The organism is Lactobacillus sp. ESL0225, from assembly GCF_003692905.1.
Taxonomy (GTDB): Bacteria; Bacillota; Bacilli; order Lactobacillales; family Lactobacillaceae; genus Lactobacillus; species Lactobacillus bombicola.
On record NZ_REHK01000006.1, the window covers coordinates 1 to 230,686 of the forward strand.

The window sequence follows — 230,686 nt, forward strand, 5'->3', positions numbered from 1 at the left end:
AAAAGAAGTACGGTGGCAAGAGCAAGAAGGAAACACCTGTAACCATGCCGAACACAGAAGTTAAGCTTCTTAACGCCGAGAGTAGTTGGTGGGAGACTGCCTGCGAGGGTAGGACGTTGCCGTGCTTATGGAGGATTAGCTCAGCTGGGAGAGCATCTGCCTTACAAGCAGGAGGTCACAGGTTCGAGCCCTGTATCCTCCATTCCGAGTCGTTAGCTCAGTCGGTAGAGCATCTGACTTTTAATCAGAGGGTCGACGGTTCAAGCCCGTCACGACTCATGGCCCCATTTTTTGCGGGTGTGGCGGAATTGGCAGACGCGCTAGATTTAGGTTCTAGTGTTTTCGGACGTGTGGGTTCAAGTCCCACCACCCGTATTCGCCAATATTATTACCATATTTACATTATGCCGATTTAGCTCAGTTGGTAGAGCATCTGTCTTGTAAACAGGGGGTCGTACGTTCAAATCGTATAATCGGCATTACATATTTATGCGGAAGTAGTTCAGTGGTAGAACATCACCTTGCCATGGTGGGGGTCGCGGGTTCGAATCCCGTCTTCCGCTTTCATTACTTGCCGGGGTGGCGGAATTGGCAGACGCACGGGACTTAAAATCCCGCGGTTGGTTTCAACCGTACCGGTTCGACTCCGGTCCTCGGCATATAATGACGCGCCCTTAGCGCAACTGGATAGAGTGTCTGACTACGAATCAGAAGGTTGAAGGTTCAAATCCTTCAGGGCGCATTAATTTCGGGAAGTGGCTCAGTTTGGTAGAGCACCTGGTTTGGGACCAGGGGGTCGCAGGTTCGAATCCTGTCTTCCCGATTGTAATCTTTATTATTAATGGTTACATTTGTTTGTTGGCGGTGTAGCTCAGCTGGCTAGAGCGTCCGGTTCATACCCGGGAGGTCGAGGGTTCGATCCCCCCCGCCGCTATTTGTTCGACCTTGGACCTTTAGCTCAGTTGGTTAGAGCAGACGGCTCATAACCGTCCTGTCGTAGGTTCGAGTCCTACAAGGTCCATATGGCATGGTAATTTGTTAATATCGCGGGATGGAGCAGTATGGTAGCTCGTCGGGCTCATAACCCGAAGGTCGGTGGTTCAAATCCACCTCCCGCAATTGGTCCATTGGAGCAGTGGTTTATCTCGTCTCCCTGTCACGGAGAAGATCATCAGTTCGAATCTGATATGGACCGTAAGATGGCTCGGTAGCTCAGTCGGTAGAGCAAAGGATTGAAGCTCCTTGTGTCGGCGGTTCGATTCCGTCCCGCGCCATTTTTTGATATTTATTTGCGGGTATGGTTTAGTGGTAAAACGAAAGCCTTCCAAGCTTTAGTCGCGAGTCCGATTCTCGTTACCCGCTTTAGGGGCCTATAGCTCAGCTGGTTAGAGCGCACGCCTGATAAGCGTGAGGTCGATGGTTCAAGTCCATTTAGGCCCATCTAAATATATGGAGACTTACTCAAGTGGCTGAAGAGGCGCCCCTGCTAAGGGTGTAGATCGGGTTATTCCGGTGCGAGAGTTCGAATCCCTCAGTCTCCGCTATATAATAATAAAAAGGCTTGATACTTCAAAGTATCAAGCCTTTTTATTTACTTTCGTAAGGAAAATGCACGGCAAAAAAGTAATTTACATGTTTAATTTTTGGATTAAAGCAATTACAGTAGCTTCGTGCTTGGTTAATAAGTCGTTTTTATGACGACGTTGCCTAGCACCTTAGATTATGACTAAGCGATAAGAAATATGGTTTACTACTGCGCCGGAAGTTTCAACTTAAATGTATGCTAATCTTTTTAATTAGATTTGATAACCAACAATCGTAAAAGCGGTTATGTTATTTTTCTTTATGGAGCTAGTCTACTTACTGAAGGAATTAAAAGATGATTAATTTTTTGATATACGAGGTCGAAAAAATCATTTACGTCAATCTATTAATTTGATCTTGCAACAGCTTGGAAGCGTTAAAAATACCAATTCCCAATTTTTTATTCTCTAGTAAAGAGCATAAAGGAAAATTCGACCTCCATGCTTTTAAAAAAGGCGTACTGGGCTTGTTGGTACCAAGCAATTTGCCAATTGCGAAAGTGGGAGCATTTTATCTCTACTGGCGATTTTACCGCTAATCGCTTATTAGCAAGCATTTAGGGTGTTTTTGGTAATATTACAGAGCAAAATTGAATTTTTTACTTGTTGTTAACAAATTGTTTTAAAATTATGGTAAATAAAATTGCATGATTTAAAAATAGATTGGTCGAATTGTGGAATCAAAAAATAGCTACAATAAAAAGCCCAGATTATTGGACTTTTTATCTGCTATCCAGATTTAAATTCACAAATTTATTTTGGGGACGATTGTTTGTTCTGATTTAGTGGCGTTTTTTGCCTACTTTGTTTAAGGTACATTATATTAAATTGGTAGTGGTATAAATTAAGGACAGGTAAATGTAATAAATTTGTTTCTAGTTATGCTTCATTAATAGCTGCATTTTTATTAGTAGAATAGACTACACTAACTATTGTTGCTAAAATAATTAAACAAGTTACACCTAACAGTGTTAATGCGATAGTAATACCGAACGAAGCAGTAATTGTAGTAAAAATAGTTGTCATAACTGGCGCAGTCACTACTAAAATCGTGTTAAGCATTCCCATAGTTGATGACAAAATGTTTTGATCGACTGCTTTAACAAGCCACTGTGTTAATTTAGGGTTAGCCGTACCAATAAATATTGCAAGGCTTACCATGATTGGCAGACAAATGAAAATATTTTTAATAAGCATTGTACCAATAACTACGATACTTAAAGTTGCTGAAATAATTGCGATAGTGAATAATGACATATTCTTGAATAATTTTGTGCCTACAATACTACCAAGTGCCATACCAGCAGTCATTACACCTCCTATTAGGGCAATCGTAAAACTGTATGTTCCAATGACCATAGAAGACTTATTACCGGCGATTACGATTGAAATTAAAGGTTCAATTGTTCCTAAAACTCCATTTAATAAAGCAATTACTAAAACGACTGCTAACAACCCCTTTGCCTTTTTTACTTGTTTGAATGATAAAGCAATTGTTTTAAAGAACCCCTCTTCATTAACTGACGTAGTTCCTTCTTGAGGACGAGTCTTGTAATAATTACGGCCGACGCTGGCAAAAAGGGCACCTGCCACTAAAAATGTTAAGGCGTTGAAGATTGCTAGACTAGAATAAGACATGAAAAGTAATAAACCAGAACCAATGAATTGTGCAATCATATTGATAATACCGTTGATCCCACTAACAAATCCTTCAGCTTCAGCAACTTCATCATCTCCAACAATGTTAACAACTAGAGGCATTTGAAGGCCGTTAGAGTATGAGCCAGCGATATCTGATATTAAGTTAATACCAATAACAGCTAAAACTAGATTCCAACCAGCAAAGCCGCTGGCAAAAAGCAAGCCGACGATTAGATAGAGTCCAAAGCGTATAGCGGCTAACCAAACCATTAATTTGAATTTATTTTTGGTACGGTCAGCTAAATAGCCACTAAAAACTTGTAGAATTTGAGGTACTGATTCTGAAATTGAAATCAGTGAAATAGCTAAGGCATAATTTCTTAATTTACTTGCATAAGTAATAAGTGCTAAGTAAAACAAAATATTGCCTGCACCAGATAGAAAACTGGCGATTGTAAATTTTCGATAATCCTTGTTCTTTGCAAAAACGTCCATAATTTTATAACTCCTAAATTAAATATTTTATACATTAAGTTATAACGTGTTTATAATAAGGAATATCAAAAAAAGTCGTATTTGAATGTTAAACGCCAAATTTGAATGAAATTAAGAGGATCACGAATGACAATAGGACAATTGCTAAAGCAATATCGAATTGAGAGCTTGAAAACTCAAAAAGAATGGGCTGGTAATACGATTAGTACATCATATTATTCAAAAGTTGAAAAAGACCAGCACAGAATTACAGCCGAGGATCTAATTGCATTATTGCATGCTAATAACATTAAGCTGTGGGAATTTTTTGGCAGGCTTAGTCAAGAAGATAAAGTAAAATATGATGAAAACAGCGATATCGGCGAAGCAATTAATGAAGCGTTTTATCATAATGATAAGGAACAGCTTAAGGATATTAAAAATGTCATTGCAAATAGCGAAATAGTTGATAAAGAAGATCAGTTGCTATTTATAGATGCACTTATAGCTTTAGTTGGCAATCACGTAGAAGATCTTGATGAAAAAGAACGAATTAAGTTGAAAGAAAAGATTTTTAATATTTCTAATTTTGACGAAAATAAATTAGATTTGTATTGTAACTTGATGCCATTTTATGATCTTGATAGCAACTTGTTAATAAGTCGGCGAGTGATTACGCAATTTTGCCATTCTGGGAGTTCGAATGTTCAAGAAACAATATTAGGAATAGAGATAAACATGTTAATTATGTGTATTGAGAAAAGTAGATATAAAGAAACAGAATTCTTTATTCGGACAGCTGATCAAATTAGTACTAAACCAAATTTGTTTTTTTATAAAAACTGCATTTTTATACTTAAAAATATAGTGAATTATCACTATGAAAGAAAGGATGAGTATTTAAATAAAGCTCGAATGGCAATTGATCACATTAGTTCGTTAGGCATGCCGGAGTATAGCAAAGATATGAAAGACATTCTAGATAAGTATGGGAAAAATTAAAAAAAGTCGTATTTGATATTTAAAATTCAAATACGACTTTTTTATTATCTTCTGTTAAATCGAAAATATACTTAAGCTACAAAGTTTAAAACAGAAGGAGAGGAAAATATGAATACATCAACTTTTACATGGATGATTATTATCATTCACAAGTAATGCAAGTAATGAATAAAGCGGAGCAACAAACAGTTAAACATCAAGTATCTACAAAAGGAGTGTTGATAAAATTTTAAATCACCAGTTTATAAGTTAATATTTTTGGTGGTCTTTTTCTTTTTTTAAAGGCCTTATATGGCGCGGATAGTTTGTTTGAAGACACCTGATTCATTCGCTAACTGCTTGATTGTTTTGGCCACAATACATTCTTCATCTTAGTAATTACTGCTGATTATTTAGGTATAGCTACCAAGAAGTTGAAAACTATAGGATAGCTGCTCGTGTCGCACATGTCTAGATTGTTGACCGGTTAAAAATAAAGAATAGGTTTTTAATGTTATACCTTAAGAAAAAAACAAATTTTTTTCAAAAAAGTCTTGCAAGATCACTTTGAATCCTGTATTATAAATAGCGTTGTGAGTCAACGTAGTAGCTCAACTTAATTATTTGAAAAAATTGTTGACTTTCTTGCTTAAGTTAGGTATTATAATTAAGCGTTATGTGACATTTGTCATGACGAATCTGACCCGTTGGTCAAGTGGTTAAGACATCGCCCTTTCACGGCGGTAACATGGGTTCAAATCCCGTACGGGTCATTACCACTAATATTTTGGTAAATTTACAATTGGAGGATTACCCAAGTGGCTTAAGGGGACGGTTTTGAAAACCGTTAGACGGTCTTGCCGTGCGTGGGTTCAAATCCCACATCCTCCTTTATAATATCGCGGGATGGAGCAGTATGGTAGCTCGTCGGGCTCATAACCCGAAGGTCGGTGGTTCAAATCCATCTCCCGCAATTGGTCCATTGGAGCAGTGGTTTATCTCGTCTCCCTGTCACGGAGAAGATCATCAGTTCGAATCTGATATGGACCGTAAGATGGCTCGGTAGCTCAGTCGGTAGAGCAAAGGATTGAAGCTCCTTGTGTCGGCGGTTCGATTCCGTCCCGCGCCATCAGCCTGGAGGAGTAGCGAAGTGGCTAAACGCGGCGGTCTGTAAAACCGCTCTCTCTGAGTTCGGCGGTTCGAATCCACCCTCCTCCATAATAGGGATATCGTATAAAGGTAGTACATCGGTCTCCAAAACCGCTAGTGTGGGTTCAATTCCTACTATCCCTGTTAAAACTTTATGGCGGAATTGGTGAAGGGGTTAACACACCGGTTTGTGGATCCGGCATACATGGGTTCGAATCCCATATTCCGCCCTAGCATTGGGATATAGCCAAGTGGTAAGGCACTAGACTTTGACTCTATTATGCGCTGGTTCGAATCCAGCTATCCCAATCTATTAATAAAATATTCGATGGCGGTGTAGCCAAGTGGTAAGGCAGAGGTCTGCAAAACCTTAATCGTCGGTTCAAATCCGATCCCCGCCTTTGGTTCAGTCATTGAGCTTTAAATTAATAAGTAGCTTTTATGGCGGTGTGGCGGAATTGGCAGACGCGTCAGACTCAAAATCTGGTGTCCCTTGGGACGTATCGGTTCGACCCCGATCACCGCTATAATAATTAGCCCTTCTGAAGGGCTATTTTTTTATAATTTTTTGCTTTTTTTCTTATATAAATTGCACAAGTATTAACTAATCTTTATAATACCTTTATACGGAGGTATTCAAATGAATATTGGTATTTTTACCGATACATATTTCCCACAAATAAGTGGAGTGGCAACATCAATTGAAACGCTTAAAGAAGCTCTAGAAGATCAGGGACATAATGTTTTTATTTTTACAACTACTGATCCCCATGTTGAAAAAGGACGAGTAGATGCTAATGTTTTTCGTTTTAGTAGTGTACCGTTTATTTCTTTTACTGATCGCCGAATTGCCTATAGAGGTTTTTTTGAAGCAACTAAGGTTGCTCGTGAAGTTAAGCTTGATATTGTTCATACTCAAACTGAATTTGCACTAGGAATGATAGGTAAGTATGTAGCCCATCAGCTCAAGATTCCAGCCATTCATACTTATCATACAATGTATGAGGACTATTTACATTATGTTCTAAATGGTCATTTGCTTAGACCATATCATGTTAAGCAGTTTACCAAGGTCTTTCTTAAAAACATGGATGGGGTAATTGCTCCTAGCGAACGTGTAGACGAACTTTTAAAACGTTATAGGGTTGGTATACCTATAAAGGTAATTCCAACAGGCGTGGACGTTAAAAACATGAATAAGAAGGTAAATCGTGATATTCGTCAAGAACTAGGCATTGCTGCTGATGCACCAGTAATATTAACTTTAAGTAGAATCGCTGGCGAAAAAAAGATTGATCGCATACTTAATGTGATGCCAGAAATCGTTGAAGAATTTCCTAATGTTTGTTTAGTTATTTCTGGTGATGGACCTGATGTTAAAGTATTGCAAGATCAAGTGGAGCGGCTGACCCTTGAAAATAATGTAATTTTTACTGGTGATGTGAATCATGATGACGTCGGAGCCTTTTACAAAATGGCAAATTTATTTGTTTCAGCCAGTGATACTGAAACACAAGGATTAACTTACATTGAAGCATTAGCAGCTGGAACAAAATGTGTAGTTTATGATACTGATTATACTGAACATGTTTTTGATGATCCTGACTTTGGTCAAGTATTTACTACTCCAAGCGAGATGCGCGACAAAATTATATTCTATTTAAATAATAAGCAAACTATAATTCCTAAAGATAAACTAAAGACGAAACTCGATCAAATTTCTGCTGAAAAATTTGGTAGAGAAGTTTATCAGTTTTATCAAGAAGTAATTGATAATTATCAAGAAAATTTTAAAGAGGATTCAAATGATTAGAATCAACATGTTCTCACAAGCAGATTCTGTAGCTGGTCAAGGTGTTGGCTCAGCTTACAAAGAATTGATGAGCTTGCTTAGGACGCATTTAATTAATGAATTTTACGTGACAAATAATAAATATGGGCTGAGTGATTTAACCCACTATCATACAATTAATCCAACTTATTATGCCAATAGTTTTTCACCAGCTAGAGGACGTAAGATTGGATATGTGCATTTTTTGCCTGAAACACTTGAAGGTTCACTTCAATTACCTTCATATGCTAAAAAAGTCTTTTATAACTATGTCATTGATTTTTACAAAAGAATGGATCAAATTGTTGTAGTTAATCCAATTTTTATTGATAAGTTAGTTAAATATGGCATCAGACGAGAAAATATAAAATATATTCCTAATTTTGTAGCTAAAAATGAATTTTATCCCAAGAAACAAGTAGAAAAAAATGCTTTTCGTCATCAAATAGGGATTCCATTGGATAAATTTGTTGTTTTTGGAGATGGTCAAGTTCAAGCACGTAAAGGTGTCGATGATTTTGTAAAAATGGCCAAAGCTAATCCAGAGATTCAATTTATTTGGGCTGGAGGTTTCTCATTTGGTAAAATTACTGACGGCTATGAGCATTTTAAAAAAATGGTTGACCAACCACCAAAAAATTTGCAATTTACAGGGATCATTGACCGGCAAAAGTTAGTTGACTACTTAAATATTGCCAATCTTTTTGTTTTACCATCATATGATGAATTATTTCCAATGTCAGTGCTTGAAGCATTTAGCTGTGGTACGCCAGTATTATTGCGTAATCTTGACTTATATGAAGCAATTATTAGTGGCTATTATCTAAAAGGTAAGGACTTTGCTGAGATGAATGCACAACTTCGTCAAGCTGTGCAAGATCAAGCGCTCTTAAATAAATACAGTAATTTATCAATTAAAGCTAGTGAAAAATATTCAGAAAATAACTTAGCAAAAATTTGGAACGATTTTTATCATGAACAATATGAAATTGGACAAAAATTAGGGCAGATTCACTAATGAATAAAAAATATTTTTGGGGAATTGTGGTTGTTTTATTAATTAGTGGCGGAGTCTTATACTTAGACCTCAAAGACATACCTTTTGTTCACTTAATCGAAGCTGCTAAAAATATAAATGTTATTGCTTTATTTGCAGTATTTGGTCTAATGATGCTATCTTATGCTTTTGAAGCGAGTATATTAGCAGTGTTAGCGAAGAGAAAGAACGAACCTAGGCGCTCAAGATGGGCTTTTTTTCGTATACCGATAATCCAAGCTTTATTTAATGCAATAACGCCTATGTCAACTGGGGGACAACCTTCACAGTTAGCAGCAATGATTCAGATTGGAATTGAAGGAGGACGGGCGACTTCAATTTTATTAATGAAATTTATTATTTATCAAATTGTAGTATTTTTTGCTTATGTGATAACGATTATTACTGGATTTAACTTGGTTGCAACCAAGTTCGCTGGCTTGGCTTTTCTGATTGCGGTTGGTTTTTTACTACACATTAGTTCAATTGTCTTTTTACTAGCAATTTTTTTTGCTTATGATTGGACAAAAAGAGTGACAAATATCTTAATGGATTTATTGAGTAGATTTATTAATACTAGCCGAGTTGCTGGCTGGCGAAATGGTACTTTAGAAAAGATTGATGCCTTTTATTATGAAAGTCAGAAATTAAGACAGGAAAAAAAGAAATTACTTTTGTCTGGTAGTTTAACGATATTACAGTTACTGTGTTTTTATTCGGTGCCATATTTGATATTACTAACTTTAAATGTATCGGCTGATTGGGTAAGCGTCACTCAAATGAATATTATGATTATGATGTTGATGTCAATAGTCCCAATTCCAGGAGCATCTGGTGGCGCTGAGTATAGTTTTCAGACACTTTTTGCAACATTTGTTTCTTCGCGTGGTTCATTGATTTTGGTTATGTTTTTGTGGCGTTTTGTTACGTATTTTTTTGGCATGATTTTAGGAATATTAGGCTGGATTTTTAAACCCCAAAAAATTTCTAGTACACTAGATGATTGATTTTAACTAAAAGATGTAGTAAGTAATCATACTGATTAGGATATTGGCATGGCAAAAGGAGAATAAAATGACACGAATTAAATCTTTTCTTCAATGGCTAACACAAGATAAATTGGGTTTTTTTGTCATTGTTTTAATGGCCTTTTGGCTAAAAACCTACATTGCATACTTGACCAAATTTAATTTAGGTTCAGTGGGTGCGATGCAAAACTTTTTATTATTTATTAACCCGCTTCCTGCTGCCATTTTATTGATGGGAATAGGTCTATTTTTTAAAGGGCGTAAATCATACTGGATTATTTTATCAATTGATCTATTACTGACTTTATGGTTATTTGCTAATATTTTATATTATCGGGAATTTTCTAACTTTTTATCCGTTTCAATTATTAAGACTTCTGGTTCAACTGCAGATAATTTAGGTAAAAGTATTATAGGAATAATTCATCCAAGTGATTTTTTAGTTTTTCTGGATTTCATAATAATTATTGGATTAATATCCAGTAAGGTAATTAGGTATGATCTCCGTCCTTTAAAATTGAAATTCAATTTATTAGTAGAGGGACTAGCAGCAATATTAATTGGACTGAACTTATTAATGGCACAAAAAGATCGGTCTGGCCTTTTAACTAGAACTTTTGATAATAGTTATATTGTTAAATACCTAGGAATGAATGAATATGCAATCTATGATGGCTTTAAAACCGCCCAAACAAGTGAACAGATGGCTAAAGCTAATGTATCAGATTTGCAATCGGTAAAAAAGTATTTAAAAAGTAATTCAGTTAAACCTAATGCAACATATACTGGCGTTGCCAAAGGGAAAAATGTTTTAATTATTCATTTGGAAAGTTTTCAGCAATTTTTGATTGACTACAAGTGGAAAGGTAAAGCAGTTACCCCCAACTTGAATAAGCTTTATCATTCTAAAAATAGTCTAAGTTTTGCTAATTTTTATAATCAAGTTGGTCAAGGTAAGACATCAGATGCTGAAATGATGCTTGAAAATTCACTTTACGGCTTGCAGTCTGGTTCAGCTATGTCTAGTTATGGCACATCTAATACCTTTGAGAGTGCTCCAGCCATCTTAAAGCAAAAAGCAAATTATACAACTGCAGTTATGCATGGTGGAGCAGGATCATTTTGGAATCGAAATAATGCATACAAGCAGTTCGGCTATCAATACTTTATGCCCCTTTCGTACTATGATAATAAGCCAAAATATTATATTGGTTATGGCTTAAAAGATAAAATCTTTTTCTCTCAATCAATTAAATATATAGAGCGCCTGCCGCAGCCGTTTTATTTAAAATTGCTAACCGTTACTAACCATTATCCTTATGAGATCGATAAGAAAAACCAAAAAATAGAACGTACGGATACTGGTGATGAAACAGTTGATGGTTATGTTCAGACAGCGCATTACTTGGATCAGGCTGTAGGTGAATTGCTTTCTTGGATGAAAAAAACGGGCCTAGATCAAAAGACAATTTTGGTTCTATATGGTGATCACTACGGTATTTCTGGTAATCATCATAAAGCTAGCGCTGAATTATTAAAGCAAGCTGATTTTACTAATTTCGATAATTTAAAATTTCAAAGGGTACCATTAATATTTAACATGAGAGGACTTAATGGCGGCATTAAAAAAACATATGGCGGTGAAATAGATGTGTTGCCAACTTTACTAAATTTACTTGGAATTAATAATCAAGATACTATTCAATTTGGGCATGACTTGTTGAGTTCAGCAGCGCCGCAAATTGTTGCTCAAAGAAATGGCGACTTTATTACGCCAAAATATGCAAAAGTAGGCGGAAATTATTATAGTACTAAGACAGGATTAGAAATAGAACATCCTGATAAAAAATTAAATGCTGAACTTGTTGGCCTCTCAAATAAAGTTACTACGCAATTGTCGCTATCAGACCGAGTAATTGCGGGGAATTTGCTACGTTTTTATAAGCCTAAATGGTTTAAAAAAGTTACGCCACATAAATATGATTATAATGAGGAAAAGTCTTTGAAAGATTTATTTAGTCAAAATAAGACTTCAATGTGGTATCAGAATCATCAGAAGTCAACGCAGTCGAAGTTTAAAACTGATGCGCCAGAATTGGAAAAATAAAATTAGTAATAAAACATATTTTGTGCTAAAATTTAACAGTAATCGTATCTGTATATTGGAGGCAGCATATTGTATAATTTATTTATGACGCTACTAATTATTGTTTCAATTTTAATCGTTATTGTTACAATGATGCAGCCGCAAAAGCAGCAAGATGCATTAAATGCCTTATCTGGCGGTGCAGTTTTTAGTGGACAAACAAAAAAACGTGGTTTTGAAGCATTTATGGAAAAAGTGACCGCAATTTTATTAGTTCTCTTTTTTGCTTTTGCTATTGTGTTAGCTTATTTGTCCTCAAAATAAGCGTTGGTTCCTCCCAATCAAACGATGGGAGGATTTTTTTTATCTTTTTATTAAAGAATGGAGATTAGTGCATGGCACAAAACGATAAAATCTTAGCTAATGTTTTAGAGATATTTCGTCATAATCCCAAAAAACAATATCAAGTAGAACAAATTGATCGAATGTTGCGGCGCGACCACCTAGGTAACTTTTCTGATATCGTTAAAGCTTTGTCTTTCCTTGAGCAACAAAAACAAATTATTACTGACGGCAACGGACATTATCAGCTTACTCAAGAAAATATTGTTGTTGAAGGAGTTTTTAAGGCTAATAGTAAAGGATTTGGCTTTGTGAGACTCGAAGATGAAGAAGCCGATGATGTCTTTATTGCTAAAGATTATACAAATTGTGCACTTGATGGTGATCAAGTGCGTGTAAAGATCACTGCTGGTGGTAACCCTTGGAATGGTAAGGGGCCAGAGGGTCAAGTTGAAGAAGTTGTTGAACATGGCATTGAGAATGTAGTCGGGGAATTTAATCCTTTAACCGATCAACAAGTTAAAGTTAGTCATTATATTGGCTATGTAGTAAGTACTAATAAAAAATTAGCAAATTACCGTATTTATGTGGGTGAAGTCGGACTACACCCACAAAAGGGTGACATTGTTAAGGTGGCAATTGAAAAGTATCCTAATGAAGCTAATCCTGATACAATGCTAGGAATTATTACCAACGTCATTGGTAATAAAAATACTCCTGGTGTTGATATTATGGCAATTGTTTCTGCTCATAACGTTCGTTGTGAATGGGATCAAAAAGCATTGGATCAAGCTAACGCAATTCCGGATCATGTGACTGCTGAAGATATGGCTAATCGAGAAGATATTCGTGAACAACCAACAGTTACAATTGATGGTGATGATTCTAAAGACTTTGATGATGCAGTTGTTTTGTGGAAATTACCTAATGGTAATTATCATTTAGGTGTTCACATTGCTGATGTTGCCTATTATATTAAAGAAAATTCTCCTTTAGACCAAGAGGCATACACTAGGGGTAACAGTACCTATTTAGTTGATCGAGTAATTCCAATGTTACCATTTAGATTATCTAATGGAATTTGTTCCTTAAATGAGGGCGAAGACAGATTAGTTTTATCATGCGATATGGAAATTACTCCTGAAGGTGAACGGGTAAATTACTGTATACATCCTTCTGTTATGCGCTCACAGGCTAGAATGACTTATAACAATGTAAATAAGGTCTTAGATTTAAATAATCGTGAACCATTGGAAGAAAAATACCATAAGCTGGCACCAATGCTACATGATATGGCAGAATTGCACAATGCACTTTATCAAAAGCGCCATCAGCGTGGTGCAATTGATTTTGAAGAACCGGAAGCTAAAATTGTCGTCGATGAGCTAGGGAAACCCGTTGATATTGTCCTTCATAATCGTGGAATTGCCGAAAAAATGATAGAATCCTTTATGCTGATAGCTAATGAAACAGTAGCTGAGGATTTTTATAAAAAGCATGTTCCGTTTTTATATCGGGTCCATGAAACTCCAGATGGTGAGCGGATTAAGGGATTCTTTGAATTTTGTAGTGCTTTTGGGTTGCAAATTACGGCTGATCCTAACCATGTTCGCCCAATTGACTTACAAAAAGTAGTTTCAAAAACATTAGAAACGCCAGAAGAAGCTGTGGTTCAGATGATGATGCTTCGTAGTCTAAAACAGGCACATTATTCAGAAGAACCGCTAGGTCACTTTGGTCTTGCAGCCAAATTTTATACGCATTTTACTTCACCAATTAGGCGTTATTCTGATTTAATGGTTCACCGTATGATTCATGAATACATGGATCAGGGAACCGATAAAGCTATTCAAGCTCATTTTGCTAGTTGTTTACCTGATGTTGCCGATCAAACTTCAACTCAAGAACGTGTGTCAATTGATACTGAACGCGAAGTTAATGATTTAAAGATGACGGAATATATGTCGGATCAAGTTGGACAACACTTTGCTGCAGTTGTTTCATCCGTAACTAGTTTTGGTATGTTTATTCAGTTACCCAATACAGTTGAAGGTTTAATTCATATTTCGAATTTAACGGATGATTTTTATAGTTTTAATGAAAAAAGCATGACTTTAACTGGACGAGGAACGCACAAGCAATATCATGTTGGAATGCCAATTAAGGTTACTTTAATAAATGCTAATATTGAACAGCACCAACTTGACTTTGAAATCTATGATCCTGATGCACCTAAGAAGGCACATAATGATCGTGGGCATGGTTTTAAGAAGACGCAGGACCGTAACCGCTCTAATCATCGTGGTAAGCGGACTGGTTTTCATCAAAGCGGCAATCATCCGCATTTAAGTAGATATAAGCGGTAGGTTAAAAAATTGAAGAATGAAAAGAATGAGAATTTAGTTGCTCAGAACAAGAAAGCGCACCATGATTATTTTGTTAAAGATACTTTTGAAGCGGGAATTGCTTTAACTGGAACAGAGATTAAATCTGTGCGAGCACGGCGGATAAATTTGCGTGATGGTTATGTTCAGATAATTAATGGATCAGCTTTTTTGGAAAATGTGCATATTAGTGAATACAAGCAAGGTAATCGCTATAACCATGAACCACTTCGAAGTAGACGCCTATTGTTACATAAAAAAGAATTATTGCGTTTAGCAAAGGCACAGGCTGAACGAGGAATCGCTATTATTCCGCTTAAAGTATATATCAAACATGGCTTTGCAAAAGTATTACTTGGTGTGGGTCAAGGTAAGAAAAAATATGATAAACGAGAAACAATTAAAAAACGCGATCAAGAACGTGAAATTCGTCGCCAGTATAAAATTTAAAAATAGTTTGGCTAATTTAGTAGTCAAACTATTTTTTATTAAAAATTGAATTTATTTTATCTAGTTAAACAAGCAATTTGATTTTTAGATTTAAACAATTTATTGGTTAAATCTTTTCTCAGAGTTACAGCTAAAGAAGAAAGATTATTTTTATACTTAAAAAATATAAATATAACTGGACTTTATATTGTAGATATAGATAATATAATGCTGAGGTCTAAATTTTGGCCGATTCATTTAAATTAGTTAATTATTATTTTAAGAAGGTACAGAGTAAATTTGGGTTTGTAATATGTTATTTTATAAACCAATAATTTTAATAAAAATTATGCGCCACAAGTATAATTGTCTTCTGACGTAAAAATTATGCTTATTTATTCAGATTTCATTTATTTGCTTACAACTGTGATATTTCGTATTATTAAAGTGTATGTGTATGTATAGTTACACTTGCTTACAATAATATACTCGGTTACTTTTTGAAAAGTAGACTATAATTTTGCAAAAGTTATTTAATTTAATTTTATATTTTAAAATATTTGCTAATTTTGCTAATAATGTGAGGATTTGAAACAAAATGGAATTTAATGATGTTTATAATGGTGAACGTGTGACACGTAAGTTTACAAATCGTAAAGTCAATGAAAACTTACTTGCTAAAATAATTGAACGTGCTAAGCAATCACCTTCACTGCTCAATTCACAGCCATGGAAGGCATATGTTTTAACAGGTGAAGCATTAAAAAAATTTAAAAAAGATGTCAAAGAGCAATTGGATGCCAACGTTGAACCAAATGAAGATTTTACCAAAATGCTATCACTTAATTGGGATTTATATCCTAGTCAAAATATGGCAACAGTTGGGGCTTCACAACCCTATTTTTTTAATAATAAAATGGAATTATTTACAGAAGCAAATAATACTATGTTTAATGCCCAAGATATAGTTTTTTTAACAATTCCGAAAGCTTCGCCCATATGGTCGGTGTTTGACTTAGGGATTTTTGCACAAAGTATTATGCTTTTAGCGATTGATGCCGGCTTAGCAATTATGCCAGCCCATTCAATGGTTTCTTATCCTGAAGTAGTAAGGAAATATACCAAAATTCCTGATGAGGAACTAGTTGGAATGGCGATTGGTCTAGGCTATCGTGACAATGCAGCAGAAGTCAATAACTCCAAGTATATTCCTAATAGATTACCTACTGAAGAAGTTTATAAATTAGTTAAGTAAAGGGATAGATTTTTCCATTAAAAGGGAGCGATTAATGTTAAGATATATGCTAGAGGATAATTAATAAAAGGTGATATAAATTTTGAATGATACCCAAATAATTATAAATTTGTTTGCTACCCTAGTAATTTTTGCTTTTGCTGCTTTTTTTGTGGCAGCAGAGTTTGCACTAGTGCAGACAAGATCGAGCCAACTTGAAGATATGTTAGCTAATAATGAAGGTAATCCGCGCAAGGTTAAACATGCTCTGCGAATGGTTCATAACTTAAATGAATATTTGTCAACAACTCAAGTCGGGACAACATTAGTAGGAGTAGTTTTAGGTTGGTTTTCAGCCGATACGTTTGCCGCGATAATTGAACATCTCTTAAAGCTAGCACCGGTGAATTATTCTTTACTTAGATCAATTAGTGCGATTTTGGGTGTAATTTTATTAACTTATTTAGAAGTTGTAGTTACAGAAATTGTACCTAAAAATATTGCAATCGATATGCCAGTAAAGATATTACTTAAAATTGTTACGCCCTTGCAGCTTTTTCATACTCTGGTTTATCCATTTGTTTGGTTATTGAATGTTAGTTCTAATTCGCTATTAAAGTGGCTGGGATTTGAGCCAGCTGATGAAGAGAATCAGGTTTATTCTCAATCAGAAATTATCAAATTATCAAGAAAAGCTGTTCATGGTGGTTCACTTGATAAAAATGATTTAACTTATATGAAACGTGCTTTTGAATTTAATGATAAAGTTGCCAAAGATATTATGACAGATCGGACTAGGCTAATAGTTATTAATTCAGCTGATACAATTAAGAAGGCTTTAAAAATGTATCTAGATGATGGTTTTAGTCGACTGCCGGTTGTTCGCGATAATAATAAAGATAATATTGTTGGCTATATATATGCTTATGATGTGATTCAACAAAGCCAAATTGACGAACGAGTACCAGTGACAAGAATTATTCGCACAATGATTACAGTTCCAGAATCAATGCCCATTCAAGATATTCTACATTTAATGATAAAAAAACATACCCCAATTGTTTTAGTGGTTGATGAATATGGTGGAACAAGCGGAATTGTAACTGATAAAGATATTTATGAGGAGCTTTTTGGAACTGTTAAAGATGAAATTGACGATGTTTCTGATGATTATATTATTCAAGATAAGAAAGGAAACATCCGAGTTTCCGGTAAAACTACTCTGTATGATTTTGCCCGCTACTTTCGGACAGATTTAAAAAGCTTTCAAGATAGTGATATTATCACAATCGGTGGTTATATGATGGAACATTATCCAGATTTGAAAGAACATCAAACTGTAAAATTAGAGAATTTTGAATTTGAACTGGAAAGTATAGAGCAAGGATTTATGCGTTGGTTTGTTGTGAAACCACCAATAAATGAAACCAACGAATAGCTAATATTAAAAAAAGGAACTATTGGTTTTAGATAGTTCCTCTTTTATTAAATTTAATTATTTTTAAGACTAGCAATAACTTCAGGTTTAAGTACCCCGATAAAACGTAAATTACGGTAAAAATTCATAAAATCTAAACCATAACCAACTACAAATTCATTGCCAACTTTTGAGCCGTAATATTCAATCTCAACGTCAGTTCTACGATTAGTTTCTTTATTCAGTAAAACACAGCATTTGACACTTTTGGCACCACGTTTTTTCAGCAAATCTTTCACATATTTTAAAGTCAATCCTGTGTCAACAATATCTTCAACAATCAGAACGTCACGATTTTTAACATCGGTTTGCAGGTCTGAAATAAGGTCCACTTTGCCAGATGATTCTAATTCATTACCATAGCTGGATACATCAAGAAAATCAATTTCTTCTTTAACGTCCATTTCTCGAACAAGGTCAGTTAAAAAGAAAATTGCACCTTTAAGTGCACCAACAATCAGTGGTTGCTTGCCTGCATAGTCTTGGGTTAACTGTTTGCCTAATTTGACGCACATTTCGTGAATATCATCTTCGGTAAACAACTTATGATCAATAATACTGTTAATATTGTCGTTTTTCGGCATTTATTTACCTTTCACTTTAAACAATTTAAATTTCTAATAAAGTCGATTATATCATTTTCTAGATGAAATAGTAGATAGTTTTAATTTTTTTTGTCTATACAAGGTTTTTATTTAAAAATGAAGTTTAATTTAAATTGTAGTTTTCTTAATATAAATTTTGCTACAATTAAGAATAATAGTAAAAAATGAAAGGCTAAAAAATGAAAAAAGAAGAAGAAATTAAAATGCTTAAAGCCTTTGCAGATGCAAACGCAACCTCTGGCTTTGAAGAAGAATTTGTTAAATTGTTTACAGAAACTGTGAAGAGTTACGCTGATATTAAAATTGATGGTATGTTGAATGTTTATGCAGCTAAAAAGCAAAATAAAGCTCACCGTCCAATAATCCAGCTTGATGCACATTCAGATGCTGTTGGCTTTATTACACAGGCTGTAAGGCCTAATGGCTTAATCAAATTTGTTCCACTTGGTGGCTGGGTTAAATACAATATTCCAGCTTTACGTGTCAAAATTAGAAATCGTGATGGTGAGTATATTCCAGGAGTAGTGGCAACTAAACCGCCTCATTTTATGACTGAAGCAGAGCGTAACAATGTTCCAGATGTTGCTGACATGTCGATTGATGTTGGTTCAAGCTCACGCGAAGAAACTATTAATGATTACAAAATTGACACTGGCTGTCCAATTTTCGTTGATGTAAAATGCGAATATAATGATAAGACAGGTTTGTTTTTTGGTAAAGATTTTGATGATCGCTTTGGTGCAGCCGCAATGGCGGATGTTCTTGAAGAATTAAAAGATGAACAAACAAACTTTAATATCGTTGCTGCTCTTTCAAGTCAAGAAGAGGTTGGGTTACGAGGTGCGTATGTAACAGCTAGGGAAGTTAAACCCGATTTGGCGATTGTGCTAGAATCATGTCCAGCTGATGATACTTTTACCCCTGACTGGTTATCTCAAACTGGTCTTAAAAGAGGACCGATGCTACGTGACATGGATACCTCATTCTTACCTAATCCTAAATTTCAACAGTATGCCTGCGATGTAGCTGATAAAAATCATATTCCTTATACGCGCTCAGTTCGTACTGGTGGGGGACAAGATGGAGCCGCTATTTACTATGAAAATGGTGCACCTACTATTGTGATTGGTATACCTGTACGATATGAACATTCACCATATTGCTTCAGTGCATACCATGATTTTAAGGCTGCAGTTGATTTAGCAGTGGCAATTATTCGTGACATGACTGAGGAAAAGCTTGCTAGTTTTAGTAATTTTTAAATACTTAATAAAATAAAATCGTGTAAGCAAAGGCTACACGATTATGCTATAATACAGAAGAAGTCACTAGGGGTGCATATAGCTGAGAAATACCCTCTGAACCTGAACGGGATAATTCCTGCGTTAGGGAAGTGTAACAGAGTAAATTACTAAGTACTCCTAATGACTTAATAGTTATTTAGGAGTATTTTTATGTTTACAAGATCATCAAAGTGGAATACTAAATCAATTATTTTAGTTGCTTTAATCGGAATAATTATGGGTGTGATTTACACTTATGGCTTCAATTGGGCCTATAATTTAATTAAAATGGCCTTGATTCCAACAGGCTTTGCACCGGTAGTTGATACAGTTTTTACAGGTTTGTGGCTCATGGCTGCGCCTTTAGCAATATATTTTGTGCCAACTGCTGGGTCTGGTACTATTGGTGAATTATTAGCGGCAGTTGTTGAAATGGCGATTGGGGGACAATGGGGAGCAACGACTATTATATCTGGTATTCTACAGGGGGCATTAAATGAAATTGGCTTTTTCCCTAAAAAAGAACGCTATCAGAAATTTTCTTGGGCAAGTGTGATAACAGGAGCAATTTTTGCTGGCTTGGGCTGCTTTATTTTGTCATATGTGCTTTATGGTTGGTCAAAATTTAGTCTTGTACTACAAATAACAATGTTTATTACTAACTTGATTTCAGCTGTTGTTTTTGATGGTATTTTAGTTAAATTAATTATTAATATGTTTGAACGTGCTGTAAAGCCAAAAATAAGTTAATTAGAGTAAAATAGTTGCAACTTATCCTGTCCAAAGGTTGATAGCAGATAAAACAGTTAGCGGCTATTTTTGTTTTGGTTGAAATTTGGCTCTAGCTCGAGTAAATTTTTTGATAAAAAGAATAATTCGGATATATTAGATATAGATAAGGGGAATTATGGTAAAAGATATTACGAACTGGCGCTCATTAGGCGGTTATGTCGGTGCAAATGGGAAAAAAGTAAAAGAAAATATGCTTTTTCGGTGTGGACAGTTATTTGATTTATCTTTAGAGCAAAAGGAGGCCGTCCGAAATAAATATCAAATTAAGCAATTAATAGATTTTCGTGGTGCTGATGAACGAAAAGAATATCCAAATTATATTTGGAATGGATTAACTTATATTACGATAGATGTTCTAGCAGATGCTGCTACTAACCAAGCTAGTCTTGATGAAATTATTTCTGCTAATGGGGATGTTGCAGGTAATATGCTAATTACATACAAGCAACTAGCTTTAACAAATTCTGCGCGTGAGGGATATCAACAATTTTTGCTGACTCTAGTTGACAATCCCGTACCAACAGCTTTCCATTGCTTTGCGGGAAAAGATCGCACTGGTGTTGCAGCAGCGTTAATTTTAAAGTGTTTGGGTGTTGGTAATCATGATATTTTTACTGATTATTTAAAGACAATTGAAGCAAGAAGCAAAGCTAATAACGAAATTTTAAATCTTTTAAAAGGACAGTTAGATGCAGTTCAACTTGAAAGTGTAAAGGCAGCACTAACTGTACAGCCTTCGTATTTAGAATGCTATTTTAAAACAATTGAGCAGAATTATGGGGATTTTGATAATTACTTGGTAAATGGGTTGAAGTTGCCAACTAATTTTAAGGAAAAAATGCAAGGTACTTATTTGGAATAATTAATGAATAATCATCAAATAACTTAGTAGCAAAAAGGACTGATCTCGAACATAAAGGAGAATCAGCCCTTTTTATTTAGAACAGAATGTACTTTGGTTGTCAACATATCAATAGCAACATCATTAGTGCCACCTTCTGGAATAATGATGTCAGCATAACGTTTAGTGGGTTCAATAAATTGATGATACATCGGCTTAACTGTGTCAAGATACTGTTCAATTACTGAATTAATTGAGCGCCCACGTTCTTCAATGTCTCGTTCAAGTCGGCGAATAAAACGAATATCGTCATCAGTATCAACGTAAACTTTAATATCCATTAAGTCACGAATTTTTTTACTGGATAAAACTAAAATTCCTTCAAGTATAATAATATCAACGGGTTCAGTATGAATTGTTTCGCTGCTACGAGTGTGTTCTTTAAAATTATAAACTGGCATCTCAATAGGTTTATGTTGTAATAAACTTTGCAAATGCTTAGTCAAAAGGGGAACATCAAAAGCATCTGGATGATCGTAGTTAATATTTAAGCGTACATCCATTGGCACCCCGGTGTTATCTTTATAGTATGAATCTTGCGTCATAATTAAGACATGCTCATTTTCTTGCATTTGTTCCACAATTTTATTAGCAATAGTAGTTTTACCGCTGCCTGAACCACCGGTTATACCGATTACAACGGGTTTTTCAAGTTGAGACATTAAGACACTCCTTTTTTTATCAAATAACATTTTACTTTACTTTGTCAAGAATTACCAATTGATTAGGTAAAAAATACTGATTTAGCAAATAAAATTTATTTGGATATAGTCAGAATTGGGAAAATAGTTCTCAACTGTTAGGTTAGCTAATTTGCTTGTGGTTCAGCTTAACTTAATAAGCTTTATTTTTTTGAAATAAGTGTATTAGATTTTGCTTGCTAGTGTACTTGTTTCCCCAAGAGCTATTGACTCATTTAATGAAAGCGATTACTATATCTTTGGTACCAAAAAATAATTATTTATCATTTATATTTTAAAAAAATGTTTTTAGTAGTCATGTTTTAACCTTGTTTATTTTTCAAAAGATACATTAATTAGTAAAAGAGGACCAAGAGCTAGAATGGAATATAAAGAAAGAACAGCTGCTACGCAAGCCCAGGAATATATACAAGATTTAATTCAATTTAAGTCCGCTACTAAATTTTTGCCATCGCAAAGAGCAATTGCTGAAGAACTAGGAGTTAGTCGCAATGCTGTGTTACATGCACTAGTAAAGTTGAAGAGTGCAGATCAAGTTTCAACTAAGGAAAGGACAGGAATTGTTGTAAACACTAAAATTAATATTAATATGCTTGGCATGGAATCAATGACAGTAGAGATAAATGATCGACTGATTCAAATTAACCATCTAACTACTGAATTGATTTCTGTACCAAAAAATTTAATTAATTTCTTTGGTCCAACGGTAAAGAAATTAATTAAAATAAGTCGAGTACGATTAAAAAATAAAATCCCTTTAACCTATGAAACTACGTACTTTAATGCTGCAAAATTTAAAGAATTTGCTGAAATTGATTTTACTAATAAATCTTTATATGCGTTATTAAAAGATAAATACGGAATTGTCTTAGCTTATGGGAAGGAAAATATTGCTTGTAGCTTGGCAAATGAAAAAATAAGTGAAATTTTAAAGGTGAAAAAAGATACCCCGCTTTATCGCATCGATAGTTTTAATTATTTAGAGGATGCTACCCCGATAGAAGCAACTACGCAGTACCTGATTGGCAGTAAATTTAAATATCATTTTACGGCTGCTGATATTTATATTTATTTGTAGGAATAAAAAAGTGTTATTTAAAGAAGTTTATGCGGACTTAAAGTTGAAAATCACGCAAAAGAATTATTTGCCTGGCAGTAATTTGCCCACTGAGACGGAATTACAGGAATATTATCAGGTCAGTAGAACAACTATTCGCAGAGCAATTGACCAACTTGTAGCAGAAAATAAGGTTATACGAAAAAAGGGCAGTGGCTTATTCGTTGCTCCAGCAATTTCAAAGCAAAATATCTTAGAAATGACAGGTATCATTAAACAATCAGTTCCTGACCTAGCAGACATGATAAAATTTAAAGATAGTTATTTAAGGTTGGTTGGTCCATATTATGCTGATGTTTTTAATATTAGTGCTAATGAACTGCTATATTTTATTTCGTTTGTAATCAATATAAAAGGACAATTAACATGGGAAAAGTTGATTTTACCCCTAGAATATTTTCCTGACTTTGATCCCACTTGCTTAAAGATAATGTCAATTATTGAAGCAGTTAATTCTGGTAAATTAAAACTCAAGAACTTATTTCAAGATTTTCAATTAATAAGAGCAACGGATGAGATAGGCAAGCAGTTGTGCATCCAAAAACAAGCGCCAGTATTTAAAATAACTAATCTTTTTTCAACTAAAGATAGCAAAATTGTAGCCATTGAGTACAGGCTACAAGATGCTTTAACTACCAAGTACTCAATTGATTTTAATTAGTGGAGGGAAAATAATGATTAAGCTTGTAAGAGTAGACCATCGATTAGTTCACGGCCAAGTGGCCGTTTCTTGGTTCAATAGTTTAGATGTAAATACAATTTTTGTGGTTAATGATGAAGTTGCTAAGGATGATTTTCGGAAATCAGCTATTCGATTGGCTAAACCAGAGAACTCTAAATTAGTAATGAAATCGGTTGATGATAGTATCAAAGCCATTAATTCTGGGGTAACTGATAAGTATAAAATGCTAATTGTAGTTGAATCGGTGGCCGATGCGACTAAATTAATTAAGGGGACAGGAGAAAAAATCAAAAGTTTGAATTTGGGTGGAACTAAACCACGACCTGAAACTAAAAATTATGCAAAAACAATTAACTTAACTCCGACAGAAGCAGATCAGCTTGATGAACTTCAAGCTAGTGGGGTTGATGTTTGGATAAAGCAAGTTCCCAATGATGATAAGCGGGAATTTCATAAATAGAGTTGAGGAGCTTAAGGTATGAATGTTTATGTAACAGCAATTATTTTAGCCTTAATTGCAATGTTGGGAAATGGTGAGTATTTTTTAGGTTCATCAATGCTATCAAGACCACTTGTAACATGCACATTAACAGGACTAGTATTAGGAAATCTGCAACAAGGCATCATTATGGGTGCAACTTTGGAACTAGCCTTTGTAGGTTCATTTTCAATTGGTGGAGCTATTCCCCCGGAAATTATTTCAGGTAGTGTTTTAGGTACAGCTTTTGCTATCGGTGCTGGGAAAAGTACCGCTGTTGCTTTAACGCTTGGTATTCCTATTGCATCACTAGTTTTAGTAATTAAAAATTTGTGCTTTATCTTTATTTTGCCTTACTTTGTTCATCGAGCTGATCATTATGCAGAATTAGCTGATGGCAGTGGTATAAGTCGAATGAATGTTTTAGGAGGCTTTTTTTCAGTTAACTTACCAATTGGTTTAGTGGTAGGGATTTCTTATATTTTAGGTAGCCCAGTAATTAAAGGAATTTTAAGTGTAATTCCGCAATTCATTATTAATGGCTTGGGAATTGCTACTGGGTTGCTACCAGCTTATGGTTTTGCCCTTTTAATGAAAATGATGATTAATAAAAAGAATGCAACTTTTTTTATCATCGGATTTGCGTTAGCAGTTTATTTAAAGATTTCAGTTACCGGAGTTGCCATTTTTGGAGCTTGTCTTGCCTTGATTTTAACGGGATATTCCGCATTTAACGGTAAACCAGTAGTAAATACGGCGCCGAGTACTAATAAAACAGCTAAATTAAATACAGAAAATGGAGGCATTGACTATGAAGATGAAGAATTCTAAGTTACTTACTAAAAAAGACCTAATGAAGACTTTTTGGCGTTCATTTACAATGGAATGGGCATGGAACTATGAGCGGCAGATGAACTTAGGTTACTCCTATGCCATGGCTCCTGCCTTACGGAAAATCTATGGGAATAATAAAGAAAAATTGCAGGCTGCTTATAAACGCCACCTGGAGTTCTATAATGTCACTCCATGGCTAAGTACTTTTCCATTAGGAATTTCCATTGCAATGGAAGAGCAAAATAAACTTGATCCTGAATTTGACGATGTAGCAATTAATAATATTAAGGTAGCGCTGATGGGTCCACTAAGTGGTATTGGTGATTCATTTTTTTGGGGTACTTTACGGGTGATTGCAACCGGGATTGGTACTTCACTTGCTCTGCAAGGTAATATCTTAGGCCCACTACTATTTTTGCTAATTTTTAATATTCCAGCATTATTGGTGCGCTATTATGGCTTATTTGTTGGTTATAATGTTGGTTCATCATTTATTGATAAAATTCAAAAAACAGGGTTAATGGATAAGTTGACCTATGGAGCATCTGTTTTAGGGTTAGCTGTTGTCGGTGCAATGGTGGCGACAATGGTGACTTTAAAAATGCCCTTAAAAATTGGTAGCGGGGCGCAAGCAACATCGATTCAAAAAATATGTGATGGGATAGTACCAGGTATTTTACCCTTACTATTCACATTTTTCATTTTTTGGCTTGATCGAAAAGGTTGGAAATCACAGTACATTCTGTTGTTGATTGCCGCAATTGGTATATTTGGTGCCTGGTCAGGTTTATTAGGATAATATTTAAGGAGATATTTGTGAAAAGCATTGAAGATTATGTTAATTTAGAACCGCAATATTATCAGTCCGTTCTCGATAATTACCAAAGTTTGTTTGGGGACAAGTTCACCAAAGACGAGGTAACGAAATTTGATAACGTAGTAATTTATGCAACAGGGTCAAGTTCAAATGCAGCTTATGGTGCCTTGCCCTTTATGAGTAAAATTTTAAAAATGCCGGTACGAATTGAAGAACCATCAATTTCGGAAAATTATCTGTTGAATGTCAAAGAAAATACTTTGTGTTTGGCAATTTCACAAGGTGGCCATAGTTATTCAGTAGTCAAATTAATCGAACGTTTGCTAGAAGCAGGGCATAAAGTATATACGCTGACTAGCGAACTTGATAGTCCGGTTGCCAAGATTAGTAAAAATCTTTTATTAATGGGGATGCCGGTAGAAGAAATGCCATATGTTAGTGCTGGTTATAGTGTGGAAATTTTAGATTTACTACTAATCACATTAACAATTGCGAGCGTAAAAAATCAAATTACTAGCGCGTGTTATCAAAAATATTTAACCGAACTGACATCAATTGTGCAGGCAATGCCTTCTGTTATTAAAAGGTCTAGTCAGTGGGTTGATTTGCATTTATCTGAATTTAGTAATGCACAAAGAATAATGTTTATTGGTTACGGAGCTGCTTATGGAGTTAGCCGAGAAGGCGAAACGAAAATAACCGAAGCTGTTCGAATCAGTTCTTGGGGTAAAGAACTGGAAGAATATATGCATGGCCCTTATTTAGGACTAAAACATGATGATTTTGTTATTTGCTTGGAGCCTAATGGAAAATTACAAAAGCGGCAAGAACTATTGCAACAATTTTTAAATAAGCATATTGAGCATGTTTACTCAATTTATGCCGGTATGGCTCAAAATTTAGGTAATCATGATTTAAGTCTTAAAGTAGAAACAAATGAACTGTTAAGCGCTTTATTTATGACTGTTCCGATTCACTTACTGGCTTATCGTTTGTCGCAAAAAAAGGGAATTGATTTGCAACATTCAGCTTACCCTGATTTTGATGAAATTACAGCGTCAAAGATCTAATCATAATTTTAAAAAAGAGGAAAATACAAATGCGTAAATTTAATAAGCAAGAATTAATTCAAAGCATGGATGGTGCCCTTAAGCTAAGAGGCAAGATTAATGAAATAATTGATCCATTATTTAACAAAGGTATTTCTAATATTTGTTGGTTAGGAATTGGTGGCACCTATGCTTCAGGTATGCAAGCTAACATTCATATGAAAGAAAAGAGTGCCTTGGAAACTTTCTATCAAAATGCAGCAGAATATATTGTAACTGGTAATAAACGAATTACAGCTAAAACATTAGTAATCATTTCATCTGTTACGGGTAATACTAAAGAGATGGTTGAGGCCGTCAAAAAGTTGAATGAAGTAGGTGCAACTATCTTGGGTTTTATGGATGATCCGAAAGCAAAGCTTGTCTCTAGTTTGACTTACTGCATTTCTTATCCAGAAAACGAACAACTAAAGTTCTTTATGGTTGGTGATCGCTTAATGTATCTAAATGGTGAATTTCCTGATTATGAAGACTTTTATCAAGAAATGGAGCAGTATTTCGCTCAAGACATTGCTGAAGTTAGTGTAAAAGCAGACGATTTTGCTAAAGATTTTGCACAAAAGCACCATGATGATGCAATTCATTACTTTGTTGGCGCTGGTAATCAATGGGGGGCAACTTATTCTTATGCAATGTGTTATTGGGAGGAGCAACATTGGTTAAAAACGCGCGCAGTTGAAGCAGCAGAATTTTTCCATGGCATGTTTGAAATAATTGACTGTGATACTCCCGTAACCGTATATGTGGGAGAAGATAGCCAGCGACCTTTAAGTGAGCGGGTAGCCAACTTCTTACCTAAAATTTGTGGTAATTATACGATTATTGATGCCAAAGATTATGACTTACCAGGTATTTCAGAAAAATATCGTGGAACATTATCACCATTTGTTTTCCACGCAATCAATAACCGAATTGATATTCATATTGAACACTTGAATCGTCATCCGATGGATATAAGACGCTATTATCGAGCTTTAGACTATTAATTGGTGATATTTATGATTGGTGTGATAGTTTGTATGCATGGTAACTCTGCACTAGAACTAGTGAAAAGTGCGGAAATGATTTGTGGCAAGCAGGAAAATTGCTATGCAGTCAATTTTACAATGGGCGAATCATTAGATAAATTAAGCGAACAATTAACTAATAAAATAGAGTTATTGTCTCAGCCGCTGATTTGTTTGACGGATTTAAAGGGCGGTACGCCATTTAATACATTAGTTAACCTTAAAAAGCAATATTCAAATATAGAAATTGTGGCGGGCGTTAATATGCCAATGTTGCTAGAACTATTTGTTAGTCGTGAACAAAGGGCAATGTCAGAATTACTTGAGACTATTATAGAAGCAGGGACAGCTGGTGTATACCAATATGTTTCTGAAAAAATAGTTGATGAAGATGAAGAATTTTAAGTCATTTTTGCTTTTGTGAAATATTTATTTACGAATACTATATTTTTATATATTACTAGTAACTGTAGATGCTATAATGTATTATCTCTAAAGTAGATAGTTATTAAGGATAATTAAAAGGAGTAATCATATGTCTAGAAGTTTTAATTATATTAATGGTTCAAAATTTGAAAGCTTTTTTGGTGTAATATTAATATGTTTAGCAGTGTATCAACTATTTAATAGTGTGAAATATACTAAGGGGATACTACATAAAGGAACTAATAATGGCTTTTCTTTAGGGGCAATCGCGTTTTCATTTTTCTTTAGTATAATATTATTTGTAATTGGTATTTTAGCGATTATGCAAAAATTTTAAAGACGATAGTTATGGATGTATTTGAAATTTTTAATGATAATTAAAAATTAATTTAAACATTTTATAGGTCATAATAGTAAGCGCTACCTAAAAAGTGGTATAATAAAATAAATTTTATGGATACATTCTAGGAGGAAAATTTTATTATGGCAGAACAAACAATTATGCTAAATTGTAGTGCAGGTATGAGCACATCATTACTAGTAACAAAAATGCAACAGGCAGCTCAAGAGCAAGGAATCGATGCAAAAATTTTTGCTTGTCCTGCTTCAGAAGCCTCACAACACATTGGGCAAGAAGAAATTGATTGTGTCTTACTTGGACCACAAGTTAGTTATATGAAAGATGATTTTGTCAATAAAGTAAAAGGCAAAGGAAAAGATGGTCAAGATATCCCACTTGATGTAATTAATATGCAAGCATATGGCATGATGGATGGTAAAAAAGTATTACAACAAGCAGAAGATTTAATTAACGGTTAAAACGGGAGATTAAGATGGCAGAAAATCAAACAGAAGAGCAAACTTTACAGGCTGCGATGGGTCTAATTGCCAATGGTGGTAATGCAAAGAGTTTGGCTTTTGAGGCGATTCGTCAAGCTAAAAAAGGTGATATTACAGGAGCGCGGGCTAAGTTAAAAGAAGCTGATGCTTCTTTAAATGAAGCCCATAATTCGCAAACTGCAATGTTAACCCAAGAAGCTCAAGGAGGGCACACTAATGTAACTCTACTTGTGGTTCATTCACAAGATCATTTGATGAATGCGATTACTTTTAGAGATTTAGCAGGTGAAATGGTTGATTTGTATGAGAAATTATATGAAGCTAATTCCTTGGCAAAATAAATAATAGTAAATAAAAAACGAAGTTCAGTTTAACTTCGTTTTTTTGTTATTCATCTATATTTAATTCAAATCTAAACCGTTAGTCTTAATTACTTTTTTATACCAGTCAAACGAATCTTTCCGTGAACGCTTTAGAGTACCTTCGCCAGCGTCGTTTTTGTCAACGTAGATAAAGCCATAACGCTTATCCATTTGTCCTGTTCCAGCTGAAACTAAATCAATTGGTCCCCAAGGTAAATATCCCATTAAATTAACGCCATCAATTTCCACGGCTTTTTCCATTTCTGAAATATGTTTTCTTAAGTAATCAACGCGATAGTCATCATGAATTGAGCCATCGGCTTCAACTTTATCGTATGCCCCAAGACCATTTTCAACAATAAATAAAGGTTTGTGATAGCGATCTGTTAAATGGTTTAAAGCAATGCGCAGACCTTCAGGATCAATTTCCCAGCCCCAATCGCTACGTTCTAAAGTTGGATTTTTGGCCACGGCTTTAGCTAAATCATTTAGTTCATCTGGCTTAACTTTTTCCGCTGAAACGGTAGTTGTTTGATAATAACTAAAGCCAACATAATCAACAGTACCTTCTTTTAAGACAATCCGATCTTCATCGGTAATATCTGGGCGATAGCCGTTACGAGTAATATATGCCTCAACTTCGTTGGGATATACACCAAAAACATGGACATCAGAGAACCAAGAGCGGCGTTGTTCAAATTTGTCAGCCAATAGTACATCTGCTGAAGATGAAGTAAGAGGCCGAACGGGTGAATAATTAATCATACAACCAATTTCAAAGTCAGGATTAATTTTGTGCCCAACTTTAACCGCCAAAGCTGATGCAACTAATTCATAATGAGCTGCTTGGTACATGGCAGCTTCTTTTTCTTTTTCACTTAAGTTGTCAAGCATAATTCCAGAGTTAGTAGCCATTAGAAAATCATCATTATAGGCTGCTTGATTATCAATTTCGTTAAAAGTCATCCAGTACTTAACACTATCTTTATAGCGCTTAAAGCAGACCGTAGCAAACCGAACAAAAAAGTCAATTAATTTCCGGTTGGTGAAACCATTATATTTTTTGACTAAATTAAACGGAATTTCAAAATGAGATATAGTAACTACCGGTTCGATACCGTATTGATGACAAGTAGCAAATAAGTTATCGTAAAATTTTAAACCTGCTTCGTTAGGCTCTTTGTCATCGCCATTAGGAAAAATTCTTGTCCACGCAATTGAAGTTCGAAATGCTTTAAATCCCATTTCGGCCATTAATTTGATATCTTCTTTGTAATGATGATAAAAATCAATAGCACTATGATTTGGATAGTTTTTTCCTGGAACAATTCCGTCTGTTATTTCACGAGGTTTAGTTGCCGAACCAACGGTCATTACATCGGCAACAGATATTCCTTTACCATCAACGTTCCAAGCACCTTCTAATTGGTGCGCAGCAACGGCACCACCCCATAAAAAACCATCTGGCATTTTTGCTGAATACATATTTTTCTCCTTTTGTCATTTATACTGATAGCGCTAACAGATTTATTTTATAATAAATTGAAGTGTTTTATCAAGTTAAATAATAATTGACTTTTATTAGTATATAAAGACTATAATAAATTTATAAGATGGGAGATTTTTTATGATCAATAAGAAAGAAAATCAAGCAGACTACCAACGTAAAAACCATGAAGACAGCATCAAGTATTTATACTTTAGTCGTTATCTAATGTTGCGTTATATAGTGGTCATTTTTTTGTTTACTAATCTTTTTTGGTTATTAATTCTAATTCAATATCAAACGTGGCTTGGAGTTGTTATAGCAGGAATTATGACTTTAATTGCTACTGCTGCAGCGATTGAACAATTAGCTAAATTGCATAATCGAAAATCAGCTGTACCAGTAACGCAAGCCTTTTTGTGGCTACAATTGGCGGTCAACCTGTTATTGGCGGGGAGTCTTTTTTTACCTATTAGAGTAGACTTATTCCCTTTTATAAATACTAATAATGTTTGTTATTTAATATTAGCTATCCTTTTTATTGGTGTTATTTTAGCGTATTGGTCAATTAAGCGGATTCACCAGATTATTAATAATCGTGATAGGTATGTTAAGGTTATTGAAACTTTCAAAAATAATTAAAAAATTCTTGCATTAGTTATGAAAACGGTTACAATATTAATTAAGTAGTTTTTAAAAATTACTATTTTGAAGGGAGTTTTGATTATGGTTGAAGCCAAAAAGCCGTTTAAGGAGCGAATTGCCGCCGCCGCGGGTAAATTTGCGGCAACAAGATTTGTGCGGGCAATTATGGATGCGGGTTACAGTGTGATCTCGTTTTCAATTGTTGGAGCGTTTTTCTTAATTTTAACGGTGTTGCCACAGATTATTAATACACCGGGATTTATAAGCTTTTATGCGAATACGATTGGCCGATTTTCTAATTTATACCAATCAGTCTATAATGCAACCATGGGGATTATTGCCTTGGTCTTCTCAGGCACCTTTGCTTATTCGTATACTAAAATTTATCATGATGAGGAAAAAATTAACTTAGTCCCGATGAATGGGTTAATGATGTTTTTAATGGGCTTCTTTATCACGGTAGCTGAGTTGGTCTGGAAAAATGGCCGAATGGAATTCGTGCAAGTTTTCAATAAAACCCAAATGGTTGCTGGGGGTTATGAGGCCAATAATTCAGGAATTTATCGGATTGGTGCAGTTGGTATCTTTATTGGGTTAGTCGTTGCCTGGTTAACTGTTCAAATTTATCGTTATACCATCAAGCATAACTGGCAAATTAAGATGCCTGCTTCAGTTCCATCTGGCGTTTCAAATTCCTTTAGTGCTTTAATTCCTGCTTTTTGTGTCGCAATTATTATTGCTGCAATTAATGCTGGATTTGTTTTAGCTGGAACAGATTTATTTAAGATTTTATTTATTCCGTTTTCCTTTATTAGCGATATTGCTGATACTTGGTGGGGCTTTTTAATTATTGTATTTTTAATTCATTTCTTATGGTGGTTTGGTATCCATGGGGCAACCATTATTAGTTCATTTTATACCCCAATTGTTTTAGCCAACATATCTGCTAATGTTAAAGGAGCGCATCACTTCTTTGCTGGTGACCCGACTAACGCCTTTATATCTATTGGTGGCTCAGGTGCGATGTTAGGTGTTGCTATTTGGTTAGTAATAGGAGCACGTTCAGCTCAATTAAAGGAATTGGGAAAGGTTGAAATTGTGCCCGCAATCTTTAATATTAATGAACCTTTACTTTTTGGCTTACCGATTGTCTATAATATTAACTTAATGATTCCATTTATTTGTGCACCACTTGCGTCAGGAATTATTGCGTACTTAGGAATAAGCTCACATTTGGTGCCTAAAATTATTGTGCAACAGCCATGGCCGACACCGGTTGGCTTAGGTGGTTTTATTGCCACTGCTAGCTGGCAAGGTGGAGTGCTCTCAATTGTTTGCGCAATTGTAGCTTTTCTTATTTGGTATCCATTTATCAAGCATTATGACAATGTCTTATTGAAGAAAGAGCAAACTGCTACTGATTAACAATAATTAATAATATAAAAAGCTGGCTACACTTGGAGCCAGCTTTTTTATATTATTTAAGAAAGCGTTACCAAAAAAGTGCTATAATAGAAAATAGAAATAATGAAAAGAGGTATGACTGATGCTTACTTTTGGTAAAAAATTAAATTTTCGGCCATTATTAATTGGATTGTTATTTTGCTTGGGAATAGGATGCTTAGCGGCAATAATGCTACAACTAATGAATATTCACCCAGTTATTTGGGCTATTTTAGCGGGGATAATAATTTTTTTATTGATTACTCTAGTTTATTACCCGACAGTTTTGCAGGATGAATTTAATTATTTTACTATTTCTAAGCGAGAAATAACATATTACAATTATGGTAATCGCTTCAACAAATTTAAATTATTGTTGTTGGGTAAAAATGCTCCTGTAAAGACAATTAAACTGACTGACATTAAATTAGCTCACTTAGTTGGTAAAAATGAAATCAAAAAAATGGCTTTTACAGTGCCTTTTGATATGCTGCAAGTTTATTTTTCAGGCATTATTTCTATGCTGATGAATCCGTTTGGGCTTGAACTTGTATTAAATAATGGGCAAAAAATATACTTGTCACTTGCTCGTGATCGTATCTATGATCCTGAAAAAACTTATAATCAAGCTAATACAGCTATCAATATGATTAAGAAGTAGTAAGTTAAATTTTATAAACTAAATTTTGGTATTGCGACCGCTTTCTTGTTATGATAAAGAAGTAAGCAAGGTATCTGAAATGGAGGAATTCTAAATGAAATATCCAAAGACTAAAGAAGTATTAAATCAATTAGTAGCGGATTTAACGCAAATGCATATGGTCGTTCACCAACATCACTGGTATATGAGAGGAAATCGCTTTTTAAAACTACATCCATACTTAGACAAGGTAATGGACGAATTAGCTGATCAGCTTGATCAAGTTTCAGAGCGCTTAATTACGCTTGATGGCTCTCCCGTCTCAACTTTAAGTGAAATTGCTGAGAAAACAAAGATTGCGGATGAAAAGGGCAATTGGACTGAAACAATTGATGAACGTTATGCCAAAATAATTGCTGGTTATAAATACTTAGAAGGGCTTTATGAAGAGGGAATCAGAGTTAGTGATGAAGAAGGCGACTATTCAACTAATGATATGCTAACGGGTTTCCATACTGATATAGAGAAACGGATTTGGATGATGGCTAGTGAGATTAATCAAGCTCCTACTATTGATCCAGAATAATGAAACTAGCAAATAAAAAGACAGTCTTTCGGGCTGTCTTTTTTAGTGCCATGATTATTAAATTTATTTGCTATAATAAAGTTAATTTGCTGGTTATTAAAAATAATTATGAGAAAGGTGTAGGTAATGGACGAACAGAATCAAGCTGAATTAAAAAAAAGAGCAGCAATCAAGGCTGCGAGTTTGGTGCGCTCAGGAATGAAATTAGGGATAGGCACGGGCTCAACGGTCGCTTATTTAATCGATGAACTAGGTCGTCGTAAAAAAGAAGAACATTTAGAATTAGCGGCAATTGTTACGACTTCCAGCAGAAGTAAGAGACAAATGGAGCGGTGGGGCTTTCAAGTTGATGAATTAGCTGAAGTTGATCAACTTGATTTAACGATTGATGGTGCTGATCGTTTTGCTACTGACTTTTCCGGTATTAAAGGTGGTGGCGGTGCCTTGACTATGGAGAAAAATGTAGCAGTTAATTCTAAAAAAATAATCTGGATTGTTGATGAATCTAAAGTAGTTGATTATTTGAGTGGTTTTCCTTTACCAGTTGAAGTATTACCCATTTCCTGCGAGCAAAATTTTCGCCGGTTTCAAGCGGAAGGGCTCAAGCCTACATGGCGCATGGCTGATGAAAAGCGATTTATTACTCACTATGGCAATTATATAATTGATTTAAATATTGAGCGAATCTTAGTGCCACAAGGATTAGCAGCTTATCTTGACCATATGGTAGGAGTAGTTGAACATGGCCTTTTTATAAATATGTGTGATGAAGTGATTATTGCTCACACTAACGGTAAAATAGAGCAACGTAAAAAATAATTTTTGCAAAGAGGGAAAATATATGACAAAAAAACCATTAATTATTAGTACTGATCCAGGAATAGATGATGTAGTGGCACTAACAATTGCCCTTTTTTCTGCTAAGCTTGATGTGAAATTAATTGCAGCAACTTGGGGTAATGTACCATTAGCTAACACTTTGGTTAATACATTAAAATTAGAAACATTTTTAAAAACGAAGGTACCAGTTGTCTCCGGCGCAACGTGTCCTTTATTACGTCAAGCTATTGATGCTTCTGATGTTCATGGTAAAAATGGTCTTGCTGGTTATGAATTTCCTGCAGCTGATCAAAGTTTACTACAGCCAGGATTAGCGGCAAGTGCAATTCACCAAGTTGTAGAGCAAAGTTCAGAAAAAGTAACTTTAATGCAGATTGGACCAGCAACTGATTTCGCTCTTTACTTTCGGCAATTTCCAGAGGATCTAGCTAAAATTGAGCAGTTAGTAATTATGGGTGGAGCAATCGGACGTGGAAACTGGGGGCCATATAGTGAGTATAATGTTGCTGGGGATCCCGAAGCTGCGCAAATTGTTTTTTCTAGTGGTGTAAAAATACTGTTGGCACCACTAGAATTAGGTCATCAAGCTTATATTACCCAGGAAACGTTACAAGAAATTAAGCAGATTGGTGATGTTGGTGATATGCTGTATAACATTATGACGAATTTACATGATGAAACAGAAACAGATGGTCGCGAAATATATGATGCCTTAGCAGCTGGAATGTTAATTGAACCAGATATGTATACTTTTAAGCCAGCCTATGTAGTTATTGATACAAAAAGTAGTAATGCTTATGGGGCATCGATGATTGATTTTGATAATTTCTTTGGTCAGCAGCCAAATGTACAAGTAGGAGTAGAAATTAACCAAACTGTTTTTGCAAGCTGGCTTGTAAATGAAATTACTAAAGCAGAACAATTGAGGTAATTAATGACAGATTTTGTGTATCGCACGGTAATGCGTGATATAAAACAGAATATTTTAGAAAATAAGTACGATGGGATGCGTCTTCCAGATGAACGAAGTTTGGCAGATCATTATCAGGTAAGTCGTTCATCAATGAAAAGAGCAATGGAGCTTCTTTCACAGCAGGGAATTGTGTTTAAAAAACGTGGCAGTGGCACTTTTATTAACCCGCTATATCTAAAAAATCAGTCTCTGTTTCGTTATGATGGTTCCAATCTGGGTTTAACCGATAGTCTTAAAGTACCAGGTAAAACTCAAGGTATTAAGTTAATTGATTTTAATGTTATTCCAGCGCCAAAGGCAATTACACAAGACCTATTTTTGGAACCTAATGATTTTGTATATGAATTTCATCGCTTGCGTTTATTAAATGAGCAACCTTTTTTGCTGGAAACGGGCTATTTACCTATCAAAATTGTACCGGAACTGAAACCCGAACACTTAAAAAAGTCCTTATTTAATTATTTAGAAGATAAGCAGAATAAAGTTGTTACTAAGGCATTTTTAAATATTACGGTGGCTCCATCTAACGAGAATGATCAAAAATGTTTGCAACTTAAAAAAACAGAGCCAGTAGGCGTAATAGAAGGAATTTTTTTCTTAGATGATGGTACTCCTTTTGAAGTATCAACCATGCGGATACATTATCAGTACATGAGATTTAATACTTTTGTTAATTTAAATCAATAAAAAAACAGGCTTTTAGCCTGTTTTTTTGAATACCATATTTAGTAGCCTTCAAAATTGGAACGAACCAATTATAAAAATGGTTGAACTTAAATGGAAACTTGTTATAATATGTGTATCAAGTGAAACTAAAAACTTTAAAAAAGGGAGAATTAAAATGGCAGTTGATTATGACTCAAATGAATTTCTTAAAAGCGTTGATGCCCATTGGCGTGCCGCTAACTACTTATCGGTTGGTCAGCTTTTCTTAATGAGCAATCCATTATTGAAGGAAGAACTTAAGGCAAGTGATGTTAAGCCTAAGCCGATTGGCCATTGGGGCACCATTTCACCACAGAACTTTATTTATGCCCATTTAAATCGGGTAATCAAAAAATATGATCTTGACATGTTTTACATTGAAGGATCCGGTCATGGTGGTCAGGTAATGGTTTCTAATGCCTACCTTGATGGTTCTTATAGTGAGCTTTATCCAGATATTCAACAGGATGAAAAGGGGATGGCCAAACTATTCAAGCGTTTTAGTTTTCCAGGTGGCTCAGCTTCACATGCTGCCCCAGAAACTCCAGGTTCAATGCATGAAGGTGGCGAGTTAGGTTATTCGATTTCTCACGGTACTGGTGCTATTTTGGATAATCCAGATGTAATTGCGGCCGTTGAAGTTGGTGATGGTGAAGCTGAAACGGGTCCTTTGGCAGCAAGCTGGTTCAGTGATAAATTTATTAACCCGATTAAAGATGGTGCAGTTTTACCAATTTTGCAAATTAATGGCTTTAAAATTTCTAATCCAACGATTGTTTCCAGAATGTCCGATGAAGAATTAACTAAGTATTTTGAAGGAATGGGTTGGCATCCGTATATTATTTCAGCTTATCAAGGTGGAGAATTTGCTGGTTATAAGGACCATATGCAAGTGCACCAAGAAATGGCTAAACTTATGGACACTGTAATTGAAGAAATTAAAGCTATCCAAAAGAATGCACGTGATAATAATGATGAATCTGTTGCTCATTGGCCAATGATTATTTTCCGCGTACCAAAGGGTTGGACGGGTCCGAAAACCGATCTTGACGGCAATCCCATTGAAAATTCATTTAGAGCTCACCAAATTCCAATTCCAGTTGCTCAAGATGATATGGAACATCAAGAAATGTTACTAGATTGGTTGCAGAGTTATAATCCAGCAGAATTATTTGATGAAAATGGTGCTCCTACTGCTATCGTAACTGCTGATAATGTTCAAGGTGACAGACGCATGGCTATGAACCCGATTACTAACGGTGGAAAAAATGCCAAACGTTTGAATTTACCTGATTATCGTAAGTATGCTTTAAAATTTGATCAACCTGGTTCAATTGAAGCAGAAGATATGACGGAATGGGCAAAATATCTAAATGAAATTGCCAATCTTAACCCTAATGATTTTAGGGGCTTTGGTCCTGATGAAACTAAATCAAATCGATTATTTAAATTTATTGATGATCAAAAACGGCAATGGGAAGGGTCAGTTCATACCCCTAATGATGAAAATTTGGCACCAAGTGGTCGCTTAATTGATTCGCAATTGTCGGAGCACCAAGATGAAGGGTGGCTTGAAGGATATGTTCTTTCTGGACGACATGGCTTTTTTGCTACTTATGAATCATTTGGCCGCGTAGTTGATTCAATGTTGACTCAACATATGAAGTGGTTAAGAAAGGCTAAGGAACAATACTGGCGCAAGGATTATCCTTCACTTAACTTTGTAGCTACTTCAACTGTTTTTCAACAAGATCATAACGGCTATACCCACCAAGATCCAGGTATTCTTACTCATATGTATGAAAAGAATCGTCCAGACCTTGTTCATGAATATTTACCAGCTGATACCAACTCACTCTTAGCAATTTCACAAAAAGCTTTTACTGATCGTGAATGTATTAATATTCTGGTTACTTCTAAGCAAGAGCGTCCGCAGTGGTTCTCTATTGATGAAGCAACGAGAATTGCTGAGCATGGTTTATCATATATTGACTGGGCGTCTACTGATCAAAATGCTAAACCAGATGTAGTTTTTGCTTCAACTGAGACTGAGCCAACAATGGAATCGCTTGCAGCAATCGACCTTTTGCATAAGAACTTCCCAGCTTTAAAAATTCGGTACATTAACATTATTGATGTAATGAAGTTGATTAATACTGAGGATAATCCAGCAGCAATTTCTGATGCAGAATTTGAGCAACTATTCCCAAGTGATGTACCTGTTATCTTTGCTTGGCATGGATACAAGGCGATGATGGAATCGATTTGGTTTGGTCGCGGGCGTAGCAATGTTCATATTCATTGCTATGAAGAAGAAGGTGATATTACTACCCCATTTGATATGCGAGTAGTCAACCAACTTGATCGTTTCCATTTAGCAAAGGATGCAATTTTGAGTGTACCGCAATATGCAGAGCAAAGTGCTGGTTTTGTTGCTAAAATGGATCAATTGCTGGCGAAGCATCACCAATACATTAGAGATAATGGTAAGGATATCGCTGAAGTTACGGAATGGCAGTGGTCTGGCTTGAAGTAGCAATTAGTTAGCTATTTTTATAAAATGAAAAAGTTGTTAAGTCTTACTGAAAAGTATAGACTTAACAACTTTTTTGCTAGAGATAGAATTATTTCTTTGTACTCTTTTCAAAGCCCCAAAAGTAAGTGAGCAAAGCCCCTGTTAAAAGTGCGGTTCCCGAACCTAGAATCATGAATCCAATTGGCTCATACATCATCATTAAGATTGAAAAAATATTATCAATTAAAAATGATTTAACCACAACGTGTAAAGAGGCACTAACTGCACCACCTAGCCCGCCAGCAATTGCCGTAATAATAATTAAACGCTTGGAAGGCATAATTAAACCATATAAAATTGGTTCGGTTACGCCTGCAAAAATTCCAGTAACTGTTACTGAACCTGCTAAACTTTCTAGTTTAGCATTTTTACTTTTAATTAAACTATATAAAAATGCACCTAAAGCAACACCAATTTGAGCCCAAAATGCGCATACGCCGACGCCACCAATGACATCACCACCATAGACTTTTAAATTTTGTAACGTAATCGGGACGAGTCCCCAATGTAATCCTAAGACAGTCAAAAATGAGTAGGATGCTCCCAGTACTAAACCTGCTACTAATCTACTTTTGCCAAATAGCCACATAATAATTGTGGAAATCCAATTACCCACTGTATTACCAAATGGCCCAAAAATTAAAACGGTTGCTGGTACTAAAATAATTAAACAAATTGTTGAGTTTAAAAAAATTTGTAGTTGTTGCGGAATAATTCGTTTTAAGAAACGTTCTAAAATAACGTATGCCCCAATAATGACAAATATAGGAAAAACAGTAGTTGAATAATCAATCGGGTCTAATGGCATTCCTAAAAAGTTTAAACCATGTTTGCCAATTAAATGGGTAAAACTGGGTTCTAATAATGCAGCTCCTAATGCTCCGCCAACAAAAGGATCAGCCTTAAATTCTTTGGCTAAAGTAATACCAACAAAAATAGGTAAAAAATAGAAAACGGAATTGCCTGCCGCAGCTAATACCAAATATGGCGTACTAGTGGCTGATAACCAATGCAGACTAGTCAATACAGTCAGGATAGCCTTAACCATGCCCGCGCCAGACATAATTGAAAGTAAAGGCATAAAAGCGCCTGAAATAATTTTTGTCAATGAAAATTTTACTTTATTACTTGAATTAGCTTCAGGTGATTTATTTAAATCAGTCTGTTTATTAGTGGCTAATTTTTGTTGAATAATGTCATAATATTCAGCTACGTTGGGACCAATTACAATTTGATCTTGCCCGCCAGTGTGTACGATACTTAAAACACAGGATAAATCATTTAATTTTTTTTCATCAATTTTATGACTATCTTTAAGTTCAAATCTTAGTCTAGTCACACAATGGACAAGACTATTTACGTTTTGCGGGCCACCAACATATTTTAAAATAGCTGCTGCATCTTTATTTATTTTATTCATATATTCTCCCGGTTAAACTATATTTTAATATTATTAATTTTTTATTTTATATTTTTTAAAAAATTAATAATATAATAATTTAATCAGATTATAATGTCAATATATAATTAATTGGTTCAAAAAATATATTGATATTTACGAACTATTTATTATAAAATTAATTGTATTGTTAACAATATTAATATTAATGCAAAGGAAAAAACAATGACTAAGCAAATAAATGTGTTAACCACAACGGATATTCACGGCTTCATTGCTAATACGGGAGAACAGCCAGCATTGGCTTTTGAGGGATTAAAAGAAAAGTACCCTCATTCATTATTAATGGATAGTGGAGACTTTTTTGTGGGCAATCCTTTAACTACCTTTTTCTGTGATCAAATGACGGTTTCACCATTAGTCGATTATGCTAATGCAATTGGTTTTGATGTTATGGTACCTGGTAACCATGACTTTGATCACGGAATTAACTATTTGAAAGAGCAGGTTAAGCATTTAAATGCTGACTATGTATGTTGTAATGCTTTTTCTGAAGAAGATGAGTTACTTTTCCCACCATTTGCTATTAAAGAAATTAATGGTATTAAAGTAGGGGTTATTGGCTTAGTAACTAGTCGAATGTCAATGATTAGTGATTTTCCAGTTACCAGGGGTGTGATTGTTAAAACAGCTTTACCAGAGTTGCAAAAGCAAGTTGCCGTTTTAAGAGATCAAGTAGATCTGATTTTAGTAGGGTATCATGGTGGAATTGAACGTGACTTAGCAACACATAATGAAATCAATTATGCAACGGGAGAAGACGAAACTTTTAAATTGGTTTCACAAACTCCAGGGATTGATGGATTTAGTTGTGGTCATCAACATCGGGTTAATCATGGACAAATTGGACAAACTTTAATTGTTCAATGTGGTTATCGTGGCAATTATTATGGTCATTTAAGGTTTGAATTCGATGAGTATAATAAAATCACTCAGCGAAAAGAAGAAGTGGTTGCCAGTGAAACTCTACTAGCAAAAGCTGAGAGCTTTTATGATGAGCAAGAATATCAAGAATGGCTAAGTGAAGAACTTGATCTTAGTCAGTTGGTTAGTTTTTTGCAAGAGAAATTTGCGCGCACAAATTTAGGAATTTTTATCAATTTACAAGGTAAAACTAGAAAACAGGTAATTGATTCCTTTACTATTCCTTATGGTGTTAGAATTTATCATTTGACTAAGTCTGAATACACAACTTTTAGCCAACAGCCTTGGACCTTAAAAGAGGAGCATTCCCCTAATGATGCTCAAGATTTTGTTGTTTTAACAAATTCATATGATGTACCAGAGTATCGTTTGACTGAACAATTTGTTGATAATATTTTTGATGAATATTCATACTACTTAAAACAACGCGGATAAGGAGAAGAGAATGGGATTAATTGGAATAATTTTAGTTTTGGGCTTACTGTATTGGGTTAGTTTTGATCGGGAAAATATTGATTATAAATCAATTTTATACCTGTTTATTACAGAAATAATTTTGCTGTTTTTAATACTGAAAACTTCAATCGGTAACTGGATTATTAATGGGCTTTCTAGTAGTTTAAACATTATTAGTGCTTCTAGTAGTAAGGGCGTCAATTTTGTTTTCGGTAATTTAAAAAATCCTGGTGTAGTTTCGCAATTTTTCTTAGATGTGCTACTACCATTAATTTTCATTTGTGCCTTAATTGAATTATTACAGTACTTACGCATCTTACCATTTATTATAAAATATGTTGGTAAAGTACTTAAAAAGTTGTTTCACATTGATGAAATTAATGCTTTTGCAATTTTAAGTTATCCAATTGTAAGTAACGGTGTATTTGTTCCCTTTAAAGACCAGATGAAGGAAATGGCCCCTAACCAGTTGTTTACCTTGTCTATATACACTTTATCAAATACTACTTTGACAATGCTTGCTTCATACATGCACATTATTAAGTCAGAATTTATTCTTGTAGCGCTGGTACTTAATTTATTTACATCAATTATTGTCGCAAAAATTGTTGCGCCATATGATATTACGCAAGTTAATTATGAAATTTCAACTAAAAGTACAAACCAGAAATCACTTATTACACGTTTGATTGACAGTATGGGTTTGGGTTTTAAATTAGCGATTAATATTTCAATTTCAATCATTGGGTTTGTTTCTTTAATTACATTTGTTAACATTATTTTCAAATCGGCCTGCGGCAAGACTTTAACTGCTTTAATTGGCTATGTTTGTGCTCCAGTTGCATTTTTAATGGGAATTGATCCACATTCAATTGTTAGTGCCGGGACAGTTTTAGCAACGAAAGCTTTTACAAATATTTTTGTAGCAATTAATCAAATTAATATGAATGCCGTGCCAGTTAAAACCCAAGCAATCGTTAGCGTATTTTTGATTTCATTTGCTAACTTACCTAATTTAGGAACCACATTAGGTATTATGCATACTATGGTCGATGAAGAACATGGTGAAGCAATTGCCAGACACGCCTTGCGTTTATTTATGGTGGCAACTGCAGTAAGTATTATTAACGGTGCACTCGCTGGATTATTTTATTCATTTTAATTATTTATTCTTGTTAAAAATGCCAAAATTATTTATAATTAAATAATCATAAGGGAGTAACAGCAATTATTTGCGGTAAGTCCAACAATCGAAGAAATACTTCTGGACTTATCTTAATTAGTGAGACTTGTGTGCTAAGCGCATGAGTCTCTTTTTTAGTAATTAGGGGGTTAAAATATTGCAAGATTTTTATCATCAAACTGTCGCAACAATTGAACAGGAATTTTCTACTTCGTGTGCTAAGGGATTAACAGACAGTCAAGTGCTTGAAGCACGAGAAAAATATGGTTCTAATAGTTTGGCAGGCAAGAAAAAAATTAGTATCTGGCAAAGGTTTTTAGCGCAATTTAAGGACTTTATGATTATCGTTTTAATTATTGCAGCTGTTTTATCGGGCTTTGTGGCTCAAGAATGGACTGATGCAGCGATTATTATGGTCGTGGTTATGTTAAATGCTATTCTTGGTGTATTTCAAGAAGCGCGTTCAGAAGAAGCAATTAATGCCTTAAAGAAAATGGCTACACCGAATGCGCATGTGCGACGTGGAGGGCAGATTGTAGAAATTCCGAGTCCGCAATTAGTTCCCGGTGATATAGTTTTACTTGAAGCTGGGGATGTTGTACCGGCTGATCTACGTTTAACAGTAGCTAAAAGTTTAAAAGTTGAGGAATCAGCTTTAACCGGTGAATCTGTACCAGTTGACAAAGAGGCAACAATTATTAATGACGTAAAAGTTGCTTTAGCAGACCAGAAAAATATGGCTTTTGCTAACACTAATGTGACTTATGGGCGTGGAGAAGGTATTGTAACAGAAACAGGGATGAATACTGAAGTTGGTAAAATAGCTACAATGCTTAATAATACTGATGAAACAGATACCCCTTTGAAACGTAATCTTAATCAATTAGGCAAAACTCTAACGATCATGATTTTGCTGATTTGTGCAATCGTGTTTGTGGTTGGCTTTTTTACGAAAAGAGGAACCGAGCCAACGGATAAATTGGCAATTGACATGTTTTTAGTAGCCGTTTCTTTAGCTGTGGCTGCGATACCTGAAGGCTTGCCAGCAATTGTAACAATTATTCTAGCACTGGGTACCCAGGTAATGGCTAAGCACAAATCAATAGTACGCAAGCTTCCGGCGGTCGAAACACTGGGAGCTACAGACATTATTTGTTCTGACAAGACTGGAACTTTAACACAAAATAAAATGACTGTTGAGCAAGTTTTTTATAATAATCAACAGCATCCAGCTACACAAGCACTTGCAGCCGATAATCATGCTTTAATGACCATGGTTCTAGCAAATGATTCTAAATTAGATAATAATAATAAACTATTAGGTGATCCGACAGAAACTGCTCTAATTCAATTTGCCCTTAATCAAAAAATTGCTGTTCAGCAACTTCTGCAAGTACATAAACGGCTGCAAGAGGTACCATTTGATTCTAGTCGGAAATTAATGAGTACCATTAATTTGGACCAGCAGCAGTATTTTGTAGCAGTCAAAGGTGCTCCCGATCAATTGCTTAAGCGTGTAACCAAAATTGAACAAAATGGTAAAATTGAGCCTATTACTGAAGAACAGAGGGCAGCAATTGCGGCTGCCAACCAGGACATGGCGCAAAAAGCTTTGCGAGTATTGGGGTTAGCATATAAAACTGTTGATCAGTTATATGATGAACCAACTACCGATAATGTTGAGCAAAACTTGATTTTTGCAGGATTAGTTGGAATGATTGATCCGGAACGTCCTGAAGCTAAAGCAGCAATTGCTGAGGCACATAGTGCTGGTATTAAAACAGTTATGATTACTGGCGACTATCAAGTAACTGCGCAAGCTATTGCTGAAAGGTTAGGGATTTTAGCTCCTAATCAAGATGAGCGAGTAGTTACAGGTAGCCAGTTAGATAATTTTAGTGATAATTATTTGGCAGAACATGTGCCTGATTTTAGTGTGTATGCTAGAGTTTCACCAGAACATAAGGTACGTATCGTTAAAGCTTGGCAGTCACGTGGTAAGATTGTTGCGATGACTGGAGATGGCGTTAATGATGCGCCAAGTTTGAAACAGGCAGATATTGGTATTGGGATGGGGATCACAGGTACTGAAGTTTCTAAAGGCGCCAGTGATATGATTTTAGCAGATGATAATTTTGCAACAATTGTTGAAGCAGTCAAGCAAGGAAGAAAAGTATTTAGTAATATTCAAAAGGCAATTCTTTATTTAATGAGTTGCAATGTTGGTGAAGTATTAACCGTATTTATGATGACAATGCTAGGCTGGGATATTCTAGCACCGGTTCAATTATTATGGATAAACTTGGTAACAGACACACTACCGGCAATTGCTTTGGGACTTGAACCAGTTGAAAAGGGGATAATGAAAAGAATGCCGCGTGGAAAGGAATCAAACTTTTTCAGTGGGGGAGTAGCCAGTTCAATTGTTTATCAGGGAATACTAGAAGGAATACTAGTTTTAACTACCTACCAATTGGGATTGAATTTTGGCCCACATGTCGGTAATACCAGCTTACAGCATCAGGATGCTTTGACAATGGCTTTCTTAACGCTGGGATTGATTCAACTTTTCCATGCGGTTAATTCTAAATATATTCACCAATCGATTTTTTCAAAAAGAACGTTTGCGAATAAGTGGTTTAATCTGGCAATTTTAATTTCTGCAGTTGTCATGTCTGCAGTTGAATTGCCGTTTATGAATCAGTTCTTTGACGTAACTGAGTTAAATATTATACAATGGCTAATAGTTTTAGTAGCTGGTTTGGGTATGATTGTTATTGTTGAAGTAGTTAAGTTTTTGCAACGTATATTAGGTAAAAAATAAATTAAATAATAAAAAAGCTCTTTGATAAAGTTAACAATTAGTAAATGGTCTAAATTGTTACAATAAGAGCTTTTTGTTTGTTATTCAACACTTTTTTAGAGTTGCTAAGTATAATTTTTTATTAAATTTATGCATATTTTCTAAAAAAATTAACCATTTATAGTATACTAGAAAACATATATTTTACTTTGCAATAAAATTTTTGTTGCAATTAAATACGAAAGAGGCGATAACAGTGTCGATGATAGAGTTCCATGACGTGCAAAAATATTACGGTCATTTTCATGCATTGCACGACATTAATTTAGAAATTGATCAAGGCGAAACCGTAGTTTTGATTGGACCTTCAGGCTCAGGGAAAAGCACCTTAGTGCGTACTGTAAATGGTCTGGAGTCAATTCAAAAGGGTCAATTGATTGTTAACGGGCACGACCTGTCAGATCCTAAGACTAATTTAAATATTTTACGTAGTGACGTTGGAATGGTATTTCAACATTTTAATTTATATAAAAATAAAGATGTACTCGAAAATATTATGTTAGCCCCTAGAATTGTTAGTCACATTCCTGAAGCAGAGAATAAGAAGCGGGCAATGGACTTACTAGAAATGGTTGGCTTAGAAAAATGGGCACATAACATGCCTTCACAAATTTCTGGTGGACAAAAGCAGCGTGTGGCTATTGCTAGAACATTAGCAATGCGTCCAAAGCTAATTTTATATGATGAGCCAACATCAGCACTTGATCCGGAAATGATTGATGATGTTTTGCAAGTTATAAAGAAAGTTGCTAATGATAGCGGAATGACCTCTTTAATCGTAACTCATGAAATGGGCTTTGCTAAAGAAGTAGCTAATCGAGTAATTTTCATGGATAAGGGTATAATTGTCGAAGATGATGATTGTCAAAGCTTTTTCAAACAACCAAAAACAGTACGTGCCCAACAATTTTTGAGTAAAATTATCTCTCACTAAGGAGGTTATGTATGAAAAAGAAATTTTGGCTAATTTCTCTTATAGCTAGCATTTTTCTGGTGAGTGGATGCGGTAAAAGTACAAATAACCAGTCTGTTTTAAAAGATGTTCAACAGGCGAATACAATCACTTGGGGCGTTAAAGGTGATGTCAAATTATTTGGTTTAATTGATGTACATGATGGTCAACAAAAAGGCTTTGACGTCGATATGGCTAAGCATATTACTAAGCATATTTTAGGACCTAAAGGTCGTGCTGAATTTGTTACAACCACTTCGCAGTCGAGAATACCGCTACTTAAAAACCGAAATGTGGATGCGGTAATTGCAACAATGACGATAACCCCGGAACGAAAAAAAGTAATTTCTTTTTCTAAATCGTATTTTGATGCTGGTCAATCGCTTTTGGTTCCCAAAAATTCAAAAATCAAAAGTACCAAAGATCTTAGTGGTAAAACCGTCATTGGAGTTGTTGGTGCGAATTCGGTGCAAAACATAAAAAAAGTTGCACCTAAGGCAAAAATAATTGAACTTCAGGATTATGCTCAGGCAATGAATGCTTTAAAATCTAAGCAAGGAGATGCTTTGACTACCGATAATGGTATTTTGTTTGGTCTTGCTGTTCAAAACCCAGGCTATGAAGTTCGTGGCGGAACATTTACTGTTGAACCATATGGTGTTGCAGTTGATAAAGGACAAACCGCATTTGCCGAGGCTGTTGACAAGGCAGTACTTGAGATGCAGCATAATGGTGAATATAATCGTTTGATTAAAAAGTGGTTTGGCGATGTTCCAGGTTTTAAGTATAAGGAGCTGTATCGCCAATGATTAATATTTTTACCAAATTTAGTAGCCAATTATTAATTGGACTGGGCTGGACAGTTTTTTCTAGTATAATTGCACTGTTTTTTAGTCTAATTATTGGAACAATTTTTGCTATTATGGAAGTTTTACCAAGTAAGGTAATGCGTACAATTGGTCGAGCTTATGTTGAAATTATGCGTAACATTCCATTATTAGTAATCACAATGTTTTTTTATTTAGTAATTCCCAACTATGTAGTAAAGATTAGTGGATTTACTGCTGGGACAATTGGATTAACCCTCTATACCTCGGCCTTCATTGCTGAAACAATCCGCTCTGGTATCCAATCCGTTTCTGGAGGTCAAATGGAAGGGGCGCGTTCAACGGGAATGACATATTGGCAAGCAATGCGCTATATTATTTTGCCACAAGCTTTTAAGATTGTTATTCCACCATTAGGTAATCAATTTGTTAACCTAGTTAAAAATTCATCAGTCCTTGCTTTTGTGGCGGGATTTGACTTAATGTATCAGGCTAATACAATTGCTTCGACTACATTTGATACTATTAATAGCTATTTAGTGGTAGGAATTTTGTATTTAATCATAACTCTACCACTTAGCTATTATATGCAACACTTAGAAAAGAAATTGGCTTAAGGGAGGTACATTGAAATGCAAAATTGGATTAATGCCCTTTCATGGCTTAATTTACGTTTTTTATTAATGGGCCTTTGGGTAACTATTTATATTTCGGTAATCTCCGTTATCTTAAGTTTTATTATTGGTTCCATTTTGGGTATTATTAGGTACTCTAAAATTAAATGGATTTCAAAAATTGTCGGTTTCATTATCGATATTATTCGTAATGTACCATTACTTTTGATTATCTTCTTTACTTATTTTGGGTTGCCAAATTTTGGCTTGCGGCCAGAAACAATTCCAGCTGCAATTATTGCAATGACAGTATTTGAGTCAAGTATGATTGCTGAAATTGTTCGTTCAGGTATTCAATCGGTTTCTGAGGGACAAATGGAAGGGGCTAGGTCAACGGGAATGAGCTTTATTCAAGCTTTGTGGCATGTGGTTCTGCCTCAGGCTTATAAGAATATGATTCCAACAATCATCAGTCAATTTGTTTCACTAATTAAGGATACCTCATTAGCAACAATTATTGTTGTGCCAGAAATGATGCAGCATGCTCAAGTTATTTATGGCCAAAATGCTAACTATATCTTGCCAATGTTTGCTGCTTTAGCAGTTTTATATTTTATTGTTTGTTTTACCCTGTCAGTAATTGGAAATGCGATAGGGCGGCATTTATCTTAATGAAACTGATTTTTAGTAAGTCAATGGGAGTATTTTGGAATGCGTCCAACTAATAAAACTGAATTAATGACAGCTAGTCAGAATTTATACGACCAACTATTAGTTTTAATTTCGATGAATGCAAGCTTAAAAAAGCACCTTAGGGGGTGTCTCGATTCACCTGTGGGAGTGGCAAAAGATATACTTACATAGCTAAGACTAATCAAGCTGCTAAAGAAGAAGCTGATAACACTTTCAGCAGGAAGTAAGGCCCTTGTTTGTTATATTTACGAATGATGAATTAAATCTATCCGTGGGTTGGTAATAACTAGAGTCACTTACTCGATCTAGTACTGCTAGTTATTATGAATAGGCTCTAAAGAATCCCCGTAAGTTTAAACGCTCATTGAAATAAAAAGTTATTCAAAACCGCTGGCATTTTGTCAGCGGTTTTGACATTTTAAAAAAAGAGGTCCTTATGATACTGAAGCAATCAGACTTTTCTTTAACTATTGTTAGTGAAATTTTTAATAAATTACAAGGGTTACATAATAATGTCATTCAAAAAGTAAGCATTGTTGGCGAGAATTTGTATGCTTTGCAATACAATAACCAACAAGATCCTCATAATTATGTTTATCGGGCTAGAAAAAGACGCTATCCTCTTTTTAAGCAAGTTTTTAATGCTTCTCAAATGGCGGGTGGTCATACGCAGACACTTGATTTGGCTAATCAGCCAAATATGTGGTTTATTGGTACGAAAAAAAATCACTTTAATTGGTCAACGCAATTAGCTCGCGTCACAATTCCATCTAGAAGTGCCCATACAAGCAATACCGAATTTGCTCGTTTGGCTTATCTTAGCCGAGCTGGGCGTGGATTGCGGGTTGTAGAGCATCAGGGGGTGGATACTTATTTACCTTTTCGGGGAAATGATTTACTTAGATTTGATGCGGCTATTTCGCCGGCAGGTAAATTGTTAATGTTAGTTACTGTTGATCAGCAAACTGCTACTCTGTCAAAGGGAAATAACGGTTATTTTATTCTATATGATTTAGCTGTAATTAATGCAGCTCTTGATAAAGTGGGTACTGGCTATGTTAATCTTGGCGAATTACCATATTTGAGCGAATTTTATATTAACCATATTACAGCTGTTGATAAAATTGGTTCTTTACAAGGATTTGCTCTTGATGAAAAAAGAAATGTGTATATTTCTAGCGAATTCGCGCCTAGCCAAGGTAATTTAAGCCAAAAACCACGGCGGATTATTAAAATGCCATGGGGCACATGGGGCTCATCTAATGATCAAGGATGGCAAATTCTTGACTTTGATCAAGCTAATATTGATATTTTAGGCTATGCAACGGAGTTGGAGAATGTTCAAGTGATTTCAGAAAATAATCTATATTTAACGATTTCTTATCATAATGGTGCTGGGGTGACAACACGGAGTCGAGTTTATCAAGTTAAGTGGTAAAAAAGATTGAACATTAGTGAAATTTTTAAAATTTAGGTATAGTTTAAGGACAGCTACTGAAAATAAAGGTGTCCCAATTATCCAATTAATATTAATTAAAGAAGTACTAAAACTTAAGCAATTTGTGCTTTAAAAAGGTAGACTTTTAAGGAGATTTTGTTACTTAAACTTTGAATAGAAATCAAAAATTTAAAAGATTTAAGAATAATTTTAAAATAGTGTAGCAGTACTTTATTTAATCTATACTATTACTAATAGAGTTTGTTAGCGCAATATTAATTTACTAAAAAGTTTGCAATGTAAGTAAAAAAACTTGAAAGATTTGCTATCTTTTGGGTACGCTTGGAAAATAGAAAGATTGGCTAATGAAGAATTTTCTGTTTCGTTTATATTTGAGCCTAATGAAATTTGGCGCTCGGTTTACTAAGATACAAGATAATAAAATTGTAATTCTAAATGGTGCTGGCCGTTCAGGTTCGAATGGTTATTTGTTTGGTAAATATATGAAAGAAGCACATTCAGAATATAAAGTAACTTTGGTCGAACCATGGCCTTCTTCACACTTATCTTTTGCAATTTGGCGCGAAATTGGTGCAGCTAAGTATGTAGTAACAACGCACCAGCCGTTTAAAATTCATAAGAAACAAATTAATATTCAATTTTGGCACGGAATTCCCCTCAAGCGAATGGGAATTATGGCCAATAATACTAATCGAAAAACGGACTTGCGTAACCAATATTTATGGCAAAAAAATGCCGATATTGTTACTTCTAGCTCTGATCTTTATGAAAGCCTGATGAGTGCGTGCTGTGCAATTGAAAATGACAAGTATCAGAAAGTTGGTTTTCCCCGCCTTGACGCTTTAAAGTCCCCGACAATTTCTCAATCCCAATTGTTACATGACTTATTTAAAATTGTTGATGATCAAGCTCAAATTGGGATTTATCTGCCAACTTTTCGCTATGAAATGGAAGATAGCCAAGTCTTAGCCCAAATTAAGGCTGGTAACTTTTTGACCTTACCAGATTTTGATGTAGAACAGCTTAATTGTGCTTTGAAAAAACAACATCAGTATTTAGTGGTTAAATTGCATCCCTATGAAATGAGTTTTTTTGAACACTTGACTAGTCAGTTTTCTAATATTGCTTTTCTAAATAATGATTATTTGTTTGAACATGATTATGATTTATATGAATTATTAGGTGCTACTAATTTCCTAATTACTGATTTTTCATCAATTTATTTTGATTATCTAAATTTGGATCAGCCAATTATCTTTCTCACGAATTATTTGACTAAATATGAAAATACACGCGGTTTGCTGCTGAGTCCATATGAACAAGTTGTGCCTGGAATTTGTGTAAAAAACCAACAGGAACTACTTGTTGCTTTAACCAATTCGGATGAATATCAGTCAAAGCGACAGTATTGGCTAGATTTGACTAATCAAGTTCAAGGTCATTCATGTTGTGATGATATTTTTACTTTAATGTCAACAAACTATTAAAGGGGAAATTGTGAAAAGAACTTTTTTAAATATTTTATATAATGCTGTTTATCAAATTTTTTTAGTTTTAGTGCCATTGATAACCGTGCCGTATCTTTCACGGATATTAGGCCCCCATACTTATGGAATTTACAGTAATGTAAATAATATAGTGCAATTTTTAATGATATTTTGTACCCTGTCAGTCTCTTATATTGGAATGCGAACAATTTCCCAAACTCGTTCCCATGGTAACCAGCAAGAACTGACTAAAGTTTTTTGGGGCTTGTGGTATTTTCAAGCAATTGCTGGGGCAGCTACAATTATAATTTTATTGGTTGTAGTTGGCTATTATCGAATTAAATATGGAAATTATTTATTACTGATGATACCATATTTGATTTCTGCCCAAGTTGATATTTCGTGGTTTTTTCAAGGACTAGCTGAATTTGGGCGTGTTGTTTTGAAAAACACGGCTGTCAAGTTAGTTTCAGTTATTTTGATTTTAGTCTGGGTTAAAGAACCAAGTGATTTATGGAAATACATGTTAATTATGTCGGTTTCGACTTTATTGGGATCGCTTGTTTTTTGGTTTGATATTCATTGCTATATTGGTGGACCAGTTAAGCATTTTTATCAATTTGACACAACTATTAAAGCTATCATTACGTTATTAATTCCCCAAATTGCCACCCAAATTTATACTTCCCTGGATAAGCCAATTTTAGGTCTTTTTCAAAATTCTACCCAAGTTGCTTTTTATGATAATTCACAGCGCATTTCTAATATGGTTTTAGGAATTGTTACTAGTATTTCCTTGGTAATTATGCCTAAAATGGCTGGTGAAGGGCAAAAGCAGCAACGAATAATTCTAAAAAAGTCATTGGATGCGACAGTGATGCTAGGAACAATGTTTGCGGTGATCATTATGGCCAATACTAAGGAATTTGTTCCGTTCTTTTTTGGCGCCAAGTTTATCCCAATGACCCCGTTAATGTTTTTCTTTGCCCTGACAATTATCATGATTCCGATGGGCGGCGTGTTTGCCAATCAGTTTGCCTTAGCCAATCATCGCGATCGAGATTATGCTATTCCAGTGATTGTAGGAGCCATTTTAGAAGTGGTTTTAAGTTATTTTTTGGATCAATTATACGGGGCAACTGGCGCAATGCTTGCAATTTTAACAACCGAATTAATCGTTTTAATCTTACGCTTGCTAATTGTGCGTGATGGCTACGACTTTAAATATTCATTTCAAGAAGTTCCAAAATATTTCTTAATTGCCGGGATTGTCTTAGTAGTAGGTATGCTACTACCACAGCTAGTTTCATCAGCTTTCTTCAACATGGCAATGAAATCGCTTATTATGTTTATCTTATACATTGCCCTGATGTTTCTTTTACGGCTTGACTTTAATCAAGATTTAATTATGTTATTTAAAAAATTTTTTAAGTGAGGTTAAAATGATTCCCAAAATTATTCACTATGTCTGGGTCGGTGGGAAACCGAAACCTAAAAACATCCAGCGTTGCATGAAAACATGGCGTAAGCACTTAGGAGATTATCAAATTATTGAGTGGAATGAACAAAATTTCAATGTTCATGAAAATGAATATGTTGCCCAAGCCTATAAAGCACAAAAGTGGGCGTTTGTTTCTGACTATATTCGGGCAAAAGCTATTTATGAGCAGGGGGGCATATATTTAGACACTGATGTTTTAGTTTTAGATGACTTAACCGCACTATTAAATAATCGTGCTTTTGTTGGCTTTGAAAATAAGGATAATCCTTTTACTGCTGTTTTTGGGGCTGAACCCCATCATCCATTACTTAAAGATATGCTAGCTTATTATGACGGGCGTGATTTTACTTTTGATGCCAAAGACCAATTAGCCGGTGTCAATACCCTATCTGTTTCAAATATTTTGAAAAAGAAGTATGGGGCGAAAGCTAATAATCAAGAGCAAGTTTTAAAAGAAAAGATTCATGTTTATCCGGATGGAATTTTATGCAATCCGTCTGCTAAATCGAAGACAATTCATGTTTTTACTGGAACGTGGATGGAAGGCGAAAAACCCTTAAAAAGAAAATTAGTAACAGCGCTTAAAGTTAGAATAAAGACTAAGAAAGAAGCTGCTCTGTATGCGAAAATATTAAAATAGCAATGAATGAACAAGAACTACAAAAATTAGTTGAATTGCTATCAATTAAGTATTTTGGGCGCGAGTTTAAACATCAAGTTAAAATTAATCGGCGAATGACAACCACTGGGGGACGTTATCACTTAAGTGATCATCATTTGGAAATTAATCGTCACTTTTTAGCACCACAATACAAACATGAATTAGTGGGAATTATTAAGCACGAACTGGTGCATTACCATTTACATTTAGCTAAATTAGGTTATCGTCACTCTGATTGGGAATTTAAGACCTTACTCAAACAAGTAGGTGGGTTGCGGTATGCCCCCGATATTGGCTTACGACGACACCAGCCAGTTAGCTATTTATATCAGTGTGAATTTTGTAAACAAAAGTATGCTCGAGTACGTCCAATTAATATTGCCAAGTATGGCTGTAGTAAATGTCGTGGGCACCTTAAGTTAATAAAAATGATACCTAAAAAATAAAGCTGCAAAAGTTGTTAAATTTTTGCAGTTTTTGTTTGACAAAACGTTAGGTACGAAACTATAATCTAAGTATAAATTTAGGTACCTAACAAAAATAAAATTAGTAAGGTAAGGAGCTTTTATTATGAGTCAAACATGTGATAACTTAATGAAAAAATTATACTTTATTATGCGGGCTAGTCGCTACTTTATGTTTGAGAATAAGCAGCCAATTTCAGGTCAAAAACGAGTGTTGGCGGTTTTAAAATTAGAAGATGGTTTAACCCAAAATTATTTGGCAGAAGTTTTGGCACTGCAACCGGGCTCATTGGCTGAATTATTGAAAAAGATGGAGGTAAAGGGTTATATTAAACGTGAAACGGATAACCAAGACAAACGGGTAAAACGAGTTTTTCTAACTAGTGAGGGAAAAGCGGAAGCAGGTCGACTGAAAGAACTCGAAAGGGCGCAAGACACTGCCCCTTTCTTTGCCGGCTTAAGTGAGAATGAGCAACAAGAATTTGGTCAGTATTTAGAAAAGATTGCTGATGGCTGGGATGAGAATCTAAAACAACAAGCGCAAAAATTTGTTGATCCAGCATTTCGGATGAAAGCAATTTCCCAGTGGCGTAAATATGCTGCCCAACATAACTTATCACGAGCAGAAAGTAATAATATGTGTCGGAGAATGCAAAAGTGGAATCATTTTGCAAACTATCAAGATTTTAAGCATGATAAGAACAGAAGGTATTGCCAATTTAATGAAATGCCAGAGTATAACGCAGATTTTTGGCACCGATTTTGGCATAATGATGAAGAAGAAAGATAATTAAGTAAGGGTTTTTCAAGTTTGAAAAACCCTTTTCGTTTTCAAATAATGAGTTCAGCTATGACTACTTTTACAAGTGATTTAGGTCATGATAGGTACAAGTAATTGATTATAAAAAGATAAACGGGCAAATAAGTTAATAAAAAGCGCAGGAAAGTATTGAACTGAATTTGATTTTACAGTATACTAATTACTGTACTTGCGGGCATGGCGGAATTGGCAGACGCGCAAGACTAAGGATCTTGTGATCGTTTTTAGATCGTGGAAGTTCGAGTCTTCTTGCCCGCATCATTTGTAATGGAGTAGCAACTCCATTTTTTTGTTTAAAAATAAAATTCAAATAAAAATGTGAAATACTCTGTAATTGTTAAATTGATATCTAACTTTTATGGGGTATTTTTAAATATTAATTATCTTTTTTTATTTTAAAAATTAATTACATTCCATAATTTTAACGTGCGAGAAGGTATACTTATTGTAACAACTATTTTAAGTAAGGACTTTTTTATGGCAAAAAAACGCAGGGGTAAAAAACAATCTAACTGGCTAATTATTATAGAAACGTTTGTCATTTTGTTTGTATTAATAATTGCTTTCGTCAGTTTTAGATACTATCGTCGTCAAGCAATTGAAACAGAAAAAATCAGACAACAACAAATTGCACGGGAAGCAGCTAGACAAAAGATTATTAAGCAGCACAAAGCTTTTATTAATGAGATTGGTCCAGTTGCTCAAGAAGTTGACAAATCATATGAACTTTTACCTAGTATTACGATTGCCCAAGCATGTTTGGAAAGCAACTACGGTAAAAGTAGTTTATCGCAAAAATACAATAACTTATTTGGGGTAAAAGGTTCTAACCCTAACACGTCGGCAATTTTAACGACTAAGGAATTTGAAAAAGGGAAATGGGTTTTAGTAAAAGCACGTTTTCAAATTTATGATTCCTATGAAGCATCGATTCGGGCTCATGCTCGACTTTTTCAACGAGGTACTAGTTGGAATAAAAATCAATATCAGCATGTTCTTGCGGCCAAAGACTATCAAACGCAAGCCCATGCTTTAGTCAAAGATGGCTATGCTACTGATCCAAATTATGCAGATAAATTAATTAAAATAATCCAGCAGTATCAACTTGATCGATTTGACAAGTAAGAAACAAACCATGCCAAATTTATATAACATTTTTGGTACAATTAAGATAGCTATCAAAAATCAGACGAAGGGAATTAGAATGAGCGAAGAATCTATTTTAGCGGGCTTAAATCCGCAGCAAAAGCAAGCTGTTAAAACGACTGAGGGACCGCTTTTAGTGGTTGCTGGAGCAGGTTCTGGAAAAACCTCAGTTTTAACTAGACGGATTGCATATCTTGTTAATGAAAAAGGAATTTTACCCTGGAATATTTTGGCGATTACTTTTACTAATAAAGCAGCCGCAGAAATGCGTGAACGGGAACGGGATTTGCTTGGTACACCAGCAGAGAGTATATGGATGTCAACTTTTCATGCATTGTGTGTGAGGATCTTACGGCGTGATGCTGAAAAAATTGGTTATAGCCAAAATTTTTCGATTGCAGATGCAGCTGAACAGCTAACCTTAATTAAGCATATCGAAAAAGAACTAAATATTAATCCCAAAATGTATGAACCACGTCGTGTTTTATCAGCTATCTCTAATGCCAAAAATGCGCTACTAACGCCTGATGCATTAAAAGCCAGCAGTTCAATGCCCTTTGAGAAGATAACTGCACAAATTTATCAAGAATATCAGAAACGCTTAAAACATGATCAAATAATGGATTTTGATGATTTGATTATGCAAACTTTAGTGTTGTTTAAAACAGATGCTACAGTTTTACATTACTATCAAGCTAAGTTTCATTATTTATTAGTTGATGAATATCAAGATACCAACCAAGCGCAATACGAATTGTGCCATCAACTAGCAGCTCAGCATAAGAATATTTGTGTAGTTGGAGACGCAGATCAATCTATTTATGGTTGGCGTGGTGCAAATTTGGAAAATATCATGAACTTTGAACATGATTACCAAAATGATGGCGTACAAACTATTAAATTAGAACAAAATTATCGCTCGACTGGTCATATTTTGGCAGCAGCTAACGCAGTTATCAAAAATAATCGTAACCGTAAAGCTAAAAAGTTATGGACGGATCAAGGAGAGGGTGAAAAAATTACATATTATCGAGCTCAAAGTGGCGAAGATGAAGCACATTTTATTATCAGCAAAATTCAAGAAGAAGTTGAAAATAAAAATCGTTCTTATCGTGACTTTGCCATTTTGTATCGAACTAATGCCCAGTCGCGAACCGTTGAAGAGGCTTTTGTTAAATCAAACATTCCCTATCAAATAGTTGGTGGTCATAAATTTTATGATCGAAAAGAAATTATGGATGTCATGGCTTACTTAAAGCTGGTATCTAACCCAAGTGACACTATGAGTTTTAATCGAATTGTTAATACGCCAAAGCGGGGCATTGGTAATGTAAGTATTGAAAAATTTACTAATTTTGCTCAAACTAGTAATTTGTCCTTACTTGAAGCCTTTAATCATGTAGGTATATCAGGTCTTTCTGTTAGAATAGCTGCTAAATTGAGTGATTTTGGTGCAAAACTTAAAGATGCTATTGAGTATTCTCGCAATCATAGCGTTACCGGTCTTACTGAAAAAATTTTGCAAGATTTCGGGTACATTGAAGCTCTTAAAGCAGAACATACAATTGAAGCTGAAACCAGATTAGAAAACTTAGACGAATTTTTATCAGTAACTAAACGGTTTGATGATCAATATGACCAAGATAATCAATCTGAAATCTTAAGTGACTTTTTAGCAGAAGTTTCATTATTGAGTGATCAAGATGACTTAGCAAATAATGATCAGCAAGTTGCTTTAATGACACTACATGCTGCTAAAGGTTTGGAATTTCCAGTTGTTTTTTTAGTTGGAATGGAAGATGGGCTATTCCCATTATCAAGAGCATTGTTAGAAGATGATCAGTTAGAAGAAGAGCGCCGGTTAGCCTATGTTGGTATTACTAGAGCAAGACAGCAACTGTATTTAACTAATGCATACTCACGAACGATGTTTGGCAGAACCCAAAATAATCAACCATCTAGATTTTTAGATGAAATTGATGAAGCTGATCTTAAAATTGAAGGGGCAAGTTTTCCTACTTTGGGCTCAGATTCTTTTCAAACCCAGGCTGCTCCGTTTGCGAATGTGGCTGAACGTGCCCGGGCTCAAGTTTATACACCTAAGATTAAACCAGCTGGAGCTGTGGGAGCTGAGAAAAAGGGCTGGAATGTTGGTGATCAAGTAAAACATAAGGCTTGGGGCTTAGGAGTAGTTGTTAAAGCCAATGGCTCTGGTGAGGATATGGAACTAGATATTGCTTTTAAAGAGAAGGGGATTAAACGACTTTTGGCAGCCTTTGCACCTATTAAAAAGGTATAATGAATTAAGTTAAAGTTATTATTTTGATCAGGGGGGTAGGAAATGGCTGATCTAACTCTAAATGAAGCCAAAAAAGAAGCAGCTTCTTTAAGAAAACAATTAAAGGAGTGGGCGCAAGCATATTATGCAAAAGATGCTCCACAAGTTGAAGATTATGTATATGACCAAAATTATAATCGGTTATTGGAATTAGAGCAGCAGTTCCCACAAATTGTTACGCCAGATTCGATTACTCAACAAGTTGGTGGAGAAATTGATAGTGAATTTACAAAAGTTGTTCATGAAGTTCCCATGCTTTCAATGGGGGATGTTTTTTCTAAAGAAGAGTTGACCGAATTTGATGCTCGTATTCAGCGCCAAGTTGGCCATGCAGTAGCCTACAATGTTGAATTAAAAATTGATGGTTTATCACTTAATCTTGAATATGTTGATGGGGAGCTTAAGCGTGCTTCTACACGAGGAAATGGATTGGTTGGTGAAGATGTGACCGCTAATGCTCGTTATATTGCTGATATTCCACAAAAGCTACCAGAAAAATTAACCATTGAAGTTCGTGGCGAGTGCTATATGGATAAAGGAGCTTTTGCGCAATTAAATCAAGAGCGAGATGAAAAAGGTGAAACAACGTTTGCTAATCCACGAAATGCGGCCGCCGGATCATTACGTCAGTTAGATGCTAAAGTTACCAAACAGCGAAATTTAAGTACATTTATTTATACTTGGGTGAACCCGCCAGCTAATATTACTAGTCAGCATCAAGCAATTACTAAATTAGATGAGCTGGGCTTTCATACAAATCAAACTGGACGCAAGCTGGATAATTTGGACCAGGTTTTTGCCTTTATTGATGAATATACGTCAAAAAGGGATAATTTGCTATATGGCATTGACGGCATTGTTATTAAAGTCGATGATTTGAACTTACAAAATGAGCTGGGAGCTACAGTTAAAATACCGCGTTGGGAGATTGCCTATAAATTTCCACCGGAAGAGCAGGAAACAGTTGTTCATGAAATTAAGTGGACAGTTGGTCGAACAGGTGTAGTAACCCCGACAGCAATTATGGATCCGGTACAGATAGCCGGGACAACAGTTTCTCATGCTGTATTACATAATGTTGATTTGCTTAAACAAAAAGATGTACGAATTGGTGATACCGTCATGTTGCATAAGGCAGGCGATATTATTCCTGAAATATCACAAGTTGTATTAGCTAAAAGACCCAAAGATGCTGTCCTATACGAAATTCCAACTAAATGTCCATCATGTAAAGAAGATTTAATTCATTTACCAGATGAGGTTGCCCTTAGGTGCGTCAACCCTTCCTGCCCAGCGCAAATTGAAGAAGGAATAACTCACTTTGCTTCACGACCAGCTATGAATATTGATGGGTTAGGCCCCAAAATTGTTGCACAATTAATTACTAATGGTTTAGTTCATAACGTAGCTGATTTGTATCATTTGCAAGCAGCTGATTTGGCTAAGCTAGACCATTTTAAAGACAAGGCGATTAGTAATTTGCTAGCAGCAATTAATAATTCTAAACATAATTCTGTAGAATTACTATTAACTGGACTAGGAATAGACCATGTTGGAGCTAAAGCTGCACGGCTAATAGCGCAAAAGTTTAAAAATATGGCAAAGATTATGCAAGCAGACGTGCAAGAGGTAGCTACAATCGATACAATAGGCATGACAATTGCTGAATCCTTAACAACATATTTTGCTCAAGAAGAAGTTAAAGAATTAGTTACTGAGCTTGAGCAAAGTGGGGTCAATATGAATTACTTAGGTCAGACAGGACCAAGTAATATTCCTGACAACTTTTTTAAGAATAGAACTGTTGTTTTGACTGGTACTTTAGTGCAATATACCCGTAGCAAATTTACTCAAAAGTTACAAGCACTTGGAGCTAAGGTAACTAGTTCAGTATCAGGTAAAACAGACTATGTTATCTATGGTAAAGATGCTGGATCAAAATACGATAAAGCACAGAAACTGGGCGTCAAATTATTGACTGAAGAAGAAGCAATTGCTCAAGTTAAATAAAGGAATAATTAAATTGAAAAAATATTTACACGCTTTAACAATTCTTGGGCTATCCCTGACTCTAACTGCTTGTGGGAATTTAAAAAACTCCAATCTAGCTAATAATGCTAAAACTGCATCCAATTCCAGTACCAAAACCTATCAGACAACAGATACAGGAAATAATGGTTATACAGTTTTATTAAAAAATGGTCGTTATGTGACAAGCCCAATCTCTGGATTAACGGCAACAGATAATGATAATTCAGTTGACACCAGAGAACTCGAACGGGGACTCGTTCAGATTTCTAAAAAAGTTTATTCAACTAATTCTTATGTTTTTCAAGAAGGGCAATATATTACTACTACAGATGCAAATGAATGGCTATCGCGTAAATCCAAAGATAATAAATTAGGACTTAATCCTGCTGAAGGTAGTAAAAAGAATTATAATCCTTATTATTTAGAAGAAATTATTGAGCAGAACTATTTAACTGGCTCGGGCTCAAACTATCATATTGGCGGTATAAGCATTGGTCTGGCCATTAATTCAATTGATTATTATCAGAAGGTTAAAGATGGACCACAATATCAAGCTACAATTTCACGGGCTAAGCAAAAAGAATTTGGTCAACATGCTGCCGAACAAATAGTGCAACGTTTACGTAAGCGAAAAAATTTAAAAACTGTTCCAATAACGGTTGGTCTTTTTGCTAAAGAAAGTATGGATTCACTCGTTCCAGGAAGTTACTTTTTGAGCGGGACAGTCGCTGCTAATAGTAGTAAAATAGTTAAATGGGAAAACATTACTACTCAGTCTGAGGTATTACCAACGATTGGTAATAAAAAGGCAATTAACAGTAGTGATGCATCAAGCTTTAATAGTTTTAAAGAATCAATTCAAAACTATTTTCCTAATATTAGTGGGGTAACCGCAACTTTGCGTTATGAAGATGGCAAGTTGGTACAAGAAAACATATCAATTACGACCCAGTTTTATGGTTACGAGCAGATTCAAAGTTTCACCCGCTTAGTTTTATCAACCGCAAAAAAATATTTGGCAAATGATGTTCCAATTGAAATAAAAATTGGTTCGGTAAATGATATTCAGGCACTGGTTGCTAAAGAAACGGGAGATAATAGTTATCAAGTTCATATTTATGGTGGCGAATAGGAGGTATTAGTATGAAAATTACAGAAGAGACAATTAAGCATGTCGCAGTTTTATCGCGGCTGGAAATTAATAAAAATGATATTAGTCAGGTTACTGAACAAATGAGTTCAATTATCAATATGGCTGATCAATTATCAGAAGTTAACACTGAGGGTGTTGAAGAAACTGTCCAAGTAGTTGATCGTGATACAGTATTTAGAGAAGACAAGCCTGAACACTGGCAAAGTCGCGAAGAATTAATGAGGAATGTTCCTGAACAAGCTAATGGCTTTATCAAGGTTCCAGTGATTATTAATAAGGATGAGGACGAGTAATGAATTACTTAAATGAAGATATTGACTCATTAAATGAAAAATTGGCTCAGGGGACTTTATCAGCTGATCAATTAGCACAAGATACAGTCGCCAATATTAAGCAGACCGATGATAAGTTAAATGCTTGGATTACGGTTCAGGAGGATGCTAAACCTGCTGCTGATTTAGATTTTAGCAAGAATAAGTTAGCTGGAATTCCAATTGCAATTAAAGATAATATTCTTACTAAAGATGTTAAAACGACAGCTGCTAGTCATATTTTGGATAACTACATTCCAGTCTATGATGCAACAGTTATTGAACGTTTAAAAGCTGCCCAGGCTACTTTTGTAGGGAAAACAAATATGGACGAATTTGCGATGGGTTCATCGACTGAACATTCATACTTTGGTATAACACATAACCCTTGGAATTTAGACAAAGTTCCAGGTGGTTCTTCTGGTGGTTCCGCGGTTGCTGTTGCTTCAGGACAAGTTGTTGCTGCCCTTGGATCTGATACGGGTGGTTCAATCCGGCAACCAGCTGCATTTAACGGTGTTTTTGGTATTAAACCAACTTATGGGCGTGTTTCACGTTGGGGCTTAATTGCTTTCGCATCTTCACTTGATGAAATTGGAGTAATGAGCAAGCGGGCCAAAACATCAGCCCAAGTACTTAATGTTATTGCAGGAGCTGATGAACATGACTCTATCCTTTCAACTAGAGCAGTTCCTGACTTCACTAAGTACATCGGTAAAGACATCAAAGGCATGCGGGTAGCGGTTGTTAAAGAGTACATGGATGCTGTTGATGGTGAGATGCGTGAAGTAATTCAAGAGCAGATTACTGTTTTAGAAAATGCCGGAGCAGTCGTTAATGAGGTTTCCTTACCATTAACTAAATATGTAGTTCCTGATTATTATATTATTGCTTCTAGTGAAGCTTCATCAAATCTACAAAGATTTGATGGTATTCGTTATGGCTATCGGGCAGAGGATACAAAAGATCTACTGGATGTTTATGTAAAATCACGTTCAGAAGGTTTTGGTGAAGAAGTTAAGCGCCGAATTATGCTGGGCTCATTTGCTTTATCAGCAGGTTCATATGACCGTTTCTTTAGACAGGCAGCAAAGGTTAGGACCATGATTTGTCAAGATTTTGACCGTATCTTTGAGGAAAATGATGTAATTGTTGGTCCAACAACTACTACACCGGCCTTCACTATTGGTAGTGAAATTTCTGATCCAATTAAGATGTATAACAATGACATTTTGACCATTTCGGCTAACTTAGCGGGTATTCCATCTGCTAGTGTACCAGCTGGTATGGTAGATGGAATGCCTGTTGGGTTACAAGTAATGGCTAAGCGATTTGATGAGGGAAGTATTTTCCAAGTAGCTGACTTTATTGAACAAACTAACAAGTTTTATGAAAAGACACCAACTGGAATGGGGGATTAACAGATGAATTTTAAATCAACAATTGGGTTCGAAGTACACTTCGAATTAAAAACTAATAGTAAGATTTTCTCACCTTCACCGGTTAGTTATGGTGCTAAGCCTAATACTGAAACAAATGTAATTGATTGGGCAATGCCTGGAGTTTTACCCTACGTAAATAAGGATGTTTATCGCTTAGGGATTATGGTTGCTTTAGCAACGCACTCACATATTTTGCCAAATACTCATTTTGATCGAAAGAATTATTATTACCCTGACAGTCCCAAAGCTTACCAGATTACTCAATTTTACCAACCTTTAGCTCGTGACGGCTATGTTGAAATTGAGGTACACGGTAAAAAGAAACGGATTGGGATTCATGAAATGCATATTGAAGAAGATGCTGGTAAAAATACGCATGGGACTAATGGCTTTTCTTATGTTGATTTAAATCGGCAAGGTGTTCCGCTACTGGAAGTTGTTTCTGAACCAGAAATTGCAGATCCTGATGAAGGCTATGCTTACCTTGAAAAATTACGTAAGATTGTCCAGTTTACAGGTGCTTCTGATGTTAAGATGGAAGAAGGTTCAATGCGAGTTGATACCAATATTTCTATTCGTCCCGCTGGACAAAAAGAACTTGGAACCAAGGTTGAAATGAAGAACCTGAACTCTTTTGAACATGTACGTAAATCTTTGGCATATGAAGAAAAACGGCAAGCACAGGTCTTATTGGCAGGAGGTCGAGTACAATTATCGACACGCCGGTTTGATGAAGCAACAGGTAAGACTGTTCTGGAACGGGTTAAAGAAGGCGATGCCGATTATCGCTATTTCCCAGAACCAGATTTAGCCCCTGATCATATTAGTCAAGAGTGGATTGATGAAATTGCAGCGACATTACCACGCTCGGCCGAAGAACGTTACAGCCAATATGTCAATGAATTTGGCTTAAAGGATTACGACGCCCAAGTTCTTTTGCAAACTAAAGAAAGCTCTGATTTTTATGATAAGACAGTTGCAGCTGGGGCAGATCCACAATTAGCTGCTAACTGGATGAATACCCAAGTAAATGGTTATTTAAATGATAATCGTGTATCTTTAGCTGATATTAAGTTAACACCTGAGAACTTAGCAGCAATGATTGAACTAATTAAGAACGGTACAATCTCTTCGAAAATTGCTAAAAAAGTTTTTGCCGAGACAATTGCTAATGGAACTGATCCTAAGAAGTACGTTGAAGACCAGGGCATGGTTCAATTATCTGATACTAGTGTGCTTGAACCAATGGTTAAAGCAGTAGTGGACAGTAATCCGCAATCAGTTGAAGACTTTAAAAATGGTAAAGATCGGGCAATTGGATACTTGGTTGGTCAAATCATGAAAAAGACACGTGGTAAGGCTAATCCTAAGGTTATCAACCAGCTTTTGAATCAAGAATTACAAAGGCGTTAAAGAGAATTTTAAAGTAATTTGAGTAATAAGGTAGTAATTTATGACTAAAAAAGCAAGATTGATTTATAATCCTGTATCAGGTCACGAGCAGATGCCTAAAAATGTGGCTGACATTTTAAATGTGTTGGAACAAGCAGGTTATGAAGCAAGCGCATTTCGAACTACGCCGCAAAAACAAAGTGCCCAAAAAGAAGCTACTCGAGCTGCAAATGCAGGCTTTGACTTAATTGTAGCAGCTGGTGGGGATGGAACAATCAATGAAGTTGTTAATGGGATTGCTTTTCTGGAAAAAAGACCACAAATGGCCATTATCCCTGCTGGCACGACTAATGACTATGCTAGAGCCTTACATATTCCACGTGAAAGTATTAAAGATGCAGTTAAAGTAATCCTTAAACAAAAAACACGTAAAATGGATATTGGGCAGGCAACATTTGCAAATCATACTCAATATTTTGTTAATATTGCAGCCTGTGGATCATTAACTGAGTTAACCTATGGTGTCCCGTCAGAAGTTAAGTCGGCATTAGGTTATACAGCATATTTGATAAAAGGAGCCGAGATGTTACCTCATTTGACTACAAATGAATTGCGCTTAACATATGACGATGGCGTATATGAAGGTAAACTTTCGATGCTGTTATTAGGGATGACTAATACAATCGGCGGTTTTGAGCAAATAATGCCAGATGCAGAATTAGGTGATGGATTTTTCCAATTAATTGTGGTAAAACCATCTGATCCAGTTAAATTATTAAGACTAATGGCCCTTGCCTTAAACGGTAAGCACGTAGATGATCCTGATATCATTTATACAAAAACACGAAGTTTAAAAATTGAGTTGTTTGGTCAAAGTATAGGTAAAGAACTTCCTGTTAATTTGGATGGAGAAATTGGTGCCTATTGTCCAGTTACTTTTAAAAATTTACAGAGGCGAATTGAATTTTTCGTTGGTGAATAATAGTTTAGTTGTTAATTATACTGATAGTTGAAAATTAAAGTACACATAACAAATTAGATATCTTAGTCTAATTGTTATGTGTATTTTTATTTTAATCATAAAAGTAAAAGTTAAATTTAGAAATTCAGTAGTTTACTAATATGTGGCGAAGAAAAAATTATTTTTATCTAATAGAATACAGAGCAAAAAACCTGAAATTAAAAGGTTTTAGTTGATGCAATTCCTAAATTAACTATGATATATTATTTTTATTCGTATAATCAGCAGCTATTGTTTTAGAAGATGCCGCAAATGAAGCTAGGATTAAAGAGCTAGTCTAAAGTGAATAGTCGCTTGTTACACAAGTTATTAAAAAAGTAGTCATTGTCATTGCATAACAGTTAAAGCAAGCTGCCACTACTGATAGAGATGATGAAATCAAGCAAATGCAGGAGCAATACAAAAAAGAACTTAAAAATATTGTAGGTAAATAAAATTATATTTTTGTTGATAATTATCAGTAAGTTTTATATTTAAGTAATTAAGAATATAATTTTTGTAATTAAAAAACTATCGCTTCTTATAATTGAAACGATAGTTTTTTTGTCAATTTTTAATTTGCATAATCAATATCTTCTATTGGATTAACTTTGAATTCATGGTATTCAGTTTCTTTTTCCAGCTCTGGTGTCAATTTGACACATCTAATACGTTGGTTGCCGTAAGTTGAGTAATAGTAACTTTTAGATTCAGCACACATGTAAGCTGAATAACAAGTATAGTCAAAAGTATTCTCAGGGGTAACAACGATTCCGCGTGGAATACTGACAGCTTCTAATATATGGTGAGCTAAACTTACAGCAGTTAATTCATCCTTGGGTTGTTCAACATTATTTTTCATAAAGGCTGTTCTAATAAAACGTGATGGTGGTGTATAGTCACCAGGTAAGCCAAAGGTACCTGAGCCTTGACTAAACGGCTTTAATGTTTTACCCAAAAATTCAATATCTTTATGTTGTTTTGGTCTAACAGAAAGGTAATTACGTAAATTAGTTTCGTGCCAGTGATAATCGGGACTATTGGTCATCACGCCAACTGAATCTCGGATAATATGTGTATCATCTTCTTGTGTTTCAACGATAACACTTTCCCCCGTAGTATCAGAAAAGATATAGTGTAAAGGTGGTATAACCTTTAAAGCGGGGCTAGCTTCATTAACAATTGAAATTTTATTGGTAAATAATTCGGCCACGTCAGCTAATGAACTAGCTTGAGATAAAATTACAGAAATCACTTTATCGGGTGATACACCCCAAGTATTAGGTTCAGCCTGTTGTTTGTAGCTAGCATATCCTGGGAAATATAAAACAGCTCCTGTTAATCCAGCATCATTAATACCATCACAAGTAACTGGAGAATTATCAATATCATATTGAATACTACCCATGCCAATAAATGAATGCTTACTAGTAACTTGATCTGTCGTATTATATGAAACGGCGAAAGTTTTGTCTTTAGGAACAAAAATAACTTGTTCAGCCATTTCCATCATAAAGTCCATTGTTCTAGATAAAAAATGTTTTTTATCCTTAGTTTCTAATGTAAAACTGCTACAACCTATCATGCTGTAACCTCCATTTGATTTTAAAAATATTATAAATTAACTATAATGAAAAGTATAAGAGGATGGATGACTATATTCAAGTGTTTTAAATTTAAATCGTAATGATGTAAGCTATTACTTACTATAATCTAATTATAAAAAAAGGTGCCGATCATTGCGACCAGCACCTTTTTTATTAATTGCGCCTATTACCATTACCACCAAAGATTTCTAATAAAAACATAAAAATATTAATAAAGTCAAGGTAAAGTTGCAAAGCTCCTAATATTGCTAGACCATTACTTGATAATTGGTCGCCATAATTATTGTAAATAGCTTTCATTTTATTGGCATCACTAGCAACTAAACCAGTAAAAATTATTACACCGATAAAGGAAAATAGGTAAGTGACAGCTGGATTACGTAAGAAAAGATTGACTAGCCAAGCTACCATAAAACCAAATAAAGCAGCGCTTAAATAGGAATTCCAATTAGATAAATCACGCTTAGTAAAAGTTCCAAATATAGCCATGGCAATAAAAACTGCTGCGGCAGAGATAAAGGCTGAAGTGATTTGGGTGCCGGTATAAAAGCCAGCAATTAAGGCAAATTCAAAGCCATAAATTGCAGCTAAAAAGATAAGCATAACTAAAGCTGCTGCTGGATTGCGATTAGCTTTAAAACTAATTCCTAGAGATAGACCTAAGGGAACTAATAAAATTAACCAGATGATAGTAGCAGGCAGATTCATTAGTGCAGTACTAAAAACATTCATAGTCAAATAGGCTACTAAGGCGGAAATCATAACTGCGCCGCCCATCAGGGCATACATTTTAGTCAAAAAACGATTAGTCTCTGCGATAGTATGAATTTGTCGGCGATCTGAATTAGTATCAAAAATATTCATAAAAACGTCCTTTCTGTGGCTCAAATTAGTACTAAAACTAACACATTTTAAATTTGGTGTGAAGATAATTAAGCGAAGTTAAAGCAAAGTTAAAGAATAAGTTAGCATGTTACTTTTATTCAAATTTTTAGTAAAATAGAATAGTTAATCAATTGTTTGTAAAAAAGGACAAGAACATGGAAAAAAATCAAATTATTGACTTAGAAATCACTGACTTATCGTATGAAGCGATGGGGGTAGCGCATTATGAAGGAATGACGGTCTTTGTGACCAGTGCAATTCCTGGTGAAATAGTCAGGGCTAAAATATTAAAAGTTAAGAAGACCTTTGCTTTTGCCAAAATTGAAGAGCTTATTAAAGAGAGCCCTGATCGAGTAAAGATTGAACTTAATCAATGGGTGCAAACTGGGCTTGCCTCACTGGCACATATTAAATATGACAAGCAGCTCGAATTCAAGCGTAACCAAGTGGTCAATTTATTGAAAAAAGCCCATCTTGATGATGTGGAAGTTGGTTCTACTTTACCTAGTCCGGAGGAGACGGGTTACCGCAACAAAGCTCAGGTACCTGTCCGAGAAGTTGCTGGTCAACTCGAAATCGGTTTCTTTAGACGGCACTCACATGATTTGGTGCCGTTAACCAATTTTTTGACAACTGATCCTGAAATTGACCGTGTCTTAGTGGCAGTGCGTGATATTCTTCGCCAATATCGCGTTCCGGCTTATGATGAAATTCATAATCAAGGTGAAGTTAGATATCTAGATGTCCGTCGTAGTAAGGCAACAGGTGAAATGATGGTAATTCTAGTATGTTTGCATAAAGATTTTGCTCAATTACCCAAAGTTGCGACTGATATCAAAAAAATTCCGGGTGTGACTAGTTTAGTTTTAAACTATAACCCAAAGAAAACTAATGTTATTTTAGGTAAGGTGGACTACCTGATTTTTGGTAAACCACAACTTACTGATCAAATTGGTGACGTCAAGTTTAGAATTTCACCGGAAAGTTTCTTCCAAATCAATTCATTGCAAACACCGCGGCTTTATGATTTAGCAATTAAAAAGGCTAACTTACAACCAGAAGATGCGGTTGTTGATGCTTATTCTGGAATTGGCACTATTGGCTTGACCGTAGCGAAACATGTGCGTTCGGTGCGTGGTATTGAGAGCGTCAGAGATGCAGTCAAGGATGCCAATAATAATGCAAAACTAAATGATATCCGAAATGCCAAGTATGTTACTGGTAAGGCTGAAGAAATTATGCCTAAATGGGCAGAAAAAGGGATGCAAGTTGACATTATTTTCGTTGATCCGCCAAGAAAAGGCTTAACCCCAGAGTTTATTGAGGCTGCCGCTAAGACTAACCCTAAAACAATTGTTTATATTTCGTGCAATCCAGCAACGCTAGTACGTGATCTGCAAGAATTTCAGCAGTTAGGCTATACTTTTGACCAGATTGATCCGGTGGATATGTTCCCACAAACGCCCCATGTCGAAGCAGTAACGGTGCTAGAACGAAATAAGTAAGCCCCTATAAACTGCGTAATTGAGGCGTTATTGAATTTGCAAAGTGTTGTCTTTCTTTTTGATCGGTATCCACAGGGGGACACACTTTTTGTGTCTGGAGCTAGAAATGTTGATTTAATGGGCTTTTATCTAATGGGATGATTGGTTTTTACAGACGTATCCTAAAATATCCTTAATTTAGTATGATTAGTTTCCACAGATAAGAGACGACTTTTTCACAAAAAGACACCCAGTTAGATTAGCTGAATGCCATAATGGTTTATCTACATCTTATATTGTGATCTTAATAACTTCACCATCCTTGAGTGTGAATTCTAGAAAGGATATAGTACTGGATAATGTATTCTTTGGTGAGGATTAGTTAGTGTGAAAGAGACGATTAAGTAAATTCATGGATTCATCTCCTTGGTATTAACAGGTGATTTTGACGAAACACAAGCAAGAAGTAAGACGTACAACGTAAAATACAGGAGGAATCATAATGGCCAATGCAATCACTGGCAAAATGTCACAGAAGGGACAAGTAGTTATCCCGACCTCAATCAGAAAAATTTTAGGATTAAAAAAGGAAAATGGAGTATCATTTGAACTAAGAAATGACGAAATTATTATTAAGAAATTACCGACAGCATTAAATTGGGCCAACTTAGTTAAACAGCTTCCGGTTGAAGACATTGATATCGATGAGAATGGTCACTATGATTCTAAAAAGTCTCCTGACTTTCACGACTGGATGGTTAATGGCTAATGGAACCAATGGATATATATTGATAATGTGCCTTTTGATGCGGGACATGGTAGTAAAATTCAATTCGTCTAGCATTAATGAGTGAGGTTTGTCAAGAACGTGTTGTGGTTTTGAAGGGTCATAGCCAGAGCCAATATCAGCAAAAATCAGCGAAGATTAAATGGCTATATTATTCAATCCGGGAGTGGCGAGAAGCGGGACTTAAAAAAACAGTCTTACGTTGATACTCATAAATCTTATCGTTTAAATAAGCAATGGGTTTTCAGCCATCGACCGATCGATAAATTGACTGCTATAGATCAACTAGAGCTTTTCAGCTTTATGAATTTGCAAAATTAACATGTTATATGTCATCCATAACCGGATGGCTTTTTTCTATAGCAGCAATACTCCACGACTGTCATTAGTGTTGAAGGCATAAAACTAATTGGGACGCGCATGTAGCAACCACTGTAGATCTTAGTTTGATCCAGGATGGGTTGAACTTGTTTATCGACAATTTGGGCTGCAGTGATGGAGTTAGTGATAATCAAGTTAACCGAGTACTTTTTCTTACCATCATTAATGAAAATGAATTTGGGTTTCCAGATGTTAGTATAGGAGAGCCGAATGTATTAATTTCCGTAACAACTTTAGTATTTTGTGAAATATCAATTTTCCTCTTTAAATTAATCAGTTGGGTTTGATTTAGCAAAGTTAGGTCGTGGATCATCGATAGCCACAAGGGTTACTTTTCTAACTTAAGTAACCGATAGTAGTTTCTTTTGATAGGTGACGGTATAGCCAGCGGCTTATAATTTTTTGTTGCCTGCTCTTCATTACGATAATGGCTAATTTTGATCGTCCTTCGACTAACTAAATTAAAGCCTGGTCAAGTTTTATCGAGGTTGATAGCAAGATCAGCAGCGTAGGCCTTGATTTAGTGTGCTTAGCGTTGATGAGATCATGCTAGAACTTTTGCCATTTCTGAATCGGTTAGAAGGTGCAGGGAAGTCAATTGAAAAAGCTTGAGGTGATGATGGTAGTTATAGCGTGCTTGAAGGACTATATTGCCTGCTGATAGCTGATACCGTGCGCCATAGCACACGGTTTCTTGACCGATAAAATCAAGTCCGACTTTTTCTCTCAACTTGGTGTGAGATCAGTGCGTTAATTCATCTTTGCCGCTGGTTTTGACTTCTTCTTCACGATTTTTGAATATATGGCTAAAGACTATAACAAGGATGGTGGAGGTAAGTATGCCAAATATTACACTTCCCACGCAGTAGCTAAAATCATTGCTCAAATCTTAGTTGGAAAAGATTCACCTGAAAATATTCGGATCTATGATACAGCATCGGGGGCTGGAAATTTGGTGATGAGCTCGTCCAGCCAGATTGGAATGGATCGGACGACTGCTTATAGTTAGGAAATTTTGCAAAAATTATCAAATCTCTTGCGATTTAACTTAATCTTAAACGGGTTAAAACCACTCTATTTGCAATATTATCCAGGGAAATATGATTCTCAACAATAAATACCTAAAAAGGATGGACTTTATCGTGTCTAACCCCCGTTTAAGTTGGATTTTTCGGAGTCGCTTGATGATGTTGAATCTCTACCAGAATATAATAACCGGTTCTTTGCAGGAGTCCAAAGACGTCAAAAAAGAAGTCATCTATGGAAATCTATCAACTATTTATCCAGCACATTGTTTACTCATTGAAGAAGAATGGAAATGCAGCCGTAGTGGTTTCCATCCATCAAATATCTTTACGACAACGGGGATAAACGTTAGCTTGATATTTATTGATAAGGGGCGGAAAGTAGAACAAGCTGAAGTTTAAATAAAATTATTGAAATGTATGGGAAAGAAACGAAACAAGTTTTCATTTCTATTGATACCATCAATCTTCTTTCAGAAGAAGCAAAACAAGTAATTACAGATAATATTGTTCTAAAACTAGAACGTGGTAGCAAAGAATTATTTGGGAGATCATGGAATGAACAACAAAAATCAAACTAAATTAAAAATTGCCTATAAGATGAGCTACAAGAAATTATGGAAAGTACTAATCGACAAAGGTATGCAAAAAAATTTGCAAAAGCAATGTGATATTAATGCTGCATCTATTGCCGAGCTTGGAAAAGATGCTAATGTTACTACGTATCTTTTAATTAAGATATGCTTGGGATTAAATTGCAGCCTTGCCGATATTTGTGAGACGGTACGCATTAATATAATAGAATAATTAGTGCAAACATATGATGAAAAATACACTGGAATGGTACAATATAATACGGCTTTCTTAAATGAACTGAAAGAAAAATTACCTGAATTTTTTTACAAAAAATTGTTCTTAGGATGTGGATAAGTTTAAAATCCAATTGAAATACAAAAATGTCAATGAGCTGAGTGAAGGATATCAGTTGGATTTCATTGGCAAGGACTATGCGCATCGGTAGGTTGGTAGAATGCCAACAACAGCAATTGTTCTAGAATAAAAAGCAAAATAAGGTTGAAGTTAATAACAGTAGGGATGTATTCTTTACTGGTGATAACTTAGAAGTTTTGCACCATTTACAAAATAAAATTTATGTAATTTAAATTAATATTTATATAATTACAAATTGTTGTAAGAGATGATAATACGAAGGTTCTTGAGCTTGTGGTTTGAGAAGCTTTTTATTTTATGCAAAATTTAATCACAAAGATACTGGTAGAATTTCTTGAAAGGTAAAAATATATAGATAAAATAAAAACCGTATCTGATTTTTTGAACAAAACTGACGATTTACCTAAGAGGTATGTTTTAAGAATGAAGCGGAAGATTATGGAAAAATAGCTTTTATTGCTAAAGCAATTTGTACACTAAAGCACTATTATAATTATGAATCTAGATTGGATGTTTTCGATCAAAAAATTCGTGGAGAGGCTTTATTTGAAGATGATAAGTACTTGTTTCCATTTGTACAGCATAGTAGTCTTGAGGACAATCATTTGTATATAACATTTGCTTCAGTAGTTTCAATGTATTTTGTTTGCCAATCGACCAAAGGGTTATCAGATGGATATGTACATATTTTGATGATTATAATGTTACAAGACTTCTTGATAGTTTCTAAAGTTTGATTTATGAGATGAATTAATTAAGCATTTGAAACTTTTGAATGAGTAAAAATTACAATTAGGAATCGAAGGAGGCTAAGACTGGTGAAAAATAACTTGGTGGTGATAAACTATTTAAAATAAAATTCTGGATATTAAATTTCACTTTACAAGCATCAGATGGCGGAGTTTTTTTCATAGAAGATGCGGATACTACAATGCTCAATATAGTAAGCTAAACATTGGTGTTAAGGAGTATTTGATAGCATTGAAGAAACTAGTTACTTTTATTTTTGATAGTAGTTAATTTGTGAATTCGATAGGTACATTTTCATTTAAAAATGTGACAATGGATTTTTTCCTAACATGCTTTATAGCCTAGTATTAACATTTAAATGAGGATTAAGCTAGCAAAGTTCCTTCTTTGTATAAACGCTTTTTAATAATCATGGATTTAATTTTATAAATGAAACGACGGGGGGATTGAGAATAAACTCGAGAGACGGTTATTGAAACGATAAGTTAATTATTTTTGATGCGAAAATAAAAAACAACATTTGCTGAATTAGACAAAATTGTAATTAACGAAATTACTATATTTATTTATGCTTATAATATTGCTTACTATATTATGAAAATGAATTAATGCAAAATAATTTATGACTACGATTACAATTATGGTCGGACTTTCTTGCATATGCACAGAATAATTATTGAACTCTGAGTTGAGGAGAATTAATCAGTGATTGTTTACTATATTAATCAAAATTAATCAAAGAAGTTGATTGCTATTTTTTGATAACTTGTTAGGAATGAAGGATAATAAAATTATTATTTTGGGGTTCTAGGCTCAATAAATTAAATATCGAACATTATGATCCTTTTTTATATGAGATCATAATATTCGTATAAAACTTTATGTGAAATCAAATGATGTAAAATGCCCAAAATGGTAATTAACATTATTTGTCGTGAAATATAATTTTTTATGATATTCTTGTTTTATAAAAAGATAGGAGGACAAAATGAGAACAATAGATATTCTTCTAGACAATTTTAGAAAATACTATGCTATAGATTCCTTTCTAAAATTAGCAAAAAAATTGGAAATTTCTGAAGAACTTCTTCTCAACTGGTCCTCGGGAAGAAGTTCTCCCAAGTTAGAATAACTTGATGCAATAGCTTATAGTTTAAATGTAGAAGTCTCAGAGCTCTTAGTTCAAGATATCGAGATAAGTATTACTTCATCAATTTTGCGGTTTAAGCGAGAAAAAGACATCTGCAAATTTTGGATTGAGAAAAACTCTTATAGTTTAAGTTACTGGTCCTTTTATATTATACAAATGGAAAAATAAAACAGTAAATTTAAAAGCTTTATAGGGGCTGACAAAAAATTTGAATTTACAAATATACCAGTTATTAGAAAGCAGGAAAAACAAATAAAAAAGAAAATTGAAACACAAAGTATTACAAGTAAAGTTAACAATGCGTTGACTGATACAAAAAACTTGGTTCCACGAATGATAAAAGAAACGTATACCTTCAAAGGTCGTAAAGCACCTGAAATTTTGACAAAAGTGATCTTAGCTTTGACTGATGAGAATTCTTATATTTTAGATCCTTTTTTGGGTAGCGGTATGAGTATACTTGCTTCTCAGAAAGCTAACCGTAAGTTTCTAGGTATTGAATTAGATAACTACACATATTCTGTTGACAAAACATTATTTGAAGAGGTTGATTCTGAGAAATTGAAGAAATATTTTCAAAAAATACAAGACGCTATCAAAGATAATGTTATGTACCTTTATGAGACAGAATGTGACGGTGAAAAAAACTATATTAAAAAGGTTTTATTTGATCGTGAAAATGGAAAGGATGGTTATTTTAATCCGAAGACTAATCGAGAAATTAAAAAAGGTCGTAATGTTATTTTGATGAAAAAATCCTCTAAAGGTAATAATTCAAAGAAATTTGATGAAATGGATTGGGACAAAATCCAAGAAGTTGATAAAATGGACGCAAGTGAATTCCCCGATGATACCTATTTTGAAAATAGTCGCATTAATATCACTAAATCAACTGGTGCCGATAAGTACGGCGAGATTTTTTCACATCGAAACAAGGTAGCATTGTTAATGATTCAGAATGAGATTTCAAAATTACCTACATCAAAAGAAAAAAAATTCTTGCAACAGGTGTTAGTAGCATCACTTAGTCTTGCGAGAATTGCGATGTATGGAAGTTCCACTGATATTTTATATCACGTTGTTCATGAGAAAGCACAAGATATGAATGTTTGGTTTTTATTCGAGTCACGTTATAACAAGTTTGTCAAGTTTCAAACGAAATACAAAAATGTTTTAACAGATAGTTTTGATGATGGGGACAAATATAAAGTTGTTAATGACGATTATTATGAGTATTTGAGGAATCATAAAAACTTGATGTTTGATGCAATTGTAACGGATTTTCCGTATACTGACCAGGTACCTTATTTGGAAAGAAACCAGATGTTTAGAATTTGGTTGAATCATTTTGATGATGATAAGGGTTATTTCAAGTTAACTGATAAAATGCTTGACAACGAAATAGTAGTAACCAATGCGGTTGAAAGAAAAGAAAAAGATTTAGACCATTATTATCATGATATTGATAAGATGTTCAAAACCTTTTCTGAACATTTAGAAGTTGGTTCTCCAGTTGTTATTTTTACAAAATTAGGCAAAATGAAATATTTTAACGTTTTTGCTCGTGTTGTTGATTACGCACGAAAGAACGGCTTTGAATATACATTTAGGGTGGGTGTGGAAAAGAGTGACCCTACATTGCGAAAACAGTCTGCATACAAAAATACCCTTATCAATGAAGTAGTTATTGGATTCGAGAAGCTGTCAGAGGATAAGCGTTATTTATATATTGGTGATGAAAACTATGAAAGCAAACTAGTTGATAGTGTATACCATGCACTGAAGAAAGTTAAGGATGCCCCGCATACCATGACTGCAGCAGTAACAAATGCAAAAAAAGAACTTGCCAAAAAAGGTGTACACTTTGATGAGAAAATTCAACAGTTAATAGTTGAAGTGATTAAAAATAATTTCTATGTGGATGGACAAGATATTCAATTAGATAAGACAAGGCTTTACTTGGATCAAGAAGATGAAGACACGCTGTTCAAAAAACTTTACGAATTAGTACCTTTTTACGTTGGTAAATTGCTGAAGCAAAAGGAAAAATTTGTTCTTGAAGATTTATATGTTGAATTAATTGACGAACTGTCTGATGGCAATAACCAAACCTTATATGATTTGTTGAATGATGATGACAATATTAGAGAAATTGATAGGCTAGTAGCTGATAAAACAGATAAGAGTCCGGATGGTAAATACTACATTAGAAAACAGTTGCCAAAAGACTTTAATGTTGATGCAGTTGATGTGGCCACTATGGATCCATACGCTTTTGAAGGCTTGTGTAAATCTTTGTTGGAACATGAAAATTACGCTGATGTTCATCGCAAGGGTGGTAGTGGCGATATGGGGGTGGATATTGTGGCCAAATGGTTTAACGGTAACACAAGTGAAACTTGGCTTATCCAATGTAAACGTTGGGTAAGCAATGTAGATGCAACACCAATTCAACGTTTAGTTTCAGAGCGTGAACGTCTTGGCGCTAACAAGATTGCTTGTTATACTACCTCCGATTATTCTAAAGATGCCAAGAAAATAGCTCAACTTCAAAATGTGGAATTAGTTGATGGCAAAGAGTTACTGCTTAAATTAAATCAATACTTCCCAGGCAAGTACTATAACTCTAATATAAAATAAAAATGGTACCTTCTAAGATTGAAGATGCCATTTTGCTGAAGCTTTTTTCCAAATGAAGTGTTCTTCAAAAAGTTCAACTAAAGATTTGTATTTTTTAGATAACTGTTCTAGCCAGCCATTTTCAATCAGCATTTCCATAATACCTAAGTCATATAGTTCAGGAGTGCTTAAATCACCATGCTTTTCAAGAAGCTTTCTAGCTTCCTTAACAACTGAATCTTTAATATCTTCTACAGTAGTAGAAGTAGTTGTCTTTGGTAACTTGTGACGAGTATTTTCGAAGAAAAGAACAGCATCACCACTTAACGATTTTTTAGGGCTAAGAATGTTCTTTACTGTTTTTGATTTTTTAATGTGTTCCTGGGAGATGAATCTAAATCCATTGCTCTCAAGAATTTGCATTAATTTTACCCACACGTCAAGATTGCTATCATGAAAGAATAAGCACATGATGTTGTTTTCTTTCAATTTTCGTTTGCACATTTCAAAGACATCATATAATAAAGTGAAGTATTCATTTTTATCTTTGTTCCTTTCAGGAGCAGAAGAGACAATAATTTCGTCTTTTAAGTTAAAACTAACACCTATAAAGGGTTTGTATAACTGCATGTACTCTGAATAAAGCACTTGATCCATATATGGTGGATCAGTGATTATCAAAGAAACTGAGTTGTCAGGAATTTCATCATTTGTAATGTATTGACTACCTTTGGTTAATACCATGGCATTGCCTGCCTTAAGTTCAGAATAATTTGAAACTAACCTACTATTTTCATAGTGTTGCCTAATATAATTTTGGGCTTTAACTAGATTTTTCATGCGGCGATGCAATAAATCTATGATGTTTTTTTCAACACAATTGATTTTTGGAATCCATAGTGGCCATTGTGAATTAGAATGAGTATCAGTTATTTTTGTAAGATGCAGTATAGACATTAGTAAATAATTTAAAACATTTCTCTCTTCAATATTATTGATATTTTGTATATATTCTACTATTTCATTTAAAATTGAGAAATTACGTGGAGTAAAAATATCACTAATTCTATCAGAAGCACCAACGGCAATTTTACTATTCTGCATAAGGTGCACGTTTTGAATAAATTTATCATTTTTAACTGTGCTGAATTTTGTGTAGTCATCTTTGCTTGGCTCTTTAACACGTTTTCCACAATTAGGACAGGTGTAAGAAATAGCCTTGATTACGAAGCTATTGACGGTTCTTTTCGGCTTGTCAAATACCACTTTTGAAATGATTCCAGCATCATTGCAATTGTCACATTCAGTTTCATAATAGTGCAACAAGTCAATTAATTTATTCTCAAAATTTGAGAATAGGCGATTTAAATTTGAATGAGGAATATCTTTTAGAATATTACTTGTAATGAATTTCGACATTCCATTTACATCACTGCCAATTCCAATTCGATTCATACTTTTTTGGACTGCTTCAAGAACTGTCACGCCAGAACCCATAAATGGATCAAAAACTATATCTTTTTCAGACGATAGATGAGTTATTAACGAGTCAATTACATTAAAAGATTTTTGAGACCAATATAAATGTGTGTTGTACACTGGATTCTTAGATGTCGGAATCAGTTCCTTAATTTCCTTCTTTAATTCAATCAAGTCATAATGTGATTTATGAACTTCTTGCCCGCAAAGTATCAAATATTCAAATACTTCTTTTGTGGAACTATTTCTGTTATTAGCATGTCTATAATCTTTATGCTCAATTTGAACCCTTTTGTTACCGAACACTCGTTTAGCTATGTTCACTAGTTCTTCGATCGAAACAGTGTATCTGTCAGTCTTTTGTCTTGCTTCATCCTTTGGATAAGCATAACTTAAAGCAAGCACTATACTATTTTGATGACAGTAGTTAAAAAGCTCTTCTAAACGTCCTTTTGCAGCGCTCTTTTTACTTAGGTCGGATTGATTCCGACCTTCAGTGTAAAGCCCCTTGGTAAAATTACCTCTTGAAATAGTTGGCTTTGGGTAATTATATTTTGCAGCAACATTTAATAAATGATAATACCTAGAATATTGCATATCAGTATATGGTGGGTCTGCATAGATTAACTTAACGTATTGTTGGTTAAATTCTTCATCTTTTAAGAGAACTGATATATCCTGATTAAATACTTTGCTTTTTTCAATGGTTTCTGTCTTAGGGCTTTTTTTAATAAACTCATTAAGTTTAGTTTCAAAGTACGTAAAAACATTTTTCTTTCGCTGCTTAAGGTGTCGAGAACTATTTTTTTCAATACTTAAAGGCTGTGCCATGTGACCGTCTTTTGAAAACACAGTTTCGTTCATGGCGTAGAATAGGCAACTGAATAAAACATTTTGTGTTTCACCGCTACCAACTTCATGAATGGTTTTTATAATAGAATCAATCTGAATTGATTGTTCAATTCCAAAATAAGTACCTGAGTAGTAATATAAAAACAAATTGTATTGATTATCATTACTGAGCTGTTTATAATTAATCAGCTTGTTTAATCCATTCCATATTGTTGGAAAAAGTTTGTATAAAGAAATTAGATCAGTTGTAGAATCGGATGCAAGAAATTCTCTTTCCTTCGCAACGGCTACTTCGACTGGTGAAAGTAACATTCGAAAGTTTACTTTATAGCCTTTGAAAAAGATTTCTTTAGCTCTAACTAGCGAACCGGTTGAAGGGGTATTTAGTAAAGAGGAAGAGATGATAGATGAATAGAGTTCAACATCATTCGCTATTATAGAATATTCATCTTTAAGATAGGCACCAACACTTCCAGAACCAGCAAATATATCACATATTTTTTCCCCAGGAGAAATGTATTTATGAATGTTATCACTGATAAAAGGCATCAGTGAAGCTTTATTTCCCTGATAATTCAGTATTTTAATTAATTCCATGACATTCCTCCTATGTATCGGATTATAGCAGTTTTGATACTTTTACTCAAGTTCAAATAGATTTTTTGTTAATATTTAATCGCATCGCTTTTTTAATAATTTAAAAAAAGACATATTGATTACTTGCGGGCATTGATTGAACGTCACTGCCTGTGTATTTTGGATTAGCCTTACACTATTTTATAGTAAAGACTTTAAGGAACCGCTGACCCTCAAATCGAGCATAGTTGAGCAAGAGCCCTTCTATGATAAGTAGTACTAGATTTCGGCTTAAAAAGTTACGGTATGTTGCACAATTAGCTACGCGAATATCGCAAAAATAGTTATAATGTCATTAATCATCGAAGAGTACGGACCGTCCCATGACCAAAAGAGAACCGCTAATCAAGCAAGCAAACGGGCGCTTATGCCAGCAGAACTTAAAGCTAAAAATCGAGAACCAATTTGTAAAAAAATTAAGTGTCTTAGTCAATCAGCGAACTAAGAACCGCAAACCACGGAAATAGCCCTGGCAAGTTACCCAACTAAGACGTGAACTTAAAGTCGACATAACTTTCATTCTTGATACTATCAATGCCAATTCGCAGAGGCCCTACCTATATTGCAGTTACTTTAAAGAAGAAGGATAAAGATTGGGACAACTAGCGGATAATGGCAAAAATTAAGGTTATTTACAAAGAACATAAGCACTGCTATGTCTATCGCCGCATTACCCGGGAATTAAGACATCGCGGTCTATTAGTCAATTACAAAAAGGTGCAGTGCTTAATGAACAAGCTGAAACTGTTTGGCATAGTCAGTAAACACTTGAGCAAATATTCTGCCTTGAATGGTATAATCTTGAACACCAATCAAGGATGGCAATACCAAAATGCTCAGTTTCGAGCATGGCTGAAAAGCCATGTCATTAATAAATCAATGTCACGCAAAGGCAATTCCCTTGATAACGGGTTAATAGAAGGTTTTTTAGCTTACTCAAGCGGGAAACGTTTTATGGGGTTGAAAAGAAATTTAAAAATCTTAATGAACTAAAAGACGTATAGCAGCTAAGTGCTATAGATTTGCTTACTGGCTATGTATGACTTTTAATGAGCTAAATGAACCGAAGATCATTTTTGGAAGATAATAGTTCAAAAGATTTAAAGACCAAAAACTTAGCTGAGATTGTGTCAACTAAGTTTTCAACTGATAGGGAGGTAGTCGAGGACCAGTGGCGGCAAGACTTGCTTTTGGCTTTGATACAAATGAATCCATCAAAATTTGAACTCTTTTGTCGAGGTCTCTTGACTAAAATGGGTATTGATGTCGATGATACAATTGGCGTTAGTTATGTTGCTGATGGCGGTTTAGATGGCTTTGGTTATGTGCGTTCAGATGATTACCGAACTACTCGAGTTGCCCTGCAAGCTAAACGCTGGCAAGGAAATGTTCCAGCACCAGAGATTGATAAATTTCGCGGAGTAATGGATAAGTATAACGCGGAATTTGGTATTTTTATTACAACAGCAGATTTTACCCGGGGTGCAGTGAAAGCCGCAAGGCAGGGTACGAGAATGATTACTTTGATTAATGGGGACGAAATTTGTAATTTGGTTGCCCAATATCATTATTATGTTGAACCAGTAACGACTTATCGTTTAAAAAGTTTTTATACTGATCAGAACTAGTACGTTTGCACGGTTAAACGGTTAATAAGAAGATAAGTGATTTAATTTGGTTATGATAATCTTTATTAACTTTTTAAAAAAACTTGTTGTTCCATTACTGGAGACAGCAAGTTTTTTGGTATGGTTAATAAATTTAATAAGTAAAAAGGTCGAGCCACTTCTATGATAAAATATAGAAATTAAAAGATATAAATCCATAGGAGATGAGGTAGCTAGCTAGCGATTTAACTGAAAATATGATAATTAAGAGCATTTTGTTTCAATGGCAAGATTAGGTAGACAAGTGACTAAAATAAAATTAACCAGTTGAATATTTATTTCTTATGGCTAAGTAACGATTAGAAATACTTTTTTATTTAAGCATTATTTTAAAGAGGCTTCAAATTAACTACAAGAACTAAAGGAAACAGATTAATGGTAAAAAAGATAAGCGAATTAGGTATTGAAAACAAATTATGGCAAACTGCAGATGCTTTGCGTGGCAGCATGGATTCATCTGAATATCGCAATGTAGTTTTAGGATTGATTTTTCTAAAATATATTTCAGATTCATTTGAAACTAAACATCAAGAACTTTTGAAGTCTGATTATCCAGAAAAGGCTGAGGATTCAACAGAATATAAAGTTGCAAATGTTTTTTGGGTACCAAAGCAAGCACGTTGGGATGTAATTCAAAAAGCAGCTAATACACCGCAACTTGGTAAAGTAATTGATCGAGCTATGCGCGAAATCGAAAAAAATAATACCTCACTTCGAGGTATTTTGAGTAAGGAGTATGCCTCACCGGATTTAGATAAAAGTCGCTTAGGTGAGGTTGTCGAATTGATTTCTGACATTAGTTTAGGCTGTGCCAGAGCGATGCGCTCTGATGTGTTGGGGCGTGTCTATGAATATTTTTTAATTAAATTTGCCGCTCAAGAAGGAAAAAAGGGCGGAGAATTTTATACTCCTCGTTCAATTGTACGCACCTTAGTGGAACTGATTGAGCCATTCAAAGGCAAGATTTATGATCCTTGTTGTGGATCAGGTGGAATGTTTGTGCAATCTGATAAATTTGTTGTAGAGCATCAAGGAGATATTTCTGATTTATCAGTTTATGGCGAAGAATCCAATCCTACTACTTGGAAATTAGCTAAGATGAATCTAGCCATTCGAGGAATTGATAATAATCTTGGTCCACACCAAGGGGATACCTTTACCAATGACTTTCATAAAAATGAAAAGTTTGACTTTGTTTTAGCTAATCCGCCGTTTAATGTGAAAAATTGGAATGGTGAAAAGCTGATAGATGATCCACGGTGGAAATATGGAATGCCCCCAATTGGTAATGCCAATTATGCTTGGATTGAGCATATAATTAGTAAACTTGCTCCGGACGGGAAAGCGGGCTTTGTCTTAGCTAATGGAGCATTGTCAACTTCAACTAAAGAAGAGTATGAAATTCGTAAAGCTTTACTTGAGGACGATAAAATTGATGCAATTGTAGCTTTGCCTGATAAGATGTTTTATTCAACTAGCATTGCTGTATCGCTTTGGTTTGTAGATATGGATAAGCAATCGAGCGATGAGCGCAATCGTAAGAATGAAACTTTATTTATTGATGCACGTAATCTAGGCGAAATGGTTGACCGTAAGCATCGTCGCTTCTCTAAGGAAGATATCAATAAGCTAGCGATGACCTATCATGCTTATCGTGGAACTATCAACGAGCAATATAAAGATATTGCTGGTTTTTGTAAGGCAGTCAAATTATCTGAAATTGCGCAGAATGATTATGTTTTAATTCCAAGTCGTTATGTAGGAATAGCCAAGCAAGCCAAAGTCGGTGAGTCATATGAAGCACGAATGGCTAAACTCACTAGTGACCTTAAAGAACAATTTGCTAAAAGTGATAAGTTGCAAAATGATGTTCGACAAGTGCTGAAAGGTCTGGGTTATGAAATATAGATCTATTGGTGAAATATGCACAAAAATAACTGATTATGTGGCAAATGGTAGTTTTAAATCTTTAAAAGAAAATGTTATTTATACAGATGAATCGCAGGGCTATGCAGTTTTGATCAGGCTCACTGATTATAGAAATAATTTTAAAGGACCATTTCAGTATATAAATAAAGCTGGTTATCAATTTTTAAAGAAAACGAAACTTTATGGCGGAGAAATTATTATTTCTAATGTTGGTACTCATTTAGGTACCACCTTTAAAGCTCCGCAACTTGATAAGCCGATGTCTTTGGGACCGAATGCAATTGTAATCGATACCAAGTATAATAATGATTACTATTATTACTTCCTATCTAGTCCCAGCGGCCAGGAATTAATGAAAACAATTGTTTCTGGTAGTGCACAGCCCAAGTTTAATAAAACTGCTTTTAAGCGTTTATTAGTTCCAGTTCCTCCATTAGAAGAACAGGAACGGATTGCTAATATATTTTTGCAAATTGATAAAAAAATCGCACTTAATGTACAAATAAATGAAAACTTACTTGCTCTAGCAGAAACTATTTTTAAAAAGTATTTCCCCAATGTGAACTCTGGTAACGAAAAGATTGGCTCATATATAGCTAATTTTGATAAATTCAGGCGACCAATTGCTAATCGGAAGCGTCTAGCAATACAAGGTAAATATCGCTATATTGGTGCAGCAGCTGTCAATGATTATATTGATAAATATAATTTTGATGGCATTTATTTACTATTAGGTGAAGATGGGTCAGTAGAAGACAAGGATGGTTATCCAGTCTTACAATATGTTTTTGGGAAATTTTGGCCTAATAATCATGTTCATGTTCTTCAAGGTAAACATGTTTCGACGGAATGGTTATATTTATTCTTTAGGCAAAAAAAGGTATCAACGATTATCACTGGTGCAGTGCAACAAAAAATATCGCAAAAAAATCTCAATTCATTAACCGTTAAGATACCAGCCAAAGATGAATTGGTAAAATTTGATCAAATTATTCAACCTTTATTTACAAAAATTAGAGCAAATGAAACTGAAAATATGGAACTGGCTGAAATAAAGCAAGTCTTATTCAGTCAGTTTTTCGATAATCATAGAGAAGTACGGTAGAAGAGGTATTTAAATAAATTTATTAAGTTTTTTTTATGAAATCCGGTTTAGTATTTTTTTCTTAATTTATAGTTTAATATAGTTTTTGTATCCGCTAGCTAGCGCTAAAATTAATAATTATATTCTTACTTGGATAAACATTACTAATATTTGTAAATGTTTGTCTCAAGCTGAACTAAGACGATTGTCAACAATGATGATTTATTAAACTATTGAGTATGAGTCATTTTTATAAGCTACTCTTATATTTGATAAAAATTGACTAGAAAAGGGATAGATTTTAGGCCAATTTCATTACAATTGTTTATTAAATTTGCTACTGCGGATAGTACCACTAATCTAAGTTCATCGATCGTATGAACGGATAATTAAGTTGTATATTAGTAGTTGCATTTGGAGGTGTAATTACTTTGCCAGCGGAATTTTCTGTTAAATACCTGGATGTAGTTGGGATTCTATTATAAGTAAATTTAAAGCTTGCCCCAATTTTTATTGACAAGATATGTATAGGATGCTAAATTAAAAGTTAATTAAATATGATTTAAAAAGGCAATTACCTGATAAATTAGTAATGAAAGTGTTAGTAGAAGTTTTAAATACTGGTGCTACTTGTATTAGTGTTAACTAATTATCTTAGTTGGTATTTACTAATTTATAGTGGTGCAGTGCAATCAATTGTTAGATAATTAACCGGGCTTTATTACGGAAGTAATAGATAAATTTAAAAGTGGTAACATGAAGCACTTGTCCTTGTATTGGGATAAGTGCTTTTTTATAAAGGGAGTTTTTAAGATGACGCAAACAGTTTTTTTTAATTTTAATTTGTTTAATGGTGAAGATGAAGAAGTAAAACCCAATAGTTATTTATTAGTTGATGATGATACAGGTAAAATTATTAAAGTAGGGTCTAATACACCACCCAAAGCTGATCAGATGGTTGATTTGACTGGTCAATATGTAATTCCAGGTTTGATTAACTGCCATACTCATATCATTATGGATCCCCGGACACCAGATGGTGATAGTTCAGCAAATGTTGTTGAAGCAACTGTTAGAGCAGTTAAGCATTTGCATGAGCTATTAAAGTCAGGTGTAACCTATATTCGTGAATGTGGCAGTACGTATGATATCGATATTGCCCTTAATAACTTAATAAAGAGGGGAGAATTGATTAATGTACCAGAAATTTTACCTTCGGGCCGTCCATATTCAATGACTGGTGGCCACGGCGACATGCCTAATTTTGGTCACTTGGTTGATTCTCCTGATGAAATGCGTAAGGCTGTTCGTCAAGGCATTAAAAAAGGTGCTAGAACAATTAAAGTAATGGCAACTGGTGGGGTAATGACTGAAAATGACTTTATGGATGACCCCCAGCTTAGTGAAAGTGAAATTCATGCTGCTGTTGAAGAAGCACATCACAAAGGGTTTACCGTTGCTGCTCACGCTGAGGGTAATCCTGGAATTATGAATGCCATAAGAGCAGGTGTTGATAGTATTGAGCATGGTTTTTATGTTAACGATGAAGAAATAGAACTGATGCTTAAAAAGGGTACATATTTAACACCAACAATTGTTGGTGCTTGGGCATTTATTGCATATGCTCCCGGTAAAATTCCAGAATGGGAAATGGCGAAAATTGCCTCGGCTTGGAAAGATTTACGGCAAAATATTACCCACGCTAAAAATGCTGGTGTACCAATAACATTGGGAACGGATGCTGGAACGCCATTTAATGATTTTAAGATGACGCCGCAAGAGCTACCTTTGTTAGTTGAACAAGGCTTTACCAATTTTGAAGCTTTACAAACTAGTCGAAATTCTGCTAAGTTAATGAAAATTGATGATGAATATGGTTCATTAGTAGCCGGTAAATTTGCCGATTTCTTGGTTTTAAAGAAAAATCCTCTTGCTGAAATTACAGCTGTTACCCAAGTTGATAAAGCTGTTTATAAGAAAGGTAAAAAAGCTTATTAATATTAAAAAGGTAAAAAGAAGCTTCTATGACTATAAGGAGAACGAATAATGAAGGCTTTATTATACAATATGACGCCTGAACAGCAGGTATATGTAGATAAATGGAATCAAAACCATATTGAGGATGAATTGCAAACTACAGTTAAAAAACTTGATGCTGAAACTGTTGAACTTGCAAAAGGGTTTGACGTGGTTAGTGTCTTACAAATTTTTGATATTAATGAAGAAGCGGTTTATCGTAAACTTGCTTCTTATGGTATTAAGCAAATTGCCTTGCGGTCAGTTGGCTATAATATTATTAATTGGGAATTTGCACATAAGTATAATCTAATTATTACTAATACGCCAGCTTATTCTCCTCGAGCAGTAGCTGAAAATACCCTTACTTCTGCTATGTATCTGTTGAGAAAATGGGGTCCAATTTTTAAAAATGAATACAAAGATTTAAATTTTGTGCGTAGTGAAGATTTGATTAGTGATGAAATTTATAATCAAACTATTGGCATTATTGGTGTTGGTCGAATTGGTGGGGCAGTTGCTGAATTGTTTCATGCCTTAGGCGCTAAAGTAATCGCCTATGATATTGTGGAAAATCCTGCTAATGAAGCTTTTCTTGATTACACTGACTTTGAAACCGTCATTAAAGAAGCTGATATTTTAACCTTGCACACACCATTTGAACCCGGGATGGATAATATGATTGGGGCTGCTGAATTTAAGCAAATGAAAAGTACAGCCTATATTATAAATGCAGCTAGAGGGCCTCTAATTGATACTCAAGCTTTAATTACAGCATTAAAAAATAGAGAAATTGCAGGTGCTTCGCTTGATGTGATGACTGGTGAAGAAAATATCGTAATGAAAAAATTTACTAATATTGCCGAATTACCTGCGGACTACCAAGAACTAGCAAAAATGCCTAATGTTGTTTTTACTCCTCATTCCGCATATTATACTAAAACTTCGGTTAAAAATATGATTGAACAAAGTATGACTGACGTCAAGCGGGTATTGAACGGACAAAAACCGATTTATTTGGTAGAAGAATAAACTTAATTAATGACTGTTTTAAAACAGTCATTTTTAGTTATTAGCGAATTTATTTCTGGAAATTATACAAAAAATATTGATATGATAGACTAGTAGGATGAGAACAAGACATTTATAACCTGTAAACAATAACTTTTTTGTTAAGTAGACATAGAATATGGACAAGTTAAAATAATAATGAAAACAGAAATTCAATCAACCTTGGCTAGATTAGGCTTTAATCAACCAACGTTAATTCAAACAAAAACAAGAGAGGCAATTTTAAGTGGTGAAAGTTGTATTGCATTAGCTAAGACCGGAACGGGCAAAACTTTAGCTTATGCAATACCTAGTTTAGAAAAAGTTAAAGTAGGTGAAGCAAATAGTCTAGTAATTTTTGCTCCGACAACTGAATTAGCTGTACAAATTCGGCATGCAATTAATCCATTTCTTGATGAGTTGAACTTAAAGGGAATTAGTTTGGTCGGCGCTGGAAATCGTAAACGCCAGGAAGATAATTTAAAGAAAAAGCACCCAGAAGTAATTGTGGCTACTCCTGGGCGATTTTTTGATTTTTTTTCAAGTGGTCGTATTAAAGTCAATCAGATTAGCACCTTGGTAATAGATGAAGCTGATGATATTTTGGAATTTAGTAAAATGGAATTACTTAGTTCTCTAGGACAAAACTTACGTTCTGATGCCCAGATTTTATTATTTGGCGCAACAGAATCAGAAATTACGCGTCAAGCTGACGAGCTGTTTGCACGCAACTTTGTTTTAATTGATGTTCGTCCAGACCAGAAAACAACGGTAAAAAACTATTTTTTGCAAGTTGATAATATGCACAAACTAGATTTTATTCAGCGTTTAGTAAGGCTTAATAATTTTAAGGGAATTTTGTTTTTTGACTCTAATCAAACAATGATGCGATTTGCGGGGATTTTAGCCCATACTAAAACTAAATTTGATCTTTTGGCAAATGAATTCAGTAAACAAAAAAGAGCAGAAGCCCTACACAATTTTAAAGTAGGCCACCTAAAATTATTATTGGCAACTGATTTAGCAGCACGTGGCTTGGACTTAACGGGAGTTACTTATGTTATTAATTTTGATATTCCTAGTGAAGCTAATACATATTTGCACCGAGCTGGACGTACAGGCAGGATGGGGGCTAATGGATATGTTGTCACTTTAGGGGATGATCATGATTTTCGTGACTTAAAAAATTTACTTGTTAATTCTGTTGAATTTGAGCGTGTTTATTTTGGCAAAAATCGTTTATCTCAAAAATTACCTATTAAAAAAGCAAGCACTGAAGAGAAGGAAGTTACTGAGACTGCTAATAAAAGGCGAAAAAGCAATAAAAAGCGACATTGTAAAAATAAGGGTTATCATCCACATTATTTAAAAAAGAAGGACCAAAAATGAGTCGATTAGTAGCTTGGTTAGAAGATTATATTTTGCCCTTGGCTAACAAGTTAGGACAAGCCCATTGGTTAGTTGCCTTAAGGGATGCATTTATCTCAATAATGCCGATCACGATAGCCGGATCGCTTGCTGTGTTAATCAGAAGTTTAATTATGGTAGCAAGAGATGACTTAGGTTGGACAACTTTTGCCTGGGTAATGCAGCCGCTTACCTTAATCAGTAATGTGGTATGGCGTGGTACTTTTGCCTTATTTGCGATGTTTTTGGCAATGTCTTTAGGTTTTCATTTGGCTAAAAGCATCGAGGTTGATCCCATTGCTGGTGCTATTGTTTCTTTATCGTCTTTGGCCATGAGTATTGCTAATTTAACCAAACTTAGTGTTAATGGTAAGGTTGTATCAATCCATCAAGCATTTAACATTTCACAATTTTCAACGACGGGTATCTTTACTGCAATTTTATTTGGCACAATTGGGGTTTCAATTTTTGCGCTTTGTTGTAAGGCACGGCTAACTTTACATTTATCAACTACTTTGCCCTATGCTGAACAAAAAGCATTTGACTCTTTAATTCCTGCTATTATTGCAATTTTTAGTGTTGGGTTGATTAACTTTGTCTTTCAAACAATTACTGGTACCTATTTTGGCAACTGGCTATTAGCCACTTTGCAAGTACCCTTAGTTAAGATGGGACAAGGATTTGGTATGGTAATGCTAGTTACTTTATTAGTGCAAATCTTTGGCTTTTTCGGTATTAATGGACTAAGCGTTTGGGCACCAATTTTAGACTCAATCTGGTTAACGGCTCAGAATGTTAATGTAACAGCGGTTAGAACAGGACATGATGTACCCTTTCTTTGGGTGCGTGGTTCTTTTGATGCTTTTGCTTGGTTTGGCGGAACTGGTGGCACCCTTATGTTAATTGTATCTATTTTGCTCTTTTCTAAACGGAGTGACTATCGCACTATTGCCAAAGTGGCTTTAGCACCAGGCATTTTTAATATTAATGAACCCATTGTTCTCGGCTTACCGGTTGTACTTAATCCCATTTACTTTATTCCATTTATAGTTGCGCCATTGGTGAATGTGGCATTTTCATATTGGGTGAGTGCCTTAGGTCTAGTTAATCCTGTTCAAGTGGCAGTACCAAGTATTATGCCACCAATTATTGGACCATTCTTGGCGTGTAATTATGATTGGCGTGCAATTATCCTATGTCTTATTAATATGGTAATTGCTCTGGCCATCTGGACACCATTTGTAATTGCGGCTGATAAAATTGCTGAAGCTAGTACGTCGCGTTCATATTATATTAGACAATATTAATGTAAAAAAAGTTGGCTTTTATCATTCAAATTTGGTAAAGTTAACTATGCATGACCCTGTAGTTCATCTGGATAGAACAATGGTCTCCTAAACCGTAGAGGTGAGTTCGAATCTCACCGGGGTCATTAATTTAGGACTATAAAGCTTGATATATCAGTGTTTTTAGCTGATGATGTTAGCCAGTATTTTAATTAATTAAGCTGTTTAATGATTTTATTTTTATGACAAAGCTTATATATTAGTTCAAAAAAAGGCTTCAACTTTTAGTTGAAGCCTTTTTTGTAGCTAATTTATAAAAGATAAATTTTAGCCTTTGTCTTTGGGACTATCATTGCCATATGAATTTTTAAGATTAATTTGACCATTTTTCTTTTGACTAATTAACTCGCCCTTATTTTTTTGCGCTAATTGTTTGCCAAAGGCTAACGCATCTTCTTTGCGATCAAAGACTTTACGAGCTCGTTCAGCGCCTTCAACTTTAACGGCCCATTGCTCGCCATGGGTAGTAACCCAAACATTTTTACCATTTTTTTCTTCACTCATTGTGTTTACCTCTTTTCTATTTATTTAGACACTATTAATTATACAGCATATTTTAGAAAGCGTTATCATTTTTGCGTTGGATAAATTGTAGCCAGAGGTGACTCTAAAATAATTACCATTAAAATAGCGGCTATTATAAATCCTATTGTAGCAATTAAAAATAGCTTTTTTCGTTGGTAGCTATTTTTTTGCCGATCAAAGCTAAAAACAAGACTAAAGCTAGAGACAATGATTAAAATACTGGTGAAAAGTAGTAAAGTAAAGTTATAGTTCATCGGTTTCCTCATAATTAAAACGATTATAGTAATTAAAACATAAAAACTTGTTTTTTGGCAGTTAAGTTATTACTATTAAAACGGAGGTTTTTATGACTAAAATAAAAGTAATGATGGTTTTCGGCACAAGACCGGAAGCAATTAAAATGGCACCGCTAGTGCTGAAATTACAAGCCGATGATCGCTTTGATGAAATCACTGTAGTTAGTGCACAACATCGAGAAATGCTTGATCAGGTACTTACCATTTTTAATATTCAGCCGGACTATGATTTTAATATCATGAAAAAGAATCAATCATTAGAAGAAATCACTGCAAAAGTAATGCTTGATCTTGCTAATGTGATTAAAAAAGAAGAACCAGACCTTGTTTTAGTACATGGCGATACTACAACTAGTTTTGCGGCTAGTCTTGCTAGCTTTTATGAGCAGTGTCCAATTGGTCATGTAGAAGCTGGTCTTAGAACTTGGAATAAGTATTCGCCGTTTCCTGAAGAAATGAACCGCCAAATGACAGATGATTTAGCCGACTTATATTTTGCGCCAACTAAAACAAGTAAGGCCAACTTACTACAAGAAAATCACCAACTAGAGCGAATTTTTGTTACCGGTAATACAGCAATCGATGCACTTGAACAGACAGTTCAATCAAACTACCATCATGATGTGCTGGACTTAATTCAACCAGGTAATCGGATTATTTTGGTAACAATGCATCGGCGTGAAAATCAAGGCCAACCAATGAGACGAGTCTTCAAAGCAATGAAACAGATTGTTGCTGAACATGATGATGTAGAAATTATTTATCCAGTTCATCTTTCACCTAAAGTTCAAGAAGTTGCTTATGAAATTCTGGGTAATGATTCTCGGATACACTTAATTGCTCCTTTGGATGTCGTCGATTTTCATAATTTAGCTAAAAGAAGTTATTTTATTATGACGGATTCAGGCGGTGTACAAGAAGAAGCGCCAGCACTGAATAAGCCCGTATTAGTTTTAAGAGACACCACTGAGCGTCCTGAGGGGGTTAAAGCTGGTACATTGAAATTAGTTGGTACGCAACAAGCTGATGTTCGTTCAGCAATGCGTGAACTACTTGATAATAAAGATATTTATTTGCAAATGGCTAATGCCCAAAATCCTTATGGTGATGGTCATGCTTCTGAGCGAATTATGGAAGATATTGCTTATTATTTTGCTGATGGTCAAAAGCAACGACCAGCCGATTTTGAATAAAAAAATAAGTCACAATTGTGACTTATTTTTTTTACTATTTTTTTGCTTGATGTGACTTGATTTTTCTTTTAGCTCGCTCAATCATTGTTGATTCTTGGGCTTGAAATACGGAACGAGTGGTTAAATAATTAAAAATACCAACTAATACCTGATCAATAATTTTAACCCAAAGCGCGTTTAGTCCGAGCCAAGAAAGCCCAACTAGCATAATTAAGCTATCAGGAATAAGACTAATAATGCGGTAGGTAAAAAAGACAATTAACTTTTGCCAAGTGGAGTGTTTTTGATCAACATTATTAATAAAAACTGCTTTTTGATTAAACACAAACGAAGCTAAGTTGGAAATAATAAACGCAATTGTATTAGAAATTAAAACGGCACTGTGCCACCATTTATGCAGGATCATAAAAACCACGGTATTGATTAATGCTGCAATAAATCCAAAAATCATGTAAACCACAAGATTGCGATGCTTTGTAACTACTTTTTGTGCTAAATGATGAATTTTAGGATCAGTAATTGAATTAAATCTGTCAGTATTTATTTTTTTATCCTTAATCATTTAATTGGTCAGCCATTTCTTTTGCCGCATTTTCAATTTTAGAAATTGCTTCATCATCAGGTGCGTTTTCAATGGTAACTGGTTTAGTAATTTCCTTAGCTCCTACTTGTTTAAACATTTTTTCAAAATCAAAAACATTTTCGCAAAAATGGTCAGCATAAACCAGATCACCGCTACCCATTACAGCAAAATATTTTCCAGTTAAGTTTAATTCTTTTAACTGCTCGTAAAAATCTGATATTTCATCGGTCATTGTACCTTCACCATAGGTATAAGTGACAAATATGCATAAATCACTGCTTAAATAATCGCTGGCATCAGTGAATTCAGCTTCGCTGGTTTCCACATCAAAACCATAATCTTGTAACTCTTCTTCTAAGATATCGGCTATATCTGCATCATTGCCAGTCATACTGGCATAAACAATTCTTGCCTTCATATTTTTTCATGCCTTTCACATATTTTCTATCATAGTATTATACATAATTTTGAACACTTAACGAAACTCTTTAGTAAACTTTTAAAAAACGCTATAATATAAATAAATATCATTTTTTATAGAGGAGAAGTTAACTTTGATTACTATTAAATCCATTCGAGAATTAAAGGGGATGCAGGCGTCAGGACGTTTATTAGCGTCAATGTTTGAGTCTTTACGGGATGTAATTCAACCAGGAATAACAACCTGGGCAATTGAAGAATTTTGCCAAGAATTTGTAAACAGTCGTGGCGGTCGCCTATCTGAACAAGGCTTTGAAGGTTATAAGTATGGCACCTGTATTTCAGTAAATGATCAAATCGCCCATGCAACTCCGCGTCGAGATACGGTTTTACAAAATGGTGACTTAGTTAAAGTTGATGTAACGTGCAATTTAAATGGTTTTGAAACGGATTCATGTACAACCTATGCTGTTGGTGAAGTTTCAGAAGCTGACCGTGACTTGATGGAAGTTACAAAAAAGTCAATGTATTTAGGAATTGATCAAGCTGTTTTAGGTAACCGCATTGGGGATATTGGTGCAGCCATTCAGCATTATGTAGAAGATGAGCACAATTATGGTGATGTGAAAGAATTAGTTGGTCATGGTATTCAGCCTAGTATTCATGAAGATCCTGAAGTTCCTCATTGGGGTAAAGCAGGCCATGGTTTGCGCCTTCGCGAGGGTATGACCATTACCTGTGAACCAATGATAGAAGCTGGTGGAGATTGGCGGATTATTCAAAAGACAGTTGATGATCCAAATGATGATTGGGTATTTTATGCTACACCAGACGGTTCTAAATCGGCTCAATTTGAGCATACTTTTGTAATTACGGCAGATGGTCCTAAAATTTTAACACTGCAAAAGCCATATGATGGGTTAGAAAAATATTTACCTCACTTTGATGAAATGGATGACTAAGGTGGATGGGTAAAAAAGTTGCAACAATTAGCCAACGGCTAGCTTTGTATTATAAAACAATCTCACTTAAGTTTACGCAAGGTGAGGTATTAACTAGTGCAATTTCAATGGCCTATTATGTTTTGTTTTCAATATTTCCTTTAATTATTATTATTGGAAATATCTTGCCGTTGCTTCACATTGACACTGCACCAATCGCTAGCTATTTGAAACTGATTTTTCCTGATCGAATTGCTGGGTTTATTATGCCAATTATTAATTCGCTTTTAAAAAATAACTCAACTGGTTACATTTCTTTTGGTATTATATTAGCATTGTGGTCAGTTTCTTCCTTGGTTAATGCGATTCGAATTGGAATGAATCGTATTTATGGTGTACGAAAAGTTGAGTTACAACAAAATTGGCCGATTGCAGTGTGGACAAGATCAATTACAATAATTTTAACTAATTTGATGATTATTAGCTTTAGCTTGCTTAGTTTAACTTTTATTTTTGGTCAACAAATATTAGAGTTTTTACGACCAATCTTTGCAATTTCAGTAGGCGAGTTGGAGAAGATATTTAATTTCCGCTATCCAGTCGTAATTATTACGATGGTTAGTAGTTTGTATTATTTAAATTATTTTTTACCCAATATTAAGCTTAAAAAAAGAGTTATTTGGCCAGGAGTTTTTACAACTTTGCTAGGTTGGTTGAGTTTATCCTGGCTTTTTAGTTATTATTTACATCATTATCATATTAGCTGGGAAAATTATGGTATTATCGGTACTTTTATTATTTTCATGTTATGGTTAAATCTCTGTTCAATTCTTTTTCTAATTGGTACTTGCGTGAATGCAGCAATAGTATCGCTTAATTATGGCAAAGTGCAATATTCTGTGGGACATTTAGCCGAATATATTCAAAAAAAACGGCACCATTAATTACTGGAATCGAATAGTTGAATCTGATATATTAAGCATTGAAAGAATGTAAAAGAAAGTGTATAAGGTATGAAAGTAAGGAAAGCCATTATTCCGGCAGCTGGTCTTGGTACGCGGTTTATGCCTGTTACCAAAGCAATGCCCAAAGAAATGTTACCAATTGTCGATAAACCTACAATTCAGTTTATTGTTGAGGAAGCAAAAAATTCTGGAATTGAAGATATTTTAATTGTCACTGGAAAAAATAAGCGAACAATTGAAGATCATTTTGATTCTAATCCTGAATTAGAGCAAAATTTACAAGAAAAGGGCAAAACGGGGCTATTGAAGATGTCACAAGAGATAACTCACTTGGGTATCAATATTTATTATACGCGGCAACCGTATCCTGCTGGCTTAGGTGATGCAATAGCTCGAGGTCGCAGCTTTGTGGGCGATGAACCCTTCGTTGTAATGCTTGGTGATGACTTGATGATGGATGAGGTTCCACTAACAAAGCAATTGATTAACTGTTACAATGAGACGCATGCATCGACCATCGCGGTGATGCCGGTACCGCATAAAGAAGTTTCTAAATATGGGATAATTGAACCAGCCAATGAGATTATGCCGGGGTTAATTAACGTTAAGTCTTTCGTAGAAAAACCGGCTATCGATAAGGCGCCAAGCGATTATGCAATTATTGGACGCTATTTATTAACACCTGAAATTTTTGCAATTTTAGCTAAGCAAAAGCCAGATAAAGGCGGAGAAATCCAATTGACTGATGCCATTGATACCATGAATAAGACGCAACGCGTATTTGCCCATGTCTTTAAGGGGACGCGCCACGATGTTGGTAATAAAGAAAGTTATCTTGAAACTTCGGTTGAGTATGGATTGAATCATGCGGAAACTAAAGATGCCTTGCGGAAATATATTATTAATTTAGGTCAAAAACTTCAAGCTGAAGAGCAAAAGAGTAAGTAATAATGCGTATTAAATTGAAGCCACTGTTAAGTGACTTCTTTTTTGTGTAAATTTTTCTAAATGTCAGTTTAATTACTATTAATCGTTTCTAAAATTAAGTAATATCGAATTGAATAATTTTATACTGGGGGACAGACTTGATGAGAGATATTTTCATTGTTGCGGCTAAGAGAACACCTTTTGGTCGTTACCGCGGATTATTTGCGCAAGAAAGCGCAGTAGACTTGGGTACTATTGCTTTACGTGAAACACTAAAAAGTATCGGGTTAAAAGCTACTGAGCTGGATGCTCTTTTTATGGGTAACGTGTTGAGTGCGGGTTTAGGACAAAATATGGCCCGTCAAGTATCTTTAAAGGCTGGAATGAGCCAAAAAAGTACAAGCGTTACAATAAATGATGTTTGTGGTTCAAGTTTAAAAGCTCTGCGCCTTGCCCAAGGGCAAATGGAGTTAGGTGACTTTGATTTAGTGGCCGTTGGCGGCTCTGAAAGTATGACTAATGCGGTATATTATGCTAAAGATAAGCATGATTCAAACTTGCAAAGTGAAATGCTTAATAATGGACTAACTGATGCTTTTTCGGGCCTGCATATGGGCCTTACAGCGGAAAAGGTAGCAGATAAGTACCACGTTTTGCGTTCAGAAATGGATGAATATAGTCTTAATTCACATCAAAAGGCAACTAGGGCAGTAAAAAATGGTTATTTTGAGAACGAAATAATCAAAATTACTCATGGCAAAGAGGTAATTGATTGGGATGAAAATATTCGTGCAGATACTAGTATGGATGCTTTAAATAAATTAAAACCAGTATTTAAAGAACATGGGCAAATAACAGCTGGTAATGCTTCACCATTAAGTGATGGTGCTAGTATAGTAATTTTAGCCACTCAAGAAAAAGTTAAAGAATTAAATTTGCAACCACTAGCACGTCTAGGAGCATATACCGAAGCTGGTACGGACCCGGCTTATATGGGCTTTGCACCTTATTTTGCAGTTAAAAAATTATTAGATATATCTAAGCGTCAAATTGCTGATTATGATGTAATTGAAGTTAATGAGGCGTTTGCTGCTCCAAGTATAGCATTGGCTAGAGCCCTATCAATTCCAATGGATAAACTAAATATATTTGGTGGTGCTATTGCCATAGGGCATCCTTTGGCAGCAACAGGAACTAGGCTAGTTGCTACTGCAATTAATGAATTGCAACACGTTACTGGTAAAACAGCCTTGGTCACACTTTGTATTGGTGGTGGTCAAGCAATTGCTTATGAAATAAATAGAGATTTTTAAATGAAGTTTTATGAATTAACTCCGGAAAAAAGGCGCTTATGGCTTAAACAACAAAGGATTGAACTAGATGAGATTGATCAGCAAACTTTACATGCACTTAATCAGTTGAGTGAGAATGTTGTAGGACAATTAAGTTTGCCAGTTGGTTTGGTCAAAAATTTACGGGTTAACAATCATAGCTATTTGGTTCCGTTGGCAACTGAAGAGCCTTCAGTGGTTGCGGCTGCTAATCATGGCGCTAGTCTATTTGCTCAAAGTGGTGGTGTCACAGCAACAAGTTTTCGAAATGGTATTTATGGTCAGATTGTTTTAGAAATTTCTGAAGCTTTTGTCATTGATAATTTAAAAAACGATTTACCTAATTTAATTGCTAAGACTAATAAGCAATTTGCTAGTCTAGTTAAGCATGGTGGTGGGGTTAAGGAAGTTAAAATTAAGCGGCAAAATACTCTGCTTTACCTAAGAGTATTAATTAATCCAGCAGAAGCTATGGGTGCTAATCGGGCAAACTCAATTTTGGAGTATATGGCTAGCGAGTTAGCTAATTACAGTGGTATTAAGAAAAAATTGTTTGCAATTTTATCAAATTACCCCAGTCAATTAACTTCTTGCAAGGCAAAATTGCATGTCAGTCTAGTTGGCGGGGTAGAAGTCGCAAGTCGAATAGCTTTGTTAAGCCAAATTGGACAAACGGACCCGTATCGAGCCGTGACTAATAATAAAGGAATTATGAATGGAATTGATGGTGTCCTTTTAGCAAGTGGTAATGATACTAGAGCTGTTGAAGCAGCTTGTGGTGTATGGGCTAGCCGTCAGGGAACTTATCGCAGCTTAAGTAGTTGGCAAGTTGAAGGTGAAAACTTATTAGGTCAATTAACCGTTCCTTTAGCGCTTGGAACCGTGGGCGGATCAATTAATTCCCGAAAAGATGTCCAGCAAAATTATCGTATTTTGGGGCAAGGAATAACTAGTCAAGTTTTAGCTAATATAATTGCTGCAGTTGGCTTAGCCAATAATTTAGCTGCTTTACTGGCAATTGCTACAACAGGTATTCAAGCAGGACATATGAAGTTGCAGGCTAGAAATGTTATTGCTAATCTTGTTGCTAGCCCGCAGGAAAAAAGGGATGTTCTAGCCTTAATGACTAAGCAACATTTATATTCGCAAACAGACGCACAAAATTTTTTGAAACAATTAAGAGAGGAAAAATAATGCAGGTCGGAATTGATCAAATTGGTTTTTATACACCAAACAAATATGTAGATATGTTAGATTTGGCACATGCTCGAGGAGTAGAGCCCAATAAATATTTAATTGGCATTGGTCAGAGTAAGATGAGTGTAGCCGATCAATCGCAAGATGCTGTTTCAATGGGGATTAACGCAACTTTAAGTTATATTAATAAAGTGGATCTCGAACAAGTTGGTTTACTTATTATGGGTACGGAAAGTGGCGTTGACCAATCTAAATCAGCTTCACTCTTTGTTAAAAGTGCTTTAAAGTTGCCTCCCGAGGTGCGAACTTTTGAAATTAAGGAGGCATGTTTTGGGATGACTGCTGGCATTATGGTTGCGCGTGACTATGTTCGTTTACATCCTGAACATAGCGCAATTGTGATTGGTAGTGATATTGCGCGGTATGGTTTAAAAACGGGTGGTGAAGTGACTCAAGGTGCTGGTAGTGTTAGTGTATTGATTAAGGCCAATCCGCGTATACTTGCGTTAACTAGTGGTCATAGTGCTTATAGTGCTGATATTAATGATTTTTGGCGCCCAAATAATTCAGCAGTTGCCTTAGTTGATGGTAAATATTCTACTGAGGTTTATTTAGATTTCTTTCAGCGGACTTTTCAAGCATATAAGTCTAAGCAGAAAATGACAACGGCTGATTTTACGGCAATTTTATATCATTTACCTTTTGTTAAAATGGGCTTGAAAGCGAATCAACTAGCAGTGGCAGAGCAAGATGCAAAAACGAAAAAGCGTTTGGAAGAAAACTTTACCGCCTCTACTTTATATAGTAAGCAGGTTGGTAATATTTATACTGCCTCACTTTATTTAGGCTTATTGAGTTTATTAGAAGATGGCAAACTATCAGCTGCAGACACAATTGGACTATTTTCTTATGGCTCTGGGGCAATGGGTGAGTTCTATGCCGGAAAAGTAATGGCTAATTATGAGCAAGCTTTGAATAAGGTGGCCGATGAGAAAATGATTGCGCGTAGACAACAACTAACTATTGCTGATTATGAGCAAATTTTTAAGCAAGCTTTACAATTCCCAGCGGATAATATTGAATTAAGCAGTGATGAAGCTCCTGGATATTGGTATTTTGCCGGTACTAAAAATCATGTTCGTCAATATCAACGTAAATAATTTGAGAGGATCAATTCGATCCTCTTTTTTGGTGAATAACAACTGGAAAAAATTCATAAAAGAATTGCATTAAGTAAAATTTTTAATGACGGTCTTATTGAAGATAAATTGCATTTTTTTCTGGCATAATTTGGACACCATATAAAGTAAATTTTTGCTCATTTAGTAGCACATAAAGCGGAATACTTAAGCCGTGTAAATTTTTAACTAGGTAAATGACTTTGGCCTTTGTCATTGGCAATTTCCCGGGATATAACAGACCTGCGCTACTAGTAATTTTTAACTGCGCAAGTGGGTAAGCTTGGTTATCAATACTAAAAAATAATTTGGTTTGTTGATTTAAATCGGCAGTCAATTGTAATAAATCAGTTAATCTCATAAATTTCATCCTATACAAACTAAAAATGTTATACTATTGAATATTGTATTAAGAAAAGGTGGCTTCACATTGAAACGAATAAAACACAAAAAGTTGTGGCTATCATTGAGCGCAGTTATTTTGCTGGTTTTTGTTATCTTCATTGGAGCAGGATGCTATTTCTTCAAAATGGCATGTGTTCCTGGACCTAAGAGTTTTTTGAGTTCTTCGAGCAATAAACTCAAAAAATCTGATCCCCTATATAAAGAAAAGCTGTGGTTTAAAAAAATTAATAAACAAAAATGGTATATTAATTCTGCTGATAATCGTTATCAGTTAGATGCTAATTATATCCCTAAGTCTGGTTCAAACAAAACCGTAATTGTTTTACCAGGTTATATGGATACTAAAGAAGACATGGGTGAGTACGATGCTCTTTTTCACGAGTTAGGCTACAATACTTTAACACCTGATCCTCGTTCACAGGGTAAGAGTGAAGGAAAGTATATTGGCTATGGTTGGCCCGAAAAAGATGATATTAAAAAATGGATTGACTTAGTTCTGGAAAAAAACGGTGCTAAGCAACAAATTGTGGTTTATGGTTTGAGTATGGGAGCAGCCACTGCAATGATGGTTAGTGGATTAAAATTACCGCACCAAGTCAGAGCCTTTATTGAAGATTGCGGCTATACCAGTGTTAAGGATGAAATTGAGCATGAGGCACAAGTTCTTTATAATATGCCAGCATTTCCGCGCTTTCCATTAGTTGAAATCTTGAGTGGTATTAATAGAATTAAGGTTGGGTATTTTATGAATGATGGCTCAAGTGTTAACCAATTACATAAAAATCAACGTCCAATGTTATTTATTCATGGTGATCGTGATACATTTGTTCCTACTAAAATGGTTTATACTAATTACTCTGCAACTAGAGGTCCTAAAAAGTTGTGGGTAACTCCTAATTCTAAGCATGCAAAGTCTTTTGCTGATCATCCTAAGCTTTATCGGCAAAAGATTGGTGATTTTTTGTCGCGGTATGTGAAGTAATTATTGACGGATAAAAAGAGTTGACACAGTTTGAATGATTGGACCATAAATTTTAATAATTACTAGTCTAAGGCTTGATGTTGATTTTTAATCGATATTAAGCCTTTTAGTCGGCTCAAGTGAAACAGCCAACCGGCCGCAAAACAATTTGCTATCAATTTAAGTTTAATTATAGCAAATATTGCATAACCTAATTTTTTCATTTGCAGTCCGCTTTGCTGGTAAAAGTTTTGAAAAACAAAATCGCTCAGGATACAGTTTTCGCTAATTTTTAGCATTAACAAGCAAATTGACAATAAATACTTTACCTGCTGGCGGCTTCTCTAGGCCCAGTTAAAACATTAAGCAAAGTTGTTTTGCCGGCACCACTATTGGTCTGCTTCGAGGTTGCAGTTAGTGCTTCGAATATGGTTTTTCTTTATTTTTCATTTAATTATGCAAAGGGGCGCGTAAAAATAGACAAAAAACTTATGGTTTTAAAAGCAATTTACGTGTAAAAATTATAGCCTGCCCCAGTAAAATGGCTGACAAGAGTTTAAATTAGCTTTTAAATGTATATTTGAACAAAAAAGCACACAAAAATACGACCTCCGAAATTATTTTAATTCCGAGGGTCGTATCAAAACATTGCAATCACCTTTTTTGTTTTGAATGTGAATAAAACGGGAACTAGTCTTATTTGCAACTACACGCTAAATCACTTAATAAATTTATCCACCGAAAAGTGACATTATTCCTACCCCAAAAACATGTCCATAATCATTACCACTCAATTATTCCTAATGCTATAAACCAAATGAGTGCAATTATGATGCCATTTGTTTGTTGTCTTTTTATTCTCACGTTTTCAGTCTCTGCCTTATTAGCATTAATGTCTCCAATTAAACTTGCAAACAACATACTTATTTCCCAGATTATAAGACTTATAAAAGATCTCATGCTATGCTCGAGAAGTAATGCCTGTAAGGGAAAAAGAAAGAAAATACAATTTACACAAGTGGTTTGATAATTACCATATAATTTTTTAAGTAGTTTCATATAATTATCATAAAGCCTTATAAATGTTTAACTAACATTAGCAAACCGCATTGCCCACAGTATGCATAAGTGTCTTATAACCATATCGGAAAACCGCACCTGCCAATGGAGAACCCAGTGCCGAACCGGTACCCATAAAAACAGTTCCTAGGGCATCACCAGTATATTTAAAAGTATTACTGCACAACTTTCTATTCTTCTTTTTTCTTAAGAGCGGATTTTCATAGGAAAAGTCTTCTGGATCGTTTTGTGCAACTTCATTGACTTTATTTAATTCAGCTTGTACTTCCTCAACCGTAAGCTTAAGATTAGAACGGTTTAAGGAATTAGCTAAATATGACTTGTCTACAATTTTTACCTGATAGATGTCCGAAGAATTTACATAAACACTTAGTGATCCATTTAATGCAACTTTAAGATTTCCTAGCTCACCTTTTGACAATTGGTTATTTGTCTGAGTAACTTGAGCAGGATTTGTTGTTGCTGTTAATGCAATCATAGTTACTAATTTTTTCATACTATAGCCTCCTAATAATATACATTAAATTTTTGCAAATTATTGTGCAATTTAATGTAAATAATATATTTACCATAATTTTATTATAAATTTTTTAAAAAATATAATTTTGTAACTAGCATATTTGCTATAAGTTAGCAAATATGCTAGTTTGAATTAATAACTACTTATTTAGTCTAGGAATTTTTTTAGCTCTTGACTAAGCTCAGTCATATCCGTCAGAGCAAAACTTTTTGTAACAACATAGCAGTCCTTTAAATAGCGTTCATCAGATTTTTCATAATAATACACTAGTCCAGTAAAAAAAGATAATAGTGATTTATATAAATAAACCTCGGGCAGCGGCTCTATTTCTATATTTTTAGTACTGTTAAGAAAAAAATTGCCTTTTCATATTTTTTCTCATTAATATAAGCAAATAAAATATTAATCTTTATGCCTAAAATAATTTTTTTAATAGCAATTGAATTATTGTTAGCAAACAATGCTATTGCATACTTACCAATATCAATATTATCATCTAAGTTGTAGATAAACATAAAATTATAGTATAATCCAAGAGTTTCAAATTCAAGACTATTCATACTCAAAATACATCCTTTTATTTTTTGAATGTCTTTATTTCCTATACTGAGTTCGTCCCCTTTAATATTGCTTAAATATATTTTTATTAATAGTAAATAATCATCTTTATTTGGAAGATAACTTTTAGAAATGATTTCATATAGCTTAGCTAATTTATCTTTTTCCCTTTCGTAAAATAATTCTTTGATTATAAAATAAAGTAAGTCTATTAAGTCTTCTGCTGAAATTCTATTTAGTCCCTTCTCCACTCGAGCATAAAAAGAAGAACTAATTACGTTTCCTGCCCACGCTTTCTTTGTTTTTTCTGCCATTTCCATAACTACCTAATCTTTTTGATGTAAGCTTAATTATAATATAATATAATATTACTATACATGTATAAAAATGATTATATACAATGAAGTTAAAAAAAGTAACATATTTTTTTATTTATTTGTTAAGTTTAAGCTTTCTACGACCAACACTTGTAAATGCAGAAATGGATACCGCATCAGTATCTTCAAATAATATAAAAGCCATTATTGATTATCAAAATAAAACTTATTCTAAATCAGTTGCTGGTTTCAAAAAAATATCTCCCCAAAAAATATGCTTATCTTTTTTGGGGAAAGAAATCTTGCCCATTCTGTCGTGCATTTGTTCCTAAACTTACTGAAATTAGTCAAAAACGTCACATAGAAATTTATTATATTGACACAACAAATACCGATACAGACCCCATACTTAAAAAAATGCGTAAACATTTTAAAGTAACTGGTGTACCTTGTCTTACAAAGATCAAAACTTACAAATCTTTTAAAACACTGAATCGTGCTAAGACAAGTCTTTCTAAATTTTTAACAAAGCAGTTTTAATAATAAACAGAATAAAAGTCGCTCTTAACAGAGCGACTTTTATTCTGTTTAACAATTTAACCCAAGATTACCTTTTCGATAAAATCACCCAAATTACCATTAAAATTTTTCCTTGGTATTTCATGCGGAGTATCGAGATAATCACCGGTAAAATACCAACCATGGATCACATTTTTTCCATCATCGATATACATTATTGCGCCATACCGACTTTTAGCTCCCTTACTCTTGTTGTAAAACATTCTATAACGTCCAGTTAGGTTGTTTTCATGCCAGTCAAACCAATTCCCATTAGAGCTCTGCTATATAGTTTTAATGTCGTATAAGCTCTCCTTTATTATTTAATTGATTTTACAAAAGTGATTTGTCAATCATCAAACTTCTGGATGATTTTATAAACACCATCATTGTATCTGCCTATGGCCCCATCTATAAAGTTTAGATCAGTTGTTTTACAATGATAATCACCATTGTTTAAAAAGTTCCAATGTATGGCTTTACCAACGGCCAAAAAACAAAAATGAGTTAAAAACCTATTCGAAATTCGTTCTCAATATTCATCAAATATACAAAGAGCAATATATTTCACGTTTGCTAGCAACCATTACGTCATCACTCATGGTTTTACCAAAAAGATGAAAAAAGCACCAGTAAGGGAAATTAATAAAGCCAAGGCACGTTGTGATAATTACAAAGGAGAAAATGACAATGAGTAAAATTGACAACTACATTAGCAAAAGAAGCCAGGACAGTTCTGAATTTGCCCAGGCTGTAACACAGTCCAATATCAACCTTGAGGTTGCAGTTTAAGTTAAGAAACTACATGATAGTCTAGGCTTAACGCAAAGGGAATTTGCTAATCTGGTAAACAAGCCGCAATCAACAATTGCAAAAATTGAAAATGGCTCATTTAACGCCTCCACTATGTTGCTGAGCGAAATTGCTCAAGCGGCCAATAGAAAAGTAAAAATTGAATTCACACATGCTTAATTTTATATTGAATCTAAAAGAAAAGGTAAATTTATAGCTTTTTTCTACTATCTCTTAAAGCAGTTAGTTCAATAGAGCCCACCCTATTATTCATATTAAAATTTGTGTTATACCTGTTTTGGTTACAGTTCATTAGCAAAATGCAAAGTAGATCAATTGTTCTGTGACAAAATGTCGGGGGCAAATGTTAAGCGTCTAATATCAAACAAATAAAATTATAAAAACATGTGTAAAAAATAAAAAGAATGTTATGATTTTAATAGTAAAACGCTATCATTATGAAAAAACATAAATCATAACAGAAAGAAGGCCTATTCAATGTCAAAAAAATTAACAACAGCTCTTGCAACTAGTGATACATCAGCTCCATATGAATGGCATCACATAGATGGTGGAGATTGGCTGTTTGGCGTTTATGGAACAAAAGTGCAATCAACATATAAACATAGTAGTCGGAATCATACTGCAGCGGCTAAAAATGCCAATGGCGATGGTAGACGCGATTATGCCCGTGCAGGATCAACCGCCTTTTCAAAGGTTAATGTAGCTATCAAAGGAAATAAATTTAGAGGATAATTTTATGAAAAAAATATTATCATTTAGCATGATACTCTTTTTAACTTTTTCTGGAATATTGATCATAAGTTCTTCGATTAACAGCTATTTCAACCAAGTACTGTATTATCAGCAAAAAGAGGTAGCATTACAATTACGAGACAATGCAGATTATTCAAGCTTAGTTAATCAGCTTCAAAAAGTAGCAACAGGAACTACCAGTGTATCCCAGTATTTTTTTACTGGGCAAAATGACTTGATTATTTATAGTGCTAATACAAACTTACCCATCAAAAGAGGAACCGCTTCTAGCAGTGACGTTACAAATTATAAAAAAACAGGGTCTGCGTTACTGCTTCCTAACTCGCAATACAAAGTTAAATTATATCCATTTAACAAGATAAAAAATTTGGGGTTAAATAATGTCTTTTATGTAAGTGGAAATGTTGCTAAAATTACCAGAATAATGCGTCACTTTGGTATAGTTAAAATAAAATCGGAAGTTAACGAAACTGCTCCTGAAAATAATAATAGAATAAATTTTATTACACTAGCGCTTCTCACAGGAATAGTATCATTAATTTCGTTAATGTTTGTTATTATAAAAGAACGACAAGCTGTTATATTACGAAAATTTTTTGGTTACCGACTTATTAATAATGTATATCAATCTTTTCGAAGTATAGCAGTTGCAATAGTAATTGCAATAATTATTAGTGTAATATTACTAATTGTTTATGCAGCCTATAACAATATGTTGATTTACTATAAAACATTTGTGTCATCATTATCAGTATTTTATGCCAGTTACTTATTTTTAATAATTTTGATTTATGGTGCTGCAAAAAGTATACAAGCAAAGTCTCAAATAACTTCATTTAATTGGGCCAGAGGTTCATTAATGGTTACAGCTGCTAGTGCGATAGGATTTATAGTCTGCATTTTACTTGTTAGTATTAAGATTCCAGAAATTCATCAAGATTTTTTATATTATCAAAAACAAATAAAGAGTCTTAACTCCTGGATATCGACCAAAAATATATATCAAACGAATGTAACTAATCAGTTGGATCGAACTGAAGATCGAACTGAAGTGACTTACGACATTAGTGCGAAAGATTTGTGGCAACGACTTAAAAAACAACATAAAACTTTTGTTGTTTTTTCTGATAACCTATTAGGTACTTATGGTGTAACTAGACGTGGTTCAACTAAGCGGCTAGTTCCGTGGTACAAAATTAATTCTGATAATAAGTCGGTACAAGATTACATAATTCTTCCTTCTGGCCGAGCTATTACTGCAGACATAAATTATTTAAAACTGTCTAAAACAAAGTTAGTAAGTGGAGCCAAGATAGCTGAGTTACAACCAACACTATTTACAAAGATTTTAATAGTACCAGAAAAATATAAAAAGTTTGAATCCCGGATTCGTTCTAATTATTTATCTGAATTTCTGTTTCAATTGAATACTGATTTTAAAGATTGGCGTCATAGAGAACATACTCCAAAATTCACCCGTAAAAATTTAAAAATAAAGATAGTTTATGCTAAAAACGGACAAAATTATTTTACTTATAATCCTAACTCTGGCGATAATTTATCATCTAATATGGTTAGAGATCCAATCATAAGACTATTTGATAACTATCAGAATAGCCTTAGTTATGGCAACCTATTTACTTTGAATGGAGGTTTCTTCTTTTTTAATAAGCATGTTGGCCAAGCCTATGATCAAATAAAACCGCAACTTATTGAAAGTAGAATGGGAAGTACTATAAATTATGTAACCTCTATCTATACGCAAAAGGCACAACTTGTTCAACAAACTCAAAAAGATGTAAGTATGACATTAACTCAATTGATCCTGTTTAGTGTTATTTCTTTTGTTTTGCTTTCTGTGTTAATAAGTCAATATTATATGTTACGTGAAAGAGAAATTATAGTTAAGCGTTTAATGGGCTATCCAATTTATAAGATTATTTTTAACTTTATAATTTTTATTGTTAGTATTTTTGTAATCTCTAGTATAATTTCTGTTTATCTAGCACATGCAATAGATTGGTTAAGCCTGGTAATATCAGGGTTACTTTGTGTTGCAGCTATAGCATTATCATTTATTATAATTATATATGATATACATAATAGAAATAGAACAATGGGGAGTGATTCGTGAATGATAATTGTAAAAGAAGTATCAAAATATTATAATAACACACCAGTGCTGCAAAACATCAATTTAGGAATACCACAGGGTTCTTTTTGTAGTATTTCGGGGGAAAGTGGGGCTGGAAAAACAACATTTTTAAAAATTGTTGCTGGAATAGAAAAGCCCACTTCTGGACAGATTATTTTAGATAATATCGAATTAAGAAAAATTAGTTATCCAGATTTATGGGGAAAGCGCTTCTCGTTTGTATTTCAAAATTATTTTTTGCTAGACGATAAAACTGTTAAGGATAACTTAAAGTTAGCAAAAAGAAAAATCAGTGAAAACGAAATGCTAAAAGTGTTATCTCGTGTTGGTTTGCAATCAGAATTATTAAATCAATCAGTATTTAAATTGAGTGGCGGTGAAAAGCAAAGAGTGGGTATTGCGAGAGCAATTATTAAGCCGTTTGATGTACTTATTGCTGATGAACCGACAGGCAATCTTGATTACCAAAATGCTCAAGCCGTGACTAAAATTTTTAAAGATATACAATCATCGAATAAAACAATTATAGTGGTTTCACATGACGATAATTTTCAAAAAGTTGCAGATCAAAACCTCTATCTTAAAGACTATAAATTAATATCTGAATGAAACACTTATTGTTTTGCCCAATATATTGTAGAATATAAAAATAAGTATTAGGTATTTATGTGGCTAAAAGAGTCTATGCCATGCGTTAGAATTAGCGCTGGCTTTTACCTCATTTATTATTGTCTTGTTGACTTATATCGACAATCATAAGTAAATAAAAAGACCGTTCCAACATAATTTTGACAGATTATATTGGGACGGCCTTTTTGATTAAAGCATAATTTGCCAACCGCTCTCAAAACAATTGGCTATGAATTTAAGCTAACAATGTGCAGTATTCCTAAATGATAGCGGTCCTTTAGTTTTGGGGTTAATCTTACTTAAAAAATCAATCTTGCAATCTTGGCATCTCATTCTTAGTGATATAGTCAATAACCTTGACATACTGACCCTTGTGGCGGATTACTATGTATTGCCGACTTGGATCATTTCCACCAACATATTTTATCTTATACGGCAATTTTTTGCCCGACTTGTTAATCGCCTGTACATTGTAATATTTTTGCGTATGCTTAGGCACCTTGGCATAATCAGTTTCCATCTTAATCATTGGATTAAGATAGTCAGTGTATTGGTTATGAATTAGTAACAGGGCAGCACATAAAATAGTAACAACAATAATAATTGTAAGACCTAATTTTTTCATTTGTATACCTCTTTGTTGGTAATCGTTATTTTCTTATTGGCAATTTTAATTACATAGTCACATTGCTGCCAAACTGCTGGGTCATGCGTTGCAATTACCACTGTTGCAGTTGAATCAAATCCAGTCAGCAGGGTCTTTAAGACTATCTTACCATTATCTGCATCAAGTGAACCAGTTGGTTCATCAGCAAAAATCTCTTTCGGCTCTTTTAAAATTACTCGTGCTAATGCTACCCGTTGCTGTTCTCCACCACTTAGCGTGTAAATTTTTTGCTTCAATGGTATACTGGCCAATCCAACCTGACTTAAAGCAGCCTTCATTTTGGCATCGGCCTCTGTTTTAGCCAATTTTTGATTGGCTAATCCAAGGCGCAAATTCTGTCTAACCGTTTCCGTATCAATTAAAGCAAAGTTTTGAAAAACAAACCCGCAATCTTCACGATACAGTTTTCGTTGATTTTTAGCATTAACAAGCAAATCGTCAATAAATACTTTACCCGCTGTCGGCTCCTCTAACCCACTTAAAACATTAAGAAAAGTTGTTTTGCCAGCACCACTATTGCCCACTATGGCATAACTTTTGCCTGTTTCGAGGTTGCAGTTAATGTTTTCAAATATAGTTTTTTCTTTAAATTTTTTGGTAAGATGTTCTACTTTAATCATTTTATGACTCCTAATTCCCGTGATTAAGGGTAATCAATAAATTGTGCTGCGCACGCCAATAAGTTAATAAGATAACGCCGGCCTCTAGCAACAGGTAAACGTAGACAACCGGCATTAAGGACAGGTAGTGCAACCTAGTTAAACTTAGGGCAGTTACCAAGAAGTCTAGTCCTAAGTTAGTTAGCAAGAAGCTTCCCATCAAATGAGCATTCGACCTACCAAAAACTCGATAAATTGCTATCTTGCGCCGCTGACTCTGCAAAAAGGTCGTACTAACAAACACAATAATAAAGATTAGCTGCAGTAGCGATAACATAGTTGTAATGGTTAAAATGAGCAATTGTCGATTGACATTTCTCTGATATTCAGCTATTCGTACTCGTTTACTTGTAATACCAATAACATACGGCATTAGACCCAGTTGCTTAACTTTTTTTCTAAGAAGCTTTAAATTAGAAAACTGGATGGTTCCTTGACTAATGGTTGATGAATAAAAAGAATCAGATAAAAACTTGTTGTTAACAACTATAATCAAGGGGTTCATCGAGAGCGATGACGTAATTTCGTATTCAACTGTGTAATTAAAAATGTTCTGTCCGTTGGCGATAGGTACAACTTGAATAGCTGGTAGCTTTTTTGGCCGCTGTTGATAGTAATAATTAGGTAAAGTCTGTTGAAATTTAAGGAAGTTTCTTAGCTGCTTCTTAGCCTGTTTTACTTGGTCTAACCGATTATATGGGACTAATAGTAAAACTTTGTTAGCAGTAAGCCTAATAGGATTAAAATTAAGCTCACTATTCTTAATAAAATTATTATTGGCAATAATCACATTGCCATTTTCAGGCTCAGTATCACGCATTGCTGGGTGAAATTGTTGTGAATTCTGGGCAACAATTGTTCCAGGTGACTGCACTACTAACTGGTGAGCCATTTTGCCCATTTTTTTATCTTCATACTTATCATTAATATTCCAATATCGTTGAAGTGAATAAGTGTTTTTTTGTCTTTGCCATTTTTTAATTATATTAGTATCTCTAATATAAATTTTATTGTGATTAGTTAAAGAAATGGTGTTAATCATAATCAAAGCTAGCAGAAGTATCTTTAAAACATAGCCAATTAGTAAGAAAATATATGTTGTTTCTGCTCCCTTAATTGCCTGATAAGGGTCAATCAACGCTAAAACTACATAAGATATAGTATTCAAAACCAAAAAGCTCAAAAAGACAATTGATAGTAGAACTAAAGCATAGGGCAAAAAGAAACGCCAGCCGCTGATTGTAAAGGTAGTTAGCCCCCAGATAATCATCACTAACATAATTACCCCCAAAGCTCCAATTAACATAGGAGATTCATCTTTCAAATCGTTCTTAATTATCTGCCAGTCGCTTAAGCCATTAATCTTCATAATTGCATAAGCTTTAAAGCGAAAAACTTTCTCTAGTACCATCACAATAAATAAAGTGCCAATAATTCCAATCAAGACAATTAAATCAAATTTTGAAAAATTAGCTACAACTATTTGCCCCAAACTTTTTACTGATAAGGAATTATCTATAACCTCCGTCTTTAATCCAAGGGCACGGAATTTTGTCAATATTTGGCCTAAAGCTTCATTTTTGGCATTAGTGCAATATAGGCCATTAATTTCTTCTAAATTTAGCTCGGTATTCGTCAATTTTTTAATAGCTTCAGCTTGATATAGTGAATAGTTATTAATTGGAGTCCCAAAATTGTAAACCACCTTGCTTTGTTGCCCGTTAAACTTATTAATGCGTAACTTAACTAAAGAACTATTTTCAGCTTGAGCTACTTGCTTCAACTTAGTAAAAATTATCTTTTTTTTGACCTTTTTAGTGTACTGTTTGCTAGTTAATTGTTTCTGCCATTTGGCAATTACTTTTGGGTTCCAACTAGCAATGTTTATAATGGTATTATTTTCTGGGATTGAATTATTATCATACTCACGAATAAAGCCTGCAAATAAGGCAAGCACGACAACCGTGATTAGAGAATAAAAAACAATTTTTGTTTTCCGCAGCATTTTTAAACCTCATGTTATTAAAAAACTCACGAGTAAAGTCGTGAGTTTAATTATTTTTATTATTAATTAAAATTAGCTTATATCATAATAAGCAGTATTTCCGTGTGGAGCTTTAGGAGCAGACGCTCTTGACTGAACACCCTTTGTTTTCCAATCACTACTTATAATATCGGCAAAATAGCCAGGTCTTACAGATGATCTATGGAGTCTACTTTTATGTTGGTAGTAGGAGCAGACATATACACTACCCACACCATAGTTCCAAGTACCACCATCTCTTTCTTGAGTTTGCCGTAAAAGTGAATTGCTATCTTCTACCATTCCTGAATGTACTTCTTCACCAGTTGAAGCAAGAGCAGGGAGACTAGTCATGCCAAGTGTAGCAATTGTAGCTACACCAGCAACAATTTTCTTTAAAATACTCCTACTCAATAAGATTATTATCTGTTATACCATTATTCATAATTACTATAATAATTGAATGAAACAGACGATCCATATTACTACCTCACAACTATAAAAATTAATTTTTATATGGTTATATTAACTCGTTTTTTAAAAATAAATGCCAAAGTGGTATAAATGCTACTTTTATAGCAAATATGCCAGTTTTATTAGCAAAATTGACTACAAGTTACTTATTTTCTATCAGAAAGTCTTTAAGTTCATTACTGTATTCAGTCATGCCTGCCAAAGCTATATTTCGGATAACGTCATGGCACTGATCTAAGTAATGTTCTTCTGATTTTTCTTGGTATTGTAATAGGCCTTTAAAGAAAAGCAATAAAGTTTTATAAAAGTATATTTCCGGTATAGTAGCAATTTCTTCGGCACTATTGATATAAGAATCTACTTCTTGGTAGCGCTTTTCCTTAATGCAAAAAATCAAAATATTAATTATTATTCCCAAAATTTTTTTTTGAATAGAAATTGAATTATTGTTTTTAAATTGCGTAACTGCACGTTTACTGATGATTAAATTTTCGTCTAAATTATAAAAAGATATACAATTGCAATAAAGTTTAAGGGTATCAGCATCAAAAACATCGGCAACAAAGATTCGGTTTTTCATGTTTTCTAAGGTAGCCGCATCAATACTAGAATAGTCATCATCAATGATCGCTATGTAAATATTAAGTAGCATTAAATGCTCTTCTTTATTCGGCGAATCTCCCTTAGCAATCTGATTATAAAGCTTGAGCAAATCAGCCCTTTTCCCGTTATAATAAGCCTTATTAGCGGCTAAACGTAATGCTCGATCTTCTGAGCTTATTAAGTGATCATGTGGATTCAGTTGCTCAAAAAATTCTATTACCGAAATTTTATTTGCATGCAACAGGTTAATCAGATCATCTGCGGAGATGCGATTCAGTCCTTTTTCCACACGCGCATAAAAAGACGGGCTAAGTACATTTTTTGCCCAAGCCTTTTTAGTTGCAGCGTGCATTAAGCGATATTTTTTTAATAGTTCACCAATTTCCATTATTAACTCCTTTAGCCTAATTTCTTTTACACTTTTTTATTGTGGAATTGATTTATAATAATTGCAATCCTAATTGAAAATTATTATTATGCTAGATAATTAACTGAATTGCTTATTTAGTGCCAAAATGTCGGGGGTAAATATTAAATGCCCCCAACTGCAAAACATGTTAGATTAGATCCGTGAAGATGATGTGGCAATTGTAACCGAACTTGATCGCTTAGGGTGCAATAAGCAAGACTTAACTAAGATTATGGGTGCAATCAAAACAAAGGGGGCAACTAGCTAAACAATTTTTGGCTTAAAAGCCCCATCTCATAACTTGGTAAAGTTGAATTTTAGTGTTTATCTGTGTTTTGTTGAATGTGGGTCAACGAACTCGTTATGAGCTAATAAAAATATAATCATAATTTTTAGATATTGCCGCAAATGATAATGACATGTCCTTGTTCTTTTACATAGTCTGTAGCTTCACACATTTTCTTTCTTTCCTTTTTTTCCAATTCAGGAATTTAATTTTCTCTCGCCCAAGGGCAATTCACTTAATGATGGTTTAATTTAATGGGCACTTTTTTGCAGGCTTAAGAACGGAAATCTTTTCTAGGTATGAAGCTGGCTATCACAATTTACTTGAATTAAGGCAAGTGATTAATGATTATCTGCATAAGGTGCAGACTAAAAGGCTTAATGCCAATTGAAGATTGCCATCAAGCCTTAGCCCAGTAATTATTAAAATTTATTAGTTCAACTTTTGGAACTTACTTTAAATTGTGTCAGTTTTTTATTATCTTAAAGTTAACTTAACAATACATTCACACCGCGGTGTTTGCGGTAGCATATCGACGTTTTCGATTAAACGAACATTATAAACATCACTAAGTAAAACGAGATCTTGCGCTAGCGTAGATGGATTACAAGAAATATAAACAAAAGTTTTGGGTTTAATTTTTAGTAAAGTCTTAATTAAACTTTTGGCTAAACCTGTTCTAGGTGGATCTACGATTAGTGCATCGATTGAGACCCCATTTTGCTCTAGTTGAGGAAGAATTTTTTCAACACTACCTTGGATATAGTTGGCGTTATGTAAGTGATTTAATTCAACGTTATGGTTGGCGTCTGCAACAGCTTCCGGGATAGTTTCAATACCAATTACTTGTTTAACTTGATCTGCTGCTAAGATTCCTAAAGTTCCGACTCCACTATAAGCATCAATTAGGGTATCCTCTGGACCTAAATCTAAAAACTTCAGAGCATGTGAATAAAGTGTTGCGGTTTGGACCGGATTAAGCTGGAAAAAGGCTCGTGGTGAGAGAGCAAATTTTTTCGTTAAAATCTCATCAATAATTTGATTTTTACCCATTAGTTTGGTGGTTTTATTACCCCAGACCTGTGGATTGTGCCAATCCGTCTCATTTTGAAAGACACTGACAACATTTGGTAAATTAATAATTTCGGCACTTAATGCTGGTAAGTTTTTAATAAGATGGCCGACGGTTACTAAAGTGACTTGTATTTCGTTAGTTGCTTGGGCTTGACGGACTACAATAGTTTTTAAACCATCTGTATGGCGGTATGGATTGGCAAGCGCTACGTGAAACTTTTCTACTAGCTCTTTAATTTGGCGCTCAATTTTTTGCGTTTTTTCACTTTGGGTTGGCATAATGGGTAAGTCATATAGCTGGTGGGAATTAGGCGCAAATAAACCTAAATTAATCTGCCCATGATCTTGTTCAATTTGATATTGAGCTTTGTTACGGTAGTGCCATTGATTGGGTGCTGGAATTGTGGGCTTGACTTTATATTTGTTATAACCACGAGGATGATATTTTTTCAAGGCTTCTAAAACATTATCCCGTTTAAATTTTAGTTGCTTTTGATAGGATAGATGGGCTAATTCTAACCCGCCAATTGCTAAATCTACTCCCGCAGGAAAATCTACTCGATCAGGACTTTTTTCTTTGATGCGAACTAGTTCAGCCTGAATGTAATGAGGGAATTCTTTAATAATTTTGGCAACTACCACTTCATCAGGTAGTGCATTTGGAATAAAGATAATTTTTTTACGATAATAGCCAATACCTTCGCCATTAATGCCAAGTCTTTTAATCGTAATAATTACATTTTTTTCGTTAGTCATTGTTTGCTTAACTTTTTGGTCCATAATTTTTTCTTTCTACAATAAAAATATTAAGGGTTAATAACATATTCTACTCTATCGAAAAAGTTTTTAGCAAGAAACAAAGAAATTTGTTAGCATAAAAGAGAAATAATAGGAGGGTGGATAAAGATGCCGATTATTACTAAAGTTAGTAGTCAAAAAAAACCTGGTCGCTATAATATCTTCTTAGATGGTCAGTATGCTTTTTCAGCTAGTGAACGAACAATAGCTGAATTTGTACTTTTAAAAGGACAAGAATTAAGTAATGAGAAAGTTGAAGCCGTAAAACAATTTGATGCTGATGCTAAGGCAACAAGTATGGCATCAATTTTTCTAAGTTATGAACCGCGTACGGTTTATGAAGTGTTACAATATTTAAGCAAGCATGGTATTGCTGAACAGTCAGCCCAAAGTGCAGTACGAGAACTTAGTGAAATGGGCTTTTTGGATGATCGGCAATACGTAAACCTTGTATTACAACAAAATTTACGTATTGGTACTGATGGACCACTAAGTTTAGCGCGTAAGCTTGAGCAAAAGGGAATTGATCCTGAAATAATTCAGCAAGCGTTTGAGCAGGTTGATGAGGAACAGTGGCAAGAACCAGGATTACGTGTTTTACGGTCATTGAAAAGTAAAATTGGTCAGATAGCACAACTGGAACTTGAACGTAAGATGCGTACAAAATTGCTGAGTCATGGCTTTACTAGTGACCTTAGCGCTGCAATTGTTGCCCAAAGCAATTTACAAACAAATCAAGTAGCACAATTAGCTGCTTTAAAAAAGCAGGGGATAAAAGCCTATAAACGATTTCGAAGGTTAAATAAAAGTGAACGTGAAATTAAGATACGTAATTATCTTTATGCACATGGCTTTAGTAGTAGCGAAATTGAGTCTTTCCTGCAAGGAGAAATTATTCCACTTGATGAATTGGGAGAATATTAGGAGATTAATTATGAAAAAATTACAACCGCAGTTAACTTTTATCGGCCGCCCTTTTGCTGATCAGTTGCTAGACGAGCAACGCACTTTTACACAAGCTAATTTAGAAATGGAGCAAAATGAAGTCTTTCAGTCCTTCTTGGCTAATAATAATTTGAAGGCAAAAAGAAGTAATATGATTGTTTTTGGTCCAGAAAATTTTATGTATTGGTATGGTGTAACTGTTGCTAAAGAAATTGAAGTTCCGCAAGGATTGTTGCGTTTTGTTTTACCTGAGACGCAAGTAGCAATTAAACAACAGAATAATCAAAATCTTTCATTTTTTAGTCAGCCCTTAAATGTTGTTGTAGCAAAATTTTTACAAGAAGTAAGGGATGAAGGTATTCAAACTTATGAAAATCTTGGTGATAGTTCAATGCCATATATAGTGCAAGATTTAAATTTAGACACTAAACAATTAACCCAAATGTTGTATCTTGAGGCTGATAATTAAAAGCTAATGTTGGTTAGGGTCAATAGAAAGATTGTCATATTCAACATAAGCACCTAAACATGTTGATAAAAGCATAATCAAGAAAACAAAACCGACAGATTTACCAACTATTTGATCTAAAGTTAGAAAATGTCTAACCACAAAAGTTGCCGCAAAACATAAAATAAAATCAAGTATGACGTTTGCCACTAGGAGTACATATCGCCGCCTAATACTGAAAAAGCGTAGCAGCTGCTTAAGAATGCCATCATTAACTTCTACAGCCAATAGATCGACAGGTCGCTGAATAGTTGCTTTAATGGCAAACATAATAAAAGCACCAACTATTGCTCCAATGACCGTTCTAAATAAATCAGCCGAGTGTAAAACGAGTGCATCATAGCCGATGCCAATAATTGTGAGGCTACACAAATAGGGAATTAATAGTAAAAAGGTGAAGACAAGTAAGACGTGACTTTTTTTCATAGATTAAACCTCATTTCTTACGTGTATTTTAACATATCAGCGCGGTACATGATATAATGTGACTACTTGAATTGTTATTTTAAGAAAGAGAGAAAAAATATGGCTAGCGACCCCGAAAAGGGTAATTTATTTCGACGTTTCAAAAATAAATTATCCCCTTCAAGTGATGAAGAAACAAAAGAGCATTTAATAAAAGAAATAAAAGCCTTACATGAATGCAATGAGATTAATGATAGCGAATTTTCTATGTTAACTGCAGTTTTGGATTTTCAAAGCAGAATGGTTCGTGAGGTAATGGTTCCACGAATTGATGCTTTTATGGTTGATTGCGGCGAAAGTTTTCAAGATAATCTTGATGAAATTTTACGCGAGCCATATTCACGCATTCCGGTTTATAAAAAGGATAAGGATAAAATTGTTGGGGTGATTCATATTCGAACAGTTTTACGTAAAGCGCGTGAAAAGGGCTTTGATAAGTTGGATTATGCTGACGTAATGAATCCACCTTTGTTTGCACCAGAAACAACAGATTTGAGTGAATTATTAGTTGAAATGCAACAAAGTCAGCAACAACTTGCTATTTTAACGGACGAGTATGGTGGCGTAGTTGGATTAGCTACAATTGAAGACTTAATTGAAGAAATAGTTGGCAATATTGATGATGAGGTTGATCGCGCTGAAGTATTATTTCAGCAAATTGCATCTAATAAGTACGTCATTTATGGCAAAATGTCACTTGATGAATTTAATGAGCAATTTGGAACAAATTTAGAAATGGAAAATGTTGATACAATTGCTGGCTTTGTTATCACCAAATTGGGTATTATTCCTGCTAAAGGTGAAAAACTATCAGTTAAACTTGATAATGGGATGATTTTGACCACTAGAAGAATGATGCGTTCAAGGTTAGCAACCGTTCTGTTGACCATACCAGAAAAAGAAGTACAAAAAGCAAAAAAGGAAGAAGAGCAGAGTAATTAATGAGTGAGGGACTTTTAGATAAAGTACAAAAAAGAAGAACATTTGCTATTATTTCACACCCTGATGCAGGTAAAACGACAATTACAGAGCAAATGCTTCTTTTTGGAGGAGTAATTCGTAATGCTGGTACCGTTAAAGCACGAAAAACGGGCCACTATGCGACTAGTGATTGGATGGAAATCGAAAAACAACGTGGTATTTCTGTTACTAGTTCTGTGATGCAATTTGAGTATCAAGGAAAAAGGATAAATATTCTCGATACTCCGGGACATGAAGATTTTTCAGAAGATACCTATCGGACCTTAATGGCAGTTGACTCTGCCGTTATGGTAATTGATTCGGCTAAGGGAATTGAACCTCAAACCAAAAAATTGTTTAAAGTCGTCAAGCAACGCGGCATTCCAATTTTTACTTTTATGAATAAGCTTGATCGCGATGGGCGCCCACCGCTCGACTTGATTGCTGAATTAGAAGACTTGTTAGGAATTGAGGGGGTGGCGATGAATTGGCCAATTGGCTCAGGTCAAACACTGCAAGGATTATATGATATAGCAAACAATCAGGTTGAATTATATCATCAAGCAGGGGCAAAACAATTCATTCCGTTAAATGAAGCGGGAACTTTACCGGCCAGTGAGCCAATGAGTCAAAATCCTCAGTTCCAAGACACTTTAGGTGAAATTGAATTAATTAAAGAAGCGGGAAATACTTTTGATCTTACTAAGATTATGGCTGGTGACCAGACCCCAGTATTTTTTGGCTCAGCCTTAACTAATTTTGGCGTGGAAACTTTTTTAAAGGGTTTTGTTAAATTAGCACCTGCCCCTGCAAGCCATGTGGTTAATCAGGATGAACGCTTGGAGGCAGATGATGCAGAATTTTCTGGCTTTGTATTTAAAATCCAAGCAAATATGAATCCACAGCATCGTGATCGAATAGCCTTTGTTAGAATCGGTAGTGGTGAGTTCAAAAAGGGACTCGATGTAACTTTAGCGCGAACTGATAAGCCAATTAGATTAAATAATGCGACTGAATTTATGTCTAGTGAGCGAGTTCAAGTTTCTGATGCTGTCGCTGGCGATATTGTTGGCTTATATGATACGGGTAATTTTCAAATTGGTGACAGTATTTATGCTGGTAAACGCAAGATAACGTATCCTGCCTTGCCAGAATTTACGCCAGAATTGTTTGTGCGTGTTACAGCTAAAAATGTGATGAAACAGAAGTCCTTTCATAAAGGAATGAACCAGTTGGTTCAAGAAGGAGCAATCCAGCTTTATCGTAATTACCAAACAGATGATTATATTTTAGGTGCAGTTGGTCAGTTACAATTTGAAGTTTTTAAATTTAGGATGAAGAATGAGTATAATTCTGAGATTGAAATGACTAATATTGGTCATCGTGTAGCTAAATGGATTGATCCTAGTCAATTGGATCCAGCAATGTCAAGTAGCCGTAACTTGCTTGTAAAGGATCGTTATGATCAACCTTTGTTTTTATTTGAAAATCAGTTTGCTGAAAGATTTTTCCAAGATAAATATCCAGATGTTAAATTGACTGAAAAATTATAGGTAAAAAGAACTTTCCTTGAAGTTAAAATGTTTTCATAAATTAACACTTTACAGTATGTAAAAAAATAAAAGTCTGGGAAAAACTATTTTCCCAGACCACCAAAAAGGGTTTGAACATAAATGTTCAAACCCTTTTTATATTAGTTTAAAGAGCTAGCTTCTTTTTAGACTCTTATTTATCAACGTGAATTTCAATTACTCTTTGATTTTTATCAGATATCAATGTATATGCTGGAGCTTCTTCTTTAATTAGTCGCTCAATAATAAAATTAACTTCTTCTTTACGAACGCGTCGGTTATGATTTTCCAAAACAATTTCGATTGCATCGTCACTTTCAGTATAGATAACAGAGGTATTGCCTAGGGAATAAACCTTGACATAATTGACGTTAGTTGTATTTAGTTGACTATGAACTAATTCACGATAACTATTGGTCACATCTATCAAATGCATGCTATTCACCCATTTCTTCTATTTTCACTATTTCTTTACTTTATTATAACGCTAATTTTCACTTTTTTCTTTAATATTTAATAAAAATATTATTTTTCTTCACTAATGACTATTTTTTGATTATCAACTTTGGCAAGTAATTTTTTAGCTGTTGGATGATCAAGTTTAAAATCAGCTACTTTATCTTCAATTTCTTCTTGGATTATTCTTCTAAGTGGGCGTGCCCCCATTGCTGGATTATATCCTTCTTGAACTAATTGCTCCTTAGCTTCGTCTGTAACGGTAATATTAATTCCTTGGTTTTTGACCATACCGTTAACTTCATCAAGCATTAAATTGACAATTTTAACTAAATCTTTAGTTGATAATTCGTTAAATTCAATTACATCGTCTAAGCGATTTAAAAATTCAGGTTTAAAGAATTCACTCATTGAATTACGGACAGAATCGGGTTTTTTTCCTGCGGTTTCAGCAGCAAAGCCCACACTGGCACGTTTAATTCCTTGACCTGCATTTGAAGTCATAATGATAATTGTATCCTTAAATGAAACTTGGCGTCCTTGTGAGTCAGTCAAGCGACCATCATCTAAAATTTGTAAGAATAAATTCATTACAGATGGATCAGCCTTTTCAATTTCATCTAGCAAGATCAAACTGTATGGATTACGCCGAACCTGTTCAGTTAATTGACCAGCTTCTTCATAGCCAACATAACCCGGTGCAGAACCAATTAATTTAGAAACTGAATAGGATTCCATAAATTCTGACATATCAAATCTAATCATGGCATTTTCTGAACCAAACATTTGCTTAGCTAATTGCTTTGCTAGCTCTGTTTTACCAACTCCAGTTGGCCCAACGAAAAGAAATGAGCCAATTGGACGACCCGATTTGTTAAAGCCAATTCGATTACGGCGAATAGCTCGCGCCAACTTATCAACAGCTTCATCTTGGCCAATAACATGTGACTTCAAATTTGTAGCCAAGTTTTGCAATTGATTTTCTTCTTGCTTTTGTAATTCGCCTACCGGGATACTTGTTTTTTCTTCTACAATTTTATCCATTATTTTATTTGTAATAATAGGTGACTTATCCGGATCAACGTTTTGATTTTTCATTTTATTATATTTTTCAATTTGATCACGGTAATAAGCGGCTTTTTCATAGTCTTCGTTTTTAAGCGATTCCTGTTTAAGTTGTTGTGCAGCTTCAATACGTTCTTTAATTTTGTCCTTGTCTACATAAGGGATTGTTAGATTCATACGCGAACCAGCTTCATCAAGTAGGTCAATTGCTTTATCTGGTAAAAAGCGATCTTGAATATAGCGTTCAGATAATTCAGCTGCAGCCTGAATAGCATCATCTGTATATTGTACATGATGATAATCTTCATAACGCTTTTTAATTCCTTGGAGAATGCGAATTGTTTCTTTAACAGAGGGTTCTTTTACATCAACTGGTTGAAATCTTCGAGCTAAGGCTGAATCTTTCTCAATTTCACGATATTCTTTGAGAGTAGTTGCTCCCACTAATTGTAAATCACCACGGGCGAGGGCCGGTTTAATAATATTACCAGCGTCCATTCCCCCTTCAGCGTTTCCTGCACCAACAATCTCATGAATTTCATCAATAAAAAGAATAATGTCATCTTGATTTTGTAATTCATTAATCAGTTGTTGCATACGTTGTTCAAATTGTCCACGAATTCCGGTCCCTTGAACTAAAGAAACCACATTTAATGAAACAATTCTTTTGTCTTGTAATTTAGCTGGGACAGATCCGTCAACAATTTGTTGAGCTAATCCTTCAACTACTGCAGTTTTACCTACACCAGCCTCGCCAATTAAGACAGGGTTATTCTTAGTTCTTCTATTTAGAATTTCAATTACACGAGCGATTTCTTGGTCACGACCAATCACTGGATCGATTTTGCCCTTTCGAGCTAAATCAGTTAAATCAGTTCCATACTGATCTAAAAGTGACCGCTTACCGCCATTATTGCCAACTGAAGTCCCACCATTATTATTCATTTGTGAATCATCGGCATTACCACCATTATTGAATGGATTATTAAAATCACCGAAAAAGCTATTATTGTTATTGCTCATATTAATATTTCCTTGTTGTTCAAGTTCTTGATAACATTGACCACATAAATTGATTTCGCGACTTTCACCATTTACCTGAGCAAAGAGGTGAATGGAAGCAGGTCGTTTATGACAGTTTTGACAAAGCAATTATATTACCGCCTTTCGCTTTGATTCATCTTTCCCTAAATTATATAATTAGCACTCTTAATAATCAAGTGCTAAACATAAAAGCTTGGTGGTCGGATGTAGGTACAATATGTTAAAATGTAGATAAGCAAAGTAGTCAAAAATTTGCTAAATTTATCTAGATTATTATTAATTTGAAAGAAACGGTGGTATATTTGGATTATCAAAAAATTCTTGAGCAGTTAGCTAGCGGTGAACTTGATTCATATCAAGTTCACCCAAAAGAAGCCTTTGCTTTCCAAGCTGCTTTAAGATCTTTTGGGAAAAGACAAAATATAACTGGTAAGGCACTCCGTGGAGGTCAAATAATTTACATGCAAAAGAATACACAAGTTTAATGATGTAAACTGTTACATTAATGTTGTCTATTTTGCAAAAAAATGATAGTCTAAGTACACGAATAGGTATTTACTACCGGTTTTATTTTTTTGAATTCAAAGGAGATATTATAATGGAAAAACGCGATTTTCATGTTATTGCAGAAACAGGTATTCATGCTCGTCCTGCTACCTTGTTAGTACAAGCTGCTTCTAAGTTTGGTTCAGACATCAACTTGGAATACAATGGCAAATCAGTTAATTTGAAGTCAATCATGGGTGTTATGTCACTTGGTGTTGGCAAAAATGCTGATGTTTCAATTAGTGCTGATGGTGATGACGAAAAGGATGCTATTGAAGCTATTTCTGAAACAATGAAAAAAGAAGGCTTAGCTGAATAATGACCAAGACATTAAAAGGAATTGCTGCAAGTGATGGTATTGCTGTAGCACCAGCTTATCTCTTGGTAGAACCGGATCTTTCATTTTCAAAGGCTAATGTCAGCGATGTTGAAGGTGAACTAGCTCGCTATCACGAAGCAATTAAGGTTTCAACTGCTGAAGTTGAAAAGATTCGTGATAGTGCTAAAACAAGCTTGGGAGAAGAAGAAGCACAAGTTTTTGAAGCTCACTTGATGATTTTAAATGATCCTGAATTTACTGGTGCAATCGAAACCGAAATTAAGGAACAAAAAATTAATAGTGAAGCTGCACTTGATGAAACTGCTCAAAAATTTATTACAATTTTTGAAGGTATGACTGATAACGAATATATGCAGCAACGTGCTGCCGATGTTCGTGATGTTTCTAAGCGAATTATGGCTCACTTATTAGGAAAAGAATTACCTAATCCGGCAACGATTGACCATGAAGTGGTTGTCGTAGCTCATGATTTGACGCCAAGTGATACTGCTCAACTAAATAAAAACTTTGTTAAAGGTTTCGTTACTGATATTGGTGGGCGGACGGCGCACTCAGCAATTATGGCTCGTTCGCTTGAATTGCCAGCTGTTGTTGGTACTGAATCAATCACTGCTGATGTTGAAAATGGTCAAAATATAGCTGTTGATGGATTAAATGGTGATGTAGTAATTGAACCAGATGCTGACCAAATAGCAGCCTATCAGCAAAAAAGTGAAGCGTTCTTGGCGCAAAAAGCTGAATGGGAAAAATTGAAAAATGAACCATCAGTTACTGCTGATAACAAGAAGTTTATTATTGCTGCTAATATTGGTACACCTAATGACATGCAAGGTGTAAATGATAACGGTGCTGAAGCCATCGGACTATATCGTACTGAATTTTTATATATGGATTCGAAAAATTTTCCAACTGAAGAAGAGCAATTCGAAGCCTATAAAGAAGTTATCGAAGGTATGAATGGTAAGCAAGTTATTATTAGAACCATGGATATTGGTGGTGACAAACACCTTGATTATTGGGACTTACCCGAAGAAATGAATCCATTCCTCGGTGTACGAGCAATCAGATTATCTTTACAAAATGAAGAAATTTTCAGAACACAACTACGTGCATTATTGCGGGCTTCGGCTTATGGAAAATTGGGAATCATGTTCCCGATGATTGGTACTCTAGGTGAATTGCGCAAGGCTAAGTCGATTTTAGCTACTGAAAAAGATAAATTGACAGCAGCAGGCATTAAAGTTGGCTCTGACTTGCAAGTCGGAATGATGATTGAAATACCAGCTGCGGCGGTAATGGCTGATCAATTTGCCAAAGAAGTTGATTTCTTCTCAATTGGTACCAATGATTTAATTCAATATTCGATGGCTGCTGATCGTGGTAATGATAATGTTTCTTATTTGTATCAACCAGCCAATCCAGCCGTATTACGCTTAATTAAGCACACTATAGATGCTGCCCATGAAAATAATATATGGTGTGGTATGTGTGGTGAAGCAGCTGGCGATAATATCATGTTCCCAATTTTACTTTCAATGGGACTTGATGAGTATTCAATGAGTGCCACATCAATTTTACGAATTAGAAGTTTAATGAAGAAGCTGAATACTGAAGATATTAAAGATTTGGCCAATCAGGCGTGCTTTGTATCGGAAACGGCGGAAGACAATGAGAAGTTAGTCAATGATTTAATGTCAAAGTTAACTAATTAAATAAAAAATATAAAAGAGTATTAATATCATTAATACTCTTTTATTATATCTTAACGTTTTCTTGATAAAAAAGTCACAGATTATTCATCTTTGTAATTTAATATAAAGATATGGTTAGTATACAAGATATTACTTACAAAAAAGAAGTGTTATGTTATACTAAAGAGGTAAAAGAAATCGTATTGTTCAAAGGAGCGTGAAATATATGGTGAATTTATATATATCTCCGAGTTGTACCTCGTGTCGTAAAGCAAAGGCTTGGTTGAAAAAACATGATATTGCTTTTAAAGAAAGAAATATTTTTTCAGAGCCACTTACGAAAGAGGAACTTATTCAAATATTACGAATGACTGAGAATGGTACCGAAGAAATTATCTCTACACGTTCAAGAGCTTTTCAACAGTTAAAGATTAATCTTGATGATCTATCAATTGATCAGTTGCTTAATTTAGTTGAAAAAAATCCTAGTTTGTTAAGACGTCCGATTATTATGGATGATCGTCGCTTACAAGTTGGTTATAATGAAGATGAAATTAGGCGGTTTTTACCGCGTAAAGTTCGTCGGCTCGAACTTGAAGAAATGCAAAAAATCGCTGACATATAATTAATGCAAAAATTTAAATAAAAGCGTTGGTATTTAAACTAACGCTTTTATTTTAGTTATAAAATAAGCTACAATAGATAAAAGGATTCGATGGAGGTGAGAATTCATGCAAGTAAAACGTATTAATGAAAACACGATTCGAGTACGAATAGATAAAAATGAATTGTCCAAGCGTGGGCTTAAGGTATTGGATTTATTAGGGGATAAAAATAAAATTCAGCAATTCTTTTATTCAATTTTAGAAGAAATTGATAATGACCATTCATTTAGTCAAGATGCCCCGGTCACTTTTCAAGTAATGCCCAATAATGGTGGCTTAGATCTATTAATAACGAAAGTGACAAAGCAAGATCGTGCAGAGTTGTCACAATTATTTGATAGCGATTTAAAAAATGATAATCCGGTCTTAAATAAAGCTTTTGAAGATTTAGAATCAGATGCTGCTGACGACGATGAAAATAATTTTACTGATGAACAGCGACAAAAAGACGATGAAAATTCGCCTTTATCAGAATTAGCTAGTTCACTTAAACCAAAAACTAAAAAGTCAGATCAGCAATTACATAAGCGGCAAGCTTATAGCTTTAGTGATCTTAATCAGGTAACTGAACTAGCAGAAAGTGTGCCAGAACAAATGCTTCTTTCGAGTCTTTATTTTGAGCGCGAGTACTTTTATTTGGATTTAGCTTTTAAAGATGATGATTTTAATGAATTGAAGCCAGCAGAAGTTTGGTCAATTGCAAATGAATATGGTGTTAAGGTACGTCCTAATAAAATGGCACGTATCAGAACAACAGGTAAATGTTTAATTAAGCAAGATGCACTTGAAATTTTAAAACATTATTTCAGTCATAGTAAAAATTAATAAAAGTAGGGGAGGTTAAGGTCAACTTAACCTTTTTTGCGTACATAATTTTGGGTGATTTTTTTGTATGCAGCTTTGTTAAACAATCAGTTAGTATTGGCGGTGACTGAGGCACAAAGTCAGTCAAAAATGTTAGCTAAAAATAATTATATTTGTCCGCAGTGTAAACAAAGAGTTAAATTGGTAATTAAAGAAAAATCGGCTTACTTTAAACATTTTCCTAGTAATAATAATTTAAGCGGGGAAAAAGAAGAACATGCCTTAAGTAAGGCTATATTAAAAAATGCACTTTTAGAGTCAAAATTTAGTGCGCAAACAGAAATTAGTTTGGCTAACGGGCAATTACGAGCCGATATTTTAGTGAATTCAAAACTGGCCTTTGAAATTCAGTGTGCACCATTGAGTAAAGTAGAATTTACAAAAAGGCATAATTTATATAAAAATATTGGGGTTGCAGATATTTGGATTGTTGGTGAGCGTCATTATTTATTACAAGAAATAAAAAAGTCACAACTTATTTTTTTTCGTAAAAACAAGTTGTGGCATGACTATTATTTAGAAATTGTGCCCAAGCAAAAAATACTACGGCTAAAATATAATGTTCAGCTTGAACCAATTACAAGCAAAGTTCACTATCAAACAAAGAATTTTGTTATTAATTCTCATGGCTTAGCTAAATTATGGCATTTTAAGCCGATACTGAAACAATATTGCGTTGATCCTAGAACACAAAAAAATTATTTACAATTGCAATTAACACAAAAAACTATTAAAGGTATGAAAATCGCTAATCAATTATATCAACGCAACCTTACCATTGATGAATTACCACCAACCGTATTTACTAATTTTCGTAAAGTTAATAGTTGTGATAATGTTATTACTTTTTTACATCAAATGTAGATGATTAGTTGGCAGATATCCTGGTTCCTCGTTAAGTCGATAATCGTTTTTAAAAAGGGTAATTAATTTATCGTGAGCAACTGTTCCTTCTATTAAGATACCATTATAATTACCATTTTCATTAAAAATAATTGTTGTGGGAATATTGCGTACATTGAACTTTTTAACAAGTTCTTTATCTTGTTGAATTGAATCTTTGATATATTTATCTATCTTAGGGTTATTGATACGATTAAAGTCTAGATTTAAATCTAATGTTATTTTTTTAGGTAAATCAGTAGAATAATTATTGAAATTTCTACTGATTGCCTTTTGTAAACTGATTAAATATAATCTTGCTTTTTTGTTACCATATTCAAATCTTATTGCATGATAATAGCGTAAAGCTTGATGCGAAGCAACTGTGTACTGTGGAATATCATTTACCTTTTGACCTTCTTTTTTTCTTCGTATAATATCATCTCTAGCAACCATAGTATTAGTTATAGGGATAAAATGGAACGAAGTATTAAGGTTGAGTTCATCGATCGCTTCTTTAATCAGAATCTCTGTGTCGTAGCAATAGATACCTATAGGATTTACAAAGAGAAAAATCTCGAACATAATCAGGTCCTCCATAATTGTCTGTGCAATTATTAATCTAACAATATCTATCCTCCGAAAAATATACTAACATAGTCATATTCTAGCACGATGCTCGAAAGCCCGCTTAATTTTTGCTTGGTTTGTATTAGCTGGGCTTTGCTTAATTACATACTCCTTTTTTAGTAAATTTAAAACGTCGCTAATTAATGAAATTTTAGGGTTCTCGATTTCAAGTTCATAATCTTCGTAACCATCAGGATAAACAGTGTCATCAAAAGTTAGCTCGCAATTTTTGGGTCCGTAAGCTAAAATTCGATGAGTTTTACTAAAAGTTTGCAAATATAATTCACAATTTTGTCCCAAATGTTCAATAAGAAAATGACCACCAGTTTTACCAAAAGTAACAGGAATGTGCTGTTGGCCGCTGTTAATCATTTCTTGTGCTTCAGTTAAAGTTAAAGTATCAGTAAGTTCAGTTGCTGCATGAAAATTAGTTTGTTTAGCAATTTTACTTGGTATCTTTAAAGTTTGTTCGGCATAATTGTTAAAAATACGAATACGACAGCTTATTTGCATGTTTTTAAGTGAGCTATCTGCAGTATCAAAATAATAATTTTCTTGGTCAAAATTACTTTTTATTGTAAAATTATCGCAAAGTTGTTGATAAGTTTTTTGAGGTAGGATAATTTTAGCTTCAATTTCGCTATTTTTTGCCATCTGAAGTTACTCCAATCTTTAGCCAAGTTTATAATTCAGAATATTATATTTTTTAATTTAAAATTCAGCCATGAGAAGGCTTACCTTAAAATTATACTCCTTAATTGCTGTATAGTCTTGCTTTGGATAGAAATAGCACGTATTCATTGATAAAAGGAATTGTTAACTATTTTGCGCTATTTTGCCCATATTAGTCAAAAAATAGGTTTGACAATGTTTGCTTTTTGTAGTTTATAAGCTAAAAGAAAGTTGCTCTGATAGTATTGATATATAATTTATAAAATAATTAAATTACTAAATTTCTAATAAATAAAAAATATTTTTTATTAAAATTAATCTAATATAATTAATATGCATAATTCATAAAAAAAACTTAAATCAGTAGTAAGCTTAAAGGCATGAAATTGCTATCATCAGTTTTGTGTTAAAATATAGATGCTGTTTAAGAAGGGGATTATTTCTATGAATATTGATTGGGAAAATTTTTTATGGCCTTATGATGAGGCTGTGCGTGAGTTAAAAATAAAATTTCGTTCCCTTAGACAGAGTTTTTTAACTGAAAGAGAACATTCACCAATAGAATTTGTAGTTGGTCGCGTAAAATCGGTTGATTCTATTAAAGAAAAAATGCAACGGCGTGTTATTAGTCCAGAAGTAATTGAAACGGACATGCAGGACATTGCTGGTATTAGGATTGTTTGTCAGTTTGTTGACGATATTTATAAAGTTGTAGATTTGATTCATGCACGTGATGATATGGAAGTAGTTGAAGAAAGAGATTATGTCAAAAACGCTAAGTCATCTGGCTATCGTTCATATCATATGGTAATTTCTTACACTATTTATTTACCAGAAGGATCAAAAAAATTACTTGCTGAAATACAAATTAGAACATTGGCAATGAATTTTTGGGCAACCGTTGAACATACCCTGAACTACAAATATCAGGGTTCATATCCAAAAGATATTTCTAAACGGTTAAAGTCGACTGCGGAAACGGCTTATAAGCTTGATGAGGAGATGTCGTTCATTAAAGATGAGGTACAAGAAGCGCAAAAAGTTTTTACCAAGAATAAAGGTAAGGAAAATTAATGAGGATAGCAATTGCCCACAATAATAATGATGAAACTTTACAGGTAGTAGCAAGACTTAAGTCACTTCTTGCTACTAAAAACGATGTGGTTTTTGATGCAAAGTATCCTGATGTGGTTATAACAGTTGGCGGAGATGGGACTTTAATTAACGCTTTTCATCGCTATGAAAGCCAAATTAGCTCAATTAGATTTATCGGTATTCATACGGGACATTTAGGCTTTTATACAGATTGGCGAAGTGTCGATGTTGATAAGATGGTAGATGCGCTTTTTTTGCGTGAGCCCGAATCTGCTAAGTATCCCTTACTTGAAGTAGAACTAGTCACGGAAGCCGGAGATACCAAACATTATTTAGCCTTGAATGAGTCAGCTGTTAAACGAATATCGCATACCTTGGAAGCTAATATTTATATTGACGATCAACTTTTTGAAAACTTTCGTGGTGATGGGTTGTGTATTTCAACGCCAACAGGGTCCACTGGGTATAACAAATCGTTAGGTGGAGCCGTTATTCACCCACAACTTAAGGCTTTACAAATGGCAGAAATTGCTTCGATTAATAATCGGGTTTTTAGAACATTATCTTCCCCAATAGTCATTGCACCTGAGCAATGGATTACAATTGTACCTAAAGCTGATCATTTTGTAATGACAATTGATGGTAGTCAAATTAATGTGCGCAATGCTAAGAAAATTAATTATCGTATTTCTAATAAAGTGATTAGATTTGATCGCTTTGGGCATACATATTTTTGGACGCGGGTACAAAATGCCTTTATTGGTGATAAAGATGACGATTTTTAAAGTAATAGTTGCAACTGATAAGCCCATATCTTTGGGCTCATTTTTAGAAAAAAGTGGCTTTTCAAAGCAAGCAATTAATAATGCCAAGAACTTAGGGGGTTGGCTATTAGTTAATCACAAAAAGCGTTATACAAATTATCTGGTTCGTTCTGGGGATGAAGTTATTTTTATACCTGGTAAAGAACCCGCTAATTTGTGGTTAAAACCATCGAATAAGCCATTGAATATTATTAAAGAAACTGAAAACTACTTAGTAATTAATAAGCCAGCTAGCTTACTGTCAATACCATCTCGCTATGATGATAATGCTATTGTTAACCGAGTCCTAGGTTACTTTGCTAGAAATAAGTTAACCGAAGTAAAGCCACATATAATTACTAGACTTGATCGTGATACTTCGGGTTTGGTACTTGTAGGCAAGAATGCAATCGCTCATGGTCGTTTTAGCAAAATTAGTAAAGCTGATTTCGTCAAAAAATATCATGCAATTGTTCATGGCAACTTTAGCCAAAATGAATTAGAGGGTATGATTGATTTGCCAATCGGTCGTATGAATAAAGCTATTAAGCGAACCATTGATGTAAAAGGCAAAAAGGCAGTGACTGCTTATCGGGTTATTGACCAAATTCCAGACATGAGTTTAGTAGAACTTCGTCTCTATACAGGGCGAACACATCAAATTCGACTTCATATGCAAGCAATTGGTCATCCTTTATATGGGGATCCATTATACGGTATTAAGGATGAATTTAAGCGGCAAGCATTAAACTGCTTTTACTTAGCCTTTCCAGATCCCTTTGACAAAAACGAATTAGTTAAAGTAGAAATTGCAGATGCGGCGGATATGCAAAAATTGTGGCAGGAACGTAAATTTTTATCTCTAACATAAAAAACGGTATTAGAACAATACCGTTTTTTTATTATTCATCGAAAAGAACACATGTTCCTTCTGGAATATAAATATTTTTTTGAATAGGGGTCAAGCAACCATTTTCTGCGTTACGGGTATACAGTGTGGCATTATCTGTATTTTGATTAGTTACTACAAGTAATTTTTGATCATTGTCCCAATTAAAATCACGAGGGAACTCACCAAAAGTTGAAATTCGTTGCCGTAATTCTAAAGTATGATCTGCTTTCACTGAAAAAACAGTAATCGAATCGTGTCCTCGATTTGAAACATAGATAAATTTTCCATCATTGCTCATTCTGATTGCCGCAGCACCATTATGTTCTGAATAATCGGTCGGAATTGTGGAATAAGTTGCGATATTTTCGAAGGACCAGTTTTTTTCGTCTAATTTAACTACGTTAATTTTACTTGCTAGTTCGCCTACAACATAAAAATACTGCCCATCAGGACTAAAGACTAAATGACGAGTACCAAATCCTGCTTCATTTTGATATTTGGCTAGATGCTTTAGCTGATTATTTTCTAAACTATAAAAATCAACACAATCATTGCCTAAATCGCAACTAACTAAATTTTTTTGCGGTGTTTGATCAAAAAAGTGTGGATGTGGACCATCAACTTGTTCGGGACGGGGTCCTAGGGAATCAGCAGTATGAGTAAGAGAAGCCAATAATTTTAAAGTACCATTACTGTCGTAAGAAAACATCGCTAAGAGACCAGTATGGTAATTTGCTGAATATAAAAGCTTACTTTCTCGGTTAATGCCAATATATGCAGGTGAAGATCCAGTAGTTAAGTATGAATCTTTTTCGAGATACTTACCTTTGAGCAATTGAAAAGAACTAATTCCGCCTTGGTTACCAGCATTATTGATAGTAAAAAGTAAATCATTATCTTGGACAAAGTAAGTTGGACCACCAATCTTAATTATTTCTTTAGCTGAGCCAACTTCTGGCTGGGAATTTTCGTTAGAATTGGCTAGGGGTAGTTCATAAATACCTGTCGCCTTTTTCTTAGTGTAACCGCCAATTAATAATTTCATTTGTGAGCCTCCCAAATTTAATATTCCTAAATTTAATATCCATATTAAGTATAGCATGCTAAATTGGCGGATGAGTTTATAATCAGGTAAATATTTAAAAAAATGTTAGAGTATATAGTTAGCTTTATTAATAAAAATGAAACTTATAACTAAGGGGTGGATTTGTAATGGAACAGAATAAAATTCGTAAACTTTATGCTCAGAATAAAATTTCGGAAGTTTTTTTAAATTTGAAATCTGCTGATGTTGGGTTGACTTCAACAGAAGCTAATAATAGATTAAAAAAGTATGGCTTAAATGAAATAAAAAAACCACAAGAAGAATCAGAGTGGAAATCTTTTTTAAAAAATTTTATTAGTATGATGGCCATTTTACTATGGATATCAGGTGCAATTGCCATATTAAGTGGTACTTTGGAATTAGGAATTGCTATTTGGCTAGTTAATATTATTAATGGATTATTTAGTTTTTGGCAGGAACGAGCAGCTAAAAAAGCCACAAATGCCTTAAATAATATGCTGCCCAGCTATGTGCAGGTGATTCGCAATGGTAAAAAGGTTCAGCTTGATGCCAAAAAATTAGTCCCAGGTGATGTTTTTATTCTGCAAGCTGGCAATACCATTCCGGCTGATGCCCGTATAATTTCTGCTAGCTCTTTACAAGTGGACCAGAGTGCCTTAAATGGTGAGTCAACGACAGAATCAAAATCAGTTGAGTATGCACCAGGAGAAGGAAAATATGCTGAAACTAATTTGGTCTATTCTGGAACTTCTGTTGCTGCTGGAACGGCAAGAGCGATTGCTTTTGCTACGGGAATGGAGACAGAATTTGGTAAAATTGCTCAATTAACTCAAAAACAAAGAAAGGTTGATAGTCCCTTAACTAAAGAACTTAATCGGTTGACTAAACAATTATCAATGATTGCTGTATCGATTGGATTATTGTTTTTATTGGCCGCTATTTTTTTGGTCAAATATCCTTTTGCCAAAGCCTTTGTTTTTGCATTGGGCATGGTAGTGGCCTTTATTCCAGAAGGGTTATTACCGACTGTTACTTTGAGTTTGGCGCAAGGTGTAAAGCGAATGGCAAAAAAACATGCCTTAGTTAAAGAACTTAATTCAGTGGAAACCTTGGGTGAGACGACCGTTATTTGTTCAGATAAAACTGGTACTTTAACCCAAAATCAAATGACAATCCATTATATTTGGACACCTAAAAATGAATATCGGGTAACTGGCAACGGTTATGTAAACAATGGGCAGATAGAATTAAATAAAAAGCAATTATGGTATGATGAGAATCCAGATTTACAAAAATTGGTTGAAATTGCGGCGCTAGATAATGATACTTCAGTTGAGCAGACTAAAATGAAGGGTGCCAAACCCAAAATACTAGGCACACCTACAGAAGCAGCTTTAGTTATTATGGCTGAAAAGGGAGGCTTTGATCGATCAAAAGTAATTATCAAATATCCTAGATTGTCTGAATTACCATTTGATTCTGAGCGCAAACGCATGTCAACAATTCATCGCTGGAATGATCAACAATTCATTATATTTACTAAAGGTTCATTTAGTGATGTTATTAAGCAGTGTGATCAAATTCAAATTGATGGTCAACTCCAACCAATGACTCCTAGTCAGCAGCAAGCAGCTGCTAATCACAATGCTCAATATGCACTAAAAGGTTTGCGCAGTATGGCAATGGCTTATCGGATTGTTGATAAAGATAGTATAGATATTAATAAGGTGACTGCTACGACTATTGAGCAACACTTAATCTTTGTTGGTTTAACGACGATGAGTGATCCACCAAGGCCAGAAATTTATAATGCAATTAAGCGTTGTCATGAAGCAAAAATAAAGATTATTATGGTAACAGGTGATTCAAAATTAACGGCTAAGTCGGTTGCGGTTCAAATAGGACTAACTACTAATCAAGCACGGGTTATTTCAGGTGATGAACTTGAAAAAATGAGCAAGCATGAATTGAGTGCAGCACTAAAAGGAGAAGTTATTTTTGCGCGTGTGGCACCAGAACAAAAATATAAAGTTGTAAAAACTTTACAACAAAATGGTGAAATAGTAGCCTCTACTGGAGATGGTGTGAATGATGCACCAGCATTAAAACAAGCCGATATTGGAATAGCAATGGGGATGACAGGGACCGATGTAGCTAAAAATGCTGCAAATATTATTTTGACAGATGATAATTTTGCTTCAATTGTAGCCGCGATTGAAGAAGGAAGAGCTGTATATAGTAATATTCGAAAATTTTTAACTTATATACTCACCTCAAATGTACCTGAGGCCTTTCCCTCAATTTTATTCTTGTTGTCTGGTGGCATAATACCTTTACCCATGACGGTAATGCAAATTCTAACAGTTGATCTAGGTACAGATATGTTACCTGCTTTAGGATTAGGAGGAGAAGCTGTCGATTCTGATGTAATGAAACAGGCACCTAGAAATCGTAAAGAACATTTACTTAATAAAACGGTAATTGCTAAAGCTTTTCTTTGGTATGGGTTTATTTCAAGCATGATCTCAATTGGTGCTTATTTTTTAGTTAATTTGAAAAATGGTTGGCCTAGAATTCCCTTAGCTAGTAATGGAGAAGTTTATCTAAGAGCAACGACAATGGTCTTGGGGACAATTATTTTTACTCAAATTGCCAACGTTTTGAATTGTCGAACGAATCGTATTTCAATTTTTAAAAAGGGCTTATTTAGTAATACTGGTATTTGGTATGGAATTATTTTTGAAATCCTTTTATTCTTAATTTTGACGATAACTCCAGGGTTACAACAATTATTTAATACGACTAATTTATTAATGACTGATTGGCTATTTCTCTTTTGTTTACCAATTCCGTTAGTTTTACTTGATGAATTAAAAAAATGGATACTCTATCGTAAGAAGTAAATAGGATCCTAGAAAGCCACTTATATATTAGTTAAGCGGTTTTTATTATGCTAGAATTAGAAGTTAAGGAGTGTAAAAAATGAAATGGACTGCAACAATTAAGAAAATTGGCCCAGAAGCTCTTACAACTGAGGGCAATATGATAATATTATTTGGTGAAAATGTTGCAACTGAATTATTTGATGTATCAGTTATTCAAAAATTTAGTACAGCTACACCAAGCGAAGATTTTGTTTTCCAAAAAGGGGACAAGATTACGATTGACAATCAGACCTATGTGGCTGATTATGTGGGCACAATGGTTGAAAATAATATGAGAACTTTAGAACAGGTAACTTTGTGCTTTGATAAAAAAAGTGACGATAATCCTTTAGCTAATGCTATTCATTTTACTTTTGCCAATAATCAGAGTATGCCTAAATTTAAGGTAAATGAAAGCATTGAATACGAGCATATTTGATGGGGTAAATTAAATGGACTACGAGAAAAAATATAAGAAATCAACGATTATGCAAAAATGGTTTTCGAATAACCGCTTTAGCGTAGCATTATTAAACATTTTATTATTCTTTTTGGTAATTTGGATGTTTAATAAAATTTCTTTTATATTAAATCCAGCTAAAGTATTTGTAAGTGCGATTTTACCACCACTGCTGTTGGCATTAATTCAATTTTATATTATGAATCCGTTAGTTGACTTTTTGGAGCGTAAGTTTAAAGTGCCGCGGATTGCTACTATTATTGGTTTGTTTGCATTAGTTACGGTTTTACTTATCTGGATTGTCAATACGCTTTTGCCAATTGTTCAAGGGCAGATCGACTCTTTAATTAAACATTGGCCTAGTATTTGGAAAGATGCCACAATGGTGGTTCAGAACACTTTAAATGATCCGCATTTAAATAGTGTGAGAAATGACTTAAATGATGCTCTTACTAGGGCTCAAAACATGATTTTTAAATCAGGTAGGAACACTATTGATACTGCTATGAATAATATTTCGTCTGCGATTAGTATTGTAACAATTATTTTCATGACAGTTTTAACAGCACCGTTTATTTTATTTTTTATGCTGAAAGATGCACACCATTTACGCCCATACATTACCCAATTTGCCCCTTATCGGTGGCAAAAAAGTTTTAGTCAGTTACTTTATGATATTAATACAGCTCTTGCCTCATATATTCGTGGACAAATTACCGTTGCCTTTTGGGTGGGAGTAATGTTTGCTATTGGATACAGTATGGTAGGTTTGGAGTATGGAATCGCGTTAGCAGTATTGAGTGCTTTTTTGAATTTGATTCCCTATTTTGGGACATTTATTGCTTTTGTGCCAGCAATTGTAATTGCGATTATGATGTCAATGCCAATGGTTATTAAAGTATTGATTGTTTTTGTAATTGAACAAACCATTGAGTCTAGAATTATTAGCCCCTTAGTTATGGGCAATAAAATGGCGATGCATCCGGTTACTACAATTCTACTTTTGATAGGTTCTAGTGCAGTTTGGGGGCTATGGGGAGTTATTTTTGGTATTCCAATTTATGCAATTTTAAAAATTATTACTATGCGGGTGTACAATTATTACCGTAAAGTTTCTCAAGTATTTGAGGAAGATGAAAGTACATCTTTGTCTTCGTTTAATCAGCAAAAGGTTAAAAAGTGACAAAGAGTTAGAACTGTGTGGTTGTGTTGCCACACTTTTTGATTAAGGAGAAAAAATGACCAATCACGTTGTTTTATATGAACCACTGATGCCAGCTAATACCGGTAATATTGCTCGAACTTGTGCCGGGTCTAATGCAGTGCTTGATTTAATTGAACCACTTGGATTTCAATTTGATAATAAAAAAATGAAGCGAGCGGGGTTAGACTATTGGGACAAGGTTGATGTTCGTTTGCATGATGATTTAGATGCATTTTTACAAAAATTAGGACCAAACGATGAAATTTATCTTATTTCAAAATTTTCATCTAAAAATTATGCTGAGGTTGATTATACTGATTCAAATAAAAATTATTATTTTATTTTTGGTAAAGAAACAACGGGATTACCTGAAACCTTTATGCGTGAATACCAAGAAAGAAACTTACGTATTCCAATGTCAGATAATATTCGGTGCTATAATTTGGCTAATTCAGTTGCAATTGTTTTGCTTGAGTCGTTGCGGCAACAGGGTTTTCCTAACATGGAAATAACACATCATTATGCAAATGATAAGTTAAAAGATAATTATAATCGGCCACAACGTTATGAGCGTAATTTAAAGGGAGAGTAAAAATGGATTATAGTAAAGAAACACCAATATTAGTTAAAAATTTTCACTACGATATCAATGAAGAATTACAAACTAAGAACCAAGTAAATTTTGGTTTGAAGGAAGTAGAAAAACAAAATGAGGACGGTTCAGTTGATGAGGGTAGGGAAGGAAAATATTTTGATGTAACTGTCATTTTTGAAGTTGCCCCTGCTCCGGGTCAATTTACTGTTAGTGGGATGATTAGTCAAATTGTCCAAATTAAAGATTATTTTGGTGATGGGAGTGATTTAGCTAAGACAGATTATCAATTGCTAAGTCGACCTTTGATCGAATATATTGAAACACTAACTTATGAAGTTACTCAAATTACACTCGATGAACCAGTTAATTTGAACTTCCAGGCCAATTTTTAATGCTGATTAGGTGAAAAGATGCCTAAGAAAAAAAGAAAAACAACTAAGGCACGTAAGAAGGTCCAGAAAACAGACATGACTTGGGCTATTGTGGGGCTCATTCAGCTGATTATTGCTATTACTGCTTTTACTAAATTTGGTAATTTAGGCAAACAGGTTGCTAATCTTTTTCGTCTATTTGTAGGTGATTCTTATTTACTTATAGCAGGGATATGCATTGTTTTCGGTTTGGTTATGCTGATTTATAATAGGCCAATGCATTTTAAATTTAAAAGAAGTTGTGGCCTGTTTTTAGCAATTCTGGGTTTTTTACTGGTGCAAAGTAGTAATTATTTTGCGCATGAATTGGTCAATAATGCTTTTATGAATGTTTTTTGGTATGAGATGCAGGCAGAGTTTATGCGTGTTTCAATTACCAAATCTGTTGGTGGAGGCATAATTGGAGCAATGTGTTACCAATTTCTTTATCCGCTTTTTGGGCACATTGGAATAAAAATCATTGCAATTTTATTCATTCCAATTGGAATTTTAATGTTTTTTGATATTAAATTTGCGGATATTATCCGAAAGTTTCAGCTTTTTAGTCAACTCTTTATCAGTAAAAATAAAGAAGCAAGTTCTAAAATAAAAAATCAATATAATATTATCCGCACTAAGCAAGTAGAAAGACGAGAAAATAAAAAAGTACAAGATTTAGCCGATCCTTTAGCTGAAGAGCCATTGGAGTTTCCGAATGTGACTGATTTTAATGAGCAAACAGAAAAAAATGATGATAGTCAAAATGACGATGAAACTGAAATAAGTGAATCTTCTGCGACTGCTGAATCAAATTCTGCTATCGAAGAAGAAAAATTTGAACCACCAATTCAAATTGCAAGTGAAAATGATGAAAAGGCAAATTCTCCTCTAGAAGAAACTGATTTGCCGCGACCGCATTCTTTCGTTGCTGAAGATCAGAAATTACAACAAGAAATAAGCAATGTTGAACATGATGCTTCAAGGCAAACTAAGCAAATAAAGCAAAAATACCAAAAGCCACCGCTATCACTACTTGATGCAGTTAAGAATATTGATCAAAGTTCAGATAAAGCATTAATCAGAAAAAATACGCAAACTTTACAGACAACTTTTAAAAGTTTTGGCGTAAATGTAATTATTAAAAAGGCGATTTTGGGCCCTACCATTACCCGATACGAAGTTCAACCAGCGGTGGGAGTAAAAGTAAGTCGTATAGTTAATTTGGCAGATGATTTAGCCTTGGCTCTTGCTGCTAAGGATATTAGAATTGAGGCTCCAATTCCGGGGAAGCCTTTTATTGGTATTGAAGTTCCTAATCGGACTAATAGTGTGGTGGCGTTCAAGGATGTAATGCAAAATCAAGATAAAAAAGCACAAGCAGATCCAATGGAAGTTCCGCTAGGAAAAGATGTTACTGGCCAAATAATTTCGGCTAATTTAGCAAAAATGCCCCATTTATTGATTGCTGGTTCAACTGGATCAGGTAAGTCAGTGGCCATCAATACTATTTTAACTAGCATTTTAATGAAAGCTAATCCGGATCAAGTCAAGCTTATCTTGATTGATCCTAAAATGGTCGAATTATCAGTTTATAGTGGTGTACCTCATTTATCAATTCCGGTTGTAACTGACCCTAAATTAGCGGCCAATGCTCTAAATAAAGCTGTGAAAGAGATGGAGCGGCGTTACAAGTTATTTGCAGCAAGTGGGGCCCGTAATATGGGTGAATTTAACGAAAAGGTTCGTATAAATAATCAAGATAAGGCCAATCCGGTGATGAATCCTTTGCCGTATATCTTAGTTGTTGTGGATGAGTTAAGCGATTTAATGATGGTTGGAGGACATGATGTTGAAGGAGCAATTGTCCGTTTAGGACAGATGGCTAGAGCTGCCGGTATTCATATGATTTTAGCTACGCAGCGTCCCAGTGTTGATGTTATTACTGGACTAATTAAGGCTAATGTACCTTCACGAATTTCTTTTGCTGTCTCCAGTGGGATAGATTCGCGAACAATTCTCGATCAAACTGGAGCTGATAAATTGCTAGGGCGAGGCGATATGCTGTATATGCCAGTAGGAGCTGCTAAACCTGAAAGAATTCAGGGAGCATATGTATCTTCGCATGAAGTAGAAAAAGTGATTGCTTGGGTTAAGGAGCAACAGCAACCTGAATATGATCAAGAACTAATCCCTAAAAAAGGAGAAGAAACGACCGAAAATGCTGCTGACGAACCGGTAGATGAATTATACGATCAAGCAGTTGACATGGTTCAGCGGCAACAAGCGGCCAGTGTATCAATGTTACAAAGACGTTTTCGAATCGGATATAATCGAGCAGCACGAATTGTGGACGAAATGGAAGCAAGAGGAGTAGTCGGTCCATCAGAAGGATCTAAACCACGTCAGGTACTTGTTAAACCTACAAAAGATCAAACAAAATAGTAATTTTTAAGAAAGTTTAGCATGTAACAATTTTGCTTAGTTTTATTTAAATTCATGGTAAAATTAAAGATGTTGTGTGCAATTATAGTAGAAATTTAGCAAGTGCGGTATAATTGCATTGCTGTTTTTGATTGATAGTTTATCAAAAAGGAATGTTTTATTTGAAACGAGCAATCGTATTTGGTGCCACGGGTGGAATTGGACAAGCTATTTGTGCTGACTTAGCTAATAGCGGCTGGTCACTTTATCTTCACTATAATCAAGATGAGCAAAAAGCATCTAATATGGTGCAAAGATATAGTCGGCTTTATCCTCAACAAGATTTTATTCCAATCAAATTGAGTTTTTTGACAGATAATAAAGGCTTGATGGAGTTTGTTAATAGTTTATTACCTATTAATGCTGTTGTTTTTTCTCAGGGTATTACGGATTACACTTTTCTGAGCGACCAAGATCTGAATAAAATTGATCAACTTGTACAAGTTAATTTGAACACACCAATTAAATTGACAAGTCTACTTGAATCATTACTGATAAAAAATGATTTTAGTCGTATTGTATATCTTGGTTCTGTTTATGGTGGAAATGGTAGTGCACTAGAAGCAGTATATAGTTCAACTAAAGCTGGATTGTCGCGTTTTGCACAAAGTTATGCGCGAGAAGTGGCATCAGCAAATTTGACAGTTAATGTTATTGCTCCTGGGGCAGTAGATACAAAGATGAATGCGTTACTTTCATCTGAAACTATGGTAGAAGTTAAGGAAGAAATTCCGTTGGGTCGCTTAGCAAAGGGTACGGATATTTCTTACTGGGTCAGAACCTTGCTTGATCCGAATGCGAATTATTTGACGGGACAAACAATTTATGTCAGTGGAGGCTGGCTTATATAAATAAAAATTAATAGTTAGTAGTATATGTTATACTCAATGTATAAAATAAAGAATTTAAAGAGGTAACTATGGCGGATATCGGAGACAAATTACGCAGTGCCAGAGAGGCAAAAGGACTTTCAATTGAAGATGTTGAAAAAGCAACTAAGATTCAAGGTAGATATCTGACGGCAATTGAGCAAAATGATTTTGATAAGCTACCAGGTGACTTTTATGTACGCGCTTTTATTAGACAATATGCTCAAGTAGTCGGATTAGATGGTAAAGAATTACTTAATGAATATCACCAAGAAATACCACAAGCTGAACCTGATGAGTATGTTGAAGAATCTATCGATAATAAAAGTGAAGAAGTAAGTAAGACTACTAACAGTAAAAAAAAGCTCTGGAAAGATTATCTTCCGCGAATTATTATTATTTTAGGAATCGTAGTAGTTGTGCTAGTGTGTTATATGGTATATGCCCACTTTTCATCAGCAGGAAATCAGAATAATAATTCTGCTAGCGATGTATCGGTTTCATCAGAAAATACTAGCAGACCAAAAAAAGTTAAAAAGGCTAAACCCAACCTAGTCAAAGTTAGGGAATTAGCTGTAAATCAATATGAAATTACTGGTTTAAAGAAGAATCGTAATATAGTAGCTCGAGCAGGTGATCAAGTAACAACGATTTCGGTTGCAATGAATGGTGTGAATCAAGGAGCCCAGACCTTGACTGCGGGGCAAAAACATACAGTGCGTATACCTGAAAGTGCCCAAACAGTAGTTGTTACTTTTAGCAATGCGCTTGGAACGACCGTTTCAGTTGGTGGCAAAAAAGTACCTTATAATGGCCAAAGTGCAGGGCTATCACTAACCTTATTTATTGGTAAGCATCACCAAGTTCAAAGAAATGGTGAGGTAAATCAAAATAACAATACAGGGAATGCTAATACTGGTACTACCCAAAACCAGCGTACTGAAACTGAGCAAAATCAAGACCACCATCAGACCAATAATACTGAAAATAACAGCACCACTAACAATAATCAATCTACTGGACAGCAAACTAACGGTCAGGTAAACCATGATAATCAAACCGATACTACTGATCATCATCAAGCTAATAATAACTCAAGCAGTTCGTCTGATAACCAAGGTGGCAGCAGTAACTAATTACTGTATTTTAGGAGGAAAATTTAAGAATGAATTTACCCAATAAGTTGACGGTGTTTAGAATATTTCTAATACCGGTATTTATGTTAATTGTTATCTTTGGCGGAGATGCAAGTTTTAAAGTAGCAGGTAGTACTGTTTACTGGAATTTAGTTATTGCAGCGATAGTTTTTGCAGTAGCATCAGCTACTGACTGGTTTGACGGTCATCTTGCTCGCTCACGCAATTTAGTGACCAATTTTGGTAAATTTGCGGATCCATTAGCAGATAAGATGTTAACTATGACTGCTTTTGTTATGTTAATTTCATTAAAATTAGCACCAGCTTGGATTGTGGCAATTATTGTCTGTCGTGAGTTAGCAGTTACTGGGTTACGGCTGATTTTAGCTGAAAATAAAGGTCAAGTAATGGCAGCTGAGATGCCGGGAAAGATTAAGACAACTTGTCAGATGCTGTCGATTATTTTCTTATTAATTGGTGATATTTATCATATTGGAACAGTTTTACTCTATCTTGCTTTGATTTTTACAATATATTCTGGCTATGATTATTTTCGTAGTTCTTGGAATATCTTCAAAGGTTCAATGTAGTTTTAAATATTTAAAAACACTAACAATGTTAGTGTTTTTTATTTTAGTTTTATAATTTAAAAAATATGTAATAGTATATTATTGCCCGTCTTTAATTATGTTGATAGGATTGAACTATAATACTATTGAAAAAAGGGGGAAATATTATGGTAAAAAATATACCGATGGTTGAATTTAAGAATGTAACAAAGCTATATCCTAAAATGAGCAAACCAGCTGTTGACAACATTAACTTCAAAATAAATAAGGGTGAATTTTGCTGTCTAATTGGAACCTCTGGCTCGGGTAAAACAACACTAATGCGAATGATTAATCGGATGAATAGTGTAACTAAGGGAAAGGTTTTAATTAAAGGAAAAAATGTTAAAGAATTTAATCCTGTTTTTTTAAGACGACATATTGGATATGTGATTCAGAGTAATGGCTTAATGCCTCATATGACGATTCGACAAAATATTGCTCTGGTACCAAAATTATTAAAATGGCCAAAGGAAAAAATAGCGGTTGCTGTAAATAAGTTAATAGAATTAGCTCAGTTACCTAAATCATATTTAGATCGCTATCCTAATGAATTATCTGGTGGTCAGCAGCAGCGAGTAGGTGTCATTAGAGCTTTAGCTGCAAATCAAAACTTGATTTTAATGGATGAGCCATTTGGTGCATTAGATCCGATTACGCGTGAAAGTTTGCAGACTTTAGTGAAAAATTTACAATCCAAGTTAGGTAAAACAATAGTGTTTGTTACACATGATATGGATGAAGCCCTAAAGCTTGCTACTAAAATAGTTGTTTTACACGGGGGTCATTTAATTCAGGTTGGCTCACCAGATGAAATTTTGCACTATCCAAAAAATAAATTTGTAGAGAATTTGATTGGTGAAAAGCGCCTTTCTGAAGCAAAATATGAAACTGTTAAAGTAAAAAACGTGATGCTCACTGATCCCGTCAAAATTAATCAAACGGCTTCTTTAACGGCTGCATTAGCAATGATGAAGGAACATCGAGTTGATACGCTGTTAGTTGTTGATCTCGAAAATCACTTTAAAGGATATATTTCAATTAATGAGTTACAGAAAAAATATAACCACGCTAATAAGATTAGTGAAATTTTATTAACTAAAATTCCAGTCCTAAGACCAGATGAATATTTACGTGATAATTTTAGTCGAATTTTAAGTCGCGCTGGACAATATATTCCGGTTGTTGACGATAATGAAAGATTAGTAGGTATAGTAACTCGTTCTAGCCTGGTTAATGTGATTTATGAAAAAATATGGGGCGATAAAACAGCTTTAATTGAAAAATCAGAAAAAGAGGTAAAATAATGGTTGCTTTTTTAACTCAACATGGATTAGAGTTAATTGTTAAAACTTGGCAGCAAATTTATATAGCGATTATTTCATTATCCTTAGGAATTATTGTAGCAATTCCTTTAAGCGTTTTTTTACTAAAAATTCCACGAATTGCGAAAATAATAATTTCGATTACGAGCATTTTGCAAACTATTCCAGCTCTTGCATTATTAGCAATGATGATTCCATTATTTGGAGTAGGACGTTTGCCAGCAATTATTGCACTTTTTTTGTATAGTTTAATGCCAATTTTGCGTAATACTTATGTGGGACTAACTAATGTGGATACTAATATTATCGATTCTGCTCGTGGTCTTGGCATGACCAAAATACAATTAATTACTAAAGTAAGGCTCCCTTTAGCAATGCCGGTAATTATGGCTGGAATTCGTTTAGCTGCAATTTATATAATTGCTTGGGCAACATTGGCTTCCTATATTGGAGCTGGAGGATTAGGCGATTTTATTTTTAGTGGACTTAGTCTTTATCAACCTGATTTAATTCTTGGTGGAACCCTCCCAGTAATTGCTTTAGCATTATTAACAGATTTTTTACTTGGTTTACTAGAGAAAAAAATTATTCCTAAAGGTATATAGGGAGGCTTAGTAATGAAAAGACGAGCAAAAATATTAATTTCTACCATTACATTTATGACTATGATAGCTACTTGTGCGTGTGGATTAGTTGATAATCAACCTAGTAGTGATCAGATTAGAGTAACTGCCTTAACAACAACTGAATCTCAAATTGTCGCTAACATAATTGTTCAATTAATTGAACATGAAACGCCATATCGCGCTTCCATTGTTAATAATTTAGGTTCAGCCCCAATGCAGCACCAAGCATTGTATCGTCATGATGCTGACATCCAAGCGGTTGCCTATGATGGGGGTGAATTGACTGCTAATTTACATCTAGCTCCAATTAAAAATGCAAAAAGGGCCAATCAGACAGTGCGGAGTGAGGCGAAAAGAAGGTGGGATCAAACATATCTTCCCACTTATGGCTTTGCCAATAATTATGCCTTTATGGTAAAAAAAAGTGCACAAAAAAAATATAATTTATATAAAATTTCTGACTTAAAACAATGGCAAAATAAATTTTCATTTGGAGTTGCTTCGGAATGGATTAATGCACCAGGAGTTGGTTATAGGCAGTTTAAGCAAGCGTATCATATGGCTTTTACCAAAATTGAGCCAATGAATATTGGTCTGGTTTATTCCGCCCTAAAAAGTGGTAAAGTGAATGTGATTTTAGGTTATTCTACGGATGGGCGAATTGATAGCTATCGATTAAAATTATTAAAGGATAATAAGTATTTTTTTCCGCCATATAATTGCGGCATGTTAATTAATAATTATTTATTACGTAATCATCCCGACCTTAAGCCTCTTTTGATGAGATTAGTGGGGAATATTAGTATTCATGACATACGAAGAATGAATTTTGAAGTAGATGATAGATTACTAGAACCCTCTACCGTGGCTCATCAATTTTTGGTAAAACATAATTTTTTTAGGGGTAAAAATAATGGCTAATTTAACTTTATGGCAACAATTTATTTATTATTATCAACATAATGGCAATTATATACTTAGTCAATTTAATCGTACTTTTTTAATGTCAGTTTATGGTGTATTGTTTGCAGCAATTATTGGTATTCCGCTGGGAATTGTGATTGCTCGTAATACACATTTGGGAAGTTTTGTGCTTGAATTTGCTAATTTCATTCAGACAATCCCCTCACTTGCTCTTTTGTCAATCGTAATGATTGGAATGGGTTTAGGAGTAAAAACAGTTGTTTTTACTGTTACGCTATATTCATTGTTACCAATTATTAAAAATACATATACTGGCATGTGCAGTGTTGATAAAAATATTATTGATTCAGGTAAAGGTATGGGAATGACTAAGCTGCAATTACTTTATTTGGTTCGGTTACCTTTATCAATTTCAGTAATTGTAGCTGGTTTAAAAAATGCTTTAGTAGTAGCAATTGGAATTACTTCAATTGGTTCTTTTGTTGGTGCCGGCGGATTAGGCGATATTATTATTCGCGGTACTAATGCAACTAGCGGCAACGCAATAATTTTAGCTGGGGCGTTTCCCACTGCATTAATGGCAGTATTAGTTGATCTATTGCTTAACTTGGTCCAAAATTGGGTACAACCTAAAGGATTAAAAAAATAAATCAAAAAATATGGGTTATTTTTGCATATATATTAGTAGGGCTTAAGCTTATTTAAACATTTGTTCGCTATATTTCTTGCAAATATATCTTCAAGCAACGTATAATTAATGAGTATAAACTGGTGATTATTATTTTAGAGGAGGAAAAGTCTTGCCCAAAGATGAAAAGCAGGCAGCATTGGAAAATGCGCTTAAAAAAATAGAAAAGAACTTCGGTAAGGGCGCTGTTATGCGCATGGGCGATAAAGCAGATACTAAAATTTCAACGATTCCATCTGGTTCACTTGCACTTGACTCAGCTTTAGGGGTCGGGGGCTATCCACGGGGAAGAATTGTTGAAATTTATGGTCCTGAATCTTCTGGTAAGACCACGGTTGCTTTACATGCTGTAGCTGAAGTACAAAAGCGTGGTGGTACGGCTGCTTACATTGATGCTGAAAATGCAATGGATCCAGCATATGCAGAAGCCTTAGGGGTTGATGTGGATTCACTCATTTTATCGCAGCCTAATACTGGTGAAGAAGGATTACAAATTGCGGATACACTAATTACAAGTGGTGCAATTGATATTTTAATTGTCGACTCTGTAGCTGCTCTAGTTCCCCAAGCTGAAATTGACGGAGAAATGGGTGATAGTCATGTGGGGTTACAAGCACGTTTAATGAGTCAGGCTTTGCGTAAGCTTTCTGGAAATATTAACAAGACAAAGACAATTGCCATTTTTATTAATCAAATTAGAGAAAAAGTTGGCATTATGTTTGGTAATCCGGAAACGACTCCAGGTGGGCGCGCACTTAAGTTTTATGCGACAATCCGTTTAGAAATTAGACGTGCAGAAAAAATTAAGCAGACTGGTGGCGAAATAACGGGAAATCGTGTCAAAATTAAAGTTGTTAAAAACAAAGTTGCACCGCCTTTTAAAGTTGCGGAAGTAGATATGATGTATGGCAAAGGTATTTCCCAAAGTGGTGAATTGCTAGATATGGCAGCTGATAAAGATATTATTGCGAAAGCTGGCTCTTGGTATTCATACAAAGATGAACGTATTGGTCAGGGGCGTGAAAATGCAAAGCAATATTTAGAAGATCATCCAGAAATATACGCTGAAGTTCAAAAGGAAGTTCGTCATATTTATGGTATTGATGAAGAAGCCATTTCTGAACGTGAAGATCCAGAAAATGCTAAAGCTAAAAAAGCTAAGGCAACCAAGCCAGAAACTAAAACGACTTCTGCTGAAAAAGAAGTAGATGACAAAAGTAACTAGAATTGAAGAAATTAACCTTGATCTATAAATTTTGGTCAAGGTTTTTTTTAGTTGATTGACATAAGTGATTAGGTTATTTATCATTAAGTTTGTGTGAATAATCTAAAAATAAAAAAAGGCGATAGTAATCATGATAAAAACAATTTTGGTTCCCATCGCGATTGCTATTATTTCAATTTTACTAGGTTTAATTATTGGCTATTATTTCAGAAAAAATATTTGGGAAAAGAAAGCTCAAAATGCCAAAAAGAATGCTGATAATATTTTAGCTGAAGCAAAGTCTCAAGTGGCAGCTACCCAAGCTGAAATAAGTTTTCAAAAGCAAGCTGCTGAAACTTTAAAGCAGAGTGCACTAAATATTAAAAAAGAAAAAATTCTTGAAGCGCAAGAGCAAATTCAAACTTATCGACAAAAGGTTGAAGATGAATTAAATGTTAAGCGCGATTTGGTTGCACGCGATACTAATCGTTTAAAGCAACAAGAAGATACTTTTGAACATAAAAACTCTTTATTGACGGAAAAGGAAGCCGAATTAACTGAAAAAGAAAATCACTTTCGTAAGCAAGAACTAGAGCTAAAGAAAAATATAAAGGTTGTAACTGACTTAGTCGATCAAACTAAGGAAAAGCTGTACGAGGTTGCTCAACTGAGTAAAGATCAAGCACAGAAGTTAGTTTTGACCCAATTATCTGATGAACTAGTTAAGGAACGGGCAGAAATGATCAAGGATAGTAATGAAGAAATTCGGGTTAAAGCTGATCATTATGCCCGTAAAATTATTATTGATGCAATTCAAAGTAGTTCGGCTGATACTGTTGCTGAAACAACAGTTTCAGTAGTTAATTTGCCTAATGAGGAAATGAAGGGAAGAATTATTGGTCGAGAAGGTCGGAATATTCGCTCCTTTGAAGCTCTAACTGGAGTTGATTTAATAATTGATGATACTCCTAAAGTAGTCACTTTGAGTGGCTTTGACGCGATTCGACGTGAAATTGCTAAACGAGCAATGGAACGGCTGGTTAAGGATGGTCGTATTCATCCAGCTCGAATTGAAGAGATGGTTGATAAAGCACGCAAAGAAGTCAATGATGACATTTATGAAGCTGGTGAAAGCGCATTAATGGAGCTAGGGATTCATCGAATGAATCCTGAACTTGTTAAAATTCTTGGTCGCCTTAAATATCGAACGTCCTATGGCCAGAATGTTTTAGGGCATTCAATTGAAGTGGCTAAATTAGCTGGAGCAATGGCGGCTGAGCTTGGTTTAAATGAAAAATTAGCAGTTCGCGCGGGATTATTACACGATATAGGAAAAGCCATCGATCATGATATTGAAGGTTCACACGTTGAAATTGGTGTAGAATTAACTAGAAAATATCATGAATCAGATGTAGTTGTTAATGCAATTGCGGCCCATCACGGTGATGTACCGAAGTTATCATTTGTTGCTGAGCTAGTAGTGGCGGCAGACACGATATCTTCGGCTCGACCTGGGGCAAGAAGTGAAAGTTTAGAAAATTATATAAGAAGATTAACTGAATTAGAACAAATTGCTAAAAGATATGATGGAGTTGATCAAGCTTATGCCATTCAAGCTGGACGAGAAGTTCGCGTGATGGTCAAGCCAGATAAGATTTCAGATGACCGAATTACTGTATTGGCCCATGATATTCGTAAGCAAGTTGAAAAGGAACTTGATTACCCAGGTAATATTAAAATTACGGTTATCCGTGAAAAAAGGGTAGTCGCAGTTGCAAGATAAAAAAGCTGAATTAAAAAATTCAGCTTTTTTGATTTGTGTTTAAATATAGTAAAAAATTCAATTATTAAATAGTAAATTTTGTGATTTGTGGATTTTTGCTTCACCCTGTATAATTAAAGCAATTAATTATGAAAGTAGTCGACTATGTTTAAAATTATTGTTGAATTATTCTTTCTAGTGATTATTCAAGCGTCAATTACACCATTTATTAGGCGTCTTGCCTTTGTTTTGGGGGCGGTTGATAATCCTAATGCTAGAAGAGTTAATAAAAAACCAATGCCAACCCTTGGTGGCTTGGGTATCTTTGTGACCTATAATATTGGTACATTTGTTCTATTGCGAGAGCAGTTTCCCACGCATGAAGCTTTTAGTGTATTGTTAGCTTCTAGTGTAATTGTTTTAACGGGAATTATTGATGATATTCTAGAACTAAAGCCGCGCCAAAAAATGTTTGGCATTTTAATTGGTGCTTTAATTATTTATTTTTTGGCTGACATTAAGATGAATGTACTCAATTTGCCACTCTTGAATAAACAGATTAATTTGGGCTGGTGGAGTTTGCCAATTACAATTTTTTGGATTCTTGCATTGACTAATGCAGTAGATTTAATTGATGGGTTAGATGGCTTAGCTGATGGTGTATCACTAATATCGCTGATTACCATGGGAATTGTTGGTTACTTTTTTTTACATACCAATCAACTTTATATTCCAATTAGTTGTTTTATGCTAGCTGCTTGTTTACTGGGCTTTTTACCATATAATTTTCACCCCGCAAAGATATTTTTGGGTGATACAGGTGCTTTGTATATTGGTTTTATGATTGCTATTTTTTCTTTAAAGGGACTAAAGAATGTTACTTTTATTTCACTCTTAGTACCAGTAACAATTTTAGGTGTGCCAATTACTGATACCATTTATGCAATGATTCGGCGTAAGTTGAATAACCAACCTGTTTCGCAAGCAGATAAGCACCACTTACATCATCAATTAATGAAGATGGGCTTGACTCATCGACAGACAGTTTTAGCAATCTATTCTTTATCATTGATTTTTTCATTTATTTCACTGTTATTCTTGTTATCACCAACCTGGGGGATGTGGTTGTTAATTGCAGGACTAGTTGTTGCATTAGAAGTATTTGTGGAATCGATTGGCCTGCTAGGAGAAAAATATAAGCCCTTATTATGTTTACTTCAAAAACTAATTAGTATGCGCAGTAAAAATGATCCAACAGTTGAAGTATGGCATTTAGGTCAAGAAAAACCAGAACAATTAAAAAATAAGAAGCATGATTGACCGAGTTGAATTCAATAAAAAAGCCATGGAAATAGTTTGATTTCCATGGCTTTTAATTATTGTGAATGATAATTATGTTCGGTAATAGGAACTTCGATATAACGTTTTTCGCCTAGGTTGAACGTGATTTGTCCAGCTAAAAGATTGGTTAGGTTATTTTCAACAGCAGTTCGTACTTTTTCGTCGACAAAAATTTGAATATTTACATCTACTCCATAATCAGTATTGGCAATAAAAATTTGTTCATTAGTTAAAAAATGTTGTACCTCATCAAATTTATTATATGCAACATGAAAATCGACTTTTTGCTGTTGCATGCGTTTAACCACTCCAATTGTTTCAGCCGCTTCAGTCACGCTATTTGAATAAGCACGAATTAGTCCACCAGTACCAAGTTTAATTCCACCAAAATAACGTGTCACTACAGCAGTTACATTTTTTAGATTCATCAATTGCAGTGCTTTTAATTCCGGAACTCCTGCTGTTCCAGCAGGTTCGCCGTTATCACTAGCTTTGACATGATCTTCTACGACATAAGCATAGGTATTGTGGGTTGCATCTCGGTATTTTTTAGTAATAGCCGCAATTGCTTGGTCAGCTTCAACTATTGTATTAGTTCGTACTAAGGTGGTAATAAAACGACTTTTCTTAATTATTAGTTCATTTGTACCATTATTCTTAATAGTTAAATAATTTTTTTCTTGCATCAAAAGAATTCACCTTCGTTTTACGTACTTATAGATTGGAGGGAAAGTAGATGGAAAATTTAACTAGCCTCATCGGACGCCAATGGATTGGTAGTCAAGAGGATTTTAGCATAAATACCGATTTAACAAAAGTAAGTGCGATTGAAGATAGTCATTGCAAGCGGTGTGGGGCAATGGTTAATGCCAAATTGCCAAACGGTAAGCGGTATTGTCGTTCATGTATTGAACTAGGACGAATTGTTGAAGGTGACATTTTGATTCGGAATGAACAAGAAGTTGCTTTTCCCAAAGATAAACGCCAATTAACATGGAATGGTAAGTTAACGCCTTTGCAAGAAAAAATTTCGCAAAAATTAGTTGAAAATTTCATAAATAAGAAAAATACTTTGGTCTACGCGGTGACAGGGGCGGGTAAAACAGAAATGCTTTTTGCCTTGATAAATCAAAGCTTAAGTTGGGGTCAACGCTGTTGTATTGCTAGTCCTAGAATCGATGTTGTTAATGAATTATACCCGCGTTTTAAAGCGGCTTTTAATAAAACTAAAATTGGTAAATATCACGGTCAAGAATATATTGATCCAAGGCTTGATCAATTAACAATTTGTACTACACATCAATTATTAAAATTTTATCATGCATTTGATCTGTTAGTAATTGATGAGACTGATTCTTTTCCATATGTTGAAAATAATACTTTGCATTTTGCGGCTAAGAATGCATTAAAAATAGCTGGTGTTCAAGTTTATCTAACAGCTACGCCAACTAAAGATTTATTAGCAGATGTTAAAGTAGGAAAAATCGAAATTTTACAGTTAAAGCGGCGGTTTCATGGTGGCAAGTTACCTTTACCAAAAGAGAAAATGTTTTTACGGCCCTTTTTAAGTAAGGGCAAAATTCATCCTAAGTTACTAAAGGAGATTATTGCTGTAACTAAAAAAGGACATCCGCTTTTACTTTTCGTACCGCGAATTGAACAAATCTCTTTGTATTTGTCAGCTCTTAAGCAAGTTGAACAACTTAGGCAAATAAAAATAGCTGGTGTTTATGCTGGCGATAAAGAGCGTCTAGAAAAAGTACAGCAATTTCGCAATCAAAAATTGCAAATTCTAGTAACAACGACAATCTTAGAGCGGGGAGTAACGTTTAAGCATGTTTGGGTGATTATTGTTCAAGCAGATGATAAAATTTATACCGCTTCGAGCTTAGTTCAGATTGCGGGAAGAGTGGGACGGGCTAAAAATGATACTGATGGGTTAGTGTTATTTTGCTATCACAAGTATACAAACCAGTTACGGAAAGCATCACAGCAGATTAAGGAACTTAATAGATGAAAAAATGTTTACTATGTAATCAAATGTTTGCGCCTATTTTGTCGTTAAATCAGCTTCTTTCTTGGCGAAAATGGCATGAAGAACAGCTATGTCATCATTGTTTAGCCCAATTTGAATTTTTACCTGCAATTAGCTGCAAAATTTGTTCGGGTAAATTACTACAAGACGCTGATAAGCAAAGTTTGATTTGTTCAGATTGCCGCCGTTGGCAAAAAATCTATGGTAACAATGTACTCTATCATCAAGCGGTTTATCTATATAATCAGGCATTTCACGATTTAATGGTCAATTATAAACGTTATGGAGATTATGTTTTATGTTATGTTTTACAAGATTTATGCTATAAAAATTTAGCTAAAATAAAGGCTGACTACTATGTACCAATCCCCACATCTGCTAGCCACATAGCTGAGCGGCAATTTGACACAGTTAGTGCAATTTATGGTGATTTAGTTAATTTAACTACTATTTTGGGTAAAATTGATGGGCAACAAGCACAAGGTGAAAAAAGTAGAAAAGAGCGCTTGCAAAGTAAACAAAGCTTTTTTATAAAAGCTAAATATAATATTGACTTAAATATGAAAAAAGTTTTGCTTTTGGATGATATTTATACTACGGGCAGGACCTTGTATCATGCACGGGATGCGGTTTTGGCGACCTTCCCTAGGGCTAAAATAAGTAGCTTTTCAGTTTGCAGATAGAATAATATTGTTCAGCGCTTTCAATTTTTGTTATAATGTAAGTATCGTAAGGCTGCATAAGCAGTTGAAAGGAGAATCTCATATGTTAAAGTATAATGTTCGTGGTGAAAATATTGAGGTAACCGATGCTTTGCGTAGTTACGTTGAGAAGCGCTTAAAAAAATTAGAAAAATATTTTGATATGACTCAAGAGATGGTTGCTCATGTAAACTTAAAGGTGTATCGTGATCGGACTGCCAAAGTTGAAATTACTATTCCACTGCCATACTTAGTATTGAGAGCAGAAAAGACAACTGATGACATGTATCGTAGCATCGACTTTGTCTCTGAAAAACTGGAAAGACAGATTAGAAAATACAAAACACGTGTAAACCGTAAGGGGCGCGAAAAGGGTGTGGATAATTTCTTCGTTGAACAAGTGGTAGATGAAGATGTAAATGAAGAAATTCAGGATACTGATAGTGGGTTTACCATTGTGCGTAATAAGCAGATTGGTTTAAAGCCAATGAATCCTGAAGAAGCTATTTTACAAATGAATATGCTAGAACATGATTTCTTTGTCTTTCAAGACGCTGAAACAAATGGAACCAGTATTGTTTATCGCAGGAATGATGGTCAATATGGTTTAATTGAAACTAAATAAAATAGTGTATTTGAATGAGGACCCCACATTTAATGTGAGGTTTTTATTTGGTTAATTTTTCATTTAGCGCTAATCATGTTAAAATTAGCATGTGTTTTTATACTTAAGTACATATAAGGATCGATTAAATGGTAAACGTTTTAAAGAAACTATACAATAACGATAAAAGAGAACTAAAAAGATTTGAAAAAATAGCAAATCAAGTTGAAAGTTATGCTGACAAATATGATCAACTTACTGATGATCAACTAAAAGCAAAAACTCCAGAATTTCGTGAACGGCTAGCTAAAGGTGAAAGCTTAGATGATCTTTTACCCGAAGCTTTTGCAGTAGCGCGTGAAGGAGCCAAAAGGGTACTGGGACTATTCCCATTTCATGTCCAAATTTTGGGTGGAATTGCATTACACTTTGGTAATATTGCGGAAATGATGACCGGTGAAGGTAAGACTTTAACTGCCACAATGCCTGTATATTTGAATGCTTTAACAAGTAAAGGTGTTCATGTTGTCACAGTTAATGAATATCTTTCGAGCCGTGATCAAGAAGAAATGGGTCAGCTTTATAAGTGGTTAGGTTTGACTGTTGGCTTGAATCTTAATTCAATGTCACCTGACGAAAAAAGAGAAGCATATAACTGTGATGTTACTTATTCAACTAATGCTGAATTAGGCTTTGACTATTTGCGGGATAACATGGTTGTCTATAAGGAACAAATGGTGCAGCGAGAACTTAACTATGCCATTATTGATGAGGTCGATTCCATCCTAATTGATGAGGCAAGGACGCCACTAATTATTTCAGGTGAAGCAGAACAGGCTAATGGTGATTATATTCGGGCTGACCGTTTTGTTAAGACTTTGAAAGAAGATACTAGTGGCGATGATGCGGATGACGATGAAGATCATGGCGATTACAAGATTGATTGGCCTACTAAGACGATTTCTTTAACTAGAACTGGTATTCAGAAGGCTTGTGATCACTTTGGCTTGAAGAACTTGTATGATGTAGAAAATCAAAAATTAGTTCACCATTTGGACCAAGCTTTACGCGCTAATTACATCATGCTTAAAGATATTGATTATGTTGTTCAAGATGGGGAAGTTTTAATTGTTGATTCTTTCACTGGTCGGGTTATGAGTGGTCGGCGCTATTCTGATGGTCTGCACCAAGCAATTGAAGCAAAAGAAAACGTTAAAATTCAAGAAGAATCAAAGACGCAGGCGACAATTACTTACCAGAACTTCTTTAGAATGTATAAGAAACTATCTGGTATGACTGGTACCGCTAAAACAGAGGAAGAAGAATTTCGTGAAATATACAATATGCAGGCGATTACGATTCCAACTAACCGACCTAAAATTCGTCAAGACAAGTCTGATATCCTATACCCAACTTTAACTTCAAAACTAGCTGCAGTAGTGGAAGAAATTAAAGAACGTCATGCAAAAGGTCAACCCGTGTTAGTTGGTACAGTTGCTGTTGAAAGTTCAGAGCGGTTGAGTCAGCTACTAAAAGAAGCAGGTATTCCACATGCTGTTTTGAATGCTAAGAATCATGCTAAAGAAGCCCAAATTATCATGAATGCAGGTCAACGCGGTGCTGTAACTATTGCTACTAATATGGCTGGTCGTGGGACTGACATTAAACTTGGACCTGGAGTAAAAGAGCTCGGTGGACTAGCAGTGATTGGTACTGAGCGGCATGAATCACGGCGAATCGATAATCAACTTCGTGGGCGTGCTGGTCGGCAAGGGGATCCAGGTGTTACCCGTTTTTACCTTTCACTTGAAGATGATTTAATGAAACGCTTTGGTGGTGATCGGGTTAAGGACTTTTTGGATCGACTATCTGACAATGATGATGAAAAAGTGATTGAAAGTCGCTTAATCACGCGCCAAGTTGAATCTGCTCAAAAACGAGTAGAAGGTAATAACTATGATACCCGTAAACAAACATTACAGTATGATGATGTTATGCGAATTCAACGTGAAATTATTTATGGTGAAAGAATGCGAGTTATTGATGAAGATAATTCACTTAACTTTGTTTTAATACCGATGATTAAGCGTACAATTGATAGTCAAGTTGATATGTTTACTCAAGGAGATCGTAGTAAATGGCGGCTTGATTCATTGCGGGACTTCATTAGTTCAAGTTTGTTAAGAGAAGATGAAGTAGATAAAATCAACTTCAAGACGATTACAGTTCCTGAATTAAAGCAAAAATTATATGATGCTGTAGAAGCTAATTATAATGAAAAGTCGCAAGCATTGGCTGACCCATCTGAGATGCTCGAATTTGAAAAAGTTGTTATTTTGCGAGTGGTTGATGACCGCTGGACAGATCATATTGATGCAATGGATCAATTGCGGCAGTCGATTAGCTTGCGTGGTTATGGTCAACTTAATCCACTTGTTGAATATCAAGATTCTGGTTACAGTATGTTTGAAGAAATGATTTCAAATATTGAATTTGATGTAACTCGCTTATTTATGAAGGCTGAAATCAGACAAAATCTTAGTCGGTAAAAGTTAAGATTGAAGAGAAAGTTACAGCTTTCTCTTTTTTACTATAAATTTATGATGGAGAAACACTTATGATGGAAATTAGTGAAATTCAAAGTGAGTTGGCTAACTTGCAAAAGCGGTTAAACCACTTTAGGGGGTCTCTTTGACCTTGATGCAATTGCTGAAAGTATTGCGATTAATGAGAGTAAAATGCAAGAGCCCTCATTTTGGGATAAGCAAGAGCGCGCCCAAAAATTAATTGCCGAAACAAACTTATTAAAGGAAAAGCGTGATTCTTTTTTAAGTTTGCAGGAAAATTATCAAAATGAATTGACCGCCATTGAATTATTAAATGAAGAGCCAGATCAAGATTTACAAATAGAAGTTGAAGCTGATTTAGAAAAGCTGCAAAGTGCATTCCATAACTATGAGATGGATTTGCTTTTGGCAGGTAAATATGACAGCCATAATGCCCTGTTAGAAATTCATCCTGGTGCAGGCGGTACAGAGGCAATGGATTGGGGACAGATGCTATTGCGAATGTATCAGCGTTATTGTGAAATGAATGGTTTTAACTTTGAAATTAATAATTATGAAGCAGGTGAAGAAGCTGGGCTTAAGAGTGTTAACGTAAGAATTAGCGGTAAAAATGCTTATGGGTTATTGAAATCAGAAAATGGAGTTCATCGCTTAGTAAGAATTTCACCGTTTGACTCGGCTAAAAGAAGACATACTTCTTTTGCTGCGGTTGAAATTATTCCCGAAATTGATGATAGTATTAAAATTGATATTAATCCCAAAGATTTACGAATTGATGTTTATCGTTCAAGTGGCGCAGGCGGCCAGCATATTAATAAGACATCGAGTGCAGTGCGAATTACTCATTTGCCAACAGGTTTTGTTACCACTTCGCAAGCACAGCGTTCGCAATTACAAAATCGCGAAACTGCAATGAATGAGTTACGCGCAAAGCTTTTTCATTTAGAAGAAGAAAAAAAACGCCAGCATAAACAAGAGCTTAAAGGTGAGCAAATGGAGAATGGCTGGGGTTCGCAAATTAGGTCCTATGTCTTTCATCCTTATAATTTAGTTAAAGATTTGCGCACAGGTTATGAAACTGCTGATACTAGCGGTGTAATGGATGGAAAATTGCAGCCATTTGTTTATGCATATTTACAATGGCAGCTTAGTCAAGAGAATCCGGAATAGGTTAAATAATAGGTGTAAAAATGAGTTTTTTGGGAATTGTCAGTATTTTATTGTTAGTGTTAATTGCCTTATGCATTATTTTTGCTATGTTTCATATTATCTTTATGCTTTTACCGGCAATTATAGTTATTGCTTTAATTATTTGGCTAATCAATTATTTCACTAAAGACAAAGATGATAGCTCTGCTAATCAGAAAAAAACTTGGAGTACGGGTTGGTCTAACGAAAATACCCCCAAACATAAGCGTAAAAAAGTGCGTGACGCCGAAACTAAGGATGTTGATAAGTAAAGTCTAGAGGTATAAGAATGGGAAATGCCATTAAATTAAAAAATCTAATTCGTGATAATCGGATAGTGCACGTTGTTCAGGGAGCGCAATATATTAGTGAGAAAGAAATTGTTGTTTCTGATATATATCGACCAGGCTTAGAATTAACTGGCTATTTTGATTTTTATCCGCAACAAAGAATTCAACTTTTGGGTCGTACAGAAATTTCTTATGCTGCTCGACTAGATCATGAAAGTCTAGTGCGGGTTTTTACCAAACTGTGTACACCAGAAACACCATGTTTTTTTGTTTCACGTTCGTTGCCAGTGCCACATGAATTAAAAGAAGCTGCTGATAAGGCGCAAATCCCGATTCTTTCTTCACCAGAATCAACTACTTATGTAGCTAGTATTTTGACGGAGTATCTACGGGAGCGCCTTGCTGTTCGCGATACAATTCACGGGGTGTTTATTGAGGTCAAGGGATTAGGTATTTTGTTAACCGGTGATTCTGGTGTAGGGAAATCAGAAACGGCTTTAGGACTTATTAGGCGCGGGCACCGGTTAATTGCTGACGATCGTGTTGATGTCTATCAAAAAGATGTTGAAACTGTGATGGGTGAACCACCGCAAATTTTAAGGCATTTGATGGAAATTCGCGGCATCGGTATTATTAATGTAATGGATTTATTTGGCGTAGGAGCTGTCAAAAATCGGGCTAATATTCAATTAGTAATTAAATTAGTTAATTGGGATAATAAGGCTAACTATGACCGTCTTGGCTTTGAAGAGAGTAAACGTGATATTTGTAATGTAGAAGTACCGCAAATTACAATTCCAGTTAAAGTCGGTCGCAATATGGAAGATATTATTGAAGTGGCAGCAATGAATTTTAGAGCTAAAAAAATGGGTTACAACGCAACTTCTGCTTTTGATGATAATTTAACTACTTTAATTGCCCAGAATTCACGATAAAATTAAATAATTAAATAAAGGAAAATAAAATGACTTTAACAATTAATCCAGTTGCGTTTAACTTGGGTGATATTAGTGTTAAATGGTATGGCGTCATTATGGCAACTGCAATTATTTTAGCAGTAGTAATGGCAATTATTGAAGGCCAAAAAAGACATATTATAAGCGATGATTTTGTAGATTTACTTTTATGGGCAGTACCGATTGGCTATCTAGGTGCGAGGATATATTACGTTGCATTTGAATGGGACTATTATGCGCAACATCCAGATCAAATTATTGCAATTTGGAATGGGGGTATTGCTATATATGGTGGATTGATAGCCGGATTAATTGTTTTATTGGTATTTTGTTATAAGAAATTATTGCCACCGTTTTTGATGCTAGATATAATCGTTCCTGGAGTAATGGCAGCCCAAATTTTAGGCCGTTGGGGGAACTTTTTTAATCAAGAAGCCCATGGCGCAGCGACTTCACTCCAGTTTTTGCAGAGTTTACATTTACCACTATTTATCATTAATCAAATGAAAATAGCTGGCACTTATTATCAGCCGACGTTTTTATATGAATCTGTACTAAATCTTATTGGCTTAATTTTAATTTTACTTTTGCGCCATCGCAGACATATTTTCAAGCAGGGGGAAGTTTTTATGCTATATTTGGCTTGGTATGCTGTGGTAAGATTTTTTGTTGAAGGTTTGCGCACAGATAGTTTATATATTGCAAATACAATCAGGGTATCGCAACTGCTAAGTCTAGTTTTGTTTATCGTGGTTTTCTTGTTATTTATCTATCGTCGAGTAGTGGTTAAACCTAAGTGGTACTTAGATGGTAGTGGATTAAAATACCCGTATACAAGGGATTAAATATTGAGATAGTTATTAAAGAAAGTTTGGAAATTAAATGACAAAAATTGCAGTTTTAGGAGCAGGTTCATGGGGAACGGTTTTAGGATCTTTACTTGCTGATAAAGGTAATGAGGTTATACTTTATGGTAATAATGCTCAAGTTAATCAAGAAATTAACACTGAGCATACTAATACACATTACATGAAGGATTGGCAAGTGAATGAAACGGTTTGGGCAACAGCTAATTTAAAGCAGGCTTTAAATAATGCCGCAATTATCTTATTTGTTTTACCTACACAAGCAATTCGCAGTGTTGCAAAAGAAGTTAAGCTTGTTTTAAACCAAAGTAATCTTCAGCCATTGATAGTTACTGCTACTAAAGGAATTGAACCCGGTTCTAAAAAATTAATTTCAGAAATTTTAACAGAAGAAATATATCCGGAAAATCCAGAGAAAATAGTTGCTATTTCTGGGCCGAGCCATGCTGAAAGTGTAGCGCAAAAAGATCTTACTGCCATTACATGTGCTTCAATCAGTAAGGAAAATACACAAAGAGTGCAAACTATTTTTACTAATGACTATTTACGTTTGTATACCAATAGTGATTTAATTGGTGTTGAAGTGGCTGGTGCGGTTAAAAATGTGATTGCAATTGCTGCAGGCATTTTAGCTGGTAAAGGTTATGGTGATAATGCAAAAGCAGCACTAATGACGCGAGGATTAGCTGAGATTACGCGTTTAGGTGTAAACTGCTACCAAGCACAGCCAATGACTTTTAGTGGTTTAGCGGGAATTGGCGATTTAATCGTAACTTGTACATCAGTCAATTCTCGTAACTGGCGTTGTGGCAAGCAATTGGGTGAAGGGAAGAGTTTTGCTTATATTGTTGAAAATATGGGTCAGGTGATAGAAGGCGCAACAACTGTTAAGGCAATTCATGAAATATGTCAGGAAAAAGCAATTGACATGCCAATTAGTGAAGCTGTTTATCGTGTTTTATATGAAAAAAGTAGTGTTGCTACTGAAATTACTAAAATGATGGATAGAAAGCCAAAACAGGAAATTAGACTTTAGAGTTATTTAGGAGTAGTATTTACTTACTAAAAGAAAGTGGCTAAGGTGAAAAAATGACTCAAAATTATGATGTAATTATTATAGGGGCTGGGCCAGGTGGCTTAACCGCAGCTTTATATGCCTCGCGAGCTAATTTGTCAGTTTTGCTTCTTGATCGCGGGCTTTATGGCGGTCAAATGAATAACACTGATGCAATTGATAATTATCCTGGATTTAGCGAAATTAAAGGTTCGGAATTAGGCGAAAAAATGTATAATTCCATTATGAAATTTGGTGCAAAATTTGAATATGGTGATGTACAACAGGTTAGTCTTGAAGGTAACTACAAAGTTGTAACAACTGATACCGGTGAATATCGTGCACCTGCTTTAATTATTGCAACTGGGGCAGATCACCGGCACTTGAATATTCCTGGTGAAGATGAATACGCTGGTAAAGGTGTTTCCTACTGTGCTGTTTGTGATGCTGCTTTTTTTAAAAACGAGGATATTGCTGTAATTGGTGGTGGCGATTCGGCTATTGAAGAGGGCATTTACTTAGCTCAAAATGCTAAGTCGGTTACAGTTATCCATCGCCGCGATCAATTACGGGCACAGCCAACTTTACAAAAAAGGGCTTTTGCCAATGAAAAGATGAATTTCATTTGGAATGCAGAAACTGAATCAATAGATGGGGATGGCAATCGCGTTACTAGTGTTACATATAAAGATAAGGAAACGGGTATTACTAAGAAATTAACTACTCGTGGGGTCTTTATTTATGTTGGTGTGATTCCGCAAACTGCTCCTTTAAAAGACATCGGTATTGTTAACGAGCAGGGCTGGATTCCTACTGACGAACATATGAAAACTAAAGTGGCCGGTATCTTTGCTGTAGGAGATGTCCGGGCAAAAGATTTACGGCAAATTGCTAATGCTGTTGGTGACGGTAGCATTGCTGGACAAGAAGCTTATAATTATTTACAAGCTTTAAATGATTAAAAAACTTAAAAAAGAATTCAGCTTGTGGGTTGAATTCTTTTTTTTAGTTAATAAATGCTAGAATAGGGGTTATGAAAACGAATTTATTATAGAAAAAGAGGTTTAGTGCAGTAATGAGTGCAAAAGAAACTTTTAAAATATGGCAAAAAGCGCAAAATATGCCTGATTATTTGCAAGCACAATTAAATTTACTTGGTCAAAATGAACAGTGGATTGATGATGCCTTTGGTCAAGATATAAATTTTGGTACAGCTGGGATGCGCGGCAAACTTGAACCTGGAACTAATCGGATTAATTTATTTACAATTGGTCGAATCACTGAGGGACTAGCTCGTTTAATTGTTGAAAAAGGTTGTAAAGAAAAAAAAGCGGGGGTAGTGATTTCTTTTGATTCACGCTATCATTCGCGTGAGTTTGCTGAACATGCGGCTAGAATTTTAGGATTTCATGGTATTCAAGTTTATTTATTTGATGATATTCGGCCCACACCAGAATTATCTTACGCTGTTCGTCACTTAAAGGCCTTTGCAGGAATCAATATCACGGCTTCGCATAATGCCAAAGAGTATAATGGCTATAAAGTTTATGGGGCTGATGGCGCGCAGATGGGACCTGCTGACGCAAATCGAGTATTTACTTATGCCCAAAATGTAGAAGATATTTTTCAAGTTGAGGCAGCTAGTGTAGCCGAATTACGCTCTGCCGGCTTACTTAAATTAATTGGTGAAGATATTGACGAGCAATATTTAGCCAGATTACAAACGGTTTGTGTTAATTCAAATATGATTGCCAAAAATGCTAGCAGACTAACAATTATTTATACGCCGTTACACGGAACTGGTAAAATATTATATGACCGTGCGTTTAGGCAAGGGGGATTTACTAATGTAATACCAGTTCCGAGCCAATCGATTATTGACCCCGAATTTCCAACTACTAAGAAACCCAATCCCGAGTACCGGGATGTATTTGATGTAGGAATTAAATTAGCTAATGAAAAAAATGCGGATTTGATTATTGCAACTGATCCAGATGCTGATCGGATGGGGGCTTGTGTCAGAACAAAGACTGGTAATTTTGAGGTTTTAACCGGTAATCAGATAGCAACATTAATGATTTATTATTTGTTGACTAATTTAAAAGAAAGTCAGCGCCTTTCTAATGATTATGAGTTAATCACTTCAATAGTTTCAAGTAGCATGCCACTTAAAATTGCTCAAGATTTCGGGATAAGAACTAAGTCTGTTTTAACTGGCTTTAAGTTTATTGGTGAAGAAATTGATCGGCTGGCAAGAGAAAAGGATGGCAAATTTTTAATGGGCTTTGAAGAAAGCTATGGTTATTTATTTAAGCCATTTGCTCGTGATAAGGATGCGATGCAAGGGGCATTGATGTTTGCTGAAGTTGCTGCATATTATGCTAGTCGAGGAATGACCGTATTTGACGGCTTAAACGAAATATGGAAAAAATACGGCACTTCTTATGAAATTACTACTGCAATTGAGATGCCTGGAATTGATGGGCAAAGCCAAATGAACAAGTTAATGAGTCAATTGCGTAGTGAGCAACTAACACAAATTAATGGAAGTAAAGTTGTCAAAACGCAAGATTTTTTACAGCAAAAAGAAATAGTTAATAATGAAGTAAAATCACTAAGCGAACTACCACCAGCTAACGTATTAAAGTATTACTTAGCTGATGAAACTTGGCTTGCCCTGCGTCCTTCTGGAACTGAGCCAGTAATTAAAGCCTATGTTGGAGTTAACCAGTCAAGTATTGCAAAAGCTAAGTCTAAAGCTGAACAGTACCAAGTAACTTTAAAACAATTATTACAATAAGCAAATATTGTGCGAAAATATGTTCGAGAGCGTAAAATAATATCTGTCAATTGAGAGTTGGACTGTGAATGTCCAACTTTTTTAGAAGGAGCCTTTCTATGATTAAACGACAAGAAAAACGAAAATTTGAGCTTGTATCTAAGTTTAAGCCTGCGGGCGATCAAGAGCAGGCAATTACTAAACTAACAGCTGGCTTTAACAATGGATATAAAGAGCAGATTCTTGAAGGGGCCACCGGGACAGGTAAAACTTTTACGATGGCTAATATTATTGCTCAACTTAATAAACCAACTTTGGTTATTTCACATAATAAAACGTTAGTTGGCCAACTTTATGGTGAATTCAAGGAATTTTTTCCTAATAATGCAGTTGATTATTTTGTTTCATATTATGATTATTATCAGCCAGAGGCTTATGTGCCTCAATCCGACACATACATTGAAAAGGACTCCGCTATTAACGATGAAATCGATCAGTTACGTCATCAAGCAACTAGTGATTTAATGGAGCGCAATGACGTAATTGTGGTTGCCTCTGTTTCATGTATTTATGGTTTAGGCGATCCTAAGGAATATTCTGCTAGTGTAATTACGGTTCATGAGGGTGATGACTATGGGCGCAATACGCTTTTGCGAAATTTAGTCAATATTCAATATGACCGTAATGATATCGATTTTCAGCGGGGACGTTTTCGTGTACGTGGGGATGTAGTGGAAATTTTTCCAGCTGGAAATTCTAATCATGCTTATCGAATTGAATTTTTTGGTGATGAAATTGACCGGATTGTGGAGATAGATTCCCTAACTGGTGAAGTAATAGGCGAAAGAGAAAGTATTTCACTTTTTCCTGCCACTCATTTCATGACTAATGAAGAACAATTGCGGCGTGCTATTAAGGCAATTTCGCAAGAAATGAAAGTTCAGGTAAAAGAATTTGAGGGACAAGGTAAACTATTAGAAGCGGAACGGATTAAACAGCGGACAACTTTCGATCTCGAAATGATGGGTGAAGTAGGCTATACTAACGGGATTGAAAATTATTCGCGGCATATGGAAGGGCGAAAAGAAGGTGAACCGCCCTATACACTGTTAGATTTCTTTCCAGATGATTTTTTAATTTTGATTGATGAGTCGCATGCTACAATGCCTGAAATTCGGGCCATGTATAATGGTGACCGTAACCGAAAAAAGACCCTGATTGATTATGGCTTTCGTTTACCCTCAGCCCTTGATAACCGGCCACTAAAAATAGCAGAATTTGAGCAGCATGTTAATCAAATTTTATATGTTTCAGCTACTCCAGGTGATTATGAGTTAGCGCGGACAGATCACAAGGTGGAGCAGATAATTCGGCCGACAGGGTTGCTTGATCCTAAAATTGATGTTCGACCAGTTGCAGGTCAAATTGATGATTTAGTTGGAGAAATCAATCAACGCATTGACCATAACGAACGTGTTTTTGTAACAACCTTAACCAAAAAAATGGCTGAAGATTTAACGGATTATTTAAAAGATATTGGAATTAAAGTGCAATATTTACATTCAGATGTTAAAACACTAGAACGGATGCAAATTTTGCATGATTTACGAGAAGGTAAGTATGATGTTTTAATTGGGATTAATTTGTTGCGTGAGGGAATTGATGTACCAGAAGTTTCCCTAGTGGCTATTCTAGATGCTGACAAAGAAGGCTTTTTGCGGGCTTATCGTCCCTTAGTTCAAACAATGGGGCGAGCTTCACGTAATGCAAATGGTGAAGTTATTTTGTATGCGGATACGATTACTGACTCAATGCGCCAAGCAATTGAGTCAACTAAGCGTAGACGTGACTTACAAATTAAATTTAACGAAGAACATCAACTTAAACCGCAGACAATTATTAAACCAATTAGAGCAGTTATTTCGGCAACTAAAGCAGTTGATGAAGAACAAAATGAAAGCTTTGCTGATTTAAATTTTGACGAATTGAATGCTAAACAAAAGAAAACAATGATTAAAGACTTGCGTCAGCAAATGCAGCAAGCTGCTAAAAAATTGGATTTTGAAGGAGCAGCCACTTTGCGTGATGCAATAATGGAATTGGAGAGTTCTACTAGAAAACCAAGTATCAAAAAAGGAAATAAAATAAATGGCAAATAATCAAATTGTTATTCGTGGTGCACGAGAACATAATTTAAAAAATATTAGCTTAACAATTCCTAAGGACAAATTAGTTGTAATAACTGGTTTATCTGGTTCAGGTAAAAGTTCATTAGCTTTTGATACCCTATATGCTGAGGGACGAAGACGTTATGTCCAATCACTTTCAAGTTATGCAAGACAGTTTTTAGGACAAATGGATAAGCCTGACGTTGATGCAATTGATGGCTTAAATCCCGCAATTTCGATTGATCAAAAAACCACATCGCATAATCCACGTTCAACTGTTGGTACAGTGACTGAGATTAATGATTATCTGCGATTATTATGGGCACGAGTTGGTCATCCAATTTGTCCCAATGATCAAACCCCAATTGAACGGCAATCAGCCGAACAAATGGTTGACCGTATTTTAGAATTACCTGATCGGAGTCGAATTCAATTGCTAGCCCCGGTTATTCGAGCTAAGCGCGGTGCCCACCAAGAGGTCTTTAAGCGTGTTCAACGTGCAGGTTATGTCCGTGTAATTGTTGATGGTGAGATGCATGAAATCGGTGATGATTTTACGCTTGATAAAAATAAAAGGCATACTATTGATATTGTAGTTGATCGCTTAGTTATTAAAGATGGTATTCGCTCGCGTTTATTTGACTCAGTAGAAGCAGCGTTGCGCTTGTCTGATGGATATATGAATGTGGACGTGATTAATAGTGAGATGCTCAACTTTTCAGAATACTACGCTTGTCCGAAATGTGGCTTTACAGTTGGCGAAATGGAACCACGACTTTTTTCGTTTAATGCTCCTTTTGGTGCTTGTCCAGATTGTGACGGTTTAGGCATAAAATTAGCGGTAGATGAAGAATTAGTTATTCCGGATCAAAGTAAAACCTTGGCAGCAGGGGCAATTGCACCATGGAAAAATTCTAAATACTACAGTGAAATGCTAACTCAAGCTTGCGCTGCCTTAAAGATACCGCTAGATAAGCCCTTTGGAAAATTAACCAAAAGACAAAAAGAAATAATTTTGCATGGTTCAACTAAAAAAATAAAATTTCATGTGACTGGTGATTTTGGTGTTAATGATACAACTGCTCCTTTTGAGGGCGTAATGGAGAATGTGGAAAAGCGTTATTTGCATCCTATGTCTAAATTTATGCGTGATGTGATGGCCAAGTATATGGCAGAATTAACTTGCTCAACCTGTCATGGCAAGCGGTTAAATCGCAAAGCTTTAGCTGTTAAAATAATGGGTAAAGATATTGCGGAAACATCAAATTTAGCGATTAGTAAAGCCATAGAATTTTTTAATCATATTCAGCTTAGTGAGCAAGAAGAAGTTATTGCTAATCCAATTTTAAAAGAAGTGCGTGATCGCTTAACTTTCCTAGATAGCGTGGGCCTTGATTATCTGACTTTATCACGAACTGCTAATACTTTATCTGGTGGTGAAGCGCAACGTATAAGATTAGCTACCCAAATTGGGTCTAATTTATCAGGTGTAATGTATGTCTTAGATGAACCCTCGATTGGTCTGCATCAACGTGATAATGATCGCTTGATTGCTGCCCTAAAAAGAATGCGTGATTTGGGGAACTCCCTAATTGTGGTTGAACATGATGATGAAACTATGCGCCAGGCAGATTATTTAATTGATATGGGACCAGGTGCTGGTAGTTTTGGTGGTAAAATTATGGCTGCTGGCACACCAAAAGAAGTTGAAAAAAATACCAAATCACTAACCGGCCAATATCTAGCTGGTAAAAAATTTGTACCGGTTCCTTTAACAAGGCGTAAGGGTAATGGCAAAAAGATAACTATAACTGGAGCAGCGGAAAACAATCTTAAAAATATAAAGGTAGACTTCCCGCTAGGTAAGTTAATAGTAGTAACTGGGGTTTCCGGTTCAGGAAAGTCAACTTTGATTAATATGATTTTGAAAAGGGTATTAGCGCAAAAGTTAAATCGCAATCAAACTAAACCTGGTAAATATCAGAGCATTAGCGGGTATAAGAATATTGAGAAAGTTATTGATATTGATCAAAGTCCAATTGGGCGAACTCCAAGAAGTAACCCGGCAACTTATACTAGCGTTTTTGATGATATTCGCTCGCTTTTTGCGCAGACTAATGAAGCCAAGTTACGAGGCTACACTAAAGCAAGATTTTCATTTAATGTCAAAGGTGGACGTTGTGAAGCGTGTCATGGGGATGGAATTATTAAGATTGAAATGAACTTTTTACCGGACGTTTATGTACCGTGTGAAATTTGTCATGGCAATCGTTATAATTCAGAAACACTTGAGGTAACTTACCGTAATAAAAACATTGCACAGGTGTTAGACATGACAATTGTTGATGCGTGTGACTTTTTTAAAAACATTCCTAAGATTGCGCGCAAGCTACAAACAATTGTTGATGTGGGCTTGGGTTATGTTAAATTAGGTCAGTCTGCTACTACATTATCTGGTGGTGAAGCTCAACGGATGAAGTTAGCGGCTGAACTACAAAAACTTTCAACTGGTAAAAACTTTTATATCTTAGATGAGCCAACCACTGGGTTACATACGGATGATATTAAGCGTTTACTTGAGGTGCTCCAAAGGTTAGTAGATCAAGGAAATACTGTTTTAATTATTGAACATAATTTAGATGTTATTAAAAGTGCAGATTGGTTGATTGATTTAGGACCTGAAGGAGGAGAAAGAGGTGGCACAATTATTGCGACTGGAACTCCAGAAAAACTTGTTCAAGTTAAAGAAAGCTATACCGGACAATACCTTAAACCAGTGCTGGAGCGTGACAAAATTTTAACAGAAAGCGCTAACAAAAAAGCAAACAAATAGTAATTATTTTTAATACAGTGTAGAATACTCTTCAAGGGGGAAAAGAGATGGATAATTTTTCTACTTATAGGGAAAAGCATGGCTTTAACTGGGCTGCTTTAATAGCTGGTGTACTAATGGTTGTTGCTGGGCTATTCTTGATACTTCATCCTGGCCGAGCTTTGCATGCTTTTGTATTACTTTTTGCTATCTTGTCGATTGTTCAAGGTTTTGTTTGGTTAGCAGTTTATAGTCATTTACGTTATTTTATTTCCTTTAGTTGGCTAGCAATTGTTTCTGGAGTTATTGATATTATAATTGGTATTTTATTTCTCTATTCGTATGATGCCGCAGGACTGACTATTGCTTATTTATTTGCTTTTTGGTTTTTATTTGATTCCGTATCAGGTATTAGCTTTAGCTGGCATCTAAAAAGTACATTAGGTCCTTACTTTTGGATTAATATGATTTTGAGTGTTTTAAGCTTATTTATCGCCATTGGGATGATGTTTAACCCAGCATTATCGGCATTAACTCTAATTTGGCTAGTTTCATTCTGGTTATTAATTTTTGGAGTAAGTGAGATTGTAGCAGCATTTGGAAATCGTTAATTGTTATAGATGAAAAGTTCGTTTGAGAACTTTTTTTTTATAAAAAAATATGAAAACTGTGTGTGCTATAATTTAGATGATAGGAGACTTATGAAATGGCTGATGAAAAAAAGCAGTTACTGATTGTAACGGGAATGAGTGGTGCCGGTAAAACTGTAGCATCACATGCCTTAGAAGATATGGGGTATTTTGTTGTTGATAATTTACCACCGACGCTTTTACCTAGCTTTTGGGAACTGATTGTTAATTCAGATGATTTTACTAAAGTGGCAGTCGTTGTAGATTTACGCGTTAAAAATTTTTATAAAGATTTGCTCAATGAAGTAAATTCATTAGAAGATAATGGTAGTGTTCGTTCAATCATTGTTTTTTTGGAAGCGGCTGATGACACTTTAGTTGCCCGCTACAAGGAGACTAGGAGAATTCCACCATTAGGTAAAAGCGGACGTTTGCTTGATGGTATTTTAGAAGAACGTCAGATACTAACAGGCATTAAAAACCGCGCTAATTATATAATTGATACTTCAGATTTGTCTCCGCAACAGCTAAAGCAAAAATTGCTTAATGAGTTTAGTGATCAAGCAAAACAGCCATTTTCAGTTGAAGTAATGTCATTTGGCTTTAAATATGGTCTCCCCATCGATGCAGATATTGTAATGGATGTTCGTTTTTTGCCGAATCCTTTTTATTTGCCTGAACTTAGACCATTTACGGGTCTTGATAGACGAGTTTTTGATTATGTAATGAATAAAGAAGAAACGCAAGTTTTTTATCATAAACTGCTTAACCTAATTGAGTGTACCTTACCAAGTTACATTAAGGAAGGTAAGGCTAAGCTGACAATTGCTATTGGCTGTACTGGTGGTCAACATCGTAGTGTTGCAATTGCTAAGCAACTGGCTCATGATTTAGCCAATAATTATACAGTTGATCTTACCCATCGTGAAATTAGTCGTTATATTAGAAAAAGGTAAAGTATGAAGTATGAAGATGCAAAAGTAGTTCGGATAACTAAAAGTAGACGACCACAAGTTGTGGTGATTGGTGGTGGCACCGGCCTACCCGTGGTTTTAAATGCTTTAAAAGATCAAAATGCCGAAATTACCGCTATTGTTACCGTATCTGATGATGGCGGTTCATCAGGCTCAATTCGTAATTTTATTAATGTTGTTCCACCAGGTGATATTCGGAATGTTTTAGTTTCTTTGAGTGAAATATCGCAAGAAGAAAAGGATATTTTTCAATATCGCTTTGATTCATCTGATTCTTTCTTTTCTGGTCATGCAATTGGTAATTTAATTATTGCCGCTTTAAACGAAATGCATGGTAATATTTTTGATGCCGTTCAATCCCTTTCCAGAATGATGCGGGTTGATGGTCATGTTTTTCCAGCTTCTAATGAACCGTTAACTTTAAATGCAGAATTTATTGATGGCACAATTCAAGCTGGTGAAAAAGAAATTACTAATCAAGATAAGAGAATTAAACGAGTGTGGGTAACTAATACTAATTTGGCGGCCGAACCTGAGGCAGTGCCACCTGTACTGGATGCTATTATGCAGGCTGATGCAGTAGTATTAGGACCGGGTAGTTTATTCACTTCGATTTTACCTAATTTAATGATCCCTAACTTGGGCGAAGCAGTGCGTCAAACTGAAGCTGAAGTTATTTATATATGCAATATTATGACTCAGCTAGGTGAAACAGACCATTTTTCTGATTGCGAGCATGTTTCAGTAATTAATAAGCACTTAGGAGGGCATTATATTAACACTACCTTGGTTAATGGGGCCAAAATTGATATGTCTAAATTTAATCCTAAAGATTATGATGCGTATATTGAACCAGTTAAAAACGATTTTGCTGGTTTACGTGCGCAAGGTAGCCGCGTAATTACTGATGATTTTATTGATCAACGTAGTGGGTTAGTTTTTCATGATGGACAAAAAGTAGCTAAGGAGATTATTAATTTGGCTTTTGCTGCAATGTCTCGTAGAAAGGAATAGTTAAATAATGGCAAGCTATGCAAGCAAGGTGAAGAAAGAATTAACTTCATTAACAATTCATCCAGAACATGCTAAGGCGGAGCTGGCTGCTTTTTTACGTATGAATGGTGTTTTGAATTTTCATGATCACCGGTATAGTCTTGATATTACTACTGAAAATCCAGCAATTGCCCGCCGAATTTTTTCCTTGATAAAAACGGCTTATAAAGTAGAACCACTTTTGATTGTTTCACGTAAAATGAAATTGAAAAAAAATAATCAATACTTAGTTCGTTTGCAAAATCATGTTCATGAAATTCTAACTAATCTAGAAATCTTAGCTGCTGATTTAGGGATAATTACGCGAGTTCCTCCCCGAATTACCTCTTCCCGTGAAGGTGCTATGTCTTATTTACGGGGGGCTTTTTTGGCTAGTGGTAGTGTGAATAATCCTGAAACTAGTAGATATCATTTAGAAATTTATTCAGCTTATGAGGATCATAATAATGACTTGTTGGAATTAATGAATCACTATTTTCATCTTAATGCTAAGACGACTAAACGGCGGCGTGGTTTTATTGTTTACTTAAAAGAAGCAGAGAAAATTGGCGATTTTTTGCATATCGTTGGGGCTTTTAACGCAATGTTATCGTTTGAAGATTTACGTATTATGCGGGATATGCGTAATTCAGTTAATCGGTTAGTTAATTGTGATACGGCTAACTTAAAAAAGACAGCTACTGCGGCGGCTAAGCAAGTCGAAGACATTGAATTAATTGAACGTAAAATTGGTTTAGAAAATATTCCAGAAAAATTACAGACGATTGCCCGGCTTAGGTTAGCTAATCCGGAATTGTCTTTAAAGGAGCTAGCCCAGCAAATACCAGATGGACCAATTTCTAAATCAGGTGCCAATCACCGCTTAAAAAAATTGCATGATTTGGCGCAAAGTCTGCAAGATTAGTAATAAAAAAAGCTCCCAGTAAAAGGGGAGCTTTTTTTATTACTAATCTTGTTTTTGATTGACCATAATTTCGTCAATTAGGCCATAATCTTTAGCTTCTTCAGCTGTTAGATAATTATCACGTTCAGTATCTTTTTGAATTTTCTCAAGTGGTTGCCCAGTAGTTTCATGTAAAATCTTGTTAATCTTCTCGCGACTCTTCAAAATTTCATTGGCTGCAATTTGAATATCAGTTTGCTGTCCTTGAGCTCCACCTAAAGGTTGATGAATCAAGACTGTTGAATTTGGCAAAGCAAACCGCTTTCCCTTAGCTCCACTGGTTAAAAGGATGGAGGCCATTGAAGCAGCCATACCAATTGCAATAGTGGAAACATCAGATTTAATGAAATTCATGGTGTCCATAATTGCCAAGCCGGAGGTGATTACACCACCAGGAGAATTAATATAAAGAGAAATGTCTTTAGTATTGTCTTGGGCGTCAAGAAACAATAATTGTGCGATTATTGTATTAGCCATGTCGTCATTAATTTCACCGCTAAGCATAATAATGCGGTCCTTTAATAAGCGTGAATAGATGTCATAAGCACGTTCACCACGTGCAGTTTGTTCGATAACTGTAGGTACTAGCATCTTTTCTACCTCCTAGTTTAAATTAAAAATATTAGCACTCTAAATAGTACAGTGCTAATTAAATCACTTACATTAAGTGCTGTCAATGAAAGTGTATCAAATTTGTATTCTCTGTAATGTTATTTTTATATTATAATATAAAGTGAATTTAAAATTTTGGAGGAACTATTTTGAAGCTTTTTAAAAAATTAGCTGCGATTACACTATTATTGTCAAATTTTGCTGTTTCAAGTCAATTAGCAACTGTTTCAGTTCTAGCGGCAGATGCAAGTGATTCGCAAGCACAAAGGCAAGATCAAGAGCAAGATGATGCTAGTAAGTCAGTTGATGATACTAAATCTGATAGTGATGATTCAAACAGTCGAGACAGGGATAAGACTGATAGCTCTGACAAGGATAAGACTGATGATAATCAGTCAGCAGTCCAAAGAAAAACTAAACCTAAGCAAACGATTACAGGTTTTTCAATGATGACTAAAGTTGCCGGTACTAAGAATTATGCGGTATGGCAAGATGTAGTTGATGGTAAAGTTAGCAAAAAAATCGCTGATGGAATTAACTATCGTTATAGCCATATTCAATCAGATCAATTAATTGAAACTAAGAAAAATCGCTACTGGCGTATATATGTAAACGGTCGTGAAGTAGGCTATGTTAATGAAAAATTCTTTGCCCGTAATCAAATTGCCGTACCCAAGACTGTAAGTCTGGTACGTAATGAGTATTATAGCTTTTTCCCTAAAGATGCAATCTCATACGTAACTAACGGCATGGGTACAGTAATCGATAATGAACAAGTTCAGGTTTCAAGAGATAGTATTGATTGCGCTACTCCTAAAACTTATAAAGTTAAATATACTTACGGTGATACTTCTGCGACCGTAAAAGTTACCGTCAGAAAGAGTACTACAGAAGGTATTGCTGACGCTGAAGTAGTCAATTCTTTTCCGGCCCAGGAAGGGACTAATGACTATAAAACTTGGAAAACACATTATGGTTCTTCTGTTAACTACATCAGCCCTAATGAATATAGCCCCGAAAATGATTCGCGCGAATTAACTAGTGGCGACTTAACACTTAGAACGCGCTTTTATCAACCTGTTTTGTTAAGTGTTAAAGATCCAAGTGATGATAATATTAACCGTGTAGGGCATATTCCAGAAGGATTAACTGTTTCACAAGGTTGGGCTTATACTAGTCTTTTAAGTCATACAAACTTAAATAATGGCCATATTGTTGGTTATGACTTAAATAATTTAAAGAGTCCTTATAATGCGCAACACTTACTTGATATGTCCCAAAAAGCTTTTAACAATTATGTCAAACATATTAAGGTTAGTCCATATATTCCAATTGGGCATGGTCAAGCCATGGGGGCTAGTGATAAATATATTTATGTTTTAAATAATATAAATACGATTCGTGATGGACGACCTGATTCAGAAGAATTAATTCAAATACGTAAAAGTGACTTACAAATCAATAAAATTTGGACAATTAAAACCTGGGTTGGTGATCAAACTAATCCGCGTTATTTCCAAAATGGAGTAATGATGTCTGATTATGAGATGTACACCGTTTACCGTGATACTAAAAATAATTGCTATGAATTTTGGCAATTAACACGCAGTGGTGATAATTGGTATCCTAAATTAGTGGGTAAGACTAGTGGTAGTTTTGTTAATAACAATGCCCCCTGCCAAGGCCTTACTTATGATCCTAAACACAAAAATTTCTATTTAGCTTTTAATGATTTAATTTTTAAACTCGGTCGTGATGGTACTTTAAAGCAAACTTACTCATTCGATACTGGACGCGAAATTGAGGGAATGTCAGTTAGTGGGAATAAATTATATGTTAATCTGGCTCAACGAGCAGAATTATTAGAAAGTATGGCTATTAAGTAAGTAGTCGAAACAAAAAAAGAGCTAAAAAGCTCTTTTTTTTGTTTCTAAAATTTAAGCTTGCTAAAAATAAAAAATTATTAAAAGGTTAATCTATTTAATAATAAATGTTATTAAAACTTAAAAAAATCCAATAATTGACATAAATAATTAATTATTATATCAATTTATATTCTGAAAGCGTATACTGGAATCTTTGGTATATAAGCAAATTTAAGCGCTTGATTATTATTTAAAAATAACATTTGATATGTATATTTGTACCCTTTTATATTGCTAATTAAATTTGATTTTATATAAACTTCAACTACTTGGCTGATAGAGCTAACATAAACATAGTAATTTTATATTCAGTTTTTGATGTATAGATATAATTGCACAGTTGTCTGTATATTCATTAACTATTTATAACAAATTATCACCAATGAAAAGTGTTTGCTGTGAGCAACTGCTTTAACAGTAAAGTAAGCGCTAAGCATTAATTTGGTTACTTCTTTGTATGATAATTGGCTCTAATAATAGTGGCAGTTGAAAGGGATAGATTTTTAATTATACATGTGTATAAGATGACTAATCTAACATAAATAGTCACATTGGTAATGGTAAATTACACACGCAATGAAGATAACAGAATTTTTACAATTTAATTAATGCTTGCTACTTAAGTTACTGTTAATAACTTGCTTAGGTTTGTGAGGTTTAGAAATAATGAGTAAAAATAGTTTTTATAAAAAAATGATAATTTCTGTAGCTGGTGCTGCACTATTATCCGTTGGAGTTACTGAAAGCACTACTGCTACTAATAATGTTAGCGCTGCTACAGTAAAATCAGCTAAGAAAGTTGTTGCAAAAACCAAGGTTGTTGGTGCAACTTCTGCTGTTTACAAAAAAGCTGGTAAAAAAGTAGTTAAGACTAAGCAGACTATTAGTGCTGGTAAGAAAGTTAAGACTTATGGTAAAAAGACCATTGCTGGTGTGGCATATTACAGTATTGGTAAAGACCAATATGTTAAGGCTGCTAACCTTGATGGTAAAACCCGTCAGCTTGCTAAGAGTGTAGCTTTGTATGCTAGAAGCGGTAAAGTAATTAAAAATAGCAAGTTACGTAAAGGGCAAAGCGTTAAAGTTTATGGTACTGCTGTAACTATTAAGGGTAAAAAGTATTACTCAACTGGTAAGGGTTATGTTGCGGTAAAGGCTTTGGCTAAGAAAGTTGCCGAAGAAGTTCCAAACAACAAGACGAACATGCCAGCAACAGATACTAATAAACCAGCTGATAACAATAAACCAGCTGAAAATACTAATAACCCAAGCTCTAACAACACAAATACAAATAATTCTGGTTCAAGTTCGAATACTGGTACAGGCAATACTAATAATCCAGTTGATACCATGAAAGATGCTAAAGCAGTTGCAACTAAGGCCATTGATGATGCAGCAACAGCAACTAAGACCAGAATCGATAAGAATGCTAGTTTAACTGATGCACAAAAAGCAGCAGCTAATAAAGCGGTTGATGCTGTAGCTAGTCAAGCTAAGGCTGCAATTAACAATGCCAAGACAATTGAAGAAATTGCTAAAGCTCAAAAAGATGGTGTTGCTAATGTTAATGCTAAAGATACAACTAAGCCAGGTGACTCCTTAGAAGATCAAAAATTAATGGCCGTTGGTGTCTTAGAAGATGCCGCAAATGAAGCTAGATTAAAAATTGTTTCATCCAATTTATCTGCAGCCGACAAGGCTAAGGCAATTGATGCAGTGAATAAGGTCCTAAGTGAAGGTAAGACTGCGATTGAACAAGGTAATACAGTTGATGAAGTCTTACAAATGAAGGCGCAGACTGTAGCTAAAATCAAGCAACAAGTTCCAGCAGATACCTTGAAAGAAGCTAAAGCTGCAGCAGCTAGTGTTTTAGATGATGCCGCAAACGAAGCTAGAGTACAGATTACTTCTTCTAGTCTATCAAAAGATGATAAGGCTAAAGCAATTGATGCAGTGAACAAGGCCTTAAGTGAAGGTAAAGTTGCTGTTGAACAAGGTAATACAGTTGATGAAGTCTTACAAATTAAGACTAAGGCTGTAAATGAAATCAGAAAACAAGTTCCAGCAGATACCTTGAAAGAAGCTAAAACTGCTGCAGCTAGTGTCTTAGATGATGCCGCAAATGAAGCTAGATTAAAAATTACCTCTTCCAGTCTATCAAAAGATGATAAGGCTAAAGCAATTGATGCAGTGAACAAGGCCTTAAGTGAAGGTAAAGTTGCTGTTGAACAAGGTAATACAGTTGAAGAAGTTTTACAAATAAAGGCGCAGACTGTAGCTAAAATCAAGCAACAAGTTCCAGCAGATACCTTGAAAGCAGCTAAAGCATCAGCAGCTAGTGTCTTAGAAGATGCAGCAAATGAAGCTAGAGCGCAGATTATGGCTTCTAAATTATCTGATACTGACAAGTCCGAGGCAATTAACGCAGTAAACAAGGCCTTAAGTGAAGGTAAAGTTGCAATTAAGCAAGGGGAAACAGTTGAAGAAGTCTTACAGATGAAGGCTAAGGCTGTAAGTGAAATCAGAAAACAAGTTCCAGCAGATACCTTGAAAGAAGCTAAAGCTGCAGCAGTTAACGTTTTAGAAGATGCCGCAAATGAAGCTAGAGCACAGATTATGACTTCTAAATTATCTGATACTGACAAGTCCAAGGCAATCGATGCAGTAAACAAGGCCTTAAGTGAAGGTAAGACTGCGATTGAACAAGGTAATACAGTTGAAGAAGTTTTACAAATAAAGGCGCAGACTGTAGCTAAAATCAAGCAACAAGTTCCAGTGGATCCGTTAAATAATACTAGAAATGCAGCGATTAATGCAATTGAAGATGCAGCAATAGCAGCTAATGCGCAAATTGATAATAGTACTTTGCCAAGTGCAGACAAAACTAAGGCAAAAACACATATTTCTAATGCTGTAACAGCTGCTAAAAAAATAATTAATGATGAACAAACTAAATCAGCTGATATTGTGAAAATTACTAATTCATGGATTAGCACTATTAAACAGTTTGTACCAACCGATACTTTAAAAGATGCTAAACTATTAGCTGCTAAAGCGATTGATGATGTTGTTAAGGAAGCTAAAAATAATATTAGTAAGAGTATCTTATCAAATGAAGACAAAGCCAAAATGCAAGCTCATGTTGATAATATTGCAACAGATGCTAAAAAGGCAATTAATGATGCTACTAGTCTAGAAATGATTGCAAAAACGCAAAGCGATTGGACTAATAACATTAATACCGCTGCTCCTAAAAACATAAAATGGCAAGGATTAGACTTAACTTTAATCAATGGTGTCTTGAAAATAAAAGGTAGTACTACAACTATTAAAGATCCTGCAACAATATTATCTGCTTTGAACACAGCAAATATTGATCCAGATGAAGTTACCAGCATTTCAATTGAAGGAAATTTGAAGTTATCTGGTAAAGTTGATGAATTATTTAGTAGTTTACATAAATTACAAAAAATTGATGGTTTATCATTATTAGATATCAGTGAAGCTACTAGTATACAATCAATGTTTTATGGTTGTAAGGATTTAAAGGAATTAGATCTAAGTAGCTTTAATACTAACAAAGTTACTGATATGCATAGTATGTTTAAGAAATGTTTCAATTTAAGTAAGATAACATTTGGAAAAGATTTCAGTACGAAATTAGTTACTGATATGCATGGAATGTTTGGCGACTGCAGTGTATTGACAGGATTAGACCTAAATGGTTTTGATACCTCTAATGTCACAGATATGCGAGAAATGTTTGCAGGTGATAAGCAGTTAACTAAGTTAGATTTGAGTAAGTTTAATACTGATAAAGTTACTGATATGTATGATATGTTTTATTGCTGCTCTGGTTTAACAGATTTAGATTTAAGTAATTTTAATATAAGTTTATCTACTAATACTGAAGATTTATTTAATGGTGATATAGCTTTAAGTAATATTAAAATTTCAGGCAAATTATTAGATTTATTGAGAAATTTAATAAAAGATAATGGCTTAGATGTAAACAAATTACATTTAGAGGTATTACCAATCATGTCAAGTAATAAATAATAGTACTTTATATATTAATTTTTATTGATAAGAAGCGACAAGCTATTAAGGCTTATCGCTTTTTTTGTTACAAAGTTTACTAAATTAAAAATAATATATTTGTATATATTTTGTATACATACTTGCATATTTAATAGATGTTATGTATACTTTGTTAAATAATTATCCCAACTATAGTGCCTTGAGTTATATTATTTAAAAAGAGATATTTCATATGTATGTAAACAAAAAATTATTTAAAGCAAAGTTATTATTTATTAGTATATACGTATTTGTCTTGTTCATGATTGGCTTTGATGTCATTAAAGCAGATACCCAGAATATTAGTGCAACTGACCAAGCAGCAGCTACATCTTATCAGATCCAATCCAGTGAAGATAATGGTAATAATGAAGAAATTAATTATTTTGAATCAAACCAAGATCAAGGCACAAGTGATGTATCTAGACAAGAGTCTAGTCAAATTGCTACAGAATTGCAAACTGATCCGCCTATTCCTAGGCTAGCCCTAGCACCGATTCAATGGGGAAATTCACAGTTAGCTTTTGATCAAACTACGGGTGTAGTGACAATTAACGGGGGACTAGTTAATAATCCATTACCAATTTCTCGAGTACTCCAACAAGAGCGAAATAATATCAAAAGTATAAAAATTACGGCTCCTTTAACAATCACTGGATCGGCAAGTTATCTGTTTGCCTCATTGCCGAATTTGACTACAATTGAAGGGCTAAATCTGGTAGATACTACGGCAATTACTGATATGTCAGATATGTTTAATAACTGCCGTAATTTGACAAGCTTAAAGATCCAATCCTTTAATACGGCCCAGGTTACTAATATGGGTGGTATGTTTAATGGGTGTGAAAGTCTTGCTAAATTAGATTTGGCATCCTTTAATACGGCCCAAGTTAAGAATATGAGATGGATGTTTCATAATTGCTATAGTTTGAAGCAGCTCGACTTAAGCTATTTTGACACTTCAAATACTGAAACAATGGAAATTATGTTTAATTCTTGTAAAAGTTTAACTAAGCTGGATTTGAGCAACTTCAATACTGCTAAAGTAACTAGTATGATGGCAATGTTTGATAATTGTGCCAGTTTAGTAGAATTAAATATTCGAAATTTCAATACTAAACAAGTTACGGACAAATCTTGGATGTTGGGGCTACCTAAGTTAAAGATTATTCATCTGGGTACGGAAATTACTGATTTGCAGAGAACCTATTTTTCAACTACTGGTGGTAAATGGGCTAATGTTGGTCGCGGTACGATTAATTCCCCAGAGAGTAGTAAAGTTTTTGCGGCAGCAGATTTAGAGCAAAACTATCACGGTGAAAAAGATGCGGATACCTATGTTCGTCTTGATTCAGATGTAGTTATCAGAGTCAAATACGTTGATGAAAATAATCAAGCGCTAGCGCCGGATGATATTTTAACTGGGAAACTTGGTGAAAATTATGTAACCACACCTAAGAACATTGCACAGTATTATCTTAAATACCAGCCTAGCAATGCTCAGGGAAAATTTGGCATATTTGAACAAGAAGTCATCTATGTTTATTCTCTGCTAAAGGATAGTGGCACTAGTAGGCCCCCACTTAAAGGCGCTGATATAATAATTCATTATCAGGATGCACAGGGTAATACAATAGCCTCAGATGAGATTCTTCACGGTAATGTTGGCGACGGCTATATTTCAATGAGCAAGGAAATAGCTGGTTATCAATTAAAAACTCGGCCAGATAATGCGACTGGATTTTTTACTGACCAGCCTCAAGTAGTTATTTATGTGTATACCAAATCTACTACTAGTGATAGCCCTCAATCTGGTGCTTCTATTATAGAGAAACCTAAGAATACTGATCCTGACTTGGGTCATTATGAGATAGCTTGCCCAGTTAATAAAGCAAAAAAGCAATTGGCGATTAAGGTTAATCACTTAGCTCGACCTACTAACTCAAGGCATCTTCATCCTGCTGCACCTAACAATTCTTTACCACAGACTGGCACCGATCAGAAACTGGCGAATCTATATTTTTTATTAGGAGGCATTTTATTATTAGTAAGTTTTGGCGGAGTAGTCTGGCACCTTGCTAAACAATTTTAAATAATGAAGCAATATTTTCTAAACCCGCAAACAGCGAATCAGCTATTTGCGGGTTTAGTGTTGGCGCCACTTTTTATGAGAGCGTAACAACATCAGTTTGAAGTTGAGGTGCTGAATGATAGTAATTAGCTGTAATTTTAAAGAAGTTGTTCATGTGCGAAATTATCAGTAAATTGTGAGTTTAATCATTGAGGGAATTATATTAAAGTTTTACTTTCAAATGGAATTTTAGTACAAACTAAAAGAACTCGCTCCGACTATAGGTCAGAATGAGTTCTTAAAGTAAATCAATTTAAAATGCCCTTTGGGCTTAAGCTTTATTTTCTTGATGATTGCGAATAGCCGGCAAAATTAACCCGAGTAAGAACAAGACAATCGGTGTTGCAATGTTTAGCGTTAAAGTTACTGGATCGGTTGAGTAAACTCCCAAAAGACAGCAAGCAAAATTAATAAAGAAAGCCCAGAAACCAGCAGAATATGCTAGCCATTGATGTTTAGTCATCTGGTAATTACCAGGGGTATGGAATTTTTTGATTTGCTTACGTAAAGCAATGTAAGCCACAAATACCCATAAATAACGCATTGGCATCACAATTGAGTTAAGCTTAATTAATTGAGCCATAACTGCTTGCGCATCAGGTAGTAGAGCTTGGAAGACAATTAAACCACCGGATAGAATGACGATCATCCAGATACCATTAATATATGCGCCATGCTTGTTAACTTTGAGTAATTTTTTAGGTATGTAGTCCTTCGCTTCTTTACTACCTAAAAGCATTCTCAATGGGGCATCAATACTCAATACTAACGTAGAGAATTGACCAATCACATTACACCATGAATAGATATACATGAATAAGCCGCCAACCCCATAATATTCACCTAACTTGTTGAAGGCCATGTAAGGTCCATTAGAAATGTACTCGTTAAGGTTATTATTAACAACTTTTGGATCAAACATCATTGCTAAAGCAATTGTTCCCAGAATGGCACAGACCATAACCATTATGGCTAAACCAATCATTGCTTTAGGGAAATTCTTTGAAGGGTCTTTCAGTTTATTAACGTAAGGTGATATTTTTTCACAACCCCCTACGGCAAAAACTAAAATAGATAAGGAAGTAAAGTATTTAACGTTAAAGTCAGGGATAAGATTCTTCACATTCCAACTTATGTTCATAAAACCTGCGTGAGGATTAATTGCTGGTGCGGCAAACATCATCAAAATAAATAAAATAGACATTATAAACATTGATGATCCAGCGATTGTTGACAAAGTCTTAATAACTGGGACACCGCGACTAGCTACCCAGCAGAAGAATAAGAAGACAACTAAAGTAGCTAATTGGGTCCAGGCAGTAGGTAAACTATCATACCAATTAGTATTACCGAAAATGCCCCAAGCCATACTCCTTAATCCACCGGTACCCTTACTTGAAATGTAAACAACATGGACTGCCCAAAAAGTCCACCCGGCGTAATAAGCCCATTTTGGTCCCATGGTAGCGTTAATCCAAGAAGAAACGCCACCTTCGGAATCTTTAAAAACAGATCCTAATTCGCCGACCATTAATGAATATGGAACGAAAAATAGTAGGAAAATTAAAATCCAACTAAAAATAACTTTTGTTCCATCAAAGTAGATGAAACCATTAACTACGTTACCAAATCCCCACACGGTCGAAAAGGCCATGATTGCTAGGGTGGTCCACATCATTTTTTTTGAATTTTTTTCTGATTCAATCATAAAATTAATGCTCCTAATGAAAACTATAATAACTAGTTTATTTTAAACTAGACAAAGAAAAAAATCTATCATTTTATAGCTTAAATAAATAATTAGATAACATAATACATCTATTGCTTATAATTAATAATTATGCAAAAATACATATATAGTTTTAGAAGGTGGGTATATAATGAAGAAAAGAATTAAAAACTTAGCGTTTCTTACAAGTTTAATTTTAGTTATTGCTTTATTTATTGGAAGTAATAATTCAGCTGTAAGTGCTAAGACTTATCATAAAGCTGTTACTAAAATTGCTGGTAATGTAAATTATCCGATTTACCATCATGTTTCAAAGAAGGGACCTGCCGGTAAATTTTCTTCTACTAAATATTTTAAATTTGCTCAAATTCAGTCCAAACAGTCAATTTCTACTAAAAAAGGAGAGTATTGGAAAATTATTGTAGATGGGCGGCCGGTAGGATGGGTAAAACAAGATTTTTTTGCTTGCAATCAAATATCGGTTGCCAAAAATGTTAGTTTAGTCCAAAACAGTGCCTTTACTTTTGATCCTAAAGATGCGATTAATTATGTTACAGATGCTCAAGGAACAGCCATTGATCTTAACCAAGTAAAAATCTCTCATTCTAGTATAAATTCTGCTTCACCAGGTAAGACGACAGTTGAATACACTTATGGTTCGGCTAAGGCCAGCGTTGACGTTGTAGTTCGCTCTGATAAGAATGAAGGGATTGCTCGGGCTGGTTTACGTCCAATGAACGGACCTAAAGAAGTTTCGACTTGGAAAGGTAGCTCTCCATCTTCTTCTCGTAATTGGAATGCTGCCCATAATTTTAGGTTAGAGACTAGAGCCAACGCCTTTAGAAGTAATGGTTTAACCTTGAAAACAATACTATTTCAACCACGATTTGTCAGCCTTGACTATAATAAGGCCGCAGATAAGATGGGACAAGTTGGGGTAATTCCAGAAGGAATAACGGTTAAGGACGCTAATTTTACGGTTGCAGTTTTTAATTCTAGCAGTGCTGCTTATGGACACCTTGTTTCATATAATTTAAATCAGATAAATAAATTTAAGGCACAAAATTTACCGCAACTTAAGTGGTCAACTTTTAAGCACTATGCCGCTAATATTAAAGTCAGTCCATATATTAAGTTGGGGCATGGCCAAGCGATTGGTTCATCAGAGAATTATATTTATGTAATTGCCAACGATAACAAGTCCAGAAATTCAAATAATTCGGAAGAAATATTGCAAATTCGCAAGTCTGACATGAAGATTAATCAAATTTGGAGTTTTCGTATTTGGAGTGGTACCTCACCTCGTTATATTCATAATGCGACATTTGCGGATGACAACACGATGTATTGTCTCTTTCATAATGGTGCTAATAATTACTATGAATATTGGAAAGTAACTCGTTCAGGTGATACTTGGACTCCTATTCAAGTTGGTGCTACTAAAGGTAATTTTATTAGCAATGGCTCGCCCGTCCAAGGCTTTACCTATGATAAAAAGCACCGTCAATTCTTTATTGGCTTTAATGATTACATTTTTAAAGTTGCAGAAAATGGTACTTATCAAGCAACCCATCATTTACATGTTAAACGTGAAATTGAAGGCTTGTCGGCCGATAAGGGTAAGTTATATGTTGAGTTTGCCCAACGAGGTGAATTAACAGCAGGAAAAATTAATTAAGTTTAAAAACAGGCTCATTGGTGTGAGCCTGTTTTTTTCAAAATATAAGTCTATGGCACTTTTGGCAAAAATAAATAATAAAAAAGCTAAGTAGGTATTTCTATACTTAGCTTTTTATTTTAATGGGTCCCCTGAGAGTCGAACTCAGATTTTAAGAACCGGAATCTTACGTGCGATCCATTACACTAAGGACCCAAACAATACTTTAGCTATTATAGCAGAAAAAGAAGGAAAAATGAAATCTTTTTTTAGCACTAAAAAAGAAAGTTGTAGTATGATTAAGTTCAAGGAGAACTTGGTTATCTTGTATAACTTTGTTTTTCTTGAATTATTTAAAATTGGTTGTTATACTATAGATGTCGATTGAGAAATGGGAGATTTAATATCTATTAGTCCACGTTTCTCTTATATTTTTAGGCAAAGCGGGACAAAAAATGACAACTGATGGGTCAATTTACGTCCCAAGATAAGGAGAGAAGTTGATGTACGCGGAATTTCCAGTGCTTGAAGCTCTCGTTCCTGACATACTAAAAGTTTTTCGGCAAAGATATCTTGTTCTTGAACAGATATCGCTGAATGCGCCCGTTGGTCGCAGAAGTGTGGCTCAGGCATTAGGTCTTTCTGAAAGAAACGTGCGAACGGAAACAGAGAATCTTCGTGATCTCGGTTTAATCGAAATTAAGAATTTTGGCATGTTTATGACAGAGAAGGGCGAGAAGATGCTGCAAGATGCAGCACCACTGATTGACCGTTTGTTTAATGCACGCGAAACCGAAATTGATTTGGCACGTAAACTGGGCATTGAACGAACAATCATTGTACCAGGTGATAGTGATTTACAAGAACTAGTTTTTGAAAGAATGGGTGAAGAGCTCAATGCAGCGCTTGACTTGCTTTTACCACTAGGTCATTCGATTATTACCGTACTTGGTGGGGCAGCACTTGCTAAATCTGCTAAAAATTTGTCTAAAAGTTTAGGGAAAAATCGGCAATTAGAGTTTGTTCCTGGTCGTGGTGCCTTGGGCGAAAATGTTGCTATTCAAAGCAATACAATTGTTCAAGAAATGGCTGCGGCAACTGGTGGCAAATACAAGACCTTGTATTTGCCCGAGCAAGTTTCAACCGCAGCTTATAAATCGCTAATTCGTGAATCTACCGTGGCTGATGTTTTAGAAGACATTTCTAAAACAGATGTTTTAATTCACGGCATTGGACTTGCTCATGATATGGCTCGACGCAGAGGTTATAACGCAATGCGGCTATCTGAATTGCGGGAAAAAAGAGTCGTTACCGAATGTTTTGGGTGTTTCTTCGATAACAAAGGTAAGATTGTCGACCGCGTGCAACAGGTTGGCTTGCAGTTCGAGAATCTAAATAAAATACCCCACATATTTGCTTTTGCTTGCGGGAGCCATAAGGCTAAAGCAATCAATGCTTATATGCCTAATGCACCTCATCAAACCTGGCTAATAACTGATGAAGGTGCCTCAAATAAGATTTTAAAGGAGAAATAATTCTCGTTTAAAATAAAAGATGTATGTAGTTCTTACATAGTTCCTAAGGAGGACTTTAGAATATGACAGTTAAAATTGGTATTAACGGCTTTGGCCGTATCGGTCGTTTAGCATTTCGTCGCATTATGGATTTAGGCGAAAAGTCAAAGGATATTGAAGTTGTTGCTATTAACGACTTGACTACTCCAGCACTTTTGGCTCACTTATTGAAGTATGACTCAACTCATGGTACTTTCAACCACGAAGTTTCAGCTACTGAAGATTCAATCGTTGTTGATGGTAAAAACTACCGTGTATACGCTGAGCCACAAGCTCAAAACATTCCATGGGTTAAGAACGATGGTGTTGACTTTGTTCTTGAATGTACTGGTTTCTACACCAGCAAGGCTAAGTCACAAGCTCACCTTGATGCTGGTGCCAAGAGAGTCTTGATTTCAGCTCCTGCTGGCAACGACTTGAAGACTATTGTTTACGCAGTAAACGATGACACTTTAGATGCTAGCGACACTATTGTTTCAGCTGGTTCATGTACTACTAACTCATTAGCACCAATGGTTGATGCATTGCAAAAAGAATTTGGTGTTAAAGTAGCTACTATGACTACTATCCACGCTTACACTTCAACTCAAATGCTTTTGGATGGACCTGTTCGTGGTGGTAACAAGCGTGCTGCCCGTGCTGCTGCTGTTAACATTATTCCTCATTCAACTGGTGCTGCTAAGGCTATTGGTCTTGTTGTTCCAGAATTGAACGGTAAAGTTAACGGTCACGCACAACGTGTTCCAGTTACTGACGGTTCATTAACTGAATTAGTTTCAATTCTTGACAAGAATGTAACTGCTGATGAAGTTAACTCAGCAATGAAGAAATACGAAAGTGACTCATTTGCTTACAACGATGATGAAGTTGTTTCAAGTGATATCGTTGGTATGACTGCTGGTTCAATCTTTGACCCAACTCAAACTATGGTAACCACTGCTGGTGACAACCAATTAGTTAAGACTGTTGCTTGGTACGACAATGAATACTCATTCACTTGCCAAATGGTTCGTACTTTGTTGAAATTTGCTACTCTTTAATTTTTAAATTAATTAAAGTAGTAAAAGAGAAGGCGGAGGGAAATTCTTCCTTCCGCCTTTTTTCTTATCATTAAAATAATTAAGTTATCGGAGGATATAGATGGCTAAATTAATTGTTTCAGACCTTGATGTAAAAGATAAAAAGGTTTTAGTTCGTGTTGATTTCAATGTGCCAATTAAAGACGGTGTAATTGGTGATGACAACCGTATTGTTGCCGCCCTTCCTACCATCAATTATATTATTGATAATGGTGGTAAGGCTATCTTACTTAGTCACTTAGGCCGAGTAAAGACTGCTGATGATAAAAAAGAATTGTCACTTAAGCCAATTGCTGAACGCTTAAGTGAATTATTGAAGAAGCCAGTAACCTTTGTACCTGAAAATGAAGGTCAAGAAGTTGAAAATGCAATTAACAACATGCAAGATGGTGATGTCGTAGTTCTTGAAAATACACGTTTTCAAGACATTGATAATGACTTTGGCAAGCGTGAAAGTAAGAATGACCCCGCTCTTGGTGAATATTGGGCAGCTCTTGGCGACATGTACGTAAACGATGCTTTTGGTACTGCGCACAGAAGTCATGCTTCAAACGTTGGTATTGCCGAAGCTATGAAAAAGGCTGGCAAGCCTGCAGCAGCTGGCTACTTAATGGAAAAAGAAATTAAATTCTTAGGCGATGCCGTAGCTAATCCAGTTCACCCATTTGTAACTATCTTAGGTGGAGCGAAAGTTTCTGACAAGATTGATGTTATTACCAATTTAATTCCAAAGTCAGACCACATTTTAATTGGTGGCGGGATGGCTTATACCTTCTTAGCTGCTCAAGGTCATAACATTGGTAAGTCATTATTTGAGCCAGATAAGGTTGACTTGGCTAAGCAATTGCTAAACGATGCTGATGGTAAGATTGTATTACCAGTTGATAACTTAGCAGCAACTGAATTTTCAAATGATGCTGCTCGTGAAGTTGTTGGTGATGATATTCCTGACAACATGATGGGACTTGATATTGGTCCTAAGAGTGTTGAAAAGTTCAAAGAAATCTTAAAAGATGCTAAGACAGTTGTTTGGAATGGACCAATGGGTGCCTTTGAAATGCCAAACTTTGCCGAAGGTACTTTAGAAGTTGGTAAGTCATTAGCTGAATTAACTGATGCCACTACGATTATTGGTGGTGGTGACTCAACTGCAGCTGCTAAACAATTAGGAATTGCTCCTAAGATCACCCACATTTCAACCGGTGGTGGTGCCTCACTTGAATACCTTGAAGGTAAGGAATTACCTGGAATTGTCTGCATTTCAGATAAATAGTTCTCAGAAAGGAATTTAAGATATGCGTACACCAATTATTGCTGGTAACTGGAAATTGAATATGAATCCTGAACAAGCTGTTGCATTTGCGACTGCCGTTAAGGATAAGTTACCCCAAGCAAGTAAAGTTGAATCCTTAATCTGTGCTCCAGCTGTAGACCTTGATGCTTTACAAAAAGCAGCTCAAGGTTCTGATTTACAGATTGGTGCAGAAAATGCCTACTTTGAAAATGAAGGTGCTTTTACGGGTGAAACTTCACCTAAGGTACTTAAAGAAATGGGTATTAACTACTGCATTATTGGTCATTCAGAACGTCGGGATTATTTTCACGAAACTGATGAAGATATTAATAAGAAGGCCAAAGCATTATTTGCCAATAACATTACCCCAATTCTTTGTTGTGGTGAATCACTTGAAAAGCGTGAAGCTAATAAGCAAGAAGAATGGGTTATTGGTCAAATTAAGGCTGCCTTAAATGGTTTGACTGCAGACCAAGTTTCAAGCTTGGTAATTGCTTATGAGCCAATTTGGGCTATTGGTACTGGTAAAACTGCAACATCAGATCAAGCTGAAGAAATGTGTAAAACCATTCGCGATACAGTTAGAGATCTATACGATAATGAAACTGCTGAAAATGTTCGCATTCAATATGGTGGTTCAGTTAATCCTGCTAACGTTAAGGAATTAATGGCTAAGCCAAATATTGATGGTGGTTTAGTTGGCGGAGCCAGCTTAAAAGCAGATTCATACTTAGACTTAGTTAATTACCAAGACTAAGTTATAAAATCTAAAAAAACAGCTATTGCATAGTGTAATAGCTGTTTTTTTATTGAAATACCGGGCAATAATAAAGTAATTAGTATAGATAGTAAAGTATATTTTTGCTTCCTTTTTTTAATTTTTTTATAAAGTTGCTGCTTGTAAGATGCAACCAAGGCCTCAATAATGATAAATTTCTTTTTAAGAAAATGCTATATTAACAGGCTTTAAATTAAGTAGCCATAATTATGGTGACACCACATGGTCCAAATGTTTGGTGATAATGTGATTACATGATTAAATTAAATAATAAAAAAATCAAAATTAATAAAAGTGAGGTTTGAAAATGAAAAAAATATTTTGTTCAATGATTGCTACTTTAGCTGTTTTATTGACTTTTCCATTTTTAATTCATAATAAATATACTGATTATTTTAACCCTTTATTAAAAACGGAAATTTCTTATGCTCAGGTGCCTAAAAACACGCAAAAATATTATAATGTTCAAGCTGTTAATAAATTCGGCAAGAAGTTACCCTACAAATTAAACTTTGTTGGTGGCTATGATGCCTCAAAAGAGTACATTGCGATTCAACATAAAGGGCAGTATGTCAAACTAGTTGACTATATTGCAGAAAAGCAAATGCCTATGGAATGAATAACTAAAGATACTATAGTGAATATCGTCTTTAATAGGTCTAAGAAGTAAGAGGGCGTGCTATGACTGCTATTAAGCAAATTAGGTTATGAATGCCAGTAATTTTATTGTATCTTTTTGATTACTAATATGACCGTTTGTTTACTATAACCTTACATCTAAGTTTTGTGGTCCAATTGGCTTGTATCGCAAATTACCTGTGGTATAATCCTAAGAATAATAAAAATTTATTAGGAGATAAAAAATGAAAAGTAATAAAATTTTAACTGTATTGGCAGCTGCTGCAATTGGTGTTTCTACTGCTACTAGCCTAGGTGCTATGCAAGCCCAAACATCTCATGCGGCTGCTAAGCAAGCTAAGACGGTTAAGCCAAGTAAACAAGCTAAAGCAGTTAAAGTTGCTTTTGGTAAGTCATATACCTTCCCTAAAGAGTGGGCTGGTAAATGGTATAGTAATGATCTTTTACGGATGGAGCCATTAGATTTTCATAAAACTGGACTAGGGTCACCAAGAAGTGGTGAATATGCTAAAGCAGTTACAAGTGCAAAATTAAAGGGAACTAATAAGTATCCATGGCAAATGTCTGCTGATTGGCAAGCTAAGAATGCTAAAGAATTAAATAAGTACGTTCGTGTAAGTAAAAAGAAGGTAAACGGCATTGACTGGATTATTGTTACTCCAGTTGGTAAAAAGTCAATTGATAATGGTTTCGCTTTTGCGGCTAGAACTGAAAAACTAAATGGCAAAAAGGAAACTGTTATTTTTGAAGCTAATCCACATGTTGGTGCAGCTACCCAACAATATTTCCGTACTAAGGAATTAGCTGATAAGTATGGTAAGCACCAATTCAAGAATATGGAATATAGTAAATGGGTTTTGCTTAGATCAAAAAACAAATAAGTTAGTTAAATAGTTATTTAGGGTCTTACTACTTAAGTAAGACCCTTTTGTTTGTGCGAATTATAAGAAATTAAAGATAAAATATTTATTAGGTAATTGAAAGTAAAACAAATCCGCCCCTAGTTTTAGTAACTCTGTGGAGCGGAATTTGTAATGGAGCTAATTTTTATTTGTAGCGGTAAATTAGTTAAAATTCACATTATACCGCGGGCCAATTGGTGGAAAGGTAGGCAAGCGTAAGGGAGTTGTGTGCCATTGAGTAAAAAGGGTTGCGCATAAGAGGATAAAGGGGACGTCTTCTGGACGTGAAATTTTACAAGTTAGCACCACGCCAATCTTAACCATAGTGGTTTGAACAGTAGCAATTTTTTTGACGCCAGTTAAAAATTTATAACGTCCATTTTTGATATTACCAGTGACAAGGTAATTTAACCTTGTAATATAAAAAAGATTGGCCAGGTTATTATTCAGATGCTTGACCTTAACCAGCGAATGATTGACCACATCAATTGTAAAAGAGGAGATTAGACCATTACCATCAGCATATAAGCGGCCAATTTCTGTTCCATTTACCGTTTTTAAATATAGGGTATGATTAGGATTATTCAAGTTACCTTCAATAATGTAGCGAATTTTGCCATTTTCATTGGCGACAGGAATTTGCCCATATTCTTGTTGTTGATTGAGTTCCAATAAATAGCGCATAACGACTCCTATTCCTTAGCATTTGCGCTAATAAACTTCCTTAATATATAACCGACACCATGATCATCATTTGATTTAGTAGTTACTTGGGCTATTTCTTTAATTTTAGGAACAGCATTGCCCATTGCTACACCGACACCTGCATCGCGAATCATACTTAAATCATTTAGATTATCTCCAATAGCTGCAATTTCTTCCCGCTTGATTTTTTTCTTGTGAGCATAATCAAGTAAAGCTGGTCCTTTTTGTGCGTGAATATCATTGATTTCAATATTGACGGGACCGCTAGAAGTAATCGCTAGGTCGCCTAAGGCAGCAATTTCTTGTTTGGCTTGCGTAAATGCCTGTTGCCCATTAGCATTAAAAGAAATAATTTTCATGACTTCGATTTGCGGATCATTTAAAAGTTCGGTAAAATTAGCTACAAATTTCATGCTTAACATCGCATTACTCCCAGCAGCAATTGCTACGGCCTTTTTAAAAGTTAGTTCAGCGTTTAATTGCATCAATGATCGTGCTAAATTAGCAATCCGCTGGCTTGTGTCCGTAGAATAAATTTGATCGGCAGTTACAAGTTCATAATAAAGTTGATGTCGTTCTAAAATAGCGACAATTTGCTTAGCCTTTGATTGAGGAAGGGCATGTTTGACTTGTAATTGGTCATTAGCATCATAGACTAAGGCGCCATTAATATTGATAAAACCGGTCTGTAACCCATATTTTCTAATTGCTTGACGTGATTGTTTAGGTGAGCGGCCAGTTGCTATTAAAAATTCAATATTATTTTGTTGGGCTGCTTTAATTGCGGCAATATTTTCGCCGGAAATGTCTAAACTACTATTGAACAGTGTTCCGTCAAGGTCACAAGCTACTAATTTAATCAAGGTTAAATGTTCCCCTTCCTAATAATTCTATAAGGTAATAAATATTCTGTCTATTAAGATTATATTTGCTAAAGAAGCGCTAAAATTATTCAGCTTCTTTTCGATAACAATTAATTTCATGATACCATAAAAGCTAATGAAAGCGAGGACGTTTTACAGAATGAAAAAATATATCGGCAATGACTGGGATCAAGTCTTAGCTCCAGTATTTGCTAGTAATGAATATCATAAGTTACATGAATTTTTAAAAGTAGAGTATGCAACTAGGCAAATTTTTCCAGATATGTACCATATTTTTACCGCTTTTAAATTAACCCCTTTTACTAAAACTAAAGTAGTAATTCTTGGTCAAGATCCATATCATAACCCTGGTCAAGCAACTGGGCTGAGTTTTGCCGTAATGCCTGGCATCTCGTTACCGCCATCATTGGTTAATATTTACCGTGAATTGTATGATGACGTTGGCTGTGCGCCAGTTAATCATGGTTATTTAAAAAAATGGGCTGATCAAGGTGTTTTACTGCTTAATGCCGTTCTAACCGTGCCTTTGGGTCAGGCAAATGGTCATCAAGGTAAAGGTTGGGAGCAGGTGACTGATGCAGCAATTAAAGCACTTAGTGATCGCGGAAAAGTGGTCTTCATTTTATGGGGAAGATACGCTCAAAATAAGATTAATTTAATTGACCAAAACCGTAATTTTGTAATTAAATCAGCTCACCCTAGCCCATTGTCAGCTAGCCGTGGCTTTTTTGGGTCCCGACCATTTTCACGTTGTAATGCTGCTTTGAAAAAATTTGGGACAGGTCCCATTGATTGGCAGCTACCCGCAGAAATTAAACAGATAGACTTAGCATAAGGAATGAAAAATGAGTATTTTTACATTGTTAGAAGACAAATTAAAAAAAACGGGCGTAAAATATCGCTTAGTGTTTCCTGAAGGAAATGAGCAAAAGGTTCTGGAAGCAGCCAGTAAATTAGCTGCGGGATCAATTGTTGAGCCAATCTTATTAGGTAATCCCCAAAAGATTATGACTACTATTAGGAGCAGCAAGTTAACTTATCCGCAACCAAAAATTATTGATTATCAGCATGATTCAGCAATTAGTGAATTAGTACCAGCCTTCATTGCTGCTCGCGGTAAAGAGGTGGATGAAGCCGATGTGTTACGAGCACTGAATGATGCTAATTATTATGCAACAATGCTAGTCAAAATAGGTAAAGCTGATGGAATGGTTTCTGGAGTTGCTCATTCTACAGCCGATACTGTCCGACCAGCTTTACAATTAATTCATACAGCTGCAGGGATGAAGCGAGTTTCTGGTAGCTTTATTATGGAACGTGGAGCAGAAAGGTATATTTTTGCAGATTGTGCCATTAATCCTGAACCTGATAGTAAAACTCTAGCTGAAATTGCCTATCAGTCAGTTGCCACTGCACGTATGATTGACCTTGAACCACGGGTAGCTTTTTTAAGTTTTTCAACTAAAGGTTCAGCTAAGGGGACTATGGTTGACCGCGCAGCGGAGGCTTATCAAATATTTGCTCACGCTCACCCCGATATTCTTGCTGATGGGGAATTGCAATTTGATGCAGCCTTTGTACCTGAAGTGGCTAGAAAAAAAGCGCCGACATCTCCGCTTAAAGGGCGAGCTAATATTTTTATTTTCCCAGAATTACAGTCAGGTAATATTGCTTATAAAATGACGCAGCGGTTAGGAAATTTCACAGCGATAGGGCCAATTTTGCAAGGAATTGCGCAGCCCATTAATGACCTTTCAAGAGGTGCTAGTAGTCAAGATATATATAATATGGCAATATTAACTGCTGCTCAAGTAAGTGCAGAGGGTGAGTAAGATGAAATTAACTGTAAATTCGGCAGCTGAAATGAATAAAATCGGTGCAGCTATCGCTCTGACAGCTAAGCCACATGATCTCTTGCTTTTAAAAGGTGATTTAGGTGCAGGCAAAACGACGTTAACGCAAGGAATCGGTCGTGCCCTTGGAATTAAGCGCCCAGTAAAGAGCCCAACTTTTACAATTGTTCGGGAATATCGCGAGGCACGTCTGCCCTTTTTTCATATGGATTTTTACCGTTTAGAAAACGACGATTTGTCCTCAATTGATCTAAACAGTTATCTAGCTGAACCAGGCTTAGTTGTGATCGAATGGCCCCAAGTGATTAAAGCACAATTACCAGAGTATGCTTTGCAATTGACTATCCGCCGTGTTGATGATCAGTGGGATTCGACTAAAAGAACGGTTGAATTTGAAGTGCAGGGTGAGCGTGCTAAACAATGGTTAGCGGATATTTTAGTGCAGCTTAAATCCATTAGCTAAAGTTTAAATTTTTAGCTTTAAAATATTTTATTAGTAAAAAGAGTTAGCATTGGTCAGTGCTAACTCTTTTAATATGGCCGATTTCTAGCCTTCATACTTGTTCAACTAAATTCTTAAGTGCCTCGTCACCAAATTGCTTATTTTGGGCAATCAAAATTCCGGCACAAGCTTCACTGTCGCTTAAGGCATTGTGATGATGCCATAGTTCAACTTGAAGTGCTTTAGCTACTGTATCCAATTTATGGTTTGGCAAATCAGGCTCAAATAACTTACTAGTTTTAAGTGTATCAAGAACGAAATAATGCGGTTCGGCAATATCATAACGTGCTAAGCTTTTACGCATGACATTAGTATCGAAACGAGCGTTATGTGCACACACTAACATACCAGGTTGGTATAAATCTTTAATTTGAGGCCAGACTTCAGCCATTGTTGGTGCCGTTTTTACTTCATCTGCGGTAATATCATGTACTTGAATATTACGACTGTCAAATGGCATTTGTGGATTAATCAAGGTATAAAAGCGGTCGATAATTTTATTATCTCGCACCATTACAAGTGCCAGAGAACAAGCACTTTCAGGCTGCCGATTGGCAGTTTCAAAATCCATAGCAATAAAATTCATTTTTTCTCCTTAAATAATTAATTTTAGTATAACATAGAGTGAAGCAAATGCCTTAATGCGGTAAAATAGAAAAAGTATTATAAAGGGGATTTTAACGGTGGAGTTATTTAATATAGAACAAGTAGGAACTAAAATTGAGAAACAAGTTCCGCTAAGCAAATATACTTTTACTGAAACAGGTGGTCCAGCAGAATATTTAGCTTTTCCTCAAACCATAACTGAGTTAAAGGAACTAGTACGTTATACATTTGAAAATGAGATACCCTTAACTGTAATTGGTAATGCATCTAATTTAATTATCCGTGATGGTGGAATAGATGGTTTAGTGGTTATTTTAACTAAAATGAACCAAATTAAAGTTACAGATAAGCAAGTAACAGCTCAAGCTGGTGCACGTATAATTGATACTGCTTTTACCGCAGCTGAACATGGTTTAAGTGGACTAGAGTTTGCCGCTGGGATTCCTGGTAGTGTAGGTGGAGCTGTCTTTATGAATGCAGGAGCCTATGGTGGAGAAACTTGTGCGGTAGTGAAAAATGTAAAAGTTTTGACACGCAAAGGTGAGTTTAAAGTATATTCTAATGAAGAAATGAAATTTGCTTACCGACACTCACTTATTCAGGAAAATGGTGATATCGTAATAGCTGTAGATTTTACTTTAAAAAGGGACACCAAAAGTAAAATTTTAGCTGATATGAATTATTTAAATGCCTTGCGTAAGTATAAACAGCCACTAGAGTATCCGTCATGTGGTAGTGTTTTTAAACGACCAAAAGGTCATTTTGTGGGCCCAATGATTATTGAAGCTGGCTTACAAGGTAAGCAAATTGGGGGGGCACAAGATTCCATGAAACATGCTGGTTTTATTGTAAATAAAGGCAATGCCACTGCTACTGATTATTTGGATTTAATTCACCTGATTCAACGTGTAATTAAGGAAAAGTTTAAGCTGGATTTACAAACTGAAGTTAGAATAATTGGGAAACCCACTGAATAAAAAGTAAATCTCTAATAGTGGAAAGGAGCAGAGATGAATTTTAATGTTGGCAACATCTTTACTTGGAATAACTTGTCAATTATTCTTGACGTATTAATCATTTGGTTCTTAGTTTATCATTTGGTTATTTTAATTAGGGGTACTAAGGCAGTTCAACTAGCCAAGGGTATCGTCTTAATTTTTATTGTCCGCATTATTGCAGGTGTTTTACAGCTGCACACTACAACGTGGTTGATAGATCAAATTGTTTCTTGGTCAGTCATTGGTATCATTATTATTTTTCAACCTGAAATACGTCGTGGACTTGAGCATTTAGGACGATTACCAATTTTTGGTGAGCGCGAAGATAGCGAGCGTAATGAATCGCTTAGGTTTATTAATGAACTTGATAAGGCTATCCAGTACATGTCTAAAAGGCGGATTGGCGCCTTAATTACCTTGCAACAAGAGACTGGACTTGATGATTATATCGAAACAGGAATTAATTTAGATGCTCGTGTTACAGGTGAATTATTAATTAATATTTTTATTCCTAATACTCCACTACATGATGGGGCAGTAATTATTAATCAAGACCATGAAATTGCGGTCGCAGCGGCTTATTTACCTTTATCAGATAGTACGATGATTCCTAAAAGACTTGGTACTAGACACAGAGCTGCTGTAGGTATTTCGGAAGTAACTGATGCAATTACGATTGTAGTATCTGAAGAAACCGGTGGCGTAACTATTACTCGTAATGGGCGGCTACTTTTGGATATTAGTCGGGATGAGTATATGAAGTATTTAACTGCCGCGCTTGTTCCTAAGAAAAATAATAATGAAAAATGGTATCAAAAGGCTTTGCGTAAAATTTGGAAATGGGGTGCTGACCGATGAAAGAATTTTGGCGCAAGGCATGGTTCATTCGTTTAGTTTCACTCTTAATTGCTATTTTACTGGTAATTTATGTAAATTATACTCAAAGTGGATTTTGGACACAGGGAGAACCTGAACGGACTAAACAAACTGCTAATAAAACGCAAACTATTAAAGTTCCTTTGCAAGTTTCGGTTGACACTGATAAGTATTATGTGATTGGTTATCCTGAAAAAGTTAGTGTTACTTTAGAAGGCTCGACGGCTTTAGTTACATCAATGGTCAATACCCAAAACTTTCGAGCATATATTGATTTAACTAATAAAAATATTGGTCGGCATACGGTTAAAATAAAGATTACGGGAATGAGTAAACAGGTATCATATTCTGTTAATCCTAAAACAGTAAATGTGAATATTCAACGACGAAAATCTACCACAATGCCTATACAAACAGAGTATAATAAGGGAGCAGTCGCCCGTGGATATAGGTTAGGGGATGTTAGCATTTACCCACAAGAAGCTGAAGTAACCGGTGCTCGTAGTGAAGTTGACCAGATTGATCAAATAATAGCTAAAGTAGTTTTACCTAATGGTATTGATCATACCTTTGAACGGCAAGTCAGTTTGATTGCTGAAGATCATAAAGGACGTCAGCTCAACGTAGTCATCGAACCGGCGACTGCTAAGGTAATAATTCCAATCACAATTGCTCAAAAAATGATAAAAGTTGAATTACAACCAATGCATGAAAAGCAAAATAAATTATACTCGATTAGTACTAGAAGTAATTATGTTACTTTGTTTGGGACCGAAGAGGCTTTGACTAAAGTGAAACACTTGAAAGTACCGCTTGATTTAAGCAAGATTAACAGTTCAACGACTAAGTTAGTGAAGTTAAAATTGCCTCAAGGTATAGTGAAGGCTGATCCGAGTCAAGTTAGTGTGGATCTAAAAGTCGAGAATACGAATAATGAAAAAATTAAAGGTAAATGATGGATAAGGAAGGTTGTTTATAAAATGTTGAAATATTTTGGTACAGATGGTGTTCGTGGCGTAGCTAATCGAGATTTATCTCCTGAGCTGGCATTTAAACTAGGACGTGATGGGGGTTACATCTTAACTAAGAATACTAAAAATGAACAGGCGAAAGTCTTAGTTTCAAGAGATACTCGGGCTTCCGGGCAAATGCTTGAATATGCTTTGATTTCAGGATTACTTTCAGTGGGAATTGAAGTATTAAAAGTTGGTGTAATTACTACTCCAGGTCTATCATATTTAGTTAGAGCACAAGGAGCTGATGCTGGCATTCAAATTTCAGCTTCACATAATCCAGCTGAAGATAATGGTATTAAATTTTTTGGTAGTGATGGCCTAAAATTATCTGATGAGATGGAGGAAGAAATTGAAAAATTAATTGATAATGAAAAAGATGCCTTACCACGTCCATCAGCTGCGGGACTGGGTTCGGTAACTGATTTTCATGAAGGCAGTGCCAAATATCTGCAGTTTATTGAAAATACTATTCCTGAAGATCTCAATGGTATTAAAGTAGTTATTGATGGCGCTAACGGAGCGGCAAGTAGTTTAATCTCACGCTTATTTGCTGATTGTGGTGTTGACTTTACGACCATTGCTACTCATCCTAATGGCTTAAATATTAATGACCATGTTGGTGCAACGCATACTGAAAAATTACAAGAAGAAGTGGTTAAGCAAAAGGCTCAATTAGGCTTGGCCTTTGATGGCGATGCTGATCGTTGTATTGCTGTAGATGAAAATGGTCACGAAGTTGATGGTGATCACATTATGTACATTTTAGGTACTTACATGGAAGATAGTGGACGCTTGAAGGATGATACAATTGTGACCACTGTAATGAGCAACTTGGGATTTACAAAAGCTTTAGAAAAACATGGTATTAAGAATGTACGTACGCAAGTTGGAGATCGCTATGTTTCCGAGGAAATGAGAAAGCATGGCTATAACTTAGGTGGTGAACAATCTGGTCATGTAATTATGAGTGATTATCATAATACTGGGGATGGGATGCTAACTGGTTTACAGTTAATGCTAGTAATGAAAAAAACGGGTAAGTTACTGACTGAGTTATTAAAAGACTTTAAAGACTATCCTCAATGTCTAGTAAATGTTCCAGTTACTGATAAACATAGTTGGGAAAATCATCAAGCGATTGTTGATGTAATTAAGAAAGTTGAAGCAGATATGCAGGGAGATGGCCGGGTAGTGGTTCGTCCTTCTGGCACACAATCATTATTACGGGTAATGGCTGAAGGTCCAACACAAGAAATAACCGATGCTTATGTAAAGCAAATTACTGATGTAGTTGAAAAAGAGATGGGTATTTAAATTTTATAAAGTGATAAAAAAGCAGACCAAACACTGAGAAAATGTGTTTGGTCTGCTTTTTATTTTTAGATTAATACAAAATATTTCATTTAGTATATACCAATTTAGATAATTTAGCTTGACCAACTTTAATAAAAAAGCTATTATTCCTTTTGCTACAACTAATATTTAAAAAACCAATTTAACAAAATTAAATATACCAAAGGAGAATAATATGTGTGGAATTGTTGGTCTCGTAGGTAAAGAAGCAAAAGAAATCGTGCTAAATGGTCTAACTAAGTTAGAGTATCGCGGCTATGATTCTGCCGGAATCTATTTGAATGATTTGGCGGGTAATGAATATTTGACTAAGACTACCGGTAGAATTCAAAATTTAAAAGAGCAAATGCAAACAAAAGAGCAAGGATTAGTAGGAATTGGGCACACTCGCTGGGCTACACATGGCGAGCCCACTGATAACAATGCTCATCCTCAATTTGATCAAACGAAACGCTTTTATATGGTTCACAATGGGGTAATTGAAAATTATCAGGAAATAAAAGATGAATACTTAAAAAATGTAATTTTTAAATCAAATACGGATACTGAAGTTATTGTTCAATTAATCAGTAAAATTGTTCAAGAACAGGAGTTAGATACCTTTAGTGCACTAAAACAAGCTTTGAATTTAATTAAGGGTTCATATGCAATTTTATTAGTTGATAATAAATATCCTGATCATATCTATATCGCTAAAAACAAGTCGCCGTTAATGTTAGGTTTAGGCCATAATTTTAATATTATAGCTTCAGATGCTCTTTCAGTTTTGGATCAAACAAAAACTTTTATCGATATCCAAGATGGTGAAGTTGGCGATATTACTAAAAATAACTATAAATTAGAAACACTTGATGGAAAAGCGGTGGCACATCAGTCATATCAAGTTAATATTGACCCTAATGCTGCAAGTAAGGGAACTTACGAATTTTATATGTTAAAAGAAATTTGTGAACAACCAACTGTTTTACATCATTTGGCACAAACTTATCTCGATCAGTCTGGTACACCTCAAGTTGATCCGAAAATTACCACTGGTCTATCTCGTGCTGATCGTATTTATATTTTTGCTGCAGGTACAAGCTATCATGCAGGTCTAGTTGGCAAAGAAATTATTGAAGAATTGACAGAGATACCGACCGAAGTTGCTTTTGCTTCAGAAGCAGGATATCATTTTCCAATCTTATCGCAGCATCCTTTCTTTATTTTTCTTTCGCAATCTGGAGAAACTGCTGATTCTCGGGTGGTTTTGCAGGAAGCAATAAAGCGTAAAATTCCTTGTTTAACTTTGACTAATGTTCCCAATTCAACTCTAGCCCGTGAAGCTAATTATGCAATGTCGCTCGAGGCGGGGCCAGAAATTGCAGTAGCTTCAACTAAAGCTTACATTGCCCAAATTACAGTTGAAGCCATTTTGGCTAAGGCTGTAGGTGAGAAGTTAGCTAAAAAAAGAGCGAAAGATTTCTTGTTAAAAGAAAACCTTGCCTTGGCTGCTGAAGGAATTGAGCAGGTTCTTTCGACCCAAGATAAAATTGCTCAACTAGCCCGAAAATATTTAGTACCATCGCGTAGCGCATTTTATATTGGACGGGGAATTGATTACCCTGTTGCTTTAGAAGCAGCATTAAAATTAAAAGAAGTTTCGTATATTCAAACAGAAGGTTTTGCAGCTGCAGAATTAAAGCACGGTACGATTTCATTAATTGAACCCGGTACGCCGGTAATTGCATTAATCAATGATCCATTAACTGCAGATTTAATGCGCGGAAACATTCAAGAAGTTATTGCCAGAGGGGCAAAAGTAATTACTATTGCTAGTCAAAGTTTGGCTAAAACTAATGATGATATCGTTTTGACTAATCTTAATTATTATTTAAGTCCACTTATTTCTGTTGTAGCGGCACAGTTATTTGCCTACTATACTTCTAAAATAAAAGGACTAGATGTTGATAAACCAAGAAACTTAGCTAAAAGTGTTACCGTAGAATAAAGTATATCTAAATAAAAAGAAAAGGTCGTAAGTAATTACGACTTTTTGTATAATGAAGCTAATAATGCTAAGAAGTGGGAGGAAAAAATTTTGGCAATTAAAATAATTGCAGTTGATTTGGATGGAACTTTGCTCACAAGTAATAATCAAATCTTACCTGAAACTGAAAGAGTGTTAAAGCAGGTAAGTCGTCAGGGAATTAAAGTTGTTTTAGCAACAGGTCGTCCTTTATCTGGTGCAATGCCCTATAATCAACAATTAGAATTAATGGGAAAAGACCAATATGACATTGTTTTTAATGGTGCAGTAATTCAAGACTTAGCTGGTAACATTTTAATGAATCAAAAGATGGGCTATCAAGATTTTACTAATATGTTACGTTTACAACGTTTAGCTCATGTGAATTTACATTTTGAAACGCCTGATTGCTTTTGGACTTGTGATCGAGATGTAGGAACTAACTTGGCAAATAACGGTGCAGTTACTAACAATATGATTAAAATTAGACGACCAGAAGAAATTCCGCAAGCTTTTTCTTTTAACAAGATTGGTTTCAGTTTAATTGATGATCTTCAAGAAATGGACAAACTATGGAATAATATTCCTGAATGGGTATTTAAGAAGTACGATGTAGTAAGAAGCTTTGCAGAAATCATTGAAATCAATGACAAGATTGCTTCTAAGGGTAATGCTTTAATCCAATTAGCTGATCGCCTTAAAATTCAGCAAAAAGACGTGATGATTTTTGGCGACCAGGGTAATGATATTTCAATGTTTTCTAACCCCAACTTTAAAAAAATAGCGATGGGTAATGCTATCGAATTAATTAAGGATAAAGCTGATTATGTAACTGCTGATAATAATCATAATGGAATTGCCAAAGCAATAAAAAAATTTGTTTTGTAGTAAAATAAAGTAGAGTTGATTATTATGGTAGAAAAAAAGATAGAACATAATGTTTCAGAAGCTGAGTGGGAAGTAATGCGGATTATTTGGACCCTTGGTGAAACTCATACTGGTGACGTGATTGAACAACTGCAAACAAAAAAGCATTGGTCAGAATCAACAATCAAGACTTTAATGGGACGTTTGGTCAAGAAGGGCTTACTACAAACGCGCAAAGATGGGCGACGGTTTGCTTATTCGGCGACAGTTAGTCAAATTGAAATGATGATTAAGGTGACTAACCAATTAATGGATCATATGTGTGATATGCATAAGGGTCAGGTATTGATTGAAATACTAAAAGGGCTGCCCCTATCTCAAAGTGATATTGCAACTATTGAAAATGAGCTTATTTTAAAAAAAGCCCATGCACCTAAAATGGTTCCTTGTAATTGTTTAGCTTCAGGTCAACACAATTGTTAATCAAATTAATAATTAGGAGGTTATAAATGAGAAGGTTTGGCAGTATTTTAATGCGTTTGGTATTTACTGTTTTGTTATGTGTATCAGGATTTTTGTTACTGGAAAGTCCAGTAATTATGGCTGTACCTAATGTCCCGCAAATGGCTAAAACACTTATTCAAAAGAGTATTGACCAATCAGATAATGATAGTTTTAAAGGTACATATCGGTTGGCTAAGGAATTGGGCGTAGAAGATAAAATTCTAGAACAATTGCCGCGCAAATACCACCAAAATATATCTTATGTCAGTATGTATAACCTTAGTGTTACCTATCGCGAAAATGGAGAGTTAACCGCAAAAAATTTAGCGCTACCGGCTAATAACAAAGTACAAGAAGCGGTAAATTATGTAATTATAAATAACATTAATGATAACCTTAAAAAGAATAAAAAAGATGTTAACCAAACTATTGCTATCTTTCATTATTGCTTCTTTGGTTTGATTATTCTCTTTGCAATTGCTATTATCCTTGTTTTATTTGGTAGATGGTGGGCATCAATTGCTATTTTGCTAGCTACTGTTGGCTCTTTTGGAGCCTTACAGTTCTACAGTAATAATGTTTTGCATAATTTACAAACGCAATATCATGGTATCACGTTGACCACTTCGTCTGCACTTTGGTTAGGATTAGCCATCGGGTTGGTTGCTCTGATTCTCTGGCCACCAATTTTGAAAATTACGAAAAAAAATGGACATGATAATTAAAAATGTTAAATGACTAATTAGCTAAATAACCGCTAGTCTTAGAGACTAGCGGTTATTTTATTGCGTTCTTAAGAAATTCAAATTTAGACTATTTGTACTGGTCTAACTTATTAGCAATAATTACTTAGTATAATTTGGTGCTTTTTTAGTAATTTGGACATCATGGGGGTGAGATTCACGTAGTCCGGCATTAGTAATACGTATAAATTGTGAATTTTCCCGTAAGTCAGTGATTGAAGCAGCACCAACGTAGCCCATACCTGAACGTAAGCCACCAAGAATTTGAAAAATAATGTCCGAAACATCACCTTTATAGGCAACCCGAGCTTCCACTCCTTCTGGCACGAGTTTATTAGCTTCGTTAACACCACCTTGGAAATAACGGTCAGATGAGCCATGAGATTGGGCCATTGCGCTAACTGAACCCATCCCGCGGTATGCTTTATATTTTTGCCCATTACTTTCAAAAATTTCCCCGGGTGCTTCAGTGGTGCCTGAAAGCATACTACCAAGCATTACCGCATGTCCACCTGCGGCCAGGGCCTTAACAATATCGCCAGAATATTGCATACCACCATCTGCAATGATTGGTTTATGATATTCTCGCGCTGCAGTAGCCGCGTCGTAAATAGCAGTGATTTGGGGTACGCCAACCCCAGCAACTACCCGAGTAGTACAAATTGAGCCCGGGCCAATTCCTACTTTAACAACATCAACACCTGCATCAAAGAGGGATCTGGCTGCATCACCAGTTGCAATATTGCCAGCAATTAAAGTAGTTTGAGGGAAATGCTCTCTAATTTCTTTGATTTTACGAAGAACACCTGCTGAATGCCCATGGGCGGTATCAATAACAATTGCATCGGCGCCATTTTCAAGTAAAGTAGCAGCGCGTTCAAAGGTATCACTAGTAACTCCAACGGCAGCAGCTACTAGCAGATGATTGTTTTGATCAATGGCTGCCTTAGTAAAATTATTTGGGACAACGACATTTTTAACATTGGCAACTTCACTGGCTTGAGCTGTAATTGACATGTTCTTATGAATGACTCCCAACCCACCTTGTAAAGCAATTGCGATTGCCATGGCACCTTCTGTTACAGTATCCATTCCGGCGCTAATAATAGGAATGTTTAGCTTAATATTTGGTGCTAGTTGCGTGTGAAGATCAACTTCATTAGGTAGAACGTGACTTTCAGCGGGAATTAATAAGACGTCATCAAAGGTTAAACCTTCTTTATTAAATTTCGTTGTCCAATTTGACATTTAGTGCACTCTCCTTACTTAGAATTATTAAAGTTAAATTGATTACACTTTACTAGGGAATTGCATGGCGGTCAAGTGCTAATTTTTAATTAAATTAAGCTTTGCATGTAAACCGAACAAAAAAATGGTTTTTATTTTTATTGTAAACCTTTAAGCAAAGTGATATTATTTTTTTAAATCAGAAATAAGTAGTTATATTTCTTGTGCTAAGTTAATTATATTTACTGAAAAGCGATTGCTTAAATGTTTATTTAGGTATAAATAATAAATTTAAGAAAAAGAAAGAGGAGCAAATGAATAAAGAATTGACCCGTGAATTTATTGCTGGTTTACCTAAAGCCGAACTACATGTTCATATTGAAGGAACGCTTGAACCAGAATTAGAATTTACCTGTGCGCAACGTAATCAAATTGATATTCAAGCTAAGTCACCGGCTGATATAGATCATAGCTATGGTTATGGTCTAACGGAATTCTTGAAGGCCTATTACCGTGGTATGAAAGTTTTGCGTACTGAACAAGACTTTTATGAAGTAACTTGGTCCTTTTTACAAAAGATGGCTCAAAGTAATGTTAAACATGTTGAGTTATTTTTTGATCCTCAAGCTCATACTACTAGGGGGATTGCTTTTGAAACTGTGATTGAGGGGATTCACGCCGCAATTGTGGATGCGCAAGCTTTAGGAGTTGATACGCAATTAGTCATGTGTTTTTTACGTGAGCTTTCCAAACAATCTGCATGGGAAACTTTAGCATCAGCTAAACCATATCATGAAAAAGGTTGGATTATTGGGGTGGGGCTTGATTCAGCTGAACACCATAATCCGCCTTTAAAATTTATGACTGTCTTTGATGAGGCACAGCGACAAGGATATTTTTTAACCATGCATTGTGACCCTAAGCAAGTTGATTCGGTTGAGCATGTTAAGCAAGCTCTTGAAATTATTGAAGTTAATCGGCTCGACCATGGTATGAGTATAGTGCAAAATACGGATTTAATGGAATATTTAATTAGTCAACAAATTGGGATTACCGCTTGTCCAATTGCTTATTATTATACTCGTAAGGATATGGAGCAAACGGCTATTATGGAATTGTTTGCTAAAGGTGCTGTAATCAGTCTTAATTCTGATGATCCTTCATATAAGGGCGGCAATTATATCAATGATGTTTATTATAAGTTTGGTCAAAAATGTGGTTGGGGTGAAGATGAGATTGTACAAGTAGCTCGAAATTCTTTCCAGAGTGCGTGGATTAGTCCTGAAGCTAAAGCTAGCTATTTACAACAGATTGATGCTTATTTACAAAATTTGGGTTAAAGCTAAAAAAGGTTATTCTAACTAAGAATAGCTTTTTTTATAAACAATTTTGTTTACATCTGTCGTCATATCCTGTATATTTAACTTAGTTTACAAATGTAAATACTACTTTTGCTAAGGAGAGTACATTATGGCTAAAATTATTATTTTAATAACTGGTCTAGCAGGCATCGCTTTTATTGCTTGGTGGTTTTTTGGCCAACATCATGTGCAAACAAAACAGGCCAAAATGGCAGCCAATAAACAAAGTATTGATATCGAAGTTAAGGGTGGCTATTCACCAGAAAAAGTAATTTTAAAGCAGGGTATCCCCGCGACTTTAAATTTTAAACGTTTAGATTCAGCAAGTTGTTTGGATCATGTTGTATTTTCTGATTTTGGAATTAATCAAGTATTGCCTCAAGGTAAAGTTGAACAAGTTGAAATTGATACCAGTAAACCTGGTGAATATGATTGGGAATGTAGTATGAATATGTTTCATGGTAAAGTTATTGTAAAGTAAATTTGCGGGAGATTTAATATGAAAATTACAACACGATTTTGGACGTCGTTAATCCTATCAATACCAATGTTGTTAGAAATGATCATTCATCCCTTCACGGGTTGGATGCTCCCGGGTGGTAATTGGACAATGTTTGTGCTTACAAGCATTATTATGTTTCTTGCTGCTGGTCAATTTATCACAAGTGCTTGGGCTGCTTTTTTAAAGCATCATGCCAACATGGATACATTGGTTGCGCTTGGGACATTAACGACTTACATTTATAGTGTTTATGCAATATTGACTAAGCGACCGGTTTTCTTTGAAACGGCCGCTTTTGTTATTACATTCGTTTTACTAGGTCAAGTGTTAGAAGAAAAAATGCGTAGCAATGCTTCTAGTGCTATAAGTAAACTAATTAACTTAAATGCAAAAAATGCTCTTGTTAAACGTGGGCAAGATTTTATCCAAATTCCCGTTAGTCAAGTCGTTAAAAATGATTTAATCCAGGTAAAACCTGGTGAAAAAATTCCGGTTGATGGAAAGATGATTTCAGGTTCATCAAATATTGATGAGTCAATGATAACAGGTGAAAGTATGCCTGTGACAAAGACAGTTGGTGACCAGGTAATCGGAGCAACAATCAACCAAACAGGCTCGTTTGTTTTTACAGCTGAAAAAGTTGGTAATGATACAATGCTAGCGCAAATTGTTGCTATTGTCAAAAAAGCGCAAAATAGTCATGCTCCAATTCAAAAGTTAACCGATAAAGTGGCTAATATTTTTGTACCAACTGTATTAATTATTGCTATTGCTACTTTTGTTGTTTGGAATGTCTTCTTAGGACAAGACATTCTAACTGCACTTAATTATGCCGTTGCTGTAATGGTAATTGCCTGTCCTTGTGCCCTAGGCCTGGCTACGCCAACTGCTTTAATGGTTGGAACTGGCCGGGGAGCCAAGATGGGAATTTTGATCAAAAATGGTGAAACTCTTGAAGCTGCTAATCATATTGGAACAATGGTTTTTGATAAAACTGGCACGTTGACCGAAGGTAAACCTGAAGTAACTGATCTAATTGGTAACAAGCAACAGGCAGTGCCAATTGCTGCTGGATTAGAAAAGTTAGCGGAACATCCACTGGCGGCTGCAATTATTACCTATGCCAACAAAGAAAAGATAGTACCTGCAGTTGTTAGTGACTTTCAAGTTCTAGAGGGCCGCGGCGTTTGTGGTAAAATTGGGACTGAATCTGTCTACATTGGTAAATTAATAGCTGCTGCTAATTTGAAAATTTCTGTAAGTTTGGCCAATGAGGCAGAGAGATTAGAGACAGCAGCTAAAACGGTTGTTGCTGTTTCAGTTCAAAATGAAGTCATTGGCTTAATTGCAATTCAAGATGCGCCAAAAAAGAACGCAAAAGAAGCGATTAGCGAGCTTAAGCAAATGGGTTTACAAACCGTAATGTTAACTGGTGATAATCAAAAAGTAGCACAGTCAATTGCCGAGCAAGTCGGCATAAAGCGGGTAATCGCTGGTGTCTTACCCACCGATAAATCAGATGTTATTAAAAAATTGCAAGAAAAACACTATGTGGCTTTTGTCGGTGATGGTATTAATGATGCGCCCGCATTAACACAAGCAAATGTTGGAATTGCAATGGGATCCGGTACAGATGTGGCAATAGATGCTGGTGGCATTGTTCTAATGAATAATGATTTAATAGCAGTGGTACGTGCATTAAAACTGAGTCGGAAAACTTTTCAACGAATAAAACTCAACTTATTCTGGGCATTTATTTATAATGTTTTAGGCATCCCGATTGCCGCTGGCGTTTTTGCCGGAGTTGGTTTGGTTTTAAGTCCAGAGATTGCGGGTTTGGCAATGGCCTTTAGTTCATTATCAGTTGTTATTAGCTCGGTTTTATTAGGTAAAAGTAAAATATAAATACTTAAGTAATAGCAAAAAGCGGATACTGTTAAAGTAACCGCTTTTTTATTTAAGCCATTTTTTAGCTTAAGTTAGAAAAAGTAATAATTTGCTTAATTATATTTATGATGTCTGGTCTTTAACACATGTTTGCTCTGTATGATATAAGTTATAATTCCAATTGTTAACCAAATTATCGTAACTAAAAGACTGCTGCGTAAATCGGCATATTTAAACTTAATTAAATTAATAGGACCATAAAAAGGGAAGAGTAGAGCAATTTTTTCTAGCCATTTGGGATAGGCCGAAATAACTACTAAAATTCCGGCAACTAAACTCATTACCGAACTGATCAGATTTGACAGAAAATATGGGTCATTCATTTCCCAACTAATGGCCCAGGCAGTAAAGCCTAAAATTATGCCAAATAAACATAGTAAGGGTAAGACTAGGATAGTGCGATTAATAATTACCAGTGGGGCACCAAAAATTAGGGCCAGGATTAAGTTAGATGTTGCTAGAATAAAGCCAGCTATCAAGGCTACGAAAACTTTATTTGTCCAGTAACGTAGGCTAAAAGGCCGTTGGGCAATCATTTCGTAGTCAATTCCTAAGTTGGCATCGGTAATTAGTGATTGGGTCATGGTCGTCATTGAAAGATTAGTGGCATCAATGGCAATTGATGCTAAAACGATGGACCAGTTAAAGTGACCGGTATATTGCATATTAATTAAAACTAAAAGGATCATGTCAACAAAAGGTGTGATAAAAAAGTAAACTAGGATAGTGCGCCAATTTGCCAAAAATGATAATGATGAAAATTGTGTTTTAAGCATCAGATTAAATTTAATTCTCCCTTCTTACGTGCCAACTGGTTAATTTTTTTAACCATTAAAATTATTAAACAAAACCAAATTATTAAACTAGAAAAATAAGCCGACCAATTAAAGGTTGAACTAGTGCCAGTTAAAGTGGCTATTGGAGTTGTCATGGGAATAAACCACTGGGCGATTTTTATAAATGGCCGCAAAAAATTAGGATTGCCAAAGAGTCCTGAAAGTAGAACAAGTGGTGTACCAATCAAACTTTCATAAGTAATGGCATTGGGAGTGAGGGTAAAGAAAGAGGCAATAAAAATTCCCATAGTTGCCATGGCTAGCCATAATAAAATAACAGTTAAATTAAACTTGAAAGTAATTGCGCCAGTTGTAACCCCTAAAAGTTGGGCAAGCAACCATGCTAGCGGAAAAGCTGCTAAACCATAGGTTGAAGCTGGTAATAATAAAGCAATTAAAGACAAGCGTTCATCGTAAGCGTTATTAATTAAATAAGGTAAAGTTCCCTTGTATCTTTCAAAGCCGATACTGCCAGCAGCAGTGGTACAAGAAGACCACATGCCAAAGATTGCACTTTGTAACCATACACTAGTGTTGGTTAATTGATGATTGGCATAGGCGAGCGTATATTGCACCAAAAAGATGGACAGGGTACTCGTCAAAGTCAAAGTGACAAAATATTGATCTGACAAATATTCTTTAAAATGGAACCAAAACAGGCGGGCAAATCTCATTTTATTTCCTCCGCAATTCTGGTGCTAAGGCTAAGTATGATTCTTCTAAGGTCGCAGGGCGGTCGATATGGCTCACCTGTGACTCTTTAACAATGTCTTCAACTGTTCCAGTAGAAAAAATGCGCCCAGCACCAATTAAGATAATTTGGTCAGCTAAAGCTTCTACTTCAGACATGGTATGGCTGGTTAGTAAAATACTGATGCCAAAATCAGAAAGATTCTTAATTGTATCGCGAATGCTTTTAGCAATTTCGACGTCGAGTCCGCTAGTTGGTTCATCGAGCAGAAGCAGTTGCGGATTACCTAAGAGTGCGCGCGCAATATGCAGCCGCTGCGTCATACCTTTAGAAAATTGCCCGACTTTTTTCTTCGCCACGTTGCTTAAATTAACAATTTCTAGTACACGAGTGATTTCATTTTTTTGCTGGCGGTATGGCACTCGCGCCAAATCGGCAAAGAAAGCAAGATTTTGGGCGGCAGTTGCTCGATGGTAAAAGCCGAGCTCACCGCCAAAAGAGACACCTATATGCGGGTGATGGGTTGTGCCAATAATATTTTGCCCATTAAGCAATACTTGTCCCTGGGTTGGAAGTAAATAGCCGCCAATAATTGATACAATCGTTGTTTTACCAGCACCATTAGGACCAAGTAATGAAACGATTTGTCCTTTTTTAATGTTAAAAGAAATATCTTCAAGGGCATGAAATTCTTCATTTTTGCTATGATAAATCTTTTTTAAATGTTTTACTTCTAAAATATTTTCCAAAATAAATTCTCCAAAATTAGTTGTAAATTTAAGTGTCACTATTAAGGAAGGGTGACATCATGATTTTACAGGTTAAGTTGAAGATCTTTTGTTGATTTACATTAAAGCTTTGCTAAAATTATAACATAAAAATATTATTTGGCTATTTAAATTAATTAGTTTTTTATTTTAAGGGTAGAAAATGACATCTCTAAAATATTTATAACAAGTAACAGTTGGTCAAGTTAAACAAAATCAGTCGGTTAAGTTGGTTAAATATGACAGTAAATGGCCCCCAATTTTTTCAAATTAATTCAACAGGATTTGGTTCTACTGCGGTTATGGGACGCAGGTCTAAGCATTTTATTGGTTGTTGCTCATCCTAGTGTTGAAGTAAGTTATGCTCTTCAATTACAACAAGCTGGTTATACTCTATGAATTTGGGAGTCGGAATTGCAAGAGCATCGAATGGTTCTGGACATTGATTCTGATGTACACCTTCATGTATATGATCTGGCTGGTCAAGAAGTTAAAGACTTAATCCTCTTTGGTGATTGGTTAAAAAAAATAAGACCAATCGGTTAAAATATCAAGAGTTTAAAAAAACTAGCAACCCGGTGCTGGCCAACGGTTCAAGATGATGCTGATGCAAAGGGACCATTGATATATAAAATTAAGCAACGAGCAATTAATAATTGTAAGAAAGATTGAATGATATAAATAATAATTAAAATAAAGAAATATTAAAAGCTAGATCCAATCTAATTTAGAATCTGACTTTTAAAATTAACTTCTTTTAAGCCTAATCAACCGATTTTAGGGCTTCGAGCATTTCTAAATTTTTCAACTTATTGTTGACAATAAACCCAAGAATGAGCGTGACGATACCAATTACTCCTAGTGGCCACAAAAAACTTGAAGCAGATAGAGCCGGATTAAACATGACATTAGCTGGTGGTACGACATAAAGAATATAACGATAGAGTAAATCGCCGATAAAGTATCCGATTAGAATACCGATAATTGTTAATAAAATAGTTTCACGATAGATATAGAGGGTGACTTCATTATTATAAAAACCTAGTACTTTAATCGTTGATAATTCGCGAATACGTTCTGCAATATTAATATTGGTCAAGTTGTATAAAATAACAATTGCCAAAAGTCCAGCGACTACAATCAAGACAACCATAATCATGTTCAAAGATTGGACGACTACATCTAGTTCTTGACTGATAGCAGTATTTTGAACAACATTACCAACGCCAGCTAAATTCATAAATTTAGCAGCAATTTTTCTGGTATTAGCTGGCTGACTATCTTTTAAGTTAACCAAGTAAGCATTGGAAGTATATTTTTTAGTAAAAATATGTTCGTACTGTCTTTGATTCATAAAGATAAAGTGTCCCATGTACATTTCACTTATCCCTGCAACTTTCATCGTACGTTGCTGATTATTCTTGTCAGTCAAAGTAATCTGGTCACCTTCTTTAATTTGCAATAAGTTGGCTAAGCGTTCAGAAATGATGACACCGTTATTGTCTAAAGTAAGGGATTGGTGACTGCGGCGATTATTTAACTGGACATATTTTTTTAGCTGCTGACTAAATTTAGGTGCAATTAAGGTTATTTCTTGGGTATCACCATTTTTTCCGGCAACTTTGGTCATTGATTCATAATAAATAGGCATTTCAGCAGCAATGTTAGTAGCATGCAATTTGGTTTTAATTACTTTTTTTTGTTTAGCGGTGACGGGTGCTTTTTCAGCCACAATCAGGTTATAGTGGATTAATTCAGAAAATTGGCGCTCATTCATGTTACTAATTGAATTTTTTACGGCAAAGCCCGCAAATAAAAGAGTAGCTGCTCCACAAACACCAAAAATTGTCATCAACATTCGTTTTTTGTAACGAAAAATATTACGAGCAGTAACTTTATGAGTGAAACTCAACTTGTTCCAAATTAAAGGGCAACGTTCAAGTAAAATTTTAGAGCCAGCGGCTGGTGGCTTAGGTAAAAGTAAAGCCGCTGGCTTTTCTTTAAACTCATTTTTGGCCGTTAAATATGCAGGTAAAACGGAACTAATCCACGATAATAAGAGAGCAATCAGGCTAATTTGCCAATAAAAATGTTCTTCAATTGCTGGAAGGGTAATTGACTGATAATAAGCGTGGTAAACAATTTGCGGCAATAATGTATGGCCTAGATAGACACCAATGATTGTGCCGATTGTCCCTGATAAGAAGCCATAAAAAACAAACTTACTAATGATTACCGTATTGCTGTATCCAAGTGCTTTTAGTGTGCCAGAATTTATTCTTTCTTCATCAATAAAGCGATTCATGGTGGTAAAAGTAACTAAGGCAGCAACAAAATACAAGAAAATGGGAAAAACTTTAGCTAAGTCTTCCACTACTTGAGCCACCGTAGTATAAACGACAGTTCCTTCACCACCTGGTAATTCGCGGCGGTTGTAAACACTATAATTTAAAACTAGCGCCTTAATTTGCATTTTTGCGTTAGCAATTTTCTGAACACCAGTATTAATTTTTCTTTGAGCAGTTGCTGCTTTTTGTTCTAAAGTATAGCTTTGCTTTTGCAACTCTTGCGTTTGAGTGTTTAATTTAATTTGTGCTTGTTGCAAATTTGCCTGCATTTGTGGTGAAGTTGCTTGGCTAGCTTGCTGTTTGAGTTTGCTTTCTTGTGAGCTTAACTCATTTTGGGCAGCTATCAGTTGTTGCTTAGCAGTGGCTAACTTATTGTGGGCCAATGCCAAAGTTTGTGCTTTTGCCTTTAGCAGCTGTAAGCCCATTTTTTTAATGCGTTTTTCGCGTTGAGGTGTTTCTTCTTTTAGAACTTGTTGTGCAACTTTCTTATGTTGACCTAGGCGTTTAGCATATATTTTGCCATATGAGTCAAGCCCCCTTAAATCCTGATAAGTCAGGTTGGCTACTGTGTAAACAGTCTGATTAAAAGCTTGAGGCATGGCTACTGCATAACCTTTAAGCTCTCCAGTACCGCTACTACTTTGACCAAGATTAACATTAGAAAGAATTTGACTTGAGCGAACAAAGCCAACAATTTTAAAATTTTTATTTTTTAAAAAAGTAGTTCCTAAAATATTCTTTTTTTCATGAAAGCTAATTTTTGAGCCCAGTTTATATTTTGAACGATAGTAATCAGTAATGGCAACTTCATCTGACTTTTGAGGAAGATGCCCTTTGATGACTTGATAAAGTCCAACCTTTTGGGGTTTAGAAAAGATGCGAAAGCTAGCGTGACTATTTTTTAATACAGTATCAGTCATATAACCAAATTCTGCATTTTTAAGTCCCTTAAGCTTACGTATTTTTTGTGCGTCTTGTTTATCAAGCCCATAATTAGAAACAATGGTTAAATCAGGTGTGTTTAATTTTTGGGCATAATGATTGCCGGTTGCTCGCATATTAGGTCCGGTGACAAACAGTCCTACAAGAGCAAAGGAACCGATGAGCATTAGACCCATGATTGACAAAAACTGCCCTTTAGTTTGTATAATAGATTGCCAAAAATCTTTCCAAATTATTTTTTTCATTGTTAATCTTTTCTACCATTTAATATTAGCTATATTTTCAGGATGCTTAGTTTGGGTAACTTTTGTTACTTGTCCGTCATGAAAGTGAATCACACGATTGGCAATTGGGGCAAGGGCGCTATTGTGTGTCACAATAATTACAGTGGTGCCATGGTTGCGACTCATATTAGCAATTATCTGTAAAACGTTTTTCCCAGTTTGATAGTCAAGCGCTCCAGTTGGCTCATCACAAAGTAGAATTTTGGGATTTTTAGCAATGGCACGAGCAATTGCTACTCTTTGTTGCTCACCGCCAGATAATTCTGCTGGGAAATTATTAACGCGTGCCTTTAATCCAACGTCAATTAGAGTTTGAACAGGATCAAGTGCATCCGCAACAATTTCAGCAGCAAGCTCCACGTTTTCTTTAGCAGTTAAATTTTGAATTAAGTTATAAAATTGAAAAACAAAACCAATGTCATTGCGACGATAGTTGGTTAGCTGAAGTTGATTATAATTGGCAATATTTTCTCCATCAATAATTATATTTCCAGAGCTATTAGTATCCATTCCCCCTAAAATATTAAGCATAGTTGACTTGCCAGCACCAGATGCCCCTAAAATAATTGCTAGCTCACCTTTTTCAATCGAAAAGCTAACATCATTATTTGCTAAAATTTCGGTGTCACCTGCTTGATAGCGTTTAAAATTATGTTGAACTTCAATGTAACTCATAAGATCTATCCTTCATATTAAAAAAATATTTTTTACTTTACTAACTATTTTAAGCTAAATATTTTTCAAGTACTTGTAAAACGCCCATCTCATTGTTACTTGGTGCTTCATATTTGGCAATCTTTTTAAGACGCTCATCTCCGTTACGCATAGCATAGCTTAAGCCGGCCAGTTCGATCATTTCTTTATCATTCATGCCATCACCAAAAGCGATTAGTTCTGCTGGTTTGATATTGAAATAGCGTAAAAAATATTTCAAACCTTGCCCTTTATTGACATTTGCGGGCATGACATCGATATTATTAAAGCCGCTAGTTGTACAGTGAATTCTTTCGGGATTGCTTTGATTAAATTTTCGTTCCAAGTCATTAGCCAATTCTGAGGAGCATTTCAATGTGAGTTTAGTTAAACTATCACTGGTAGGAATATCCCTTAGATCTCCAATATCAATGGCATTGGGATAAAAGAAATGCATTAAATTTTTAAATTGAATTGGCGCTTTTTTGTTAACATATGCTCGTTCTAAGCCACTGGCTACAATATTAATTTCTGGATAATTTGTCTCAATAAAATTAATCAACTTGATTCCAGTGCGGTAAGTAAAAACATGTCGTGAAATAATTTTATTATCCTGGGTTAAAATTGAGCCATTGTCAGCGACAAAATCAATTCGATCTAAAAAGTCGTAGAAATCTCGTTGTAATCGAGAGAGCGGGCGTCCACTTGATACAATAAAGTGAACATGTTGTTTGCGTAATTTGGTTAATACTTTTTCAAAACGCTGCTGGTCAAACTGTTTGTCATCATTTTCAAAAGTTCCATCCATGTCGACTGCAACAGCTTTAAAAGGTAAAAGTGTCATGTTTAAACTCCTTATTTTGTAGTTAATAATGTCATAGCTATATTTTTCAAATTTACTAATTAAATTTTACTTTGTAACAGGCTTTCTTCGCCCTACAAGCCAGCATATCAAAATTGCTAGTATAGTTTCGCTAATAATCAAGATAATATTAAGCCCTAGTTTTATTTGCCCAATAGCAATTGAGTTAATGCCAAAAAGTTTATTTTTCTCACCTAAGTATAAATCAAAAATAATTGAGCCAATAACTAAAGTGAAAATAGTAATCCATTGGTTTCGACTAAAGGCAATGCCGTATTCTTCTTCTCTGCGCCTAATGCTTGGCAAAATGACCCCTAATCCAATTAAAACAACGACGGCAATAATATTAATAATTAGTTCGTACCACCAATAACCGCTAAATTCTTTGATGTCTTGAGGAGCAATTCCTAAAATTGTTGCGACAGCAGTTACTATTAGGAGAAATAATCCGGCTAAGTAGGCAAGTTTGTCATTTTTTAAGAAAACATAATCTGATGGGAATTTTTGCGAATTTTTTCTAATCTGCATAAAGGAGAAGAAAATCCAACATGTCACTCCAGGAGAAATAATGCCATTTAAGTTGAGTAGCCAGTTAAAAATATCATTCATATCTGGCAAAAAAATTCCTAAAAGCATGATAAAAGCAGATAAGGCAACAGTTAAAATGTAACCATTAATTGGCAAACCATTTTTGTCTTTCTTTTGCAAGAAATGAGGCATATATTTATCGCCTGTATCTGAAATCAACATTCTAGTCATTGCATCGAGTAAAACAGCTAGTAGTGCTGCATTATAAAAGACAGAAGTCCATGCCCAAACATAAAGTAGCGTTTTGCCCCAACCATATTGGTGCCCCACCATATCAAAAACATAGTATGCACCATTCATTTTTAAATCATTAGGAATGTGATAACTGTTAAAGTAAATTCCGAGAGCAAAGGAGCCAAAAACAGTTAAAAAGATGGTCATTAAGGCCAAAGCAATCATTGCCTTGGGAAAATCTGATTTTGGCTTCTTCATTTGTGTAACATATGGAGCAACTAATTCGCAACCATTTAACGCATAAATAAGCATAGCGATTGTTGTCCAATAATGCATGTCAAACTTAGGAATTAATGTTCGCCAGGTAAAAGGTTGAGTTGCCATATGTCCACCAGATCTTACTAGTCCAGTAAAGGCTAAAAAGACAAACATTAATGTCATAATCAACATAAGTCCACCACCAATAGTGGATAAAACTTCCATCGATCTTGAAAAATAGTGTTCAATTACAATAAAAATAATAAACATTGCAAAGGTCATCAAAGCAAATTTTGTATTTGAAATTTGGCTTTGGAACTTTTCCGAGCCAGTTATTGCCCAACCAATATCTACAATTATTTCGTTAGCTGAATCGACAGCATAGGGAATTGATGCTGCCCAGTAAGTCCACGCAGTAAAATAACCGAGAAATTCGCCATTAGTTCCGCGTACCCATGAAGAAAGCCCACCACCTTCATGGTCAAAAACTGATCCAAGTTGCCCCACCATTAATGAATAGGGAATAACATAAAAAAGACACATAATAATCCATGATGTGACTACTGGCATTCCTTGGTTTTGAAAATTGTACATGATATCATCAAGACCAATGACCGTGCAAAATGCCATTAATGTCAATATTGGCCAAGATATATATTTTTGATTTGAATTTATTTCCTCCACTTAAACTATCTCCTTTTATAATAATCAATGTTCTTATTTTACTAATTAAAAAGAATATTGACTAGATAAAATCATAATTTCTTAGCTAATAAGGCAAAAATATAAAAAAATATGCTTAATCAATTGCTGGTATTGAATTTTATTAGTCTATGCGGTAAGATTATATCGTTAAATATGATGAAAAAGAAAGAAGGATTCTCATGTCAGGACATTCAAAATGGCACAATATTCAAGGCCGCAAGAATGCGCAAGACGCAAAAAGAGGTAAGATTTTTCAAAAATTATCTCGTGAAATATATATGGCTGCAAAGAATGGTGGTCCTGACCCTTCCGGAAATCCTAATTTGCGGATGGTAATGGATAAGGCACATGCAAATAATATGCCTAAGACCAATATTGACCGCGCACTTAAAAAGGCTGAAGGTAATTCAGATGAGCACTATGATGAAATTACCTATGAAGGTTATGCGCCAGGTGGTGTTGCTGTTTTTGTTGAAGCTTTAACTGATAACAAGAATAGGACAGCTTCTAGTGTAAGAGTAGCTTTCACGCGTAATGGTGGTTCACTTGGTGCAACAGGTTCAGTTGCCTACATGTTTAACCGTAAGGGTTATATTGTAATTGATCGCACAACTACTGATGCTGATGAAGATCAGATGTTACTTGATGTTATGGATGCTGGTGGTGAAGATTTACAAACTAGTGCTGAAGCTTACGAAATCTATACTGATGCTAAGCAGTTTGCCCAAGTTAGGGATGCTCTGGAAAAGGCAGGTTATAAGCTGGCTGATGCTGAATTAACTATGATTCCAGAAAATACAACTCCCGTGCCAGAAGATAAGAAGGAACAATTTGATAATCTGGTTGAAGCTTTAGAAGATGATGATGACGTGCAGAACGTTTATACAGCAGCTAGTGAAGAATAGGATTAATTAAGTAAGTTAGAAAGACCTTGAGCAATTATTTGCTCAAGGTCTTTTTGTTTAAATTACCTTAATTTGAGGTATAAACGATTTATTTTTGCATTTTATACATAATAGTTCGCTTTTTGCTTGAAAAAAAGTAAATTATTTAAATTTTTATAATATAATTCGTAATATACATGGTATAATTCGTAAATATCAATTGTTGAAAATTTATGTTTTTTTAATAAAAAGCTCACAATATGAGTTATAAGGCTAAGGAGGCTATTGAATGAAGAAACCTATAATTTTGAGTACAGATCCTGGCATTGATGATGCTGTGGCAATTGCAATTTTATTGTTTAGCAAACAATTGGATGTTAAATTGATTGCTGCAGCTGCAGGAAATGTTGGAGTTGATCAAACTTTAAATAATGTTTTGAAGCTTGAAACATTATTTAAAAAAGAAATTCCAGTTGTACCAGGCTGTAGTCGTGCACTAATTAAGCACCCAATTGATGCAGTAGCAGTTCATGGAAAATCGGGCATGGATGGTTATGACTTTCCTGAGCCTAATCGGGATCTTATTCTTGAAAATAAAATAGCCCCAGTAGCATTTCACGAAGTTGTGACTGCAACGAAAAATAAAGTAACACTTGTAGGAATAGCTCCTTTAACTGATATTGCTTTATATCTCCGTCTTTATCCTGAAGATTTTAACCAAATTGAAGAAATAATAATTATGGGATGTAGTATTGGTCGAGGTAATTATGGTGTTTTTTCAGAATTTAATATTGCCAGTGATCCCGAAGCAGCTAAAATTGTTTTTGAAAGTGGATTAAAAATTCGTGTGGCGCCGTTAGAATTGGGGATGCAAGCAAAAATCCAACCAGAAATTAGTGAAAAAATCGAAAATCTAGGTAAAGTTGGTGCAATGTTTTATAGCTTATTTAAACGTTATCGTGGAGGTGGTTTTGCGACCGGATTAAAAATTTATGATGCGCTAGCAGTTGCAATGTTGCTACAACCAGATATGTTTGAATTTGTAGCAACTCATGTTGAAATAGTGACGCAAGCAGGATTTACTTATGGCGCGTCTTTAATGGACTTTAATAATAAGTTACAACAATCTAATAATGCTTTGATTGGTACTAAGGTAGATGTTGACCAATTTATTGAGTGGTTTATAAATGCTCTAAAAAAGGCTTGCTAAGGAGAGATAAAATGAATCAGCTTTTTGCAATTATTTTGACGCTATTGTCAGTAATAGTTTTAGTTTACATGTTATCTAAAAAAATGGATATCAAAATTGTATTATTTGCACTTGGGTTAGTTTTATTGTACTGTGGCGTCTTTATGGAGAATAAGATTAGCCTATTACAGCCAGTTGCCAATCAATTGTTACAGCCAATTCAAGTGATTATTGATCAATTTACAACGACTTTGTCGCAAGCAGGATTTGTTATTTTGCTACTGGCTGGATATAGTTCATATATGACTTGTATTGGAGCTAATAATGTAACCATTGGCGGTTTAACTTCGACAATGAAAGGAATTAAATCAGTATACTTATTAGTGCCAATTGTTTTTCTAATGGGAAATATTCTCTCTTTGGTAGTTCCAAGTGCTGCTAACTTGGCAATTATCTTATTGGCGACACTATATCCAGTTTTGCGGACAACTGGAATGAGTCGATTAACTGCTGCAGCTGTAATTGCTACTACTGCAACGATTATTCCCACTCCACTTGGCTCTGATAATGTCGCAATTGCTGCAGCTTTAAAAATGTCAGCAACGCAATACGTATTTAGTTATCATGCTTTAATTTCAATTCCAACCTTATTGTTAATGGCAATTGTCCATTATTTTTGGCAAAAACATGAGGATAAAAAAGATGGTCAAGGTCTTAGTTATCAAGCAGAATTAGCTCAATATGGTTTAAAAAATGATGATAAACAACAAACCCAAGTGGTTGGCAGTAAGTTTGTTCGTTTTATTTACGGGCTACTACCTTTATTGCCAATTATTATTTTAATAATAGATTTTATTTTTAATGTTACTCAAGGTCGAAATTTAACGATGAACGTGCAATCAGTGACTATTATTAGTTGGATTGTGGCGATTATAATTGAGTTAATTAATAAAAAAGATACCAAGCAAGTTTTAAACGATACCAATGCCTTTATTAAGGGAATGGGTAATGCCATGGGGATTGTTGTTTTGTTAATTGCCGCTCAAACTTATGTACAGGGGTTAAATGCTGTAGGAATTATGACCATGATTCAAAAGTTAATGACTAATATTCATGGTGCTGGAATTTTATTGCCATTAATAATGGTAATCTTGACCGCAATAATTGTCCTATTAAGTGGTAGTGGGCTAGCTCTTACCTTTGCCCTTATTCCGCTGATTGTTCCATTAGCCAAGTCAGCCGGAATTGAGCCCCAGCAATTGGCAGTACCACTACAGTTGGCTGGTAATTTGTTGCGGGCAGTTTCACCAGTAGCTGCGGTAATTTTAATTGTGGCTGGAGCAACACATTTAGAACCAGGTCAAATTATCCGTCGTACAGCTGTACCAATGATTAGTGGTGTCTTGATCATGCTGGTTTTATCATTTTGCCTACTATAAATAAAGTAAATGAAATTTAAAAATTAAATCTTAATAAGAACGCAAACCATAGCTTACTGTGATTTGCGTTTTTATTATTTTTTGAATATGGTTAAGCAATTTTATACACTGCTAAAAAATTATAATCTCGGCAAACAATTTTTTCTTTTTTGCGTATTTAATATTGACACAAAAAAGGAGGTTTTTATGCAAATCAAGCAAGTGGTTAACTCATTAATTGAAGCAGCAATTATAGCTCATGCTAGTGACCTATTTTTTTTGGTGCGTAGGACAAAGTTAGTTGTCAACTTGCGTACTACTGATGGAATTACTAGCCAGGCTGATTTTACGGTTAACGAAGGGATGGAGATTATTAATTATTTAAAATTTATAGCTCAAATGGATATTGCAGAACATAGGCGACCACAGGTAGGAGCATTCGAATATCCTTATCAAGGAGAAAATTATTTTTTGCGCTTATCAAGCATTGGTGATTTTAACGATTATGAATCTTTGGTTATTAGAATTATTTATCAAATTGATCATAGTAATTATTTTTTTCCAAATCAAATTGAACATTTAAAAATACTGACACATCAACGCGGCTTAATAGTTACAAGTGGTCCCACAGGTTCAGGTAAGACTACGACAATGTATAAATTGGCTAAATATGTAGGGCAAAAGCAAATGGTAATGACAATAGAGGATCCTGTCGAAATTCATGAAGCTAGTTTTTTGCAAACACAGGTTAATTTAAATGCTGAAATCACATATTCAAGTTTATTAGAAGCCGCGTTAAGACATCGCCCAGATATTTTAATTATTGGGGAGATAAGAAATGAAAAAACTGCTCGCTTGGCGATTGATGCTGCTTTAAGTGGACATTTGGTATTTGCAACTGTGCATGCTAAAAGTACTTTGCAAACGATTCTGCGACTTGAAAGTCTACATGTCAATATTAATGAACTTTATAATTGCATAACAGCAGTTTGTTATCAGCGCCTCTTACCGACTAAGGATCACTTATCTTGTTTAATGGATATTGCTAGTGGGGAATTCTTACAAGAACAGCTTACTTGTAAAAAGCGTAAAGAATATATTAGCTGGTATGAAAATCTAAGTGAATTAAAAGAAAAGGGTGAAATTAGTGCGCAAGTATTTGAACAATTTAAGAAAGGATAAGTTGACACAAGAGCAACGATTAAATTTTCTTGATTACTTACATCATAGTTTAGCTAATGGTTTTTCATTAAATGCTAGCTTAGAATTAATGCCAATTTTATGGCCAAATCGTAAGAACTTAATTGATAAGTTATATCAGAGAGTTCAAGCAGGAAATAAATTAAGTAATTTAATGCTGGAACTTGGTTTTTCAAAAACAGTAGTAACGCAAATTGATCTTGCTTTAGAACAAGGCAGTTTAGTAGAATGCTTGTCGCAGTTAGCTACACTAAATCGCTTAAAATGTGAACAAGAAAAGAAACTGAAGACGGAATTGTCTTATCCTTTTGTATTAGTAGTAATGATGATTTTATTGTTATTTTTTATGCAAACTTTCGTTTCAAGCCAGTTTGCTAATTCTGATGAACACATAGGTGATCTCATGCTGTTAGGGCTATTATTCTTAAGCTTGGGCTTTGTTTATTATCTGATACGAGTCTTAATGTTATTAAAAAAGCAAGATTACCATTCTTTATATAAATTAGCTCATTACCCAGTCATTGGTTCGTTAGTTAAACTCTATGTAAAATATTTATTAATTTACGATGTAGGACTTCTGTTGGCAAGTGGGTTTTCTTTACAAAAAATATGTGAGTATGCTGAAAATCAAGAGCAAGGCTCGCTTCAGCAGTTTATAGGTGAGAAAATAGCTAGTCAGCTCGATTCTGGTAAAAAACTAGCGGACATAATTGTCCAGGAATATTTCTTACCCGATGAATTATTATTGTTATTGCGGGTAGGATCAAAAAAAGCAGATTTGAGCCAACGTTGCCTTTTATTGGGACGTACTTTATTTTCAGATTTAACAAGTGGTATTGAGAAATTGATTGTTAATGTCCAACCATTCTGCTTTATTCTAATTGGATTATGTATTATTGGGATGTATTTAAAACTATTGTTGCCAATGTATGCAATGATGCAAAATATTTGAGGTGAATTGTAATGAAAAACAGAATTAAAAAACATCTTTTAGCTATTATTACTAAGGCTGAGAAGCCTCAAGGCTTTACTTTAATTGAAATGGTAGTAGTTATTGCAATTATTGTGATGCTATTAATTATAATTGCTCCTAATTTAACTAAGCAAAAAGAAAGTGCCAGTGAAAGAACTGATGATGCTTTTAAAACTACTTTACAAACACAAGTTAATCTTTATGAAGATGATAAAGATCGTAATGGTAAAGAAATAAATTTTAAAAATATGTTTGACGATGGCTATTTGACCAAGAAGCAACTTGATAAAGCTAAAAATTATGTGGTATCTAATGGTGTGGTTGAAAAGAATTCGAATTAGAAATAGCTTACCTGCTTTTACTATTGTTGAAATAATTATTACTTTGACTATAACTCTTACTTTAACTTTATTAGGAGTAGTTCAGCTCAAAACCTATAATCAAAGATTGATTTTAGATAATACAACTAAGGAAGTTAAAAGCTCGATTGAACAAGCGGCACGGATCTCGGCTATTCGGCATCAAGCCATTATTATTAGATATTATCCAGTATCCAAAAGTCTCATTTTAATTGGTAAAAAATATTACCGAGAACTAAAGGTTGCTAATGATATAGAAATATATAATCTGACTTTATTGCAAATATCACCCAATGGCTCGCTACCAGCTCACACAATAACGATTACAAATCATAAAAATATTAGAAAAATTAAGTTACAAATGACTTGGGGGCGACCAATCGATGATACTTAATAAGCTAAAAGGTTTTTTAATGGCTGAGGGTATAACCGCCTTAGCTATTGCTATTGCTGGTGTATCATTAATGGCGTTAGTTATAGGGGAAGGTCGAAGCATAGAACAAAGGATGGAGTTAAAAACTGATCGAGCCTATGCCTGGCATATTTTAAAAAAACTCGATCTAAAAGAAGTTAAAGTTCATGATCGAGTTTATGAATTGCGAGGTGCTAGTAGTGTATATGATAAGACAAGTCAAGAAACTTATCTTGTCAAGAAATAAAGGCTTTGTATTAGCTGAGGCCATGTTTGCTGTCATAATCACACTTTTAATAGTCTTGATTTTACAAAACTTATTAAAAACTATCATGCTTTCTGACAAGGCTGACCATAAAACTGATGATGTGGTTTTTGCTTATGTTCAATTCAATCGTTTTTTACATGATGATGATACGGAACTAGCATATCCTTTTCCAGAAATATCGACTTCTAAGCAAGCTGGGATAGTAAAGGTTGATCGTGATAATAAATCAAAGATATATAAATTGAATTTTTATAAAAATATGGTACGTGTCACTACTCCAGATGGTGGTCATATGCCACTTTTACTTGAAGTTAAAAAAGCTAATTTTGTTACCACGAATAATCATATTAAAATAAGCATTACAGAAAAAGATAATCGTAGTACAGAAATATATTTTAAATTAGATGCTAAATCAAAAATAAAAGAAAGAGGGAGACAAAAAAATGAAAGTAAAAGCCAGTACTCTGCTCAGTAGTGTTTTTGTCTTAGCAACCTGTTTACTTTTTATTCGCTTTTATCAGGATATATATCATGATAGCATGCAAAATGATTTATTATTAATTGAATACTTGGTAAATAATTGATTTACTTGCGCTTGTTGCCTTAATTCTATTAAAATGGATAAAAGATAAGGGGAATAAGTGATGAATAATATTGAAGAGTTATTTGAAAATTTTTTGAATTGTGTAGAATACTTACAAAAAGCATTAAATGTATCTTTTGGTGAAGCTTTGACTGAAACCTTTGATAATCTTGAAAATAATCAAATTAAGGTTGAACTTGGCGCTCCGGATAAAGCGACTGTTGTAAAATTAAGTCAAAAGTATAAAAAGTTAAATTATGATAAATTGTCACAACAATTAAAGGTACAAGTATATACTTATTTAATACTCAAGGCAGTAAACGAAGATGCTTTAGAGATTAATCAAATGCCAACACCACCAATAGTTGCAACAATAGTAGCAATGCTTATGCAAAAATTGCTACCTGACAAAAGAATAACAATTGCTGATCCAGCAATTGGAACAGGAAATTTGTTGTTTTCGGTAATTAATCAGTTAAAGCATGCAAATCATTCTAAGATGAACTATCACTTACTGGGAATCGACAATGATGAAGAAATGCTTAGCTTTGCTGATATTGGTGCCCATTTAAATAGGCTTGACATCGAATTATACTGTCAAGATGCTTTAACGCCATGGTTATTTACCAATCCAGATGTTGTTGTAGCGGATTTGCCAATAGGGTATTATCCAATTGACGAGAATGCTAATAATTTTGCAACTAAAGCGGAAAAGGGTCATTCGTTTGCTCATCTTTTATTTATTGAACAAATTATTAAAAATTTAAAAGCTGGTGGCTATGCTTTCCTCGTGGTTCCTAAAGCAATCCTTACTGGCAAAGGTGGCAGTGACTTTATGCCATGGCTATCAGATAAGGTCTTTTTAAGAGCAATTATTGAGTTGCCAGATAGTGTATTCCAAAATAAGACAAATCAAAAATCGATTTTAGTGTTTCAAAATCATGGTAATAATGTTCAAAATAGTGAAGTTTTGCTCACAAAATTGGACTCATTAAAAAAGGAAGAAGACTTAATAAAGCTTAATGTTAACCTAAATGAGTGGTATACTAAAAATATTCATTAATTTGTGAAAAAGTCAAAAGTATGTGTAGTGGAGGAATCTCATTTATGAAAAAAGTTTTAGCAATTAACTCAGGTAGTTCTTCATTCAAGTATAAGTTATTTGCCCTTCCCGAAGAACAAGTATTGGCGGAAGGAATTGCTGATAGAGTTGGCATTGAGGGCTCTTCTTTTGAAATTAAATTACCAAATGGCGAAAAGCATACTGATGAAGTCTCTATTCCAGATCAAGAGTCTGCAGTTAACTTGTTACTGGCAGCATTAAAGAAATATCAAGTTGTTACTGATCTAGACGAGATTGTCGGTGTAGGTCATCGAATTGTTGCAGGTGGGGAAGATTTTCCTGATTCAGCCATAATTGATCAAGAAAAATTACAAAAAATCTATGATTTAAAAGAATATGCACCCCTGCACAATGTTGCTGAAGGAAAAGGAATAGAAGCCTTCATGAAATTGCTTCCTAATGTCCCAGAAGTTGGCGTATTTGATACGTCGTTCCATCAAACATTAGATTCAGTTCATTATATGTATTCACTTCCTTATAAGTATTATGAAAAATATGGCGTACGTAAATATGGTGCTCATGGTACGTCAGTAAGATATATTGTTGGTCGCGCTGCAGAAATGTTAAATAAAGATCGTGTGGATTTAAAGTTAATTGTTTGTCATTTAGGGTCAGGTGCCTCTGTGACTGCTGTGAAAAATGGCAAGTCATATGATACTTCAATGGGCTTTACCCCGCTTGCAGGAGTTACTATGGGGACACGTTCAGGTGATGTTGATGCATCAGTTTTACAATACATAATGAATAAGGAAAATCTGGATATTAATCAGATGATTGATATTTTAAATGACAAATCAGGGTTATTAGGAATTTCTGAAATTTCTTCTGACATGCGTGACCTAGAAAATGATTCAGATGATAAAGCAAAGTTAGCTCGTGATATTTTTGTTAATAGAGTTAGACAATATGTTGGTTCATATATTACTGAAATGGAAGGTGTTGACGCAATTATCTTTACCGCTGGAGTAGGTGAACACGATGCTGGCGTTAGAGAAAAAGTAATGCAGTCATTTGAATTTATGGGTTTAGATCCTGATTATGAAGCAAACAAATCAAATGGTGAGAAGTTTATTTCAAAACCTGATTCAAAGATAAAAGCGCTAATTATTCCAACTGATGAAGAATTAATGATTGAACGTGATGTTGTTCGTTTAGCCCATTTGAATTAGGTACAATTTATTATATAAATATGGAATTTTTATATGGACAATTGGCAAAAAGATCGAATTGCGGCAGCAATAAATGGAACTAATCCAATGGTTATGGTCGAATTAGAGGGTGGTTATGCTACTTTCGGTGATACCCAATTTTTACCTGGTTATTGTGTACTGTTACCAAAAAAGAATGTTGCATCTTTAAATGAATTAAACATTGTGGAAAGAACAATGTTTTTACGGGATATGAGCATATTAGGAGATGCCGTTTTAGACGTTTGTCATGCCGATCGAATTAATTATGATATTTTAGGTAATACTGATAAATTTTTACATGCACATGTTTTTCCAAGATATAAATTTGAAGATCCAGTTAAACGTACTAAACCAGTTTGGCTATATAATACGAAGTATTGGACTGAGAAGAAGTATCAATATAATTCTCAAAAACATGGTGAGTTAAAAGCGGCGATAACCCGATATTTAATAGCAAAAATAGGGGATAATACTGATAGTAATTAATGTTGCTGTATATTGTTGCATAGCTAGGTAATAATTATTCGAATTAGCTGAAATAATTATTAAACAAGCAATTTTTAACAATTTAATATATAATAAAGGTCGTTAATAATTTTTAATGGCTTTTTATTTTGATATATACATAGATAATAATATATTTATAAAAAACGATTGGTTTATGAATGATATAATTATGTCGGTATGGTAATTAACAATAATAATTTAATATAAATATGACCATGATAAAAAGAATAAGGCTGATTAAGAAAAGCAGTCAAGAACTATTTTTAATGAAGAAAGTATAGGGAAAATGATAAGACTAGTAGCAATTGACGTTGACGATACATTGTTGAATAGCCATGGAGTACTACTTGAATCAACTAAAACAGTTATTAAGCGCGCAATTAGTCAACAAGTTAAAGTTGTTCTTTGTTCAGGTAGACCATTAGCTGGTGTTAAGCACTTTTTAGCTGAATTAGGAATTACTACAGATAATCAATATGTTATTACCTTTAACGGGGCTGTAATCGAATCAGTTACTGGGAGAAAATTAGCCGAATCTGGATTAGAATTTTCAACCTATAAAGAAATTGATCGATATTCTAATAAACACGATATTGCATATAATATTGTTGATGCTGATAGTCAAATTATTACGAGTAATCA

At 34.8% G+C, this 230,686-nt stretch carries 202 protein-coding genes, 29 tRNA genes, 1 rRNA gene, 7 pseudogenes and 1 riboswitch (1 of these 240 cut by a window edge); of the genes and pseudogenes, 197 read left to right on the forward strand and 42 right to left on the reverse strand.

Going from position 1 to position 230,686, the window contains the following annotated elements:
* Window positions 1–8 precede the first annotated feature (8 nt).
* The 17 genes from rrf to F5ESL0225_RS01640 all read left to right on the forward strand — a co-directional run bounded on the left by rrf (window position 9) and on the right by F5ESL0225_RS01640 (window position 1,541).
* A 5S ribosomal RNA gene (gene rrf / locus F5ESL0225_RS01560) occupies window positions 9–125 on the forward strand.
* A gap of 4 nt (window positions 126–129) precedes the next feature.
* Window positions 130–202, forward strand: a tRNA-Val gene (locus tag F5ESL0225_RS01565).
* Window positions 203–206: 4 nt separating this feature from the next.
* Window positions 207–279, forward strand: a tRNA-Lys gene (locus tag F5ESL0225_RS01570).
* Window positions 280–293: 14 nt separating this feature from the next.
* Window positions 294–375, forward strand: a tRNA-Leu gene (locus F5ESL0225_RS01575).
* A gap of 31 nt (window positions 376–406) precedes the next feature.
* A tRNA-Thr gene (locus tag F5ESL0225_RS01580) sits at window positions 407–479 on the forward strand.
* Window positions 480–491: 12 nt separating this feature from the next.
* Window positions 492–563, forward strand: a tRNA-Gly gene (locus F5ESL0225_RS01585).
* Window positions 564–573: 10 nt separating this feature from the next.
* A tRNA-Leu gene (locus F5ESL0225_RS01590) sits at window positions 574–659 on the forward strand.
* Window positions 660–668: 9 nt separating this feature from the next.
* Window positions 669–742 (forward strand) — tRNA-Arg (locus F5ESL0225_RS01595).
* Window positions 743–749: 7 nt separating this feature from the next.
* Window positions 750–823, forward strand: a tRNA-Pro gene (locus tag F5ESL0225_RS01600).
* 37 nt (window positions 824–860) lie between these two features.
* Window positions 861–934: transfer RNA gene (locus F5ESL0225_RS01605), tRNA-Met, on the forward strand.
* 13 nt (window positions 935–947) lie between these two features.
* Window positions 948–1,021: transfer RNA gene (locus tag F5ESL0225_RS01610), tRNA-Ile, on the forward strand.
* A 24-nt stretch (window positions 1,022–1,045) separates the two neighbouring features.
* Window positions 1,046–1,119, forward strand: a tRNA-Met gene (locus F5ESL0225_RS01615).
* Window positions 1,120–1,121: 2 nt separating this feature from the next.
* Window positions 1,122–1,195 (forward strand) — tRNA-Asp (locus F5ESL0225_RS01620).
* Between the two features lie 6 nt (window positions 1,196–1,201).
* Window positions 1,202–1,274 (forward strand) — tRNA-Phe (locus F5ESL0225_RS01625).
* 17 nt (window positions 1,275–1,291) lie between these two features.
* A tRNA-Gly gene (locus F5ESL0225_RS01630) sits at window positions 1,292–1,362 on the forward strand.
* Between the two features lie 4 nt (window positions 1,363–1,366).
* A tRNA-Ile gene (locus tag F5ESL0225_RS01635) sits at window positions 1,367–1,440 on the forward strand.
* An 11-nt stretch (window positions 1,441–1,451) separates the two neighbouring features.
* Window positions 1,452–1,541 (forward strand) — tRNA-Ser (locus F5ESL0225_RS01640).
* Between the two features lie 921 nt (window positions 1,542–2,462).
* Here F5ESL0225_RS01640 and F5ESL0225_RS01645 read toward each other — a convergent pair.
* On the reverse strand, window positions 2,463–3,719 hold the full coding sequence (locus tag F5ESL0225_RS01645) for an MFS transporter (protein WP_122047734.1): 1,257 nt from the start codon (window positions 3,717–3,719) through the stop codon (window positions 2,463–2,465).
* 126 nt (window positions 3,720–3,845) lie between these two features.
* On the opposite strand from F5ESL0225_RS01645, the gene F5ESL0225_RS01650 reads away from it, so the two are divergent.
* The 21 genes from F5ESL0225_RS01650 to F5ESL0225_RS01750 all read left to right on the forward strand — a co-directional run bounded on the left by F5ESL0225_RS01650 (window position 3,846) and on the right by F5ESL0225_RS01750 (window position 17,636).
* Entirely contained in the window at window positions 3,846–4,700 is an 855-nt protein-coding gene (locus tag F5ESL0225_RS01650; RefSeq protein WP_158592374.1) for a helix-turn-helix domain-containing protein, read from the forward strand.
* Window positions 4,701–5,380: 680 nt separating this feature from the next.
* Window positions 5,381–5,452, forward strand: a tRNA-Glu gene (locus F5ESL0225_RS01655).
* Window positions 5,453–5,483: 31 nt separating this feature from the next.
* Window positions 5,484–5,570: transfer RNA gene (locus F5ESL0225_RS01660), tRNA-Ser, on the forward strand.
* Between the two features lie 9 nt (window positions 5,571–5,579).
* Window positions 5,580–5,653 (forward strand) — tRNA-Met (locus F5ESL0225_RS01665).
* A gap of 2 nt (window positions 5,654–5,655) precedes the next feature.
* Window positions 5,656–5,729 (forward strand) — tRNA-Asp (locus F5ESL0225_RS01670).
* A gap of 6 nt (window positions 5,730–5,735) precedes the next feature.
* Window positions 5,736–5,808: transfer RNA gene (locus F5ESL0225_RS01675), tRNA-Phe, on the forward strand.
* Between the two features lie 7 nt (window positions 5,809–5,815).
* A tRNA-Tyr gene (locus F5ESL0225_RS01680) sits at window positions 5,816–5,897 on the forward strand.
* A gap of 4 nt (window positions 5,898–5,901) precedes the next feature.
* Window positions 5,902–5,972: transfer RNA gene (locus tag F5ESL0225_RS01685), tRNA-Trp, on the forward strand.
* A gap of 13 nt (window positions 5,973–5,985) precedes the next feature.
* A tRNA-His gene (locus F5ESL0225_RS01690) sits at window positions 5,986–6,058 on the forward strand.
* 7 nt (window positions 6,059–6,065) lie between these two features.
* Window positions 6,066–6,137: transfer RNA gene (locus F5ESL0225_RS01695), tRNA-Gln, on the forward strand.
* A 21-nt stretch (window positions 6,138–6,158) separates the two neighbouring features.
* A tRNA-Cys gene (locus tag F5ESL0225_RS01700) sits at window positions 6,159–6,229 on the forward strand.
* A 42-nt stretch (window positions 6,230–6,271) separates the two neighbouring features.
* Window positions 6,272–6,355, forward strand: a tRNA-Leu gene (locus F5ESL0225_RS01705).
* Window positions 6,356–6,468: 113 nt separating this feature from the next.
* Complete coding sequence (locus tag F5ESL0225_RS01710; RefSeq protein ID WP_122024450.1) at window positions 6,469–7,641, forward strand: glycosyltransferase family 4 protein; 1,173 nt, start codon at window positions 6,469–6,471, stop codon at window positions 7,639–7,641.
* Complete coding sequence (locus F5ESL0225_RS01715) at window positions 7,634–8,677, forward strand: glycosyltransferase family 4 protein (protein WP_122021339.1); 1,044 nt, start codon at window positions 7,634–7,636, stop codon at window positions 8,675–8,677. Before F5ESL0225_RS01710 ends, F5ESL0225_RS01715 begins: the two co-directional genes overlap by 8 nt.
* The gene (locus tag F5ESL0225_RS01720) at window positions 8,677–9,702 is read left to right on the forward strand and encodes a lysylphosphatidylglycerol synthase transmembrane domain-containing protein (RefSeq protein ID WP_122021340.1); all 1,026 of its coding nucleotides are present in this window, start codon (window positions 8,677–8,679) and stop codon (window positions 9,700–9,702) included. Before F5ESL0225_RS01715 ends, F5ESL0225_RS01720 begins: the two co-directional genes overlap by 1 nt.
* A 67-nt stretch (window positions 9,703–9,769) precedes the next feature.
* Window positions 9,770–11,830 (forward strand): LTA synthase family protein, encoded by a 2,061-nt coding sequence (locus tag F5ESL0225_RS01725; protein WP_122021341.1) that lies wholly within the window; start codon window positions 9,770–9,772, stop codon window positions 11,828–11,830.
* Window positions 11,831–11,899: 69 nt separating this feature from the next.
* Complete coding sequence (secG, locus tag F5ESL0225_RS01730; RefSeq protein ID WP_090093394.1) at window positions 11,900–12,133, forward strand: preprotein translocase subunit SecG; 234 nt, start codon at window positions 11,900–11,902, stop codon at window positions 12,131–12,133.
* 71 nt (window positions 12,134–12,204) lie between these two features.
* Entirely contained in the window at window positions 12,205–14,517 is a 2,313-nt protein-coding gene (rnr, locus tag F5ESL0225_RS01735) for a ribonuclease R (protein ID WP_122047735.1), read from the forward strand.
* A gap of 9 nt (window positions 14,518–14,526) precedes the next feature.
* The gene (gene smpB, locus F5ESL0225_RS01740) at window positions 14,527–14,985 is read left to right on the forward strand and encodes an SsrA-binding protein SmpB (protein ID WP_122047736.1); all 459 of its coding nucleotides are present in this window, start codon (window positions 14,527–14,529) and stop codon (window positions 14,983–14,985) included.
* A gap of 577 nt (window positions 14,986–15,562) precedes the next feature.
* Entirely contained in the window at window positions 15,563–16,219 is a 657-nt protein-coding gene (locus tag F5ESL0225_RS01745) for a nitroreductase (RefSeq protein WP_122021344.1), read from the forward strand.
* 82 nt (window positions 16,220–16,301) lie between these two features.
* Window positions 16,302–17,636, forward strand: coding sequence for a hemolysin family protein (locus F5ESL0225_RS01750; protein WP_122021345.1), 1,335 nt, complete (start codon window positions 16,302–16,304; stop codon window positions 17,634–17,636).
* Window positions 17,637–17,689: 53 nt separating this feature from the next.
* On the opposite strand, the gene hpt is transcribed toward F5ESL0225_RS01750, so the two are convergent.
* A complete protein-coding gene (gene hpt / locus F5ESL0225_RS01755) occupies window positions 17,690–18,259 on the reverse strand; it encodes a hypoxanthine phosphoribosyltransferase (RefSeq protein ID WP_122021346.1) in 570 nt (189 codons plus the stop codon).
* 200 nt (window positions 18,260–18,459) lie between these two features.
* On the opposite strand from hpt, the gene F5ESL0225_RS01760 reads away from it, so the two are divergent.
* The 3 genes from F5ESL0225_RS01760 (at window position 18,460) to F5ESL0225_RS01770 (ending at window position 21,217) form a co-directional block, all read left to right on the forward strand.
* Complete coding sequence (locus F5ESL0225_RS01760) at window positions 18,460–19,542, forward strand: M42 family metallopeptidase (protein WP_122021347.1); 1,083 nt, start codon at window positions 18,460–18,462, stop codon at window positions 19,540–19,542.
* A 58-nt stretch (window positions 19,543–19,600) separates the two neighbouring features.
* A riboswitch (TPP riboswitch) is annotated at window positions 19,601–19,689 on the forward strand.
* Between the two features lie 45 nt (window positions 19,690–19,734).
* Window positions 19,735–20,313: an ECF transporter S component gene (locus F5ESL0225_RS01765; protein WP_122024454.1), complete on the forward strand. Its 579-nt coding sequence runs from the start codon at window positions 19,735–19,737 to the stop codon at window positions 20,311–20,313.
* Between the two features lie 157 nt (window positions 20,314–20,470).
* Window positions 20,471–21,217 (forward strand): tyrosine-protein phosphatase, encoded by a 747-nt coding sequence (locus F5ESL0225_RS01770; protein ID WP_233551841.1) that lies wholly within the window; start codon window positions 20,471–20,473, stop codon window positions 21,215–21,217.
* A 62-nt stretch (window positions 21,218–21,279) separates the two neighbouring features.
* Here F5ESL0225_RS01770 and udk read toward each other — a convergent pair whose 3' ends face one another.
* Window positions 21,280–21,948 (reverse strand): uridine kinase, encoded by a 669-nt coding sequence (gene udk / locus F5ESL0225_RS01775; protein ID WP_369931537.1) that lies wholly within the window; start codon window positions 21,946–21,948, stop codon window positions 21,280–21,282.
* Window positions 21,949–22,318: 370 nt separating this feature from the next.
* On the opposite strand from udk, the gene F5ESL0225_RS01780 reads away from it, so the two are divergent.
* From F5ESL0225_RS01780 to F5ESL0225_RS01830, 11 genes are all read left to right on the forward strand, one after another.
* Window positions 22,319–23,035, forward strand: a complete 717-nt coding sequence (locus F5ESL0225_RS01780; protein WP_122047737.1) for a GntR family transcriptional regulator — start codon at window positions 22,319–22,321, stop codon at window positions 23,033–23,035.
* Window positions 23,036–23,045: 10 nt separating this feature from the next.
* On the forward strand, window positions 23,046–23,735 hold the full coding sequence (locus F5ESL0225_RS01785) for a GntR family transcriptional regulator (protein WP_122024457.1): 690 nt from the start codon (window positions 23,046–23,048) through the stop codon (window positions 23,733–23,735).
* A 13-nt stretch (window positions 23,736–23,748) separates the two neighbouring features.
* The gene (locus tag F5ESL0225_RS01790; protein ID WP_122021352.1) at window positions 23,749–24,216 is read left to right on the forward strand and encodes a PTS sugar transporter subunit IIB; all 468 of its coding nucleotides are present in this window, start codon (window positions 23,749–23,751) and stop codon (window positions 24,214–24,216) included.
* Window positions 24,217–24,234: 18 nt separating this feature from the next.
* Window positions 24,235–25,065, forward strand: coding sequence for a PTS sugar transporter subunit IIC (locus F5ESL0225_RS01795; RefSeq protein ID WP_118896922.1), 831 nt, complete (start codon window positions 24,235–24,237; stop codon window positions 25,063–25,065).
* Entirely contained in the window at window positions 25,046–25,867 is an 822-nt protein-coding gene (locus tag F5ESL0225_RS01800; protein ID WP_122047738.1) for a PTS system mannose/fructose/sorbose family transporter subunit IID, read from the forward strand. Before F5ESL0225_RS01795 ends, F5ESL0225_RS01800 begins: the two co-directional genes overlap by 20 nt.
* Window positions 25,868–25,884: 17 nt before the next feature.
* Window positions 25,885–26,955: an SIS domain-containing protein gene (locus F5ESL0225_RS01805; RefSeq protein WP_122024458.1), complete on the forward strand. Its 1,071-nt coding sequence runs from the start codon at window positions 25,885–25,887 to the stop codon at window positions 26,953–26,955.
* A gap of 29 nt (window positions 26,956–26,984) precedes the next feature.
* Window positions 26,985–27,980, forward strand: coding sequence for an SIS domain-containing protein (locus tag F5ESL0225_RS01810; RefSeq protein WP_122021356.1), 996 nt, complete (start codon window positions 26,985–26,987; stop codon window positions 27,978–27,980).
* A 12-nt stretch (window positions 27,981–27,992) separates the two neighbouring features.
* Window positions 27,993–28,406 (forward strand): PTS sugar transporter subunit IIA, encoded by a 414-nt coding sequence (locus tag F5ESL0225_RS01815; protein WP_122047739.1) that lies wholly within the window; start codon window positions 27,993–27,995, stop codon window positions 28,404–28,406.
* A 130-nt stretch (window positions 28,407–28,536) separates the two neighbouring features.
* Window positions 28,537–28,764 carry a hypothetical protein gene (locus tag F5ESL0225_RS01820; RefSeq protein WP_122024459.1) on the forward strand — a complete coding sequence of 76 codons (228 nt, stop codon included), beginning with the start codon at window positions 28,537–28,539 and terminating at the stop codon, window positions 28,762–28,764.
* 146 nt (window positions 28,765–28,910) lie between these two features.
* Window positions 28,911–29,246 (forward strand): PTS sugar transporter subunit IIB, encoded by a 336-nt coding sequence (locus F5ESL0225_RS01825; RefSeq protein ID WP_090093423.1) that lies wholly within the window; start codon window positions 28,911–28,913, stop codon window positions 29,244–29,246.
* Between the two features lie 14 nt (window positions 29,247–29,260).
* Window positions 29,261–29,608, forward strand: a complete 348-nt coding sequence (locus F5ESL0225_RS01830; RefSeq protein WP_122021359.1) for a PTS lactose/cellobiose transporter subunit IIA — start codon at window positions 29,261–29,263, stop codon at window positions 29,606–29,608.
* A gap of 60 nt (window positions 29,609–29,668) precedes the next feature.
* Here the strand turns inward: F5ESL0225_RS01830 and F5ESL0225_RS01835 are convergent, their stop codons facing one another.
* On the reverse strand, window positions 29,669–31,114 hold the full coding sequence (locus F5ESL0225_RS01835) for a 6-phospho-beta-glucosidase (RefSeq protein ID WP_122047740.1): 1,446 nt from the start codon (window positions 31,112–31,114) through the stop codon (window positions 29,669–29,671).
* A gap of 142 nt (window positions 31,115–31,256) precedes the next feature.
* Here F5ESL0225_RS01835 and F5ESL0225_RS01840 point away from each other — a divergent pair, with 142 nt between their 5' ends.
* The 8 genes from F5ESL0225_RS01840 (at window position 31,257) to F5ESL0225_RS01875 (ending at window position 39,483) form a co-directional block, all read left to right on the forward strand.
* Window positions 31,257–31,757 (forward strand): PTS cellobiose transporter subunit IIA, encoded by a 501-nt coding sequence (locus F5ESL0225_RS01840; protein ID WP_122021361.1) that lies wholly within the window; start codon window positions 31,257–31,259, stop codon window positions 31,755–31,757.
* A gap of 84 nt (window positions 31,758–31,841) precedes the next feature.
* Window positions 31,842–33,185, forward strand: a complete 1,344-nt coding sequence (celB, locus tag F5ESL0225_RS01845; RefSeq protein ID WP_122021362.1) for a PTS cellobiose transporter subunit IIC — start codon at window positions 31,842–31,844, stop codon at window positions 33,183–33,185.
* Window positions 33,186–33,306: 121 nt separating this feature from the next.
* Complete coding sequence (locus tag F5ESL0225_RS01850) at window positions 33,307–33,864, forward strand: hypothetical protein (protein WP_122047741.1); 558 nt, start codon at window positions 33,307–33,309, stop codon at window positions 33,862–33,864.
* Between the two features lie 94 nt (window positions 33,865–33,958).
* Window positions 33,959–34,429, forward strand: coding sequence for a DNA starvation/stationary phase protection protein (locus F5ESL0225_RS01855; RefSeq protein ID WP_090093433.1), 471 nt, complete (start codon window positions 33,959–33,961; stop codon window positions 34,427–34,429).
* Between the two features lie 126 nt (window positions 34,430–34,555).
* A complete protein-coding gene (gene rpiA, locus F5ESL0225_RS01860) occupies window positions 34,556–35,248 on the forward strand; it encodes a ribose-5-phosphate isomerase RpiA (RefSeq protein ID WP_122021364.1) in 693 nt (230 codons plus the stop codon).
* 22 nt (window positions 35,249–35,270) lie between these two features.
* Window positions 35,271–36,200 (forward strand): nucleoside hydrolase, encoded by a 930-nt coding sequence (locus tag F5ESL0225_RS01865; protein ID WP_122021365.1) that lies wholly within the window; start codon window positions 35,271–35,273, stop codon window positions 36,198–36,200.
* Between the two features lie 3 nt (window positions 36,201–36,203).
* Window positions 36,204–36,929, forward strand: a complete 726-nt coding sequence (locus tag F5ESL0225_RS01870) for a GntR family transcriptional regulator (RefSeq protein ID WP_122047742.1) — start codon at window positions 36,204–36,206, stop codon at window positions 36,927–36,929.
* 154 nt (window positions 36,930–37,083) lie between these two features.
* Window positions 37,084–39,483 carry a phosphoketolase family protein gene (locus tag F5ESL0225_RS01875; RefSeq protein ID WP_122024466.1) on the forward strand — a complete coding sequence of 800 codons (2,400 nt, stop codon included), beginning with the start codon at window positions 37,084–37,086 and terminating at the stop codon, window positions 39,481–39,483.
* Between the two features lie 88 nt (window positions 39,484–39,571).
* Here the strand turns inward: F5ESL0225_RS01875 and F5ESL0225_RS01880 are convergent, their stop codons facing one another.
* Complete coding sequence (locus F5ESL0225_RS01880; protein WP_122047743.1) at window positions 39,572–40,942, reverse strand: PTS transporter subunit EIIC; 1,371 nt, start codon at window positions 40,940–40,942, stop codon at window positions 39,572–39,574.
* Between the two features lie 204 nt (window positions 40,943–41,146).
* On the opposite strand from F5ESL0225_RS01880, the gene F5ESL0225_RS01885 reads away from it, so the two are divergent.
* From F5ESL0225_RS01885 to F5ESL0225_RS01990, 23 genes are all read left to right on the forward strand, one after another.
* Entirely contained in the window at window positions 41,147–42,340 is a 1,194-nt protein-coding gene (locus F5ESL0225_RS01885; protein WP_122047744.1) for a bifunctional UDP-sugar hydrolase/5'-nucleotidase, read from the forward strand.
* Window positions 42,341–42,350: 10 nt separating this feature from the next.
* Window positions 42,351–43,523, forward strand: a complete 1,173-nt coding sequence (locus tag F5ESL0225_RS01890; protein ID WP_122024468.1) for a nucleoside transporter C-terminal domain-containing protein — start codon at window positions 42,351–42,353, stop codon at window positions 43,521–43,523.
* 175 nt (window positions 43,524–43,698) lie between these two features.
* Window positions 43,699–46,368, forward strand: a complete 2,670-nt coding sequence (locus F5ESL0225_RS01895; RefSeq protein WP_122047745.1) for a calcium-translocating P-type ATPase, PMCA-type — start codon at window positions 43,699–43,701, stop codon at window positions 46,366–46,368.
* 235 nt (window positions 46,369–46,603) lie between these two features.
* Window positions 46,604–47,341, forward strand: a complete 738-nt coding sequence (locus tag F5ESL0225_RS01900) for an amino acid ABC transporter ATP-binding protein (RefSeq protein ID WP_305020016.1) — start codon at window positions 46,604–46,606, stop codon at window positions 47,339–47,341.
* An 11-nt stretch (window positions 47,342–47,352) separates the two neighbouring features.
* Window positions 47,353–48,168 (forward strand): glutamate ABC transporter substrate-binding protein, encoded by an 816-nt coding sequence (locus F5ESL0225_RS01905; RefSeq protein WP_122021372.1) that lies wholly within the window; start codon window positions 47,353–47,355, stop codon window positions 48,166–48,168.
* The gene (locus F5ESL0225_RS01910) at window positions 48,165–48,803 is read left to right on the forward strand and encodes an amino acid ABC transporter permease (protein WP_090093447.1); all 639 of its coding nucleotides are present in this window, start codon (window positions 48,165–48,167) and stop codon (window positions 48,801–48,803) included. The genes F5ESL0225_RS01905 and F5ESL0225_RS01910 overlap by 4 nt, the downstream gene beginning before the upstream one ends.
* A gap of 15 nt (window positions 48,804–48,818) precedes the next feature.
* The gene (locus F5ESL0225_RS01915; RefSeq protein ID WP_118896904.1) at window positions 48,819–49,472 is read left to right on the forward strand and encodes an amino acid ABC transporter permease; all 654 of its coding nucleotides are present in this window, start codon (window positions 48,819–48,821) and stop codon (window positions 49,470–49,472) included.
* Between the two features lie 39 nt (window positions 49,473–49,511).
* On the forward strand, window positions 49,512–49,664 hold the full coding sequence (locus tag F5ESL0225_RS08295; protein WP_158592375.1) for a hypothetical protein: 153 nt from the start codon (window positions 49,512–49,514) through the stop codon (window positions 49,662–49,664).
* Window positions 49,665–49,929: 265 nt separating this feature from the next.
* Window positions 49,930–50,931, forward strand: a complete 1,002-nt coding sequence (locus F5ESL0225_RS01920; protein ID WP_122047746.1) for a helveticin J family class III bacteriocin — start codon at window positions 49,930–49,932, stop codon at window positions 50,929–50,931.
* A gap of 365 nt (window positions 50,932–51,296) precedes the next feature.
* On the forward strand, window positions 51,297–52,439 hold the full coding sequence (locus F5ESL0225_RS01925; RefSeq protein WP_122021375.1) for a CDP-glycerol glycerophosphotransferase family protein: 1,143 nt from the start codon (window positions 51,297–51,299) through the stop codon (window positions 52,437–52,439).
* A gap of 10 nt (window positions 52,440–52,449) precedes the next feature.
* Window positions 52,450–53,874, forward strand: a complete 1,425-nt coding sequence (locus F5ESL0225_RS01930) for an oligosaccharide flippase family protein (protein WP_122047747.1) — start codon at window positions 52,450–52,452, stop codon at window positions 53,872–53,874.
* A gap of 7 nt (window positions 53,875–53,881) precedes the next feature.
* Window positions 53,882–54,580, forward strand: coding sequence for a glycosyltransferase family 32 protein (locus F5ESL0225_RS01935; RefSeq protein WP_122024474.1), 699 nt, complete (start codon window positions 53,882–53,884; stop codon window positions 54,578–54,580).
* Window positions 54,581–54,582: 2 nt separating this feature from the next.
* Window positions 54,583–55,047 (forward strand): SprT family protein, encoded by a 465-nt coding sequence (locus F5ESL0225_RS01940; protein WP_122047748.1) that lies wholly within the window; start codon window positions 54,583–54,585, stop codon window positions 55,045–55,047.
* A gap of 124 nt (window positions 55,048–55,171) precedes the next feature.
* Window positions 55,172–55,855, forward strand: coding sequence for a MarR family winged helix-turn-helix transcriptional regulator (locus F5ESL0225_RS01945; protein WP_122047749.1), 684 nt, complete (start codon window positions 55,172–55,174; stop codon window positions 55,853–55,855).
* A gap of 201 nt (window positions 55,856–56,056) precedes the next feature.
* Window positions 56,057–56,143 (forward strand) — tRNA-Leu (locus F5ESL0225_RS01950).
* A 219-nt stretch (window positions 56,144–56,362) separates the two neighbouring features.
* Window positions 56,363–57,010, forward strand: coding sequence for a glycoside hydrolase family 73 protein (locus F5ESL0225_RS01955; protein ID WP_122024475.1), 648 nt, complete (start codon window positions 56,363–56,365; stop codon window positions 57,008–57,010).
* 79 nt (window positions 57,011–57,089) lie between these two features.
* Window positions 57,090–59,330 carry a DNA helicase PcrA gene (gene pcrA, locus F5ESL0225_RS01960; protein WP_122047831.1) on the forward strand — a complete coding sequence of 747 codons (2,241 nt, stop codon included), beginning with the start codon at window positions 57,090–57,092 and terminating at the stop codon, window positions 59,328–59,330.
* Between the two features lie 42 nt (window positions 59,331–59,372).
* Window positions 59,373–61,379, forward strand: coding sequence for an NAD-dependent DNA ligase LigA (ligA, locus tag F5ESL0225_RS01965; RefSeq protein ID WP_122021382.1), 2,007 nt, complete (start codon window positions 59,373–59,375; stop codon window positions 61,377–61,379).
* A gap of 13 nt (window positions 61,380–61,392) precedes the next feature.
* Complete coding sequence (locus tag F5ESL0225_RS01970) at window positions 61,393–62,532, forward strand: CamS family sex pheromone protein (protein ID WP_122022026.1); 1,140 nt, start codon at window positions 61,393–61,395, stop codon at window positions 62,530–62,532.
* 11 nt (window positions 62,533–62,543) lie between these two features.
* A complete protein-coding gene (gene gatC, locus F5ESL0225_RS01975; RefSeq protein ID WP_122021383.1) occupies window positions 62,544–62,846 on the forward strand; it encodes an Asp-tRNA(Asn)/Glu-tRNA(Gln) amidotransferase subunit GatC in 303 nt (100 codons plus the stop codon).
* Window positions 62,846–64,285 (forward strand): Asp-tRNA(Asn)/Glu-tRNA(Gln) amidotransferase subunit GatA, encoded by a 1,440-nt coding sequence (gatA, locus tag F5ESL0225_RS01980; protein WP_122047750.1) that lies wholly within the window; start codon window positions 62,846–62,848, stop codon window positions 64,283–64,285. The genes gatC and gatA overlap by 1 nt, the downstream gene beginning before the upstream one ends.
* A gap of 3 nt (window positions 64,286–64,288) precedes the next feature.
* Entirely contained in the window at window positions 64,289–65,719 is a 1,431-nt protein-coding gene (gatB, locus tag F5ESL0225_RS01985; protein WP_122047751.1) for an Asp-tRNA(Asn)/Glu-tRNA(Gln) amidotransferase subunit GatB, read from the forward strand.
* Window positions 65,720–65,759: 40 nt separating this feature from the next.
* Window positions 65,760–66,680 (forward strand): diacylglycerol kinase family lipid kinase, encoded by a 921-nt coding sequence (locus tag F5ESL0225_RS01990; protein ID WP_122047752.1) that lies wholly within the window; start codon window positions 65,760–65,762, stop codon window positions 66,678–66,680.
* 592 nt (window positions 66,681–67,272) lie between these two features.
* Here the strand turns inward: F5ESL0225_RS01990 and F5ESL0225_RS01995 are convergent.
* The gene (locus tag F5ESL0225_RS01995) at window positions 67,273–68,283 is read right to left on the reverse strand and encodes a choloylglycine hydrolase family protein (RefSeq protein WP_122047753.1); all 1,011 of its coding nucleotides are present in this window, start codon (window positions 68,281–68,283) and stop codon (window positions 67,273–67,275) included.
* A 175-nt stretch (window positions 68,284–68,458) separates the two neighbouring features.
* Window positions 68,459–69,169, reverse strand: coding sequence for a Bax inhibitor-1/YccA family protein (locus tag F5ESL0225_RS02000; RefSeq protein WP_122024480.1), 711 nt, complete (start codon window positions 69,167–69,169; stop codon window positions 68,459–68,461).
* Between the two features lie 176 nt (window positions 69,170–69,345).
* On the opposite strand from F5ESL0225_RS02000, the gene rlmD (F5ESL0225_RS02005) reads away from it, so the two are divergent.
* Window positions 69,346–70,695 (forward strand): 23S rRNA (uracil(1939)-C(5))-methyltransferase RlmD, encoded by a 1,350-nt coding sequence (gene rlmD / locus F5ESL0225_RS02005; RefSeq protein WP_122047754.1) that lies wholly within the window; start codon window positions 69,346–69,348, stop codon window positions 70,693–70,695.
* Between the two features lie 481 nt (window positions 70,696–71,176).
* The gene (locus F5ESL0225_RS02010; RefSeq protein ID WP_122047755.1) at window positions 71,177–71,443 is read left to right on the forward strand and encodes an AbrB/MazE/SpoVT family DNA-binding domain-containing protein; all 267 of its coding nucleotides are present in this window, start codon (window positions 71,177–71,179) and stop codon (window positions 71,441–71,443) included.
* Window positions 71,444–71,830: 387 nt separating this feature from the next.
* Here F5ESL0225_RS02010 and F5ESL0225_RS02020 read toward each other — a convergent pair.
* Window positions 71,831–72,116, reverse strand: a pseudogene (locus F5ESL0225_RS02020) (ssDNA-binding protein); the annotation flags it as partial.
* 483 nt (window positions 72,117–72,599) lie between these two features.
* Here F5ESL0225_RS02020 and F5ESL0225_RS08545 point away from each other — a divergent pair.
* From F5ESL0225_RS08545 to F5ESL0225_RS02050, 4 genes and pseudogenes are all read left to right on the forward strand, one after another.
* Window positions 72,600–73,248, forward strand: a pseudogene (locus F5ESL0225_RS08545) (class I SAM-dependent DNA methyltransferase); the annotation flags it as partial.
* Between the two features lie 177 nt (window positions 73,249–73,425).
* Window positions 73,426–73,674 (forward strand): helix-turn-helix transcriptional regulator, encoded by a 249-nt coding sequence (locus tag F5ESL0225_RS02035; protein ID WP_122047756.1) that lies wholly within the window; start codon window positions 73,426–73,428, stop codon window positions 73,672–73,674.
* A 3-nt stretch (window positions 73,675–73,677) separates the two neighbouring features.
* Window positions 73,678–74,027: pseudogene (locus tag F5ESL0225_RS08435) on the forward strand (site-specific DNA-methyltransferase); the annotation flags it as partial.
* Window positions 74,028–75,982: 1,955 nt separating this feature from the next.
* Entirely contained in the window at window positions 75,983–78,358 is a 2,376-nt protein-coding gene (locus F5ESL0225_RS02050; RefSeq protein ID WP_370466390.1) for a restriction endonuclease, read from the forward strand.
* A gap of 12 nt (window positions 78,359–78,370) precedes the next feature.
* On the opposite strand, the gene F5ESL0225_RS02055 is transcribed toward F5ESL0225_RS02050, so the two are convergent.
* A complete protein-coding gene (locus F5ESL0225_RS02055; protein WP_199716440.1) occupies window positions 78,371–81,265 on the reverse strand; it encodes a DNA methyltransferase in 2,895 nt (964 codons plus the stop codon).
* Window positions 81,266–81,916: 651 nt separating this feature from the next.
* On the opposite strand from F5ESL0225_RS02055, the gene F5ESL0225_RS02060 reads away from it, so the two are divergent.
* The 9 genes and pseudogenes from F5ESL0225_RS02060 to F5ESL0225_RS02100 all read left to right on the forward strand — a co-directional run bounded on the left by F5ESL0225_RS02060 (window position 81,917) and on the right by F5ESL0225_RS02100 (window position 91,889).
* On the forward strand, window positions 81,917–82,297 hold the full coding sequence (locus tag F5ESL0225_RS02060; protein ID WP_122047759.1) for an IS3 family transposase: 381 nt from the start codon (window positions 81,917–81,919) through the stop codon (window positions 82,295–82,297).
* 185 nt (window positions 82,298–82,482) lie between these two features.
* Window positions 82,483–82,932, forward strand: a pseudogene (locus F5ESL0225_RS02065) (restriction endonuclease); the annotation flags it as partial.
* A 414-nt stretch (window positions 82,933–83,346) separates the two neighbouring features.
* A complete protein-coding gene (locus F5ESL0225_RS02070; RefSeq protein WP_122047760.1) occupies window positions 83,347–84,879 on the forward strand; it encodes a class I SAM-dependent DNA methyltransferase in 1,533 nt (510 codons plus the stop codon).
* Window positions 84,869–86,005, forward strand: a complete 1,137-nt coding sequence (locus F5ESL0225_RS08300; RefSeq protein WP_158592376.1) for a restriction endonuclease subunit S — start codon at window positions 84,869–84,871, stop codon at window positions 86,003–86,005. Before F5ESL0225_RS02070 ends, F5ESL0225_RS08300 begins: the two co-directional genes overlap by 11 nt.
* 792 nt (window positions 86,006–86,797) lie before the next feature.
* On the forward strand, window positions 86,798–87,982 hold the full coding sequence (locus F5ESL0225_RS02080; protein WP_122021402.1) for an amidohydrolase family protein: 1,185 nt from the start codon (window positions 86,798–86,800) through the stop codon (window positions 87,980–87,982).
* A gap of 48 nt (window positions 87,983–88,030) precedes the next feature.
* On the forward strand, window positions 88,031–89,032 hold the full coding sequence (locus tag F5ESL0225_RS02085) for an NAD(P)-dependent oxidoreductase (RefSeq protein ID WP_122024491.1): 1,002 nt from the start codon (window positions 88,031–88,033) through the stop codon (window positions 89,030–89,032).
* A gap of 174 nt (window positions 89,033–89,206) precedes the next feature.
* On the forward strand, window positions 89,207–90,439 hold the full coding sequence (locus F5ESL0225_RS02090) for a DEAD/DEAH box helicase (RefSeq protein WP_370466391.1): 1,233 nt from the start codon (window positions 89,207–89,209) through the stop codon (window positions 90,437–90,439).
* Window positions 90,436–91,764: a PTS sugar transporter subunit IIC gene (locus tag F5ESL0225_RS02095; protein WP_122021405.1), complete on the forward strand. Its 1,329-nt coding sequence runs from the start codon at window positions 90,436–90,438 to the stop codon at window positions 91,762–91,764. The genes F5ESL0225_RS02090 and F5ESL0225_RS02095 overlap by 4 nt, the downstream gene beginning before the upstream one ends.
* 52 nt (window positions 91,765–91,816) lie before the next feature.
* A tRNA-Arg gene (locus tag F5ESL0225_RS02100) sits at window positions 91,817–91,889 on the forward strand.
* Between the two features lie 181 nt (window positions 91,890–92,070).
* Here the strand turns inward: F5ESL0225_RS02100 and F5ESL0225_RS02105 are convergent.
* Window positions 92,071–92,307, reverse strand: coding sequence for a DUF2188 domain-containing protein (locus F5ESL0225_RS02105; RefSeq protein WP_090092965.1), 237 nt, complete (start codon window positions 92,305–92,307; stop codon window positions 92,071–92,073).
* Window positions 92,308–92,674: 367 nt separating this feature from the next.
* Here F5ESL0225_RS02105 and wecB point away from each other — a divergent pair, with 367 nt between their 5' ends.
* Complete coding sequence (wecB, locus tag F5ESL0225_RS02115; protein WP_122021406.1) at window positions 92,675–93,817, forward strand: non-hydrolyzing UDP-N-acetylglucosamine 2-epimerase; 1,143 nt, start codon at window positions 92,675–92,677, stop codon at window positions 93,815–93,817.
* 34 nt (window positions 93,818–93,851) lie between these two features.
* Here the strand turns inward: wecB and F5ESL0225_RS02120 are convergent, their stop codons facing one another.
* Window positions 93,852–94,379 carry a GtrA family protein gene (locus tag F5ESL0225_RS02120; RefSeq protein ID WP_090092970.1) on the reverse strand — a complete coding sequence of 176 codons (528 nt, stop codon included), beginning with the start codon at window positions 94,377–94,379 and terminating at the stop codon, window positions 93,852–93,854.
* Window positions 94,372–94,818 (reverse strand): flavodoxin, encoded by a 447-nt coding sequence (locus F5ESL0225_RS02125; RefSeq protein ID WP_122021407.1) that lies wholly within the window; start codon window positions 94,816–94,818, stop codon window positions 94,372–94,374. Before F5ESL0225_RS02125 ends, F5ESL0225_RS02120 begins: the two co-directional genes overlap by 8 nt.
* Before the next feature lie 136 nt (window positions 94,819–94,954).
* Here F5ESL0225_RS02125 and map point away from each other — a divergent pair, with 136 nt between their 5' ends.
* The 6 genes from map (at window position 94,955) to F5ESL0225_RS02155 (ending at window position 101,341) form a co-directional block, all read left to right on the forward strand.
* Entirely contained in the window at window positions 94,955–95,782 is an 828-nt protein-coding gene (gene map / locus F5ESL0225_RS02130; RefSeq protein ID WP_122021408.1) for a type I methionyl aminopeptidase, read from the forward strand.
* Between the two features lie 5 nt (window positions 95,783–95,787).
* The gene (locus tag F5ESL0225_RS02135; RefSeq protein ID WP_122047762.1) at window positions 95,788–96,705 is read left to right on the forward strand and encodes a YihY/virulence factor BrkB family protein; all 918 of its coding nucleotides are present in this window, start codon (window positions 95,788–95,790) and stop codon (window positions 96,703–96,705) included.
* 69 nt (window positions 96,706–96,774) lie between these two features.
* Window positions 96,775–97,674 (forward strand): UTP--glucose-1-phosphate uridylyltransferase GalU, encoded by a 900-nt coding sequence (galU, locus tag F5ESL0225_RS02140; RefSeq protein WP_122047763.1) that lies wholly within the window; start codon window positions 96,775–96,777, stop codon window positions 97,672–97,674.
* A gap of 140 nt (window positions 97,675–97,814) precedes the next feature.
* The gene (locus F5ESL0225_RS02145) at window positions 97,815–98,966 is read left to right on the forward strand and encodes a thiolase family protein (RefSeq protein ID WP_122047764.1); all 1,152 of its coding nucleotides are present in this window, start codon (window positions 97,815–97,817) and stop codon (window positions 98,964–98,966) included.
* Window positions 98,967–100,178, forward strand: coding sequence for a hydroxymethylglutaryl-CoA reductase, degradative (locus F5ESL0225_RS02150; RefSeq protein WP_122047765.1), 1,212 nt, complete (start codon window positions 98,967–98,969; stop codon window positions 100,176–100,178).
* On the forward strand, window positions 100,178–101,341 hold the full coding sequence (locus F5ESL0225_RS02155) for a hydroxymethylglutaryl-CoA synthase (RefSeq protein ID WP_122021413.1): 1,164 nt from the start codon (window positions 100,178–100,180) through the stop codon (window positions 101,339–101,341). The genes F5ESL0225_RS02150 and F5ESL0225_RS02155 overlap by 1 nt, the downstream gene beginning before the upstream one ends.
* 94 nt (window positions 101,342–101,435) lie before the next feature.
* On the opposite strand, the gene F5ESL0225_RS02160 is transcribed toward F5ESL0225_RS02155, so the two are convergent.
* Window positions 101,436–101,720 (reverse strand): hypothetical protein, encoded by a 285-nt coding sequence (locus F5ESL0225_RS02160; protein WP_122021414.1) that lies wholly within the window; start codon window positions 101,718–101,720, stop codon window positions 101,436–101,438.
* Between the two features lie 69 nt (window positions 101,721–101,789).
* On the opposite strand from F5ESL0225_RS02160, the gene F5ESL0225_RS02165 reads away from it, so the two are divergent.
* Complete coding sequence (locus F5ESL0225_RS02165) at window positions 101,790–102,746, forward strand: alpha/beta hydrolase (protein ID WP_233551635.1); 957 nt, start codon at window positions 101,790–101,792, stop codon at window positions 102,744–102,746.
* A gap of 1,075 nt (window positions 102,747–103,821) precedes the next feature.
* Here the strand turns inward: F5ESL0225_RS02165 and F5ESL0225_RS02180 are convergent.
* Both F5ESL0225_RS02180 and F5ESL0225_RS02185 read right to left on the reverse strand, forming a co-directional pair.
* Complete coding sequence (locus tag F5ESL0225_RS02180; RefSeq protein ID WP_122047766.1) at window positions 103,822–104,301, reverse strand: hypothetical protein; 480 nt, start codon at window positions 104,299–104,301, stop codon at window positions 103,822–103,824.
* A gap of 353 nt (window positions 104,302–104,654) precedes the next feature.
* Complete coding sequence (locus tag F5ESL0225_RS02185) at window positions 104,655–105,197, reverse strand: hypothetical protein (protein ID WP_147441725.1); 543 nt, start codon at window positions 105,195–105,197, stop codon at window positions 104,655–104,657.
* Window positions 105,198–105,407: 210 nt separating this feature from the next.
* Between F5ESL0225_RS02185 and traF the strand changes: the two genes are divergently transcribed.
* Window positions 105,408–105,740, forward strand: coding sequence for a conjugal transfer protein TraF (gene traF, locus F5ESL0225_RS02190; protein WP_122047768.1), 333 nt, complete (start codon window positions 105,408–105,410; stop codon window positions 105,738–105,740).
* A 56-nt stretch (window positions 105,741–105,796) separates the two neighbouring features.
* Here traF and F5ESL0225_RS02195 read toward each other — a convergent pair whose 3' ends face one another.
* Entirely contained in the window at window positions 105,797–105,982 is a 186-nt protein-coding gene (locus tag F5ESL0225_RS02195; RefSeq protein ID WP_122047769.1) for a hypothetical protein, read from the reverse strand.
* Window positions 105,983–106,279: 297 nt separating this feature from the next.
* Here F5ESL0225_RS02195 and F5ESL0225_RS02200 point away from each other — a divergent pair.
* The 6 genes and pseudogenes from F5ESL0225_RS02200 to F5ESL0225_RS08550 form a co-directional block, all read left to right on the forward strand.
* Window positions 106,280–106,456, forward strand: a pseudogene (locus F5ESL0225_RS02200) (type II toxin-antitoxin system RelE/ParE family toxin); the annotation flags it as partial.
* A pseudogene (locus tag F5ESL0225_RS02205) lies at window positions 106,449–106,730 on the forward strand (helix-turn-helix domain-containing protein). The pseudogenes F5ESL0225_RS02200 and F5ESL0225_RS02205, both read left to right, overlap by 8 nt.
* Window positions 106,731–107,048: 318 nt before the next feature.
* Window positions 107,049–107,306, forward strand: a complete 258-nt coding sequence (locus F5ESL0225_RS02210) for a lactococcin 972 family bacteriocin (protein ID WP_122047770.1) — start codon at window positions 107,049–107,051, stop codon at window positions 107,304–107,306.
* A 4-nt stretch (window positions 107,307–107,310) separates the two neighbouring features.
* Window positions 107,311–109,461 carry a hypothetical protein gene (locus tag F5ESL0225_RS02215; RefSeq protein WP_122024506.1) on the forward strand — a complete coding sequence of 717 codons (2,151 nt, stop codon included), beginning with the start codon at window positions 107,311–107,313 and terminating at the stop codon, window positions 109,459–109,461.
* On the forward strand, window positions 109,462–110,091 hold the full coding sequence (locus F5ESL0225_RS02220) for an ABC transporter ATP-binding protein (protein WP_122047771.1): 630 nt from the start codon (window positions 109,462–109,464) through the stop codon (window positions 110,089–110,091).
* Window positions 110,092–110,179: 88 nt separating this feature from the next.
* A pseudogene (locus F5ESL0225_RS08550) lies at window positions 110,180–110,245 on the forward strand (hypothetical protein); the annotation flags it as partial.
* A gap of 174 nt (window positions 110,246–110,419) precedes the next feature.
* Here the strand turns inward: F5ESL0225_RS08550 and F5ESL0225_RS02225 are convergent.
* The 6 genes from F5ESL0225_RS02225 to rlmD (F5ESL0225_RS02250) all read right to left on the reverse strand — a co-directional run bounded on the left by F5ESL0225_RS02225 (window position 110,420) and on the right by rlmD (F5ESL0225_RS02250) (window position 117,087).
* Complete coding sequence (locus F5ESL0225_RS02225) at window positions 110,420–110,737, reverse strand: YxeA family protein (RefSeq protein ID WP_090093004.1); 318 nt, start codon at window positions 110,735–110,737, stop codon at window positions 110,420–110,422.
* On the reverse strand, window positions 110,734–111,399 hold the full coding sequence (locus F5ESL0225_RS02230) for an ATP-binding cassette domain-containing protein (RefSeq protein ID WP_122047772.1): 666 nt from the start codon (window positions 111,397–111,399) through the stop codon (window positions 110,734–110,736). Before F5ESL0225_RS02230 ends, F5ESL0225_RS02225 begins: the two co-directional genes overlap by 4 nt.
* Window positions 111,400–111,409: 10 nt before the next feature.
* On the reverse strand, window positions 111,410–113,443 hold the full coding sequence (locus F5ESL0225_RS02235; RefSeq protein ID WP_122047773.1) for a hypothetical protein: 2,034 nt from the start codon (window positions 113,441–113,443) through the stop codon (window positions 111,410–111,412).
* Between the two features lie 72 nt (window positions 113,444–113,515).
* Window positions 113,516–113,875, reverse strand: a complete 360-nt coding sequence (locus F5ESL0225_RS02240) for a lactococcin 972 family bacteriocin (protein ID WP_233554094.1) — start codon at window positions 113,873–113,875, stop codon at window positions 113,516–113,518.
* A 202-nt stretch (window positions 113,876–114,077) separates the two neighbouring features.
* On the reverse strand, window positions 114,078–114,926 hold the full coding sequence (locus F5ESL0225_RS02245) for a hypothetical protein (RefSeq protein WP_122047774.1): 849 nt from the start codon (window positions 114,924–114,926) through the stop codon (window positions 114,078–114,080).
* Between the two features lie 784 nt (window positions 114,927–115,710).
* Window positions 115,711–117,087 (reverse strand): 23S rRNA (uracil(1939)-C(5))-methyltransferase RlmD, encoded by a 1,377-nt coding sequence (gene rlmD / locus F5ESL0225_RS02250; protein ID WP_122047775.1) that lies wholly within the window; start codon window positions 117,085–117,087, stop codon window positions 115,711–115,713.
* A gap of 126 nt (window positions 117,088–117,213) precedes the next feature.
* Between rlmD (F5ESL0225_RS02250) and recX the strand changes: the two genes are divergently transcribed.
* Entirely contained in the window at window positions 117,214–118,029 is an 816-nt protein-coding gene (gene recX, locus F5ESL0225_RS02255) for a recombination regulator RecX (protein ID WP_122047776.1), read from the forward strand.
* Window positions 118,030–118,039: 10 nt separating this feature from the next.
* Entirely contained in the window at window positions 118,040–118,519 is a 480-nt protein-coding gene (locus F5ESL0225_RS02260) for a hypothetical protein (RefSeq protein ID WP_122047777.1), read from the forward strand.
* Window positions 118,520–118,522: 3 nt separating this feature from the next.
* Here F5ESL0225_RS02260 and F5ESL0225_RS02265 read toward each other — a convergent pair whose 3' ends face one another.
* A complete protein-coding gene (locus F5ESL0225_RS02265; RefSeq protein ID WP_090093019.1) occupies window positions 118,523–118,984 on the reverse strand; it encodes a hypothetical protein in 462 nt (153 codons plus the stop codon).
* A 99-nt stretch (window positions 118,985–119,083) separates the two neighbouring features.
* Between F5ESL0225_RS02265 and F5ESL0225_RS02270 the strand changes: the two genes are divergently transcribed.
* Together F5ESL0225_RS02270 and F5ESL0225_RS02275 are read left to right on the forward strand one after the other, a co-directional pair.
* Window positions 119,084–119,965, forward strand: coding sequence for a hemolysin family protein (locus tag F5ESL0225_RS02270; protein ID WP_122021444.1), 882 nt, complete (start codon window positions 119,084–119,086; stop codon window positions 119,963–119,965).
* Window positions 119,965–121,536, forward strand: coding sequence for a peptide chain release factor 3 (locus tag F5ESL0225_RS02275; protein WP_122021445.1), 1,572 nt, complete (start codon window positions 119,965–119,967; stop codon window positions 121,534–121,536). Before F5ESL0225_RS02270 ends, F5ESL0225_RS02275 begins: the two co-directional genes overlap by 1 nt.
* A gap of 172 nt (window positions 121,537–121,708) precedes the next feature.
* On the opposite strand, the gene F5ESL0225_RS02280 is transcribed toward F5ESL0225_RS02275, so the two are convergent.
* Together F5ESL0225_RS02280 and F5ESL0225_RS02285 are read right to left on the reverse strand one after the other, a co-directional pair.
* Window positions 121,709–121,990 carry a DUF1827 family protein gene (locus F5ESL0225_RS02280; RefSeq protein WP_122047833.1) on the reverse strand — a complete coding sequence of 94 codons (282 nt, stop codon included), beginning with the start codon at window positions 121,988–121,990 and terminating at the stop codon, window positions 121,709–121,711.
* A gap of 89 nt (window positions 121,991–122,079) precedes the next feature.
* The gene (locus tag F5ESL0225_RS02285; RefSeq protein WP_122021446.1) at window positions 122,080–124,227 is read right to left on the reverse strand and encodes an ATP-dependent Clp protease ATP-binding subunit; all 2,148 of its coding nucleotides are present in this window, start codon (window positions 124,225–124,227) and stop codon (window positions 122,080–122,082) included.
* Window positions 124,228–124,421: 194 nt separating this feature from the next.
* Here F5ESL0225_RS02285 and F5ESL0225_RS02290 point away from each other — a divergent pair, with 194 nt between their 5' ends.
* The 6 genes from F5ESL0225_RS02290 (at window position 124,422) to F5ESL0225_RS02315 (ending at window position 129,089) form a co-directional block, all read left to right on the forward strand.
* Entirely contained in the window at window positions 124,422–124,604 is a 183-nt protein-coding gene (locus F5ESL0225_RS02290) for a hypothetical protein (RefSeq protein ID WP_122047778.1), read from the forward strand.
* A 113-nt stretch (window positions 124,605–124,717) separates the two neighbouring features.
* The gene (locus F5ESL0225_RS02295; protein ID WP_090093029.1) at window positions 124,718–124,984 is read left to right on the forward strand and encodes a phosphocarrier protein HPr; all 267 of its coding nucleotides are present in this window, start codon (window positions 124,718–124,720) and stop codon (window positions 124,982–124,984) included.
* On the forward strand, window positions 124,984–126,717 hold the full coding sequence (gene ptsP / locus F5ESL0225_RS02300; protein WP_122024516.1) for a phosphoenolpyruvate--protein phosphotransferase: 1,734 nt from the start codon (window positions 124,984–124,986) through the stop codon (window positions 126,715–126,717). Before F5ESL0225_RS02295 ends, ptsP begins: the two co-directional genes overlap by 1 nt.
* A gap of 205 nt (window positions 126,718–126,922) precedes the next feature.
* Complete coding sequence (spxA, locus tag F5ESL0225_RS02305; RefSeq protein WP_090093032.1) at window positions 126,923–127,321, forward strand: transcriptional regulator SpxA; 399 nt, start codon at window positions 126,923–126,925, stop codon at window positions 127,319–127,321.
* A gap of 106 nt (window positions 127,322–127,427) precedes the next feature.
* The gene (locus F5ESL0225_RS02310) at window positions 127,428–128,186 is read left to right on the forward strand and encodes an adaptor protein MecA (protein WP_122024517.1); all 759 of its coding nucleotides are present in this window, start codon (window positions 127,428–127,430) and stop codon (window positions 128,184–128,186) included.
* 54 nt (window positions 128,187–128,240) lie between these two features.
* A complete protein-coding gene (locus tag F5ESL0225_RS02315; protein ID WP_370466385.1) occupies window positions 128,241–129,089 on the forward strand; it encodes a competence protein CoiA in 849 nt (282 codons plus the stop codon).
* Here F5ESL0225_RS02315 and F5ESL0225_RS02320 read toward each other — a convergent pair.
* Window positions 129,075–129,692, reverse strand: coding sequence for a DsbA family protein (locus tag F5ESL0225_RS02320; protein ID WP_158592377.1), 618 nt, complete (start codon window positions 129,690–129,692; stop codon window positions 129,075–129,077). The two genes, F5ESL0225_RS02315 and F5ESL0225_RS02320, sit on opposite strands and share 15 nt — an antisense overlap.
* A gap of 75 nt (window positions 129,693–129,767) precedes the next feature.
* Window positions 129,768–130,391 (reverse strand): CYTH domain-containing protein, encoded by a 624-nt coding sequence (locus F5ESL0225_RS02325; protein ID WP_122024519.1) that lies wholly within the window; start codon window positions 130,389–130,391, stop codon window positions 129,768–129,770.
* A gap of 462 nt (window positions 130,392–130,853) precedes the next feature.
* Here F5ESL0225_RS02325 and F5ESL0225_RS02330 point away from each other — a divergent pair, with 462 nt between their 5' ends.
* From F5ESL0225_RS02330 to F5ESL0225_RS02340, 3 genes are read left to right on the forward strand one after another with little or no spacing between them, the layout of a single operon-like run.
* Window positions 130,854–131,483 carry a GTP pyrophosphokinase family protein gene (locus F5ESL0225_RS02330; RefSeq protein WP_122024520.1) on the forward strand — a complete coding sequence of 210 codons (630 nt, stop codon included), beginning with the start codon at window positions 130,854–130,856 and terminating at the stop codon, window positions 131,481–131,483.
* Window positions 131,483–132,289, forward strand: coding sequence for an NAD kinase (locus F5ESL0225_RS02335; RefSeq protein ID WP_122021453.1), 807 nt, complete (start codon window positions 131,483–131,485; stop codon window positions 132,287–132,289). The genes F5ESL0225_RS02330 and F5ESL0225_RS02335 overlap by 1 nt, the downstream gene beginning before the upstream one ends.
* Window positions 132,276–133,178, forward strand: a complete 903-nt coding sequence (locus F5ESL0225_RS02340) for an RluA family pseudouridine synthase (RefSeq protein WP_122024521.1) — start codon at window positions 132,276–132,278, stop codon at window positions 133,176–133,178. The genes F5ESL0225_RS02335 and F5ESL0225_RS02340 overlap by 14 nt, the downstream gene beginning before the upstream one ends.
* Before the next feature lie 31 nt (window positions 133,179–133,209).
* On the opposite strand, the gene F5ESL0225_RS02345 is transcribed toward F5ESL0225_RS02340, so the two are convergent.
* Window positions 133,210–134,244: a lactonase family protein gene (locus tag F5ESL0225_RS02345; RefSeq protein ID WP_122047780.1), complete on the reverse strand. Its 1,035-nt coding sequence runs from the start codon at window positions 134,242–134,244 to the stop codon at window positions 133,210–133,212.
* Window positions 134,245–134,411: 167 nt separating this feature from the next.
* On the opposite strand from F5ESL0225_RS02345, the gene F5ESL0225_RS02350 reads away from it, so the two are divergent.
* The 16 genes from F5ESL0225_RS02350 to F5ESL0225_RS02425 all read left to right on the forward strand — a co-directional run bounded on the left by F5ESL0225_RS02350 (window position 134,412) and on the right by F5ESL0225_RS02425 (window position 152,801).
* The gene (locus F5ESL0225_RS02350) at window positions 134,412–137,168 is read left to right on the forward strand and encodes a cation-transporting P-type ATPase (protein WP_122021456.1); all 2,757 of its coding nucleotides are present in this window, start codon (window positions 134,412–134,414) and stop codon (window positions 137,166–137,168) included.
* Window positions 137,169–137,247: 79 nt separating this feature from the next.
* Window positions 137,248–137,628: a PTS glucitol/sorbitol transporter subunit IIA gene (locus F5ESL0225_RS02355; protein ID WP_122024522.1), complete on the forward strand. Its 381-nt coding sequence runs from the start codon at window positions 137,248–137,250 to the stop codon at window positions 137,626–137,628.
* Window positions 137,629–137,641: 13 nt separating this feature from the next.
* Window positions 137,642–138,832 (forward strand): AI-2E family transporter, encoded by a 1,191-nt coding sequence (locus tag F5ESL0225_RS02360; RefSeq protein ID WP_090093049.1) that lies wholly within the window; start codon window positions 137,642–137,644, stop codon window positions 138,830–138,832.
* 55 nt (window positions 138,833–138,887) lie between these two features.
* The gene (locus tag F5ESL0225_RS02365) at window positions 138,888–139,445 is read left to right on the forward strand and encodes a tRNA (cytidine(34)-2'-O)-methyltransferase (protein ID WP_122047781.1); all 558 of its coding nucleotides are present in this window, start codon (window positions 138,888–138,890) and stop codon (window positions 139,443–139,445) included.
* A 2-nt stretch (window positions 139,446–139,447) separates the two neighbouring features.
* Window positions 139,448–139,840 carry a DUF1149 family protein gene (locus F5ESL0225_RS02370; protein ID WP_090093051.1) on the forward strand — a complete coding sequence of 131 codons (393 nt, stop codon included), beginning with the start codon at window positions 139,448–139,450 and terminating at the stop codon, window positions 139,838–139,840.
* Between the two features lie 18 nt (window positions 139,841–139,858).
* Window positions 139,859–142,300, forward strand: coding sequence for a DNA translocase FtsK (locus F5ESL0225_RS02375; protein WP_118897964.1), 2,442 nt, complete (start codon window positions 139,859–139,861; stop codon window positions 142,298–142,300).
* 161 nt (window positions 142,301–142,461) lie between these two features.
* Complete coding sequence (gene ymfI / locus F5ESL0225_RS02380; RefSeq protein ID WP_122047782.1) at window positions 142,462–143,190, forward strand: elongation factor P 5-aminopentanone reductase; 729 nt, start codon at window positions 142,462–142,464, stop codon at window positions 143,188–143,190.
* Window positions 143,191–143,258: 68 nt separating this feature from the next.
* The gene (locus F5ESL0225_RS02385) at window positions 143,259–144,344 is read left to right on the forward strand and encodes a RodZ family helix-turn-helix domain-containing protein (protein ID WP_122047783.1); all 1,086 of its coding nucleotides are present in this window, start codon (window positions 143,259–143,261) and stop codon (window positions 144,342–144,344) included.
* Between the two features lie 29 nt (window positions 144,345–144,373).
* Window positions 144,374–144,934 carry a CDP-diacylglycerol--glycerol-3-phosphate 3-phosphatidyltransferase gene (gene pgsA / locus F5ESL0225_RS02390; protein WP_090093058.1) on the forward strand — a complete coding sequence of 187 codons (561 nt, stop codon included), beginning with the start codon at window positions 144,374–144,376 and terminating at the stop codon, window positions 144,932–144,934.
* 146 nt (window positions 144,935–145,080) lie between these two features.
* On the forward strand, window positions 145,081–146,259 hold the full coding sequence (locus F5ESL0225_RS02395; RefSeq protein ID WP_305020018.1) for an ABC transporter ATP-binding protein: 1,179 nt from the start codon (window positions 145,081–145,083) through the stop codon (window positions 146,257–146,259).
* Entirely contained in the window at window positions 146,259–146,882 is a 624-nt protein-coding gene (locus tag F5ESL0225_RS02400; protein WP_122021462.1) for an ABC transporter permease, read from the forward strand. Before F5ESL0225_RS02395 ends, F5ESL0225_RS02400 begins: the two co-directional genes overlap by 1 nt.
* A 12-nt stretch (window positions 146,883–146,894) precedes the next feature.
* A complete protein-coding gene (locus tag F5ESL0225_RS02405) occupies window positions 146,895–147,824 on the forward strand; it encodes a glycine betaine ABC transporter substrate-binding protein (protein ID WP_122047784.1) in 930 nt (309 codons plus the stop codon).
* Complete coding sequence (locus F5ESL0225_RS02410) at window positions 147,817–148,476, forward strand: ABC transporter permease (RefSeq protein WP_122024527.1); 660 nt, start codon at window positions 147,817–147,819, stop codon at window positions 148,474–148,476. The genes F5ESL0225_RS02405 and F5ESL0225_RS02410 overlap by 8 nt, the downstream gene beginning before the upstream one ends.
* Window positions 148,477–148,627: 151 nt before the next feature.
* Window positions 148,628–149,740 carry a recombinase RecA gene (recA, locus tag F5ESL0225_RS02415; protein ID WP_118896757.1) on the forward strand — a complete coding sequence of 371 codons (1,113 nt, stop codon included), beginning with the start codon at window positions 148,628–148,630 and terminating at the stop codon, window positions 149,738–149,740.
* Window positions 149,741–149,870: 130 nt separating this feature from the next.
* Complete coding sequence (gene rny / locus F5ESL0225_RS02420; protein WP_122047785.1) at window positions 149,871–151,502, forward strand: ribonuclease Y; 1,632 nt, start codon at window positions 149,871–149,873, stop codon at window positions 151,500–151,502.
* Between the two features lie 144 nt (window positions 151,503–151,646).
* Window positions 151,647–152,801: a glycosyltransferase family 4 protein gene (locus tag F5ESL0225_RS02425; RefSeq protein WP_122021466.1), complete on the forward strand. Its 1,155-nt coding sequence runs from the start codon at window positions 151,647–151,649 to the stop codon at window positions 152,799–152,801.
* A gap of 56 nt (window positions 152,802–152,857) precedes the next feature.
* On the opposite strand, the gene F5ESL0225_RS02430 is transcribed toward F5ESL0225_RS02425, so the two are convergent.
* Window positions 152,858–153,511, reverse strand: a complete 654-nt coding sequence (locus F5ESL0225_RS02430) for a YigZ family protein (RefSeq protein ID WP_122024529.1) — start codon at window positions 153,509–153,511, stop codon at window positions 152,858–152,860.
* Window positions 153,512–153,558: 47 nt separating this feature from the next.
* Here F5ESL0225_RS02430 and F5ESL0225_RS02435 point away from each other — a divergent pair, with 47 nt between their 5' ends.
* The 17 genes from F5ESL0225_RS02435 (at window position 153,559) to whiA (ending at window position 174,402) form a co-directional block, all read left to right on the forward strand.
* Window positions 153,559–154,839 (forward strand): helicase-related protein, encoded by a 1,281-nt coding sequence (locus F5ESL0225_RS02435; RefSeq protein WP_122021468.1) that lies wholly within the window; start codon window positions 153,559–153,561, stop codon window positions 154,837–154,839.
* Window positions 154,836–155,540, forward strand: a complete 705-nt coding sequence (locus F5ESL0225_RS02440) for a ComF family protein (RefSeq protein WP_122021469.1) — start codon at window positions 154,836–154,838, stop codon at window positions 155,538–155,540. Before F5ESL0225_RS02435 ends, F5ESL0225_RS02440 begins: the two co-directional genes overlap by 4 nt.
* An 82-nt stretch (window positions 155,541–155,622) precedes the next feature.
* Entirely contained in the window at window positions 155,623–156,183 is a 561-nt protein-coding gene (gene hpf, locus F5ESL0225_RS02445; protein WP_122021470.1) for a ribosome hibernation-promoting factor, HPF/YfiA family, read from the forward strand.
* A gap of 128 nt (window positions 156,184–156,311) precedes the next feature.
* Entirely contained in the window at window positions 156,312–158,711 is a 2,400-nt protein-coding gene (gene secA, locus F5ESL0225_RS02450) for a preprotein translocase subunit SecA (RefSeq protein WP_122021471.1), read from the forward strand.
* 71 nt (window positions 158,712–158,782) lie between these two features.
* Window positions 158,783–159,899, forward strand: a protein-coding gene (gene prfB / locus F5ESL0225_RS02455) for a peptide chain release factor 2 (protein ID WP_199688759.1) whose coding sequence is annotated in 2 segments (ribosomal slippage) — window positions 158,783–158,854 and window positions 158,856–159,899 — 1,116 coding nt in all. Because the reading frame shifts where the segments join, the coding sequence is not laid out codon by codon here.
* A 20-nt stretch (window positions 159,900–159,919) separates the two neighbouring features.
* A complete protein-coding gene (locus F5ESL0225_RS02460) occupies window positions 159,920–160,189 on the forward strand; it encodes a hypothetical protein (RefSeq protein ID WP_122021472.1) in 270 nt (89 codons plus the stop codon).
* Window positions 160,190–160,206: 17 nt separating this feature from the next.
* A complete protein-coding gene (hprK, locus tag F5ESL0225_RS02465; RefSeq protein ID WP_122021473.1) occupies window positions 160,207–161,142 on the forward strand; it encodes an HPr(Ser) kinase/phosphatase in 936 nt (311 codons plus the stop codon).
* Window positions 161,143–161,171: 29 nt separating this feature from the next.
* On the forward strand, window positions 161,172–162,008 hold the full coding sequence (lgt, locus tag F5ESL0225_RS02470) for a prolipoprotein diacylglyceryl transferase (RefSeq protein WP_122021474.1): 837 nt from the start codon (window positions 161,172–161,174) through the stop codon (window positions 162,006–162,008).
* A gap of 37 nt (window positions 162,009–162,045) precedes the next feature.
* Window positions 162,046–163,065 carry an NAD(P)H-dependent glycerol-3-phosphate dehydrogenase gene (locus tag F5ESL0225_RS02475; RefSeq protein WP_122047786.1) on the forward strand — a complete coding sequence of 340 codons (1,020 nt, stop codon included), beginning with the start codon at window positions 162,046–162,048 and terminating at the stop codon, window positions 163,063–163,065.
* A gap of 53 nt (window positions 163,066–163,118) precedes the next feature.
* Window positions 163,119–164,045 (forward strand): thioredoxin-disulfide reductase, encoded by a 927-nt coding sequence (gene trxB, locus F5ESL0225_RS02480; protein ID WP_122024535.1) that lies wholly within the window; start codon window positions 163,119–163,121, stop codon window positions 164,043–164,045.
* Between the two features lie 113 nt (window positions 164,046–164,158).
* Complete coding sequence (locus tag F5ESL0225_RS02485; RefSeq protein ID WP_122024536.1) at window positions 164,159–165,883, forward strand: phospho-sugar mutase; 1,725 nt, start codon at window positions 164,159–164,161, stop codon at window positions 165,881–165,883.
* Between the two features lie 98 nt (window positions 165,884–165,981).
* Window positions 165,982–168,021 (forward strand): excinuclease ABC subunit UvrB, encoded by a 2,040-nt coding sequence (gene uvrB / locus F5ESL0225_RS02490; RefSeq protein WP_122024537.1) that lies wholly within the window; start codon window positions 165,982–165,984, stop codon window positions 168,019–168,021.
* Window positions 168,011–170,863 carry an excinuclease ABC subunit UvrA gene (gene uvrA, locus F5ESL0225_RS02495; protein WP_122047787.1) on the forward strand — a complete coding sequence of 951 codons (2,853 nt, stop codon included), beginning with the start codon at window positions 168,011–168,013 and terminating at the stop codon, window positions 170,861–170,863. The genes uvrB and uvrA overlap by 11 nt, the downstream gene beginning before the upstream one ends.
* Window positions 170,864–170,910: 47 nt before the next feature.
* A complete protein-coding gene (locus tag F5ESL0225_RS02500) occupies window positions 170,911–171,453 on the forward strand; it encodes an HdeD family acid-resistance protein (RefSeq protein ID WP_122021480.1) in 543 nt (180 codons plus the stop codon).
* 95 nt (window positions 171,454–171,548) lie between these two features.
* Entirely contained in the window at window positions 171,549–172,427 is an 879-nt protein-coding gene (gene rapZ / locus F5ESL0225_RS02505) for an RNase adapter RapZ (RefSeq protein ID WP_122021481.1), read from the forward strand.
* A gap of 3 nt (window positions 172,428–172,430) precedes the next feature.
* Entirely contained in the window at window positions 172,431–173,459 is a 1,029-nt protein-coding gene (yvcK, locus tag F5ESL0225_RS02510; protein WP_122021482.1) for a gluconeogenesis factor YvcK family protein, read from the forward strand.
* A 7-nt stretch (window positions 173,460–173,466) separates the two neighbouring features.
* Window positions 173,467–174,402 (forward strand): DNA-binding protein WhiA, encoded by a 936-nt coding sequence (gene whiA / locus F5ESL0225_RS02515; RefSeq protein ID WP_122021483.1) that lies wholly within the window; start codon window positions 173,467–173,469, stop codon window positions 174,400–174,402.
* Between the two features lie 42 nt (window positions 174,403–174,444).
* Here the strand turns inward: whiA and clpP are convergent, their stop codons facing one another.
* Complete coding sequence (gene clpP / locus F5ESL0225_RS02520; protein ID WP_122021484.1) at window positions 174,445–175,032, reverse strand: ATP-dependent Clp endopeptidase proteolytic subunit ClpP; 588 nt, start codon at window positions 175,030–175,032, stop codon at window positions 174,445–174,447.
* Between the two features lie 170 nt (window positions 175,033–175,202).
* Between clpP and F5ESL0225_RS02525 the strand changes: the two genes are divergently transcribed.
* The 3 genes from F5ESL0225_RS02525 to F5ESL0225_RS02535 all read left to right on the forward strand — a co-directional run bounded on the left by F5ESL0225_RS02525 (window position 175,203) and on the right by F5ESL0225_RS02535 (window position 183,150).
* The gene (locus F5ESL0225_RS02525) at window positions 175,203–176,939 is read left to right on the forward strand and encodes an SH3-like domain-containing protein (protein WP_233551855.1); all 1,737 of its coding nucleotides are present in this window, start codon (window positions 175,203–175,205) and stop codon (window positions 176,937–176,939) included.
* A gap of 705 nt (window positions 176,940–177,644) precedes the next feature.
* Complete coding sequence (locus F5ESL0225_RS02530) at window positions 177,645–181,037, forward strand: DUF1542 domain-containing protein (RefSeq protein WP_122047788.1); 3,393 nt, start codon at window positions 177,645–177,647, stop codon at window positions 181,035–181,037.
* A 214-nt stretch (window positions 181,038–181,251) separates the two neighbouring features.
* Window positions 181,252–183,150: a BspA family leucine-rich repeat surface protein gene (locus F5ESL0225_RS02535; RefSeq protein WP_122047789.1), complete on the forward strand. Its 1,899-nt coding sequence runs from the start codon at window positions 181,252–181,254 to the stop codon at window positions 183,148–183,150.
* 310 nt (window positions 183,151–183,460) lie between these two features.
* Here F5ESL0225_RS02535 and F5ESL0225_RS02540 read toward each other — a convergent pair whose 3' ends face one another.
* Window positions 183,461–184,897: an APC family permease gene (locus F5ESL0225_RS02540; protein ID WP_118897981.1), complete on the reverse strand. Its 1,437-nt coding sequence runs from the start codon at window positions 184,895–184,897 to the stop codon at window positions 183,461–183,463.
* A gap of 172 nt (window positions 184,898–185,069) precedes the next feature.
* Here F5ESL0225_RS02540 and F5ESL0225_RS02545 point away from each other — a divergent pair, with 172 nt between their 5' ends.
* The 7 genes from F5ESL0225_RS02545 (at window position 185,070) to F5ESL0225_RS02575 (ending at window position 192,820) form a co-directional block, all read left to right on the forward strand.
* Window positions 185,070–186,596 (forward strand): SH3-like domain-containing protein, encoded by a 1,527-nt coding sequence (locus F5ESL0225_RS02545; RefSeq protein ID WP_122047790.1) that lies wholly within the window; start codon window positions 185,070–185,072, stop codon window positions 186,594–186,596.
* A gap of 482 nt (window positions 186,597–187,078) precedes the next feature.
* Complete coding sequence (locus F5ESL0225_RS02550) at window positions 187,079–188,110, forward strand: sugar-binding transcriptional regulator (RefSeq protein ID WP_122024541.1); 1,032 nt, start codon at window positions 187,079–187,081, stop codon at window positions 188,108–188,110.
* A gap of 62 nt (window positions 188,111–188,172) precedes the next feature.
* Window positions 188,173–189,189: a type I glyceraldehyde-3-phosphate dehydrogenase gene (gene gap / locus F5ESL0225_RS02555; RefSeq protein ID WP_090093108.1), complete on the forward strand. Its 1,017-nt coding sequence runs from the start codon at window positions 188,173–188,175 to the stop codon at window positions 189,187–189,189.
* Window positions 189,190–189,289: 100 nt separating this feature from the next.
* On the forward strand, window positions 189,290–190,501 hold the full coding sequence (gene pgk / locus F5ESL0225_RS02560) for a phosphoglycerate kinase (RefSeq protein WP_122047791.1): 1,212 nt from the start codon (window positions 189,290–189,292) through the stop codon (window positions 190,499–190,501).
* A gap of 22 nt (window positions 190,502–190,523) precedes the next feature.
* The gene (gene tpiA / locus F5ESL0225_RS02565; RefSeq protein ID WP_122021490.1) at window positions 190,524–191,279 is read left to right on the forward strand and encodes a triose-phosphate isomerase; all 756 of its coding nucleotides are present in this window, start codon (window positions 190,524–190,526) and stop codon (window positions 191,277–191,279) included.
* 328 nt (window positions 191,280–191,607) lie between these two features.
* Window positions 191,608–191,919, forward strand: a complete 312-nt coding sequence (locus F5ESL0225_RS02570) for a YxeA family protein (RefSeq protein ID WP_122021491.1) — start codon at window positions 191,608–191,610, stop codon at window positions 191,917–191,919.
* Between the two features lie 244 nt (window positions 191,920–192,163).
* Window positions 192,164–192,820: a hypothetical protein gene (locus F5ESL0225_RS02575; RefSeq protein ID WP_122047792.1), complete on the forward strand. Its 657-nt coding sequence runs from the start codon at window positions 192,164–192,166 to the stop codon at window positions 192,818–192,820.
* A gap of 183 nt (window positions 192,821–193,003) precedes the next feature.
* Here the strand turns inward: F5ESL0225_RS02575 and F5ESL0225_RS02580 are convergent, their stop codons facing one another.
* Complete coding sequence (locus tag F5ESL0225_RS02580) at window positions 193,004–193,525, reverse strand: hypothetical protein (RefSeq protein WP_122024543.1); 522 nt, start codon at window positions 193,523–193,525, stop codon at window positions 193,004–193,006.
* Between the two features lie 8 nt (window positions 193,526–193,533).
* Entirely contained in the window at window positions 193,534–194,409 is an 876-nt protein-coding gene (locus F5ESL0225_RS02585) for a Cof-type HAD-IIB family hydrolase (RefSeq protein ID WP_122024544.1), read from the reverse strand.
* Window positions 194,410–194,569: 160 nt separating this feature from the next.
* Between F5ESL0225_RS02585 and F5ESL0225_RS02590 the strand changes: the two genes are divergently transcribed.
* From F5ESL0225_RS02590 to tsaE, 3 genes are read left to right on the forward strand one after another with little or no spacing between them, the layout of a single operon-like run.
* A complete protein-coding gene (locus F5ESL0225_RS02590) occupies window positions 194,570–195,265 on the forward strand; it encodes a uracil-DNA glycosylase (RefSeq protein ID WP_090093120.1) in 696 nt (231 codons plus the stop codon).
* A 10-nt stretch (window positions 195,266–195,275) separates the two neighbouring features.
* Complete coding sequence (gene pta / locus F5ESL0225_RS02595; protein WP_122024545.1) at window positions 195,276–196,262, forward strand: phosphate acetyltransferase; 987 nt, start codon at window positions 195,276–195,278, stop codon at window positions 196,260–196,262.
* Window position 196,263: 1 nt separating this feature from the next.
* Window positions 196,264–196,746, forward strand: a complete 483-nt coding sequence (gene tsaE, locus F5ESL0225_RS02600) for a tRNA (adenosine(37)-N6)-threonylcarbamoyltransferase complex ATPase subunit type 1 TsaE (protein ID WP_122024546.1) — start codon at window positions 196,264–196,266, stop codon at window positions 196,744–196,746.
* 91 nt (window positions 196,747–196,837) lie between these two features.
* Here the strand turns inward: tsaE and F5ESL0225_RS02605 are convergent, their stop codons facing one another.
* Entirely contained in the window at window positions 196,838–197,371 is a 534-nt protein-coding gene (locus tag F5ESL0225_RS02605; protein ID WP_122047793.1) for a 3'-5' exonuclease, read from the reverse strand.
* A 97-nt stretch (window positions 197,372–197,468) separates the two neighbouring features.
* On the opposite strand from F5ESL0225_RS02605, the gene murB reads away from it, so the two are divergent.
* From murB to F5ESL0225_RS02645, 8 genes are all read left to right on the forward strand, one after another.
* Window positions 197,469–198,368: a UDP-N-acetylmuramate dehydrogenase gene (murB, locus tag F5ESL0225_RS02610; protein ID WP_122047794.1), complete on the forward strand. Its 900-nt coding sequence runs from the start codon at window positions 197,469–197,471 to the stop codon at window positions 198,366–198,368.
* Window positions 198,369–198,401: 33 nt separating this feature from the next.
* The gene (cdaA, locus tag F5ESL0225_RS02615) at window positions 198,402–199,247 is read left to right on the forward strand and encodes a diadenylate cyclase CdaA (protein WP_122021498.1); all 846 of its coding nucleotides are present in this window, start codon (window positions 198,402–198,404) and stop codon (window positions 199,245–199,247) included.
* Window positions 199,244–200,221 carry a YbbR-like domain-containing protein gene (locus F5ESL0225_RS02620; protein ID WP_122021499.1) on the forward strand — a complete coding sequence of 326 codons (978 nt, stop codon included), beginning with the start codon at window positions 199,244–199,246 and terminating at the stop codon, window positions 200,219–200,221. Before cdaA ends, F5ESL0225_RS02620 begins: the two co-directional genes overlap by 4 nt.
* 24 nt (window positions 200,222–200,245) lie before the next feature.
* Complete coding sequence (gene glmM, locus F5ESL0225_RS02625) at window positions 200,246–201,595, forward strand: phosphoglucosamine mutase (RefSeq protein WP_118896784.1); 1,350 nt, start codon at window positions 200,246–200,248, stop codon at window positions 201,593–201,595.
* A 214-nt stretch (window positions 201,596–201,809) separates the two neighbouring features.
* Window positions 201,810–203,621 carry a glutamine--fructose-6-phosphate transaminase (isomerizing) gene (gene glmS, locus F5ESL0225_RS02630; protein WP_122021500.1) on the forward strand — a complete coding sequence of 604 codons (1,812 nt, stop codon included), beginning with the start codon at window positions 201,810–201,812 and terminating at the stop codon, window positions 203,619–203,621.
* Window positions 203,622–203,711: 90 nt separating this feature from the next.
* The gene (locus F5ESL0225_RS02635; RefSeq protein WP_122024600.1) at window positions 203,712–204,527 is read left to right on the forward strand and encodes a Cof-type HAD-IIB family hydrolase; all 816 of its coding nucleotides are present in this window, start codon (window positions 203,712–203,714) and stop codon (window positions 204,525–204,527) included.
* Window positions 204,528–204,551: 24 nt separating this feature from the next.
* Window positions 204,552–204,989 (forward strand): CopY/TcrY family copper transport repressor, encoded by a 438-nt coding sequence (locus tag F5ESL0225_RS02640; protein ID WP_090093134.1) that lies wholly within the window; start codon window positions 204,552–204,554, stop codon window positions 204,987–204,989.
* 26 nt (window positions 204,990–205,015) lie between these two features.
* Window positions 205,016–205,735, forward strand: coding sequence for a hypothetical protein (locus F5ESL0225_RS02645; protein ID WP_122021502.1), 720 nt, complete (start codon window positions 205,016–205,018; stop codon window positions 205,733–205,735).
* Window positions 205,736–205,855: 120 nt separating this feature from the next.
* Here F5ESL0225_RS02645 and F5ESL0225_RS02650 read toward each other — a convergent pair whose 3' ends face one another.
* Complete coding sequence (locus F5ESL0225_RS02650) at window positions 205,856–207,001, reverse strand: IMP dehydrogenase (protein WP_122021503.1); 1,146 nt, start codon at window positions 206,999–207,001, stop codon at window positions 205,856–205,858.
* A 293-nt stretch (window positions 207,002–207,294) separates the two neighbouring features.
* Between F5ESL0225_RS02650 and add the strand changes: the two genes are divergently transcribed.
* From add to F5ESL0225_RS02665, 3 genes are all read left to right on the forward strand, one after another.
* Window positions 207,295–208,320 carry an adenosine deaminase gene (gene add / locus F5ESL0225_RS02655; RefSeq protein WP_122047795.1) on the forward strand — a complete coding sequence of 342 codons (1,026 nt, stop codon included), beginning with the start codon at window positions 207,295–207,297 and terminating at the stop codon, window positions 208,318–208,320.
* Between the two features lie 130 nt (window positions 208,321–208,450).
* A complete protein-coding gene (locus tag F5ESL0225_RS02660; RefSeq protein ID WP_122024553.1) occupies window positions 208,451–208,822 on the forward strand; it encodes a cupredoxin domain-containing protein in 372 nt (123 codons plus the stop codon).
* 18 nt (window positions 208,823–208,840) lie between these two features.
* Window positions 208,841–210,748: a copper-translocating P-type ATPase gene (locus F5ESL0225_RS02665; RefSeq protein ID WP_122047796.1), complete on the forward strand. Its 1,908-nt coding sequence runs from the start codon at window positions 208,841–208,843 to the stop codon at window positions 210,746–210,748.
* Window positions 210,749–210,843: 95 nt separating this feature from the next.
* Here the strand turns inward: F5ESL0225_RS02665 and F5ESL0225_RS02670 are convergent, their stop codons facing one another.
* Genes F5ESL0225_RS02670 through F5ESL0225_RS02680 form a run of 3 tightly spaced genes read right to left on the reverse strand, consistent with a single transcriptional unit; the run spans window position 210,844 to window position 213,066 of the window.
* On the reverse strand, window positions 210,844–211,566 hold the full coding sequence (locus F5ESL0225_RS02670) for an antibiotic transporter permease (RefSeq protein ID WP_122047797.1): 723 nt from the start codon (window positions 211,564–211,566) through the stop codon (window positions 210,844–210,846).
* Window positions 211,566–212,300 (reverse strand): ABC transporter permease, encoded by a 735-nt coding sequence (locus F5ESL0225_RS02675; protein WP_122047798.1) that lies wholly within the window; start codon window positions 212,298–212,300, stop codon window positions 211,566–211,568. Before F5ESL0225_RS02675 ends, F5ESL0225_RS02670 begins: the two co-directional genes overlap by 1 nt.
* Before the next feature lies 1 nt (window position 212,301).
* Window positions 212,302–213,066 carry an ABC transporter ATP-binding protein gene (locus F5ESL0225_RS02680; RefSeq protein ID WP_122047799.1) on the reverse strand — a complete coding sequence of 255 codons (765 nt, stop codon included), beginning with the start codon at window positions 213,064–213,066 and terminating at the stop codon, window positions 212,302–212,304.
* A gap of 432 nt (window positions 213,067–213,498) precedes the next feature.
* Between F5ESL0225_RS02680 and F5ESL0225_RS08490 the strand changes: the two genes are divergently transcribed.
* The gene (locus tag F5ESL0225_RS08490; protein ID WP_255409648.1) at window positions 213,499–213,630 is read left to right on the forward strand and encodes a hypothetical protein; all 132 of its coding nucleotides are present in this window, start codon (window positions 213,499–213,501) and stop codon (window positions 213,628–213,630) included.
* Between the two features lie 217 nt (window positions 213,631–213,847).
* On the opposite strand, the gene F5ESL0225_RS02685 is transcribed toward F5ESL0225_RS08490, so the two are convergent.
* The 4 genes from F5ESL0225_RS02685 to F5ESL0225_RS02700 all read right to left on the reverse strand — a co-directional run bounded on the left by F5ESL0225_RS02685 (window position 213,848) and on the right by F5ESL0225_RS02700 (window position 219,863).
* Entirely contained in the window at window positions 213,848–216,619 is a 2,772-nt protein-coding gene (locus F5ESL0225_RS02685; protein ID WP_122024558.1) for an FtsX-like permease family protein, read from the reverse strand.
* A 12-nt stretch (window positions 216,620–216,631) separates the two neighbouring features.
* Window positions 216,632–217,333 carry an ABC transporter ATP-binding protein gene (locus F5ESL0225_RS02690; protein ID WP_122021511.1) on the reverse strand — a complete coding sequence of 234 codons (702 nt, stop codon included), beginning with the start codon at window positions 217,331–217,333 and terminating at the stop codon, window positions 216,632–216,634.
* Window positions 217,334–217,382: 49 nt separating this feature from the next.
* On the reverse strand, window positions 217,383–218,195 hold the full coding sequence (locus F5ESL0225_RS02695; RefSeq protein ID WP_122047800.1) for a Cof-type HAD-IIB family hydrolase: 813 nt from the start codon (window positions 218,193–218,195) through the stop codon (window positions 217,383–217,385).
* A 66-nt stretch (window positions 218,196–218,261) separates the two neighbouring features.
* A complete protein-coding gene (locus F5ESL0225_RS02700; protein WP_370466393.1) occupies window positions 218,262–219,863 on the reverse strand; it encodes an APC family permease in 1,602 nt (533 codons plus the stop codon).
* 254 nt (window positions 219,864–220,117) lie between these two features.
* On the opposite strand from F5ESL0225_RS02700, the gene F5ESL0225_RS02705 reads away from it, so the two are divergent.
* From F5ESL0225_RS02705 to F5ESL0225_RS02765, 13 genes are all read left to right on the forward strand, one after another.
* Entirely contained in the window at window positions 220,118–220,843 is a 726-nt protein-coding gene (locus tag F5ESL0225_RS02705) for a YebC/PmpR family DNA-binding transcriptional regulator (protein WP_090093156.1), read from the forward strand.
* Window positions 220,844–221,111: 268 nt separating this feature from the next.
* Window positions 221,112–222,032, forward strand: coding sequence for a nucleoside hydrolase (locus F5ESL0225_RS02710; protein WP_122024562.1), 921 nt, complete (start codon window positions 221,112–221,114; stop codon window positions 222,030–222,032).
* Window positions 222,033–222,043: 11 nt separating this feature from the next.
* Window positions 222,044–223,450, forward strand: a complete 1,407-nt coding sequence (gene dcuC / locus F5ESL0225_RS02715) for a C4-dicarboxylate transporter DcuC (RefSeq protein ID WP_122047802.1) — start codon at window positions 222,044–222,046, stop codon at window positions 223,448–223,450.
* Window positions 223,451–223,636: 186 nt separating this feature from the next.
* Window positions 223,637–224,611 (forward strand): competence type IV pilus ATPase ComGA, encoded by a 975-nt coding sequence (gene comGA / locus F5ESL0225_RS02720; RefSeq protein ID WP_122047803.1) that lies wholly within the window; start codon window positions 223,637–223,639, stop codon window positions 224,609–224,611.
* Complete coding sequence (locus tag F5ESL0225_RS02725) at window positions 224,577–225,581, forward strand: type II secretion system F family protein (protein WP_122047804.1); 1,005 nt, start codon at window positions 224,577–224,579, stop codon at window positions 225,579–225,581. The genes comGA and F5ESL0225_RS02725 overlap by 35 nt, the downstream gene beginning before the upstream one ends.
* 11 nt (window positions 225,582–225,592) lie before the next feature.
* Window positions 225,593–225,943 carry a competence type IV pilus major pilin ComGC gene (gene comGC, locus F5ESL0225_RS02730; RefSeq protein WP_122021518.1) on the forward strand — a complete coding sequence of 117 codons (351 nt, stop codon included), beginning with the start codon at window positions 225,593–225,595 and terminating at the stop codon, window positions 225,941–225,943.
* Window positions 225,915–226,355: a hypothetical protein gene (locus F5ESL0225_RS02735; RefSeq protein WP_122024565.1), complete on the forward strand. Its 441-nt coding sequence runs from the start codon at window positions 225,915–225,917 to the stop codon at window positions 226,353–226,355. Before comGC ends, F5ESL0225_RS02735 begins: the two co-directional genes overlap by 29 nt.
* Window positions 226,356–226,374: 19 nt before the next feature.
* Complete coding sequence (locus F5ESL0225_RS02740; RefSeq protein WP_147440866.1) at window positions 226,375–226,620, forward strand: hypothetical protein; 246 nt, start codon at window positions 226,375–226,377, stop codon at window positions 226,618–226,620.
* The gene (locus tag F5ESL0225_RS02745; protein WP_158592378.1) at window positions 226,607–227,116 is read left to right on the forward strand and encodes a ComGF family competence protein; all 510 of its coding nucleotides are present in this window, start codon (window positions 226,607–226,609) and stop codon (window positions 227,114–227,116) included. Before F5ESL0225_RS02740 ends, F5ESL0225_RS02745 begins: the two co-directional genes overlap by 14 nt.
* Before the next feature lie 169 nt (window positions 227,117–227,285).
* Complete coding sequence (locus tag F5ESL0225_RS02750; RefSeq protein ID WP_122047805.1) at window positions 227,286–228,287, forward strand: class I SAM-dependent methyltransferase; 1,002 nt, start codon at window positions 227,286–227,288, stop codon at window positions 228,285–228,287.
* 44 nt (window positions 228,288–228,331) lie between these two features.
* Entirely contained in the window at window positions 228,332–229,516 is a 1,185-nt protein-coding gene (locus F5ESL0225_RS02755; RefSeq protein WP_122021522.1) for an acetate/propionate family kinase, read from the forward strand.
* Window positions 229,517–229,549: 33 nt separating this feature from the next.
* Window positions 229,550–230,023: an HIT family protein gene (locus tag F5ESL0225_RS02760; RefSeq protein ID WP_122021523.1), complete on the forward strand. Its 474-nt coding sequence runs from the start codon at window positions 229,550–229,552 to the stop codon at window positions 230,021–230,023.
* A 307-nt stretch (window positions 230,024–230,330) separates the two neighbouring features.
* Window positions 230,331–230,686, forward strand: partial view of a Cof-type HAD-IIB family hydrolase gene (locus F5ESL0225_RS02765; protein ID WP_122021524.1) — the 5' end (the start) only. The gene runs 457 nt beyond the window's last position; the window shows 356 of its 813 coding nt (coding positions 1–356); its start codon is at window positions 230,331–230,333; its stop codon lies off the right edge, out of view.

What these genes read in the sequence shown, in the direction of transcription:
- F5ESL0225_RS01645 (WP_122047734.1), bottom strand. Translation starts at nt 3,719, where the DNA reads ATGGACGTTTTTGCAAAGAACAAGGATTATCGAAAATTTACAATCGCC.
- F5ESL0225_RS01650 (WP_158592374.1), top strand. Translation starts at nt 3,846, where the DNA reads ATGACAATAGGACAATTGCTAAAGCAATATCGAATTGAGAGCTTGAAA.
- F5ESL0225_RS01710 (WP_122024450.1), top strand. Translation starts at nt 6,469, where the DNA reads ATGAATATTGGTATTTTTACCGATACATATTTCCCACAAATAAGTGGA.
- F5ESL0225_RS01715 (WP_122021339.1), top strand. Translation starts at nt 7,634, where the DNA reads ATGATTAGAATCAACATGTTCTCACAAGCAGATTCTGTAGCTGGTCAA.
- F5ESL0225_RS01720 (WP_122021340.1), top strand. Translation starts at nt 8,677, where the DNA reads ATGAATAAAAAATATTTTTGGGGAATTGTGGTTGTTTTATTAATTAGT.
- F5ESL0225_RS01725 (WP_122021341.1), top strand. Translation starts at nt 9,770, where the DNA reads ATGACACGAATTAAATCTTTTCTTCAATGGCTAACACAAGATAAATTG.
- rnr (WP_122047735.1), top strand. Translation starts at nt 12,205, where the DNA reads ATGGCACAAAACGATAAAATCTTAGCTAATGTTTTAGAGATATTTCGT.
- F5ESL0225_RS01745 (WP_122021344.1), top strand. Translation starts at nt 15,563, where the DNA reads ATGGAATTTAATGATGTTTATAATGGTGAACGTGTGACACGTAAGTTT.
- hpt (WP_122021346.1), bottom strand. Translation starts at nt 18,259, where the DNA reads ATGCCGAAAAACGACAATATTAACAGTATTATTGATCATAAGTTGTTT.
- F5ESL0225_RS01760 (WP_122021347.1), top strand. Translation starts at nt 18,460, where the DNA reads ATGAAAAAAGAAGAAGAAATTAAAATGCTTAAAGCCTTTGCAGATGCA.
- F5ESL0225_RS01765 (WP_122024454.1), top strand. Translation starts at nt 19,735, where the DNA reads ATGTTTACAAGATCATCAAAGTGGAATACTAAATCAATTATTTTAGTT.
- F5ESL0225_RS01770 (WP_233551841.1), top strand. Translation starts at nt 20,471, where the DNA reads ATGGTAAAAGATATTACGAACTGGCGCTCATTAGGCGGTTATGTCGGT.
- udk (WP_369931537.1), bottom strand. Translation starts at nt 21,948, where the DNA reads ATGTTATTTGATAAAAAAAGGAGTGTCTTAATGTCTCAACTTGAAAAA.
- F5ESL0225_RS01780 (WP_122047737.1), top strand. Translation starts at nt 22,319, where the DNA reads ATGGAATATAAAGAAAGAACAGCTGCTACGCAAGCCCAGGAATATATA.
- F5ESL0225_RS01790 (WP_122021352.1), top strand. Translation starts at nt 23,749, where the DNA reads ATGATTAAGCTTGTAAGAGTAGACCATCGATTAGTTCACGGCCAAGTG.
- F5ESL0225_RS01795 (WP_118896922.1), top strand. Translation starts at nt 24,235, where the DNA reads ATGAATGTTTATGTAACAGCAATTATTTTAGCCTTAATTGCAATGTTG.
- F5ESL0225_RS01800 (WP_122047738.1), top strand. Translation starts at nt 25,046, where the DNA reads ATGAAGATGAAGAATTCTAAGTTACTTACTAAAAAAGACCTAATGAAG.
- F5ESL0225_RS01810 (WP_122021356.1), top strand. Translation starts at nt 26,985, where the DNA reads ATGCGTAAATTTAATAAGCAAGAATTAATTCAAAGCATGGATGGTGCC.
- F5ESL0225_RS01815 (WP_122047739.1), top strand. Translation starts at nt 27,993, where the DNA reads ATGATTGGTGTGATAGTTTGTATGCATGGTAACTCTGCACTAGAACTA.
- F5ESL0225_RS01820 (WP_122024459.1), top strand. Translation starts at nt 28,537, where the DNA reads ATGTCTAGAAGTTTTAATTATATTAATGGTTCAAAATTTGAAAGCTTT.
- F5ESL0225_RS01825 (WP_090093423.1), top strand. Translation starts at nt 28,911, where the DNA reads ATGGCAGAACAAACAATTATGCTAAATTGTAGTGCAGGTATGAGCACA.
- F5ESL0225_RS01830 (WP_122021359.1), top strand. Translation starts at nt 29,261, where the DNA reads ATGGCAGAAAATCAAACAGAAGAGCAAACTTTACAGGCTGCGATGGGT.
- F5ESL0225_RS01835 (WP_122047740.1), bottom strand. Translation starts at nt 31,114, where the DNA reads ATGTATTCAGCAAAAATGCCAGATGGTTTTTTATGGGGTGGTGCCGTT.
- F5ESL0225_RS01840 (WP_122021361.1), top strand. Translation starts at nt 31,257, where the DNA reads ATGATCAATAAGAAAGAAAATCAAGCAGACTACCAACGTAAAAACCAT.
- celB (WP_122021362.1), top strand. Translation starts at nt 31,842, where the DNA reads ATGGTTGAAGCCAAAAAGCCGTTTAAGGAGCGAATTGCCGCCGCCGCG.
- F5ESL0225_RS01850 (WP_122047741.1), top strand. Translation starts at nt 33,307, where the DNA reads ATGCTTACTTTTGGTAAAAAATTAAATTTTCGGCCATTATTAATTGGA.
- F5ESL0225_RS01855 (WP_090093433.1), top strand. Translation starts at nt 33,959, where the DNA reads ATGAAATATCCAAAGACTAAAGAAGTATTAAATCAATTAGTAGCGGAT.
- rpiA (WP_122021364.1), top strand. Translation starts at nt 34,556, where the DNA reads ATGGACGAACAGAATCAAGCTGAATTAAAAAAAAGAGCAGCAATCAAG.
- F5ESL0225_RS01865 (WP_122021365.1), top strand. Translation starts at nt 35,271, where the DNA reads ATGACAAAAAAACCATTAATTATTAGTACTGATCCAGGAATAGATGAT.
- F5ESL0225_RS01870 (WP_122047742.1), top strand. Translation starts at nt 36,204, where the DNA reads ATGACAGATTTTGTGTATCGCACGGTAATGCGTGATATAAAACAGAAT.
- F5ESL0225_RS01875 (WP_122024466.1), top strand. Translation starts at nt 37,084, where the DNA reads ATGGCAGTTGATTATGACTCAAATGAATTTCTTAAAAGCGTTGATGCC.
- F5ESL0225_RS01880 (WP_122047743.1), bottom strand. Translation starts at nt 40,942, where the DNA reads ATGAATAAAATAAATAAAGATGCAGCAGCTATTTTAAAATATGTTGGT.
- F5ESL0225_RS01885 (WP_122047744.1), top strand. Translation starts at nt 41,147, where the DNA reads ATGACTAAGCAAATAAATGTGTTAACCACAACGGATATTCACGGCTTC.
- F5ESL0225_RS01890 (WP_122024468.1), top strand. Translation starts at nt 42,351, where the DNA reads ATGGGATTAATTGGAATAATTTTAGTTTTGGGCTTACTGTATTGGGTT.
- F5ESL0225_RS01905 (WP_122021372.1), top strand. Translation starts at nt 47,353, where the DNA reads ATGAAAAAGAAATTTTGGCTAATTTCTCTTATAGCTAGCATTTTTCTG.
- F5ESL0225_RS01910 (WP_090093447.1), top strand. Translation starts at nt 48,165, where the DNA reads ATGATTAATATTTTTACCAAATTTAGTAGCCAATTATTAATTGGACTG.
- F5ESL0225_RS01915 (WP_118896904.1), top strand. Translation starts at nt 48,819, where the DNA reads ATGCAAAATTGGATTAATGCCCTTTCATGGCTTAATTTACGTTTTTTA.
- F5ESL0225_RS08295 (WP_158592375.1), top strand. Translation starts at nt 49,512, where the DNA reads ATGCGTCCAACTAATAAAACTGAATTAATGACAGCTAGTCAGAATTTA.
- F5ESL0225_RS01920 (WP_122047746.1), top strand. Translation starts at nt 49,930, where the DNA reads ATGATACTGAAGCAATCAGACTTTTCTTTAACTATTGTTAGTGAAATT.
- F5ESL0225_RS01925 (WP_122021375.1), top strand. Translation starts at nt 51,297, where the DNA reads ATGAAGAATTTTCTGTTTCGTTTATATTTGAGCCTAATGAAATTTGGC.
- F5ESL0225_RS01935 (WP_122024474.1), top strand. Translation starts at nt 53,882, where the DNA reads ATGATTCCCAAAATTATTCACTATGTCTGGGTCGGTGGGAAACCGAAA.
- F5ESL0225_RS01940 (WP_122047748.1), top strand. Translation starts at nt 54,583, where the DNA reads ATGAATGAACAAGAACTACAAAAATTAGTTGAATTGCTATCAATTAAG.
- F5ESL0225_RS01945 (WP_122047749.1), top strand. Translation starts at nt 55,172, where the DNA reads ATGAGTCAAACATGTGATAACTTAATGAAAAAATTATACTTTATTATG.
- F5ESL0225_RS01955 (WP_122024475.1), top strand. Translation starts at nt 56,363, where the DNA reads ATGGCAAAAAAACGCAGGGGTAAAAAACAATCTAACTGGCTAATTATT.
- pcrA (WP_122047831.1), top strand. Translation starts at nt 57,090, where the DNA reads ATGAGCGAAGAATCTATTTTAGCGGGCTTAAATCCGCAGCAAAAGCAA.
- ligA (WP_122021382.1), top strand. Translation starts at nt 59,373, where the DNA reads ATGGCTGATCTAACTCTAAATGAAGCCAAAAAAGAAGCAGCTTCTTTA.
- gatC (WP_122021383.1), top strand. Translation starts at nt 62,544, where the DNA reads ATGAAAATTACAGAAGAGACAATTAAGCATGTCGCAGTTTTATCGCGG.
- gatA (WP_122047750.1), top strand. Translation starts at nt 62,846, where the DNA reads ATGAATTACTTAAATGAAGATATTGACTCATTAAATGAAAAATTGGCT.
- gatB (WP_122047751.1), top strand. Translation starts at nt 64,289, where the DNA reads ATGAATTTTAAATCAACAATTGGGTTCGAAGTACACTTCGAATTAAAA.
- F5ESL0225_RS01990 (WP_122047752.1), top strand. Translation starts at nt 65,760, where the DNA reads ATGACTAAAAAAGCAAGATTGATTTATAATCCTGTATCAGGTCACGAG.
- F5ESL0225_RS01995 (WP_122047753.1), bottom strand. Translation starts at nt 68,283, where the DNA reads ATGATAGGTTGTAGCAGTTTTACATTAGAAACTAAGGATAAAAAACAT.
- F5ESL0225_RS02000 (WP_122024480.1), bottom strand. Translation starts at nt 69,169, where the DNA reads ATGAATATTTTTGATACTAATTCAGATCGCCGACAAATTCATACTATC.
- rlmD (WP_122047754.1), top strand. Translation starts at nt 69,346, where the DNA reads ATGGAAAAAAATCAAATTATTGACTTAGAAATCACTGACTTATCGTAT.
- F5ESL0225_RS02010 (WP_122047755.1), top strand. Translation starts at nt 71,177, where the DNA reads ATGGCCAATGCAATCACTGGCAAAATGTCACAGAAGGGACAAGTAGTT.
- F5ESL0225_RS02035 (WP_122047756.1), top strand. Translation starts at nt 73,426, where the DNA reads ATGAACAACAAAAATCAAACTAAATTAAAAATTGCCTATAAGATGAGC.
- F5ESL0225_RS02055 (WP_199716440.1), bottom strand. Translation starts at nt 81,265, where the DNA reads ATGGAATTAATTAAAATACTGAATTATCAGGGAAATAAAGCTTCACTG.
- F5ESL0225_RS02060 (WP_122047759.1), top strand. Translation starts at nt 81,917, where the DNA reads ATGGCAAAAATTAAGGTTATTTACAAAGAACATAAGCACTGCTATGTC.
- F5ESL0225_RS02070 (WP_122047760.1), top strand. Translation starts at nt 83,347, where the DNA reads ATGGTAAAAAAGATAAGCGAATTAGGTATTGAAAACAAATTATGGCAA.
- F5ESL0225_RS08300 (WP_158592376.1), top strand. Translation starts at nt 84,869, where the DNA reads ATGAAATATAGATCTATTGGTGAAATATGCACAAAAATAACTGATTAT.
- F5ESL0225_RS02080 (WP_122021402.1), top strand. Translation starts at nt 86,798, where the DNA reads ATGACGCAAACAGTTTTTTTTAATTTTAATTTGTTTAATGGTGAAGAT.
- F5ESL0225_RS02085 (WP_122024491.1), top strand. Translation starts at nt 88,031, where the DNA reads ATGAAGGCTTTATTATACAATATGACGCCTGAACAGCAGGTATATGTA.
- F5ESL0225_RS02095 (WP_122021405.1), top strand. Translation starts at nt 90,436, where the DNA reads ATGAGTCGATTAGTAGCTTGGTTAGAAGATTATATTTTGCCCTTGGCT.
- F5ESL0225_RS02105 (WP_090092965.1), bottom strand. Translation starts at nt 92,307, where the DNA reads ATGAGTGAAGAAAAAAATGGTAAAAATGTTTGGGTTACTACCCATGGC.
- wecB (WP_122021406.1), top strand. Translation starts at nt 92,675, where the DNA reads ATGACTAAAATAAAAGTAATGATGGTTTTCGGCACAAGACCGGAAGCA.
- F5ESL0225_RS02120 (WP_090092970.1), bottom strand. Translation starts at nt 94,379, where the DNA reads ATGATTAAGGATAAAAAAATAAATACTGACAGATTTAATTCAATTACT.
- F5ESL0225_RS02125 (WP_122021407.1), bottom strand. Translation starts at nt 94,818, where the DNA reads ATGAAGGCAAGAATTGTTTATGCCAGTATGACTGGCAATGATGCAGAT.
- F5ESL0225_RS02135 (WP_122047762.1), top strand. Translation starts at nt 95,788, where the DNA reads ATGGGTAAAAAAGTTGCAACAATTAGCCAACGGCTAGCTTTGTATTAT.
- galU (WP_122047763.1), top strand. Translation starts at nt 96,775, where the DNA reads ATGAAAGTAAGGAAAGCCATTATTCCGGCAGCTGGTCTTGGTACGCGG.
- F5ESL0225_RS02145 (WP_122047764.1), top strand. Translation starts at nt 97,815, where the DNA reads ATGAGAGATATTTTCATTGTTGCGGCTAAGAGAACACCTTTTGGTCGT.
- F5ESL0225_RS02150 (WP_122047765.1), top strand. Translation starts at nt 98,967, where the DNA reads ATGAAGTTTTATGAATTAACTCCGGAAAAAAGGCGCTTATGGCTTAAA.
- F5ESL0225_RS02155 (WP_122021413.1), top strand. Translation starts at nt 100,178, where the DNA reads ATGCAGGTCGGAATTGATCAAATTGGTTTTTATACACCAAACAAATAT.
- F5ESL0225_RS02160 (WP_122021414.1), bottom strand. Translation starts at nt 101,720, where the DNA reads ATGAGATTAACTGATTTATTACAATTGACTGCCGATTTAAATCAACAA.
- F5ESL0225_RS02180 (WP_122047766.1), bottom strand. Translation starts at nt 104,301, where the DNA reads ATGAAAAAATTAGTAACTATGATTGCATTAACAGCAACAACAAATCCT.
- F5ESL0225_RS02185 (WP_147441725.1), bottom strand. Translation starts at nt 105,197, where the DNA reads ATGGCAGAAAAAACAAAGAAAGCGTGGGCAGGAAACGTAATTAGTTCT.
- F5ESL0225_RS02195 (WP_122047769.1), bottom strand. Translation starts at nt 105,982, where the DNA reads ATGTTTTACAACAAGAGTAAGGGAGCTAAAAGTCGGTATGGCGCAATA.
- F5ESL0225_RS02210 (WP_122047770.1), top strand. Translation starts at nt 107,049, where the DNA reads ATGTCAAAAAAATTAACAACAGCTCTTGCAACTAGTGATACATCAGCT.
- F5ESL0225_RS02215 (WP_122024506.1), top strand. Translation starts at nt 107,311, where the DNA reads ATGAAAAAAATATTATCATTTAGCATGATACTCTTTTTAACTTTTTCT.
- F5ESL0225_RS02220 (WP_122047771.1), top strand. Translation starts at nt 109,462, where the DNA reads ATGATAATTGTAAAAGAAGTATCAAAATATTATAATAACACACCAGTG.
- F5ESL0225_RS02225 (WP_090093004.1), bottom strand. Translation starts at nt 110,737, where the DNA reads ATGAAAAAATTAGGTCTTACAATTATTATTGTTGTTACTATTTTATGT.
- F5ESL0225_RS02230 (WP_122047772.1), bottom strand. Translation starts at nt 111,399, where the DNA reads ATGATTAAAGTAGAACATCTTACCAAAAAATTTAAAGAAAAAACTATA.
- F5ESL0225_RS02235 (WP_122047773.1), bottom strand. Translation starts at nt 113,443, where the DNA reads ATGCTGCGGAAAACAAAAATTGTTTTTTATTCTCTAATCACGGTTGTC.
- F5ESL0225_RS02245 (WP_122047774.1), bottom strand. Translation starts at nt 114,926, where the DNA reads ATGGAAATTGGTGAACTATTAAAAAAATATCGCTTAATGCACGCTGCA.
- rlmD (WP_122047775.1), bottom strand. Translation starts at nt 117,087, where the DNA reads ATGGACCAAAAAGTTAAGCAAACAATGACTAACGAAAAAAATGTAATT.
- recX (WP_122047776.1), top strand. Translation starts at nt 117,214, where the DNA reads ATGCCGATTATTACTAAAGTTAGTAGTCAAAAAAAACCTGGTCGCTAT.
- F5ESL0225_RS02260 (WP_122047777.1), top strand. Translation starts at nt 118,040, where the DNA reads ATGAAAAAATTACAACCGCAGTTAACTTTTATCGGCCGCCCTTTTGCT.
- F5ESL0225_RS02265 (WP_090093019.1), bottom strand. Translation starts at nt 118,984, where the DNA reads ATGAAAAAAAGTCACGTCTTACTTGTCTTCACCTTTTTACTATTAATT.
- F5ESL0225_RS02270 (WP_122021444.1), top strand. Translation starts at nt 119,084, where the DNA reads ATGGCTAGCGACCCCGAAAAGGGTAATTTATTTCGACGTTTCAAAAAT.
- F5ESL0225_RS02275 (WP_122021445.1), top strand. Translation starts at nt 119,965, where the DNA reads ATGAGTGAGGGACTTTTAGATAAAGTACAAAAAAGAAGAACATTTGCT.
- F5ESL0225_RS02280 (WP_122047833.1), bottom strand. Translation starts at nt 121,990, where the DNA reads ATGCATTTGATAGATGTGACCAATAGTTATCGTGAATTAGTTCATAGT.
- F5ESL0225_RS02295 (WP_090093029.1), top strand. Translation starts at nt 124,718, where the DNA reads ATGGAAAAACGCGATTTTCATGTTATTGCAGAAACAGGTATTCATGCT.
- ptsP (WP_122024516.1), top strand. Translation starts at nt 124,984, where the DNA reads ATGACCAAGACATTAAAAGGAATTGCTGCAAGTGATGGTATTGCTGTA.
- spxA (WP_090093032.1), top strand. Translation starts at nt 126,923, where the DNA reads ATGGTGAATTTATATATATCTCCGAGTTGTACCTCGTGTCGTAAAGCA.
- F5ESL0225_RS02310 (WP_122024517.1), top strand. Translation starts at nt 127,428, where the DNA reads ATGCAAGTAAAACGTATTAATGAAAACACGATTCGAGTACGAATAGAT.
- F5ESL0225_RS02320 (WP_158592377.1), bottom strand. Translation starts at nt 129,692, where the DNA reads ATGTTCGAGATTTTTCTCTTTGTAAATCCTATAGGTATCTATTGCTAC.
- F5ESL0225_RS02325 (WP_122024519.1), bottom strand. Translation starts at nt 130,391, where the DNA reads ATGGCAAAAAATAGCGAAATTGAAGCTAAAATTATCCTACCTCAAAAA.
- F5ESL0225_RS02330 (WP_122024520.1), top strand. Translation starts at nt 130,854, where the DNA reads ATGAATATTGATTGGGAAAATTTTTTATGGCCTTATGATGAGGCTGTG.
- F5ESL0225_RS02335 (WP_122021453.1), top strand. Translation starts at nt 131,483, where the DNA reads ATGAGGATAGCAATTGCCCACAATAATAATGATGAAACTTTACAGGTA.
- F5ESL0225_RS02340 (WP_122024521.1), top strand. Translation starts at nt 132,276, where the DNA reads ATGACGATTTTTAAAGTAATAGTTGCAACTGATAAGCCCATATCTTTG.
- F5ESL0225_RS02345 (WP_122047780.1), bottom strand. Translation starts at nt 134,244, where the DNA reads ATGAAATTATTAATTGGCGGTTACACTAAGAAAAAGGCGACAGGTATT.
- F5ESL0225_RS02350 (WP_122021456.1), top strand. Translation starts at nt 134,412, where the DNA reads ATGGAACAGAATAAAATTCGTAAACTTTATGCTCAGAATAAAATTTCG.
- F5ESL0225_RS02355 (WP_122024522.1), top strand. Translation starts at nt 137,248, where the DNA reads ATGAAATGGACTGCAACAATTAAGAAAATTGGCCCAGAAGCTCTTACA.
- F5ESL0225_RS02360 (WP_090093049.1), top strand. Translation starts at nt 137,642, where the DNA reads ATGGACTACGAGAAAAAATATAAGAAATCAACGATTATGCAAAAATGG.
- F5ESL0225_RS02365 (WP_122047781.1), top strand. Translation starts at nt 138,888, where the DNA reads ATGACCAATCACGTTGTTTTATATGAACCACTGATGCCAGCTAATACC.
- F5ESL0225_RS02370 (WP_090093051.1), top strand. Translation starts at nt 139,448, where the DNA reads ATGGATTATAGTAAAGAAACACCAATATTAGTTAAAAATTTTCACTAC.
- F5ESL0225_RS02375 (WP_118897964.1), top strand. Translation starts at nt 139,859, where the DNA reads ATGCCTAAGAAAAAAAGAAAAACAACTAAGGCACGTAAGAAGGTCCAG.
- F5ESL0225_RS02385 (WP_122047783.1), top strand. Translation starts at nt 143,259, where the DNA reads ATGGCGGATATCGGAGACAAATTACGCAGTGCCAGAGAGGCAAAAGGA.
- pgsA (WP_090093058.1), top strand. Translation starts at nt 144,374, where the DNA reads ATGAATTTACCCAATAAGTTGACGGTGTTTAGAATATTTCTAATACCG.
- F5ESL0225_RS02395 (WP_305020018.1), top strand. Translation starts at nt 145,081, where the DNA reads ATGGTAAAAAATATACCGATGGTTGAATTTAAGAATGTAACAAAGCTA.
- F5ESL0225_RS02400 (WP_122021462.1), top strand. Translation starts at nt 146,259, where the DNA reads ATGGTTGCTTTTTTAACTCAACATGGATTAGAGTTAATTGTTAAAACT.
- F5ESL0225_RS02405 (WP_122047784.1), top strand. Translation starts at nt 146,895, where the DNA reads ATGAAAAGACGAGCAAAAATATTAATTTCTACCATTACATTTATGACT.
- F5ESL0225_RS02410 (WP_122024527.1), top strand. Translation starts at nt 147,817, where the DNA reads ATGGCTAATTTAACTTTATGGCAACAATTTATTTATTATTATCAACAT.
- rny (WP_122047785.1), top strand. Translation starts at nt 149,871, where the DNA reads ATGATAAAAACAATTTTGGTTCCCATCGCGATTGCTATTATTTCAATT.
- F5ESL0225_RS02425 (WP_122021466.1), top strand. Translation starts at nt 151,647, where the DNA reads ATGTTTAAAATTATTGTTGAATTATTCTTTCTAGTGATTATTCAAGCG.
- F5ESL0225_RS02435 (WP_122021468.1), top strand. Translation starts at nt 153,559, where the DNA reads ATGGAAAATTTAACTAGCCTCATCGGACGCCAATGGATTGGTAGTCAA.
- F5ESL0225_RS02440 (WP_122021469.1), top strand. Translation starts at nt 154,836, where the DNA reads ATGAAAAAATGTTTACTATGTAATCAAATGTTTGCGCCTATTTTGTCG.
- hpf (WP_122021470.1), top strand. Translation starts at nt 155,623, where the DNA reads ATGTTAAAGTATAATGTTCGTGGTGAAAATATTGAGGTAACCGATGCT.
- secA (WP_122021471.1), top strand. Translation starts at nt 156,312, where the DNA reads ATGGTAAACGTTTTAAAGAAACTATACAATAACGATAAAAGAGAACTA.
- F5ESL0225_RS02460 (WP_122021472.1), top strand. Translation starts at nt 159,920, where the DNA reads ATGAGTTTTTTGGGAATTGTCAGTATTTTATTGTTAGTGTTAATTGCC.
- hprK (WP_122021473.1), top strand. Translation starts at nt 160,207, where the DNA reads ATGGGAAATGCCATTAAATTAAAAAATCTAATTCGTGATAATCGGATA.
- lgt (WP_122021474.1), top strand. Translation starts at nt 161,172, where the DNA reads ATGACTTTAACAATTAATCCAGTTGCGTTTAACTTGGGTGATATTAGT.
- F5ESL0225_RS02475 (WP_122047786.1), top strand. Translation starts at nt 162,046, where the DNA reads ATGACAAAAATTGCAGTTTTAGGAGCAGGTTCATGGGGAACGGTTTTA.
- trxB (WP_122024535.1), top strand. Translation starts at nt 163,119, where the DNA reads ATGACTCAAAATTATGATGTAATTATTATAGGGGCTGGGCCAGGTGGC.
- F5ESL0225_RS02485 (WP_122024536.1), top strand. Translation starts at nt 164,159, where the DNA reads ATGAGTGCAAAAGAAACTTTTAAAATATGGCAAAAAGCGCAAAATATG.
- uvrB (WP_122024537.1), top strand. Translation starts at nt 165,982, where the DNA reads ATGATTAAACGACAAGAAAAACGAAAATTTGAGCTTGTATCTAAGTTT.
- uvrA (WP_122047787.1), top strand. Translation starts at nt 168,011, where the DNA reads ATGGCAAATAATCAAATTGTTATTCGTGGTGCACGAGAACATAATTTA.
- F5ESL0225_RS02500 (WP_122021480.1), top strand. Translation starts at nt 170,911, where the DNA reads ATGGATAATTTTTCTACTTATAGGGAAAAGCATGGCTTTAACTGGGCT.
- rapZ (WP_122021481.1), top strand. Translation starts at nt 171,549, where the DNA reads ATGGCTGATGAAAAAAAGCAGTTACTGATTGTAACGGGAATGAGTGGT.
- yvcK (WP_122021482.1), top strand. Translation starts at nt 172,431, where the DNA reads ATGAAGTATGAAGATGCAAAAGTAGTTCGGATAACTAAAAGTAGACGA.
- whiA (WP_122021483.1), top strand. Translation starts at nt 173,467, where the DNA reads ATGGCAAGCTATGCAAGCAAGGTGAAGAAAGAATTAACTTCATTAACA.
- clpP (WP_122021484.1), bottom strand. Translation starts at nt 175,032, where the DNA reads ATGCTAGTACCTACAGTTATCGAACAAACTGCACGTGGTGAACGTGCT.
- F5ESL0225_RS02530 (WP_122047788.1), top strand. Translation starts at nt 177,645, where the DNA reads ATGAGTAAAAATAGTTTTTATAAAAAAATGATAATTTCTGTAGCTGGT.
- F5ESL0225_RS02535 (WP_122047789.1), top strand. Translation starts at nt 181,252, where the DNA reads ATGTATGTAAACAAAAAATTATTTAAAGCAAAGTTATTATTTATTAGT.
- F5ESL0225_RS02540 (WP_118897981.1), bottom strand. Translation starts at nt 184,897, where the DNA reads ATGATTGAATCAGAAAAAAATTCAAAAAAAATGATGTGGACCACCCTA.
- F5ESL0225_RS02545 (WP_122047790.1), top strand. Translation starts at nt 185,070, where the DNA reads ATGAAGAAAAGAATTAAAAACTTAGCGTTTCTTACAAGTTTAATTTTA.
- F5ESL0225_RS02550 (WP_122024541.1), top strand. Translation starts at nt 187,079, where the DNA reads ATGTACGCGGAATTTCCAGTGCTTGAAGCTCTCGTTCCTGACATACTA.
- gap (WP_090093108.1), top strand. Translation starts at nt 188,173, where the DNA reads ATGACAGTTAAAATTGGTATTAACGGCTTTGGCCGTATCGGTCGTTTA.
- pgk (WP_122047791.1), top strand. Translation starts at nt 189,290, where the DNA reads ATGGCTAAATTAATTGTTTCAGACCTTGATGTAAAAGATAAAAAGGTT.
- tpiA (WP_122021490.1), top strand. Translation starts at nt 190,524, where the DNA reads ATGCGTACACCAATTATTGCTGGTAACTGGAAATTGAATATGAATCCT.
- F5ESL0225_RS02570 (WP_122021491.1), top strand. Translation starts at nt 191,608, where the DNA reads ATGAAAAAAATATTTTGTTCAATGATTGCTACTTTAGCTGTTTTATTG.
- F5ESL0225_RS02575 (WP_122047792.1), top strand. Translation starts at nt 192,164, where the DNA reads ATGAAAAGTAATAAAATTTTAACTGTATTGGCAGCTGCTGCAATTGGT.
- F5ESL0225_RS02580 (WP_122024543.1), bottom strand. Translation starts at nt 193,525, where the DNA reads ATGCGCTATTTATTGGAACTCAATCAACAACAAGAATATGGGCAAATT.
- F5ESL0225_RS02590 (WP_090093120.1), top strand. Translation starts at nt 194,570, where the DNA reads ATGAAAAAATATATCGGCAATGACTGGGATCAAGTCTTAGCTCCAGTA.
- pta (WP_122024545.1), top strand. Translation starts at nt 195,276, where the DNA reads ATGAGTATTTTTACATTGTTAGAAGACAAATTAAAAAAAACGGGCGTA.
- tsaE (WP_122024546.1), top strand. Translation starts at nt 196,264, where the DNA reads ATGAAATTAACTGTAAATTCGGCAGCTGAAATGAATAAAATCGGTGCA.
- F5ESL0225_RS02605 (WP_122047793.1), bottom strand. Translation starts at nt 197,371, where the DNA reads ATGAATTTTATTGCTATGGATTTTGAAACTGCCAATCGGCAGCCTGAA.
- cdaA (WP_122021498.1), top strand. Translation starts at nt 198,402, where the DNA reads ATGAATTTTAATGTTGGCAACATCTTTACTTGGAATAACTTGTCAATT.
- F5ESL0225_RS02620 (WP_122021499.1), top strand. Translation starts at nt 199,244, where the DNA reads ATGAAAGAATTTTGGCGCAAGGCATGGTTCATTCGTTTAGTTTCACTC.
- glmM (WP_118896784.1), top strand. Translation starts at nt 200,246, where the DNA reads ATGTTGAAATATTTTGGTACAGATGGTGTTCGTGGCGTAGCTAATCGA.
- glmS (WP_122021500.1), top strand. Translation starts at nt 201,810, where the DNA reads ATGTGTGGAATTGTTGGTCTCGTAGGTAAAGAAGCAAAAGAAATCGTG.
- F5ESL0225_RS02640 (WP_090093134.1), top strand. Translation starts at nt 204,552, where the DNA reads ATGGTAGAAAAAAAGATAGAACATAATGTTTCAGAAGCTGAGTGGGAA.
- F5ESL0225_RS02645 (WP_122021502.1), top strand. Translation starts at nt 205,016, where the DNA reads ATGAGAAGGTTTGGCAGTATTTTAATGCGTTTGGTATTTACTGTTTTG.
- F5ESL0225_RS02650 (WP_122021503.1), bottom strand. Translation starts at nt 207,001, where the DNA reads ATGTCAAATTGGACAACGAAATTTAATAAAGAAGGTTTAACCTTTGAT.
- add (WP_122047795.1), top strand. Translation starts at nt 207,295, where the DNA reads ATGAATAAAGAATTGACCCGTGAATTTATTGCTGGTTTACCTAAAGCC.
- F5ESL0225_RS02660 (WP_122024553.1), top strand. Translation starts at nt 208,451, where the DNA reads ATGGCTAAAATTATTATTTTAATAACTGGTCTAGCAGGCATCGCTTTT.
- F5ESL0225_RS02665 (WP_122047796.1), top strand. Translation starts at nt 208,841, where the DNA reads ATGAAAATTACAACACGATTTTGGACGTCGTTAATCCTATCAATACCA.
- F5ESL0225_RS02670 (WP_122047797.1), bottom strand. Translation starts at nt 211,566, where the DNA reads ATGCTTAAAACACAATTTTCATCATTATCATTTTTGGCAAATTGGCGC.
- F5ESL0225_RS02675 (WP_122047798.1), bottom strand. Translation starts at nt 212,300, where the DNA reads ATGAGATTTGCCCGCCTGTTTTGGTTCCATTTTAAAGAATATTTGTCA.
- F5ESL0225_RS02685 (WP_122024558.1), bottom strand. Translation starts at nt 216,619, where the DNA reads ATGAAAAAAATAATTTGGAAAGATTTTTGGCAATCTATTATACAAACT.
- F5ESL0225_RS02690 (WP_122021511.1), bottom strand. Translation starts at nt 217,333, where the DNA reads ATGAGTTACATTGAAGTTCAACATAATTTTAAACGCTATCAAGCAGGT.
- F5ESL0225_RS02695 (WP_122047800.1), bottom strand. Translation starts at nt 218,195, where the DNA reads ATGACACTTTTACCTTTTAAAGCTGTTGCAGTCGACATGGATGGAACT.
- F5ESL0225_RS02700 (WP_370466393.1), bottom strand. Translation starts at nt 219,863, where the DNA reads ATGGCATTTTGCACGGTCATTGGTCTTGATGATATCATGTACAATTTT.
- F5ESL0225_RS02705 (WP_090093156.1), top strand. Translation starts at nt 220,118, where the DNA reads ATGTCAGGACATTCAAAATGGCACAATATTCAAGGCCGCAAGAATGCG.
- F5ESL0225_RS02710 (WP_122024562.1), top strand. Translation starts at nt 221,112, where the DNA reads ATGAAGAAACCTATAATTTTGAGTACAGATCCTGGCATTGATGATGCT.
- dcuC (WP_122047802.1), top strand. Translation starts at nt 222,044, where the DNA reads ATGAATCAGCTTTTTGCAATTATTTTGACGCTATTGTCAGTAATAGTT.
- comGA (WP_122047803.1), top strand. Translation starts at nt 223,637, where the DNA reads ATGCAAATCAAGCAAGTGGTTAACTCATTAATTGAAGCAGCAATTATA.
- comGC (WP_122021518.1), top strand. Translation starts at nt 225,593, where the DNA reads ATGAAAAACAGAATTAAAAAACATCTTTTAGCTATTATTACTAAGGCT.
- F5ESL0225_RS02735 (WP_122024565.1), top strand. Translation starts at nt 225,915, where the DNA reads ATGGTGTGGTTGAAAAGAATTCGAATTAGAAATAGCTTACCTGCTTTT.
- F5ESL0225_RS02740 (WP_147440866.1), top strand. Translation starts at nt 226,375, where the DNA reads ATGGCTGAGGGTATAACCGCCTTAGCTATTGCTATTGCTGGTGTATCA.
- F5ESL0225_RS02750 (WP_122047805.1), top strand. Translation starts at nt 227,286, where the DNA reads ATGAATAATATTGAAGAGTTATTTGAAAATTTTTTGAATTGTGTAGAA.
- F5ESL0225_RS02755 (WP_122021522.1), top strand. Translation starts at nt 228,332, where the DNA reads ATGAAAAAAGTTTTAGCAATTAACTCAGGTAGTTCTTCATTCAAGTAT.
- F5ESL0225_RS02760 (WP_122021523.1), top strand. Translation starts at nt 229,550, where the DNA reads ATGGACAATTGGCAAAAAGATCGAATTGCGGCAGCAATAAATGGAACT.